Genomic DNA, 230,686 nt, shown 5'->3' on the forward strand with positions numbered 1-230,686 from the left:
CCCATACAGAGGAATTGATTTATGTCCGGACAGCCCGACCGTCGTCGGACCATGTTCTCCATATGCCCCTGTGTTTGAAAGCGTATATACATCAATCCCCTTGATAATTCCATTTTCATCTGCTCCGATACGCACAGTAACTTCCATCTCATGCCGGGGGCTGGATGCAATAAAAGATTCTTCTCTTGTATAGACAATCTTTGCAGGTTTGCCTGTCTTTATAGTTACCAGTGCCGGATAAACTTCCGTAACAACCGTCTGCTTTGCCCCGAAGCCGCCGCCGATTCTCGGCTTCACTACGCGGATCTTTGACTTGGGAATATCCAAAGCATGAGATAAAATCCTTCTCACATGGAATGTAACCTGCGTGGAAGACACCACGTTGAGCCTTCCGTATGCATCCAGATGTGTAAACGTACAGAAGTTTTCCATCATAGCCTGCTGGTTTGCTTTTGTGTGGTATGTCTCCTCCACATAATATTTACAGTCATTCAGCACCTGGTCAATATCGCCTTCCTGTGTCTCATTGTGGGCACAGAGATTTCTTTTATTGTCTGCACCCACTTCACAGAGCGCTTTCCAGTTTTCTTCCGGATGAACCAGAATGTCATGATCTTTTGCTTTCCGGAAATCCAGTACGGGCTCCAGCACCTCGTATTCTACTTTTACAAGTTTCATGGCTTTTTCCACTGCTTTTTCAGAAACACCTGCAATAATTGCTGCCGCATCTCCGACAAAACGCATCCGGTCATCTAAAATCCTTCGGTCATAGGGACTTGGCTCCGGATAGGTCTGCCCGGCCATGGTAAATCTTTTGTCAGGGCAGTCCTCATGGGTCAGGATACACTCAATCCCCGGAACTTTTAACGCCCGCTCCGTTTCGATATTCTTTATCACTGCATGTGCATATGGACTTCTTAAAACCTTCACGATCAGACAGTCTTTCGGCGCCAGATCATCTGTGTAGACAGGTTTTCCGGTCACCAATGCCATGGAATCGACCTTAGGGACAGAAGTATTGACTGAATTCATGTTACTGTCCTCCTTTTTCTTTCATATAATTCTGAATAGCCCTCATCTGGCCTTCATATCCGGAACACCGGCAGAGATTCCCTGCCAGATACTCTTTGATTTCTTCAATAGACGGGTCTTTAAGCTCTCTCATCATTGCAATCACATTCATGATAAAACCCGGAGAACAGTATCCGCACTGTTCAGCTCCTTCTTTTGCAAGGAAACTTCCAAAATCCGTAGCCTCCTGCTGAATTCCTTCCAGAGTAGTAACCTCCCTGCCTTCTGCTCTTGCTGCCGGCATGGCACAGGACAGACACGGTTTTCCGTCAATCAGTACCGTACACAGTCCGCAGTTCGTTGTATCACAGCCTCTTTTCACGCTATAACATCCCATATCTCTCAATAAATCCAGCAGCATGCAGTCCGGTTCAATATCGGCTGCCGCCGGCTTTCCATTTAATTGAAAATTAACTTTCATCCTTAAACTTCCTCCAATACAGCATTTGCGGCCCGCCTTATGAGAACCTTTGCCACCGCTTCCCGGTACTCGCTGCTGCCTCTCATATTGCTTCCAAACTTCATTCCGGATACTGCCTTTTCGGCCAGAGTATCCTCCGATTCTCCGTGAATAACAGCAAGCTCAGCTTTGGCCGGCCTTGCTCCCACAGAAACATACCATGTATCATCTTTTTTTGATACGGCACAGGCAACTGTGGGAAAATCTGTTTTTGTTGCCCGCTGAGATATATAAGCAGCTCTGCGTCCATCCTTTTTAATGATGATTTTCTCTAAAATATCACGGTCACGTTTCCGGTCAGCAAATTCTGCCAACGTCATTTTGCCTGCATGGACCAGCACCACTTCCGTGTTAAGGGCAAGCAGACAGGTCAGCACATCAGAAAATCCAAATCTGCCGTAAATACTTCCTCCTGCTGTTGCCTGGTTCCTGAACTGGACGCCTACGATATGCCGTACACTTTCTCTCACTGCTCCGTGAAAATAAGACTCAAGTCCCGGATGGGTCTCCAGGCTTCTTAAAGAACACATAGCTCCTATCTCAAATACTTCTTCTGTTTCCTTAATATAGTCTAAAACAAGTCCGGACAAATCAATGGCGTTTTGTATCCGCGGGGAACAGAGCCTCAGCCACATCATTCCTCCAAGCACACGGTTTGTCTTCTTTTGGTTCAGCTCATATGCCTCCGAAAGACTTTCCGGCCTTAAATAATTTGCTATCGTTACCAATTCAATCTCCTCCATCGTCATTCGTTAAAATCAATTTCTGTCCGACACATTTCTTCGTTTCCGGACAGAAAACACTAATTTATACTTTAACATAGAAATAAGAAAGGACGAAAGAGTTTTTTTATAAAATCCATATGTATCCTGTATATTTGCAGATAATGGATGGCAGCGTATGCTTTTGCGCAGAGAAAAACTTTCTATTGTCAATAGTCACAGTATTTTTATGTTTTTTTCGTTATACTATACAAACTTAATCAAGTTTATTCCAAACATATTTACATCTTCAAATCACAGGTATATACTGGAATCAAGATATACTTTACTTAATCAATCAAGTTTATATTTTTGATGTTTCTATCATATGATCTTTAGTACCTTATGGTGTGTATCACGTCTGCCCGGAGGGCATGAGGAACAGGGGCGTGTCCCAGAGGGTACCGAATCAAAGGAGGCTTAATATGTTATTTCAAACAACCGAAGCTCATGAAGACCTGCGTGCGAAAGTCAGGGAATTTGCAGAAACTGAAGTGAAACCTCTCACCTTCCTCTTAGACAAAGAAAATGAATTCCCCACAGAGGCTATTGAGAAGTTTGCAAAGATGGGAATGATGGGTCTGCCATATCCGAAGGAATATGGAGGTGCAGGATCTGATGTTCTGAGTTATGCCATCGCTGTGGAGGAACTCTCCCGAGTAGACGGTGGAACAGGCGTTATTTTATCCGCTCATGTCTCTCTGGGAAGCTACCCGATCTTTGCTTTTGGAACTGAGGAACAAAAACAAAAATATCTGGTTCCTCTGGCATCAGGTGAAAAACTGGGAGCATTCGGACTTACAGAGCCCAATGCAGGAAGTGATGCCGGCGGCACGGAAACTACCGCAGTGCTTGAAGGAGACTACTATATATTAAACGGCGGCAAGATTTTTATTACCAATGCCGACAAAGCTGACACTTACGTGGTATTTGCAGTTACCACCCCGGATATCGGAACCCATGGGATCAGTGCTTTTATTGTTGAAAAGGGCTGGGAAGGCTTTACATTCGGGGATCACTATGACAAGATGGGCATCCGCTCCTCTTCCACTGCCGAATTGATTTTCAATGATGTAAAGGTTCCGAAAGAAAACCTGCTGGGAAAAGAAGGAGAAGGCTTTAAGATTGCTATGGCAACTTTGGACGGAGGCCGTATCGGCATCGCTGCCCAGGCTCTCGGAATAGCCCAGGGAGCATATGAAAATGCACTGGAATATTCCAAGGAAAGAGAACAGTTTGGACGTCCGATCTGCCAGCAGCAGGCGATTGCATTTAAGCTTGCCGACATGGCTACCAAACTTAGAACCGCCCGTCTTCTCGTATACAGTGCAGCGGATTTGAAAGAAAACCATGAGCCGTATGGACTGGAATCTGCCATGGCAAAACAGTACACCTCAGACATTTGCCTGGAAGTTGTAAATGATGCGCTTCAGATCTTTGGAGGCACCGGCTACCTGAAGGGAATGGATGTAGAACGGGCATACAGAGACGCAAAAATCTGTACGATCTATGAAGGAACCAATGAAATCCAGAGAGTTGTCATAGCTTCCCACATCATCGGAAAAATGCCGAAAACCCAGACAACAAGGAAGAGAGAACCTGCAACAGGCGTGCGCAAGAAAACGATCTTAAAGGATGGTTCCGCCAAAGAACGGGTTGACGCTGTGGTGGAGGCTTTGAAAAAAGACGGATATGACTTTACGGTCGGAATTGACCTGGACACTCCTATCTCCAAAGCTGACCGTGTAGTCAGCGCCGGAAAGGGTATCGGTCCTAAAGAAAATATGAAGCTCATTGAAGATCTTGCTGTACAGGCCGGAGCCGCTGTCGGTTCTTCCCGTCCGGTGGCAGAAACCTTAAAATACGTGCCGATCAACCGTTACGTGGGAATGTCAGGACAGAAATTCAACGGAAATCTGTACATCGCCTGCGGTATCTCCGGAGCCGGCCAGCATCTGAAGGGCATCAAAGATGCCACTACCATCGTGGCTATCAACAATAATGCCAACGCACCGATCTTTAAAAATGCAGATTATGGAATCGTGGGGGACGTGGAGGAAATTCTTCCGCTGCTCACAGAAGCTCTCGACAACGGAGAACCTAAAAAACCGGCTCCTCCTATGAAGAAAATGAAACGTGCAAAACCGAAAAAAACGGTGCCTACCTGGAAACGATATGTCTGCAACGGATGTGGATATGAGTATGATCCGGCCAATGGAGATCCGGAAGGTGAGATTGAACCGGGCACATTGTTTGAAAAACTGCCGGAAGAATGGATCTGCCCAGACTGCGGTGAATCAAAAGACATGTTTATTGAAGTGTGACATTTGGATTTCAGATAAAAGGAGGTATGATCCATGCATTGTGTTAGAAAAGTAACCGAAGATTTATATTGGGTTGGCGGCAATGACCACCGTCTGGCCCTGTTTGAAAATATCCACCCTATTCCCAGAGGAGTTTCTTATAACTCCTATCTGCTCCTGGATGAAAAAACCGTCCTGTTTGATACCGTAGACTGGTCCATTGGCCGTCAGTTTTTAGAAAACATCGAATATGTTCTTGACGGCAGGCCTCTTGACTACATGGTCATCAACCATATGGAGCCGGACCACGGTGCCTCCATTGAGGAAGTGCTTCTCCGCCATCCGGAGGTACAGATCATCAGCACAGAGAAAGCCTTCATGCTCATGCGCCAGTTTGGATTCGATGTCGACGGCCACATGATTGAAGTAACGGAGGGCGATGTACAGTCTTTTGGAAAACATGAAGTAACATTTGTATCTGCCCCGATGGTCCACTGGCCAGAGGCCATGGTGACCTTTGATGTCACAGACGGCATCCTGTTTGCCGCAGATGCTTTCGGATCTTTCGGTGCCCTGGACGGAAAACTGTTTAATGACGAAGTGAATTTTGACCGGGATTGGATCGACGATGCCAGAAGATACTATACAAACATCGTAGGTAAGTATGGACCTCACGTTCAGTCTCTGCTGAAAAAGGCCGGAACCATTGACATCAAAATGATCTGCCCGCTTCACGGACCGGTATGGAGAAGTGATCTGGGATACTTCCTTGACAAGTATGACAAATGGAGCCGTTATGAACCGGAAGAAAAGGGCGTAATGATTGTCTATGCTTCTATGTACGGCAACACAGAGGCTGCGGCACAGAATCTGGCTGCCCGGCTCTGCGAAAAGGGCATGACCAACGTTGTCATGTATGACGTTTCCAATACCCATGTTTCCCAACTGATCTCCGAGACCTTCCGGCTAAGCCATATTGTTCTCGCTTCAGTCACCTACAATCTGGGAATCTACCCGCTGATGCATAATTATCTGATGGATATGAAGGCATTAAACCTTCAGAAACGTACCTTTGCGGTCATTGAAAACGGCTCCTGGGCCTGTAAGTCCGGTTCTCTTATGAGGGAATTCATTGACGGCATGAGAGAAATGGATGTGCTGGATGAGCAGGTAACCCTCATGTCATCCATGACAGAAGACAATGGGGACGATATGGATACACTGGCAGACGGCCTTATAGAATCTATGAAACAGTAAAAACCCATTTTTTAAAATCCAGGCCTGCATAAATTTTTGCAGACTTGGATTTTTTCTCTGAAATAATTTGTCTGCTTCCATTGACAGGCATTTTTTAGTTTGGTATATTTTCACTAAGATAAGGAGGGAGAACCACATGCTGATTTCAAGAGAAACCGATTATGCCCTGCGCATTTTGAGGGCCTTAAGTGACGGAGAAAAACGATCTATAGAGGAGATATGCAGTCTGGAAGCTACACCAAAACAGTTTGCATACCGTATTATAAAAAAGCTTGAAAAGTCCGGATGGATCGTCATCACCAGAGGTGCCGAAGGCGGCTGCCGGCTGACAGCTGATCTGCACGATGTGAGTCTCCATGACCTGATCCACGGTCTCGGAAGCAGCTTCTGCATCAATGCCTGCTTTCAGGAAGGCTATGAATGTACCAGGTCTCCCCTCTGCGAAGATCCGTGCCATATAAAAGAAGGGCTGGCTAAGCTGCAGGAATCGATGGAAAAGGAATTAAAAGATTTAAATCTTCATTGTCTCATCTTCGGTTCTCCGAATTAAATTCGTTCCAGTGTTTTTTATTTCATGGAACGCACTTTCCCATGAAATAAAAAACTTTCCTGTTCCAGCGCTTTTCCTTCGCTGACCAGCAGTTTTCTAAGCTCAGACATCTCAGGTATCTGATCCATATCCATTCTTTTTAGTTTCGTTAATATTCCGGACTCCACAGCAACTGCATATTTTTCATATTTCCGGTAGACTTCTGTGTCCATCTGCCATGGCTGAACCTTGGGGAATATTTTTTGTTTTATATACTGGTAAATCCGGATCCCGCCGTAATCCAGATCCCCGGAATGAAAATACTGTGTCTTCGCCGGAAGCACTTCCCGCAGTTTTATGAGAAATTCTCTTTCCTTCGGCGTAAAAAAACCATGGCTGTATATGATAAGCCATTCTTCATCATACGGCATAGCCATGTAGTTTGCCTTATTTTCAACTGTCAGGACTTTTTTTACCTTCTGACCTGAATTCGGTTCTGCGTGAGAAAGCGTCAGAGAATTTAAGACTGCTCCGTACCGGAACTTCCCCAGATCGATGTTTTCTCCGTCCACTGAGATCCATAAAGGCCCCTTTAACGCCAGCTCCTGGGAGTATTCCTCAATCAAAAGCTGGGACAGGATCTGGGTATCATTCATCTCTTCTTCTATCCCTGTGTGATATTTTCTGGCAATAGACAGTATGGTACTCTGAAATTCATTCTCAAAAGCCTTGGAATGCCCCAGGCAGTATTTGCTGAATACCCTTTTATATAAAGGCTCCCTCAGACGGTCTATCTCTCCCAGACACTGAAACAGCCCATCCCTTTTTGCAAATTCTGAGGGCACATGGCCTTTTTCCAAACGAATCAAACACCGGTCCAGATATTGTTTTATCCACATTCCTTCCACCGATGAGCGCAAATTTTCAACAGCCCTTCTATGTTCTTCAATAACCTGTGACTTGGGGCGGATATCTGACAGTTCATACATGCGGGGAAGATCCCGGAGGGCATACCGGATCTTACGGATATCATTTCCCACGCTCTCCCATTCAATCGTTATCATCCCCTGTGTTTGAAGTTCCCTGGCCTCTGCCAGAAACTCTGTTTTTCCTACCTTGTCATACAGTTCCTGATGTACGAAGAAGGAGCGGTTTCCTTCCGCCCCTTCCTTCCAGTCTGAAGATGACCGTTCGGTTTTTTCTATAATGATCTTAAGCAGTTCCTTCTTCATCCTCTGCTTCCTCCAACAGATTCTTAAACTCCCGTTTTTCAAATTCCTGGATCGATATGCTCTTCTTATTCGGATTAGCGTAGACGAACGTCTTGTCCACATTCTCCAGATAATTCTGAATTTTGTCATTGGTGGCGCTTATAATAGCCTGGAATCCAAGTCCCCGGATCAGCTCTATACAGCTGGCAACCTTCTCCGCATCCATCTTTGAGAAAGCCTCGTCAAGGACTACCAGACGAATGGTAGGGCTTCTTCTGATCTTTGGTGACAGATTGATCCTATAGGCCTGGGCAAAGCTTGCAAGCAGTGCAACATAGAGGGGATTCTGCCCTTCTCCCCCTGAATTTTTCTTTATCATTCTGCTCAGTCCAATGGTGATTTTTTCTTCTCCTTCCACGATTTGCTCCATGTCAAAAGAAAGATAGGTCCTGTAATCCGCATACTTTTCCATATTCCGCTTGGCCTCATCAAGTTCCTCCGCTGAGGCATTTTCAGGCGGGATGAAAATATCAATCAGGTCGCTCATGACTTCTCCATACCGGCTCTCATGTTCCATAGAAAACAGATTCATTTGATGATCCATGGATGCATCCAGCGTGGAAGGATCAATCTGCAGAGATTCATCCATAAACATTGGATAATAAATACCGTCCGGTCCCTTATTTTTCGTAATGCGGAACTGGTACTTGTCCTTTCCAAAGTCCAGTCTGCTTATAATGCGGTTCAGCTCATCCCTTCTCTGATAAGCTTCCAATATAGCATATCGGATCTTGGAAATAAAATCATCCTTAAAGTGTTCCGCCGCAGATCTGGCCTGTTCTCTTGCTCTCTCCTGATAATCCGCAAGATGGTCACATTCCAGCTTGGACAGCAGCTGCTCATAAGGCTCGTTCCCCTCGATGGCCGGTGAAAATGTCCGGTTCGGATACTCTCTTAAATAAGCAGAACGCAGTTCTACCAGTTCCCTGTACACTTCTTCTTTTTTCTCTTCTGCCTGTCTGATCTTGCGGATGGTCCCGTTTTTCAGATTCTCGTAGTTGGAAGCGCCTCGGTCTTTCATGAAATCCTCAAATGCCTGTTCCAGTTCTTCATTGTATTGGAAAATCCGCTCCCTCTCCGTAAGTTCGCTGTTTGTAGAAAGGTGTAGCTTCTGCCAGTCTTCGATCTGCTTTTCCCTTGTCCAGACAGCCCTTGACACCTGGCTGAGCAGTTCCTGCTTTTTCGCCTGCAGTTCTTTGTTTTCCCGCTGCCTTTCCACTAATGCATCAATAGATTCCTCTTTCATTTTCTGCATTTTTGCTTCCAGCCGCTTTTTCTGCTCCGTTTTTTCTTTCAGCCAAGCCAATGCTTTCTGCTGCTCTAAATATTCTTCCTCAGAACGGCCCAGGGCCTCCAGCGCCAGTATCTCTTCTGCTTTGGATACCATATCTGCAAACGGCTGCTTTTTTGCTTCCAGCTGTCTGCGCTCTTGTTCCAGATCTTTGATTCTTTGTTTCATACTGCTCTCGCCGATATAAGACCGCTTAGTATAATCGGCAGGATTCAGTCTCTTTAACTGGAAATTCTTATAAAGCAGACAATCAGGGGTTACCCCTGTCCTCTGCTGCCTGAGTTCATCAATCGTATGACATTTGATGACTCTGCCCAAAAGCAGGTCTACAAAAGCACGGACAAAGGGTTTCTCTGTAATAACTTCTTCAGCCAGTGCCTGGCCGGCAACAGCAGGTTTTTCTTCCTGTACCCGTTCTGTATCTAAAACGGAAACTCTGAAAAATGTCTTCTGATCCATCTCTCTGTAGATCTCCATGGCTGCTTTTGCATAGTCAGGTTCAACCACCAGAGCCAGCTTGTTGGATCCCAGGTATCCTTCCACCGCTTTATGCCATGTTTCTGATCTCATATCCAGAAGATCTGCGAGAATATGTACTCTCACTGCCCTGCCAAACCGGGTGCTGAGACGGGTCTGGAGCTCATACCTGGCATTTTCCAGCTCTTTCGGATAGGCCTTATTCCCTTTTTTCAGCTCGCCAAGTTCCCCGGCAATCTCTTTTTCCCGCTTCTTAATCTTCCTTAACTCTGAAGACGCTTCCTGCCGGTCGCTCTCCACCTCTTCCCGTATTACCTTTAAACTGTGCCTGAGCCTCCGGAGTTCCTCCAGGCTTATGCTGCCCTTTGAAAAACTTTCAATATCCCAGATGGTCTGATTAGGAGTGGCCTCAAGTTCCTTCCACCGCTCCAGGTGGGCACATGTCTGCTGCCATGCCGCCCTGTTTCTTGTAAGCTGTTCCAGCAGCTCATTCAGGCCTTTCAGCTCTGTTTTCAAATTTTCAAAACCGCTGTTTGCGATCTGCTTTACCAGCCCGTCATATTCAGCGGCCAGGGCGGACAGCTCTCCGGACAGCTTATCCCTGCTTTCCTCCTGCTGCTGTTTATCATCCTCCGCCCTCTCCATCTTTTCCCTCAGATCCTTTATCTGTTCCTTCAGCTGAAGCATCATAAGTTTTTCCAGGCGGTACTGGTAAATCTCTGCTTCCTTCCCTGCTTTAACAAACTGATCATAGCCGTTTCTTATCTGCTTCAGGCTTGAGATCTCCTTTAAGGTATCTTCAATCTTTTTCCGCATTCTTCCGTATTGGAGGACACTCTCCTGCATATCCTCAATCTGAATGTCCTGCTCCATACAGATATATTCCCGCACAAAATCTTCCAGCTTAATGTTCATTTTAAACGGAATGGCCCTTTTAAAGAGCCGCGGAAATTTATCTGCATCCAGTCCTCCCAGATAAATATCATAAAGCTGCCTTCTAAACCGCTCGTTGCTGGTGCCGAAATAAAACTCTTCACGGACAAAATGGGTTTGGATATACTCTCTCACTTCACTGGCGGCCATTGCACGGCCGTCTTTCCGGTAGTGGTGTTCAGGAATTCCTCCCTTGTGCCAGAAAAACAGTCTCGATATTTCGTTTGTCGCTGTCTCCACGTCAAAAACCACACCGACACACTCTTTGTCTCCGGTCACGGTCTGTTCAAGTTCCAGCACAATGGTTGTGGAAAAATTCCTGTTTCTGATATATTTCACTTCATTGTTGTCGCCCACAGAAATCATGCCCCTCAGATATTCAATCAGGCTCCTGTCTGAATCATCAGCCGCAGCCTTGTTGAAAAATCCTCTTCCGTCCGTGTTGGCATAGAGGACAATCTGCAGGGCATCGATGACTGTGGATTTTCCGCTTCCGGAATGTCCCGTAAAAAAGTTGATGCCTTCGCTGAAGGAAAGCACCTTTTTCTCAATATAATGCCAGTTATTCAGACAGATCTTCGATAGTGCTTTGAATGCCTGTTTGTTCTCCTTCATCTTCTCCACGTTCGTCCTCCTCTGTAAATGTTTCAATCAGCTTATGAACATCGTCTCCCAGCAAAACTGCATTAATACACGGATATACAACCATCCGGCTCTCCTCATTGAGATCCTCCAGCACATCCATCGGTTCTATGATCTGATACCTTTTCAGCAGAGAAATAGTCTTTCTCATTTCTGTGGCGGATGACAAGTTTTTCAGCAGATGAAAATCCCCGATCTTTTCATTGATTTCTCCCAAAGATGTGTATACATAGCTGCTTGTGGATGCCGCCTCCATCTGTTCATCATAAATAAGCTTTAAGATCAGCAGATAAATGGTAGCCAGCTTCGGAAGCTTTTCCCCGAGCACAGTCTCTCCCTGAATATAAAAAATCCCCATATGGCTGCTCTCGTTCAGTTCCAGCCCTGCTATGGCAAAATACTCTCTTAAAAATTCCAGATGCTGATTCAATATCCTGAAATCCTTCTGGAATGTAAATCTTCCGGTTCTCTTTTCGTATTTTCGTTCCAGCACAAAGGTCTGACGGAACAAAAGCTGGATGATGTGTTTTATATCATCTTTTTCCTCATCACTTAACTGTTCGTAATATTCAATCATGCCTTTCTCCTCACAAATAACAGATCCGGATAGCGGTATTTTCCGTTTTCCAGCATCCTTTCTTCTCTCTCCACCACCTGATAGCGGCTGTTTTTTCTGGTACAGTAGTCATAGGCCAGAATCAGCTTTTCAAAAGCCTCATTGTCGCTGATCTCCACATCTTTTATCTCCATACAGCCATCATTCATATGGCTTTCCAGAAATTCTTCAATCTCTTTTTTGCTGTATCTGGTATGAATCTTGTTCAGCTTTAATACTTCTTCCCTGGACAGTTCCGGCATGTCCTCATCTGGCTCCAATTTGCTGATGAAATCTTTTCTCTTTTTTCTTCTGTACAGTGACTTTTGTGAGAGGACCTCAAGACGTGACAGATTCATTTTTTCTGCCACCTTTGTAAGCCTCTCATCTTTACCCTCATCTGTTTCCAAGTGTTTTAACAGACTCACTACCATGCCTTTCATATCCGCCTCGCCGCTGAGCATATAATTCAGCCTCGTAACCGTAGCGCGCACATATTTGGAATGTTCCTTGTCCATATTTGCAATTCTGTGTTCAATATCATCAAAGCCGCGTTCTATGGCATCCAATATTTCCAAAACATCTTCCTTCTCATCCCGGCCCTCTGCACGGGCTTTGGCACGGACCTTTTCAATCCATACCGCATCTTCCCTCATTTGCTGGAGACACCTCTTGATATCCATTTTGTACAGATAGAAGTTATCATTGGTCTTCAGCATATGGTATTTTTTCTTGACGATTTCCTCCACATATCCCTCTAAATGCTCCGCCAGGACATCTCCGTAAAACTGCTGTTTTAACAGGCGTCCAAAAAACTTATCCATGTTATGCAGCAGATCCTGGAGTGCCTTGTTCAGCTTCTTTGTATTGATTAAAGCGGTTTTCAGCATACCCAGATTAATTCTTTTGTCATTTTGGAAGGAAAATAAAGTAGCATATACGTTTTGAATATAAATCTCCGTGTCCTCCATCTGAGGATTCACCAGCTGTTCAAAAGCTTCCAGAAAGACAGCCGCATAATCGGGGATCACAATATTGGATGTAAGCGTAGAAAAATCATCCAGCTTCTTCAGCCATCCGGTCCTGATCAGCCAGTTTAAAATCCGGTTCGGCGGCGTCTCCAGTACATCCAGCTCTGACTCAAATTCTTCCCGTTCAAGCCAAATGCGTTTATCTGCATTCCAGTCACTGAGGACCTGAATACAGACTTCTCTGCTCAAAAAATAGTTATTATATTCATATTCTTCACTGATTTTCAGCAGTGCTTCTATGTAAAGATCCCGATTAACGGAACGGAATAAGCTCCAAAATGAATCCGGGATATCGTATCCAAATCTCATAGTCCCTCCTTTATGTTTTGCTTTTTTATCATAACACAAAACCCCATTTTTGTGCACTGCCTCAGCCGGCCCATATTTGTACGCATCCGGTCTTGAGGTTTTTCTGCTGCATAGGGTGATCTATCTATAACAGCAAAAAAGGAGACAGGTATTATCCCTGCCGCCTGATCTTATCGCACTTATTGCTGAAAGTGGCCTTTTGTTTCATGGGGGTTCTATTTCAGCAGACATTACGTCCATTTTATTACAACTCTTGTTAATGTTCATCACTATGCTACAATAAAGTGCATTACGCATATTAAATTTCAATACAACTTTTGTTAATGTTCATCCCGGAAGGACTTTATACTGTTATCCTGCCGCAAAAGAATTTCAATACAACTCTTGTTATTGTTCATCCGTCAGTTTCCGGTGCCAAAACAGGAAGTAAAGGGAATTTCAATACAACTCTTGTTATTGTTCATCTCAACACCATATGCCCGCAGGCTGTATTTCCATCCATTTCAATACAACTCTTGTTAATGTTCATTCACAACTACCACGAATCATGAAATTGGGAATTATATTTCAATACAACTCTTGTTAATGTTCATTTGGAGATTTTGCAGACATGATGGCAAAGAAAACCGATTTCAATACAACTCTTGTTAATGTTCATTCGGACTTGGTACCAGCGTCAGGATTTGCTTCTTACCCATTTCAATACAACTCTTGTTAATGTTCATTCTTAGATATTCCTTGTGCATATTTTTTGTAATCAGATTTCAATACAACTCTTGTTAATGTTCATTCCCTTAAGTTCATCTTTTTTCTTTTCCTTTCTCATCATTTCAATACAACTCTTGTTAATGTTCATTAGACAGCAAATATGTTCAGCAATCAAAAGAAAATAAATTTCAATACAACTCTTGTTAATGTTCATTCAACGTTTTTTCGTCGTTTCCTGTTTTTATTATAGCCAGTTTCCCTTATAAAATCAACGTTTCCTCTGTTTTTTCCCAACCGATTTTATGTTTTCTTATTTTCTCTTTTAATTGCTGTTTACCCGCCATTTTAAGCGGTTCTTCTGCATTTCCCATGTGAAGAGGTTGGGAAATTTAATCCTTCGTTTTTACTCTTTGTTTTATAAAAGGCAAACACCGGTCTCGTCATCCCGCCACAGCTTTTTTAGTGTCCGCAATGCCCTCCGCAGCTGCTGCAGCTGTTTCCGCAGTGAATTGACTTCCCTTTCTTCTTATCCCGCACCATACTTCTGACAATCAGGCCTACGATGCCTAAAACAGCTACTCCTACAATGAAAGTTCCCATTCTGCACCTCCTTTAAATTTCAGGCCTGCACGTTCAGTGCAGGCCTGTGTTTCCCGAATTTATTTTACTTCGGCCGCTCCTTTAATACTTACGTTTAATTTTTTACTTTCCTTATATGGCCTTACTAACAGATAGATAAATCCGATTATCAGGATGAAAGCAGCAGCCGTCCCGATCCCGAAAGTTCCTGTAGTAATCAGTGTACCAATCTGATAAACACAGAGTGAAACCACATAGGCAAGAATTGTCTGGTATCCAACAGCAAACCAAAACCATTTTATATTGTTCATTTCTCTTTTTATGGCTCCCATAGCTGCAAAGCAAGGTGCACACAACAGGTTAAATACAAGGAAGGAATATGCCGCTGCTGCTGTCATGCTTCCGGCAAGTGTCCCCCAAATCTCGGCACCGTCTTCTGCCACTTCGGCAAAGCCAAACAAGATGCCAAAAGTACCTACTACATTTTCTTTTGCTACCAATCCGGTGATAGCAGCCACAGCTGACTTCCAGTTTCCCCAGCCAAGAGGTGCGAAAATCCATGAAATACCGTTGCCGATGGCGGCAAGGATACTGTGGTCGAGTTCCATATCCGTGAGCATTCTGAACTGTCCGTTGATCCATCCAAAATAAGTTGTAAACCATATAAAGATGGTAGAAAGAAGAATGATGGTTCCGGCCTTTTTAATAAAGGACCATCCGCGTTCCCACATGCTTCTTAATACATTTGATACGGTCGGCATATGGTAGGCAGGCAGTTCCATTACAAACGGAGCAGGATCTCCTGCGAACATCTTTGTTTTCTTCAAAATAATTCCTGAGCAGATAATCGCTGCAATGCCTACAAAGTAAGCACTGGGAGCTACCCACCATGCACCGTGAAACAGCGCACCGGCAATCAGCGCAATGATCGGAAGTTTTGCACCGCACGGAACAAACGTTGTTGTCATAATGGTCATCTTACGGTCACGGTCATTTTCAATGGTTCTTGATGCCATGATACCCGGTACTCCGCATCCGCTTCCGATCAGCATTGGTATGAAAGATTTGCCGGAAAGACCAAACTTGCGGAAAATACGGTCCATGATAAAGGCTACCCGGGCCATGTATCCGCAGGACTCAAGGAATGCAAGGAAAAGAAATAATACTAACATTTGTGGCACAAATCCCAGTACTGCACCCACACCTGCAACAATACCGTCTAGAATCAGTCCCTGAAGCCATGCAGCACATCCGACAACATTCAGACCTGCTTCAATTACAGACGGAATACCAGGCACGCTGAGTCCAAAAAGCTTCCATCCGTCACCAAACACTCCATCATTTGCCCAGTCTGTAGCCCAAGTTCCGATTGTCGTGACAGAGACGTAATATACAGCGAACATTACTGCTGCAAAAATCGGCAGCGCGAGAAACCTGTTTGTAACAATACGGTCAATTTTATCCGAAACAGTCATTTTTTCTTTTCGGTTCTTCGTAATACATTTTTCAATAATAGAAGAAATATAGGTATAACGCTCATTGGTAATAATACTTTCTGTATCATCATCCATCATATCTTCGATTTTCTTGATCTCAGCCTCTGCGTCCGGCACCACCTTCATCTGTTCCCGGATCTTATCATCCTTTTCCAGTATTTTAATTGCAAAGAAACGCTTCTGTTCTGCCGGAATCTCGCTGCCCAGCTTCAGTTCCACTGCATTCAGCACTTCTTCTACTCTGGAATCAAATGTATGTACCGGGGGAGCAGACTTCTTGTCATTTGCAAGTGCTACTGCTTTTTCTGCCGCTTTTTTGATTCCTGTACCTTTGAGAGCAGAAATCTCTACTACTTCACACCCCAGTTTTTCACTGAGCTGTTTGATATGGATCTGGTCCCCGTTTTTCTCAAGGACATCTATCATGTTGACTGCCATGATTACAGGAATTCCAAGCTCCATAAGCTGTGTTGACAGATAAAGATTCCTTTCGATATTTGTGCCGTCTACAATATTTAGTATGGCATCAGGGCGCTCTTCAATCAGATAATTTCTTGCAACAACTTCCTCTAATGTGTAAGGAGAAAGGGAATAGATTCCCGGAAGATCCATGATGGTGACATCTTTGTATCCTTTCAGTTTGCCTTCCTTCTTTTCCACTGTAACGCCAGGCCAGTTTCCTACAAACTGATTTGAACCGGTCAAAGCGTTAAACAGCGTTGTTTTCCCGCTGTTCGGATTACCAGCTAACGCAATTTTAATTGACATTCTGCATTTACCTCATTTCTTTTCATGTACACTTGTTTGCTTATGCTTATTTATATTAGTTTAAACTAACTACCCTATAAAATAAAACGGAATTATTCGACTTCGATCATCTCTGCATCCGCTTTTCTTACAGACAACTCATATCCGCGCACTGTGATTTCCACCGGATCTCCAAGGGGTGCCACCTTTCTCACAAAAACATCTACACCTTTTGTAATTCCCATATCCATGATACGGCGCTTCACAGGTCCTTCTCCGTTCAGCTTCTTTACCTTTACCGTATTTCCGCATGCAATTTCTTTTAACGTCTTCATCTTCTCTCCTTTTCAGCTTACCATTATTTTATTTGCCATGTCTTTTCCAATCGCTACTCTGGAGTCTTTGACATTTACAATCACATTTCCCCCTATGACAGATACGACAGTGACATTCCCTCCCACTACAAATCCAAGGTTCTCGAGAAATCTTCTGGTCTCTTCCCTGCCGCCGACTTTACAAATGACATTTGCTTCCCCTTCTCTTACCATAGTTAAAGGCATCATTTTCCCTTCTTTCTTTATTGGTATTGATTATCATTTCCGTTCCGTTCATCAATTAGTATATTCTAACTCAAGTTAGTAGTCAATATTTCCAGTTGATAATTTTTATCATTAAGCAAGAATTTGATGTTGCAATGAAAATATGTTATACTTTCAATTGTTTTCATATGAAAAAATACTTACTTAGAAATGAGGTAAATTCATGCATGCCAATGAATCTGCTGAAAATTATTTAGAAACTATATTAGTCCTCAGTAAATCACGTCCGGTCGTGCGTTCCGTAGATATCGCAACAGAGCTTGGTTTTAAAAAATCCAGTGTCAGTGTTGCTATGAAAAAGCTCCGGCAGAATGAACATATCACGGTTTCTCCCGAAGGGTATATCTATCTTACGGAGTCCGGCAGAGAGATCGCCGAGATGATCTACGAACGTCATGAACTTCTCTCATCCTGGCTCACAGCACTGGGGGTCAATAAGGATATAGCGTCAGAAGATGCCTGCAGAATTGAACATGTCATCAGCAAAGAAAGCTTTGAAGCCATAAAAAAACATGTAAAATAAAGAGGTGCCAGCCGGCACCTCTTTTTTCTGTTTAATGCTTTGTCTCTTTTTTCTTTCCGTACATTTTGGCGTCTGCTTCCCGAAACAGCTTATATATGAACTCTTCTCCGTCACAACTCCCAGACGCACAGCCGCCGGCCACACAAAAACTCTCCGGATTTCCTTGGCTGCATCTGCGGGTACTTTCCTCCATATCAGCAAATGCCTTTTCTATCTGATCCTCCGATACACCCTCCATAAGTACAACAAACTCATCTCCCCCGATCCGGTAGCATTCTCCAAAGTCTGAAAATGCTTTTTTAATCATGGCTGCTGAAGCTTGGATGAGTCTGTCTCCCGCTGTATGACCGTAGGTATCGTTAATATGCTTCAGATTATTGATGTCAAACACAGCTACTGCAAAAGATCCCTGACCGCCTCTGTGCTGCAGGACTTCCGCATCCCGGTCAAATGCCGCCCGGTTTCCCATGTCTGTCATGGTGTCCTTATAAGCAAGCATCCTGTAAGTATCCGCTTCCATACTGGTCCTGAGCAGTCCGACACCTCTTTTCAGACTTCCATAGCATAGAAAAATATAAAATGCAATAAGCCCGGCGCGGAAAAACAGGGAATTATCCCCGCTGCCCAGGGGACGAAATGACAAGAGAGAAGCCATTCCTCCGCAGGATAGAACTACAATGCCCGCCAGTACAAAAGAGGTATCACTGTTGCGGTAACAGATCTGTTCCCGCAGACACAGGAAAATACTCACTGCCACTGCTGCCGCCATCAGAATATGGGTCACCGGCAGAGTTTTGAGCAAATCTGCAATCCCGGCCATGTAAAGTCCTGTGCACAAAAATGTCTGAAGTATAAACAGCAGGCTGAAAATCTCCAAAACCCGCTTTCCATGGCTGCAGATCTGACGAAGGAAAAATAGAAACGGCACCGGCAGAAGCGTAAACAGTAAAAATGAGAGAATATACACCGGAGCTAACTGATCTGTCAGAAATTGTGGAATTTTGGAATCTGTAATGATCCACATGGTTGAAATCAGAATAAAAACACCTAGGTACATAAAATCCAATCTGTTGAAATCCAGTCTCTTGAAACGCAGGAAAAAGAACAAAAGGAGAAAACACAGTCCCAGTACACCGGAAAGAATGGCGAACAAAGCGATTCCCAGACAGTCCTTCCAGATCATCTGCGTCACCGAACTGCGGCTGCCCAGTATCACCCCTGGAATCTTCCATTTCCCCGGAGTATTGGGAGCAGTAAGTCTCACAGCAACAGTCTTTCCCTGCAGATCCTCCGGCAGCCGGATCACATTCCAGACATTTCCCAGAATCCATCCCGCCGGCCCCTTATTGCCTCTGCCATAAGAATATACCTTTTTCTTCTCAACAAAAACTTCTGCGAACTGGTGGTAATTTTCCATGCACAACACTGCATCCTCCGGGGCTGTTTCTGTTAAATCCCTGTATATAGTCAGGCTTTCTCTCCTGCTGTCTTTTATGACCAAGGGCAGTTCTGAAATCTCAGTTTTCTTTCCTTGGTCTAAATAATACCAGCCCTTTGACAGAACTTCCGCCTGCCCCTGCTCACTGATTCCGATATGGTCTGTTATAAAAGCTTTCCTGCTGTACAGAAAAACTCCTGCAGCTAAAACGAGAGACAAACAAAAAAAAACGGCAAGAAAACGGCTCCTCTTCTGCTCTTTCATATTTACATTCCCCCTCGTCAAACATTTTATTTATTTTAACATAAACATGACGATTTCACCAGCTTTCCGTCCTGCATGGAAGCTGGTGAAACAGGGATGAGTGCAGATCTGATGGAGGATTTACATTTTATTGTTCCAGAAGTTCGAGAATTTCTTCTATGCTCTTCTTTCCAAAATAAACATCTTTCTCATTTACAATCATACAGGGTACACTCATAATCTGATATTTGTCCTTTAATTCTGGGTAGTGGGCCATATCATAAATGTCGGCCTCAATCTGCGGATTTTCAAGTGCAATTCTCTGCACTGCCATAACCAGTTCAGGACACATGGTGCAGGACAGAGATACAACAGTCTGAATCCTGATTTTTCTGTCAATCTTTTTGATTCTTCTAAGCAATTCCTCATCAATGGCCTGTCCCGGACCGGCAGCATTATAAAGAGCGATGATAAAAGAATTAAACTCATGTCCTCCCGGAACTCCATGGAAGGAAGTGCCCAGATAATCTCCGCCGCTGTCACAAATACGGATTGCCGGATATTCTATATCATCCCGATGGCCGCTTTCCATCTCACACCGGATATGAGGAGATAATCCCTCCATCTCTGAAGCAAAGCCTCTGACTTCCCCTGATATAGTGCTGCTGTCCGTATAAAATTTCAAAACCATATCCTTTTCTAACCTTTCAAAGACCGGCGCCAGCTGCTGCCTCATCTCTTCTGTCAGGAAACTGCCCTCTGTCTGTGTATCCTTCACGGACACATCTGCCGGTTTCTCTCTTTTCGGCACTGAGATCTCACGCTCCGGAAGCTTCAGTGCCTCATACATACCGGAAAGATATTTTTCTAAAGAGGTTGCGGCCACTGCGCCGTCTGAAACTGCTGTGACCACCTGTCTCAAATTCTTCACACAGATATCGCCTGCTCCGTAAATGCCGTCTGTGCTTGTCTTTTGATTGATATCTGTCACCAAATATCCGTCTTCACTCAGTTCCAGAAAATCCTTAAAAAGCTCTGTAGCCGGTGCGTATCCTGCAAATACAAAAATACCGAAACTCTTTCCTTCCGGCGGTTCATACTTCCATGTCTCACCAGTTTCATTATTTTTAAAAACTGCATACTGAAGAGTATTTTCCCCTCCGGCTTCTGCAATTTCGGTCTGATAGTGGACTTCAATTCCAGGATGGCTCCGAACCTGGTCTGCTATGGAGGCAGCACAAGTAAAATCCTCTTCTCTGACGATCACTGTAACCTTTTTAGCATACTTTGTCAGAAACATGGATTCTTCTGCTGCAAAGCCGCCGCCCAAAACAAACACATCCAGCCCTGTAAAAAACTCTCCGTCACAGGTAGCACAGTAGGCAACTCCCCGGCCCTGGAATTTTGTCTCTCCCTGAAAACCGATCTTTCTGGGACTTGCCCCTGTCGCAAGCACAATCCCAAGCGTCTTAAAGGTGCCTTTTTCTGTGACCACTTCTTTAACCTCTCCGTCCGGATGAAGTTCCCTGACTTCTGCCATCATAAACTCAGCTCCGAAAAATTCTGCCTGCTTTCTCATGTTCTCTGTAAGTCTGGTACCGTCTGTTTCAGGCACACCCGGATAATTGACAACTTCAGACGTAATTGTAATCTGCCCGCCCATCTTTTCTTTTTCTATGACCAGCACCCGATATTTTGCCCTGGCAAGATAAATGGCTGCGGAGAGCCCTGCCGGGCCTCCGCCTATTATGATGCCGTCATAGAGTTTGTTCATATCAAGTTCTTTCAACGTATCACCTTCCATTTGTGTATGATTAAATTAATCCTACAAGATCAAGACTTGGCTTTAATGTTTCTGCTCCGGGCTGCCATTTTGCAGGGCAAACCTCATCTCCGTGTTCTGCCACAAACTGAGACGCCTGAACCCTTCTGAACAGTTCTTCTGCATTTCTTCCCACATTTCCGGCAATGACTTCGTAAGCTACGATCTTCCCTTCCGGATTGACAATAAAGCTGCCTCTCTCTGCCAGACCATTTTCCTCAATCATAACATCAAAGTCTCTGGCTAACACACCAGTCGGGTCTGCCAGCATCGGATACTGAATCTTCTGGATTGTCTTTGAAGCATCATGCCATGCTTTGTGCACAAAGTGTGTGTCGCATGATACGGAATAAATCTCACAGCCTGCCTTTTTAAAATCTTCATATTTATTTGCTAAATCCTCTAATTCTGTGGGGCAGACAAAGGTGAAATCTGCCGGATAAAAAAAGAATACGGACCATTTTCCTAAAATATCTTCTTTTGTGACCTCTTTAAATTCATTTCCCTGATAGGACTGCACTTTAAAATCTGTTACTTCTTTTCCTATTAATGACATGGTATTGTCCTCCTTTAATTTTCGTTTACTGTTCTCAATTCATATAATCTCCAAAACAATCAATTTTATTTCTTTACAGCTTTACAATGCTTACTTTAAAACGTCCCGGCCCCCGGATATACGGCACTGCCGCCAAGCTCTTCTTCAATTCTAAGAAGCTGGTTATATTTTGCTGTTCTCTCACTTCTGCTCGGCGCACCGGTCTTAATCTGTCCTGTATTGAGCGCTACTGCAAGGTCTGCGATCGTAGTGTCCTCAGTCTCTCCTGAACGATGGGATGTAACCGCTGTATAACCCGCCTTATGTGCCATTTTAATGGCTTCCAGGGTCTCGGAAACAGAACCGATCTGATTTAATTTGATCAAAATGGAATTCCCGCATCCCATGCCAATGCCTTTTTCGAGACGTTCTGTGTTGGTTACAAATAAATCATCTCCTACCAGCTGGACTTTTCCTCCAAGTTCCCGGGTCATATATTGCCAGCCTTCCCAGTCTTCCTCATCCAATCCATCCTCAATGGAACTGATTGGATATCTTTCGCAAAGGGATTTCCAGTGATCGGCCAGTTCTTTTGAAGTATATTTCTTTCCGCTCTTCGGAAGAATATACTCCCCTTTCTTACCGCCTTTCCACTCACTGGAAGCAGCATCCATGGCCAGAACAAAATCTGTGCCCGGCTCATATCCCGCTTTCTTTACTGCTTCCAGTATATATTCAATAGCTTCCTCATCACTTGCAAGATCCGGTGCAAATCCTCCTTCATCTCCTACAGATGTGGCAAGCCCTTTGGATTTCAGAAGGGCTGCCAGGGCATGAAATACCTCAGTACACCAACGAAGCGCTTCTCTGAAATTCTCTGCTCCCACCGGCATAATCATAAACTCCTGAACATCTACAGTGTTGGCCGCATGAGCTCCTCCGTTTAAAATATTCATCATCGGTACTGGAAGACGGTTTGCGTTGGCACCTCCTAAAAACCGGTATAACGGCAGCCCCAGAGCTTTGGAAGCCGCTTTTGCACATGCTGTTGAAACTGCGAGAATGGCATTGGCTCCAAGGTTTGACTTGTCCTTTGTCCCGTCTGCACAGATCATAGCTTTGTCTGCCGCATAAATATCAGACGCATTCATTCCTTTTAATGTATCGTTAATCACTGTATTAATGTTATGAACGGCTTTGGACACTCCCTTGCCTCCAAAGCGGCTGTTATCTCCGTCTCTTAATTCAAGAGCCTCAAACTCTCCGGTTGAAGCTCCGCTGGGTGCTGTGCCTCTCCCGATGATGCCGCCGGCTAAAACAACTTCCGCCTCCACTGTGGGATTCCCTCTGGAATCAATGATTTCCCTTCCTATCACCTTTTTAATCTCTAAATAATTCATACTATATCCTTTCTGTCTTATCTCTCTATACCCTGCAAAAAACAAGGCAAAAAAGCTTCCCATTATTTATTCGCTGCGTGTTAGTATATACTAACTACTAACAGTGTATCAAACTGTACATGCAGTCTCAAGATTTCTGAAGCAGAATTATTCTCAATAATTGGGACAGTTTTTTATGTTTATGCTTTCCATGGGATCATATGAATAAAAGATATTGGCTCCGCGGATACTAATTATTAAAAAAGGACGGAGAAAACATGAGAACAATAAAATTACATTATGCATGGATCATACTGGCAGCTGTGATTCTCATACGGGGATTTGCAGGCGGCGGTATCAATATGACTTCCGGTCTCTTTTTATCTCCGGTTTCCAAAGATATCGGCGTGGGAATCGGAAGCCTTTCTATTTATTTGAGTATAACCTCGATTGTCATGGTGTTTTGGCTCCCCTACGCAGGCCGTCTGATCAACAAATATGATATCCGAATCATGGCTGTGGCAGGAGCCGTCCTGCAGGCTCTTTCATTTGCCGGTTTTGGGTTCATGAACACAGTTTACGGATGGTACCTGCTGGCCATTCCCCATGCCATGGGTGCCACTATTTTAGTAAATCTGCTGGGACCTATCCTGATCAACCGGTGGTTTTCAAAAAATGCAGGCACTATGCTCGGCATCCAAATGGCCTTTGTAAGCCTGTTCGGTGCAGTACTCCAGCCGGTGACTTCAAATATCATCACACAATATGGCTGGCGGACAGGTTATTTTTTCATAGGTGGAATTACCTTTGCCGTAGTACTTTTAACCGCTTTTATCCTTCTTAAAAACCGGCCGGAAGAAAAACATCTTCTTCCGTTTGGTGCGGATACTGAAACAGCCGGAAAAAACTTCAACTTCGCCCCAAAGGGCCAGCTGGCGGTCCCGGAAAAAACCGCACTGCATTCTGCCTCTTTTTATCTGCTGCTGTTTTTTATGATCGCTATCACCGGGATCGGTGTCTTTACCCAGCATATACCTACCTATGGCACTCTCCTGGGATACAGCGTCAAGAGAACCGGCGCCGCGCTGGCTTATGCCTCCATTGGCAGTGCCATCGGTTCCATTGCTATTGGGATCATCAGTGATAAAATCGGGAGTCTGAAGACCTGCTACGGAATGATCGGAATCGGAATCACAGCTGTGGCTGGCTTTTTGATCAGCGGACAAAATTTTACGGTGTTCGCCGTCTCTACATTCCTCCACGGCCTGGTGAGTTCAGGTATCATGGTCCTGGCTCCGATCCTTACACTCAAATTTTACGGCCAGAACGATTACGAAAAAATATTTGCAAAAATATCTATGGGTGCACCCATAGCATCTATTGTACTGGTCCCTGCCTATGGATTTATTTATGATATTACAGAAAGCTACCGGGCTGTTCTCATAGGGATGATCTGTCTGCTGGCATTTGCGGCATTCTGTATTACTGTCGGCTGGAAGAAACGCTGCACCAGGGAAGGGTGTCCTTCCTGGAGAAAGACAAGCTGACAATTTGCTATATCTTAAAGTATTGTAAATACATGTACAGCTTCCTTTTTGATATCTGTTCTGATATACTTTCTTTAATCGTATTTTAGTCTGTGAAGGGAGCCGCTGATATGAGTTTCATAGTTGAACTTTCTGTTTTGAGGTGCGGGGTTAAAGATCGTTTTTAAGATCTTTAGATACACATTATTTAAACAAAGAAAGTATGAAGGAGAATAACCATATGAATATTCATTTCCTGGGTCAGGCTGCTTTACAAGCGGCCGGCTTAATTTATGGAGCTATAAAATACAGAAACAAAAATATTGACCATATTGATCGTTATGTTCCCAAGAACCAGTATGCATTGCCGTTTGACGGTGAATGGTATACAGCAAACGGTGGTGTGACACCAAACACATCCCACTCATGGGAAATTCTGCCCCAGCGGTTTGCCTATGATTTCATTATCATCAATGAAGAAGGCGAGAGCTTCTGCGGTGATAAGAAGGACCTGAACAGTTATTACTGTTATGGCAAAGATGTACATGCGCCTGCGGACGGTATCATTGTCTCAACAAAGAACCGCTTTCCTGACTGCCGCATCATGGACAATGGGCAGACAGATCCGGATACACCTGACATTGGGGGCAACAGGATCATTATAAAGCACTCTCCGAATGAATACAGTGCCATCTGCCATCTTATGCCCGGAAGCATAAAAGTACAGAAAGGGCAGGCTGTTAAAAGAGGGGATGTGATCGGCAAGTGCGGCAACTCCGGCAATACGACGGAACCTCACGTTCACTTTCAGCTGCAGAACACTGCCCGGTTTTATTCCTGCATTGGCCTGCCAATCCTTTTTTCTGACATCAAAACAAGACGATATGAAAACTATTGCATAGCTGATGCACGTCCGCTGCCCGGTGAAAAAGACAGTAAGGACGGCTATATACATAGAGGGCTGTTCGTAAGCAACTTTAAAATTAAATAATTTTTGTCTATAATCAAAAAATCCCTTGGGCTTGGAGCCCAAGGGATTTTTAATATGAGAGCTTCGCCGCCGAAACTCTTTTTCATTTTATTGTTTGTCATTCAGCGCTGCCTGTGCTGCTGCAAGTCTTGCAATAGGCACACGGTATGGACTGCAGGATACATAATTTAATCCAACCTTATGGCAGAACTCAACAGATGCAGGATCTCCTCCGTGCTCTCCGCAGATACCCAGTTTAATATCCGGGCGGGTCTTTCTTCCCTTTTCTGCTGCCATGGCAATCAGCTGGCCGACACCATCCTGATCCAGTTTGGCAAACGGATCTGACTCATAAATCTTATTGTCATAGTAAGCTTCCAGGAACTTACCGGCATCATCACGGGAGAATCCGAATGTCATCTGTGTCAAGTCATTGGTTCCGAAAGAGAAGAACTCAGCTTCTTCTGCAATTTCGTTAGCCAGAAGAGCGGCACGCGGAATCTCAATCATAGTACCGATATGGTAGTCGATATCAGACTCATAGTAAGCTTTTACTTTCTCTGCTGTCTCAACAACCACATTTTTTACAAATTGAAGTTCTTTCTTCTCACCTACAAGAGGAATCATGATCTCAGGAACAATATCAAATCCTTTTTCCTGTTTTACTTCAATCGCTGCTTCCATCACAGCTCTTGTCTGCATCTTAGCGATCTCAGGATAGGTAACTGCCAGACGGCATCCGCGGTGTCCCATCATCGGATTGAACTCATGCAGAGATGCACGGGTCATATTGATCTCTTCTACCGTTACGTTCATATCTTTTGCCAGAGCTGAAATCTCCTCCAAAGTTGTCGGAAGGAACTCATGCAGAGGAGGATCTAAGAAACGGATGGTAACCGGTTTTCCTTCCATAACCTCATAGAGTTCTTTGAAATCCTTCTTCTGATAAGGAATCAACTGATTCAGTGCAATCTCTCTGGCTTCTTTTGTTCTTGATAAGATCATGCGGCGGATCTTCGGAATCCTCTCCGCATCAAAGAACATATGCTCTGTACGGCAAAGTCCGATTCCTTCTGCTCCAAACTTAACAGCGTTCAGTGCATCTGCCGGTGTATCTGCGTTGGTGCGCACCTTTAATGTTCTGATTTCGTCAGCCCATGTCATAATGCGGTCAAAGTTTCCGCTGATGGTAGCCGGAATCGTGCGGATCTCACCATAATAAACCTTACCTGTAGATCCGTCAATGGAGATATAATCTCCTTCCCGAACAGTTTTTCCGCCCAGAATGAACAGTCCTTTTTCTTCGTCTAACTGGATATCTCCGCATCCGGCAACACATGCAGTACCCATTCCCCGGGCAACAACTGCTGCATGAGATGTCATACCACCGCGCGCTGTCAGGATACCCTCAGCCGCATGCATACCTTCGATATCTTCCGGAGAAGTTTCCAAACGGACAAGAATTACTTTTTCTCCCGCTTCATGATGGAGCTTTGCAGTCTCTGCCGTAAAATAAACCTTACCGGTAGCAGCTCCCGGAGATGCAGGAAGTGCTTCCCCGATCGGAACAGCAGCTTTAATCGCTTCCGGATCAAAACGAGGATGTAAAAGCTGATCCAATGCTTTTGCTTCAATCCTTGAAACAGCCTCTTCTTTTGTAATCATTCCTTCATCTACCAGCTCACAGGCAATTCTAAGAGCTGCAGGTGCTGTTCTCTTTCCATTTCTGGTCTGTAAGAAATACAGCTTTCCTTCCTGAATGGTAAACTCCATATCCTGCATATCACGGTAATGATCTTCAAGAGTCTTGGCAATCTGCATAAACTGCTCATAACACTCAGGCAGATCCTCTTTCAGTCTGGTGATCGGCTGCGGAGTACGCACACCTGCTACCACGTCTTCACCCTGTGCATTAATCAGGTACTCACCGTAAATCTGTTTTTCACCGGTGGATGGATTTCTTGTAAATGCAACACCGGTTCCTGATGTATCTCCCATGTTTCCGAATACCATGGTCTGTACGTTGACCGCAGTACCCCAGTCACCAGGGATGTCATTCATTCTTCTGTAATAGATCGCACGAGGATTATCCCAAGAACGGAATACAGCTTTGATCGCTTCCAGCAGCTGCTCTTTCGGTTCCTGAGGGAAGTCTTCCCCTAACTCGCTTTTATATATCTCTTTATAGCGAACGATAACCTCTTTCAGATCGTCCGCTGTCAGATCCGTATCAAACTTCGCTCCCTTGGCTTCCTTCATCTCGTCAAGGACAGCTTCAAATTTGGCTTTGTCCACTTCTTTTACAACATCTGCGAACATCTGGATAAATCTGCGGTAGGAATCATATGCAAACCGTGGGTTGCCGGTCTTCTTTGCAAATCCCTCTACAGCAACGTCATTTAAACCTAAGTTCAAGATCGTATCCATCATACCAGGCATAGATACTCTGGCTCCGGAACGTACAGAAACCAACAATGGGTCTTCTAAGTCTCCGAACTCCTTCCCCTGGATATTTTCTAATGCTTTCATAGCATCAAAAATCTGTCCCTGCACCTCATCACTGATGTTTTCACCGCAGTCATAGTAATTGGTACATGCTTCTGTGGTCACTGTAAACCCCTGAGGAATTGGAAGTCCAAGTCCTGTCATCTCTGCCAGGTTGGCCCCTTTGCCGCCCAAGAGGTTTCTCATTTCTGCATTGCCCTCGTTAAATTGATAAACCCATTTTGTTGACATGTCTATACCTCCTAAAATAGTATGTTGTAACAATGTATGTCGTTGGACTAATTGTATCACAAAACATTTTGTTTGTTAATTATTTTTATACGTTTTTAACAATATATTTTCATTTTTATCACGAAAACTATTTATTTTCTCTAAATCGACATGTTCGTTTGAATTTTTCTTCCTTTTTTGTTCGTCATTATTGATAAAAAGGGAATCCGCACAGTTCTTCCGGTGATGCAATCCCTCTTTGCAGAGCCATTGTGCGGTTGACCTTATAAAACTCAGCCCACGTTGTCTGTCTGTATGGCACTACATAAAAAACATCAAGAATTCCGCAGGTTAAGATAGAGAGAATGATCCAGCCTATAAATGACAGATCCAGCACAAAGGCATCAAACTTCTGTCCGTCCATCATTTTCCTGCTGATTTCAAATGCCCTTTCTCTTGAAATTGAAGGGTTCTCTGCCAAGATATATGGGATCATCGAATACGAGTAAGACTTTACGAGCCCCGGTATGAGCAGCAGCAAACTCCACAGCCATGTAAACAAGTTTCTTAGAAACATTGTCAGCACTGTATTTAAATAAGTATCCCCCTGAAAAGCCATGCCCAGCAGTCCTAACTTGGCTTTTCTGTCACTGTTTTCTACAAAGAATCGGCTGCAGCCTACCAGCAGTGGATTTCCCACAAATATTTTGATCACTGTAGCGGCAAAAAAGATAATCACCATGAGTCCCAGAAACGCCGTCAGTATCATCAGGAACTGCGGACCCGTAAACAGATCTTTTATTCCTCCGTCCCATCCCGCATTTTGTAACTCATTCTTCACCCATCTTTGAGATAGATTACCGCTCAGCTGCCCGTTTATGATGCTTGTCACCAAGGCTGCCAATACTACGATCCAGTAATTTCTCCTGATCGACTCTTTGCCTCTGCTTTTTAATTCAGCTCTCGTCCACATATTATGTCCTCCTTTTCTTGTCATCTTATGTGAAAAAAATAATAAATAGTAGAAGTTTTTCTTCACTATCTCCAGTCAGCTCTGGAAAGGCCTCCTTCCGATAGTGAAGAAAAACTTACCGCCAAAAGGCACCTTCTGTTTTATGGCTGCCCTTCTCCATACTTCCATTTTGACCAGTCAGAAAATCTTATGCTCCCCAGACAGCAAGCCAGAGAACTGATCAAAATGTCATACTAAATTCAGTATACCTTATCGTGCGCTAGCACGCCAGCCCGGAGGGCATAAAATACGGTGTGCCCTGCGGGTATACCTTATCGTGTGGAGCACGTCTATTTTAAAAAAGCAGATACTGTTTCTTCAAACAGCATCTGCTTTCTCATCTTTTTATTTTTCTATATGTTTGCTCAGGTCTACTTTATGATCTATTTTAAGCAGTCCGTGGTCTATTCCTTTTTCCTGCTGCTTCTGCTCAGGCTTTGTATAGCTGATCTCCCAGAAAGGTCCTCCGGCATCTGCGCCTTCTTTGCCCTGGTTTACGATCTTCTTTAATGACCAAGTCTCTGCGGTCCTTGCACGGCTTCCCACATCAGCAACTTTGACCTTATCTTTTCCGACCATTCTCGTCACTACGATAAAATGTCCGTTCTGTGTAAAATCCCCGGGTCCTACCAAAGCAACTACAGGATGTCCGTTTTTAAGAGCTTTAGCAATGGCTTTATAATTTGTTCCCAGTCCTTTGCAGTTTAACCCGTACTCTTTCGCCAGTCCCGGAATCACCTCATGGACACATCCCTGCCCATTGATATACCAGCCCTTTTTATATGCAGTCTTACACATCTTCGGCACACTGGCTTTCTTTCCTGTCAGGGAACTGTAGCAGACTGCTATGCAGGTAGGCCCGCATCCCGCTGCTTTGATGGTACTTTTTCCGATCTTCTTTCCCGGATAATCTGCCTGATTATAATAAACAACGTTGAGTTCTTTCTTGTCACCCTCTGATGCCGGTACATTTGTTGCCTGTAACAGCATTCCCAACATAACACAGCACATTGCTGCACATACGATGCGTTTCATTTCCAGAATCTTCATTACCCTGTTTCCCTCCGATTCTATGCGCATTTTTCACCACAATTCGAAGTATATCAAGGTTTCTCGTAAGAAGCAAGCATTATTTTTAATACTTTTGTAATATTTTCATGAAACAGCCCGCAGCTTCCTGTCTTCATGGCACAAACATACGTTTCTCAGTTGAAGTCAGATATCTTTTTCCTTCAAAAATCTGGCCCGTTTCACTGCATCCTTTCCATATCGGCCTCTGATGGCATCAATCGACTGATCCAGCTTCCTAAGCTTTTCTTTTTTCTCGTTTTGAAACAGGTCTATCTGGGAAAATTCTTCTTTCGTAATATCCGAAGCCCTCACTCCGATCAAACGCACTGAAATTCCTCCGAAGCTTTCTCTGTAGAGTTCCTTTGCCGTCTGTACGATCTCATCTGTAATGTCAGTAGCTGCAGAAAGCTTTTTTTGGTGGGAGCTTCTGCGGAACTGGCAGTCTTTGATCTCCACCGTGATACAGGAAGCTTTCACTTTATCTGCTCTTAACCTGGATGCGACAGTCTCCGACAGAGATAAAAGGACCGGATCTGCCTCCTTAAAAGAATCTATATCTGAAGGCAGCGTTATACTGTTACCGTATCCTTTGCTGTCGGACTGGTCTGCCTCTACAGGAGCCCTGTCAATCCCGTTTGCGTATTCATAAATCAATATTCCATGTTTATTCCCTATATGAGCCTTTAAAAGCTCCGGATTCATATGTGCCAGTTCCCCGATTGTCCGAATACCCAGATTATACAGCTTCTTCTTCGTGGCAGGGCCTACAAAAAATAAATTCTCTACCGGAAGGGGCCACATCTTGACCGGGACTTCCTCAGAAAACAGTGTATGCACTTTATTGGGCTTCTCAAAGTCTGATGCCATCTTAGCCAGCAGTTTATTGTGAGCTACGCCAATGTTTACCGTAAAGCCAAGCTTCTCATATATCCGGTCCTTCAAAAGACAGGCTGCCTGATACGGATCTTCATATCTTCCCACAGTCTCTGTCATATCCAAAAATGCCTCATCAATACTAAACTTTTCAAGAACAGGTGAAAATTTCAGCGCTTCATCCAAAAATGCTTTTGAGAATTTTTCATACAGCTGATGACAGGGCGGACGAATAATAAGATCAGGACACTTGTTCAGCGCTTCTCTGATTGTCTCCGCTGTTCGTACTCCTCTTTTTTTAGCTGGAATAGAAGCTGCAAGGACAATCCCATGGCGTTTGGACTGGTCTCCGCCGATAACAGCCGGAACTTCCCGCAGATCCACCTCGTCTCTCCGCTCCCGTATCCCATAGACTGCTTCCCAGCTCAGATAAGCAGAATTAACATCAATATGAAAAATAACTCTTGGCTTCATTCCATCGCTCCCTTTTACCTCACGACACATTCAGCCTGAGGTCTATCAAATAACATAAGAATTATACCATGTGCGAACATATGTTTTCAACAAAACTTTATAAAAAGGCTGCCCCAAAACCATCCACTATGGTTTCAGGGCAGCCCTCCGGCTTGTGCTTTACAGCTTGCTTTTTATTTTATTTTCACAAGATATTTTTTTGTGATCTTACCTGATTTCATGATGACATAAACTTTTCCTTTTTTCACGGCCTTAAATCTGCCGCTCTTGGAAATAGAAGCCCGTTTATTGGATACAGACCATTTCACAGATTTCCCTGTGCCGTACGCCTTTGCTTTAAAAGTAACTTTCCGTCCCTTTTTCACTGTTTTGTATGCTTTTGTCACCTTAATATAAGCTTTGACTGTCACCTTTGTCTTTAAAGTATATACTTTTCCGTTTTGAGTGACTGACGCCGTAATATATGCTGTTCCTGCTTTCTTCCCTGTGACATATCCAAACTTGCTGACAGAAGCAATAGACTTATCGGAACTTTTAAAAGATACCTTTGCTCCCTTATCCTTGTTGGAGATACTCATACGGAAACCTTTTCCGGCATAGACGGTCTTCTTTGAAACTACAGAAGGCTTCTTAACAACCTTGATCTCTGTCTTTAAAGTATAAGTCCTCTGATTCTGGACCACTGTCGTTGTGATCACCGATGTTCCCGCTTTCTTAGCTGTTACATAACCATAGGCGCTGACAGATGCCACAGAACTGCTGCTGCTCTTATATGATACTTTAGCATCTGCGGCCTTATTCTTAATATTGATGCGGAAGCCCTGCTTTTCTTCCAGTGTTTTCTTGGTATCCGCAGCTGGTGCAGCCGGCTCCTGTACTTTGACTTCTTTTTTGATCTCCGCATTGTTTGCTTTATATGTAATAGTATAAGCTTTGTCTGTGGCTGTAAATTTACGGTTGGCAACCGCCACCGGACTGCCGCTGGAGTCTTTGACTTCCGCTGTAACTTTGGCAGATGAATCACCAGTTGCAGTCACCTGTGCAGAAGCCTCAGGAACCGTATAAGAAGTTCCTCTTATTGCAGTAAATGATGCATCGCCGGGAACTGAGATTGCTGTATTTGCTTCATTCCAGTAAAGCTTCGTAATCTCACCGATGGACAGTGCCCTGCTGTAGATTCTGGCAGATGCGATTTCTCCGCTGATTGCATTTTGGATCTCTCCGTTTTTATTTGTATCTGCTCCAACAAAGAAATATTTTGCTCCGTCTGCAGGGATTACCCATTCATCAGAAGCTGCCACTGTATCTTTCAGTTTCCCGTTGATATACAGCTTTACATTGGAACCGTCATAAACTGCGGCGGCATGCACCCACTTCGAAATGTCTACCTGGGCTTTCGGAACTTTATAACTGCTTCCGTGTCTGGACCAGAATTCCAATGTTTTTTTATCGGAGTTCATCTCAAATCCTGCTCCTGCACTCTCCTGGTCAGAAAAAGGGTTTCCTTTGCTGTCCAGCTTCATCATACATTCCATTGTATAACCCTTCTGGAGCTTTGTGTATTCATCCGCTGTAAAATTATATGCGTATGCAGAACTTCCGTCAAACTTTGCAGTCTTCTTTCCAAGAAGCTCATTTTCTGCAATGACAGGACTCCCTTTTGTGACCGCTGTATGATTTGCCTCAGATTTGTCTGATGCCGTACCGCTTTCAAAATTGATATCCAACAGGTCTGCTTTCGGTGCATCTTTTTTCAATTCTTCTTCTGTAAGCAGAGAAGGTGTTTTAATATCAGCCGTTAGTTTCTGTGTACTTTCCTTCTGAAATGGATTAATTGCGGTAATCTCGATCCTGTAATCGGTATCATCAGATAAACCAGTCAGTGTCTTTGTCATCTCCGCTTTCATCGGCGGCATATAATAGTCAGAAAATGTCAGTTTGTCTGCATCTGTTTTTCCTGTCTCTTTGTTGACTGCTTTGATTCTGTAGGAATGGACCCATCCGTCATCGTTTTTATCCTCGTTCCGTCCCTGCGTAAAAGTAAGGTCCACAGAGGAATCCTTAACATTTGACGCCGTCATTTTTGCTCCCCGGGGGAAGGAAGGGACAGCGCTTTCCTCTGTTCTTTTCTGTGTTGTATAAGTATAGGCCTTATTCTTTACCAGGTCAGGAACATCCAGATTCCAAGTCTTCCCAATATATTTTCCTGCGGTCAGATCCATTCTACGGATTGTCACCTGGTTGTCTGCATCCACTTCTACGATCAATGCCTGAGATGCATTTTCGCTGTCATCTGGTCTGGTTCCTTCCATCTTTCCGGATTCATTTTCAAAATAAGCTCCGATTGTCCCGTCCTGAATTGCAGTGAAACCAAGATCCTGATTAATGGAACGCGGATCATTGAGTGTCGCATGGGAATGTCCGGAAAAATCAATAACCTGCGGATATTCTTTCAGCAGTTCCTGTATCTTTCCAAATTGTCCGTACCATTCATTGGTCACATAAGCCGTATCCTTAAATCCATGATGCTGAGCCAAAAAGATCGGCTTGTTTTGGTCTTCCGCTGCCGCTTCCTCCAGCTGCTGTTTCAGCCAGTCATAATTATCTGAGTAGTCTCCCCCATAGTTCTTTGCACTCATAGTGATAATATGGTACCCGTCCCCAACCGTAATATTGTTATTTGTATCCTGCTGGTTCACACTGTCTTTCAGCCTGCCCACTGCGGCTTTATAGCGGTTTACAGCTCCGGAAGCGGTATTGAACTCATGATTTCCCATCATCAGTCCAAGCTTGGTATTTTCTTTCAGCTTATCATTTAGAATATCAATCAGCTTATTATATTCTCCTTCTGCCCCATTGTTGGTTATATCCCCGACAAAGACAGCGGCATCCAGCTGGCTGTCTGCATCGTAAAATACGTCAAATGCATTCTTTAACTTTTCTGATGCGTCATCGTTTCTTCCGATATGCAGATCACTTCCCACTGCAAAACGGACTTTTACATCATCTCTCGAAAGATCCTCCCATTCTGTCTGCCCGGGCGCTGTCCATGATGCAGCTTTTACCGGGGCCAATGTACCTGCCGTCAAAAGTACAGCTGACATGGCACATGCTGCCGCCCGTTTTAATTCTCTTAACATAATTCCATCTCCTTTATCTCTCACTGATTTTCTGTAAAGCTATCAAATGCCTTCTTAATTGTAAATGCTATCGCTGTCCGCATCTGCCCGAAAAGGGTTAAATATCAATAAAAGATTTGGGAAAGGATCCTTGCCGAATGTAAAAAAAGGACCTTTTATGTTAACAAAAGATCCTTTTCCTTTCTGCCGTCAATTCAAATGTTTTTCAATCCAAAACAGTGTATCGTCAATCACTTCGTCTTTTTCTGTTTCATTATATATTTCGTGAAAAAGCTTTGCATAAATCTTAAGAGTTTTATCTTCAGATGAGATGTCTCCGAACAATTCCCTTGAATCCTTTTCACTCACCAGGCCATCATTTGCACCGTGGAGAACCAGTACCGGATCTGTGAATCTGCCGCTGTTCTCTTTCAGCCATTCTACTCCATCATAAATACTGTTTAAGAGTGCCGCAGAAATTTCCTTTTCCACCAGCGGATCATTGTTGTATGCCTCTACCACCGCCGGATCACTGCATACCCCATCCCCAAGCGCATTGGGAACATAAGTATCTCCCGGAACATTCAGCGGAAGCTCCCCTGCACACTTTGTATTATACCTGGTCAATGCCCCGGATAAAATGATGCCGTCCGCCTTGCCTGGGTATCTGGCTCCGAAACAGGCAGACGCATATCCGCCCATGCTGTGCCCGATGATAAATACAGGAAGTCCCGGATTATGGCTCTTTACCCGTTCTGTCACCGCGTTTACATCATCACTTATGGTTCTGAAGTCATCATAGTAAACTCTTTTGCCCTCAGACTTTCCGTGCCCTCTGTGGTCAAACCGGTAGACCATCAGATTCTGGTCATTGAGCCTTTCCGTCAGATATTCATATCTTCCTGAATGCTCGCATAAACCGTGAACAATGACTACCGCCGCTTTGGGCAGGGACGTCACATCCTGCACCATATAAAGGGCCGTCCCGTCAAACGTGTGAAATGTGAATTCTTTTCTCATAGAATACCTCCAATCATGGTGACATGTTCCACATGATTTCCGTTCGGCTCTTAGAATGCCTCGCTCCAATCATGCTGAACATGGACATAGTACTCACTGAATCAGCCAAGGAACAGTCTGCCCGCTTGAAAAATAACAACTGCCACTGCCCATGCAAATACCATCTGAAAAGCGACCAGTCCAAGGGTCCATTTGGTGGATCCTGTTTCTTTTCTTATGGTCATGACAGTTGCCAGACAAGGAGTATACAAAAGGCAGAATACCAGCAGGCAGTAAGCATTCAGCGTATGAAATCCCATCCCGGACAGCATATGGAGAATGCTTGTATCTGAAGAAGATGATACCTGGAACAAGACCATAAAGCTTGAAGCCACAACTTCTTTGGCAGCCAGACCGGAGATCAGCATAACTGCGATCTGCCAAAGTCCCAGCCCAGCCGGAGCCAGCACCGGAACCAACAGCTTTCCGAAGGATGCTCCAAAGCTTTGGCTCATATCACTGACTAATCCGGTATGATTCATATTAAGCAGTACCCACATGACAATCGATGCGGCACAGATTGTAGTGCCCGCCTTGGACAGGAAATCTTTCAGTTTACTCCACACATAGATGGCAATGGTCCTTTTATTTGGTGTCTTATACTCCGGCAGTTCTATCAGCAGTGGCTGTTTAATACTACCTTTTGTCATCCTGCTGTGGATAAATGCTACAAAGATCCCTAATACCAAGCCCAGAACATACATGGAGTAGGCAACCAGCATTGCAGCTTTTCCGAAAAACAGCTGAGAGAACACAAGGTAAATCGGCAGCTTTGCACTGCACGACATAAACGGGATCAGCATGATCGTCCTTTTTCTGTCTCTTTCATCCTCCAGTGCCCTGGATGCCATAACTGCCGGCACACTGCATCCGAATCCAAGAAGCATGGGGATGAATGCTCTTCCGGAGAGTCCCAGTTTGTCCATAACACTGTCCATAACAAATGCAACCCTGGACATATATCCGCTGTCTTCCAAAAGGCCGAGGCTCAAAAACAGTATAAAAATATTTGGAACAAAAGACAGTACGCCTCCCACTCCGGCAAACACCCCGTCTTTTACAAGGGAGATCACCCATGCACCGGCGCCCAGGCTTTCAATGCCTCCCACTATGTAACCGCTGACATAATCAATCATGATTTCGACATAACCTTTAAGAAAATCACCGACGGTAAATGTCAGAAAAAACACCGCAGCCATAATAACGAGAAATATGGGAATTCCCAGCACCGGATGTGTCAGGACACTGTCAATCTTATCTGTAAAAGCTTCCTTCTTTTCTTTGTTTACAAGCACCTCATCCATAACCCGTTCAATAAAACGGTATTTTTCATTGATGATATCGTTCTCATAAGATCTGTCCACAATCCCGTCCACAAGGCTTCCGTACTTCTGGGTAACTTCATCATCCTGCTCCAAAAGCTTAATGGCATACCACCGGCTGTTTTCCATCTCCGGATATTTTTCTTTCAGACGAAGCCTGATCTGGGTAATTTTTTCTTCTATTCTGTCGGAGTAGTCAAACACCTGGCGGTCATTGCCTTCCACTTTGTGGTGGGCCACTGCATGCATAAGCACTTCCAGTCCGGTCTTCTTCCGTGCCGAAACCGGAACCACAGGAATTCCAAGCACTTCGGGCAGGCGGTGAAGATCCAGCTCCATGCCCCGCTCCTTTACAATATCCATCATATTTAAAGCCAAAATAACAGGCTTTCCAAGTTCAATCAGACATAACGTCAAATATAGATTCCGCTCCAGGGCAGATGCGTCTGCCACATCCACAATGACGTCCACATCGTCCTGAAGAATATACTCCCTGGATAATTTTTCTTCCATCGTGTAGGAAGTCAGGCTGTAAATGCCGGGAAGATCCACCAGGCGGTACATATGGCTGTGGTATTTTAATGCACCTTCCTTTTTCTCTACTGTGACGCCGGGCCAGTTGGCCACTTTCAGCTTAGCTCCTGTGTAGGCATTAAATAATGTTGTCTTTCCGCAGTTTGGATTCCCTACAAATCCGACCTGCAATTCCTCTGCGCTCATGTTAAATCCCTCTTTCCCGCACGTTCCCTGACTTGGATCCCCCGGACAATTTCTTTTCCAAGGGCAAACCGGGTCCCCCGGATTTTGATGATCACAGCTCCGTTGCGCTTTTTACGCATGACAATAATCTTTGACCCCTCTGTCATGCCGAGAGATTCCAGACGGCGTTTTGTTGCCAGTTCCAGCTGGATTTCTTCTACTAAATACTGAGTATCTGGATTTGTATCTGTTAATTTCATCTTTCGCTCCAATTTTGATAATTGTTCTCAACAAAATAGTACGTCATTTAGGCCTTTATGTCAAGCTTCTTCCTTCTTTTCCATCCTCATCTCAAAAAATGTAGCTGCCAGCATAAGAACTACTGTACCGAGAATCATCAATGTAGAGAGCGCATTTACATCGGGTGATACCCCTTTTCTTACCATTCCCAGAATTTTAATCGGAAGCGTCATGCTGTCCGGGCCGGTTGTAAAAAAGCTTACCACCACATCATCCAGGGACATGGTCAGCGCCAGCATAGCTCCGGACAAGACGCCCGGCAGAATCATAGGCAGTGTAACTCTCCTGAAAATCCTCCAGTCATTTGCCCCAAGATCCCTGGCTGCCTCTTCCACGGAAGGATCAAATCCTGCCAGTCTGGAACGCACAGTGATGACTACAAAAGGCATAGAGAATGTTACGTGGGAAATGATCAAAGTCATCATGCTCATCTGAACCTTTACCATGGTAAAAAACGCCAGCACTGCAATTCCCAGAACGATCTCCGGAATCACAATGGGAATATAGAGCAGATTGCTGACTGTCTCCCGGCCTTTAAACTTATAGCGATACATTCCTACGGCACAAAGTGTACCCAGAATCACTGACAGCAGCGTGCTGACAGCCGCCACAATTAAAGTATTAAAAAAGGACTGCATCAGCTGGACATTCTCGAACATTCTCCCGTACCACTCAAAGGTAAATCCCTGGAATGTCACATTGAGCTGGGATTGGTTGAAAGAAAATGCGACGACAACTGCAATCGGCAGATATAAAAACAGATAGAAAAGGCACGCATAGCAGATTGACAGCGGCCTCAGCCCAAACTTTTTCTTTTTCATCACGTCATTCCTCCTATACCATATCCTCTATGCTCCCAACCCGCGTATAAAGCTTCATGATCACAATGGTCACCACAATAAGCGCTATAGCAAGGGCTGCCCCCAAAGGCCAGTTTCTTGCAGTCAAAAACTGATTCTTTATGACATTGCCGATGTTCATTGTGGTGGCTCCTCCCATCATATCGGTAATAAAGAAATAACCCAGCGACGGAATAAAGGTCTGTACTGATGCTGCAAAAATACCCGGCATTGTGAGCGGAAGTATGATCTTGCGGAATACATGTGCTTTGGAGGCTCCCAGATCACTGGCCGCTTCCAAAAGTGAAGGGTCCAGTTTTTCAATGGAAGAATAAAGCGGAAGCACTGTAAATGGTATCAGTGCATACACCATTCCCAGAAGCACGGCTCCGTCCGTATAAAGCATCTGCAGCGGCTTTTGTATGATTCCCAGACTCATCAAAAGAGTATTCAGAATTCCTTCCTCTCTTAAAATACTGTTCCACCCATAAGTACGGATCAGCGAATTAATCCAAAAGGGCAGCATGATCAGCAGTACACAGAATGGTTTCCATTTCTTTTTTGTTTTGGAAATGATATAGGCAAACGGATACCCAAATACCAGACAAAGCGCTGTGGTTTTCAGTGACAGCCAAAGGGAGTCCAAAAGAATCTTCATATATTTTGACTGAAACATTGTTTTATAGGCTGTCAGGTCAAATGTATTTATGACTCCTCCGTAGATTCCCTTCTTCATAAAACTGATACCCACGATATATAAAAGCGGCAGTACTAAAAACAGTATCAGCCAGAGAATTGTAGGCGATACCGTTGCCAGAAACGGTATCTTACTGTTCTTCTTTTTCATTTTCATTCCCGGCCCCCTCTATTATTTCATAGACCCGGTCTTCCCGTGTGTGCATGACTACAGCTTTTCCCGGAAGCCAGTGAAGATATACATTGGTTCCTGCCGGAATGATCTCATCCTCCGGAGGATTTGTCATCCTGATCAGCTGGCTGCTTGGCAGTTCTATGATGGTTTTTATGATAGATCCCACAAAGATATGTTCCGTCACAGTTCCCCGCAGTGTAAATCCATCCACAGGCTCCATAGATACCTTCATGTTTTCCGGCCGCACACATACATAGACCATCTCATCATAATCAAATTCAGGGGCATAAAGCTCGACTTTCCCTGATTCCATCACAAGTGAGACTCTGTCTTCCTTTTTTTCTTCAATGTAGGCCTCAAATATATTGGACTCCCCGATGAAGTCCGCCACAAATTTAGTCTTGGGATGATCGTAAATCTCTACAGGAGTGCCCAGCTGCTCAATTCTGCCCTCATTCATGACTGCAATCCGGTCACTCATAGTCAGTGCTTCTTCCTGATCATGGGTCACATAAATGAAAGTGATCTTCAGCTTCTTCTGCAGTTCCTTTAATTCAAACTGCATCTGTTTTCTGAGCTTTAAATCCAAAGCTCCCAGAGGCTCGTCCAAAAGCAGCACCTTGGGCCGGTTCACCAGGGCTCTGGCAATGGCAACCCTCTGTTTCTGTCCTCCGGACATCTGGGACGGCATCCTCTTCTCCATTCCCTGAAGCTGTACCAGCTCTATCATCTCGCTGACTCTTTTTTTGATCTCCGGCTTAGGCACTTTTTTTTCCACAAGCCCGAATGCCACATTATCAAAAACATTCATGTGAGGAAACAGTGCGTAACTCTGAAACACAGTATTGACATCCCGGTGATTGGGTGCCATTCCTGCCACATCCTGATCCTCTAAATAAATCTGTCCGCCGTCCGTCTCCTCAAATCCTCCGATCATCCGCAGTGTGGTCGTTTTTCCGCAGCCGGACGGACCCAGGAGCGTTAAGAACTCTCCCTGGGCCACATCCAGATTCAGATGATTTATGACAGATTTTCCTCCGTAAATTTTTTCTATATCTCTTAAGCGTACAATGACATTTTTCAACGAAGTTTCCACCACCCTTCTACAAAGTTTCAGCGCCCCGTTCTCCGGTGCGGATGCGCATCACATCATCCACCGGGGATATAAAGACTCTTCCGTCTCCCACCTGTCCGGTAGCCAGTTCTTCATGAATGGCTCCCAGCAGATCTTCTACATCTTCTTCCCATACGACCACCATCACTACCACTTTCGGCAGAAGGTTGATCTCAAAATTCATCTCCTCAAACTCAGGAATAAACCCTTCCTGATATCCGCATCCCATCGCCGTAAAAACAGTCATGCCCGAATAATCTTTCTTCTCAAGAATTTCTTTTAACTTTTCCAGCTTTTCTGGACGAATGATAATATCCAGACGTTTCATCGCTTTCATATTTTTCCCTCCCACACTTACTCAGTCTTCAATTTTGTATACAAATCGTCGTAAACGCTTGCCGCATCTTTGACATCATCAATATATTCTGCCCTTTTCAGCTCCTTCTGATCGACGTTTGCTCCCGGATTTTTCAGATAATGATCATCCAGCAGCTTTTTGGTGCCATTATTAATGCACACACCATAGTATTCATCCAGAACCTTTTTATAGTTTTCCGGCCGTAAAACGTAGTTGATAAACAGTCTGGCCTCTTTTGCATGCTTGGCTCCCTTAATGATAACAAAATTGTCCAGGCATTTCTGGGCAGCCTCTTTTGTATAAATTACATCCAAATCTTTATTTTCTTCAATGGCCATAGCCGCATCCATGCTATAGACAAGCCCGACTGCCACATCATTGGAAATCAGCACACTTTTTGGTGCATCTGCATCATAAACCTTGACATTTTCAGCAAGCTTTTTAAGCCACGGCAGCGTACTCATGATCTCATTCTTATTAGTAGTGCTGGAGCTGTAGCCCTTCACCTTCAGTGCCATTGCAGCGATTTCCCTGATATCATCCACCAGGACAATATTGTTCTTCAGTTTTGGATTGGTCAGATCATTGAAGCTTTTGATATCCACACCCAGCTCTTTTAACTTCTTTTTATTTCCGCAAAGAACTGTAAAGGATGTCATATAAGGGATTGTATATTTATTATCCTTGTCAAACGGCTGGTTTAAGGTGCTTTTGTCCAGGTATTTAATATTTTCGATCTCATCCTTCCTGATCGGCTCAATTAAATCCTGTTCTTTCATAGCATCAATCACATAATTGCTGGCAATCGTCATATCATACTGCCCGGTGCCCCCTGCAGTGAGCTTCGCGAGCATTTCCTCATTGGATGTAAAAGTAGATTCCACCACTTTGATTCCATATTCCTTTTCAAATCCATCCATCACACTCTGGGGAATATATTCAGTCCAATTATAAACATAGAGTTTCTTTGCATATCCGTCCTTTGTTTTTTCTTCTTCCTTCCCGCCGCATCCGGCCAGCAAAGATACGGTAAGTGCCATTAAAAGCAGCAGGACTGTCACATTTCTTTTTCTCATATCACTTCTCCTTTAAAATCTGCCATATTTAAAATGCCGTCAGCTTACACTGACGACATTCACTCTTCCTATCCTATTATCTACTATCTTTTTTCATTTGTCTATTATTTTTTTATATAAAATCCGTTGGTCTTCCTTGTCGTAGTATTGCCGGATTTGTCAGTAAATTTCACATAGACACGAACCCATTTTTTCTTTTTTTTGTAGGTTACGCTGTTTCCTGTCTTCCATTTATATTTCGTATGCTTCTTTCCCTTTGGCACAATTTTATACTGAACTTTGGACTTGCCGCTGGTTCCGTAAGAGGCAGAAAAAGTAAGCTTGATGGATTTTTTATACTTTTTGTTGTAACGGTTCTTTGCCGAAGTCTTATAAGTTTTAATCCCGGACTTGCTGCCCTTAATCTTTGCACCGGACGGAGCAGAGGTATCCACCGTAAATCCCGGAAGTTTGATCACAGTAGAACCGAGCCACGTATTGTATTTGACATAAATTCTTCCTACAGATCCATTTTTCACCGCTGCAGAACTGCCTGTCCGGTAAGGAACTGTCCGGTTATCCTGCCCCTTCTTTACAAATTTGTATTGTACACTCTTTACTTTTGTAAACGGCTGCGGCACTCCGGAAAACTTCACTGTTATATTTTTCTTTTCATACAGTTTATAGCTGTTGGCTGCACTGTAGGCAGTCGGAACCAGTTTGTTCTTTCCATTGGAAGATACACTGATACTTTTCATTGTCGGAGATGATTTTTTGGCTGGATTATAATCACCCTCGTAGCTGGGGACGTTATTTCCTTTTTCTGTACTGACTGATAAACTGGCTCCGTCAGAACTTACAACAATAGTACCTCTGTTGCTGGTCAGATAGACATCGGAGCCAGCCAATTCTTTTAGTACTCTCGGAAGAGGCGACTCATTATCATTGTCATAGCCGTTGCTGACCACGGAAATTGATGCATTTGCTTTATCAAACAAATACTTATGGTCAGATGGATAGTTCGTTCCAATTTTATTTTCTTCTAATACATCCTGCATCCCATGATGCGGAACCTTCAAAACCTGGGCTGACAGATTATATCCTTTTTTCACAATTGCATCTATGGTCTGTCTTTGCGCATCACCAGTCATAAGAAATGTATTGCTTCCATTGGTGATCCTACATACAATAGAGCGCTTATTAATCTCCCGTATATCCAGATTTACTTTTCTTCCAAATTGGTATGAAGCTTCATCTGCCGGACCATAAAACTGCATGCGGGCATTTCCAACATTTACTGTACTTCCCATGGCGGGAACTTCATAGAAATTTTCTCCCTTATTATTTCTCTCAGCGTAAGCATCAATCGCCTCTAAAGTGTCCTCATAAAATGCTTTGCTGAATTCTTTGTCGTCTCCGTTCGCACCGGCATATTTTAATTCCCTATTGTTTCCGTATATTTTTTCAACATCAATATCATCATCCTGAAGTATCCGTATCAGTCCACCAATATGATCTCGGTGCGGATGAGTCAAAAGGATAAACTTGAGCTTAGTAACCCCTTTCTTTTTGAGATAATTGTATGCCCAGTCTTCTGTTTCAATCTTTTCTCCTTTTGTTGTAGTATAATAGTCAGCTCCGGTATCAATCATGGCATATTCTGCACTGCTGCCTTCTCCATACTGAAGGAGAGCTCCGTCTCCGGCTCCTACATTAATATAATGAATCTGAAATTTCTCAGCCGCCTGAACCTGCCTTTTTGTAATACTCCCCGCTGCAGCAGATACAGCAAGTACCGCCATCAGCAGACAGCTGATCCACTTTTTGATTCCCGCTTTCATAAACAACCTCTTTCTTTCTGCGTTCTCTAGTTTTCTGTTCCAGTATATTGTCAGTATTTTTCTTTTTCCGATTATAAACATAACATATTTTTAATAAATATTCAATATTTTGTCATATCTTTGTAACAAATAAATCTCTCCGGTAAAAATCCGGAGAGATTTATTTTCTAAGTCTTCTGCTTAAAAGCTCCTACATAATTCCAGCGTAATATCTTTCATCGATGTCACAATATGATCCGCCGGCTTTAACTCCTGATTGGCAACAGCCAGATTCCGGAATCCGATCACGCTCATTCCGGCCTTTTTGGCTGCCGTGACTCCGTTGTTGGAATCCTCTATAACAAGACATTGCTCCGGCTCTGTCCCCAGCAGCCCTGCAGCCCTTAAAAACACATCCGGAGCCGGTTTGGGATGTTCACATTCCTTTCCGCTGACCAGTGCCCGGAAGTATTGACGGATTCCGAAATAGTCCATCACCTGCTCAATATCCTGTTTGGAGGAAGAAGAAGCAACTGCCAGAGGAATCCCGCCTCTGTGAATTTCCCGGATCAGTTCGAGTGTACCCTCAATGGCCTCGTAACCTTCCTCCCTGATCCTCTGTTTTCGGATCTCCTCTGCACCCTTTACACATTCCTCCACAGGAATCTCAAGGCCCAGCATCTCTGTTGTGGTCTTCCACATATATTCCGATGCACCTCCGAAAAACTGCTCAAAATATTCTTTTGTAATGCTTTTGCCATACCTGGAAAGAAATTTGTTGGCCACAATATAAAAACCAGGTTCTGTGTCAACAATAACCCCATCCATGTCAAAAATAACTGCTTCCACTCTTTTTCTCCATATAATCTATTTGGTGAATAAACTTTCCAGCGTCTTTAAATCAGCTTCTTCTAAAGAATGCACAACCTTGTGGGCTTTCTCATGGGACGGGCTTCCATATTCTGGATTGCTGAACCCAAGAACCTTCATTCCTGCCCTGGTTCCAGCCAGCACACCGTTGGCAGAATCCTCCACCACTGCGCAGTGTTCAGGCTCAACGCCCAGCTTTTGGGCTGCTGTAAGAAAGATTTCCGGATCAGGTTTTGAATTTTCACAGTCTTCCCCTGTCACCAATTCATGGAAGAAATCAGAAACACCTAAATCCTCGGTGATCCTTTTAATATGATCCATAGGAGAGGAAGATGCAACTGCCATCGGAATTCCCGCCTCATGGATCTCACGGATCAATTCTATTGTCCCTTTAATCGGCGTAAATCCTTCCTCCCGGACCACTTCTTCATAAATCTCAAAAAAGCGCTCATTACAGTAATCAACCGTGGTATCCAGTTCCAGGTACTCAATCGTATCGGTAAACAGCTTTTCCATCGTTGTTCCAAAATAGCGTGCATTGTACTCCTCATCCACATAGGCGTCAAATTCATCCAGCAGCCTCAGCAAAGATGTATAGTACCCCGGCTCAGAATCTACAATAACTCCATCCATATCAAAAATAACTGCTTTTAACATAATTCCCCCTTTAATACTGCTTTTAATACCTTCAATACTCCGTCTTCTTTATTTGAAGCTGTCACAAAATTTGCAGCCTCCTTTACTTCATCCCTGGCATTGGCAACTGCGAAGCTGTGCGCCGCCCGCTTAAGCATCTCTATATCATTAATGTTATCACCAAACGCCAGCGTCTCATCTGCAGAAATATTATAATGCTCCTGAAAACGTTTCAGGGAACTTCCTTTATTCACTCCAAGATTCATGCAGTCTACCCATTTTTCACCTGCACTGGCAACATAAATTCTGCCGCCCCATTTATCATAAAACTCTTTTCCGACCGCATCTTCCGCATTCTGATTATGGAATACGGAAACCTTACATACTCCGGCCTCCACTTTAAATAAGTCCTCTACCATCACTGCGTTATAGCCATAATCGTCCTTCATATGGCGGTAAAGCATCTCCGAATCAAAATAGCTGGTCTCCCCGTCATTAAGAGCGCAGGTACATCCCGGAATCTCCATGGCATCTTCCATTATGCTCTTCACAATAAAAGGGTCCATCACATCTACATGCTTATATTCTTTTGATGTGATGCAAGAACCATTTTCAGACAAGAAAATAATATCATCTTTAATTGGTTCAAAAAAACGCTCAATGCTTTTTCTCTGACGTCCGCTGGCGGCCACAAAGAGCACTCCCCGCTTCCTGAATTCCCGGATCACATCAAAGTATTCCGGATTCAGGTTCATAGCCGCTTCTTCCACCAAGGTTCCGTCAATATCAGTTGCAATTAGTCTAATCATGGGCATCCTTTCTATGAACATTTGTTGTCGCTGTAACGGTATCTTTTACAAATATCTGCAAAAATATAAAGGTCCTGATACCATAGCTAATGCTATCATATCAAGACCCTAAATTCAATCATCACCAATGATTAATATTGCCTGATTCCTGATTATAAACTGCAGAACATTTGGTATACCCGTTCTTTGTCCCGGCACCGGACCAGACGTTCCACCTGCTTTCTGTCACTGAAAATGTTCGCGCAGTGCATCAATATTTCCATGTGTTCATCTCCCACAGCCGCAAGCCCCATAACTACCTTGACTTGATTTCCATGCCAGTCTATTCCGTCGGGATAGATCAAAACAGAGATCCCAGTTTTTAAGATCTGATCCCTGACCCTCTTCTCACCATGAGCAATTGCCAGCATATTCCCCAGATAAACAGAAAAATTCTGATCCCTCGAAAGCATTCCTTCAATATAACCGCTTTTAATATAACCGCTTTTCAGCAAAAGACTGCCCGCATTGATAATGGCTTCTTCCGGGGTGGCTGCTTTACAGTCCAAAACGATATTTTCCTTCATCAGTACAGGTTTTTCTTCTCTATCTTTGTATGTCATTACAATCCCTCGATTCCCTCTTCCTCGGCTGCACGATTTAAATAATCTTTGATCTGCCGTCTGAGTGCTGTGATATCTTTATTTTCCAGGTACTGAAGTATCTTTTCATCATTGACAAAACCTTCCGAGATAACTGCCAGCGTATCTCTGATCTCTTTATCTTCTTTTTTATCTACGATCATCAGGACACCTTTGTCAAATCCCTTAAAATCAGGATGAGTTCCATTCTGGTGTTCCAGTGTAAAAAACAGCAGCACCGGTTTTTTGTTTCCAGGAATATTACAGTGAAAAATCAGAAAGTTCCGGTCTTTTAATGCCACCTGTCCGTCCTTCTCCCGCAGCAAAACTGCATCAAGACAGGCTGTCCTCTGAATCTCATCCATTCCGGTATGGCATCTGAGAAGTTCTTTTACCGCTTCAGCTTTTCCGACAGAAGCATCCGCAGTGACAATCTTAAGATCCTCCAAAAGTTCCAGGGAGGTTGTCCTTTTAAAGTTCGCCATATCCGGAACCTTTTTTTGAATTTTCTGCTCCTTCAGCAGTTCAAAGTAAACCTGCATCCTCCCAAAATCCTCTTCCTGAAGCAGTGCTCCCACTTCAATAACCGGAATATCCTGTTCAGGAAGTTTCAAAGTCGAAACGATCATGTCAATCCCTCGGATCTCTCTTCCGGTTACCTGCTCAACAGACAGGGGAAACACCTTTACAGAACCTGCAAACCGGTTCTTAATGCTCGAAGACAAAAAACTGGAAATTCCGATGCCGCTGGCACAGACAACCGCCACATTCAAAATGACAGACTGCTTGATCTGTGCTTTTTTCCTTTCAATGGCTGCTCCGAAATGGAAAGAAAGATACGCAATTTCATCTTCATTGACTTCCAGATGATATTTTGTTTCCATCACCTGACAGACATTTTTGCATATGGTAAAAGTATCTCTGAACTCTGTTTTTATCTGCTCCAACAGAGGATTTTCCAGTCTCATATGGTAATTCAGCCGGTGCAGCGTGGATCTTAAATGAGTTGCAAGACCTTGGTAGAGTACTTTATCCTGGCTGAAATCTTCACCCATCAGCTGTCCGAATGCGGTGATCAGGTCATCGGCTACTATCATACAGTCATACTCATCCAGCATCTTCGTAAGCTCGTCCTGTTTCTCCACTGCATATTTCATTCTGGCCCCTTTTAAATGCATAAAGACATAGGCCACCTCTGATTCCGGCATCTCAATATGGAATTCCCTCTCAAAATACCCGGTCAGCTGTCTGGCTTTCTGATAGTATGTATCCCTTTTTAGGTTTGAGAGAAGTTCTTCCTCCATCGTAATCGTTTTTCCTGCCAAAAGCCTTTCGATTGCAATAACCAGATGAATCACCAGCCCAATATAGGAATGTCTTGTGATCTTGCTGAGAAATTCATCCTCACACTCTCTGAGAATTGCGATGACCTTCTCCAGAATCTCTTCATTTAGCAAATCCAGATTGCTGTTCTTTCCAAGGCTTCGGAAATATTCTATAGCCCGGAAATCCCCTTTGCTTCCCTGAAACTGTTCCACATCTGACTTCATAAGCTTTTCATTGAGGAAATCAATAATGGCGCTCCGAAAACTCTCCTCATCTCCTGTCACTGTGATGCCCAGACCCGGTTTTCTCTCCAGCAAGAGCCGGTGCTCCTGAAACCACGGCCTTACAGCCTGTATGTCGTTGCTGACCGTGGCCTCAGATACCATCAGCTTATATGCATAGTACCCCAGTTTTTCAATGTTCTTTCTCTTCAAAAATTCAATCGTCAGCAAAGCCCTGCGCTGTTCTTTCGTGTAATAAAAAAGCGAAGAATCCCTGTCTGAAACCTCTCCCAGGTAATCGGCAAATTTCTCCCTGTCACCTGAAATCCGGATCCCCTTTCCTGTCTTAGTCTCCAAATGTACACCCAGCCCGGAAAGCTCCTGATTAATACCGCGGATTTCACGAAACAGAGTTCTGGTACTGATTTTCAGTCTCTCTGCTGCCTGCTCCATCGGCAGAAATCCTTCCTCATTAAGTAAAATGCGGAACAGATCCACCTGCCGAAGAGAAAAGAACTTCTGATCCATCTCTCTCACCTAACCCTTTTATTCAGGAGTTTTTACCGTGATATACGCTCTGCCTGCAGACATCACATTTAGTTTCCGCCCCTGAATCTCAAAAGCACCTCTTTTGCATCTTCTTTTAACTTACGGTACGCTTCCTCCTGTACCTCGTGGTAAAACATATCTCCTCCAGTCTCCTTCAGCTTTTCAAATACATGCCGGCTGGCTGCTTTAGACCAATAGGAATGATAATTGATCTTCGTAATCCCTGCTTTGATAGCCTTATCAACCTGGGCCTGATCTACACCGGAACCTCCATGCATGACCAGTCTGGTAGTATCCGGCATCTTCTTCCGCATCTCTTTTACCCTGTCAATGTCCAGCATCGGCTCCTCAGCGTAGATTCCATGTACCGTCCCGAAGCACACAGCCAATGCATCTACTTTGGTTCTCTCTGCAAACTCTGCTGCCATATCAGGATCTGTAAATGTCTTTTTAATTTCTTCCCGCCCAAGAAGTGTAGGCCCTCCGTGAGAATCCCCCGCCGTACTGCTCATCATTCCCAATTCTGCCTCCACAGAAAGTCCCATCTCATGGGCTGACTGCGTAAATTCCCGGATTCTTTTTATATTTTCTTCAAACGGAAGGTCACTGCAGTCATACATGATACTGGAATAACCGCAGCGGATGCCTCTCATTACAAAGCTGAAATCAATGCCATGGTCCAGATGTACGCATACCGGAGCAGATACCCTCTTTGCGTACTCCACAGTCTGAGGTCCGATGTTCTCAATAGGGATCAGACTGTCATGTACCTGGACATGTCCGATGATGACCGGCACTGACAGCTCACTGGCTGCATCCATGGCAGCTCTCGCCATCTCAAAGTTGGGGACATTAAAACACGGAATCGCATATCCTCCCTCTTCTGCCTCTTTTAATATGTTCTGTAAGTTCACTAACATGTCTCTACCTCCATTTTACCTGAAATCTTCCATTGCTTCACTGGGAAATTGTTCAATTATCAATCCATTTTTCGGCAAATAAGACCTTCTCTGCCTCTTTGCACCACACTCCATGATTTTTTTCTAATATATCTGCAATTTTGCGGTAAACCGGATCTTCCTCCGCCCGTTTTTCAAAATCACTGAGTGCCATAAGCGGCAGATCCACATGGGGATAAACCAGCTTCTTTCCTCCCGGGATATCCGGCAAGTTTAAAATGATCTCCGGCACCTCCTGAAGGCCCGTCACATGGGTAATCATATACTCCGGCGTAATCATTCCCTTTTTGGATAAGTCAAACATCTCACGGATATCATCTAAATTTCCTCCGCTGTTTCCCACATAATGAGTCCTTCTGTAATGAATATCATAGAAATTGACTTTCGCTTTAAATTGTTCATCTGTAGGTCCGGCAAAGAAGTTCAGGCAGCCGTTGACGGCCAAAAGGCTGCTGCCCAGTTCCACCAGGCTTTCTGAGGCGGCAAATATCATAATGTCATCATATCCATTCCCCCCGGACAGACAGATCAGCTCCTGTTCTTCGTCTTCCATATCCGACGGATTTACATAGACAAGCTCCACACCGCAGCCGGCGGCCTCCTCCGGGCTGATCAGTTTTTTGGCTCTTAACAGCCTTTCCTCATTGATCTCTGTGACTACCAGTTTCTTTGGTCTGGACGGTCCATGAACTGCATAGTCAACAGCCCCGATTCCCATCGGGCCGCAGGCTGCCATCAGCAGCATACTTCCTCCCTTTTTTGTGCCGTGTATATTGTCATAGACAAACATATCTTCCATGTAATCATGGATACAGGTATGGAAAGCACTAATGATGCAGGACACCGGCTCCCCCATAGAAGCGAATGCAAAATAATCATCCTCATAGGTCAGCAGGCAGCCGGATTCAATATAGCCGCCGGGAATGATTGTATAAGTTGCATTCCCGCCAAAAAATTCAAAAGAATATCCCGGTGCATCCTCACTTCCTTTATAACGGATTCCTGCCTGAAGAAAGCAGGAAGTGCCGGGCTGATACTTATCTTTCCACTTATCTCCTGCCTTCTCGATGATGCCGGCCATTTCATGGCCGGTCACCACCGGAGTCTCGTGCACATTCTCAGGAACCCTCAGGTGTTCTTCTCCTTTCATTGCTGCCTTATAGGTAGAAAAGCAGATTCCATTGGACATTACTTTAATTAATATCTCATCATCCTTGATCTCGGGAAGTTCGGTTTCCCTGATTCTGATATCCTTCTTCCCGTAAAGAGAAGCCATTTTCACACGCATACGATTCCCTCCCTCATAAATCTACTGCTGCTTTTTCAGTTCTTCCACCAGCTGATCATATTCCGGCGCATCCACAAAATTGGAGACCGCAATGATCCGTGCTGTGCTGTTATAAGATTTTGCCCTCTCTGCAAGGCTTGTGTGGGTGAGAATAATCTCCGCATCTTTCGGTATCTCATCCACAGATGTATGAGCTACCTTAATGCTGATCCCTGCTTTGTTCAGCTTGTTTGTCAAGGTTGCAGCTGCCATGGCACTGGATCCCATTCCGGCATCACAAGCAAACACTATTTTTTTCACGCCTTCGTCCAAAGAAAGATCCAGCGGGTCAAAACTCTGGAAGCTGCCCTCATCCTCATCATCCTTGGATCTCTTGTAGATGATAGAGGCCACGATAAAGGATACTGCAGTTGCCGCCGCAATGCCGGCCAGCACGGGCAGTGCGCCGCCCTTAGGTGCCATAGCCATGTAAGCAAAGATACTTCCGGGAGTCGCTGCTGCCACAAGGCCGCTTCCAAGCAGAGAATTGGTAAGGATTCCTGCGCTGCCTCCCAGGATAACCGCCAAAATCAGTGCCGGCTTCATGAGCACATATGGGAAGTACAATTCATGTATACCGCCGAAAAACTGAATGATAATGGCACCCGGTGCGGAACTCTTGGCTTCCCCTTTTCCAAAGAACCAGCATGCCAGCAGAACTCCCAGTCCAGGTCCAAGATTTCCTTCTAAAAGGAAGTAAATAGATTTTCCTGCCACAGCTGCATCTGCCAGCCCCAAAGGTGTCAAAACTCCATACTGGATAGCGTTGTTCAAAAATAAAATCTTTGCCGGCTCAATAATGACGGAGGCCAGAGGAAGCATTCCTGCATCCACAATAGCTTTTACTCCATTTCCAAGAGCATTGCTGGCTCCCTCAACCAAAGGACCCATAATCCAGAAACAAAGCATAACAAGGAGCATTCCTAAAATTCCTGCTGAGAAGTTGTCGTACAACATTTCAAATCCAGCCGGAATTTTGTCCTTCAGCAGACTGTCCAGCTTTTTTACCAGCCAGCCGCCAAGAGGTCCTGCGATCATGGCTCCCAGGAACATCGGAATGGAACCGCCGATGATGATTCCAAAGGTGGCAACTGCTCCGACCACAGCTCCTCTGGTCCCGTATACCATCTTACCTCCGGTATAGCCCATCAGAACCGGAATCAGATAATTGAGCATGGGACTGATGACCGTAGCCATTTTTTCATTTGGAAACCATCCTCCCTGCAAAAAGATCGCGGTAAAAAATCCCCATGCAATCAGTGCGCTGATGTTTGGCAGTACCATGCCGCTTAAAAACCGTCCGAACTTTTGTACTTGTTGTTTCATAGTGCCTCTCTCCTTTCTTAAAAAGATTGTATTGTTGGTATGTCTTTATTATAAAGGATGTCTGAGGCAAATAGTTGCCTAAGCAATTCAACCTTGGCACGATTCAATGCTGTCAAACTTTTAGGCGGGTCTCATATAAATTTTTTTGAAAGTTACGTTCTTGTATATCGTTTTTGGTCGTGCTACTATAAAAAAACATGAAAGGAGGCATTTCCATTGAATGTCAAGCTTAAAGAAATAATGGTTTCCTGCAGGAAAAGCCTGAAGAAAAATTTTAAATTTGCAACCCTGGACTTTTTGTTTATTATTACTTTCGTCACTGTCTTTCAGAAAATATTCGGCATGGAAAATTCTATTGTCGGTGTTATTTTTACGATTATGATGGCTTCATCCATGCTGAAAGACATGACATCCTCGCCCATAAAGCATCTGGCAGGACAGACTGCAATTCTGGTATGCATGGCTGTTTCAGCATGTTTTGTGAACACGCTGCCTGCTGTTTTTTCGTTCCCTCTGAATTTGGGAATGATATTTTTGATTCTCTATGTGTTTACCTATGAATATTCCAGCCATCTTTACTTTCCGTACATACTGTCCTATTTGTTTTTGATTTTTATCTCACCAGCTGCACCGGATATGCTGCCGAAGCGTCTTGCCGCCATGATTACCGGTGCTGTATGCATCATCCTTTACCAGTTTGTCATGGGCCGTAAAAGAGTTGCCGAAACTACGAGAGATGCATTGTCCGACATGATCGATGAAACCTTGGGACTGATCAGATATAAGATCTGCGGAACCGGCTCCCCTGACTGTCCTGAGGATATAAGAAAAAACCTGTTCCGCTTAAGCCGGATGGTCTATGACCGGAGAAAAAAAGCTCTCTGCATCTCTGATGCAAATTTTGCCGTTATAGATTCAGGGCGGGGTGTAGAGCATCTGTTTCTCCTTTTATCAGAACTCAAAGGACCCATCCCTCCCTGCCTGTCAGGACTTCTTCAATCTGTATCTGACAGGCTCCGGCTCTTCCAGAAGTATATTAAACGTCAGACAGAAGAACTCCCTCCCCTGACTCGGTCTGGTTTTCTGTCCGGATATGAAGATCCAATAGCGCAGGAACTTTTCGACGGGCTTAACTATCTGCAGGATCATCTGCTTCGTATGTCTGACCCTGAAAAGAGAACCCGGTACCGGCCGACCGCACTTTCTCTTTCTGTCCAGCTGAAGGCAGCACTGGATATCAGTCCGGTAAGACTTGTCTATGCTCTGCGGGTGGCACTTCTTCTTGCATTTTCAACGCTGCTCGTTCAGTCGCTGCATTTAGCCCACGGCAAATGGCTTTTATTTACCATCGCTTCCGTCTCTCTGCCGTATGCAGATGACATCGGACAAAAGGCCAGGAAAAGATTTGCCGCTACAGCCATCGGAGGACTCTTTGGACTGCTGCTGTATGCCGCTGTCCCATCTATGGCCGGCCGCACTGCAGTGATGATGTTTTCCGGGTACCTGTCCTTTTATTTCTCTGATTATACGGGAACCTTTGCCTGCTCCACTGTCGGCGCCCTGGGTGCCGCTGTCTTTACAGACGCATTTGGATGGGGTAATGTAGGAAAAATGCTGACGATCCGTTTTGGTTATATTTTAGCGGGAATTTTCATCGCACTCATCTTCAACCGCCTGATTTTTCCGTTCAGCCGGAGACTTGCCACCGAACAGCTCTGGAATAAATATGCTTCCACCACAAAACTCCTGACACAGATCTGCAGACAGGAAAATATAGACACACAGCTTTATTACAGCCTGATCATCCAATCACACTTGCTGGAGGAAAAGCTCGGAAAAAATACAGAGGATGAGGGCTGGGACAAAATGAAAAATCTGCTCCCGAAATGCCGGGAAAGAGTAAGAAATGCCCACAGAAAAAGAGCAGGTGTACAGACAGCATAAAAATATCCGCGGAGCCTGTTCTTCGTTTTATCGTGATTATATTACATTTGAAACTTATTTTTATTTTATTGAAAATATCATTTACTTTTATTTATTCTTATGATAAAGTTCTGATATAGAAAAACACTGTCAGATATTCCGCTTTGTTTCCGGAAAAGGAGGGTTTCAATTGAAAGCAAATATCTTCAATATTCAAAAATTCAGTATCCATGACGGTCCCGGTATCCGGACCGCGGTATTTTTTAAGGGCTGTCCGCTGCACTGCCGTTGGTGCTCCAATCCCGAATCCCAGTCATTTCACACGCAGATCCTATGGGACCCCGGAAAGTGTCTGCACTGCGGTCTCTGCCAGCAGTCATGTCCAACAGGAAGCATTCATTTTTCAGACGGCGGAAGCTTCCAGTTCCGTCATGAAAGCTGTGAGGGCTGCCTGGCCTGCACAAGACACTGCCCGGGAAATGCACTGGAATACATGGGAAAAATGATGTCAGTTGGCGAGATTATGAAAGAGGTTCTAAAGGATAAAGACTTCTATGAAGAATCCGGAGGCGGTATCACACTGTCCGGCGGAGAAGTCATGGCACAGCCGGAATTTGCCGCACTGCTCCTTTTGGAATGTAAGAACCAGGGATTACATACGGCTTTGGAGACAACCGGCTATGCATCCCATGAAGTTTTTGTTTCAGTGACTGAACAGGCTGACCTGCTTTTGTTTGACATGAAGCACCATGACAGCAAAAAACACCGGCTCTACACCGGTGTGCCAAATGAAAAGATTATTGAAAATATGAAATGGGCAGTGCAGCATGGCAAAGAGGTAATTGCCCGGATTCCTGTCATACCGGAAGTCAACGATTCTATTGAAGATGCCCGTGAATTTTCTGCTCTTTTACGTCAGATCGGCATCACCCAGGTCAATCTCCTTCCCTTTCATCAGTTCGGACAGAATAAATATGAACAGCTGCATATGAACTATGAAATGAAGGATGTAGATGCCCTGCACCCCGAAGATCTTACAGAATATGCCGGAATATTTGAGGCAGAAGGACTTTCCGTTAAGTTCTGATATTCCCACGGACAAATCTGTTTACAAAAAAGGAGAACTCTCTAAGTGATGAGATTTCTCCTTTTCTTTATTCTGCCGTCTTCACTGTCACATGGTTTTCTTCCAGAATCATTCTGGCATCCTCAGGAATTCCGGCATCTGTGACCACCATATTGATCTGGTCCAGTCTGCATTGAAGCACAACTCCCTGCTGCAGGAACTTGCTGGAATCTGTCAGGATGATAGAATGTTTTGCTGATTCCGCCATATTTTTCATAGCTTCCGCACGCATCATATCTCCGCATGTAAATCCTGCCTGAGGAATAAATCCGTCCGTTCCCATAAAAAACTTGTCCACATAAAATTCTCTGGCACAGGTTCTTACAAGAGGGCCGACCATGACTTCAGATTCTTTCTGGTAATCTCCCCCTAAAAGAACAGTTTTCCCTGCGGCAGACTCCCGGATATGCCTTGCGATAAATGCTGAGTTTGTAATGACCGTGACATCCTTTTTTTTCTGTGCAAGATACTCTGCCAGCAGCGCACAGCTGGATCCTGACTCGATCATAACCGTCTCCCCGTCTGAGACAAGTTCCGCCGCTTTTGCGGCAATTTTCACCTTTATATCGTACCGGACAGCCATACGGTTGCTGATGTCGTCTGTATTACAGATCACTGCATATCCATGCTCTCTTTTCAGCAGTCCCTTTTCCTCCAGCGCATCCAGGTCCTTCCTGATCGTTACCTGTGATACACCCAGAGTTTCGGACAGCCGGTTGACTTCTATTTTTTTCTTTTCATTTACTATTTCCAGTATTTTTGTCTGTCTCTCCGTCATGTGTTCACCTCTTTTTTCTTCTATAATACCATATTTAAATTTCATATACAATTTGATTTCTTTTCAATTAAAAGCGAAAGCTCTTATGCTGCTGCCTGTCAAAAATCCTTGGGTTTATCTATACCTGAATATGGGCAGATATGCTATACTAAAAGAAATAAGGGGGAAGGGGGCTTTCTATAAAATGGCTAAGCATAAACAAAATATAAAGGGATTCACTCTGGTGGAACTCATCGTGGTTCTTCTGATTCTTGCTATCCTTCTGGCTCTTCTGATTCCGTCTCTGATCGGCTATATTACGAATGCCCAGAAAAAAGCCTGTCTGGTTAATAAGGCCGGACTTTTAAGAGATCTCACTGCGGATGAGATTTATGAACTGGAGGGGGCCGGAAAGTATGATACCGCGTATCTGAAGTCTCTGGCCGGCAAATCAGAATATAAATGCCGCCAGGGCGGGCCTTATGATGTGAGCCGAGGCTCTGACGGAAGTATTGTCATCATCTGCAGCAAGCACGATAAGGATTACAATTTCAATATGAATGAGGCTCTCAACTATATTATGGAGAATGATCCGGACACTGCCAAGCTGATCAGCAGTTATATGACTAAAAATATTGACTCCTCTTCCGGAACTGGAAAGGCTTACGAAAACCTGCTGAATGCCCTGGGCAAAGCCGGATTCAACGCAGGCCAGGCAGGTGTTAATTCCTGGTCCTTCCAGGGAAAAGGAAGCAGTTACTATCTCTACTGGACAACAGAGGATATCACAAACAAAAGCCCCGGAGATAAGGTGAAGGTTATCCGGTACAATTCTGCCAGAGGCACCTACACTGCCGGATATGTGGTTATAAGACGTGAAACCCTGTCTGGTTCCGACTCATCAGACGGAAAACCCCGTACTTATAATGTCCTTTCGCGAAGTGACAATGACTGGCAGGAGTATACCGGAGTAAAACAAAGCGATGATGACAAGAAAAACTATTCAAAGATCTATCAGATCTTTAAGAATATGTAAGTCCTGGTCTCATGCTCAGAAATTAAATACCTCAAAGGGAAACCACGTCCATCGGCAGCAGATGGACGTGGTTTTGGTTTATGTTCTATTCTTCATCATTATGTTTTTGATCCATGAGTGTCCCTGCGGCTAATCCTATGCATAAGCCCAAACTGATGCCTATGGCCAATTGATTAAATATGCTTCCAAAGGCTGCTCCAAAGCACAAACCAAGACTTAATCCCAATGAAATATAATTCTTATCTTCGCCCATAAAACATTCTCCAATCTCTTGATCTCCCCGCTGATACCTCTCATACATACTTCTGTTTACAAATCGTAAGGGGTTGCCTGATAAACGTAATAATTCAGCCAATTATAATACATTGCATTGGCATGGCATCTCCATGACTTTACAGGGCCCTTCTTCGGATCATCGTCCAGATAATAATTCTTCGGTATCTCCGGATTCAGCCCCCGGTTAATATCCCTTACATATTCCTGATGCAGGGACATGACATCATATTCCGGATGCCCCGTAACGAAAATCTGGCTTCCGGTTTCATTTAAGATCAGATACGGCCCGGTCTCTTCTGATTCTGCCACAACGGTCAATTCTTTGCACTGTCTGATTGCCTCGCCGTCCACACCGGTGTTTCTGGAATGCGGGACATAAAAATAATCATCAAACCCTCTCACTAAAGGCGTCTTTTTATGAAGGGGGTAATGACGGTAAACGCCGGATATTTTCTGGTCCAGTACATTCTTCCGGACATTGTAGTGGTAATAAAGGCCTGCCTGGGCTGCCCAGCAGATATGTAAGGTGGAGGTGACATTCTTTTTTGTCCATTCCATGATCTCTGCCACCTCATCCCAATAGTCCACATCCTCAAATTCCTTCAGTTCCACAGGAGCACCGGTTATGATCATACCGTCAAATTTTTTGTCCTGCACGTCTTCAAAGTAGACATAAAACTTCTCCATATGAGACTCTGGCACATGAGTCGGTTCATAGGAGGCCGTCTTTAAAAAGGTAATATCAATCTGCAGCGGAGTATTGGAAAGGCTCCGGAGCAGATGCAGTTCCGTATCCAGCTTATTCGGCATCAAATTTAAAATAGCAATTCTCAGCGGCCGGATATCCTGGGTGACTGCCCGGTCTGTGTCCATCACAAAGACGTTTTCCTCTTCCAGTATAGCTCTGGCCGGCAGGTCTGTATCAATTCTAATCGGCATAATTACACGCTCCTTTGTTTTCTGCTTCTTTTCTTATTTACTTGATCATATCCATAAATTCTTCTTCGGTAATGATCGGAATTTCCAACTCTCTTGCTTTTTTATTTTTAGATGAGGAAGAATGAATATCGTTGTTTATCAAATAGTCTGTTTTCTTTGTCACAGATCCGGTCGCCTTTCCGCCCAGCATTTCGATCAGTTCCTGAAGCTGCTTCCGGTTTTCATAATGGTTTAAAGAACCTGTGATAACAAAGGTTTTTCCTTCCAGTTTTTTCTCTGTATCCGGCTCCTTCTGTTTCTCTATCTCAACATACTGAAGCAGTCCGTCTACGGTCTGACTGTTATTGTCCAGACGAAAATATCCGCTGACAGACTCGCCGATGATCGGACCGATCCCGTCAATCACTGTAAATTCTTCTGCCTCCGCATTCCGGATTGCATCCAGATCATCTCCGAAATGCCTGCAGATCAGTTTAGCGTTGGAAAGTCCTACATTGGCAATTCCAAGTCCGTACAAAAACTTAGGCAGTGTAGTTTTTCTTGACCGCTCCACTGCATCTACAAGATTATCAAAAGACTTCTCACCAAAGCCTTCCATCTCCACAATCTCTTCTTTATGATCCTTTAATGTAAACAAATCATACAATTCACTCAAAAGGCCTTTTTCCATCAGCTTGTGCAGAGAGGCTTCTGAAAGCCCGTCCACATTCATAGCGTTTCTTGACACAAAATGTGAAAACAGTTTGATCTTTTTAGCGCTGCAAAACTGATTTGGACACACCAGGGTGCGGATTCCGTTTTCTTCCTCAATCTCTGTCTTCCCGCCGCAGGCCGGACAGGTCTCAGGGATCGGGGCATTGCCGCTCCTGGTCTGGTTTTCTGCCAGCTGGGGAATGATCATGTTGGCTTTATATACAGAAATCTGGTCCCCGATGCCCAGTTCCAGTTCTTCCATGACACTGATGTTGTGGAGGCTTGCCCGGCTTACCGTAGAACCTTCGAGTTCCACCGGATCAAATATGGCTACCGGATTAATAAGTCCGGTTCGGGAAGGGCTCCATTCGATTTCCTCTAACGTTGTTTCTGCAATCTCATCTGCCCATTTAAACGCAATGGAATCCCGCGGAAACTTAGCTGTTGTTCCGAGACTTTTTCCGTAAGCAATGTCATCATAGATCAGGACAAGTCCGTCTGACGGCTGATCACTGCTTTCTATAGATTTAGAAAAGTGTTCCACTTCTTGAGCTATTGTATCTCTTCTCACAGTGACATAATCCACTACATCAAATCCGAGTTTCTTTGCCCAGACAAATTTTTCTTCCACTGAATTGTGAAAATCCACATCCGGCACGTCTCCTACGGAAAAGCCATAAAAACGGACGTTTCGTTTTGCTGTCACTTCATTGTTCAGCTGTCTTACGGAACCGCTGCAGAGGTTTCTGGGATTTTTGTATCTGCTGTCCAGATCTTCCATCTCCTCGTTCATCCTCTGGAAATCAGAATAATGGATCACTGCCTCTCCCCGGATAACAAGAGTTCCTTTATATGCTATTTTCTTCGGCAGATTCACAAAGACTTTCGCATTGTTTGTCACGACTTCTCCCACTTCCCCGTTTCCGCGGGTTACAGCCTTTAAAAGCACTCCGTCCTGATAGGTAAGGACGATGGTAAGCCCGTCCAATTTCCAGGACAGCAGGCCCTTTTGATCTCCCAGCCAGTCTTCCAGTTCCCCTACCTCTTTCGTCTTGTCCAAAGAGAGCATCGGGGACGAGTGGGCCTCTTTTTCAAGTGATGTCAAAAGTTCATATCCCACATGGACCGACGGGCTGTCTGCCAGTACAGTATCTGTCTCTTTTTCTAATTCTAAAAGCTCATCATAGAGCTTGTCATATTCATAATTGCTCATGAGCTCTTTATTTTCCTGATAGTAGGCTTTCGATGCCTGACTCAGGATATGAATCAGCTCTTTCATTCGGTCAAATTTATCTTTCACAGGTCAGTTCCTCTTTTAACTTTTTTATTTCCTCCGGCGTAAGCTTCCGATAGGATCCTTCTTTCAAACTGCCAAGCCTGATATTCATGACCCGGACTCTTCTTAGTTTGGTAACCCTGTAGCCAAAATATTCACACATTCTGCGGATCTGCCGGTTTAACCCCTGGGTCAGAATGATTCGGAAACTCTCTGGGCCCTCTTTCTTCACACTGCATTTTCTCGTGACTGTATTCAGATCAGAAAGCGGCACTCCGTTTCTCATTCCCTGGATAAAATCACTGGTGATCCGTTTATTGACTGTCACCTCATATTCCTTTTCATGATAGTTTCTGGCCTTCATAATCTCATTGGCTGCGTCACCGTCATTCGTCAAAAGAATCAGTCCCTGGGAATCCTTGTCCAGGCGGCCCACCGGATAGATTCTGGAAGGATATCCCACAGCATCAATGATATTGTTCTCTTCCTCCTTGCTGGAGGTACAAACAATACCTTTCGGCTTATTATAGGCCAGATATACAATCTGGCGGTTCATCCGGACCGGTTTTCCGCCGAAACATACTTCCTGTCCTTCCGTGACCTTTGTTCCCGGTTCCGCCGTCTTTCCATCTACCGTCACTTTCCCCTGTTCAATATAAAAATCAGCCTGCCTTCTGGAACAAAGGCCTGCCTGGCTTAAATACTTATTAATCCTTATGGCGGAGGATTCACTCCGTCTTTCTTCCTTCATGTTCTCTCCTGTTTCCTTCCGTTTTTCGTACTTTACGATTGTACCACGATTAACCCGAAAATGCACGTTCCCATGAACGGTTCCCGGATTATCCGGGGTATTTTACATCTCCTGTACAAAATACCCCAGATCCCCCAATATTTCTTTTGCTTTTTCTATCACATCGTCATCATCCTCCGGAAGAATGATACTTTTTTCATGCAGTTCTACTTCCGCCTCAATTCCAGCGTCCATCAGTCCGATTTTGATCCGGTCCACACAATGGTCGCACATCATCTCGTCGGATTTTAAAACTTTCATTTATTTCCTCCTTGCAGTCCCTTTGTTCTTTCTGTCAGCGCTCCCACTTGTCGCAGAGTGCATTGATCTGATCTGCAAATTTGGCCAGATCTTTATTGGCACCGCCCTCACTCTTTCGGATCACGGACAGCAGACGCTCACCTGCCGCCAGAAGTCTGGCAAATACAGCATTGGCTCTCCTTGTTCCTTTTCTGCTCTCCGGCACCTTCTTCGGTGCAACACGAAGAATCCATTCCCCTGTCTCCAGATCAAAAATATCGCCGCTGTACGGTGCTTCTGCTTTCATTCCATACTCTTGTTCCAGATAGTCTGCAAAAATATTGCAGGTCTCATCTTCCCCGTGAACGATAAAAAACTTCTCAGGTTTTTCTTTGAATGCTGACGCCCAGACAGACAGCCCATGTTTGTCTGCATGGCCGCTCATCCCTTCCAGACGCACCACCTCGGCCTCTACTTTGATTGTCTCCCCGAACAGCCGGACTTCATCCGCACCTTCCACAAGGGCGCGCCCCAATGTTCCATAAGCCTGATAGCCTACAAAGACAACCGTATTTTCGGGCTTCCATAGATTATGTTTCAAATGATGCCGGATCCGTCCGGCCTCACACATACCGGACGCTGAGATGATCACTTTCCGTTCTTCATCAAAGTTGATCGCCTTGGAATCGTTGCTTGTAATGGATAATTTCAAATTTGAAAAAGTCAGGGGATTAATGCCCTGATTGATCAGTTCCATGGCTTCCTCATCAAATGTATCATGGATATTGTTCTGAAATACAGTGGTTGCCTCTACTGCCAGAGGGCTGTCTACATACACAGGGAAATCACCGTGATTCCTTACCCTGCGCTCCTCCTTGATCTGGCGGATATAGTAAAGAAGCTCCTGAGTCCTTCCCACGGCAAAAGAAGGGATGACTACATTCCCGCCTCTGTCAAAAGTCTTTTGAATCAGTTCGGCCAGTTCCCCGACATAATCTGGATGATTCCCGTGGTACCGGTCGCCGTATGTGGATTCCATGACTACATAGTCAGCCTGTTCTGTATAATGAGGGTCTTTAATCAGCGGCTGATCATTGTTTCCGATATCTCCGGAAAAGACAAGTTTTTTCTGTACACCTGATTCTGTCAGCCACACCTCGATGCTTGATGACCCAAGCAGATGTCCGATGTCCGTAAACCGGATGCTGATGCCCCGGCTGACCTCGATTTTTTCATTGTACTGGCATCCCACGAACTGTTCCATGACATTCACTGCATCATCCATCGTATACAGCGGCGGCTCCTCCGGCTTTCCTGACCTTCTTGCCTTCCGGTTCTTCCATTCTGCCTCAAATTCCTGAATGTGGGCACTGTCACGCAGCATAATATCACAGAGATCCTTTGTAGCTTTTGTTGTGATAATATTTCCCCTGAAACCATTTGCATACAGAAGCGGAAGCAAACCTGAGTGATCAATATGTGCATGGGTCAGCAGAACAAAATCAATGTCTGCAGGATTGACAGGAAGTTCTGCATTTTCATATACGTTTTTCCCCTGTTCCATTCCATAATCAACCAGAAAGCGCTTTTGGCAGGCTTCTACATAATGACAGCTTCCTGTCACCTCATGGTCTGCGCCGATAAAAATTATCCTCATAGTCATACCTCCTCAGTGATATATACAGCGTCCATTGGTATCAGCTCTTTTAAACACGGATACATCTCCAGAATCTCTTCTCCCTCGTATCCAAAGACTGCTTTAGACAATTCACCGATCGTCAGCTCTCCCTCCGCCTTCTCCTCCGTTTTTTGAATCTTGGTTCCATCTTTTGAAGGAGAAAACAAAAAAGTGCCGCTGTTTTTTTCAATGATCGGATCTTTGATTGTCAATATAAACTCTCTGCCTGTTCTGCCTTTCAGACAACGGCACAGAGCTTCCAGACAAGTGATACGGAACATGATCTTCGGTACCCTCGTACCCTTTTTGAGACATCCAGCAGATATTTCAATCTTTTTTCCGGGAAATGAAACTCTCAGCATGTCAAGAAAGCTTTCTTCCTCTCCAGCAAAACCCAGACGGACATAGACGGTATTGTCCTCTCTTCCGTATGCAAACACACCTGATATCCTGCCATGCTCCTTCCATACCATCAGACTGCCGCCCTGGCTCTCAGCCTCCGCAGCGGCCTGCCGCAAATATGCCGCATCCATCACTGTATAAATATCATATGACTGTATCTGCCGGTTTAAGAACTCAAGAACTTTTTCTGTATCCGCCTCCCGAAAGGGTCTAACCTCTCCAGCCGGTATTCCCTCCGCCCCGATGATCTCAGTCTCCGTCCAGTCCATGACAAACACAAAATCAAACGGCTCATAATAGGCTCTGTCTGCCGGCATCAGATAGGTGAACGGTTCCCCTCTCTCTGCCATATCGTTGAGTACTTTAAAAAGCATGTTCCTCATGACACCTTTTCTGCGCGCTTCCTTTTTTGTAGCCACTGCTACAATATAATGGGCATCAAACTCACAGTCTGAGATCTTCATCCGGTAAGGATTCAGATGAATCATGCCCACAGGAGAACTCCCGTCCCATGCCATAAGCACCTGATTTTTGGGATATACCACATCAAAATAGTAATCTGCAAACGTCTGCGGATCATGAAAAATATCCTGGTACATCCGGCAGATCAATTCCCTGCGGCTTTTGTCATCGTAAACAAGCTCCATCTATTCCCCTTTCCGGCAGCCTTGGCATCCCTGGCATCCTGTCTGTCCGCCCGGCCTCAAAACATCTTCATAGATAAAATTATCCACAGGCGTTAGCATACACACTGCATTGGCGCTGATGCCAAGTCCTTCCCCGGTAAATCCCAGATGTTCTTCTGTCGTTGCCTTTACATTTACCTGTTTTCTGCCGATTCCCAGTGCCCCGGCAATATTTTCTGCCATATTCTCAATATAAGGTGCCAGCTTAGGTCTCTGCGCAATCACAGTGGCGTCTACATTTTCAATAATGTAGCACTCTTCCTCCACCAGCCTCCTGACTTCCTTTAACAATTCCATGCTGTCAGCTCCCTTGAACTTAGGATCTGTGTCAGGAAAATGTCTCCCGATATCTCCCAATGCAGCCGCTCCGAGAAGAGCATCACTGACGGCATGCAGAAGCACATCTGCATCTGAGTGCCCCAGAAGTCCTTTTTCGTATGGGACATGCACGCCTCCTAAGATCAAAGGGCGTCCTTCCACCAGCTTATGCACATCATATCCCATTCCTACTCTCATATCCCATACCTCGCTTTCAAATAATTCTGCCTATTTTATAGAGTATTCCATTTTCTTTATTATAATATAATTCAATACAAGATACAAAAAAGATTTAAGAAACATAAGGAGATTCGCAGAACTTTCCTAGGTAGAATAAAGTGGACAAGCCACTTCATCTCCCCAATCCCTCACTCTTTGAGGGGCTTGGTCACTTTGCGCGCCAAATGTGATTTGCCAAAGGCAAATAGATTCCTTGCGCATTTGTGCGCATCCTGCACGGAGTGCTTTTTATTGCGTAGGGGATTCTGAAAGAATTTCCTACGCAATAAAAAAAGACATGTTATAGTTATATAACATGTCTTTTCATAGCGATGAGCAGATTCGAACTGCTGACACTACGGGTATGAACCGTATGCTCTAGCCAACTGAGCTACATCGCCATATCTTTATGCGTTCCGCATAAAGAATGGGACCAATAGGGCTCGAACCTATGACCCTCTGCTTGTAAGGCAGATGCTCTCCCAGCTGAGCTATGATCCCTTGTCTCGCGACAAGATTTAGTATATAAAATAATGCGAAAAATGTCAACAAGTTTTTTTAAATTTCTTTAAAAAAATTTCCGGAGATAGAAAAACAGCCCGAAAGTCCTGTCTTATGGAACTTCGGGCTGCATTATGTTTCTTACTGTTTCAGGAAATCAGAGAGTGTCGGTCCTTCGCTTTTTTCCAACGGATGTGTCATCTCCCAAAAAGTTTGGCCGATGGCTTTTGTCTGAAGTTCATCCACGATAGTCTTCAATGGATACTCCTTTGTCTCCTCTTTCTTTATTTCCACAGATACACGGTCCTTGGCGTCAATGTCAAGCAGCGTTACAAAGCTTTCTTTGGTTACGACAGTTCCCGGCTTCAGCGGTACGATTACACTCTGATTCTGGGAAAGAACTGCTTTCAGATCATCATAACGATGTTTCTTTTGAAGCTGTTCCTTTGTCTCTTTTGCCTTTTCCTTGGCCTTTTTAGCCTTCAGTGCAGCTTTTTCTGCCTTTCCTGGTTTATAAATCTCCCAGAACGGTCCGCCGGCAGATGCAGCCTTAGACTGCTCTATCACATCTTTTAAATGGTACTTATATGTACTGCGCTGTCTGCTTCCCACGTCTGCCACTGTCACCTGATCTTTGTCATCAATAGCGACCAATGCAATAAAATGTCCGCCTCTGGTAAAATACCCGGGACCCATAAGCCCCACTACCGGATGCTTCTTCTTCAGAGCATCCCGGATCTTTTTATAATCAGTTCCCAGGCCGCTGCATCCAAGCTGATAATTCTTCGCCAACGCCGGCACCACTTCATGGGCGGAACCAGCATTGCTGTAGTAGCCATGCTCATATGCCCAAATCGTTGTGTCCAGCGGAGTTACCCATTTCTTTGTCAGCGAACTGATGCAGACTGCCATAGCAGTTGGTCCGCAGCCGCTGCTTTTGATGCAGTAACCGTTCTGATTCCATGCAGCGTCTCCCTGGTTGAAATAAACAAATCCTGCAATTGTCTCCTTCTTATCCTTCATGCTGAGACGTGTGTCATTGTAAATCTTAGGGATAATGTTGGAAACAACCTTTTCTTCTTTGAGCTTCTTGTTCTTTTTGAGCTTTTTGACCTTGTTCTTCTGTTTGATCTTTTTTGTCTTTTTCTTAGGAGCTTTGACTGTATTTTTCTTTTTCTCTGTCTTTTTCTTGTCTGTCTGAGTTGTCGTTTGCTCCTGTGCCGTTGTCTCCTGATGTTGCTGCGCCGTAGTTGCAGTCTCTGCTTCAGAGGCTGTGGTCGGCGTGGTCTCAGCGGCAGTTGTCTGCTCTGTTGTTGAGCTCTGTTCTGTTGTCTTTGCTGCTGTCGTTGCTTCTGCACTATGTGCAAATGCATGGCTGCCTGCCGCAAGGCAGATACAGAGTACCGCAAAGCAGATGGATTTGATGCGCTTCTTCATTCTGTATTCACTCCTTAGCTCACTCATTTATTCTCCATCCCCCAGATTTCATTATAATCCTTTTCTCACAATTTCTCAATGAAACTCCCTATATTTTTCCTCCGAACTACGATTTTTTGCCCGATCCTTTCAGAAAGTTCAGGGACATGGGAAATAATACCGATCATCCGGCTGGCTCCGGACAGCTCCTGCAGGGAAGATACTGCCTGTTCCAGCGATTCACTGTCCAGAGAACCAAAGCCCTCATCCACGAACAGCACCTCGATCTCAATACCGCCGGCACTGTTCTTAATGATGTCTGAAAGCCCCAGAGCCAGGCAAAGAGCCGCCTTAAAAGACTCCCCTCCGGAAAGTGTTTTAACGGATCTGCGCCTTCCGGTGTAATAGTCCATGATCTCTATTTCCAGATTATCCTTTTTCCTTGCATCTGTGACAGTCTCACTCCGGAACATTTCATACCGTCCCCCTGTCATTTTTAAGAATCTTATGTTTGCTGCCTTTAAAATATCCTGAAAATATGTGATCAAAACAAACTGTTCAAAGGTCAGGCGCAGCGGGTTGTCCCCTTTTAACAGCCGGTCCACATCTCCCACAATGCCGTATGTCTCCTCCAGCTGTTCTCTTTTTTTCTGTTTTTCTTTCAGAGACCGCAGTGCCTGCTGTCTCTGATGACTGGCAACCGCAAGCTGTTCTCTTAAATTCTCCGTCTTTTTTATATCTTCTTCCATGGCTTTCAGCTCATCCTCACCGATCTGATGCCGGTCCAGGCCAGCCTTTTGTCTCATTTTTTCCTCGTAGGAAGTCCTGCGTTCTCCAAGCAGTGTATGCGCCTTGGAAAGAGCTGTCAAAAGTTCAGCACTCTCTGCTTCCTGCCGCTCCTTCCTGCATTCATATTCCTGAACTTCTCCTGTAAGCCGGTCATGCTCTTTTTGAAGGTCTCCTGCCGTATCTGACATTTGGAATTCGGTACGGAAAGCCTTGAGCTGCCCTTCTTTATTCACAAGATCTTCTCTGATCTCTGCAAGCTTTTCTTCTTCCTCCTCAAGGGAAAGCTTTTCCATAGAAAGTACTTCAGCCTTTGTGATCTTTTCCCAGTCCGGTTCATCTCCCAGCTCTTTCTGCCTGTTTTTCCATTCCGCCTCTGCCGTATTTTTCTGCTCCTTCAGCTCCAGCAGTTTCTTATATGATTTCCGAAGAATTTCTTCGGCTTCTTCAGCCCGTTTTTTCTGATTCTCCACCTGCTGCCTGTCCGGAACTTCCGACGGAATTAGGGCAGGATCCGGATGGGATACAGAACCGCACACAGGACAGGGGCTACCTTCTTTCAGCTCCTTTGCCAAAATCCCGATGCTGCCCGCATAAAATGAGGACTGAACATCCATATAGGCTTCCTGTTCTTTTCTGCGGTTCTCCTCCGCTGTCCGGTACTCACACTCAGCCTGTCCAAACTGTTCTCCAAGACTTTCATATTTTTCCTTGGAATGTATAGTCTCTGCTTCTGCACGGAGCCATTCCTGAAACAGGGCTGCCTCCGTCCTTTTTGCCTGCTGCAGTTCCCGTGCTTTTGTTTCCTCATACACTGTCTTCAGCTGCTGAAACTGGTCCAGACGGCCCTGCATCTCCTTTAAGACCCCAAGCCGTTCCTTTTTTCGGTCCATGCAGCTCTTAAGGCTTTCCGTCTCCTCTTTTTGCTCTTTGAGCTTTTCCCGCTTTTCAGAAAGTCCTTCTGTCTCCGCCTCCAGACTGCTGATCTGTTCAGATAATTCCTTTATTTCCTGTTCTGTCTTCCGGTACTGATCAAAAACCTGCTTTTTAGAATCATATACCTCTTTTTGGCGGCCTATATTATCTTCTGTCTTTTTTGCAAGTCTTTTGATTTCCCGGCATTCTTCCTCCAGGCATTTGATCACAGCTTTAAAATCTCTTTTTTCTCTTGCCTCCCGGTATGTGTCCTCTTCTTCTGAAAGCTCTGCAGCCTCCTCCATTTTATTTGTCAGTTCCCTGATTTCACCCAAAAGGGCCCTTGCCTTTTCCCCTGCCAATGCCTGGATTCTTTTATAGATCTGCGTATGAAAAATGGAGCGGAAGACCTCTGCCCGCTCACTGGATCTGGCTACCAGCAGTTTTTGAAACTCTCCCTGAGCCAGCATAGAAATCTGGCGGAATTGGTCATAATCGATCATCAGGAGACGGGATAATTCCTCATTGACCTTTGCCGTACCGGCTTTTACCGTTCCATCCGGCAGGGTCAAAACTGCATCTTCTTTCTTAACCGTCATGCCGGACCCTCTTTTTTTAGCCCTCATATATTTTGGATGCCGTTCCACACGGTATTTATTATTTCTGTGGATAAACTCAAGGATCACATAGGTATCTTCCTTCTGTGATGCAAAGTCGCTCCTCAGGCTTTCCTTTGTCCGGACACTTCCGCTTACTTCTCCGTAGAGAGCATAGGTCAGGGCATCAAAAATAGTAGTTTTTCCGGATCCTGTAGGCCCCGTAATTAGGAAAAGGCCGCCCTGAAGGCTTGAAAAATCAATGCTGTTCTTTTCCGGGTACGGTCCCCAGCCGCAGATTTCAAGAAACAATGGTTTCATCTGTCCATGCCTCCTTCCTCTAAAAGCTGTTTCAAAAAGTCCATTCTTTTTTCTTCTTTTTCTCCTGAAGTCAGCAAAAGAAAGGCTTCTCCCAGCTCCAGCGGCGTCTTCTCCCGGACATCGGCAGTGATATCGTTATCACCGGATTTCTGTCTCTTTTCTATGCTCAGCTCCATGATATTCGGATAAGATGCACGCAGCTTTTCCATAGGATCCGCCAGTTCTTCTTCATCAGTAAGCACTGCACTGATATAATCTGAAGAGTCAGCCGCCGCAATGACCTCCGGATTCAGGAGATTTTCAAGTCTGCCTTTAATACGGCGCATGTTGTGCTTGGGAACCAGCGGATAAACTTTGACAAAAATCTCTCCCTTTTGCTTCATGTCTATGAGTGTTACAGATTTCTTATGAAACTCTTCTGAAAAAGAATATTTTAAAATAGAACCGCTGTACCGCACAGTATCCTTACCTGCTCTCTGAGGGCCATGAATATGCCCCAGCGCCACATAGTCATAATCCTCAAACAGAGAATAAGATATCTGGTCTGCTCCGCCCACACTCAGCTCAAGTTCTGAATCTGACTGTTCCACCGGCTCTGTCCCAGTGACAAATTGATGGGTGACCAAAACATTTCTTACTTTTGGGTCGATCTGATGGCGCTTAAGGACAGCACTCATTGCCTCCTCATAGGTACGGATTTCATCCTCCGGATAGAATGCCTTTGCCTCTGCAGGCTTAAAATACGGAAGCAGGTGGAGCATCACAGTTCCATACTCATCTTCCAGTTCAATGGCCGGAAACTCTTTTTTTAATGTCCCCTCTACATAGACCTTCTGCCGCCCGAAAAGTTTCTGCCCGAATTCCAGTCTTTCCCCTGAATCGTGATTTCCTGCCACTGCAAATATAGGTATCATAAGCTCTGAGACTTCCGTCAAAAACCAGTTAAACAATGTCACTGCCTCTGCAGGCGGAATGCTCCGGTCATAAATATCTCCTGCCAAAAGGAGCCCGTCAGCGGGCTCCTTTTTCAGCAGATCCAATACCTGGGTCAGTACATATCTCTGGTCTTCTATTAAATTCATTCCATTGACCGTCTTGCCTATATGCAGGTCGGCCATATGCAAAAGCCGCATATGTTTTATTCTCCTCTAATTCAGCACAAACCGTTCAATGGCATAGGCAACTCCGTCTTCCTCATTGGACTTTGTCACAAAATCTGCCATTTCTTTCAGTTCGTCCATTCCGTTTTCCATTACAACTCCAAACCCTGCTGCCTGGATCATATAGGTATCATTAGCAGCGTCCCCGCATGCCATGGTTTCCTCCATCGGAATGGAAAGATACTTGGCCAGCTGGGTGATTCCGTCTCCTTTGTCGCACCCCATCTGGGTAATCTCAATATTATTGAAGAGGGCACTTGACACACTTGCAATTCCCATGCTGTCCAGTTCCTTCATAACCCGTTTCCGCTCCTCTAAATCCCCAAAAAATGCACTGACTTTTTCAATTCCGTCACTGTTTTCTTCCACATAGGCCTCCAGGTCCTCAATCTCCTGTCTGGTCCGCAGGATCAGGTCCTTCTGCTGGCCTTTAATATCAAAATCCTCCAGATGATTGTAGAATTTACTCTCCATATATCCCTGTCCGTTTCTGTAGATATCTCTGGTACAGCTGCACTTGGCAAGGGCACGGATTAAAGTGAGCACAGTCTCCTTCGGTATATGATTTTTATATATAATCTTATCTTCCAGCGCATCATAAATGGTTGCCCCGTTGCAGCAGATAGCGTAGCGGACACCTTCTATATTCCTGATAAAATCAGGAATAGCCTTAAAGATCCGTCCTGTGGCCGGCACAATATGTACTCCTCTCCTTGCTGCTTCCGAAAGCACTTCTCTGGTGCGGCTGGAAATCTGCTTTTTATCATTCAGTAAAGTTCCGTCTAAATCCATGGTTACTAACTTAATCTGGCTCATAACTGTCCTCCCTATGTAAAAAAGTAATGCTGTATCCGTATCTGCAGGCTTTCATTTCCCCTGTATACGTTGATATCCGGGTAATAGGTACAAGTGATGTACTGCTTTCCCTCTCCCATCTTCTGACGGAACAATTCTTCCTCTTCGAAAATCATTCCGGTCATTCTTGTCCCCCCGCCGCTCTTAAGCGACAGCCGGATTACATTTCTATTATCGCCGAATACCTGGATTCTTTCAATGAAAAGTTTTCTGTGGGCAAACAGAGGCCTCTTGTTTTCTTTGCCGAACGGCTCCAGCACAGACATCTGGCGCACCAGATTCACAGATATATAATCGATCGGCATATCCACATCTATGGTTACCTTTTTTATAAAGTCGTCCCGGCCCAGTTTGCAGCATTCATTGATTCTCGTACGGAATTCATCCGCTTTGGACTCATCAGAAAGAGAGCATCCGGCTGCCATAGCGTGCCCCCCGAACTTGGTAAATACATCCTTTACCTCATTCATGGCTTCAAACATATGATAGCTTTCAATGGATCTTCCGGAGCCCTTGATTCCTTCTTTTCCTTTGGTCAGGACAAACACCGGCTTATGCAGCTTATCCTTCACTCTGCCTGCAATAATGCCTGCAATACTCTCATGGCAGTCCGGCAGATACAGAACCAGTACCTTGTCTCTTTCATATCCATTCTGCCCGATCTGATCCAAAGCTTCCCTGACTCCGTCATTGGTCATTCCTTTTCTCTGGTCGTTGAGCTCTTTTAACTCCTGTGCAGTTTCCATGGCTGCATCCGGATCCTTTTCAAGAAACAGCCTCAGAACCTTTTCTGCTGATTCCAGGCGTCCGCTGGCATTGATGCACGGGCCGATAACAAATCCCAGATGATAGGAATTGACATCGGCATCCTCCAGCTTATGAGCTTTGAGCAGTGCATTAAGTCCAATATTTTCTGAAAATCCAATTCTCTTCAGCCCTTCCCGGACAAAGATACGGTTTTCTTTTGTAAGATCCACAACATCGCAGACAGTGGCAATGGCCAGAAAACAGAGCAGAGGTTCCAGCTCTTTGTCCTCCCTGCCTTCCTCTCCATACAGCGCCCTCATGAGCTGAAATGCTACCCCGGCCCCGCAGAGCTGCTTATAGGGATATCCGCATCCCTCCTGTTTAGGATCCACCACTGCGTCAGCCGGCGGCAGGATTTCCTGCTTCCTGCCTTCTGCCGTCTGGTACGGAACCTCATGATGGTCTGTAACGATAACGGCCATGTTAAGCTTTTTTGCCTCTGCAACCGGATCAAAAGCAGCGATTCCATTGTCACAGGTGATAATCAGCCCGATACCGTCCTTTTTTGCATCGAGTACCATGTCTGTATTCATACCGTATCCGTCCTGAATCCGGTCAGGAATTGTAAAATCCACAATTCCGCCGAGATTTTTCAGACTTTTCCACAATATATAGTTTGAAATCACACCATCCACATCATAATCGGAAATAATCCTTATTTTTGTTCCTGCCTGAAGGGCATCCTGAAGCAGTGTACATGCCTCTTTTACTCCCTTCATCTTCATTGGGTCTGACACATCCGACAGAGTTCCGGAGAGATATCTGCGTATATCTTCCTCATCTGTGATATCCCGGTTTCGGATCAGCCTGGCGATCACCGGATCTATGCCAAACTTCTCTCCGATCTGATCAAAATCTGCTTTTTTCTTGCTGATAAACCATTTTTCCATAAGTGACTTCTGTTTCCCTTTCCGCGATGAAAGAAAACTGCAATCAAACCTTATGTCTGACTGCAGTTTTCAAATAACCTATCGAATTCCTTTTTTCTTTTTCTTCTTTTTCTTTTTCGGCTTTGACGCCGCATCCTGCTGTCCGTCCTTCACGGCAGACTTTTCTTCTATGGCTGCCTGAGGCTGTTTTTTAAATCCTGTTTTCATAAAATACCAGAGCGGGCCGGTGATGCACACAGAAGAAAATGCCCCGCATACTACGCCGACCATCAGGGTCAGGGCAAACTGGCGGATGGATGACACTCCCATGATAAACAGTACAAATACCATAATAAATGTGGTAAGCGATGTGTTGATCGATCTGGTCAGTGTCTGGATGATACTCTTATTCACAACATTTTTCAGCTGTGAAGAATCAGCCTCCTGCATATTTTCCCGGATACGGTCAAATATAACGATCGTAGAGTTGATGGAATATCCGATAATCGTAAGCATGCAGGCGATAAATGTACCTCCCACAGAAAGCCTTCCAATAGAGTATGCCGCAAAAACAATCAGCACATCATTCAGCAGTGCTATAATCGCGCTGGCACCGAATTTCACATCCTTAAACCGGATCGCAATATAGATGAGCATACAGATACTTGCGATCACTACGGAAACGACTGCATCCCGCTGCATCTCACTGCTGATAGTAGAACTTATATTTTCTGTAGCTACAGACTTCGCCTTGTAGTCTTTCTTCATGGTCTTTTCAATCTGCTTTCTCTGATTTAAGTTCAGTTCCACAGATTTGATAACCATCTGATTGCCTGCTTTTACCTTCTGTCCCTGGACTGAGGTGGATTTGCTGACCTTTTCATAAGCAGATACTACCTTTTTCTCAAGGCTGTCATCGACTTTCACATCCTTGTCAAATGTGATTGTTGAAGATGTACCCCCGGAAAATTCCAGATCAAAATTCAGCGGTGTTCCGATCTTTGACTTATTAATCGGCAGGAATGCAAGCCCTGCAACGATAACGATCAGAGCTGCCGCCATACAGCGTCTGCTTACTCCGATGAAATCTCTTTCTTTCAGAGTTCTCGCTTTTCCGTAGAGTTTCGGGCTCCTTAAGCCAAATTTATATGCTGCAGTAATTAAAAATCTGCTGATGACCAGCGCCGTGAACATAGAAATCAAAACACTCATGCCCAGTGTCTGAGCAAAGCCTTTGACAGTTCCGGTTCCCTTAAACCAGAGGACTGCCACAGCGATCAACGTGGTGACATTTCCGTCAATAATGGCAGATGCAGCTTTATGGAAGCCGGACTTTATGGCGGTTCCTACATTCTTGCCAAGCGCCACTTCTTCCTTGATCCTGGAATAAATAATGACATTGGCATCCACCGCCATACCAATACCGAGGATGATACCTGCCAACCCGGGCAGAGTGAGCGTGACATTAAACCCATTCAGTGCAAGCAGTGTCATCAGTACATAGATAGCCAATGCAAAACATGCAATCAAACCTGGAAGATAATACAGTGCGATCATTAACACACATACCAGTGCAAATCCGATTGCCCCGGCCTTCACGCTGGTCTGGATGGCGTCTACACCCAGCTTGGCAGAAACCACATTGGAACGCAGTTCCTTCAATTTTACAGGAAGTGAACCGATCCGGATGGATGAGGCCAGATTCTCTGCCGCCTCATAGCTTTCCATACCTGTGATGCTGCACTCTCCTTTTGTGATAACACTCTGTACATTAGGAGCGCTGATGATCTGATTGTCGTAGATGATATAGATGGGCTTTCCTACATTTTTCTTCGTAGCATCCGCAAAAGCTTTAGTTCCTTTTTTGTCAAACTCCAAAGCGACTACATAATCCTTCGCTCCATTATCTCCCTCTGTCGTCTGTGCTTTTGCTGACTTGACATTATTTCCTGTCAGCACGGTCTTCATAGACTTGCCGTCCTGGACCATAAACGCCAGAGTACCCGGCTGTCCAAGTTCATCCAGAATCTTATTGGCATCGGTCACTCCCGGAATCTCAATATTGATCCTGTTCTTTCCCTGACGGTAAACTTCAGATTCGGTGCTGTATCCTTCCACACGCTTCTGCAGCTTGTAGACTGTATCATCAATATTTTTGTCAGATACATTTTTACCGTCGACCTCATAAGTGATACTGACTCCGCCGGCAAGGTCAAGGCCCAGTTCAATATTCTTTGCACGGCCTATCTTATTTTTCCCAAGCCCCTTTGATGTGATGAAAATTCCAAACACACACAATGCGGCCAGCAGAATCAGCCCGGCGGCATATCTTCCTTTCTTGCTGTTATTTGTCTTCATAAGTTTTGCTCCTTTATACTTCTTCACTCTGGTCTGCCAAGGCAGCTTTCACCATTAGTGCACACTCTACACGCTTTCTCTCTAATTTACATCCCACATCGTAGGTACCGTTGATTGTACCGTTGAGTTTATGGGAATTGGCACTGCAGCCTCCGCTGCAGTAAAATCTCGCAAAACACTCTCTGCAGTCTTCTTTGGAGTAAACGCTTGTCTTCTTAAACTCAGACACAATATCCTGCCGTGTAACTCCGTCAAATACATTTCCCACAGCGAATTCATCCTCTCCCACAAACTGGTGGCATGGATACAGGTCTCCCCAAGGCGTCACCGCCAGGTACTCTGTTCCCGATCCGCATCCTGAGAGACGCTTTGCCACACAGGGACCCCCGGTAAGGTCGATCATGAAGTGGAAAAATGTAAAGCCTCTGCCTTCCTTTTCTCTCTTTATGATCTCTTTTGCCAGCAGATCGTATTCTTCCATGATCTTCGGCAGGTCTGCCTCTTTGATTGTATATCTTTCCTCTTCCGGCCCCACAACCGGCTCCACAGATATCTGATCAAATCCCTCGTCTGCCAGGTGCAGTACGTCCTTTGAAAAGTCTAAATTGTCGTGAGTAAAAGTTCCTCTCACATAGTAACTTTTCCCGTCCCGAAGCTTTGCAAATTTTTTGAATTTGTCTATGATAAGATCGTAGCTTCCTTTTCCGTTTCTTGTTGGCCTCATTGTATCATGGACTTCTTTCCGCCCGTCAATGCTCAGGACCACATTGGCCATCTCCTGATTGGCAAATTCCATGACCTCGTCATCCAAAAGAACACCGTTGGTCGTCAGTGTAAACCGGAATTTCTTATTGTGATCTTCTTCCAGTGATCTTCCGTAAGCCACCAGCTGTTTCACTACCTCAAAATTCATCAGCGGTTCCCCGCCGAAGAAATCCACTTCCAGATTCCTGCGGTTCCCTGAATTTTCCACCAGAAAATCCAGTGCCTGTTTTCCTACTTCAAAACTCATCATGGAGCGGTCTCCGTGATATTCTCCTTCTTCTGCAAAACAATACTTGCAGGCCAGATTGCAGTCATGGGCAATGTGCAGGCAGAGTGCTTTTACCACCGTAGGGCGGCCTTTAAATTCTGTTATGTAATCCTCATATTCATCCTCTGTGAACAATGCCCCCTGGCTTTCCAGGCTCTTAATTTCTTCATAGACTTCCTCGATCTCTGAGTCTTCATAGCCGGGAAGCTCCTTTTTAATCTCCTCTAATGAGTGACCGGCATACAGCCCAATCACATCATAGCTTAAATCATCCACCACATGAACCGATCCGCTTTCCACGTCCAGTACCATATTGTATCCATTATTTTTGTATTGATAAACCACGCTGCTTCTTCTCCTTTATCTGTCCTTAACGAAAAGAGACGGTTCAAAAAGGAACCGCCTCTCTTTCTTACTGCTCTTTCCCGCCGTGGATTATTTGCTGTGCTCGCAGCTCTGGTTTCCTACGGTGCAGGATGTCTTGCATGCTGACTGGCAGGATGTCTGGCACTCACCGCATCCGCCTTTCTTTACTGTGTTCTGCAATGTTTTATTGGTTAGAGTCTTAATGTGCTTCATGCCAAGTTCCTCCTTCAATATGAATCTCTCTTATTCCCTTTTTTAACTTGCCCATTATATCATATCCGTTTTGGAATTACAATAAGATCTTAGCTCCTCATAAAGGTGATGAAAGTTGTAAAATGTAATTAGAAACAAATAAGAGATTAAAAGGTAAGAAAGGCGGTTTATATGGGGTACTCAGAAAATTTAACAAATAAAGAAATTAACGACTATATAGAATATCAATATTTTGACTATCTTGCTTGTCAGCAAAGTAAAAACTTTGAACGTTCTAATGTTATTCGTTCTCACGCTATCAATGTTCTAATTTTTTCAGCTAATATAGGGGCGATTACTTTAGAGGAATATACATCTTTGTCTATGTTATTTAAATAAGAAATATGAGGGGGTACATATTATGGCAAATACAAATAAAAAAGTTCAGACGTCCGAACAAAAGAAAATGACAACAACCGTTGCTAAACAGATGCAGGAAGTTGCTAAAACGAATCAGACAAAAATTAAGGCAGAGGATAAACGCCTTTACAATAGCTGTATTACTGCTATTCAGAAGGAATACAAAAAAGTAGAACTATCCTCTCTGAAAATTGCATTTTTACTCCACAAAGTCTACAAAAAGAAATTATATAAAATTGATTCTTATAAAAACATTTATGACTTTGCAAAAGATAAGTTTGAAATTGCACGGGGTACAACTTCCAACTTCATCAATATCTGTGAAAAGTTTGGTGTATTCGATGAAGGAAACTTGTTGGATATTAGAGATGATATGAAAAACTATGGTTTTAGTAAGTTGACACTTCTTTTGAATTGTCCAGAGAGCTTTATTGAGCAGTGTGATCCCTCTATGTCTGTCCGGGAAATTAAAGAAATGAAACGGGAATATACCGACCTTTTAGAAACTGCGGTTGATGAAATGAAGGGAGTGGATACAAATACTTCTGATACTGATGAATCTGACTTTATGTCTGAACCTGCCTGTGATGAAGATGGTGTTATTCTTGATGTTCCAAAAAATGCTAAAGATATGTTTGTTTGTTCCGTCTCTAATTATGATGAACTTTTGAAACTAAAAGAAGTCATTGAGGATGCTTTAAAGGATGCAAAGAAAACAAAGAAGTCAAATCCGCACTTAGAAATCAAAGTTGTATTTTAGAGGATGCGCCCCTTCGGGGGCGTACCCCTTCAAAATAGAAAGGTTTTGTATTATGTCTAATTTTTTTGGTTATTCTTCCTGTTTATTTATTACTTTAGCAGTACTTTATCTTTTGTGTTTTATTTCATGTAGGTTGAGGGGAAATGACAGGTTGGCAGAAGATAGACTTTTTCGTTTTAGTATATGTCTTTTGATTTGTTCACTATGTTTCTTTTTTTATATAGTCCATTAATAAACAATTACTCAGAAAGAAGGTAAAAATCATGAAACTAAATGTAAATTTAAAAACAACAGTATTAGGAAAAAATAAAAAAGCTTATGAGTATAACGGCAGAAATGGCGTTTCTTACAAAGCCGTTTGTATGGTCAATGACAATGGGAATACCATCACGGATGAAATCCCGGTTACTGAAGAAGTTTTTCATAGTCTCGAGGATATGAAACTGTATGATCTCTATGGTTATGTGGATTCAAAATACAAGAAACTTTTAATTGAACGGGCAGTTCTTGTGAAGTAGATGGTTGTAAAGTGACAAGTAAAAGTTCGGACGTCCGAACTTTTACGATACGCCGTAGGGCAGCACTTTACAATCAGAATCCTTCCAATTTACATACTGTTCACCGAGGGCTTAGGAAAGCCATGCTTTGATAAGCCCTCTTGATTACCGAACTTAGGAGGTTTTATGTATTTTGAATATAAAGATATGGTTGTCTCTACGGTTAGTTTTTTTCGTATGGCAAGCAAGACAGAACAGGAAACAGATAAGACAACAGAGACAACGGAAACTACAGAAAAAGAACAAACTACAGAAATTAAAAATCCCTCCATCCCTCAAACAACGGAGGTAACCACTGAGGACAAGACAGATGAGGAACTCATAAAAGAATATAAATCTTATATGAAATCTGTTCAGTTGGGCATTGGTGATTCTGTTATGGTAACAACTTTCTGTGGCGTAGGTATTTATATCCTTTGTGGTCTTACTTTGGCACTGATTTTAAGCAGATATTTGAAAGCTAGGTGAATTTTATGGAATATGTAGTTGAAAATATGAAAATCATTGCACCTGTGATGTTTGGCTCCATAACTATCGGGGCTGTAATGGGATTTATATGCATCATTACTGGCCTTTTGATAGATATATTTAGAAACGTTGTAAACAAAGCAGTATAGAAAGGAGATAGAGGTATGGAAGCAGTTATTACAGCTATGACAGCCGCTTTGAAAGGTTTTTCTGATCAAGGCATGGAAGCAGTTGCGGCTACAGTTCCTTATGCATTACCATTTGTAGGCGTTAGTATCGTGCTCGGTCTGATCATCGGCATTTTTAGAAAAGTAGCTAAAAAATAAGCAGACTTTTCTCAGGGCATACCAAAACATGGTATGCCCTTTTTTTGAAAGGAGGAAAACATGAAACGAAAACTTTCTGTCCGTATACTTTGTATGATGCTTTGTTCTATGATTTTGATAACGTCATTTCATAACCGAAAGGTACAGGCGGCTTTTGTAGTTGATGATTTGGCCGTGATTGCAATACTTTTTGCAATCGGGGGAATTGCGCTGACTGTTACAAACCTAGATGAAGATACGGTTAGTGATTTAGAAGAATATTTGTCCACCAATATTACCCATTCATATATGAATCCAGGTCCTGATTTTGATCCAGATGATGATGACGACGAAGGCGAAGACTATGATAATTATGAAGATATAAAACTTGCTATTAAAGGAGATAAGGCAGTTACGTTTAGTGCTCTGACTACGTATGCAATCAGAAAAGCTGTAAAAGCAACTTACAATTTGTACAACTTAGGTGCAAGTTTGGCAGATTCGCATGTTTCTGAGTACGATTTTAATATTCAAAACTTTATTTCTCAGGATTTATTGAAATTATTTTATCGCGATAACAGTGAAAATTATTCTTTTCTCGCTCCGCTTAGTGAAGCAACCGCTTCTTTTGGAATTACTACAAAAAACATGAACAATGAAGCAGGAAAAAAATTGTTATATGATACTTTTGAAAATGGCTCTTATGTTTTTATGGAAAATAAATATTATGCGGATTATTCTTATTCTGATTCGGTAAGTCTTTATACAACAAATGGAAAAAAGTTTGACACTATTTTTATTGAGGGTACCCCTTTTAGCAGTTCTCGTATTTCTTTTGGAAATTTAAACGATTTGGATTTTTCAAAACCATTTAATCAGCAAGCTTCTTCTACTTTCTTACAAGAATGTTTGAATGAAATTCTTTTTTCTGCTTCTGGAGAATCGAAAAAAGTGTATGAATATAACAATATGTCTAATCATTTTACTGATTCTGCTCCTATTATCTGTTTTAATCCTAAATACAATGTTTTCTTATGGGATATGGTAAATAAACAGTGGATAAATCTTAAAAATGGACAGGTGTTGTGGATTCATCCGGATTATGCAGACCAATTTGACAATAACCCGGACTTGGAACAGCATCCAACTTATGATCCAAACAACTTAGACATTATGGAACTTTTGCAACAGCTACAGCAACAAAAAGCAGATGCTAATGCAAACCCGGATTTATCCCCGGCAGAAAAAACAGACGCAATCAATCAGGCGGTTTTGGACTTTTTTAATAAGGTAAATCCGTCTATTTATCCTGATCCTGGTACAAAACCGAACCCGAATCCCGGAACTGATCCAGACCCCGGTACTAATCCTGATCCAGATAAACCAGACCCGGATAAGCCAGATAATCCTGATACGCCGTCTAATCCAGACATGCCGAAAAAGCCAAGTTGGGATGTCATTATTGCTGATTTAACAGAAATTTTCCCATTCTGTATGCCGTTCGATTTTGTGAAGTTGATTAATAAACTGGATGCAGAACCAAAAGCACCACATTTTGAAATTCCCATAAAAATTAAATTTGCCAAGCTTGATGAAACAATAGTTTTAGATTTAAAGGAATGGGATTCTGTTGCAAAAGTGGCCCGCACTTGTATGACACTTTCTTTTCTTGTCGGTCTTATCTTTGTGACCCGTGGTCTTATTAAAGGATAGGAGGAAATTATATGTTTGAAACAATTTACAACTGGTTTGTAGGCGCTATACAAGCTTTAGTTTCTACCATTTCGTCAGTTCTTCCTCATAGCCCATTTACAGATTTCATCAATAATTTAGAAATTCCCTACCTTGAATATGTAAACTGGGTAATTCCGATTGGTACATTCATAAAAATTGGCGCGGCTTGGCTGGTGTCTATCGGCTTGTTTTATGCTTATTCCATTGTTTTAAGGTGGATAAAAGCGATTGAATAAAAAGGAGGTATTGAATGATTTATTTATACAGTGGAACTCCCGGAAGTGGTAAATCATTGCATACGGCAAAAGTGGTATACGAGACATTACGTCTTGGTCTTCCTGTAATTGCAAACTTTAACTTTAATTACTCCGGTAAGAAAAATAGTTTTTATTATATCGACAATACGAAACTTACCCCGGATTATTTAGAAAATTTTGCACGGCAGTATTGGAATGGAAAGCGTGTATTGGAAGGACGCATTTTGCTTGTTATAGATGAATGTCAGCTTTTATTTAATGCAAGGGAATGGAACATTAAAGGCCGTGCGGAATGGCTTGGATTTTATACCCAACATAGAAAAATGGGGTATGATATTATTCTTGTAGCGCAGTTTGACCGGATGATTGATCGCCAAATCCGTGCTTTGATTGAATATGAAGTCGTACATCGAAAAGTTTCCAATTATGGATGGGGTGGAAAATTTCTTTCTATGTTTGCATTAGGCAAATTATTTTGTGGTGTAAAAGTCTGGTATCCAATGAAAGAGAAGGTTGGTCAGATATTTTTTACAGCAAGAAAGAAATACTATTCCTTGTATGACACTTATAACACGTTTGAGGACGGCACGGGAGAGGGTGGGGAGCCCTCAGCCGGGACGGCCTCAAACGTGTAGTATTTGTCATACATGAAATTGTGTTCCTTACTTGACTATAGCAACACTTAACACTCACATGTTTTTTAGAAGGGGGAAAGCATGGGATTTTATAATATAAAAGTGTACGATTATCTTGATAGTGTACATATTCGATTATACAGTAAAGATATTTATAGTTCGGAAAAAGTAGCAAGTGTTAAGGATTTAGAACAATGTCTGTTAGCAAAAAGTTCGGACGTCCGAACTCCTGTGGACAGGGATCGTTCCATCCGTTCCAGCCGTGCCCGGACGGTACAAGAAATCTATGAAATAACAAGAGCAAATGTTTGGAGTTATTTTTTAACAATAACCTACAATCCACAATACATAGACCGGACAGATTATGATGCAATTACAAAAAAGACGAGTAAGTGGTTAAATAATCTAAAACAACGGTATGCTCCAGATTTAACCTATATTCTTATTCCGGAACTGCATAAGGACGGAAAAAGCTACCACTTCCATGGCCTTCTCTCCCATATTGGAAATATAGAATTAAAGGACAGCGGAATCAGACAGAGAAATGGAAAGCCGATTTATAATCTTGCAAACTGGAAGCTTGGCTTTTCTACGGTTACGGAGGTTATGGACACAACACGGGTAAGCCATTATATTGCAAAATATATTACCAAAGATTTATGTGCTGTTACAAAAGGAAAGCGAAGGTATTGGGCAAGCCGGAATTGTAATAAGGCAACTGTAAAAGCGTACAGTATTGACTTAGAAGAAGCAGAACATATTTTATTAGACAATCAAGAATTTTTGTCTTACGTAAAGACACAATATAACAAAGAGATAGATTTGGAAGTTGTCTATTTAGAATTTAAAAAAGAAGATGTGTCCAGCCTATTTATAGATTAAAGAGATTTTCTTTTGCCTTTATTAGAAAAGAGAACAAAACTTTGTTCCCGTTCTTTCTCCCTATGCAATATGCACAAATATTTATTCAATTCACTGTGGTTTTTGCTATATCTAAAATATTTTCTAGAAACCTCTTGCAATTTTCTTCCTTGATTTGAGAAATATTAGAAATAATGCTATACTGTTAGAAATAGTAAAAACTAAGGAGGGGATTAGATGCATAGAATTTTTGACATCATCGAACGGATTGGAAAACCACAAAATATGGCTTTAAGTCATGCTATTGATATAGTTTATCAAATAAATTCAGTTCGATATGTTAAATATATATATCATAATTTGTGTGGAATATCTTGTCAGCTTTTGTGTGATGAATTAATCTCTAAAGATGAAATGGAAATGATGCAACAATTATTTTTTGATTTTTGTTCTAACAGGATTAAAGAATTAAAGGAACAAAATAAAAAAAATGAACTTTCAAAAAAGAAATTTAAATTCTGGTAGTTGCTGGTAAAATGTACCATTGATACAAAAACAAAAAAAGGTGTATTTTGTAAAGGATTATTTATAACTTGCGTAGTCCTTTATAAAATACATCTTTTTTTGTACGCTTTTTTATAAAGGATATTATTCAATTTATAAAGGAGTAGATACATATGAAAAACAAATATTTAACACTCTATGAACGGGGGCAGATTGAAGTTTTATACAAGGAAGGTTACCCTGTTAAAGAGATCGCTGAAAAACTTGGTCGATGTAAGGCAACGATCTATAATGAATTAAAACGTGGGAAGGTTACATTTTTACAGACCGATTTAACAACCAAGACAACTTATGATGCTTATATAGGGCAAACGTTACAGGAAAAAAACTCAAAAGAAAAAGGCCGTCCTTTAAAAATCGGAAACGATATGAATTTTGTCAGATTTTTTGAACACATGATTTTGGAGAAACGGTTTTCTCCTTGTGCAGTTCTCGCTTATATCAAAAACAATCATCTTTCTTTTTCTACAAATGTCTGTTTTAAGACCCTTTACAATTATGTGCATCATGAAGTATTTCTTCACCTGGATATATCAAAACTGCCATATCATAAGAAAGCGAAAAGAAAAGCAAAAAAGAAACGGATCAGTACAAAAAAGTTAAAAGGTCTCAGCATTGAAAAACGACCGGATGAGATAGAAGCACGGAACCTTTATGGTCATTGGGAAATGGATACTGTTTATGGTGCTTCTTCGGTTTGTCTTTTGGTTCTTACAGAACGTATGACACGGCAGGAACTTATCATAAAGATGAAAGACCGGACGAATGTAAGTGTAAAGAAAGCATTGAATAAATTAGAACGTCAATATGGTGTTGTAAAGTTTCGTGAAATATTTAAAACGATTACTTGTGATAATGGGGTGGAATTTTTAAATTCAGATATGCTGGAAACATCATATAGCAGTTCTCAAAAGCGGACAACATTATATTATTGCCATCCATTCTGTAGTTGTGAACGGGGCAGTAATGAAAATGCAAACAAGCTGATTCGTCGTTTTATTCCAAAAGGATCCGATATAGCAAAATATTCCGTTGAGTATATACAAAAGGTACAAGACTGGATCAATGACTATCCAAGAAAGATTTTTAATTATCGTACAACAAACATGCTTTTAGAGGAATTGGGCTAAAGTTCGGACGTCCGAACTCTTTAAATGAAATTTTTGTATTGCCATATACAACAAAAGGATATCCTATAAGATACCCTCTTTTTATTGTGCACTTTTCACAACAAAACACCTGCTATTCCAGGTTATCTATTGTGTATTATGCTATTTTTGTATTATTTTCTAATTTTATATTGCAATTTTAGCTCCTCATAAAGGTGATCGGGCACCTTTAGATTCCCCCGGCCGGTTCCGATCTCAATGTCCGGCTTATTGCTTCCGTGGAAGTCCGATCCTCCAGTGGCCAAAAGTCCGTACTTTCGGCACCACTCAGTAAGTTTTACAATCTGTCCGTAGTGATGGGAAGAATGATATACTTCCAGTCCATCCAGCCCGTAAGAGATCAGCTCTTTGATCAGTTTCTCCAGCTCCTGGTTAGAGAAATGATACTGGAACGGATGGGCAAGCACTGCTGCCCCTCCTGCATCTTTTATCAGCCGTACTGCATCCTCCGGGGCAAAGTAGGGTTTTGGAATGTAATATTTGCAGCCGTCCCCCACATATTTTTTAAAGGCCTGGTCCTTATTGCTGCAGTATCCCTCCTCAATGAGTACTCTTGCAAAATGAGCCCTTGTGATCACCGTGTGCTCATTTCCGTGAAGAAGCTTTTCAAGTGTAATGGGAATCCCGTCTTCACGGAATTTGCGGATCATGGAAAGATTTCTCTGCCTTCTTCCCTTCCGCAGATTTTCCAGAGTTGTAAGCATCTTTTGGTCATGAATGTCTATATTATATCCTAATATGTGAATCTCATGTTTTTCAGCCTCACAGGAAAGCTCTATTCCCGGCATAAACCGAATACCGGAAAGTTCACCGGAATCTAAGATGGGAGAAATCCCTCTTACGGTGTCATGGTCGGTAAGCGCAATGGCATAAAGCCCTTTTTCTTTTGCCTCCCTGAGCACTTCCAGCGGCTTTTTTGTTCCGTCCGAGGCATTCGAGTGCAAATGTAAGTCTATCATCGTCTATCCTTTCTCGCCTGTAGTCATAGAATGCCGCCGTTCTGCATAAAATTTTACTAAAAGGAGGCATCCCATGGAAAATAAAAATATTGGTATTTCAATCTTAAAAAGCTTAATCTTTTCCTACATACTGACAGGAATTATTCTATGTGTTCTTGCTTTTATTATGTATCAGACCGAAGTCAGCACAAAAGTGGCGAACCTTGGTGTAACCTTTACTTATGTGGCTGCATCGGTATTCGCAGGATTTATCATCGGAAAAAAGATGGGAAAGAGAAAGTTCCTTTGGGGCCTGGCTGTCGGCCTTCTGTATTTTGCAGTACTCTTTCTGATCTCTCTTCTGCTGGATCAAAATCAGACACTGTTAAGCGGGGAACGAATCACCGCAATGCTGTTATGCATCGCCGGAGGCACCCTGGGCGGGGCACTGGCGTAAATTCTTCCGGCCGGCAGAGGGCTTAAGCCCCTGCCGGTTTCTTCCATACGTCTTCTGCAATTCTTCTCATGATTCTGATCTTCTCCCACTGCTGTTCTTCAGTTAAAAAACTCTGTTCAGCTTCTGAGGCAAACCCACACTGGGGACTCAGACAGAGCTGGGACAGCGGCACATAATTTGAGGCATCCATAATTTTCTTCTTTATCTCTTCATCCCTTTCCATCTCCGGAGATCGGGTAGAAATCAGCCCAAGAACAGCCTTTTGATCTTTTATGTACCTGAGAGGCTTAAAATCTCCTGCCCGGCTGGTATCATATTCCAGGAAAAATCCGTCTGCCTGACACTCTCCAAATAATTTTTCTGCAACAAATTCATAACTTCCGGAGATAATACGTGCAGAATGAAAATTGCCCCGGCAGATGTGCATAGCTATGGTCATATCTTCCGGCCTTCCTTTGAGCACCTCGTTGACCAGCCAGACATACCGCTCCGCCAGATCCTCTATTCTGATTCCCCGTTTCTGATAGACCTTCCTGCGTTCTTCTGAACAAAATTCTCCCCAGGAAATATCATCAAACTGCAGATATCTGCAGCCTGCATCATAGAAAGCTTTTAATGCCCTGCGGTAAGCTCTGATAATATCCTCAAACAAATTCTTTTCATTTCTGTAAATCGGTATGGGTTCGTATGTCTCCGGATGCACACAGCAGATCAAATGCAGCATAGCCGGTGAGGGAATTGTCATCTTCGCTGCAGTTTTTCCGGCAGCGGACTTCAGGTATCGAAAGTGATTTAAAAATGGATGATGACCGAAACTAATCTTATTGCAGATCACCAATGTTTCAGGTTTTGTCTCTTCTTCTCTGAAGATCTCCGGTCTTGTTTTGTATTTTCTTTTCTCAATCCCGTTTAAGTACCACAGAAAATCAAGATGCCACCATCTCCTGTGAAGTTCACCGTCAGTAACCGCTTTCAGCCCGGCCTCTTTTTGCTTCCTCACTAACTCTCTGACCGCCTGATTTTCAATCCTCATTAGTTTAACTGCACTCATATCCCCATTATTATACTGTCTTTTAGCTGCTTTTAATGCCTCAGTCCGCAGGAAACTGCCGACAATATCATAATAATAAGGAAACGATTTTCTGTCCATGAATAATCCTCCTAGATGCTTTTGCCAGTCTATGTCCTCTGATTCACCTCTTTAAAAGTTACCCTCTTTGGTACAGAAAGGACGGCGCAAAAAAGCGCCGTCCCTGCATATTAATCTTCTTTAGTTCCCTGATTTGGTTTTTCAACCTGTGAAATCGCAGCACGCTCCATTGGGATACGGCAGTGCTTGTCATTTCCAAATTCCACTACGATTGTCCTGTCATCTACGACATCCACTACAACGCCGTAAAATCCGCTGATTGTAAGCACACTGTCCCCTACTTCCAAAGAAGCAGCCAATTCCTTCATCTGCTGGTCTTTTTTCTTCTGCGGACGGATCATTATGAAGTACATACCTCCGAAGATAACGATAATCCACAAAATTAAACCTAATTGTGATTGCATTTGTTCCTTTTCCTCCATTTAAAATAATAATATATCAAATTCAATTACTTGAATCCTGATCACTTGCTTTCCATTCCCAGAAGCTTTTTCTCTTTATACTCCTTATAGCATCCCTGTTCGATTGCCTCCCGGATCTCCTCCATCATTGTATTATAAAAATATAAGTTATGCAAGACACACAATCTCATTCCAAGCATTTCTTTTGCTTTGAGCAGATGCCTGATATAAGCTCTGCTGTAGCTTCTGCATGCCGGGCACTGACACCCTTCTTCAATCGGCCTGTGGTCCAGCTCATACTTTTTATTAAACAGATTCATCTTGCCGTGGTTGGTATAGACATGTCCATGCCGTCCGTTTCGGGTAGGATAAACGCAGTCAAAAAAGTCGACCCCCCGGTCCACTGCCTCCAAAATATTGGCGGGAGTACCCACTCCCATCAGGTAAGTTGGTTTTGCCTCCGGAAGAAACGGGACTGTTTCATCCAGAATACGATACATCTCTGCATGTGATTCTCCTACTGCCAGTCCTCCCAGAGCATATCCGTCCAGGTCAAGTGCAGATATCTCCCTTGCATGCTTGATCCGGATATCCTCAAATGTCCCACCCTGATTGATGCCGAACAGCATCTGATGCGGGTTTACAGTATCCGGCAGGCCGTTCAGCCGCTCCATTTCTTCTTTGCAGCGGACAAGCCATCTGGTAGTTCTGTCTACAGAATTCTGCATGTATTCTCTCGTAGCAGGATGGGGAGGACACTCATCAAATGCCATAGCAATGGTGGAGCCCAAATTGGACTGTATCTGCATGCTCTCTTCCGGTCCCATAAATATCTTTCTGCCGTCGATATGAGATGAAAAAGAAACTCCTTCTTCTTTAATCTTACGCAGCTTGGCCAGGGAAAAGACCTGGAATCCCCCCGAATCCGTAAGAATCGGCCGATCCCAGTTCATAAACTTGTGCAGTCCGCCATACTCTTTGATCAGCCGGTCGCCCGTTCTCACATGGAGATGATAGGTATTGGAAAGCTCCACCTGTGTTTTGATCTCCCTTAAATCGTCCGTGCTCACTGCGCCTTTGATCGCCGCTGCTGTTCCCACATTCATGAAAACAGGAGTCTCGATTGTTCCGTGCACGGTCGTCAGCCGGCCTCTTTTTGCTTTTCCGTCTTTTTTTAATAACTGATACATTTTCTCACCATTATTCATATATTTTTTTCACAGAGTCCATAGTAGCACTCATATTCATAAGCAGGCTGTCTGCAATGGTGATTGCCGCCATTGACTCAACAACAACAACTGCTCTCGGCACGATCATCGGATCATGTCTTCCCTTAACAGAAAGCTCGATTTCTTCCCCATCTTTACCTGCTGTAGTCTGGACCTTGGCAATAGAAGGAGTCGGTTTAACCGCAGCACGGAACACAAGAGGGCTTCCATCGCTGATGCCTCCCAAAACTCCGCCTGAATGATTGGTCTTCTTTATAAAATCTCCATCCCGGCAGATGTAAGCATCGTTATTTGCAGACCCATTGGATGATGCAGCCGCAAAGCCATCCCCGATCTCAAATCCTTTGACTGCTCCGATAGACAGAATCGCTTTTGCCAGGCCGGCATCCAGCTTTTCAAACACAGGATCACCGATGCCAGGCTTTAAACCTTCCACCACACATTCGATGATGCCTCCCATAGAATCTTTTTCTTTCATCATTTGATCCGCATATTCCTGAACCCGGGCAGCTGCCTCTTTATCCGGCATATAAAAAGGATTTTGAAACATTTCTTCCATATGGAACTTTTCTGCGTCTGCAGCAATGCCGCCGATCTCCTTCGCATATGCGGTGATTGATATTCCAACCTCCGCCAGAAGTTTGGATGCCACTGCACCTGCCGCAACCCGCCCAATTGTCTCTCGTCCGGAAGACCTTCCTCCGCCCCGGTAATCCCGGATTCCATATTTGGCATCATATGTGTAATCCGCATGGCCAGGCCGGTAAATGTCTTTAATCTGGCTGTAGTCTTTAGACTTCTGGTTCTTATTATATACAGCCATGGAAATAGGAGTACCTGTAGTCTTTCCCTCAAAAACACCGGATAGGATCTCAACCTGGTCATCCTCTTTTCTGGGTGTTGTATATTTTGACTGTCCCGGCTTTCTGCGGTTTAAGAACTGCTGGATCTCTTCCTGGGAGATAGACAGTCCCGCCGGGCATCCGTCCACCACGACTCCAAGTCCCTCTCCGTGCGTCTCTCCCCATGTTGTGATTCTGAATAATGTGCCAATGCTTGAACCTGCCATCTTTTGATTCCTCTCTGATTATAACTTAATATTTGCCAATAAATCTCCAAGGCTGGTCTGTGCCTTTTCTTCTTCCTTATATTCAATGCCCGTCTCAATCTTTTCAGCCTCTTTAGATTCTTCCAGAGCTTTCATGCTCAGGCTGATCTTATTGTCTGCAATCTTAAGCAGTTTGACTTTGACCTTCTGCCCTTCCTCTACCATCTCTTTCGGGCTTTTGATCCTTTTTTCACTAAATTGGGAAATATGGATCAGGCCGCTGAGTCCGTCTCCCAAGTCTACAAATGCTCCGTAAGGCATGATATTTTCCACAGTTCCTTCCAGCACCATTCCCGGACGCATCATCGCCATCTTATGATTCAGTTCCTCCCGGGCCTTTGCTTTTGCCACCTCTTTTGCTGACAGCACAAGCCTGTTTTTGCTTTCATCCACTGTGATAATCTTTGCTTCCACTTCTTTTTTTAACCATGTATTTAGATCTTCCACATAGTTCAGGGAAAGCTGTGAAGCCGGAATAAATCCGCGGATGCCTTCTACATAAACAATCACTCCTCCGTTGACAACTCCGCCTACTGTCAGTGTAAGTACCGTTTCTTCCTCCATCAGTTTCTGCAAATGATCCCATGCAAGAACCTGATTTGCTTCCCGTTTAGACAGCAGGATATTGCCTTCTCCGTCGTCAGCAGATATTACTTTTGCTTTTACCCTGTCTCCCTCTTTCAAAACTTCTGTCAACGTGACATTGGGATCATCACTGTACTCGGAAGCCTTAAGGATCCCCTGAGCGTAATACTTTAAGTCAATGACTGCTTCTTCATCGCTGACACTTAAGACATCACCCTCAACTATATCTCCTTCATCCATCTTGCGGAAGGATGCTTCCAATTCATTTTCATATTGTTCCATTGTCTCTTTTATTTCTTCTGCCATTTTAAATCTCCTTTCACGAAACCACTGCAATAAGCCTCATTATAACACAGAATAGAGAAGATTTTAACTTGTTTCTTATGATTTTCGGGTTCTGCAGAAGAAAAATACAAGATAAAATGCTGCCGGAATATAGATGCCGGCAGGGATAAATTGATACAGGCTGTCATAAATGCCGGAATGTTTGTCTTCAATTTCAAATGACACTGCTTTGCTGGACTTTGCACCGGATGCTCCCACAGCTTCAGCCTTGATCCGGTGTTTTCCCTTTGTCTTACACTGAATCATCACCTGGTCTCCGGCAGCGGATATTTTCTTTTCATCGATCCACAGGCCCGTCAGGCGGCCGGCACTCCCCTGAACCTTTACCTGAATTTCTTTTTTCCCCTTATATGTGCTTCCGTTTCTGACCCCGGATACAAGAATCACAGGTGGCTCTGTATCATGGATAAATTCCAGCGGCGTCTGTATCGTATTTTCATGTCCGGTCAGATCTTTCATTTTTACCTTGATCTGGTTTTTCCCGTTCTTTAGATATTTCCGGTTTACATACAGGTCATCTCCTTTCCGCTCATATGGCACAGTCTTTCCGTTCACTGAAAACTCTGTCACGTAGGCCGGCACTACATTCTTTATATGAAAGCCGAACCGGGTTTCCTTCTCTCCTGAATTGCTTGTATGTATCGTTTTTTGGACCGGCACAATCTCCGTACCCTTACAGCTTACAGTAAAAGAAAGCTTTTCCGATGTCTTGTTGCCGGCGCTGTCCTGGGCACAGATCTCAGCAGAATAGTACCCATCCTGAGACAATTTCGGATAAGAAAGCTTGATCTGCTTTCCGGGCTGGACTTTTTCAGTCTTTACAAGTTTTCCGTTTAATGAAAGTGAGATCTCTGCAGGACTTTCATCTGTACAGGTAACCTGAGGTTCTGCTGCAAAATTATAAATCCCAAACGGCTTCACCCCCTGAACCTGCAGGTCCGGGCCTTTTCTGTCAATAAAAAAATCTTCTGCCGAGGACTCCCCGCAGTTTCCTGCCTGATCCTTACATGCTACAGAAAGCCTCTGCTTTCCCTCCTCCGCAAAATAAACATCAGCCCTTATCATATCTCCTTTTCTCTTTAACTCCCTTATGACTCCATTGGTATCCCAGCGAACACTCTCTGTATCCAGAAACCGATCCCTTATAATCACCTCGATCCTGCATGTATTCCGCATATATGTCTCTTCCTGTTCCCTCTTAATATGTATATAAGGCTCCGTTCTGTCCAGAAAAATATTCTTTCTCCAGGATCTTTTTGATTCATTGCCCGCCTCATCCTTCTGCCTGATACTGACCTGATATTTCCCCTCTTCATGTAATATCAGCCGGTTTCCCTCTGTTGTTTTGGTATTCCCTGTTGTCAGGTTTTTGACCTTAATCCTTGTCCTGATTCCGGGCCCCGGCCCCTTTTTTTCATTTACCCATATCTTTGCATCCCTCCGGTACCATCCGTTTTTCTCTGTCTTTGTGCATCTCACATCTGGTTTATGGAGATTCTTCTTCCAAACTTTCACACAAACACTGACTGCTTTGCTTCGGTTTCCCGCTCTGGATACTGCCCGTATTTGATAGTTATGGATCCCATTTTTCTGAACGTTCATCATATCTTCATTACATGGATTCCACTCATTTTCTTTTGTATCTCTGTATTCAAAGCAGGTCATGCCGGAAAACGAACTGCCTCCGGAAAGTTTTATATCAACGGAACGGTTCGTCCACGTCCCCTGTTCATATGAACCTGTATTCACCTCCGGCTTTTCCGGAGCCTTTGTCTCCAGACAGAATTCCGGAACAGAATATGATTCATCTCCGTATACTGCGGTCACCCGATACCAGCCCTGACGCCGAAAAACGATACTTCCTTCCCCGCCGGATGTCCATTGGATATCTCCTTCATCCCACTTTTCTTTTCCATCATTCCCCTCGGCAAAACAGATCACTTTCTCCTTCTCTGCATCCTCCCTTCTCAGAACAATCTTCAGCTTTCTTTCCTTTGTAAAATAAGTACCTGATTCTCCGTCTTCAAACTCCAATGTCAAAGAAGGTTCTTCCCTTTCTTCTGCCAAAACTGTATATCCTGCTGCCAAAACTGCCGCAGCAATAACAAAAACCAGTCCCGCAAGCTTTTTTCGATCCAACATCTCTATTTGCTTCCCTCCCCTAATATGGCACCAAGCCTCTGAAATTCCGTGTCCCTGGCAGCTCCAAGCTGCCTGGCCCTGCGGTACATCAATGCCGCCATGTCCTTTTTTCCTTCTCTGGCCAGATAAAAACCGTATTCAATGTATCCGGCCGCAGCTTTCGGATACCTGCTGATCGTTGTCTCATACGCCTTTTCCGCCTCTTTTTTTCTGTTATGCTCCGCCAGCAGCCTGGCTTTTTTTATCTGTATCTCAGCTTTGTCTTCTTCCCGCTTTGCAGCATCCATACACTGCTCTGCAGCCTCCAGCCACAGATTAAGTCCATATCTGTCTGCCGTACGCTCATAAAAAGCCAGTTTCTCCTGCAGAACAGCCTTTTTGTCATCTTCAGGCTCTGCTTTTTCCTCCATCTGCTTTACAAGTTTCCTCTGCTTTTCATCAACATCTGTAAAATCTTCCAGTTCCTTTCTTTTTTCAGTATAAATTCTGTACAGAAAATAGATCTGCCGGAAACTGACAGCCTTTTGTTCAATTCTCTCAAGAAGATTCATCAGTTTCTCTGTCTGACAGGCACCTCCTGCAAGGATATCAGCAAGCTCTGTCAAAGCCCGTCCGGTCACAGACGGATCCTGCTGCATGGACAAATATCTGAGAGCCAAAGCCGGGTCAGGAGAGTATCCTCCTGTTCCCTCCTTCCCCTGAAGATACATCTCTCCCACAGTCATCAGAAGACGGTCTTTTCCCCTGGCAGAAAAATCCTTTGCCTCAATAAACTCAGCAAGAGCCAGCAGTCCCTCCTTTTCCTTTCCAGCTGACTGATAGTATCTCAAAAGACATTCATATGCAGACAGACTCTCAGGCTCTTCCTCTATGGCCATCTCGTAATACCGGACTGCCCGGGTTGAAAATTTCCCTCCATCTTTCCCTTCTTCCTCTTTGGCCATGTACAAAAATCGGGAATCCGCCGGCCGTTCCTGCTTTCCTTCAACTGCGCCGAAAATGCCAATCATAACAGCAGAGCATGCGGCTGCAGCCATGTATCTGATCTTAAAACGCTTTCCTGCAATCTTTCGAAGCTCCTTTTGGACTTCCGATGCTGAAGAAAACCGGTTCTTTTTCTCAGTCTCCAAACAGCCTTTCAGTATCTTGGAAAATTTATCGGAAAGTCCGTAGTTCAGGTTGTCTGTCCAAGGTTTCTCCAATGGATGATTTCCTGTGGCCATATGGTATAAACTCATTCCCAGGCTGTAAATATCGCTTTGCTCATCTGTCTGCCCAAAAGCATCCATCTGTTCAGGCGGTGCATAACCCCGGGTTCCCTTCTTTTTATTCCCTTTTCTCCCCAGTTTTGCAGTGCCGAAATCGATCAGGATCAGGGTTCCTTCCTTTGAGATGATCAGGTTTGAGGGTTTGATATCACAGTGAATCACAGGCGGAAATCTTCCGTGAAGATAGGAGAGAATACTGCTGATCTGTATCCCCCATAAAGCTGTCTGCTTCTCTGATACTTTCCCATATCTCCTGATATATTCTTTCACTGTAATACCAGGTATATAACCCATCGCAAGACAGACAAATTCCTTATCTGCTGATACCCCGATGAATTTTGGTATTCCAGGATGATCCAGGCACTTAAGAATCTCGGCCTCCTGAATGCTGTCCAGAACTTTTCTCCGGACTCTTTTTACCGCTATATATCCGGTCCGCTTTCTGTCCCAGGCCAGGTATACTTCGCCTTCCCCTCCCTGCCCGATCTTTCTTATCAGTGTATAGGGTCCTGTGATTTCATTCTCCATATCAGGATACTTTCACCACAATGCATGACAGATTATCCAGCTCTCCCCTCTCTTTCACTTTATCAAAACAGCTTTTGACCCATTGTTTCATCTTCTCCTTGGAAGCCTCCACCTCATAGATCTCTTCTTCTCTCAGCATGCCGTAAAAACCATCAGTGCACAGCAAAAATTCCATACCGGACTTCAGCCTGCCGTTGTAGCAGTCTATGGTAATCTCCTTTGTCACACCGATACACTGCATCAGAATATGTTTTCTTGCATCGGTCTTTGCCTCCTCTTTCGTCAGCAGGCCGCGGCTCACCTCCTCCTGTACAAGTGTGTGGTCTCTGGTGACGTACTTCTGTTCCCTGTCAAACCAATAGGCCCTGGTATCCCCGATATTTAACACGAAGAAGCGGCGGTCTGCAGCAAATAAAAGTGTCAGTGTGCTCCCCATAGAATCGCCATACTCCCTGCTCAGAAGAATCAGTCTGTGATTAATCCTTTTAATGGCGGCCACCAGCTCTTTCTGAATCCTTGTAATTTTCATCTTCTGTTTCAAAAGAACCGGAAGCGTATGAGTGAACCACCTGTCCAGAGAGCCCACTATATATCCGCTGGCAATCTCCCCTCTGCTGAGTCCTCCCATACCATCGCACATAACTGCCATCAATATCTGTTTTCCGCATAACTCCTCTTCTTTTAAGAGATAAGAATCCTGATTGGAGTCTCTGCCGTTGCCCATATCGGTCATTTCTACAATTTGAAACATAATGTAAATCCTCCTTTTATTTCCAATTCTTAATCTCATTATACATATATTCCCAATTCAAGTCAAATATATTTTAAAATAAATATTGACTTTTCCTTTTGCCTATTATATTATTGTACTAGATACTTAATACAAGAAAGTGAGGTATATTATGGCATGGGAATTAACGGATGACCGGCCGATTTATCTTCAGCTGATGGAACATATCCAAGGTGATATTCTTTCCGGTATTTATCCTCTGGGGGGGAAACTGCCTTCTGTCCGGGATCTGGCAGCTGATGCTTCTGTCAATCCCAACACGATGCAGAAAGCACTGTCTGAATTGGAACGGATCGGCCTGCTCTATTCCCAGAGGACCAGCGGACGATTTGTTACCGAAGATAAAAAGCTGATTCAATCACTTCAGTCTTCAATCGCTGAAAAAGAAATCTCCGAGTTCTTAAAGAAAATGGAGCGATATGGCCTGACAAGAGAAGATATTATCAACCTAATAAAATGACAATGAGAGGTATGTATATGAATTATATTCTTGAATGCAATAACCTTTCCAAGGTCTATTCCGGATTTTTGGCCTTGGACAGACTGAATCTAAAAATCCCTTCCGGACGGATCATCGGGCTTCTGGGGCCTAACGGAAGCGGAAAAAGCACACTGATCAAACTGATCAATCATCTTCTGACACCAACAGAAGGCGATATCCTGTTTGACAGCCAGCCTTTGGGCATCCATTCCCGGGAGCACATTTCATATCTTCCGGACCGTATGTATCTGCCGGAATGGATGAAGATCCATGAGGTTTTCACTTACTTTGATGATTTTTACAAAGATTTTAACAAAGAAAAAGCACTTTTTATGCTGAAGGATCTTGGCATTGATGAAAATAAACGCCTGAAATCGCTGTCTAAGGGGACAAAGGAAAAGGTTCAGCTTATTTTAGTCATGAGCCGGAATGCCAAGCTGTACCTTCTGGATGAGCCTATTGCCGGTGTGGATCCTGCCGCCCGCGACTACATCTTAAAAACTATTATCTCCAATTACAATCCGGATGCCAGCCTGATCATTTCCACTCATCTGATCAGTGACATCGAGACTGTCCTGGATGATGTTCTGTTTTTGCAGAATGGTAAAATCACTTTGTCTGCAACCGTGGACCAGATCCGCGAGGAAAAACAAAAATCTGTAGATCAGTTATTCAGGGAGGTGTTCAAATGCTAGGAAAATTACTGAAATATGAACTGAAAGCAACTGCCCGGTATTTTGTTCCCCTGCTGGCCACATTCGGCGGGATTACATTGCTGTTTAAACTGTTTATGGCAATGATCGGCTTCGGAAACGACCCTCTGCGCATGACATTCAGTATCTTTATCGTGACCATCTACGTTGTTGCGGTTATCGCCCTGTTCCTCATGTGCTTCATTATTTCGTTTTACCGTTTTTACAAAAACTTTTACACAGATGAAGGATATTTGAGTTTTACGCTTCCGGTATCCATCAATCTTCAGATTCTGAACAAACTTATCATCAGTATTTTTTGGATGTTGGTATCCATTGCTGCGTTCCTGCTGTCCATTTTTATTTTCCTGGCAGCTACGCCTTATTGGAAGGATTTCTTCCATGTGCTGTCTCTTTCATTCCAGGAATTCAGCAAGATTGATGCGGGCATTCGGTTTTTGTTTATCACAGAAACTTTATCTGCTTTGGTGCTGAATGCTGTGGCATCGCCGCTGTTCATATATCTGTGCATCACCATCGGAGGGCTTTTGCCGAACCACCGCCTGGCCGCATCTATAGGTACTTATTTCCTGGCGACCGCAGCGCTCTCCCTGGTAAGTAATATAGTTTCATTGTTTTTCCCGAACTTTATGAACTTTACAGGACTGGAGGAATTCTGCTATTACCTGATGCCTATGGTACTGATAGGCTGCATTATAGAGATCTTCGTTTCCTTCTTCCTGACAAAGTATCTTATGGAACGAAGGACAAATCTTTAGGACAAATAAAAAGCCGGCAGGTGATCTTCTCATCCTGCCGGCTTTTTGACTGTATTCTCTTAAAACTGTCTATTCCTCTTCTTTTACCATTTCCAAGTCTGCTTCCATGACTTTAATATCTCCGCGGATTTTTTCAATGAGATTAAACAAATCAATATAATCCGCTTCCGGATAATCCATATGAGACTCAAAATACTGCCGTCCAACCTGTTCATACAAATCATCCAATTCACGCTTCGCAACACGGATATCATTTTTAATTTTAGCAGTATCCGCTACTTCTCTGGCCTTTTTCGCCGCTGCTTTTCCTGTACTTGTAATCGTCTGTTCAATCTTATCAAATAAATCCTTTGGCATAATCATCGTCTCCTCACATATTTTTCTTAAATTATACCCTATAGCGCGCGGTACGTCCAGACTGATGCCGCTCTATCTCTGCAATACTTACATCTTCTTCTGCAGATACCACAGTCTTCCCGCAAAGGCGGTCTGAGCGGCCACTTACACTGCAGAAAAGACGGCAGAATATCAAAACTCTGCCGTCTTTTAAGACTTCATTATTTAAGATTCAAGATTTTCTTTACTTCTTCTTCCATTCCTGCTGTTTCACAGACTGTATCATGAAGAATCGGAGCTGTTCTGATCTCTTCAATAGCATTCGGAACATCCACGCCTGAAATCTTATGTAACTCATCTACCAATTCAAAATCAGACTTTTCATCATATTTTGGATCAATCGCATTCATAACACTTCTTGTAAACTTATACGGACTTGCTGTAGATGCGATCACTGCCGGAGTCCTGTCACCGCTGTCCCTGACATATTTGTCATATGCCACAGATGCCACTGCAGTGTGGGTATCAAGAACGTAGTCCTGATCCACGTAAACCTGTTTAATCTTTTCCTTTGTCTCTTCCTCGGTTGCATAAGCTCCAAAGAATTCAGAAAGCTGATCCCTCATCTCTTTTGTAATTTCATATGCACCGTCTGTTGTCAGTGCATTCATAAATTTCGCACACTGATCAGCATTATTCCCTGTGATTCTGTAGATCATACGCTCCAGATTGCTGGAGATCAGAATATCCATAGACGGAGATGAAGTCACAACGAATTCACGTTTTCTGTCATACTCACCTGTCTGGAAGAAATCAAATAATACTTTATTTTCATTAGAAGCACAGATGAACTTTCCGATCGGGATGCCCATCTGTTTTGCATAAAAGGCAGCCAGGATATTCCCGAAGTTTCCGGTCGGCACTGCTACGTTCATTGGATCTCCCGCCTTTACAGCACCCCTGCTCACCAGTTCTGCATATGCCTTTACATAGTATACAATCTGCGGAACCAGCCGTCCGATATTGATTGAGTTGGCTGATGAGAACTGATATCCGTTCTGGTCCATCACCTCTGCAAGTTCTTTATTGGAAAACATCTTTTTGACACCGGTCTGGGCATCATCAAAATTACCTTTGATACCAATGACAAATGTATTGTCACCCTTCTGCGTCAGCATCTGCTTTTCCTGAATCGGGCTGACACCGGACTTTGGATAAAAGACAATGATCTTTGTTCCCGGCACATCAGCAAATCCGGCCAGAGCTGCCTTTCCTGTATCTCCGGAAGTAGCGGTGAGAATAACAATCTCGTTCTTTACAGCATTCTTTTTCGCAGAGGTGACTAAAAGGTGAGGCAGGATAGAAAGTGCCATATCCTTAAATGCAATCGTAGAACCATGGAACAGTTCAAGATAATACACATCTCCTACTTTCACCAGCGGAGCAATCTCCTCTGTATCGAACTTTTCATCATATGCATTGGCGATACACGCCTTTAACTCTTCTTCTGTAAAATCTGTGAGAAATTCCTTCATCACTGCATATGCAATTTCCTGATATGTCATCTTTGTCAGGTCTTCTGCAGAAACTTCCAGCTTCGGAATAGAATCCGGCACAAAAAGCCCTCCGTCATTGGTCAAACCTTTCAGAATCGCTTCGGAAGCAGTTGCTGTCTCTTCCCTGTTTCTTGTACTACGATAAACTAAATTCATAATTACCCGCCTTTTTATCTGGTTTTATAATATCCAAGGCCTTGTAACGGCCTTATTTTTCTTTGGCTATGATTATAGCATACTTGTGATTTGCGGTCTAGCACGAAATCCTGTACATTCTGCCGTTTTTTCGTATTCCTGCACCCCTGTTCCCATCACTCTTCCATGGCATAGGCCAGCATCAGTTTTACTCCGCTTAAGAGTGCGCGCTCATCCATATCAAATCTGCCGTGATGATTCGGAAACTGGTCTGTGCCTCCGCCTACAAACGCAAATGCCCCCGGAATCGTCTTCAGATAGTTGGAGTAGTCTTCTCCCAGCATCATCGGCGGCACATGGACAAAATCGTCTTCAGAAAACACCTTTTCTGCTCCCCGTTCTGCCCGTTTTACTGCTGACACACTGTTCACCAGAGGAGGATGGCTGGAAGCCGGATAATCTGCCACGGCTTCTCCGCCGAACTGTTTTGCAGTGCTGCAGGCAATCTCAATCACACGCTCTTTGACCATCTGCTCCGTATCCTCGGAAAATGTGCGGACAGTCCCCTCCAGTCTGGCATGTCCGGATATGACATTTCTCGCAGTCCCGGAAACCAGTTTCCCTACTGTAACGACTGCGGAATCCAGAGGATCGGTATTTCTGCTGACAATTGTCTGCAGATTCATGACGACAGCGGCTGCAGCCACTGTGGCATCCGTACACAGATGAGGTTTTCCTGCGTGTCCCGCCTTTCCGCTGATATCAATTGAAAACCAGTCCGTTGCAGCCATTCTGGGACCGGCCTCGACAGAGATCTTCCCTGCCTCGATTCCTGAAAAGATATGAAGCCCAAAAATCTCGTCTGTATGATCTAAAAGTCCCGACTCTAAAACTAATTTTGCTCCCTGGGCAGTTTCTTCCGCAGGCTGGAAAACCAGAAGAATTTTCTTTTTTAATTCCTTTTCATATTTTTTTAGAATTTGTGCAGTCCCGAGCAGAATCGCTGTATGTCCGTCATGTCCGCATGCATGCATATATCCCGGATGTTCAGAGACAAAGGAGCATCCAGTATCCTCCTTTACCTGCAGAGCGTCAATATCAGCCCTCAGGGCTATGACCCGGCTTCCTTCTCCGATCTCAGCCACTGCTCCTGTGGGATCCAGAGGCGTGTATGGTATCTTCATTTCCTGCAGCCGTCTCTTAATATAATCTGTCGTCTTTTGTTCTTTAAATGCCGTTTCCGGATGCCTGTGCAGATCTTCTCTGTATTGTATAATCTGTTTCATGGCTGCATTTACTTCACGAATGATATCCATAACCGTTTCCTACCGCTTTCCAAACACATTTTTAATAAGATAAATCAGAAGAAGAATCAGAAGAACCGGCCCGATAAAACGCAGTGCTACAGCAAACACGCTGCCGATCAGAACAATTACTATAATCAGGGCCGCCAGACATCCTATTTTGGATAAAAATGAATCAAAGATGAAAACTTTCTGCGAACCCTGTTCTTCTTCTGCCGGTTCTTCGTAGGTATCCTCATAATAAATCTGCTCTCCGCCTTTCGTCTCAATAATAGATTTGGCGATCAGCCTGGGGCTTCCCAATTCCTCTAAAATCTCCTGCTCTGTCCTGCCCTCTGACTCCTGACGGCTGAAATAATCCCTGTAATAGGAAACAGAATCCTCGATCTCACTCTCCGCCACCTGTCCCTCCAGTGTCTCCCGGAGCTCCTTTAAAAATTCATATTTCGTCATCGCATGTCTCCTTTGGTATCCTGTACATTTCTAAATATCAGTAAAAGACCTCGGCCTCACTTAAAACGCGGAACTGCCCGTTCTCGACTAAAGCTGTGCTGACGGAGCAGTTCTTAAGCTTGGGGCCTTTCCAGAAGTCCTTGACCTCTCTTTTATACATGTTGGTCAGCATTCCATGAATAAAAGCTCCGTGGGTAAATAAAATAACACTTTCCGCTTCTTTTTCTAAAGGAAGGATAAATTCCTCTAAAAAGACTCCGGCCCTTTCCACAACCTGTGCCGGGGTCTCAGCCCCCTGAATCAAAGCCATCTGCTCGGGCCGGTCAAAAAAATCCAGGATTGGTTCCTTTTTTTCATATAATTCCTTCAGATGCGCCCCTTCATAGGGACCGAAATTAGCTTCCTTGAGCCGTTCATCCTCCAGCAGAGGAATTCCTCTTCCCTCCAGAATAATCTCTCCTGTTTCTCTGGCCCTGCTCAGCGGACTTGTATAGGCTGCGTCAAAGCTTACATCCTTCAGTGCTTTTCTGGTAAGCCTGGCGGCTTCCCTGCCTGCTTCACTTAAATCCACATCAGACTGTCCCTGAATCCTGCGTATTTTATTCCATGGAGTCTCTCCGTGTCTCATCATATATAATTTCAATAAGATTCCTCCTTATCTGTTTCCATAATATTATATCCGTCAAGAACTATTTTAACGTATTTATCAGCTTTGTACCATAGTATTTTCAGGACTTTTGTGTCTGTGCACGGTCAGAAAAAAGTTCATATAGATACAGATTACAAATAAATCATAAAAAACTATGGCATTTTTATATTATTTTGCTATACTAAGTGTATAAAATGATACTAATCCTAAATGATTCGGAATATAGTAAGAGAGGACAACTTATGAAAATTGAAATTGGAGACAAGATTACCCTTGCAGAAGAGGTCACTGACGAACTGACCGCCGCCCGCTGGGGAAGCGGAAGCCTTCCTGTTTACGCAACACCTGCCATGGTGCTTTTGGTAGAAAAGGCTGCTGTAAAGCTGTTGGAAGGAAAGCTGGATGACGGCATGACCACAGTCGGCACCAACTTGAACATTTCCCATGTTTCCGCCACACCGGTTGGATGCCGTGTCACCTGCCAATGCCATCTGACAGAGATCAACCGCAAGAAATTAGAGTTTCAGGTAGAGATCATGGACAACAAAGGCCGCATCGGTATCGGAACTCATGAACGCTACATTGTAGCTGCTGATTCATTTTTAGACAATGCAAAACAAAAGCTGAATTAACATAAACAAAAACCTCTGTCTTTCGACAGAGGTTTTTTCATTCTGCAGCAACTTTTAGTGTTTTCCCTTCAGGATCGGTGAAATCCTCTTGTAAACAAGAAATGTAATCACAACACTGAACATGCCTTTTACAAAGGTGAACGGCATATTAAACCAGATCAATGCATCCCACAGATTCTTAACATTGTGGTTGATGGCCTGATAAGCACCGATGATCGCCTCCATCGGCATGAAATTCTCATAAACAGGATAGACAATGAAGTAGTTGGAAAAGATACTTACAACCGCCATGAGAACAGCCCCTGCCAGCGCACCGATCAGGGCACCTTTTTGTGTTTTGTTTCTTCTGTAAATCAGGCCGGCCGGAAGCACAAAGCACACTCCTAAGATAAAGTTGGAGATCTCTCCTACTCCGCCTGAAGTTGTGTGCAGAAGATTTACAATATTTTTAATAAAGCAGACTGCAATCCCGGACACAGGTCCCATAGCGAATGCGGCGATCAGCGCAGGAAGTTCAGAAAAGTCCATCTTAATAAATCCCGGCATAATAAACGGCACGCTGAACTCAAAAAACATCAGGATTGCCGCCAGCGCACCCAGCATAGCAGTTACTGTGATCTTTCTTACATTTACTTTACTTACTGTTACAGTTTCATTCATCATTTTCTTTCTCCTCCATTTAACAATGCTTTTATGATACAGGAAACGCCTAATAAATCCTGTAAAATAAAAAACGCCCATGTCACCAATGACAGGGCTACATCGAACGGTACAAAAATACCGCCCATCGTTACTTCTTTCATCCAGACTATACTGTTGGTTTGAGATTCACACTCAATCGGCCTTTCGGTTCGCGGACTTATCTTAAAAAAAGTATCACCGCCAGTCGAGAATTGACGCCTGCCGGCGTCTCACTCTGCCCTGAAGTTGGAGAATCTATTATTCTCTACTTCGATATGCAATTTTTAGACTATATTTATTATAGACAAATTTTACCCGTTTGTAAAGCCATCCGAATCATTTTTTCAGGATCCGCCTGTTTTCCCTTCTTCGCTTTACAGCACTGCGATAATTTGGTAAACTTATAACAATCGGCTTTCCGGGCCGTCTTACATACAGATTGAACTATAAAGGAGAGATAAGCTTATGGGTATGCATAGAATCAATAAAATGCCGTCTCCGGAGGAACTCCAGCAGGAATTTCCGATGAGTGACGAGTCAAAACGTATAAAAGCAGAGAGAGATAAAGAAATCCGGAAGGTTTTTACCGGAGAATCAGATAAATTCATCGTTATCATCGGGCCATGTTCCGCAGACAATGAGGAAGCTGTCATGGACTATCTTGGCCGTCTTGCGGGAGTACAGAAGAAAGTCTCTGATAACCTTCTGATGATCCCAAGAATTTATACAAACAAACCGCGGACAAACGGTGCAGGATATAAAGGTATGATTCATCAGCCGGACCCTGAAAAAGCTCCGGATATGGCAGCCGGCCTCCGTTCTGTCAGAAAGCTTCATATTGATGCACTGGAAGCATTTCATATGCCTGCCGCCGATGAAATGCTTTATCCGGGAAACTGGCCTTACATGGAAGATATCCTGTCCTATGTAGCTGTAGGCGCACGTTCCGTTGAAAACCAGCAGCACCGCCTGACCGTCAGCGGATTTGATATTCCTGCCGGAATGAAAAACCCTACCGGAGGTGACCTTACTGTTATGATGAACTCAATCGTTGCCGGACAGGGTTCCCATAATTTCATAGCCAACGGCTACGAAGTAGAAACGGACGGGAATCCTCTGACCCATGCGATTCTGCGCGGTTCTGTCAATAAACACGGAAACAATGTACCGAACTACCACTATGAGGATCTTACCAGAGTTGCCTATATGTACGAGAAGTTCGGTCTTGCAAACCCTGCCGTTATTGTAGATGCCAACCACTCTAATTCAGCAAAACAGTGGGATCAGCAGCCCAGAATCGTCCAGGAAGTCCTTCACAGCAGAAGTTTTCTGCCTGAGATCAAGTCTCTCGTAAAGGGAATCATGATTGAAAGCTATATTGAGGACGGCAGCCAGCCAATCGGAAACGGCGTCTACGGCCAGTCCATCACAGATCCCTGCCTGGGCTGGGAAAAAACTGAAGAATTACTTTACAAGATGGCCGAACATGTTTAAAACGGCCGGATTGACATAGCTCTCTAAAAAACAACCAAAAACCAGCAGCAAAAGCTCCAGCTGGATAGAGAATTTTTTTAAGAAGGAATGACCTGTATCAAAGGTTATTTCTTCTTTTTTTTCATCCCTTACATTTCTTTGATATAAAAGGTACATAGATCCTCCGTAGCATATATAATGCGGAAATAAGCTCAAAATTACAATAAAAAGTCCTGCCAGCCCAAGATTCATCACCTGCAGGGACAAAATCGACCCCAGAAAGAATGAAAGGCAGAATAGCCCGCCGTACAAAAGCACTACCGGCTTCAAAATAAATCCGATCAGAAACAGAATACCGTATTGTTTGCCCCTCTTGAACAAGATATAGGGAAGCAGGCTGCTCCCTGATATGTACAGTCCCCTGCCGCCCAGCACCAAAGAATCCATCTGTCCCCCGTATTCCAGATAATCTTTATATACCGCATTGGTAAAAAGGCTTCCAAGTACAAGTCCCGTCAGCACGAATACGCCAATGAAAAACTTTCTCCGCTCCATTTTGTTTCCTCCCAGATATAATTTGCTCCACAAAACAAAAAAGGAGCCACATAAAATTATATGTGCCCCTCTTTTTCATTATGAACGATTCTTTTTGCTCACAATGCTTTTTCCTTTTTTTACATTCAGATATGTCATAACCCCGGAGATGGTTTTGGCATCCACAATTTCGCCGCACAAAATCATCTCTTTCACTTTTTCCGGTGTCATTTCGTACACATCGATAAATTCATCTTCATCTAAATTCTGCTTTGTTTTTTGGAGACCGGTTCCAACAAAAATAGGGATTTTTTCATCACAGAAGCCGATGGCCGTCACGATGGTAATGAGATGCTCTATTTTTTCGGCTCTGCATCCTGTCTCCTCCTCAATCTCACGCTTTACACAGTCGAAACCGCTTTCTCCCTCTTCAATGCCTCCTGCCGGTATCTCATAAGTCATGGCATCCAGAGCATTTCTGTACTGCCGTACCAAAAGGATATTCCCATCCTCAGTCACAGGAATGATAGCTGCAGCCCCCGGGTGCTTAACCAGATCCCAAGTCACCGTATTGCCGTTCGGAAGAGTAATAATGTCCTCGTAAAAGCCGACCACTTTCCCCTGATGCACCAGGTTTTGTTTTATCTTTTTATATTCCTCCATTTTTCTCCTTTCTTCTGAAACTTGATATGAACGATCAAAAACAGTATTCCGCCTTTCCGGCAGAATACTGTTATAATACATGATCAATAAAAATTATTCAATTATACTCTGGCTGCTGTATTCTTCTATAACGCGCTCCACAACAGGACTGTCCGTGTCTAAACCGGTATATTTGCACACTGCCTGTTTAATTCCCAGTTCTTTGATCTCTTTTTGGAGCTTCTGTGCATTGGCATCTCTTGGCTCTGCATACCGGAAACCGGCTGCCATTGCTTTTGCAATAGCGTCAAAGCTGACTCCGTGTTTCAGACACAGCTGGGCTGCTCCAGTCAGACGGTCTCCTTTTGAAAGCTTGCGGATCGGATCATAGCCAACCCGGTAGATGGAATCGGGAAGCACTCCCTGAGCCGGTGCAAAATAAACAAGATTATGCAGCTCTTCCGGAGTAATCGGATATTCCTTCATGACTGCTTCCGTCAGCTCATCAACGACTTCTTTGACAACGGCTGCAATTTCAGGATCCGCTTCCGACTCCGGAATCGTTTTATATCCCTTTAAATATCCCATATATGCCAGTGTTGCATGGGGACCGTTGACTGCGATAACTTTAATATCCTTCAGCATCTCAATTTTATCTGTCAGCTCCATCCACTCTACATCGCTGATGTCGTTATATACCGGCTGCTGGATCAAAAGAGAATTCACCGCCACTGTATCAATATGTACATCATAGTTACTGTCCGCATCTGTACTTCTGCGTATGATAGAATCACGGATCACCACATTTTGATCAAACCAGTCCCTGGCTTCCTGGGACAGGTCTTTTTTGAAAGCCTCTGTAATTCCCGGGATCAAATAGTTTTTGTTTGTAATACAGATCATGGTCAGCCTGCGGTCCGGATGCACCTTATAAAACTCTTCAAAACACTTTGACAGATACTCTGCCGCTTCTTCAAAATCTTCCGGATACAAGGGCAGCATAATCACGTCTGTCTCCAGAAAAGCTTCCATACAAGAATAGACTTCATCACAGGAATACGCCTTAAAATTTGTGACCGTCCGGTTTTGGATCTCATCCACACGGTGTACCTTCACATAATAGCATCCATGCTTTAAAAGCTCCTCCGAAACTCTGGGATCCTTATCCAGAAAGGTAATATTCCATCCTGCATTGTCAAAGGTCTCTCCCACAAAGCCTTTCCCCAGCCTTCCGGCTCCTACAATTAATACATTCTTCATTTTTCCCTCCATATTTTTCTTCTGCCAGCCGGCAGTTTATTATTTATTGGTCAGAATCCGTAATCAAATAAGTAATATCTCCTGTCTTACATATCACATAGTTGGAGACAGTATCACACGCAACTTTCCTGCAATTATCTTCTCATTAATGATATTATAACGAATCCTTGGGAAAAGGAAAAGCATCAGCGGATAATTTAATACAGGAAGGCAAATAACGTCTCTTCTCATTTGTGTGCATTCTGCACGGAGCGTTTTTTATTTCATGGAATGCACTTTCCTATGCAACAAAAAAACAGCAGATATAAAATCTGCTGCTTTTCTTATGTGTTGGTTATTTCGCATAGTCCACAACCCGTGACTCACGGATAATGTTGACCTTAATCTGACCCGGATAATCCAAATTATCTTCTACCTGTTTGGATATATCTCTGGCCAGCAAAATCATATCGTCGTCACTGATCTGTTCCGGAACTACCATTACACGAATTTCCCGACCTGCCTGTATCGCAAAAGTTTTATCAACACCCTGGAAGGAATCTGCGATCTCTTCCAGCTGCTTCAGTCTCGTCGTATAGCTTTCCAGCGTCTCGCTTCTCGCCCCCGGTCTTGCTGCTGAAATAGCATCAGCTGCCTGAACGAGACATGCAATCAATGTCTCCGGTTCTGCATCCCCATGGTGAGATTCGACTGCATTGATGACAATCGGATGTTCCTTATACTTCTTACATAAGTTCACTCCAAGTTCTACATGGGAACCTTCCACTTCATGGTCAATAGCTTTTCCAATGTCGTGAAGCAGTCCCGCACGCTTTGCCATCCTTACATCGACACCGATTTCAGATGCCAGCAGCCCGGAAAGCTGTGCCACTTCCATGGAATGCTTCAATGCGTTCTGCCCATAGCTGGTACGGTATTTCATCTTGCCCAGCAGACGAACTAATTCCGGATGGATGCCGTGAACTCCAAGTTCCAGAGTTGCAGCCTCTCCGTCTTCCCGCATCTTTGTTTCCACTTCTTTTGTGGCCTTTTCTACCATCTCCTCGATTCTGGCCGGATGAATTCTTCCGTCCACGATGAGTTTTTCAAGAGCGATCCTTGCAATCTCTCTCCTGACCGGATTAAAGCTTGACAATACGACTGCCTCCGGAGTATCATCAATAATCAATTCTACTCCTGTCATATTCTCAAGGGCACGGATATTTCTTCCTTCCCGGCCGATGATACGTCCCTTCATCTCGTCATTCGGAAGCTGTACAAGAGAAATTGTTGTCTCGGCTACATGGTCTACTGCACACTTCTGAATGGCTGTAACCACATACTCCTTGGCTCTTTTTCTTGCATCTTCCTTGGCTCTGGATTCCATCTCTTTTACGAGCATTGCTGTCTCGTGCTTTACGTCTTCCTTAACTGCTGATAATAGTTGTTCTTTTGCCTGATCAGAGGTCAGCCCAGAAATTCTTTCCAATTCCTGCAGGTGTTTGGACTTGAGCTCCTGCACTTTTGCCTTGTCTGCCTCAAAATTCTTTTCCTTGGCAGTCAGAGACTGTTCTCTGCGCTCCAGCAAATCTGCCTTCTTGTCAACGGTTTCTTCCTTGTTGAGCACGCGCTTTTCGTACTTCTGCAGTTCACCCCTGCGTTCCTTTGTTTCCTTTTCAAAGTCATGTCTCGCTTTTATAGTTTCTTCCTTGATTTCAAGTGAAGCTTCGCGCTTCTTCGCATCAGCTGCTTTTATGGCTTCATCTATAATATCTCTGGCTTTACTCTCCGCATTGCCAATGGTTACTTCCATGGCCTTCCTGCTTCTTTGATTGGCAACAAGGACGGAAATTGGCGCTACAATGACCAGAGTTGCGATAATGGCGATAATTATACTTGCCACAGGCCTCCTCCTTATTCAATTTTTTGTGCATAAAACACTTCTATAATTTTATATGTTTTTGCACAAAAAGTCAAGAAAGCCTACGCCTCTGGTTGAATAATCATAGCCTGATATGCCGGAACTAAAAGTCCCCCGCCAAAATCCACATCCTCACCGGTCAGTAAATCCTTACCTTTTCCCGCTCCGGCGTCAAAATGCAGCGTATACTCATCCGGTCCCGCATTTAAGGCAAAAATAATCCTCTCCCCATCTGCTTCTCTCTCAAATGCGATAATATCCTGTTCTGTGCGTATTTCACGGTAGCCTCCGGTTTTCAGTGCCCGGCTGTCTTTTCTTATTTTTGCAAGGTTTGAGATGTATTGATAAAGGTCTTCTTCCAGAAGATCCTCTGTTTTTATTCTCGGACGCAGCGCATCATCATTGTCCGGTTCCTTGAAACCTTCAATTCCCCATTCACTTCCGTAATATACAGACGGTACCCCCGGCATAGCAAACATCAGTGCATAGATAAGAGGAAGGTGCTTTTCTTCCGAAAGCTGGGTGGCAATCCGCATCACATCATGATTGTCTACAAAGCTGTACAGAGGAAGCCCCTGATAGAGCGCCCACGGATCCGGTCCGAACTGTCTGTTCAGGGAATATCCGATCTCATGCATGTTATGGGTATTAAAGCTTGAATACAAGCCCTTATAGCATTCGTAATTGGTGGCAGAATCCAGCATATGGTGGTTGACCAGAGTGCTGTAATCCCCGTGCAGCATTTCTCCGATAAAGATCATCTCCGGATTCTTATCCCTGCAAAAGTCCACCAGGCTTTTCATAAAAGTCCGGTTCAGCATGTAAGCCACATCCAGACGGATTCCGTCAATCGCAAACTCATCCATCCAGAAAGCCGCTGCCTCCAAAAGATGATTTCTTACTGCCTCATTGTCCAGATTCAGTTTAACCAGTTCAAAATGGCCTTCCCATCCCTCGTACCAGAATCCGTCGCCGTAATTGCTGTTTCCGTCAAAATTAATATAAAACCAATCCTTATATGGAGAGTCCTGCTTTTTCTCCAGAACATCCCGGAAAGCCCAAAACTCTCTGCCTACATGGTTAAATACGCCATCCAGGACTACTTTAATGCCCTCCTCATGGAGCGCTTCACACACTTCCTTAAAATCTTCGTTCGTTCCAAGCCTGCGATCAATTTCTTTATAATCTTTGGTATCATATCCATGGCTGCTGGATTCAAATACCGGTGAAAAATAAACGGCATTTGCCCCCAGACCTTTCATATGGGGAATCCATTCCTTAACTTCCAAAATGCCATGTTCCGTTTCATCATCCACAAAAGCTCCAAGCGGAAAAATGTGATAAAATATCAGGTCCTTCATAGTTAATTCTTTCATAGTCAATCTCCCTTCCTACCTTTGGGGTGTCATTCCGTGCTCTTTAAAGATTCTACCATGTTGATTTTCCGAAGCTGGAAAAACATCATGAAATTAATCAGCGCCGCAAAACCGATGGTCAGCAGGACACTGTACATATAACTGGCCGGCATAATTGTTCTTCCGAACATAATCAAATCCACCTCTGCCGTCAGTATCACATATCGGTGAAGAAGCACTCCCAAACCTGCCCCCGCAGCTGTCCCGATCACGGTAAGCAGAATATTTTCCCTGTAGACATAGGCTGCTGTCTCCAGATCATAAAAACCAAGAACTTTAATGGTTGCAAGCTCCGTCTTCCTCTCTGCGATATTAATGTTGTTCAAATTATATAATACTACAAAAGCCAGCAGTCCGGCAGAAATAATTAAGACAAATACGACAATATTGAGATTATTCAGCATATCATTCATCTCTTTTTCGTTATCTGATATAAAAGATACCGATGCGGCTCCGTCCAATTTCAGCAGCTGTCTTCCAAGTGTAGTTTCCAGTTTCTCTGACCTGTTTTTGTTTTTTAACAGGATTTGATTATACGACGGCGCCTCCCCGTAGAGTTTTCGGTACAGGGCCTGTGACATATAAACACTATGGCGCATATAATTCTCTGTAATATGTTCTACCTTTGCCCTGACCTTTTTCATCTCTCCCTCTTTGAGCGTCACTGTATCTCCTTCTTTGATTCCAAGAAGGCTGCAGACTTTCTCTGTCAGTATAATACCGTTTTCTGAGAGTTTATAGGTCTCTCCGGTTTTGCGGTCTTTGAAATGGATATAGGATGACAGTTCCCTGATATTTTCCGGAACAACCAGAGAAGCTGATTTGCTTTCTCCGTCAAACTCCACATCCACAGAAGCATTATGAACTTTAGTGCTGTTTCGTATTGTATGCTGTTTTTGTATCCAAAATGCAATTTCCTGCTCTTTTTTTGCTGAAAGTTCTTCTTCCAGCATGACTGAAGCATCGTAGGTCTGGATCTTCTGATATTGATTCTTGGAGATGGCAAAAATAGAATCTTTCAGCCCAAATCCTACAAGCAGCAGTGCCATACATCCGCCGATTCCAAAAACAGTCATAAAAAACCGTTTCTTATAGCGGAACAGATTTCTCAATGTAGACTTCCATGTAAAATTCAAATGCTTCCACAGGAATCCGATCCGTTCCAGCAGAATCCTTTTCCCCTCTTTCGGGGCTTCCGGCCGCATCAGCTGCGCCGGTTTTTCTCTCAGTTCTTTATAACAGGCAAACATTGTTGCACAAAAGGTGATGCAGACAGAAGCTGCGGACGCTGTCAGCGCAAACTTTGTCTCAAATGGATGTTTTACCTGTCCGATACCAGTGTACATCATTGAATAGGCTTCAATAATGACCTTGGGCAGAACTGTCTCTCCTACAAGCACACCCGCGATACTGCCTCCGGCCGTTGCCAGAAGGGCGTACATTCCATATTTTTTTGCCACGTCAAAGCCTGTATATCCCAGTGCCTTGAGAATCCCGATCTGAGTCCGCTGCTCCTCCACCATTCTGGTCATAGTCGTAAGACTTACTAGAGCTGCCACGAGAAAAAAGATCACCGGAAATACTTCTCCGATAGCGCCGATCCTTTCTGTGTCTCCTCCATATTCAACGTAAGACTGAATTTTATTCCGGTCCAGCACATACCATTTTGGCTTTTTAATATCATCAATATCCTTTTTTGCGTCATCGATCTTCTTTTTTGCCTTGGCAAACTTCCGGTCTGCTTTCTTCTTGGAAGAACGGTACTGTTTCCGGCCCTTTTCAAGCTCTTTTTTTGCATTGGCAAGCTTGGTCTCTGCCTCTTTGATCTTCTGTTCTCCGCTTTTGAGTTCCTTTTCCTTTTTCTTAAGCAAGACAGCGGAGTTTTTTAGTTTCTGCTTATTTGACTTTATGTCCTTTTTGCCCTTGGCAAGCTTTTGCCGTGAAGCTTTTAAAGCGGCTTCCTGGCTGTCCAGCTCCTTTTCGGCCTGCTCAAACTTTTTCTTCATCTCCGGCGGTATCTGCCCCATGGCACCAGCCTGCTGCATCTGCTGTCTGAGCTGTTCTTTTGCCTGTGCCAGCTGTTTTTCCGCTTTATCCAGTTTTTTCTCGTTTTCCTTGAGTTCTTTTTCTGCCTGAGCAAGCTGTTTTTTCCCGCTGTAATAACTTTCCCAGCCCTTTTGAATCTCCTTTTTACCGCTTGATATCTTAGCCTTCTGTGCCTTAATCTCATTCTGCCCTGACCTTATTTCACTTTCAGCATCATCCAGCTTTTTCTTAGCCTTTATGAGTTTTCTGTCCGCTTTTTTCTTCTCTATTTTATATTTATTTTCGGCCTTTTTTACTTCTTTCGTGGCTTCAGCTTTGATCTCTTTCAGTCTTTCCTCACAGCGTTCTCCGGAAATATCTTTGATCTTTTTTTCTGCTTTCTCAACCGTGTCATCATACTCATCAGTATATGCAGTTTTCTCCTCTGCACCTTTTACAGACAGGAATAAATCTGTATATACATCCAGCTTAAAATTCTCTTTCGGCACCACAGCAAAACCGCTGATCTGGCCATTGCCGATGGTTGCTGTCCCCCGGTCCCGGGACAGATAATAGGATGAATCCCCTGCCCCCACGATCCTGAGTACAGACTTTTTTAAAGTATCTCCAATATCATCATCGGTGCCGGAGGACAGAGTAATTGTATCTCCCACTTTGATGTCCGAATGCTCCAGCATGTAAGAATCGATGAGACACTCTCCGTTCTTCTCTGGCATCCTGCCTTTCGTAACCTTGATCTGATTGAACTGATCTGTGGCCGCCATAACCTTCAATACTTTCTCTGTGTCATTGAGCTTACAGATCGTATCCACAGAATAACTAGGTTCCGCCGCAGAGATACCGGAGATTTTTTTCACTGCACTTACGTCTTTGTCCGTAATACCCATAGTGGCAAGGATCCTCAGATCCATCAGTCTGCTCTCGTCAAACTGGGCATCTGCGGTAAGCTTCATGTCCGGTTCAGTTACCCGGACTCCGGAAAAAAACGCTACACCCAGGGCTACAATAAAAAAAATCGACATGAACCTGGGCAGTGTCTTTCGGACCATCATGAAATTGTCTTTGTGAAGTGCTTTCTTCATGTGCCCTACCTACCATTCTATCGTCTCTACCGATTGGGGTTCTTCATTGATCCGGATGTCATGCACTTTCCCGCTTTTAATCTCTATCACACGGTCTGCAATAGGTGAAATCGCCAGATTATGTGTGATCACGATAACTGTTTTCTTCCTCTCACGGCAGGTATCCTGCAAAAGCTTCAGAATCGACTTTCCTGTCTTATAATCCAGAGCACCTGTAGGTTCGTCACAGAGCAGCAGCTTTGGATTCTTTGCAAGTGCTCTGGCAATGGATACTCTCTGCTGTTCTCCTCCGGAAAGCTGTGCCGGAAAATTTGAAAGTCTCTCCGAAAGCCCTACATCTGAAAGAATCTGCTCTGCATTCAGCGGATTTTTGCTGATCTGAAGAGCAAGCTCCACATTTTCCAGCGCCGTCAGATTCGGTACTAGGTTATAAAACTGAAACACAAAACCAATATCGTTTCTCCGGTACTGTGTCAGCTGTCTTCTTGAATATTTTGCAATGTCGTTTCCATCCACCAGCACTGAACCGGATGTGACTGTATCCATACCTCCGAGAATATTCAGGATTGTAGTTTTCCCTGCACCGCTGGCCCCGATGATAACAACAAACTCCCCTTCATTGATGGTGAAATTAATCCCATCCACAGCCTTGGTGACAACCTGCCCGGTCTGGTATATTTTTCTCACTTCTTCCAATCGAATAAAATCATCCATGAGCTGCCTCCTGTGTTCAGTGTAAGTTTTCACCAATAAATCCCTCTATTTTAACCAGTTCAGCCCCTTCCGTCCCTGAGACAGCAAGCCGGAGAACTGTCAAAATGTCATACTTAATTTTAACATATTTGTACAAGAAATAATACCTAATCGTGCGAGAGCACGTCCACCCGCAGGGTATAAAATACGGTGTGCCCTGTGGGTATACCTTATCGTGCGCAAGCACGTCCACCCGCAGGATATGAATTACGGTTACTTTGGGAACATAACTTTTTAATAGGTTATTTTTTCATGGATAATAATATAATTGAAAAAAATCCGGCACATGCGGATTTTTTATAGGAGATGGAAAATTTTATTAGCTTTCAAATGCTGATTAAATACTTCAGAAGAATATAACTATTTCATATGAACTATGACATGGTTTAATAAAAAATATATTTATTATAATACAACTCTTATTTCTGTTTATCAAGGAACTCAAAAGCAATCAAAGGGATCCTGGATATATTTCAGTACAACTCTTGTTTCTGTTAATCCTTTGTTATAGTCGTAAATCTTTGTCCTTGGCAATTTTAATACAACTCTTGTTTCTGTTCATCCGGATAATCTTTTTTATGCTACTACGAAAGCCTATTTCAATTCAACTCTTGTTTCTGTTCATCTTGGTGAAAAAGAGTATCGGCAGATCATTATGATATTTCAATACAACTCTTGTTTCTGTTCATCTTGTCCATTCGCCAATGGCGCATATTCGGCCTTGAATTTCAATACAACTCTTGTTTCTGTTCATCGATGTTAAGCTTGATAGTTATGATAGATCCGTACTATTTCAATACAACTCTTGTTTCTGTTCATCAAATTCATCTCCGTTGATATCTTCCCTGTTTGCTTATTTCAATACAACTCTTGTTTCTGTTCATCTCCAATGCTTAAAGTACAAAGTGGAGCATTTTCTTAATTTCAATACAACTCTTGTTTCTGTTCATCAGGTATTTACCCATGCAGGGTCTATATATATCACAATTTCAATACAACTCTTGTTTCTGTTCATCTGGTGCGCTATTAACATAGGAGAGGCAGATCTGTCTATTTCAATACAACTCTTGTTTCTGTTCATCAGTCGATGTTGTGGTATATATGGCACTAAAAGACAATTTCAATACAACTCTTGTTTCTGTTCATCCAACGTTTTTAAGCCATTCTTTTTTATTATTATAGTCAGTTTTCCTGATAAAATCAACGTTTCCTTTGTTTTTTCCCAACCGTTCTCCTTTTTTCTGCTTTTTCTTTCATATTAGCTCTTAGCCCCCATTTCAAGCGGTTTTGAGCTGTTTTTATCCATTCGGAGGTTGGGAAAATTCCTGGCTATCTGAATTGGTTTGTTTCCGGATGGTATTCGTATCCGATACCTGAAAGTTTTGTGCTGATCTCCTGCGGGTCCTCGCAGAGACTTTTGCACAGTTCATCAAAGCTGTCATAATAATCCCTGAGCTGAGTGTTAATGTAACTTAATAAAATAACCGGATCCTTCGGCAGCATTTTTATATCTCCCTTCTATGTCACGACCACAAAATAGCAGTGTTCTTTTCCAAATTCATAGTAAATCTTATCTTTTTCAATATGATGAATCATATAAATGAGCCCGAAGCCATGCTCCGTCAAAAACTTCTCCATGGCTCTCCACACTTCTTTATCTTCCTGTGTTTCCACAAGGAGCGTCTCTGTCCCCCGCTCCCTGTCACAATAATACAGTTTTATAAGCAAACACCTCCCCTAACTTCGTTTCCAGAAGAAAGCATACCCGCAGGGCACACCGCATTTTATTCCCTTCGGGCGGACGTGCTGACGCACAATAATGTATACCCGCAGGGCATCCCGCATTTTATGCCCTTTGGGCTGACGTGCTGACGCACAATAATGTATACCCGCAGGGCATCCCGTATTTTATGCCCTTTGGGCTGGCGTGCTTGCGCACGATAATGTATAGGAAATCACTACACTGACAGCAAATATAAGCAGGTCCATAACCAGCATATCCTTCTTTAACACGGCAGTATAAGCGTCAAACAAAACTCTGATAGCAACGCAGGCAAGCCCGATTCCGATAAACAGGCGGATCCAATAGTAACGGATATGTCCCTGCATATACCGAAACATTAAAACACCGTAGATCAGGTTCGGAAATATTATCAATTTATAATGTTCCACCACCTTCTCACTGACCGGGAACAGCCACCAAAGAAACTCAGGCCTTCCGATCCAGTCATAAATGAAATGCCAGAGACTGCCCACCACTGCGGTAAATAAGATTCCTCCGAGAATGAATTTTTTGTTTCTTGACATAACAATCCCTCCTTTGGGATAGTATATGCAATCTTTCCATTCTCATCCTGTGACAGCCTGTCCTGCAAAAACCGCCAGGACAGAAAATATCACACTCATTACAGCGTAGCATATGCCTTCTCTCCATTTTCCCTCAGAGACAAGCGTTCCTGTTTCAAGGGCAAATGTAGAAAAGGTAGTAAAGCCTCCGCAGAGTCCCGTTTTTAAAAATAAGATCAGATTAGGATTCCCTGCCGGAACCCTACCTGTCCATCCGGCAATCATGCCGATTGCAAAACCGCCCAGCACATTGATGCCTAAAGTAACTGCCGGGAATCTAAACTGGGCCGATATAGGAATCAGTCCCAGAAGATAACGGAAAACCGCACCGAAGAAACCTCCCAGTCCTACAAATATACACTGGGCCATAGATTATTCACCTCTGCACTCTTGGGTTGTCATCAGTTCACCGGTTTCTGTGTTCATCACGTATCCAAAAATCTTAATATCCTCAGGGATCAGCGGATGTGTTCTCAAAAGTTCTACAGTCTCATCCACTGAATCAGAAACACAGTCAAATCCTGCCAGCCAGGAATCAAAATCAATACCGCAGTGCCGGATAAAATTAATCTTGTCCTCTTCTATTCCCCGGTCAATCATGTGCCGGATCATTCCCTCGCTGTTCATATGGCCCACACCACAGTCGGTATGCCCGATAACCACAATCTCTTCTATCCCCAGCTCATAAACTGCAATCAAAAGGCTCCTTACCACACTTCCGAATAAATGGCTTGTGACTCCTCCCGCATTTTTGATAATCTTTACATCCCCGTTCTTTAACCCAAGCGCAGCCGGGAGCAGTTCTGTAAGTCTGGTATCCATACAGGTTAATATAGCAATCTTCTTATCCGGATATTTGCTTGTCTTGTACTGTTCATACATTTTATTTTTTACAAACACCTTGTTATACTCGAGAATATCTTCAATCATGTCCTTACCCTTTCTGTTTCTTTACCAAATCGGCAGTAGTTCCCCTGCAGGCTCTTAAATAATCCTCAGGTTTCAGTTCTGCCTGAATACCACGTTTTCCGCCGCTGACAATCAATGTTTCCAAATTTCTGACACTCTCATGCACCACGGTTTGATACTGCTTTTTCATCCCTATGGCTGTGCAGCCTCCTCTTATGTACCCTGTAACACTATTGATATCCTTCACATGAATCATCTGCACTGACTTTTCGCCTACAGATCTGGCCGCTTTTTTCAAATCCAGCTCTTGGTCAATCGGAATGACAAACACAAAATAATCTTTGCTCTTTCCTTCCGTGACCAGTGTCTTGAATACTTTCTCATGAGGCTGGCCGAGCATATCTGCAATAGCTGTGCCGTCAGTGAACTCTTTGCATTCATAACGATGAATCTCAAAGGGGATCTTCTCACGTTCCAGGATTCTCATTGCATTTGTCTTTGGCTCTTTTTTTGCCATCTATCTTCCTCCCAACATCCAAAGAATGTATGTTGTTGTATATTATAGCACATTTTTTTGCCAGGACAATAGGACGTATCCTGCACAGAGTGCTTTTTATTGTACAGGGGATTCTGAACAAATTTTCATGCAAAAAAAACGTCCCGTATTGTCTGCGGGACGTTTTACATCTTGCAATAAATATTAAGCTTCTACAAATACGTCTTTTCCTAGTCCGCAGATCGGGCATACCCAATCTTCCGGAAGATCTTCAAAAGCAGTTCCCGGTGCAATCCCCTGGCTTGGATCTCCTTCTTCAGGATCGTATTCATAACCACATGGTTCACAAAGATATTTTTTCATTTTTCTTACCTCCATATATACAATTTAATTATATTATCTTTCATCTGTGACGTTAGTATACCACTCGTTCTGCAATTTTTTCTGTTGCTTTTGCAACATTTTTATGTAATATTTAAAAAAAGGAGGTTTTTTATGCTCTACAAGGACAATCCGCTGTTTACAGATATAACATCCAAAGACTGTCTGAAAATGCTGTCATGCTTTCACTCAGAAGAAAAACTATTTTCTTCCGGTGAAACAATTTATCATTTTTCATCGCAGAAACCAGTCATTGGTATTCTGCTGGACGGTGCAGCCTCTGTGCTCAGATATGAATTCAACGGAAGCCGGACCATATTAGAAAAGCTGGAACCCAACAGTGTCTTCGGTGAAATTCTGGCATTTCATTCCGAAGAATATGAAGCGATTCACCTTCAGTGTGACACCGCCTGTAAAGTGCTGATCATTGATTATGATTCCCTTATGAAGCCCTGTACGAATGCATGTGCCTGCCATACAAAGCTGATCCAGAATGTCACCTGGCTCATCTCCAAAAAGACCATGAGCTTAAGCCAGCGGGTGGAGGTGCTGAGCAAACGGTCCATCCGGGAAAAGCTGTACTGTTACTTCATGCAGGAATCCCTGCGCCAGAAGTCCAATCCGCTGCGTATTCCATTTACCATGTCGGATCTGGCTGATTACCTGTCAGTGGACCGGAGTGCCATGATGCGGGAACTGAAAAAAATGAAAGAAGACGGCATCCTCTCTTCCGAAAAAAGAATGATCCGTCTTCTCTGAAGCTCTGCCGGCTGCTGTTATACTTCCAGCGCTGTTTCATAAGCTTTTTTTGTTTTTTCGTCAAAGCAGATGAATTCGATGCAGTCAAATTCCGGGCTTTCCGCACAAAAATCCTTTACTGCTGCAATGGCAATCGGTGCAGCTTTGGAAAGCGGGAACCGGAACAATCCTGTGCTGATGGACGGAAATGTCACATGCCTGCACCTATGCTCTGATGCCAGCTTAAGACAGCTTTTATAACAGTCAGCCAGCAGTTCTTCTTCACAGTCATCGCCGCCCCGCCAGACCGGTCCCGGTGTATGAATCACATACTCGGCCGGCAGACGATATGCCTTTGTGATTTTGGCGTCTCCCGTATCGCAGCCTCCCAAAGTCCGGCATTCTGCCATGAGCTCAGGGCCTGCCGCCTCATGGATGGCGCCGTCTACTCCGCCTCCTCCCAGGAGCGTAGGGTTGGCGGCATTGACAATAGCGTCTGCCGGAACCTTCGTAATATCGCCAAGAGTTATCTTTATCTCCATGATCCTATTCCTTTCTAGCGGGCAGACAAGCCATAGAGCACAGCTACATAGCAGGCAAAATCACCAATCCGTTTTCTCTGGTCCCCCAGCTGTTTTCTCCAGGAGACATCCAGACCTCTCTGCTCCATCATACCGCTCAGCAAATTCAGCGTATGTATGACGTTGTCATGCTTTCTGGTCCTTCCGTCGTTGTCCCGCTGTCCTTTTTCGATCTGTTTCCAATTTGCCCGCAAATCCGCATAGACTGTCATTGCTCGCAGCGCAAGCTCCCAAAATTCTTCAAACTCTTCATCGTCCTCCGGGGAGTTTGTGAGGATAGCCTCGTATATCTCCATCGCTTCCTCAAAAGGAAGGGGATTGGGCTGTGCCAGATAGTTTTCATACTTTACATCTTTGTTCATAAACAAGCTCCTTTCTCCGCATAACTGCTGGTTTTACCGCCTGTTTTCCGGAAATCCTGTATTCATCTTCCACCGTTATATTACTAGTTTAACTTGATTTCAGGTCTTTGTAAATGAATTTCAAACCATATTTTCAGCCGCTCTAAGCCGCTCTAATATTCCTTCCTGCCTCTCATCAAACAGCAGGCCTTTGTTATATTTATAATAGGGATCACAGCCATTTTCCTGAATAAAGCGGACGCTGTAAAAGTTTATATTCAATTCTGTAATAAATACAACCATTTCCTGTCCGTCTCCAAACGCTTTCTCCATAAAAACAAATACATTGAGAAGGGCTTCCGAGATTTTCTCCACCAGTTTGTCCCTGTTTTCTGTCTCTGCTTTAAACCAGGTTCTCACCGCCTTTTGTTCATCCTCAGGCTTTTCCCTTTTCAGGCTCTCAGCATAAGATTCCAGCTTATCTATGGCCTGTCTCCATATACGCTCTTTATCCTTGGCAAGCTGATCTGCCTTTTTCTTCTCCCGGAAAGCTTCTCTTGCTTTCAAAAGTGTGCCCTCCATTGACTGCTCCTCCATATAATCCTTCAGCCAGGAAAACAGTTCTCCCACATAGGCATCTGTTTCTGCGTACTCCACAAACAGCTCATTTAATTTTCCGTTTAGGAGATGCACAATGCTGAGCCGCTCATCAAAAGGAGCAAACTTTAATTTTTCCAGCATATCATCTGTAAAGGAACCCTTAAGTATCTCATCAATTTTATAATCCTTCCTGTATTTCCGATAAAGCTCCAGGTAATTTGCAAACTCCTTTGCTATCCCCATATGCCGGATGTACTGGAAGACTACATCCCTGTCTGCGGTCTTTCCGAGATTTTCATAGGCCTTGATAAACTCGGATAAGTCCTCCCAGCCCCTGGCCGTGACAAACGCTTTTCCATCCACGGTAGTCTCCATTTTATAAAAATGGTTCTGCCGGATTTCTAGATAAGCCATGACAGCCGGATGTATTCCTGCCTTGTACGCATATTCTTTCCAGACATCATAGCTTGCTTCCACATCAATCATTTTAATCCGGTCCAGGGTTACCACGTCAAATTCACGGACAGATTTATTATATTCCGGCGGATTGCCTGCCCCAACGATGATCCACCCTTCCGGAACTTTCTGGTTTCCAAAAGTTTTGCACTGCAGAAACTGCAGCATTGTGGGAGCCAGCGTCTCAGACACACAATTGATCTCATCAATAAACAGAATCCCCTCAGACAGACCTGTCTGCTCCATTTTCTCATATACAGATGCAATAATCTCGCTCATCGTATATTCTGTTACAGAATAAGAAACGCCGCCGTAATCCTTTTCTTTGATAAACGGAAGCCCCACAGCACTCTGCCTTGTATGATGGGTGATTGTGTAAGCAACCAAACCTATCCCGCACTCTCTTGCAATCTGTTCCATAATCTGTGTCTTTCCGATTCCCGGAGGCCCCATCAGAAGGATCGGCCGCTGTCTCAGTGCCGGTATCTGATATTCTCCGAATCTGTCTTTTGCCAAATACGCTTCCACAGAGTCTTTAATCTCCTGTTTCGCACGTTTAATGTCCATAATCTTCTCCTTCAAACTCGTCTTCACAAACAATTAATTTCATCGCCCAGGCAGGAACCTGGGCATCCTCATATTCTTCTTTCATAAATATAAAAGCGGTCTCAAACGGAGGCTTTTTCTTAGGATAAATCCCCTGTCCGTCTGTAAAATACAAAACCCCTTTTAAACTGTAAAACTCTCCTTCTTCTATAAGTCTGCAGATATATTCAAAAGCAGGACGGAAGTCTGTGCCCCCTTCCCCTTTCAGCTCCAGATGTTCCATATACTCTTTCAGTTCTTTTTTGTCCCGGACCTTTTTGTCTTCCTGGACTTTTTCATCACACTGGATGATATGAATATTGACTTTCTTAAGAAAGGTTTCCTCTTCCTTTAATATTCCATATGTCTCTTCCAAAAATTTTTTTACCAGGTCTCCGGAGCAGGACATGGAGGTATCTATAACAATGGCAAATTCCTCTACTTTTTTAACTTCTTTCCACTCCTGGGGCTCCACCAGAGGCATGTTGCCATACATCCGCAGACCATAAGTATAGAACACATAATCAAAGGAATCCTCATCCACACCGATTTCCTCTTTAAGCACAGCAAATTTTTTTAAAAATTCCCGGTAATCATACCTCTCTCTGTTCTCAATCTGCATCTGTTTCACCATATCTCCGGCATCCGCAGACATTTCCTGTGAAAAAGTTTCCATATCCAGTTCCATTTTTTCGCTGATATCCTGCCACTGATTCTGGATCTCCTGCTGCGTTTCAGGCTGATCCTTTGCAGGCCAAAAACAATGACTGTCCATGATGAATTCATTTCCGATCCGGTTCCGTTCTTCTTTGGTCAGATTCCACTCTTTGATCTTTTTATAGATCCCTTCTGCTGTCAGCACTTTCAGTTCTTTCCCAAGCCTTGCATAGATCTCTTTCCGCAATGCAGTGCCGTAAAGTGACACCGCCCCTGTACTCCACTGGTCAATCACTGACTCTGCCGCGATATCACAGCAGATATCCCACAGCTCTTTCTCCCGGTTTTTCTGTCCGGTAACATGATGGAACAGACAGTGCAGAACCAGATGCAGATACATCCTGTTTACCAGCCTGCGGTCTTTTTGAAACAGTGCTGCAAGATATCCGGGATGATAATAAATACCTCTGCCGTCTGTAGCCATTCTTTCTGCATCCGGATGACATATATAGACAAAGCTGCTCAGGGCCAGATCCATAAATCTCATATGAAGATAAAGCTCATCTCTGGATGCCATGAGAATCTGCTTTCCTGCCTCAGTCAGAATCTGTTCTTTCTTTAATTCTTCCTGCATATTTCTCCTAACTATAATTCAAATATTTTTTTCCTTGGAGGAAACAGACGGTGCTTTTCATTCATCAAATAGCTCATACATTCACCGTCCTGCTGTCCGGCTGCTTGTTCTATCGAAGCCTCCATCGCCGGCTCACTCCAAAGACTTTTCTCTGTCATAAACCGCAGTGCCTCCAAGTCGTGTTTTTTTACAAATCCCACGGCAGTCTCCTGTGCATGTTCCTTGATATATGCCGTATACTCGCCGTTTGACCGGCTGCCAAGCCCGTATGGATACCGGAGTCTGCTGACTGCAATTTCGGATACAAGCTCCGGCCTTTCTTCTACCACAGCCGTTGAAAACAGCTGGTCATATGCCTGGTAATCCACTTCCCGTCCCATAAAGCATTGGCGGTATTTATAGCCGGACCCATTAAAATACTTTTCAATGATCCTGGCCGGTGTATTTTCAACCGCTTCTTCATAAAATTCAGGAAAGATCAGTTTAGCAGTCTCCTCAGAACCATCCTCCATCCGGTAATGCAGAGCGGCAGACATCTCATACCGCACCTCCCCGACAATCTCTTTCAGACATGAACTCTTTCCATGCTCACCAAAAATTTCTACATGGCCAAGTTTACATCCGTTAAATACGCCGGTTCCGGTTCCTTTCAGCGCATCTGAAAATATCAGCGTCTTAAGACGGCTGCATCCATAAAATGCATACTTTCCTAATTCCTCCATCTGATTTGGAAGCCGGACACTTTCTATCCTGTTTCCGCAGAGAAGTCCTTTTTTACAGGCAAATGAGGTGCCGTTATCTGTTTCATATATTTGTACATCTTCCTCTTCCTTTTTCTTCCACTCAGAAAATGCATAATCTCCCAAAACTTTAAAAGGCTGTCCGTCCACATGATCCGGAAGTGCCACGGAAGCATCATTTCCATAACAGCGGACAAGCTTCAGTCCCTTTTTCTCTTTCTGGTAATAAATGGTCAGTCCCATTTCGAGTCCTATCCTTTCCGTTAGTTACTACTAATAATTACAGTCCTATTATACTACATTGGAAAAAAAAGAAAACAACCTTATTCTGGTGAAAATAAAATAGACAGCCAATTCTCATTCTGAATCAGCTGCCTGTGTTTCAATTTTATTTTCTTATAGATCAACTCAGCAAAAACATCAGACCTGCGCAAACCGCCAATGTTATCAGTCCCGCACAGACCATTAATGCCGCCTTCTGATACGGCCGCTTCCCGGACTCCCGGTACTTTTGGATTTCATCCAAGTGCTTTCCTTCCATAAAGGCCGTTATTTCTTTATAAGTTTGAATGTCGTGAACTTTTTTCTGTTTTTCAATACGCCAAGCATAATACATTGAAATTCCAAACAATACCGCATAAATTGCAACCCCAATATAATCCAAATAAAGAAACAACGGAACTGCTGATACAATTAACACAAAAAGCAGCAGAGAATACACAATGCTGTCCCGGTTGAATTTTTTAATATCCTCCATTTTAATTTGTTCTTTCATCTCCTCCAAATCTCCTTTCACTAAAGTATCAAGAGAAATGTCAAACACAGAACTAAGAAGCAGCAAACTATGTATATCCGGATAATTTTTATCATTTTCCCAGTTAGAAATAGTCTGTCTTGTGACAAAGATCTTCTCTGCCAATTCATCTTGAGACAGCTTTGCCTCAAGTCTGTACTTTTTTATCTGCTTACTGAAATGCATTTTGTCATACCTCCTGTCTGCATTGTATTATCAGTGACTTGGATTTTCTATCAAAAGTGTTTTACATGGCTGATTTTCGTCATGTAAAACACTTTTGTCATACCTTATCGTGCGGAGCACGCCAGCCCGAAGGGCATAAAATACGGGATGCCCTGTGGGTATGAGTTTTTCTCCACTGTCTCCAGTCGGCTCTGGAAAGGCCACACTCATTTTAGGTATCCTGTGACAAAAACGGTCCTGCAATTTTCATCCATTCTTCTGGAAGATAAACTGCCAGATAACCGTGTCCGTATCCCTCTGCCTCATAGATTTCACAGGACGGCACCAATTCTTTAAAATATGCCGCTGACCTTTTTACGCATTTCATCTCTTTGGATCCGTACCAATACCTGACCTGTGCAGTCACCTTTTTTATCCGGTCATCGATCCGGTACTGAGCCATATAAGTGCGGTAGATGGTGAACATGGTCTCTTTTCTGAAATGAGGCATATCTCTCAGATAATAGTCCGAAATTTCTTTTGGAAGAGACATCTTAGGCATAAATTTTTTCAGCAGCTCCAGCTCCATCCGGCTGGCAGTTTTGCTGAACATCAGCGGCCAGCAGCATCTCACTGCGGCAATACAGCACCTTGCAAGTCTGGGCTGGGGAAGGCAGAGGCTCCCGTCTATGATGGCTTTTTGCGCAAAGTCCGGCCTCTTCGATAATATTTCGATGACGATCTGTCCTCCCAGGGATACTCCTCCGATGGCGTAAACACTGCCGCCCCAATGTTCGTCGATATATGTAATGATTTTTTCTGCAGTGTCTTCGGTGGAGATATACTCTGCGGCATATTCTTCTCCATGTCCGTCTAAAGTCGGCAGGATCACATGATACTGCGGGGAGAGCATCCGTGCCTGCCTTAAATAAGCCCACCAAGCCTGTCCACCTCCGTGGATCAGCACAACATGAGGCAGGTCTTTATCCCCAAATTCATGAAATTTCATTTCCGTCACCTCTTTAGATATATGTTTTTCCAATGAGTGATCAAGTCTCCAAAGTCTTTCTCTACCTGCCCAAAGTCTATCCAGCCTTCATGATATGTGTGGTACAAGTAACCCTCGCAGGCCAGTGTAATCTCCTGAAACATCATCTCTAAATCAATGTCTTCCCGGAAAAGGCTGCCATCCATGGATTCCAGAAACTCATGCCGGCCAATTTGATTTTGTTTGTCAATGAGCCTGCATACATCCTTTTTTACTTCAGGATTCTGTTCATAGTACGCTTTCAATGAAAATGCCGAAATATACGGATATTTCACTGAAAGAGAACATTTTGCCTTAAGATTGCGGCAAAGCATTTCAAAGAAGTCTTTGGTTTCCGATACCCGGTATTGTCTGGCGGTCTTTTGCGTCAGATACAGGGCATTGCTGACCAGAAATAAATATAATTCTTTTTTGTTTGTAAAATAGTAAAATAAAAGGGATTTGGATATTCCCGCTGCATCTGCGATGGCTGACATGGATGCCCTTTTATATTCATTTTTTGCAAACACACGATAGCCGGCTTCTATCATCCGTTCCCGCTTATCCCGGGGAAGCTGGTAAAATTTATCCTTCATTTTTCCTCCTCCATTGACCGTTTCGTCCGATAAATCCAGCATATCTCTATTGACCGGTCCTAGGAAGACCCCTTTAATAATTTGGTTCTTTTATTCTCACAAGGCGGATATCCGTACCTTTGGTGATCCCGCGAACCAGCGATTCCACTCCAAGTATTTCTGTATTTGTGTGGCTTCCCACAAACAGATTCATTCCCACATGTTGTGCATACTGCTGAGAATACAGCACATATTCTCCGGTCACATATGTATCGCATCCGGCCTCTGACGCAATTTTCATTTCACTGGTCATATTGCCTCCGCCTGCCGCCACCGCTACTTTCTTTATAAGCTGATCGCTGTTCCGGAAACAGCGTATATTTTCCTGTAAAACATCCGCCAATCTGTTAGAAAACAAATCAAAACTTACAGGATTTATTTCCCCTGTCACACCGCCATAATACACCTCTGCATATGGCATCACTTTTTTTATATTCCTGATTCCAAGTGCCTTTGCCAAGGATGCACTTGTGCCAAAATCTGCGTCGTCTAACGGCGCATGAAAAAATGCATGTGTAATTTTATTTTCATCCAGCAGCCGGTTGCAGCATTTCTTCAGACCATAAATAAATTCCCAGGAGTCATGGTGAGTAATCAGAAAATCCACACGTTCCCTACTGGCTTGTTCTATGATTTCTCTGGTAAGGTTTGTGGCATATCCGATGCATCTGATCTCCCTTTCGATTTCATTATAAAATCCCCATTCCTGCGGCAGCATCTGTAATTTCCCGCTGTCAAACATTCCTGTCAGAATCCCTTTCAGCTGACTATATTTCATTGCATCCTCCTTTTTGACTGTGCTTTGATTTTTATTATACAATAAAAAATCCCTGCCGTTCCAGTCCCGATATATCTGAACAGGATAAGCAAGGATTTCTTAAGACTCTTATTTCTTTTTCACTTTATATTCTTCTACTTTTTTTGTATCAGTATTTTTCTTATAGATTTTTCCGTTGTCTTTGTCAACGTAGAAATCTCCGTATTTCTTTCCGGAATCTGTGGATGTGTCATAAATCTCAAAATGATATCCTTTGGCTCCGTCTCTGTATTCAGAAACGTTTTCTTCTTTATTTCTTACTTCATACTGTCCATTTCCGTCAGATCCAAGTCTATTGATCAGATAGTCATGAGCGTCGTCGTAATTATCAAACCCATTGGCAACATCATCTGCCAGGTCTTTTGCACCGTCTGCAACATCATCTGCTGCGTCTTCCACATCATCTCCCAGGTCATTATTAGTGGCTGTTGTAGAAGCGCCCTCTCCTTTAGTTTCTGTAGTTGTTGCATCATTTTTGTTTGAGCATCCTGTGAACATTGCAGCAACACTTAATGTGAGGACTGCAGCCATTGTCAGCATCCAACATTTCTTTTTCATTATGAACTCTCCTTTTCCTTTGGAATAATTATTTGATACCACTATTGTTTCCAATGAAAAGGAAAATATACCTTTACAAAATTTCTAAGTTTTTACCACATGTTTTGCTGCGAAGAAAACCTTCTAATCAAAAATTTTATTTGCATTTAATATGTTTTTCGGATCTAACGAAAGCTTTACCTGCTTCATCATCTGAAGGTTTAACGGGTCCGCAGCTTTTTTCAAATATTTCTTTTTGCTGAGGCCGATGCCATGCTCGCCTGATGTCAGCCCGCCCAGCTCGCTGCTCTTATCATAGGCAAAAGCAAGTACTTTCCTGCGGTCTTCCTCCCACTGTTCCTGTGTCCGGCTGCCGCGGACCACACACAGATGTACGTTGCCGTCCCCTGCATGTCCAAAACTTACCATCTGTACGCCGGTCTTTTTCTCCAGCTGATTGATATATTCAATAAATTCTGCAGATTTATTGATTGGGACTACAATATCCACCGGTTCCTGCTCTGATTTTGCCTCCACCGCTTTTACCAGAGCACCGCGGATTTTCCACACCGCATCAATGGTTTCCTGATCTTCAAGCACCAGAACATCCTTGGCACCGCTTTCTTCTGCTACAGCCGAAAGCTTCTCCACCCGTTTATATATTTCTTCTGTGTCATCTCCGTCAAACGTCAGCAGAATATATGCCGCAGCATTCTCATAAGGAAATGTCAGCCCGACATACTCTTCTCCAAGGGCAACTACCTTTTTTTCCACAAATTCAATTGCCGTCGGGTCAAGATTTCCCCGGATTACATTTAGAACAGCCCGGATGCCTGTATGTAAATCATCAAACGGAAGCAGGACACTCAGTGATGTCTGAGGCTTTACTGTCAGTTTAACAATAGCCTTCGTGATGATACCCAGAGTTCCCTCTGAACCTATCATCAGATGTTTCAGGGACAGGCCGGAGCTGTCCTTTACCACCTTTCCTCCCAGACTGGCCACACTGCCGTCGGCGAGCACTACCTCGAGCCCCCGTACATAGTCTCTTGTGACCCCGTATTTCACCGCACGCATTCCGCCTGCATTGGTACTGATATTTCCTCCGATGGTTGCTGTCTTCTCTCCCGGATCCGGCGGATAAAATAGACCTTCCGCCTCCACCAGCTCCTGAAAATCTTTTAAAACCACCCCTGGCTCAACTGTTGCCGTAAAAGTCTCCCGATCAATCTCCAGTACCCGGTTCATCCGGGACAGATCCAAAACGATCCCACCGTCTGCCGGAACTGTGGACCCTACCAGATTGGTCCCCGCACCTCTGGGTGTGACAGGAATCCCATTCTTATATGCATATTTCATAACATCACTGACCTCTTTGGCCGATTCAGGAAATACCAGAGCCTTTGCCCGTCCTTTCAGTCTGCCCAAAGTGTCTGATAAATATTTTTCTTCTATATTACTGTCAAAGATAACCCGCTCACTGTCAGGTATCACACAACTCAGTCCATCCAAAGTTATCACCTACCGTTTCGTAAATTTTAACGCCACCTTATCTCCGATCCACTGTCCAAGCTGGACAATAATAATCAGCACAATCACTGTAAAAGTCAGAACCCCTGTTTCATATCGGTTATATCCGTACCGGATAGCCAGATCTCCGATTCCGCCTCCTCCGACACTTCCTGCCATGGCAGAATATCCGATGATGCTGACAAACGTCACCGTCAGCCCGCGGATCAGACTTGGAAGGGCTTCCACTAACAACACCTTTCGGATAATCAGCCAGACACTTGCACCGGTAGCCACAGCTGCCTCCACAACTCCCTTGTCTATTTCGCTGAAAGAGCCTTCCACAAGTCTTGCATAAAATGCAACTGATGCGATGGATAAAGGAACCGCCGCTGCTGCCGCACCGATGCTGGTCCCCACTATAATCCTGGTCAGCGGAAGCAGGACAACAAGCAGGATAATGAACGGCATGGACCGGATAATATTAATGATAGTCCCGGCTACCGCATTGACTGCACGGTTTTTGTAAAACAAAGGATTGGCTGTCAGATGCAGAACCAGACCGATCAGCAATCCGAATACCACAGCTGCCAGCATAGCAATCAGCACCATCTGTATGGTTTCTATTGTCGCATTTCCAAATTCAAGCTTAATGATCTCCATTGTTTCCTTCATCTTATCGGCCTCCCTCTATCTCTTCTAAACGGTAAACATTTTCTTTCATATAACGAAGGGCTTTTTCCCGTTCGCTCTTTTTCCCTCTCAGGATCACAATCAGTACACCCAGCGGTTTTTTATGAATATAATCAATCTTTCCATTGATGATATCAATTACAACATCAAACTGTTTGGAAACCTGGCTGATGACAGAAGCATAGGCTTTTTCCCCTGTATAACAAAGTTTCACCAGTTCCTCATCCTCAGAAATCTTTACTTCTTCCGGGACACCCACATTGAGCACCCGCTCTACAAGACTTTTGGTGATCTCTTCCCTCGGCTCCGCAAATGCAGAATAAATATCACGCACCTCCTTGATCTCACCGCTTTCCATAAATGCAATCCTGTCAAACAGCTTCTTGGCAACTTCCATCTCATGGGTGATAAATACAATCGTAATGTTGTATTTTTCATTTATTTCTTTCAGAAGTGCCACAATCTCTTCTGTGTTCTCCAGATCCAGTGCCGATGTGGCTTCATCACAGAGCAGAATTTTCGGATCATTGGCCAATGCTCTTGCAATTGCCACTCTTTGTTTCTGCCCGCCGCTCAAGTTTGCCGGATAGGAATCTGCCTTTTCCGGCAGATGCACCATCTCCAGAAGTTCTCTGACTCTTCCCTGTATCTTATCTTTTGGATAATGATTGGCATGAAGGGCAAATGCCACATTCTCCGCAATGGTAGAGCCGCTGATTAAATTAAAGTGCTGGAAGATCATACCGATATCCAGCCGGACTTTGCTCAGCTCTTTCCTCTTTAAAGAAGTGATCTCATTCCCTTCAATCAGCACCTGCCCGCTTGTAGGCGGCTGGAGCAGATTGATCACTCTGACAAGAGTACTCTTCCCCGCGCCGCTGGGTCCTACGATGCCGAAAATTTCTCCCTTCTCAATGGTCAGGTTTACATTCTTAACCGCCTGAAATTCCTGTTTATTCTGCTGAAATGTTACTCCGATATTCTTTAATTCAATCACAGTCTCTCACCTTTCTCTTTTCGTTTATTTTTCTCCGTATTTTTCTGTCCACCAGTCCGGTTTCTGAAAAGAACGGAAGCTGCTGTTTTGATCTGCCACTGCTTTATAAAACGCTTCAGACTCTACTGCTTCTTTCAGGTCTTTTCCAAGCCTGCCTTCCACATCGTCAGTTTTTACCGCAATCACATTTTTATATTGCTCTGCCAGAGTTTCCACTGCCAAAGCCTTGGAAAAATCCAAATTTGCTGCATATGCATAATTCCCCGGTACGACTCCCGCTGCAACACTGTCCAGACTTCTCGAAATCTGTGCCGCATCCAGCGTGACAAATTGTAATTTCTTCGGATTTTCTGCAATGTCTTTTTCCGATGCCTTTGTCTGATCGATCCCTTTCTTTAAGGTAATAACCTTTTCCTGGCTGAGAATCCCGAGTGCTCTGGCCAAATTGGAAGGATCATTGGGAATCCCGATTTTATCTCCCTTTTTCAATTCCTTCAGGGATTTAATGCTGTCTGAAAATATTCCGGCTCCGGCTGTAGGAACAGCGATTACCTTGCTGATCTTTAAGTTGTTGTCGGCTGCAAATTTTTCTAAATAAGCAGTGTGCTGCATTAAGTTAGCATCGATCTCCCCGTTAGCCAAAGCCTGGTCCGGCAGTACATAATCACTGAATTCCCTGACCGATACACGGTAGCCTTTTTTCTCCAAAGACGGAGCAATGGCTTTTTTCACCATATCGCCATACGGACCTGCACAGACACCGATTGTAATGTCCTTTGCCGCACTGGCTTTTTTGCTTTGGCACCCTGTCAGTGCACTTAATACCAATACTCCAATCATAACGATTCCGGTAAACTTTTTCAACGATTTTTTCATAATACGTTCCTCCATTTTTATACAAACCATATTTTACTTTTCTTAATCTGAAATCACCATCATTTAATATAAGCAAAGTCTGCGGCCGTTCAGACTTTTATGTAACAGAAAAGAATTCTGCTTGCGGGATTCTCCGCCTGCGGCGGGTCGCTTTGGCGACATGATTCCTTATCGCCGCAGTGCGATCCTCGCGGAGTGCTTTTTATTGCATAGGGAATTCTGAAGGAATTCCCTATGCAATAAAAAAAGGAGACCATGCATGGTCTCCTCATCTCTTAACCGTTATGATGTTTTTATCGGCGTTTAAGAAATATCCATACAAATATGATGTTCCGGTATTTGATTGTACGCAAAAGAACTGCACATGCTCTGCATCTGCATTTCCATACCCATCATATCCATCATGAAATTTTCATATGCCTTGATAAAATTCATAGCGGTAACTCCTTCTTGGTGATTTCCTATCTTCCCTATAGGTTATTTGAAATATTACACGGAATCTCCGTATTTGTCAATACACTTTTTTAAGATTCCGTCTCCCGGCTGCCGAATGAGCCGATCTCGATCAGGTTCCCCTCCGGATCTGCCACATAGCTCGTCCTCTGTCCCCACGGTTCGGTCACCGGCGGAAGAACTGGCTCTGCCCCAGCCTCCACTGCTCTTTTATATTCCCGGTCCACATCCTCAAACGCAGGCACATCAAAGGCCAGTTCCACAGTTCCGTTTATTCCCTTCGGATAACCAAATATACGGGAAGTCATCTTCTCAAAGTCATCCCGCCCATACATAATCAGCCGCATATCTCCTGAATATAGTTCTGCATTAGGGCTTTTGTCCCACTCTGTCTCCATCCCCATTACATCCCTGTAAAAGGAAACCATTCTCTCCATATCAGTTACAAATAAACCTGCTGCCGTCATTTTTAACATATCTTTTCCTCCTGTTTTCTGAATATTCTCAGTATATCAGCAGGAACCGGACATCTGTATGTCATGTTCTTAAATATCTTTTCAGGCTTTTCTCTAAATCTTCCATAAGATCATCCACCAGGCACTTTGGCTCCATGACCGTCACCCGGCTTCCAAAACTCAAAACCCACTGTTTCATATTTTCATAATTTACAAATTCCCATTCAAAAACCAGACTGCCCTGATCATTCTCCGCAAAGCAGTCTATTCCATACTCATCAATAAGACGGTATTTGACACATTTGTCAAACACTGCTTTCAGACAAAACGAATCCTGCCTGAAATAGTCTTTAAAATCCTTCTTTGCCTCATCTGGTTTCCTCACCGGACAGCTTTCTTGTGTCTCCGTTAAATCCCACAGCCTGTTCAGCTTAAACATTCGAAATTCTTGTCTTTTTTTGCAAAATCCATACACATACCAGGAAGACCACTGAAATAAAAGCAGATACGGCTCAATCTCCCTGTATTCCTCTCCTTTGCTGTAATAATAACAAAAGGTAATTGTATGCCGTGCAGATACTGCGTGTTTAATAACCTCTATTTTTTCCTTTAAAGATTCTTCATAATGGGATGCCAGATCAATAAGCACAGCTCCCTCTGTTAAAACTGTGTCTTCAGGATCCACAGATAATTTTTCCATGAGCCTTAAAGTAACCGATGTCCTGGAAACACTGTCAATACTCTGAAGTCCTTCAAAAACGGCCCTCAATTCCGCTTTCGTAAAAACAGTCCTGTCCAGCTTATAGCCCTCTGCAATACGGATTCCTCCCCCATAACCCTGTTCTGTGATCAGAGGAATTCCTGCCTGACAAATGGCATCAATATCTCTGCTGATGGTTCTCCTGGATACCTCAAATCTCTCAGCCAGTTCAGGTGCCGTGACTCTGTCATTTCTGAGCAGAAGTGTGATAATTCCGATCAGACGGTCAATTTTCATTTCAATACCTCCCAAATACCTCGATAAGAACAAAGTGGATTTGTATGCATATGTGCGCATCCTGCACGGAGTGCTTTTTTATTTTATAGGACGCACTTTCCTATGCAACAAGATAGAATCCCGCTTGCGGGATTCTCCGCCTGCGGCGGGTCGCTTTGGCGACATGATTCCTTATCGCCGCAGTGCGATCCTCGCGGAGCGTTTTTTATTTCACCTCGCGGAGCGTTTTTTATTTCATAAGGCGCACTTTCCTATGAAATAAAAAAACCCCGTTTCTTCTGAAACGGAGTCCGATGAGCGTGCGGGGATTCGAACCCCGGACAACTTGATTAAAAGTCAAGTGCTCTACCACCTGAGCTACACACCCTGATTATATAATTGTAAAAATTCTGATGAAACAGAACTTAAAACTGGGCTAGCTGGATTCGAACCAGCGGATGCAGGAGTCAGAATCCTGTGCCTTACCACTTGGCGATAGCCCAACAGCTTTATCAATATATCACAGCAAAAATCTTATGTCAACTACTTTTTTACTTTTCTGCCAAAATATACGAATCAGATCTTTGCCCTGATCTTCCTGATACGGAACTGAGCGTGCGGGGATTCGAACCCCGGACAACTTGATTAAAAGTCAAGTGCTCTACCACCTGAGCTACACACCCATATAAAATGTCATAATGATTTCAGAAGGTTCCGCCTAAAGCGGAACCTAACTGGGCTAGCTGGATTCGAACCAGCGGATGCAGGAGTCAGAATCCTGTGCCTTACCACTTGGCGATAGCCCAACAGCTTTATTAATATACCACGGAATTTCGACAAGCGCAATGGTTTTTTTATATTTTTTTAAACTTTCTGCGATTGATGCCTCTTGTTTTTCTAATCATTTTCTATTGCCGAAAAAAATGCAGGAAGCTCAAAGACAGATTTTCTTGTTTTACAGATATACCGGTCTTCTTATACTCTCCATTTTCGCTCATAAATATAAATCACTGTCCCGTAAATTTTGGCTGTCCGTTTCCAGATGGGGCATCGGCCGATACTTTGACTTACCAAAGACAAATAATTTCCTATGCAGCAAAAAAGCGCAGGGAAAGCTGTTCACTGAACTGGCCTTCCCTGCGCAAAGCAGATTACATATTGCAGGATGCAACAATCTTATAATTGTCCGGAATCCCGTACTTGTTTTCCACTGGCTCCAGATTCCAGCTGATCTCACATAAGGTTTCTCTCATCACCTTTTTGCAGTACAGCATGACAATGCCTGCATCAATCTGTTCCTCATAAAGATTGGTTTCCTCATCGTCCCTGACAGCAAGGATCAGCAGTCCGCCGTCAATGATGAATCTCCACGGCTGCCGGTTTAACGTTGAAGGGGCCATTCTGGCATAGTTTAAAGGCTCATAGACAGCCCTGTTCACCAGTTCATCCACTGAGGCTTTGTTTCCCCATGTATCAAGAAAAACAATCTCTTCCAAAGGCATCCTCGGCGAAGATACACTGTCTTTGACCTGAAAATCAGCATTGGCATATCCCTTGCCCAATGTGACATTCCCTGTAACCTTTTTAAAACGCTTCTTTCCGTATCCCAATGCCATAATCGCCACAACTTCCTTATCTGTGACAATATTCAGCTTTTCAATGACCGTATGGCTGTCTTTAAAAGTAATCCAGCAGGAGTCTACTCCAAGGGAATGAGCTTTGATAGAAATGGACTCTCCTACATATCCGCCGTTCTCAATATAATGATCCTTTTTCTCTGACAGCACAATCATATAATGCGGAGCATTGATCAAAATCCCTTTATATCCCGCATACCCATCCAGCTGGCGGTAAACCGTGTCATTGTCCATAAAACGGATGTCAATCCCGATACTGCTGTCCAAGCGTTCACAAGTCTGGGCAAAATCCCGAATTTTCTTGACTGTAGCAGCGTCAACTGCCTTCTCTTTATAGTCTCTCACGGAGTTTTTGCTTTCAATTAAATCTTTATATTCCATAGTCATATAACCTCCCAATTTCTAGCACAAACAATAACCAAGCTGCTGCTTATATTATACCTTATCGTGCGGAGCACGTCTACCCGAAGGGCATAAAATACGGGATGCCCTGTGGGTATGAGTTTTTCTCCACTATCTCCAGTCGGCTCTGGAAAGGCCTCCTTCCGACAGTGAAGAAAAACTTATCGCTAAAAGGCATCTGCTGTTTTATGGGTAGTGAGGCTGTTTGAGCGTCAGCGAGTTCCGAACGGGCCGCCGGAGAGCCTTTGCTGAAAGTTAGAAAATCTTACATTCCTGAGACAGCAAGCCGGAGAACTGGTCAAAATGTCATACCTTATCGTGCGAAGCGCGTCTACCCGAAGGGCATAAAATACGGGATGCCCTGTGGGTATGACATGTTCCACATGATTTCCGTTCGGCTCTTAGAATGCCTCGCTCCAATCATGCAGAACATGGACGTATTGTCTGCTGGATAAGAATGACATCTGAACAGAAGGTGCCATACTGCAATAGTGAAGAAAAACTTATCGCTGAAAGATTCCTTTTGCGCGCCAAATGCACAGGTAAATAATTTCTCTGTGCATTTGTGCGCACCCTGCACGGAGTGCTTTTTTATTACATAGGGGATTCTGAAGGAATTTCCCATGCAGTAAAAAGAGGCAGATGGTTTTCCACCTGCCTCTTGATTTTATTCTTCCAGATAGGATTCTATGACTTTTACCGCTTTGTCAATCCCTGTCCGTCCGGTATTGATCACCATCTCGTAGTTGCTCGGATGGCCCCATTTAATCTTTGTATAGTAGTTATGGTAGGAAGCTCTCTCTCTGTCTACCTTTTTCATCAGGCGCTTTGCTTCCTTTTCAGAGACATTCTCCATATCCATGATCCGCTGGATCCGCACAGCCTCAGAACTGTGAATGAAGAAGGAATGGCTGCCCGGAAGTTTCTGCAGGATAACATCTGCACACCGCCCCACAAAGATACAGGATTTTTCCTGTTCTGCAATCTGGCGGATGGCAATAGACTGAATCACAAACAGCTTTTCCGGTGTCAGGATACATTCATCCATCGGCGTGGTAGCCGGATGTCCGATGGGCACCCCAAAAATATAGGCATAATCGCCGGATTCTTCTCTCTGGGTTACATACTCCTCAGATACATCTGCCATCTTTGCCACTCTGGCGATCAGTTCCTTGTCAAACAGCTTAATCCCCAAGTCCCTGGAAAGCTTCTCTGCAATCTCATGGCCTCCGCTGCCGTATTCTCTGGAAATGCATATAATCGTATTCGGTCTCATGGCACCTCTCCTTTCTATGCGCCTGTCATTCTAGCGTTCTGCATAATATGTAATAAGATCCACCGCATTTTCCATGCTCAGTTTTCCCATGTTAAGGACCATGTGATAGTTGCTCGGATGGCCCCATTTAATCTTTGTATAGTAGTTGTGATAAGAAGCCCTTTCCCTGTCGGTTCTCTTAATCAGTTTTCTGGCCTCCTTCTCGGTGACCTGCCTGAGATCCATGATCCGCTGGACCCTGTCATCCAGCGGGCTGTGTACAAAAACTGAGATACATTCTGCCTGATCCTGTAAAATGACATCCGCACACCGGCCTACAAAGATACAGGCTCCTTCGTCCTTTGCCATCTGCCGGATTGCAATCGACTGGAGAGCAAATAACTTCTCAGAGGTTACCACAAAATCACGGGTGATATCTGTAGCCACATGCCCTGCAGGCATTACCCCAAGAAATCCTCTGAAATCCCTCACTTCTCCCTGTTCTTCCACAAAATCTTCGGGCACATTGCCCATCTTTGCCACCTTTGTTATAATCTCGCTGTCGAACAGCTTAATACCCAGCCGCTTAGACAGGCGCTCTCCCAGTTCATGGCCTCCGCTTCCGAATTCCCTGGAAATACATATGATCCTGTTCTCTTTCATAAACATCACTCCTTTGCTCATAAACAACAATTGATAACCACATTGATAACCCTTCCTCCTGCCTCCGAAACGAAGGTATGTCTATGCCTGCAAAAGATGTCATACGGCTGGTAAGACCGATCGATATCTTATTTTTATTATACCATGATACAGAGGAAAAAACATAAAAAACACAGGGGATTGTTCTTTTATCTGAACAATCTCCTGCATTTTTCATTTATACAACAGCAATATGATAGGTTTCCAGCCAGTAGTTTACCTGGAGCATAAAGGCTGCCATCTGCGGTCCGGCCATCAGCTGTCCATACCATGGTTTTCCATAGTCTGACGGACTTTTTAAAAACTCTTCTGTTTTCTTCTTATCGATCAGATTCCGGATCGGAGCATTTGGATCGGCAATTACTTCCCGAAGCCGGTCTCCCAGCATTTTTTCGTACTCTGGATGATACGTTTTGGGATACGGACTTTTCCTTCTGTACAAAACCTCATTTGGAAGATCTCCTTCTCCTGCAGCCCTGAGCAGGCCTTTGACCATGCCGCCCGGACATTTCATTTCCCACGGCACATTCCACATATATTCCACGATTCTGTGGTCAGCAAACGGCACTCTGGCCTCCAGTCCTGAAAACATGCTGGTTCGGTCCATCCGGTCTAAGAGTGTCACCATAAACCATTTCAGGTTCAGATAGGAGATCTCTCTTCTCCTGCTTTCTGTGGGATTCTCCCCCAGCAGCCTTGGAGTTTCCCCGATGGTCTTTTCATACGCTCTTCTGGCATGGTTTTCAATATCTGCTGCCTGGAGTACATCGTCGCTTAAGAGGGCCTTTCTTGGTTCCATATCCATGGACCACGGAAATGCGTGGGCTTCAAAACACTCTTTTTTATGGAACCACGGATATCCTCCGAAAATCTCGTCAGCACATTCACCAGTCAGCGTAACCTTTTTGGTTTTGGCAACTTCAGAACAGAAATAAAGAAGTGAAGATTCCACATCAGCCATACACGGCAGGTCTCTTGCGTCCACTGCCCGGTACAGGTTTTCAATCTGCTGCTCGTTGGTGCATTCCAAATACGTATGATTCGTTCCTGACGCCTCTACCATCCGGTCCACCCAAGGGCGGTCCTGGGACGGCTGAAATGAATTTGCCTTAAAATACCGGTCATTATTCACAAAGTCAAAAGAGAATGTATTCAGCTGTTTTCCCTGTCTGCCAAGCTCTTTGGCACAAATGGCTGTAACAAGGCTGCTGTCCACTCCCCCTGATAAAAATGTACAGATTGGAATATCTGAAAGCATCTGCATCTTTACTGCATCATGAACCAGGTAGGACAGCTTTTCGACTGTCTGGTCATAAGATTCCTCATGGGGCCTGCTCTCAAGCTTCCAATATGTGTGGTCTTTCAGCCCCTCCACACCGTACTCAAGAAAATGACCCGGAAGCACCTCTGAAACACCCTGAAACACTCCTTTTCCATAGGATTTCGCAGGTCCCAGTCCAAAAATCTCACCAAGTCCGTCCCGGTCAATGACCGGTTCGATTCCCGGATATTGAAAAATGCCTTTGATCTCAGACGAAAACACCAGCGTCTGTCCTGCAAATGCATAAAACAGAGGCTTTACTCCCAGCCGGTCTCTGAACAGAAACAGTTTCTTTTCTGCGGAATCCCAGATACTCACTGCAAAGATGCCGTTAAGCTCCTCTACAAAAGCTGGTCCGTGAAGGATGTATCCCGCCAGGATGACTTCTGTGTCACTGGTTGTCTTAAAGATTGCGCCTTCTTTTTTCAGCTTCTGTTTCAGTTCCTTCATGTTGTAAATCTCACCGTTATAGACGATGACAAACTTACGGCCGGATTCCTCTCTGACCATAGGCTGATGCCCGGTGTATAAGTCAATGATCGAAAGACGTACATGGGCCAGGCCGCACCCATTTTCCAAAAATGTTCCCTGATCATCCGGACCGCGGTGCTTCTGGACCTGATTCATTTGGTCCAGAATATTCTTCCACTGTCCGCTGTTTTCCTGATACCTGTTATGAGGATTACAAAATCCTGCAATACCACACATATGTGCCACCTCTTCAATTATTTTTCATACAGGCTCCGCAGCATACATCGCTGGGAGCCTTAAGTCTATCCCCGGATAACCGGCTGATATTGTCTGCCTTCCAGCGCCTTTTCCACAGTCGGGATCAAAAGGCTGGTATCGGCGATCATGGAGTTGGGTTTCTTAACCGGATCGTCCTGCCCGAACGGAACAAAATAAATATTCTTCATGTTCATCAGGGCGCCGATATTCTTCATATTAATTCCCAAAGCATCGTTGGTTGATACAGAGATCACCAAAGGCTTATCATTTCTTAAATGGGCCTTTGCCGCCATCAAAACCGGAGAATCTGTAATACCGCTGCATAGCTTCGCCAGTGTATTTCCTGTGCACGGAAATATTACCAGAATGTCCAGAAGACTTTTCGGACCGATCGGTTCAGCCTGTGCAATGGTTTTCATCGGAGGAACCCCCGTAATCTCTTCGGCTTTTTTCAGAAATTCTTCGGCTTTTCCAAACCTGCTGTCTATGCTCTGTGCAGCGCCGGAAAAGATTGTCTGCACCTGTGCTCCTTCCCCTGCCAGCTTTTCAAGCTGGACAAATATTTTCTCATATGTGCAGAATGAACCAGTCATGGCAATTCCTATTTTCTTTCCTTTTACACTCATCATACATCCCATTCCGTAATCATTGTTTCTGTCAGAATGGCAGCCGCGGAGTACGCCGCATACTTACCGGGAATCCCGAGGCAGAGCCTTGCGTCGACCCCCAATTCTTCTGCCGCTTCAAAATCCACACCGCCCGGTGCAGATGCGATATCCACAATCAAGACCTCTGTTCTTGCCAGTTCCAGGCATTTCCTGTCTAAAACCAATGAGGGAATTGTGTTGAATATGAAATCAGCCTGCGGTATTTCCTTCTTCATGTCTTCCAAAGAGACTGCGTTCATTCCTAAAGACTCTGCAAGGGCACGCTGCTGCGCATTCCTTGCAGCCACCGTCACATCAGCCGACCAAAGCTTTAATTTTTCTGCCAGGACACTGCCGCACCGGCCGAACCCCAGCACCAGGCATTTGCTTGCCTGTATCTGATGCGGCGAGCCGAAAACAGCCTCTGCCACTGCCCCCTCTGCAGTCGGCACGGCATTTTTAAGTGCCACTGAATCCAGCTTCATAAAATCATGCACGGCAACTCCCATATCGCGGCAGTAGCCGCAGAAATCATCCGGAATACATCCTGCAAAAATGCTCTGGCCTTTCTGCAGGCATCGTTTTATATCCTCTATTCCAAAATCTGAACAGCACTCCATGGAAACTATATTTTCACGGTCTTTAGAAAAAGGAATCGGACCGATCAGCACTTTGGCATTTACCACTGCCTCTTCCATGGAATCAGCCTGTTTTCCTTCGGACATGATCCCATACGTGATGACAGAAAAGCCTCTGTCGGAGAGCTGTTTTGCCATATAAGACTGTCTCATATCTCCGCCGAGAACTGCAAAATCATACATTTTATCGCTCCTTTCTGCTGCCATCTAACTATAGTATATGTATTTCTTCTTCGGTATGCTTCATTTTTTCCATTTTTTACACACAAACGGGTCAGATTCTGTTATATTAAGACTTATAACAAGAGACATTGTTCTTGAAAGAAGGGAGTTTTATTATGAAGTTTTTTATTTGTGAACACTGTAAAAATATCATGACATTGGTGCAGGACAACGGAGTACCTGTTATGTGCTGCGGACAGAACATGACAGAACTGGTTCCGGGGACCACAGACGGTGCAGCAGAAAAGCATGTGCCTGCTGTATCAGTAGACGGCCGGAAGGTCAGTGTAAAGGTGGGTGAGGCAGAACATCCGATGATGGATGCCCATTACATAATGTTCATCTGTGTTGAAACGAGCCTTGGAAATCATATAAAATATTTGAAACCGGGAGATAAACCCGAAGCAGAATTCTTTTTGGCAGACGATGAAGAATTCACAGCTGCATATGAATACTGCAACCTGCATGGATTGTGGAAAGCATAAATGCACGCAAAGGAGGCACCTCTGATTATCAGAAGTGCCTCCTGTTTTTATGTTTCTTAATATGTGAATACCCTCAACCTTTTGTTTATCCTTTGTAATAAGTGTGTCTCCCCAGTCAGACGATTAGAACGGCCATGGCCATCTCATGCATGTCATCGTTTTATCCCCCTTTATACTGCTTTGCTTTCGGTAACAATACACACTATAAGAGGTCCTATACACAGTTTCAATATACCTGCGGGGAACGACTGAATATCAGATTAAGCGTTATAATTTTTTCCATTAAATAGCATCTAAAAGGATAATATTCACTTGAAACCTCTGTGCTTCACAGTGATAAGAAACACTGCCGTTGTACTTCTCCACAATCTCTCTGACATTCCGGCTTCCGATTCCGTGTTTCTCCTTGTCATGCTTTGTTGTCTGTAATCTCCCCTCTTCTATGATGACTGGTTTTATGGTCTGATTGCTCTCTTCCAAAAGCAAATGATGTCCCTGGATTTTGATTGTCACATTGACAGTCTTGTCCTCCACATCCCTGACAGCTTCCGCCGCATTTTTCAACAGATTAGAAAATAAAATACAAATCTCCGCATTGGTCATATTCAGCTTGCTGGGTATCTTCCCTTTCCAGTTCAGATGCATCTTTTCACCCTGAACAATGTCATTGACTACAATATCTACCACATCATTTCCGGTGGATACCAGGATGTTCAGCCGCTGAATGCCGCCGATCAGCTCTCCTAAATATTCTTTTGCCTGTCCATATTCTTCTTTTTCAAGAAACCTTCCCAGGCATCCCAGCTGACTTTTCATATCGTGCCTGATCTTTTTCGTCATCTCCTCCTTTTGAAGGAGCAGCTCATAATACTTTTTCTGTTCATTAAGCAGCCTTTCATTCCAGAGCATCTGCTGTTCAAACTGTTCCTGCTTCTGTCTTACTTTGCAGATTCTGAAAATAATAGTACTGATTCCAATCAGCATCAGCAGGAATCCAAGCAGAATCTCCAGTCTCTTTCCAAAAGATGTCCAGTTTTGAAAACCTTCAGACAAAAACGGTCCGATACAGGCAATCACTCCGATAAGCACCATTGCCCCCAATGCCACATCACTGTATGTATATTGGATTTTCTTGACTTGAAATCTTTTCCTGATCGTGATAACGGTCAGTACCAAAATAAAACTGAAAACTTCCTCGATATCCGCAAAATAGTTGCTTGCATATGCAGTCTGGAAATCCATCTGGGCAAAAAATATAATAAACAGCCCAATCAAAAAATCCATAATTGATATTCCAAGCCACGTAAAAATCGGCAGAAAAAACTTTTTAAAATAAATCCACGCAGATACAATAATAAACAGGATAATCACCCTGTTGACCGGAAGCCCCAGTCTGTAGCAGACGATAACTCCTAAAACTGCCGGAATCTGAAACACTGCTGCTTGCCTCTTCTGCACCGGTTCAACTCCTAAAATCCCTCTCATGATCAGGATCATTTTCCAAAGCTCAATCGCATAAACATATACCCAATATAATTCTCTCACTTTTCACCCTCACTGCCATTCCAAAAAATGGAATAGTCTATATCACTTTTGCATATTTTGTTATGTACTCAAAATAACGGTTTTTAACTTCTTTTTGTTTCCTCTTGGAAATCTGAAATTCTTTCCCGCAGTCCAATATAAGCCTGTCTTTATTATAGTGCTCTACATATTGGAAATTAATGATATATCCCTTGTGGATCCGCTGAAACCTCTCATCCAAATATCCCTCTATCTTCTTCAGAGACAGTCTCACAATCAGATGCCCTCCCACAAGAAACACCGCAATCTCATCACCCAGTGCCTCAATCCACCGTATCTCTCTAAAATATACGAACCTGCTCTCTTCCTTTCCTTCCAGCATGATCCCTTCATTGTCATTCATTTCTTTTAATGCATCTTCCAGAGCCTCCAGCAGGTCCTGTCCGCTCCCGTTTTTATATAGATACCGGAACGCCTGAACCTTAAATGCCCTCTGGACCCATTCATCATGACTCGTTATGAAAATGATCTTTCCGGGCCTTTGCTGATGTTTCCACTCCTCGGCCACAGAAAATCCATCCATATCCGGCAGTTCAACATCCAGCAGAATGATGTCAAACTCACGTTCTGAAGCCAAAAGCTCTCCGCCTCTTTGGAAACAGGCAATTTCTGCTCTTTGGTTTCTACTGTCCAGAAATTGAATACATTCGTCTTCTAAAATATCCAAGTAAGTTTGTTCATCGTCACAGATTGCAATTTTTAACGTTCTTTCCATCTACAGTCCTTTCTATATAAAAAGTAAAACATAATCATCCCTTATCGCGCAAAGCGCGCCCCCAAAGGGTTTGATATACGGGATGCCCTGCGGGTATATTTTACCTCTTTCCCACCTCAAATGCAAAAAAGAACAGGAATGTGCATTAAAAAATGCATAATTCCTGTTCTTTTTATTTTATTGTCATATGATTGTCAAACGTTCCAATAAGTGGGCCATAAAAATGTTCAAGAAAAAATAGGTCTCGTCCGACAGGTTTTTAAGATTACATTTTCTAAGGGTTATTGGGTGACGCTGTTATACAGCAAAACCTGTCCGGAAACTGACCTTATTTGTATTTATCTCTCACCAAAAGTATATCCCCATCTAATGTATCAGTCAACATATTTTATCAATATTGTGATATACGTACAGTTATTACAATAAACGTTTCTTTATTTTCCATTTTTTACTTATTCCCTGTGCATTTGTACGCATCCTGCTATGAAATAAAAAAGCAGGGTCTGCTTTGGCTTTTTAGCTTACGCTTTTGCCTGCAGACCCTGCTGTTCTCATTTATTTATTTTGTCTGATATCCATCCGGATGTGTGCTGTGCCATTTCCATGCACTTTCAATGATCTCATGCAGATCCGCATGTTCAGGATTCCAGCCGAGAACCTTCTTTGCCTTCTCACTGGAAGCAATCAGCACTGCCGGATCTCCTGCTCTCCGGTCTTCTTCCACTGCTTTAATCGGTTTTCCGGTCACTTGTTTTGCTGTCTCGATTACCTCTTTTACAGTAAATCCAATGCCGTTTCCAAGATTGAAAATATCGCTCTCATTGCCTTCCATCAAATACTTCACTGCAAGGATATGTGCCTGTGCCAAATCGGTCACATGGATGTAATCCCTGACACATGTGCCGTCTTTTGTCGGATAGTCTGTTCCGAAAATACTGATCGCTTCCCTCTTCCCGTTCGGTACCTGAAGAATCAGCGGGATCAAGTGTGTCTCCGGATTGTGGGCCTCACCGATCTCTCCGCTTTTGTGGGCTCCGCATGCATTGAAATACCGGAGGGATACGAACCTGAGTCCGTGTGCCTTTCCCACCCATTTAAACATCTTTTCCATAGAGAGCTTTGTTTCTCCATAAGTGTTGGTAGGCTCTGTCCGGTCAGTTTCCAGAATCGGAGTCTTCTCAGGCTCTCCATAAGTAGCCGCCGTAGAAGAGAAGACAATCTTATCAATTCCATGGGCTACCATGGATTCCAGCATAGTCTTAGTACCGCACAGATTATTGTCGTAGTATTTCAGCGGATCTGTCATGCTTTCTCCTACCAAAGAATTCGCTGCGAAGTGAATCACCGCATCGATATCTGTTTCCTGGTCGAGAACACTGTCCACAAAGGCTCTGTCCCGCAGGTCTCCCTGATAAAATTTCGCCTTTGGATGGACTGCCTCTTTATACCCTGTCTCCAGGTTATCGATGATGACCACGTCCTCTCCGGCATCTATCAATTCATAAACTGTATGGGACCCGATGTAGCCTGCCCCGCCTAATACTAAAATCTTCATTCTTCATTCCGCCTTTCTTCATTCTGATTCAACGTAAAAATGAATCTTTCAAACTGTTCCCTGCCCTTTTTGGTGCACTTATAAACTCCTGCATTTTCAAGGACCTTTACAAAGACCTGCCCAATTTCTTCTTTCAGAATATCCATGACATTGTCTTTATGAATCTCTTTATATTTTGACACAAACTGCTCTGCCCAGTCAACATGCTTTATGAGAGATTCATGATCCCTAAGCGGCTCTCCTGTCACAAGGCAGTCTGCCAGAAGTTCCATTTCCTGCTTAAGCCTTGAAGGAAGCACTGCAAGACCCATGACTTCAATCAATCCGATATTCTCTTTTTTAATATGATGATATTGTTCATGGGGATGAAACAGTCCCAGCGGATGTTCCCCGGTGGTGATGTTATTTCTCAGAGTCAGGTCCAGTTCAAAGGTATCCCCTGTTTTTCTTGCAATCGGAGTAATCGTATTATGCGGCTCCCCGTCAGTCTCTGCATAAATATGGGCATCTTCATCCGTATACCCTCTCCAGACACGGAGAATATAATCTGCCAGATCAATGAGACGCTCCTGATCTTTGGAACGGATCCGCAGCACAGACAGCGGCCAATTTAGGATGCCTGCCTCCACATCCTCAAATCCCCGGATCGTATAATGTTTTTCAATCTCAGCCTTTGCCATGGCAAACTGGTAATGTCCTCCCTGGAAATGATCATGGGTCAGGATAGAACCTCCTACGATAGGAAGATCTGCGTTGGAACCGAGAAAGTAGTGCGGAAACTGCTGTACAAAATCAAACAGTTTGACAAATGCAGTGCGGTCAATCTTCATGGGAACATGCTCCCCGTTAAACACGATGCAGTGCTCATTATAATACACATACGGAGAATACTGGAATCCCCATCTGCTGCCGTTGACAGTCACCGGGATAATCCTGTGGTTCTGGCGGGCAGGATGATTCATCCGCCCTGCATATCCCTCATTCTCCATGCAGAGCTGACATTTTGGATAGCTGCTCTGAACTGCATTTTTAGCTGCCGCAATAGCCTTTGGATCTTTTTCCGGCTTTGACAGGTTGACAGTTATATCAATGGTTCCATATGGACTCTCTACAGTCCATTTCCAGTCCTTCTTTACCCGGTATCTGCGGATGTAGTCCGTATCCTGGCTGAAACGGTAGAAGAATTCGGTCGCTGCCCGGGGACTCTTTTTATACTTTTCCCTGAAGTCACGGATAACCTGGCTTGGCTTAGGGACGAGAATTCCCATTAGTTTCGTATCAAACAAATCTCTGGTCACAATGTCATTGCTTTTGATGATGTAACGGTCATATGCTGCATCTGTAAGCTCATTGAGAACCTTCTCCAAATCTGTCTCTGAAAATGGTGCTTCCGGCTCCTCATAATCATCCAAATGAAAAATCTCCAGATACTGATTGATGGTATAAGTTCTGTCCTCAGGTTCGATCAGCTTTTTTTCAATTCCGTACTGTACCAGTTTTGCAATATTTTCATTTATCATCTTCCTGCACCTCGAATTTATAAGCGGTAAACACTGCATAGCGGTCTTCTTTTCTCAATATCATATCCGGCTGTTCTTCCAGATTAATGGAGTTGGGAAGAAATTGGGTTTCCAGACAAATGCCGTCCCTGTTTTCATATGCTTTCCCTCCCTTTCCGGGAAGTCCTCCTTCCAGGAAATTGGATGTGTAGAGCTGTACAGCGGGCAGATTTGTTGAAACTGTCACCTTCCGTCCCGTGCCCTCATGAAGCAAGGTCATCTGTTCTGTCTGATCACTGAAAATATAGGGATGGTCATATCCTCCTGCAAACCGAAGCTGTTCATGGTTTTCATTGATACGTTCCCCGATTGTATGAAACTTTCTAAAATCAAACGGAGTATCATCTACCTTAAGTCTTTCTCCGGTCGGACAGCCGTCTTTGTCAATGCATGCAATCTGAGATGCTTTTATTTTCAGCATATGTCCATATATTTTTTCTTTTCCGCCGGATAAGTTAAAATATGTATGATTGGCCAGATTGACGATGGTATCTTTGTCTGTAGTTCCATAGAATATCATTGTCAATGTATCCCCTGTCAGCTCATAGGATACATGGATCCTCAGGCTGCCAGGGTATCCCTCCTCCATGTCTTTGGAAAGGTAACTGAAAACCACTCTGTTTTCTTTGATTTCATAGTCCCATATCTTTTTATCAAAACCTTCCCTTCCTCCGTGGAGATGATTCGGTCCGTTATTGACTTCCAGATGATATTCCTGTCCGTTTAAAGTAAATGTTCCGTCTTTAATCCGGTTTGCTGCCCGCCCCAGGATTCCTCCGATATACTTATCGTCTCTCTTATAATCGTCTATATTTTCAAGCCCCAGAACTACATCATCTGTACTGCCGTTTTTATCTTTCATAAGAACTGACAGAATATGGCATCCTAAGTTCGTGACTTTCACTGTCAGATTTTTTTCCTTCATCTCAATGATATCAATTCCGTCTTTTCTTTTTTCGGTTACCTTGATCTCTGTCATCGCCTGTCTCCTTATAAAACTTTCATTCCTCCGTATTTACGGACTTTCAATATATGGCATGCGCCTTCTCCAAATACACTGTCCATGGTTTTCTGATAGAGCGGAACAATCTCATTAGGTACAAAGGCCTGAATGGTTCCGGCAAATCCGCCTCCGTGGACACGGCTGACTCCTTTATCTCCCAATATAACATCACTTACTGCCAGCCCAATTGACACGCTTTGGTTGTTGACTTCGTGATTGGAATACACATTCTGCAGATATTTAAAGGAAGAATCACCGGAATCCTTTACCAGCTTCTTAAACAGAGCAAATTGTTTGTTTTCCAGAGCCTCCACTTCCTGCTCAACCCTCTTGTTCTCTTCAAACAGATGCATGGCCCGGAGCACGGCCCGGTCTCCGAGAATTTCACGTATCGCTGGTATATTCAGATAAAAATCTGTCTTGTCTACTTTTCGGAGCACATCCTCTTCAAAATAGTGGGCAACCTGTTTCATCTCAGAAGGTATCATGGCATAATCCTCTGTCAGATCCACATGGGAGCCTTTTGTATCCACAATGCAGAGGCTGTGGCCGAAGGATTCAAAATCTACTTTTATTTGCTTTACTTCGGGCTTTTCAGGATTCTCAAAGTCAATGTAAATCATTCCTCCCACAGAGGATGCCATCTGATCCATCAGCCCGCATGGTTTTCCAAAATACTCGTTTTCGGCATATTGTCCTGCCTGTGCCAGGAATACCGGATCGATTTCCATCTGATTGTACAGACCGGACAAAATTGTACCGATCAACGTTTCATAAGCTGCCGAGGATGACATACCTGCACCGATCAATACATCGCTTGTGATATATGCGCGGAACCCTCCAATGCTGTAACCTTTTTGTTTCAGTCTGGCTGCAACACCCCGGATCAGCGCCAGTGAAGTTTCTCTCTCATTTTCCCTGGCAAGCAGATCATCTAAATCCACTTCCATCAGATCATATCCGTCGGAGGCAACAGTAATCCTTCCGTCTTCTGTCTTGGATGCCACTGCAATGGCATCCAGATTCACAGAGGTTGCCAGCACTTTTCCATACTGATGATCCGTATGATTTCCTCCTACCTCACTCCGTCCGGGAGCTGAATAGATCTCTGCTTTCTCCGGGCCAAATATGTCCTCATATTTTTTTAATGCATTTATGTACCTGTCTGTCTGATCATTCAGTACTTTTTCGTCTACATAAATATCTCTCAGCCGTTCTCTGAAGACTCCCTGTTCAAATTCCTTTATCAATATACTTGTTTCTTTCATTCTCATCACCCCGGCAGAACTCTATGCTTCTGCCTTGATTCTCCTTTCCTGTATTGTCTCAATTACTTTTTTCATAAAACTGTCATTCAGCTTATATGCCTTCTTGTATACAACATATGCAATCAGCATGGAAACCGCCGGCACTGCACACATCAGCACACGGATGGAATTCATGGTCAGCATACTTTGATCCGCACTGTTGGGAACATATCCTGTCTGCTGAAGAGCGAACCCGATGAAAAGTGATGTCAGTGCTGCCGTAAACTTTACGATCAGTGTCTGTAAAGAAAAGACAACGGACTCATTTCTGGTACCCAGCTTATACTCTCCGTAATCCACCACATCGGACAAAAATACAGTGGCACATCCAAGCTCCAGGCCTGTTCCCGTTTTTACGATGATCCCTGCCACAGCTGTCAGAACTATATTCTGAGGGCACACAAAACCTACGGCTAAAAGCAGTACCAGTCCAATAAACGGAAGGATGCAGGCCAGAAGAAAGGATATCTTTCTGGAAAGCACAGCAGCCACTTTCGGAAAAATAATAAGTCCCGCTACCTCTGCGATGGATGCACTGATCATAAATGCAGACAGCATCCCTGCATTCCCGCACACATAAGTAAAGTAGTAAACGGCCACTCCCATGATAAACTGAATTCCTACGTTATACAGCAGGATCAGCCCGACTGCCGACTGAAGCTGGTCATTCTGTTTAATAATAGAAAACACACCGCGGAAAGAAATCTTTTCTGACGGCACATTTTGGCTGTCTTTCATTTTCAGGTTAAATACGGCAACCCCGATCGTAAAGATAAACATTCCGGCAATAAACATTGCAAATCTGTGATAGCCGATGTATCCTCCTCCCAGCGCCCCGATGATCTGCACTCCAAATCCTGCAATGATCAGAGATTGGCCCAGACTGGCAAATATACGCGGCAGTACAGATACCACTTCACGTTCTCTTGGATCTGAGGTCAGATTGGGGATAATAGACCAATACGGAATGTCCATGATTGTATAAGTCATGCCCCATGCCACATAGATCACAGCCACAAACACACAGAGTGCCTTTCCTGACAAATGAAAATCCGTAAATAATACAACAAACACCACCGAGTTGATCAGTGTTCCGATCACCAGCCAGGGAACAAATTTTCCCCATCTTGTCCTTGTGTTGTCCACCAGCATCCCCATAAATAAGTCGTTGAACGCATCCCACAGTTTTGCTGCAAAAAATACAATTCCGATAAATGCCGGTGATACTTTCAAAATATCGGTAAAATAAATCATAGAGAATGTTGCGATCATTCCATAGATTAAATCTTTGCCGAGTGCTCCGAATGCAAAAGTATATTTAACTCTGCCCGGTACCTTTTCACTGCTTTTCGTTGTTTCCATACATAAAGCCTCCTGTTTTTATATCTTAATATCGTTCCTAATGCTTGTCGTGCGCAGCACGCCCACCCGGAGGGTATAAAATATGGTATGCCCTTGGGTATGGCTTTATAGTAACACCGTTTAGTAAATATTTCAATATTTCTTTACTAAAATGTTTACCTAAATTATTTACTTCTTTTTAGTAAACTTCAATAAGTATTTCTCTGTCTCCGGGTGGACGCACTTCGGACAATAAGGTATACTATGTATGAATACAGAGAATATTGTTAGCTGCAAAAGGAGAATATATATGGCCACTATTAAGGATATTGCTGCCAAGGCTGGGGTTTCTTCTGCCACAGTTTCCCGGATCTTAAATATGGATGACACCTTGAGTGTTACAGACGAGACCAGAGCCAGGGTATTAAAAATTGCAGATGATCTTAACTATCAAAAGAAAGGAAAAGGGGCCTCAAAGAGAACCACCATCGGGGTTTTTCAGTGGTACTCCCTGTTTCAGGAACTGGAAGATCCCTACTATCAAAACATCCGCGTGGGTATTGAAAAGTATTGTGCTGACCAAAATATAGAGGTGATCCGGGCGTTTCAGAGTGATCCGGACTACTCAAAGACATTAAGCGGTGTAGACGGGCTGATCTGTATCGGAAAGTTTGCCCCCAAGGATATCAAGGCTTTCGAACAGATTACGGACAATATTATCTTTATCGATATGCGCACTTCGAGGATCTCTTTTAATAATATCGTGCTGGATTTTCATCAGTCGGTCATAGATGTAATAGATTATTTTGCAGAATTAGGCCACCGGGAGATTGGTTACCTGGGAGGAAAAGAGTACATTGACGAAGACACTGTCTACTTTGAACAGAGAAAAGAAACTTTTATTAATTACTGCCGGACCCTGGGTATCTGCTACGAACCATATCTTATGGAAGAAGAATTCAGTGCAGAATCCGGTTATCAGATGATGAACCGCCTTATAGAAAAAGGGACTCTTCCTACTGCGGTGTTTGCTGCCAGCGATCCTATCGCCATCGGAGCAATGCGCTCCCTTTATGAGCATGGCTACAAAATTCCGGATGATATTTCTATCATAGGATTTGATGATATCAGTGTTGCTGAATTTTCAAATCCGCCGCTTACCACGGTACATGCACCGTCAGAGTATATGGGTGAGTACGCAGCTAATTTTGTAGCCAAGCTTTATAATGAAGTGCCCAGCGAATACAAAACCCCGGTGCGTCTGACTCTGCCCTGCACACTGATCAAAAGAGAAACCTGCGGAAAACCAAGGAACAAGTCATAAAAGATTTACAGTGGCAGGCGGTCTTTCCCAGGGAACAAAAAAAGCTGTTGGAGCTCTGTTTTACCGGTCCAACAGCTTTTTCTGCTTTACTAAACAATTTACTTTTTTTCTTATTCTGCAACTGTATATGAATCATCAGTAAGCCGGAACTCCAGTCCACTGCTCACATAAATATTTTTCTTCTTATCCACAAAAATAGCTTTTGCTCCGTACTTTTTCAGCAGAGGCCGGCTTTTTTCAGGCCCCAGAACAAAACATGCCGTGGACAGACCGTCACTCACCAAGCCTGAATCACACACAATGGTGCAGGAAGTGATGTCGGTCTCTGCAGGATAGCCGGTTTTCTCATCCAAAATGTGAAAATACCGTTTTCCAGTTTTTTTATCTACAAAATATTTTTCATAGTCTCCGGATGTGGAGATAAAGGTTCCGCTCTGAACTGTTACGCCCCCGATGGTTTCTCCCTGCTGCCCTTTTGGATTCTGGATCCCTACGGTCCAGTCTTCTCCGTCCGGTTTTTCTCCGTAGACTACAATGCTCCCCCCAAGGGCCACCATTCCTCCGGTCACTTTTTTGTCTTTGCGAAGGAACTTCAGGGCCTGATCTGTTCCGATCCCTTTGCCGAATGCACCGAGATCTATTTTTACAGATGTATTTTTCTTCACTGTCTTTTTTTTATCATCAAGCTTCACATGCTGATATGCATTGTTTATGATCCCCTCATCCAGCAATGCAGTAATTTTTTCTGCATCAGGTGCTGAAGGATTATCGGATTCAAAATCCCACATCCGGGTAAGGCTGCCGATGGCAGGATCTGCTGCGCCGCTGCTGTCTTTGGCGATCTGCAGGCACTTTTTAAGCCAGGTATAAAGAGGGTCAGAAAGGGAGACTTCTTTTTGGCTCCCCCGATTTAATTCTGCCACACCGGAAGATTCCTTTCTCCATGACAGCTGCTTTGTCTCCAGCTGTTTCATCTCCTCTATCATCTTCTGCTCGGTCTTATCAAGGTTTGGGCTGTTTCCGTATAAGGTTGTATTTGTCACAGTTCCCATTGCATAATCTACATGTGAATATTTCTGTATCTCTTCCTTTTTCCGGCATCCTCCGGCCGATACGGCAGCAAGCAGGATCACTATAGCTGTACATAATTTCTTTTTCATGTTTTCCTCCTGTATTCCCCTACTGAAAAAGGGTCCTGGGTATCTTTTTAACAAGTGCTCCGCTCAAAACTCCAATGGCGATGCCGGCAATGGTTCCTGTCACCAGCAGTACCGGTGCGTAATAATATATTCTTACATTCTCCATCAGAGCAACGGCAACACTTAACTGTCCCAGATTATGTGCCACGCCTCCCGCCACACTGAGTCCTACTGCTGAAAAACCTCCGGTCTTTTTAAGAAGTGTCATGACAAATATGCTCAGGATACCTCCTGCAAGGCTGTAAATGATGGTCATGGGATTTCCAAACAGCAGACCTGCCAGCAGTATTCTCAGTACAGAGATAAACAACGCCCGTTTCCACGTAGTGAAAAAGAGCAGCACCATGATGACCCCGTTGGCCAGCCCGATCTTAATCCCCGGGATCCCTACGGGAATAGGCAGAAGGACTTCAATGTAGGAAACTACAATAGCCAGAGTCAAAAACATCCCGTCCGCAGCAATCCTTCTGGTCATTGCATATACTCCTTAATTTGTAATTCCGTCATATTCTTTCTCCTTCGTTCCGTCCTTAATCTCCACCACTACCTTATGGGGCAGGCAAACGATCGTCTCCCCGGTCTTGTCAATCGGTTTATGCCTCCTGCAGATCTGATCCGGACAGTCTGCCTTCCTGACCGAAGCTTTCCCATTCTCAATCACGACCACGTTGGTCCCATTTTTACTTTTCACAGTATACACAGCATCCTCAGAAAGGCTTCCGGCCCATACTTCCTTCCCATTTACTGTTACCACAGCCTTCTCACCGTTCTGCTTTGAAAAGAACATGAATAAAAATCCTGCCGCCGCTATAAGGAGGACTGCACCAATCAATATCATATCCTTTTTCTTCATGGATTCACCTTGATCTGTCCGAGAACTTCTCCGATCGGATCTGTAATGCAAAGCTCAGCCTGGCGGTCCCTGCCTGTGGCATCCCTGTTGATCAGCACCAGATGTTTTCCCCGGAAATAGTCAATCATTCCTGCCGCAGGATATACCACCAGAGATGTCCCTCCGATGATCAGCATATCTGCCTTGGAGATGGCATCAACAGCCCCGCGCATCACGGATGCATCCAATCCTTCCTCATATAAGACAACGTCCGGCTTTACCAGGCCCCCGCACTCATCACAGAGGGGAATTCCTTCGGCTCCGGCCACATAATCAAGATCAAAAAACTTATGGCACCTCTGGCAGTAGTTTCTGTGAACACTTCCGTGAAGCTCAAATACCTTCCCGCTTCCGGCTTTTTGATGCAGTCCGTCAATGTTTTGGGTGACTATGGCAGTAAGCTTTCCCGCCTTCTCAAGTTCAGCCAGCTTTAAATGAGCCGGATTGGGAAGAGCATCCGGAAACAGCATTTTCTTCTTATAAAAGTCGTAAAACTCTTCCGTCTTCTGAACAAAAAATGTATGGCTTACAATGACCTCCGGAGGGTATTTATAAGTCTGTTGATAAAGTCCGTCTGTACTTCTGAAATCAGGGATATTGCTTTCCGTGGACACTCCTGCCCCGCCGAAAAACACAATCCTGCTGCTCTCATCTATCATTTTCTGAAGCTGTTCGATCTGATCCATTGCAATACCTCCCTGTATATTCGGACAAGATGTAGAGGCACAAAAAGGCCGCTTATTTCCTGTTTTATTTTACAGGAAATAAGCGGCTCCGTCCAGTTTAACCGATCTCTTTGAGCAAATTTACCATTTCAATGGCTGACAGCGCACAGTCATAACCTTTGTTGCCTGCTTTGGTGCCGGCACGCTCAATAGCCTGCTCAATATTTTCTGTAGTCAGCACTCCGAACAGCACCGGTATACGGCTTTCCATGGACACATGAGCAATCCCTTTGGATACCTCGCTGCATACATAATCATAATGTGATGTGGATCCCCGGATCACTGTCCCCAGGCAGATCACCGCATCATATTTTCCTGAGCCTGCCATTTTCTGTGCGGCAATCGGAATCTCAAATGCCCCAGGCACCCAGGCAACCGAAATGTCATCCTCCTGCACATCATGTCTGCGGAGTCCGTCCAATGCCCCGTCCAGCAGTTTGGATACAATAAATTCGTTAAATCTGGCAGCTACGATACCAACCTTCATCTCTTTTGCAACTAATTTTCCTTCTAAAATGTTCATCTTTCTTCTCCTTTTCAATTTTTTCAGCAGATTAATAAGTTAAGTAATGCCCCATTTTTTCCTGTTTCGTCTTCATGTAATATCCGTCGTAATCGGTGAGCTTGATCTGAATCGGCACTCTCTCAACAATCTCAAGGCCAAAATCTTCAAGGCCTTCAATCTTTGTCGGATTATTGGTCAAAAGTCTCAGGCGGGATGCCCCAAGATCTCTTAAAATCTGTGCACCTATGTAATATTCTCTTTGGTCTTCCTCGAATCCCAGAGCCAGATTTGCTTCCACGGTATCCATTCCCTGATCCTGAAGTGCATAGGCTTTCAGTTTATTGATCAGGCCGATGCCCCGCCCTTCCTGTCTGAGGTAAAGAAGTATACCCTTTCCTTCCTTCTCAATCTGCTGCATGGCCTTCTCAAACTGATCTCCGCAGTCACAGCGCAGAGAACCAAAGGTATCCCCGGTCAGGCACTCTGAATGCACTCTGCACAGCACCGGTTTCCCGTCAGTTATATCCCCTTTGACCAAAGCCACATGATGCTCTCCGTTCAGCCGGTTCACATATCCGTATGCCCTGAAATTTCCGTACTTGGTCGGCATGGGTGTCTCAGCCTCTCTGCTTACAAACACCTCATGTTTTTTCCGGTAATCCTGCAGAGCTTTTATGGTAACCATTTTAAGTCCGAATTTCTCTGCCAGCTGCATCAGCTCTGGCGTTCGCATCATAGTTCCGTCCTCTCTCATAATCTCACAGCACAGTCCGCTTTCTTTCAATCCGGCAAGCTTCATCAGATCTACAGTGGCCTCCGTGTGCCCATTGCGCTCCATAACACCGTGAGGTTTTGCGATCAGCGGAAACATGTGTCCCGGCCTTCTGAGATCTTCCGGTCTGATCCCGTCCTCCATGCACTTTATCGCAGTAAGTGAACGTTCCACTGCGGAAATACCAGTCGTTGTCTCTACGTGATCGATACTTTCCGTAAAAGCAGTCTCATGATTATCCGTATTCTGCTTTACCATAGGTGCCAGTCCGAGTTTTTCTCCCATAGCCGCACTCATAGGCATACAGATCAGTCCCTTTCCGTGAACTGCCATAAAGTTGATATTCTGTGTGTCCGCAAATTCTGCTGCACAAATGAAATCCCCTTCGTTTTCTCTGTCTTCATCATCTGTGACAATGATGATCTTTCCCTGCCTTAAATCTTCCAATGCTTCTTCAATTAAACTGAATTTCATCTCTTATCCTCCTAAAATCCTGCATTCATCAACATTTCTTCTGTGACGCCCCTGCTTTTTTCCTCTGCCTCGGGTTCCAGCAGTTTCTCTACATACTTTCCGATCATATCATTTTCCAGATTGACCGCATCCCCGGGCTTTTTTGAACCCAGTACAGTCTGTTTTAAAGTATGAGGAATAACCGAAACCTGAAACCAGGAAGACCCGGTCTCTGCGATGGTAAGGCTGATCCCATCGATGGCAACAGATCCTTTTTTGATACAGTAGCGCATAATCCCAGGGGCAGCTTCCACTGTAAACCAAACTGCATTGGCATCCTGTTTTACTGAAAGGACAGTTCCCGTTCCGTCCACATGCCCTGCTACGATATGTCCGCCGAACCGGCCGACTGCACTCACGGCCCGTTCCAAATTCACCGGGTCTTTTGGCCTGAGATCTTTCAGGGTACTTCTCCTGAAGGTCTCATTCATCACATCTGCTGTAAATCCCTGCCGGTCAAATGAGACTGCGGTCAGGCATATGCCGTTGACTGCAATACTGTCTCCTGTATGTAGATCCTCCAGAATCTTTGATGCACTAATCCTGATTTTGGAAGACTCTCCTCCCATGCTTACTGACACGACACTTCCCATTTCTTCAATAATTCCTGTAAACATTGTTTCACCTCACCTCATATTCCAGCAGAAGATCACCGCCAAGTCTGGTAACCTTCGGCCCGTTCAAAAGAACTGCCTGACTGATCTTGTCAATTCCTTCTCCCTCCACAGGGGATCTGGCCTGTCTGCCTCCAAAAAGCTTAGGGGCAATATAGGCATACACTTTTCTGGCAGCCCCGGTCCTTATGACAGATTCGTTTATATCTGCGCCGCCCTCCACAAGGACACTGTCTATCTTTTCTTTTCTCAGTATCCGGAACAGCTCCAGAAGATCTACGTGTCCATTTTGCTCCGGACAGATCAAAACCCGGCAGCCCAACCTCTCAAGTTTTTCAGCTTTCTCTGTTCTTTCGCAGGCTGCCACAATAACCGGGATCACCTTGGCACTCTGGACAATCTTAGAAGAAAGCGGAATTTTAAGCCTGCTGTCGCAGATGATACGGATCGGATTATTTCCTCCTTTTACTCTGGCATTCAGCATAGGATCATCACAAAGCACTGTTTTGATCCCGACCAGAATTGCTGCATACCGATGTCTGAGATAATGGACATGCTCTCTGGCTTCCTCTCCGGTGATCCACTTGGATTCCCCTGTCTTCACAGCGGTCTTTCCGTCCAGCGTCATGGCATATTTCAGAGCAACATAGGGTGTATCATGGCTGATATAGTGAAAAAAGATATCATTGAGCTTTCTGCATTCTTCTTCCATAATCCCTGTCTCTGTCTGAATGCCGTGTTCCCTCAAAATCTGAACTCCCCTGCCGGATACCTTTGGATTCGGATCCAGATTCCCCACATAGACCCTGCGTATCCCGCTTTCAATCAAAGCCTCTGTGCATGGCGGCGTCTTTCCGTAATGACAGCACGGCTCCAGCGTCACATACAGTTCTGCCCCTTTTGGATCCTCTGTACAGTTTTTCAGTGCATTTCTCTCTGCATGCGGCCCTCCGTATGTCTCGTGATATCCTTCTCCGATCACCCGCCCGTCTTTTACGATAACAGCGCCCACTGCCGGGTTGGGATTTGTATATCCTATCCCTTTTTCAGCCAGTTCAATGGCCCTTTTCATAAACAATTCATCCATAAGGCAAAACCTCCTTGTATGTATGCAAACATTTTTCTATGCATTTGTGCGCATCCTGCACGGAGTGCTTTTTTATTCCATAGGGAGGTTCGAAAAACTTTCTTATGGAATAAAAAAAGCCCCAAAATCCTGTACACCAGGACTTCAGGGCTTTATCAAGCTAAAGTTCACTCATGAAAATAAGAAAGAATCCCTCTTGCGGGATTCTCCGCCTGCGGCGGGTCGCTTTGGCGGCACGATTCCTTATCGCCGCAGTGCGATCCCCGCAGTGCGTTTTTTATTTCATGGGACGTTCTTTCCTATGAAATAAAAAAACGGGACTTATAACAGCAGACCAAATACACCAAATGCATCTGACCTACGCTGTGCGTAAATCCCAGAGTTCTTTATCATTTATCTTCTTTCATCCAGACTGTACTGTCGGCTTCGGAGTTTCACCGAATCATGCCTTGCGGCTCGTGGGCTGTACCACCGGTAGGGAATTTCACCCTGCCCTGAAGATCCTATTTAATTGTTGTGTTTCAATGGTTAGAATATACACAATCCATTTTTATTTGTCAACCCCATTTTAACACAATAACCTGAAATGGTTTTAATATCCCGGCTTCGGCCGGCTGATTGCAGAGTAAAACTTCCCCTCCGGTTTCTCTGATTTCATGAGGCTTCTTTGAAAAGCTGCACAGTACAAGAATCCTCGTAAACCCGTCATTTCTCTCATATGCCACAATGTCCCCCGCATAATCTCTGCGGGGTATAAATCTTCCGCGGACAAGGCACGGTTCCTGCTTCCTCAGCGCCGTCATTTGTCTGTAAAAATTTAAGACAGATTTTTTATCATCTTCCTGTCTTCCCGCTTCCTCCCAGTCTATCATCTGTCTCGCATTATCCCGGCTTCTTAAGTTGACATAACAGAGTGCCTCCTCTTTTGTACACCCGTCTGACAGTGCAGTTTCATACTGCCCTCTGCTCTCAATATCATCAAAGCTTTCGATGGAATCTTTCCACACATTCTTCGTCCCCAGTTCCTGCCCCTGATAAATAAAAGGGGTCCCCCTCAGGAAAAAATACATCCCGGCCAGCACAGTGGCCGCCTCGTAAGTCTGATCTTCTTTTGCGGGAAAAAACTTGTTAACTGCTCTTGGCTGGTCGTGGTTTTCTATAAACAGACCCGGCCATCCAATTTTCTGGATTTCTTCCTGGCTTTCAAACAAAAGCTCCCTGAATTCTTCTACCGTCCAGTTTTTTCTCTTATGCCACTTTTCATCGCTTCCCTCCAGGTCGAAGTTTGTGTAATGAAAATCAAACATCATAGAAAAACAGCCCTGTTCCCCAATATAATCGCCAATTTCGGAATACGGGACATCCACCGCTTCTGAAACTGTGATGCATTGGCAGGGTTCAAATACCTCTTTTCTCAGTTCCTTCAAAAACGCATTAATCCCCCTGACATTTCTTGTGTAGGGAAAACAGCTGGCCAGTCCGTCTCTCCCGTCAGGCTCCGCCCGAAAAACATCCAGCTCTTTCTTAATAAAATTGACGGCATCCACACGGAATCCGGCAATTCCTTTTTTTATCCACCACCGTATCATGTCATACAGTTCATACCTCAGTTCTTGATTCTCCCAGTTGAGATCCGGCTGTTTTCTGGAAAAAGAGTGAAAATAGTATTCCTCTGTTCCCGGTACCGGCTCCCACACAGAACCTCCGAACACCGACCTTAAGTTGCTTGGCGGACAGCCGCTGTTCGATGTTCTGAAAATATAATAATCCCTGTATTTGCTTTCCGGATTTTTTATGGCCTGCAAAAACCATTCGTGCTCATCCGATGTATGATTAAGCACCAGGTCCATCATGACTTTTAAATCCCGCATTCCCGCCTCCCGGATTAAATTGTCCATATCATCCATTGTGCCGAACATAGGATTGATACTGTAATAATCTGAAATATCATAGCCGTTGTCATCCATAGGAGATGCGTAAACCGGACAAATCCAAAGGACTGTCACTCCCAGTTTTTTCAGATAATCCAGTTTCTTTGTAATCCCCTTCAAGTCTCCCATTCCGTCCCCATCGCTGTCATAAAAGCTCTTAGGGTAAATCTGATAGATGATTTCCTCTTTTCCTCTGGAATTTCTCATGTACTGCTCCTCTTTTTCTTTCCCGCAGGTGGACACGCTTCTCCTGTTAAGGTATGATATTTTTACCGGCTTTTTAGGCCTTCCCTGATTTTGGCAAGGCACAGAGAAAAAGCCCTATTGAACTATATGAAGGAGTGATATTTTGAATACCAATAATGAAACTGCCCTGGGCACTATGCCGGTAGGAAAGCTGCTGTTCCAGCTGGCTGTTCCCACCATCGCAGCCCAGGTTATCAATGCTCTCTACAACATGGTCGACCGAATCTATATCGGCAGGCTTCCGGGAGGAGAAGGCCCTCTTGCTATTGCCGGGCTCGGTATCGCATTTCCGATCATCATGATCATTTCCGCATTTGCCTCCATGATTGGTATGGGCGGAAGTCCCCGGGTTTCCATCAAAATGGGACAAAAAGATCATGACGGGGCAGAAAAAATCCTTGGAAATGCCGTAACCGCTTTGACGGGACTGGCTATTCCCCTGACCCTGTTTTTTTATCTCGGAAAAGACTCCCTGCTTTCCATGTTCGGAGCCACAAAAAACATCCTGCCCTACGCCAGCGATTATCTGAGTATTTATTTGATCGGCTCCATATTTGTCATGTTTTCTCTGGGTCTCAACAGCTTTATCACCTGCCAGGGGTTTGCCAAGACCAGCATGCTGACTGTACTGATCGGCGCTGTACTGAATATCATTTTAGATCCGGTCTTTATCTTTGGCCTGGGACTCGGAGTCAAGGGTTCCGCCCTTGCCACTGTCATATCCCAGGGTGTATCGGCGGTCTGGGTTATCTGCTTTCTCACAGGAGAAAGAACAGATCTAAAGATACGCAGAAAAAATCTGCGTCCGGAACTTAAGGTACTGCTGCCGGTCATCGCCCTGGGCATTGCACCGTTCATCATGCAATCTACGGAGAGCCTGGTTCAGATCACTTTAAACTCCGGTATGAAGCGGTACGGAGGTGCCGGCGCAGATGCTCTCGTATCCGTCACGACCATCGCCATAAGTTCCATGCAGTTTTTGTCCATGCCCGCACTGGGTCTGGCCCAGGGGGCGCAGCCTATCATCAGCTACAATTACGGAAGCCGGAATATGGACCGGGTCAAAAAAGCCTTCCGGCTTTTATTTATCATCACTGTAGCCTATACGGTCGCAATATGGGCTCTCTCCATGGCAGTGCCCCATATATATATCTACCTGTTCTCCAGCGGGGAAGCTGCCCGTGGACTGGCTGCACTGGGCAGACCTATGATCCGTATCTTTATGGGCGGTTTTCTGTTCATAGGAGCACAGTACGCCTGCCAGAACACCTTCATGGCATTGGGCAGGGCAAAGATCTCACTGATCATGGCTCTCCTGCGAAAGATCATACTTCTGATCCCTCTGGCCCTGATCCTCCCAGTTTTTTTAGGAACCACCGGAATCTTCACCGCAGAACCCATCGCAGATACACTGGCATCTGCTATCACCACCGGGGTTTTCTACTTTACCTCAAAAAAACTGTTGAGACATCCGGAAGAACCAGACATCACTCCTAACATGGAATGATGTTATCTGGCTTGTCGGCCGGTTTCTCCAGAAGATATTTCATCCATTTTCCACATGATTAGAGTGAGGCATTCTAAGAGCTGAACGGAAATCATGTGGAAAATGTCATAATATTACATACTGGTTTTTCCCTCTCATTTTTGCCTCATACAGGGCACTGTCTGCCCTTCCGATCACTTGTTCATAAGTGTCTCCGTTTTGGATCAATGTAATCCCAATGCTTATATTTACATGATTTTCATCTGTAACTGCCCTAAGCATCCGCCCTGCGATCTCTTCGATTTTTTTCTGATCTCTGATCCCGTAAATCAGACAGGTAAATTCATCTCCTCCATAACGGCTGACCACATCCTTTTCACGAAGATTTCTCCGAAGCCGGTCTGCTACTCCGGTAAGGATCTCATCTCCCTTTTGGTGGCCGAAAGTGTCATTGATCCCTTTAAAATCATCCACATCTAAAAAGAAGCATGCGCTGTATTTCTTTTTCCCCTTCAGGTCCTTTTCCAGAACCTTCTGGAAATTCTTTCGGTTAAGTGAACCCGTCAGAGCATCCTTTGTATTTTCCAGTCTCTCACTTCGGTGCATCTTAAAGAATTGAAGACCGAAAATAAAGAGCAGGACTGTAATCAAAGTCCCTTTCATCATCAAAAATAAGGTTTCACTTTTTAGAGAATACAAAGTTTCCTCGTAAGACTCTGCCACCGCCAAAGTGCAGATGGTCCAGTCGCTGATGCCTGCCGGTTCATAATAGAGCATTCTGAGCTTTTCTTTATTATGATAGTTTAAATAACCGCTTTTCCCTTGCTTTACATTTGCTTCCATGACATCCAAATCTGTTTCGTCATCATACTCCATCGTGCGCAGCATATCGTACATGGTGCTGAACCGCTCCATACCTTCGTAGGATGCAACCATCCTGCCCTTTTTGGAAAACACCAGCACAGCACCTGATCCTTTTAAATCCTCTCCGTTCAGCATGCGTCCCAATTCCACAGTGCTGTATTCCAGGCAGATCGCGCCTTTTACCTTTCCGTCTCTTACCAAAGGCACACCTATAATAATGGACTCCGTCCCTTCTTCTTCATCCACGAGAACTTTAGATATGCTTTTCTTATCTTTCATCAAATCCTTATAGTACTTTCGTTCTGCGATGTTCTGTCTCTTGTGGCTGCTGTAATACATATTGCCTTTATTATCTGCTACACCGATTTTCAGTCCTTTTGAATCAAATCTGGCGACAATATCCCACCAATTTTCTTCCCCTGATCCATCCGGAACATCACAAACCACCGCCAGGCTTTCCAGCCAATTCTGGTTATCCTTCAGCAAAGACTGCAGGGAAGCTTTTGCCGTATCATTCGTTGACCTCAAATCATGCCTTGTCTGTTCTACGATCTTGGTATCCATTTTCCGGTAATACTGCACAAAAGAAAAAATAAAGAACGTAACCAGAGCAATCACCATCAGAAGAATGACCGTCGTATTCAGCTGTCTGTTTCTCTTTTTTTCCCTCATTTTCCCCTCCCCGCTCAGTAACTGCGATTCGTAATTACCTACATTATACTCCATATTACAATGCAATCAAAGAAAACCTTTTTCCGAAAAATACAAAAATTCGGAAAAAGGTTTTCTAAAGTTCTTTCTTCACTGTCCACAGCCAGCTGAGGCACCTCTTGTTTTATATATGTCATTCTCCAGAAGACATCATGCCCATTATTCAGCTACTGCGATTGCTTCTATCTCAAACAAAGCCCCTTTGGGCAGTGCTGCCACTTCCACGCAGGAACGAGCCGGTTTATTTTCTCCGAACCGTTTCTCATAAACTGCATTGATTGCGGCAAAGTCGTTGATGTCATCTAAAAATACGGTTGTTTTAATTACATTATCCAGAGATAATCCGGAAGCCTTCAGCACTTCATTTAAGTTTGTCAGCGCCTGGTCTGCCTGAGCCTCCACTCCTTCCGGAAGGGTCCCTTCCTTCGGATCCAGACCCAGCTGTCCTGATGTGAATACAAGATTTCCTGTTTTTACTGCATGGCAGTATGGTCCCACTGCTGCAGGGGCTTTTTCTGCATTGATTGTCTCACGTGTCATCATGATCCTCCTCACTTTCTAAAAATTAATAAGGTTTATACAATTTTTTTGTAATTCCATTATAGCACAGGCTTTTATGCGCGTCCATTCCTTTAATTGCTTATGGTAACTTTCAGTTCTGCATTGTGCTTCTCAATTTTTTGGGCTGCCTTTTCATCTGCTGCATCCTTTGTCGGATAATAATCAATATAATAAAATAAGTTTTTATCAAGATTTTTGAATGTGTATGTATTTTTCCCCTTCTTGAGTTCTGTCATCTGCGGTTCTCCCTGTTCATCCATGTTGTTCAGGGACAGCACTGGTTTCAGAGACAGGTCTGCTTTTGCAATATCCTCAAAGACAACCGTAAGCTTTCCGTTCTGTGACCGAAAAACATTTCCGATCACCAAACTGCCGAAGGTTCCTTCCGCCCCATCAGTCCCCTTCATGGCGTCCACATCAAAATAAAGGACTCCCTTGCTGCTGAATTTCATAAAGCGGCTTCCCTTAAAAGAAAGCTTTGCTGGATCCTTCTCTTTATCCAGATCCGCAAATCCCTGAAACAGAGGCGTTACCGTTTTCTTTTTCGTCTTCACGTTATATTGGACCAGAGAAAGATTTTTGAACATCTGGTCTTCCTTCATATAAATCTCAGACGGATATCCGAGAAAATCCACCGTACTGCGATTCTGGACCACTGCGTTGGAGTCATTCTGCCCTTGATCCATCAATTCCTGGATTACATCTTCTTTTGGTCTTCCCCCAATTTTCTTTTGACTGGTCTGCTGTATATCGCCTTCATAGATATCATCAAATGCCTGCTTTTTATCGGACAGTGTCATGTCTTTCACATTAAAGAAATAATCCTTCACCGTGTCCTCCCCTTTTGTCCGAAGGAGACGCACCATACTGCCGTCACTGGATATAATAATCTTTGTCTCTGTCTCCCCATCCTCTGAAAACAGCTTCATTTTTTCAAGATCCAGTGCAGCGCAGATCTTTTTTTCTTTCATATCATAGACATAAAACCCTGCAGAGTTATGAAACATCACCCTGCTGTCTGAAGCATAATCAAGCTTAGGGAAATCGGACACTTCATCCTTTTGGGTCGTCTCTCCTATAAATGTTTTTAATTCCTCATCCGATGAAAACGGTTTTAATTCTGATTTTTTAGAACATCCTGCAGCCGTGACAGCCAGAACTGCTGCCATCACCATAAGAATCCTGATTTTTCTTTTCATGAACGCTCTCCTTTATTTGATCCATTTCGGAGAAGGATAATATCGAAAGCTTGCTTTCCCTATTATCTCATCTCTGGTCACATAGTGAGTCTGCCATTCTCTCGCATCATTGGAACTGTTCCGGTTATCACCCATAACAAAATAACCGTTGTCCGGCACCTTATACGGGCCGAAATCATCCACAGGCTCTTCCCTGATATAAGGCTCTTTCAAAGGCTTTTTGTTTTTGTTAATATAGACCTTCCCGTCTTTTACTTCAATGGTCTCTCCCGGAAGCGCAATCACTCTTTTTATATACCATTCAGTTTCGTCATCCGGATACTTAAATATGATCACATCTCCCCGTTTCGGTTCACTGAACAGGTATGCGGTTCTGAATGCAATAAGCTTATCCCCGGTCATGATCGTATTTTCCATGGATCCGCTGGGAATACTGGCGTTGACAATGACGAAGTTTGTAATAAACAGGGTAATCGCCAAGGTTACAGCGATACACACAATCCAGCTCCTGACTTCTTTCCTGAAATTTTGTTTTTTTGCTTTTTCCTGCTCCTGTTCCTTTTCCATGATGCCTCCTTCTGTATTTAAACCAAGTAGATGAATCCACTTTATTTTCTGTAGAATAAAAACCTCTTTGTCATACCACAAAGAGGTTTTTTCTTTTTTCTAGTCTGTATATCCTCTGCGGATAATCTCATGTCTTCCAGGTCCGTTGGAGATCAGTGTAATCGGATATCCGATCTTCTCCTCAACAAACTCTATATACTTTCTGCAGTTTTCCGGAAGCTTGTCATATTCTGTAATGCCGCGGATGTCGCTCTTCCAGCCCGGAAGCACCTCAATCACCGGTTTTGCTTTTTCCAAATCTCCGGTCGTCGGGAAATCAGTGGTTACTGTTCCGTCAATGTCATAGGCGACACAAACCGGAATCTCTTCTAAATATCCCAGAACATCAAGAACTGTAAATGCCACGTCTGTAGTTCCCTGCATCCTGCATCCGTACTTGGAGGCAACCACATCAAACCAGCCCATCCTTCTCGGACGTCCTGTGGTCGCACCGAATTCTCCGCCGTCACCGCCGCGTCTTCTGAGCTCATCGGCTTCTTCCCCGAAAATCTCACTGACAAAGGCTCCTGCACCTACGGCACTGGAATATGCTTTGACCACTGTGACGATCTTCTTGATCTCATAAGGCGGGATACCTGCGCCAATGGCTCCGTATGCAGCCAGTGTTGAGGAGGATGTTACCATAGGATAAATTCCGTGATCCGGATCCTTCAGGGAACCAAGCTGTCCCTCCAAAAGAATCGTCTTATCCTCCTTAAGAGCATTGTGCAGAAACAGAGATACATCACATACATACGGCTCTACCATCTCTTTATACTCCATCAGAGTGTCATACAGCTCATCAGGATTCAGAAGAGGTTTGTGGTACAGGTGCTCCAGCAGTACATTCTTTGTTTCACAGATCTTTGTTAATTTTTCTTTTAATGCTTTCCCGTCAAACAGTTCGTTGACCTGAAAACCAATCTTCGCATATTTATCAGAATAAAACGGTGCAATTCCTGATTTTGTAGATCCGAAAGAACCTTTGCCCAGTCTTTCTTCTTCATACTCATCAAACAAAATGTGATACGGCATCACGATCTGAGCCCTGTCAGAGACTAAAATCTTTGGTTTTGGCACTCCCTGTGATACGATTTCCCCGATCTCTTTAAAAAGCACCGGAATATTCAACGCCACACCGTTTCCGATAATGCTCGTTGTATGATCATAGAATACACCGGAAGGCAGCGTGTGAAGCGCAAACTTTCCGTAGTCATTAATGATGGTATGCCCGGCATTCGCACCTCCCTGGAAACGTACGATAATGTCAGATGTTTCTCCCAACATATCTGTAATCTTGCCTTTTCCTTCGTCGCCCCAGTTGGCTCCCACTATTGCTTTAACCATATGTGTATCCTCCTAATTATCAATGACGTGTCTTCGCCATTTTCTTTTGCATAAAGCGAACAACATTTTAATATTATATTGTTTTTTCCCATGTGTCAAGAATCCGCAGGGAGATTCCTACTTTTCTTTTACAGAAAAGAAAGAATCTACACGGTGTTTATAATCCAGAAGGGAATTATACTGCAGATACTGGTAATTCGTCAGCCATTTATCCTTATCTTCCTCATTCTGAGTCGCTACATTTTTTCCGTCCTTTGTCACATATCCGTTGGCATTGATGGCCGGGATCTGTTTCTGAAGTTCCTCCAAATACTGGTTATACGGAGTAAGCTTTAAGTTTGTCTGCTGAAGCATCAGTGTGGACAGGTAGTTGGCACTTGTGAGGTTTACATTGTTCTGCTCCTTGATATCATAGTTTGCCCAGATGACAAACGGAACCGTAAACTTCTTCTGCATTTCTTTAATGTCCAGGCTGTTTAAGTCCTTCCCGTAAAGCAGTTCATAGAACTCATCTTCCAGCTTTGGCTGATGATCTCCGAACATAACGACGATTGTCGGCTCCTTCTGGGTCTTAAAGTAGTCAATCAGTTTCTTGAAAGCCCGGTCAGATTCATGGATCAGAGACAGATAGCGCTCGGCTGTTTCCGTCTTTTTCTCATCCTTAATGGTAATCTGCTGTTTGAAATTGTCATCCGGAATCAGGTATCCTCCATGATTCTGGATGGTTACATTGAACATAAACAGTGGATTGTCTGCTTTCTTTTTCTCAAAGGTTTCTATGATCTTGTCATAGTCAGACTCATCACTGACCCATCCTCTGATTCTTTTCACTTTGGACTCATCCAGAGATGTCTCATCCATGAAATTATCAAATCCCAGAAGCGGATACACACTCTGTCTGTTCCATGCATTCGGTTTGTAAGGATGGAAGGCTGTAGTCTCATATCCCTGCTGTTTCAGCTGAGAGGCAAGACTCGGCACCTGATGCTTAACAAACTGAGTATAAGCATTTCCGTTCAGAGGAAGAGAGGACACTGAATTTCCGGTCAGGAATTCATATTCAGAGTTGCTTGTTCCTCCCCCGAACACAGATACCAGCATATTTCCCTTGATTGTATTTTCTTTCATAGAATTGATATACGGCATCACTTCTTTGTTTGTTTTAATTTTATTGACCACATTCAGGTCAGAAAAGGTCTCATTCATGATAACAACCACATTCGGTTTCTGTTTCAGCGACTTGTTCTGTCCCGTGGTCACAGTATAGTTCTTGGCAATATCTTTTACCTTATCTACGCTGTATCCTTCCGGTTCTGTTCCCAGCAGATACTGGACATTCAGAAGGAAACTTAAGACAAATCCATTCCGCTTATAACCCTTTTTCTGATTAAAGAACTCTACCTTTACATTCTTTGATTCCAGAAAGTTTACCCGTGTACAGAGGAAACTCTGTCCCACTGTAATTGCTGCCACAACCACCAGTGCCACCAGACGCTGTTTCCATCGGAATGCCTTTATGGTATCCAGCTTCCATGCAATGATGCACAGTGCCAGACAGATAATCGTTGCAACAATGGCTGCTTTATTATAGGACAGTGTGTAATGGTCTGCCACGTCCATAGCTGTACCAAGCGCCCAGATATCAGCCGGTGTAATCGGCGTTCCGCGGAACTGCATAACAAAGTAGTTACCAATGGCACATCCGTATAATAACAAGTCACCTACAATAATTGCATACTTGGTGCGGTTAAAGATCAGCAGCAGGATTCCGAAAACGATGTAGAACCAAACCACATTCAGGGCATAAGAGAAAATTCCCATGACACTGATTGGATTATAGAAAACTTTTTCTACCATATAAAATGCCAGCCACGGATTGATGATAAACAGTGCCCATGACAGCCATTTATTCCATTTTTCCGGAATATTCAGCTGAATCAGAAGCAGCACAACCAATCCCAGTGCAATGGCAATCGTCAGTCCGATGGCCCACATATCGACCTGTGTTGTCATAACTCTGGCACAAAGCCTGACCTCAGTTTTCTTCCCGTTTTTTACAAGAGGCTGGAACACGGATCCCATATCCTTTGAAATGTAAATGTACAGCGGATCCTTTTTCTTGATCCCGATACCTTTGATCTCGTAAGTATAAGTCTCGCCCTTTTTCAATTCCTGATTGACAATCACCTTGTACCACCGGTCATCGTGCAGTTCCCTGCGGCGCATGGTTGCTTTGATCTCAGTCTTTCCGTCTACCTCTTCTATCGTCGGGGTGATATGGAATACAACATTTCCTTTGGAGTCTTTGATTTTAAGGTCAATGCTTCCCGGTCTTGCATCTCCGTAATTTCTTCCCACACGGAAATCCAGCCGCTCTGCAGTACTGAAGTTGGCCTTAAACTCCTGTTTCACTGTATCTCCGTCTGCAATGGCGATTTTCTCCATGCCGCTCTCCGGCACACCCTTCGCCACGCGCTCTGCAAACTGATCTTTATTCTTGATGCATAAAACACAGAATAAGATCAGGCACGCAATAATAAAGTATTTCCCAAACTTATGAATAAAGTTATGGATTTTTCCCATTTTGTCTTTAAAACCATTTGTTTTACTGTTCATGATTAATTCCCACCTAATTTGTATTTTTTAATGATAAGTTTATCATCCTGTCCCTCTTAAAATAACCTCTAAAAATTCCCAAGAATTTTAAAATCTTTGACCTCTGCCCGTATACCGGTCAAAGCATTGCGGATGCCCGGCTCGTTCAAATTGCCGGCTACATCGATGTAAAAGCCATATTCCCACTGTCTGTTGGGAAGCGGTCTGGACTCAATGTTTGTCATGCTGACATCATTAAACATAAAATGGGCCAGAATATTGTAAAGAGATCCTGTCTCGTGAGGCAGTGAAAAGCTGATGCTTACTTTCCTTGCATCTTTCCTGTACTGTTTTTTCTTGGACATAACAACAAAACGCGTACAGTTATTTCCCTCGAAATTCACCTTTTGTTTTAACACTTCCAGTCCGTAGAGCTTTGCAGCCCGTTCACTGGAAATCGCAACCTTTGTCCGGTCGTTGTCATCCGCAACTTTTTTGGCTCCCACAGCCGTATTACGGATGCGCACCTGGTCCCATTTTGTCTCATCCAGGAATTTTTTGCACTGCATCAGTCCCTGTGGGTGAGAGTACACTTTTGTCACTTTGGACAGATCCGTTCCTCTGATACCCACAAGTGCATGGTTGCATTCCACAGTTTCCTCTCCGACCACACATACGTCATGATTTAAAAGAAGATCATAGATGCCGCTCACTGTTCCTGCGGAAGTATTCTCGATCGGGAGGATTCCGTAATCCGCTTTCCCCTCATCCACTGCAATTACTACATCTTTAAATTCCTCTGCCGTAAAGTGGCTGATATTTTCTCCGAAAAACTGAACCATAGCCTGTTCCTGATACGCCCCCGGAATCCCCTGGTATACAACCTTTGTGTCACTGTTAATTTCCAGCCGGTCCACCTGTTTAAACTTTTTGCGCACATAACTGTCTTCCTCTGACAAAAGGCTGTACTGGTAGCGGCGGCCGATGGACATGAGCTGCAGAAACAGTTCCTCCGTTCCCTTTTTCAAGAAATCCTGGTCAACTTTTTGAGTCAGAGCTTCGATTTTCTGCTGTTCCCGCTCCCTGTCATAGATGGGTTTCCCTGTTCCCTTTTTATATTCAGCAACTTCTTTGGAACAGTGCATCCGTTCTTCGAACAGCCGGACAATCTGCTGGTCGATCTGGTCAATGTCCTTCCTTATATCAACTAAATCTCTCATATTAACTTTCCTTCTCCTCTAATGCTTCTTTTAGTTCCAGAATCGTCCGGTTCAGCACCGGATGTCTCACATGCGGCGCGATCTGTGCAAGCGGTTCCAGCACAAACTGCCGCTTTGGAATTTCTATGTGTGGAATCTTAAGATGCTGTTCATTGAGAATCAGATCTTCATACAGAAGAATATCCAGATCTAATGTTCTTGGCCCCCAATGTACGGTCCGTTCCCTGCCGGCCCTGCTTTCCAGTCCCTGCAGAAATTCCAGCAGCTCTGCCGGGCTCTTTAATGTATCAATTCCAATACAGCCATTAATGAAAGGATCCTGGTCAACATTTCCGTAAGGCTCTGTCTCCAGCAGACTGGATACACACATCACACGGGTGTCATCCTCATGATCTACCTGCTTCACAGCCTGCTTGATGTATTCTGCGCGGTCTCCCATGTTGGATCCCACACCGATATAAGCTCTGCTCCATTTTCTCTTAATCTTTACGGCAACACTCTGAATAGGAAGTCCTATGGGAGCCCAGGGCTTTTTGACCTCCACCTCAACTTCCTTTATGAGGTCATATTTTATGAGAAGCCGTTCTGCAATGGTTTCCGCTGCCCGTTCGATCAGATCGAATGTGTTTCCTTCCATAATATCCCGTATCCGGTGGCACACATCACCATAGTTGACAGAATCTTCGATCTTGTCACTGGCTCCGGCTCTTTTTGTATCTGTATAAAGCACTGCAGACACAAGGAACTTCTGTCCCAATACTTTTTCTTCCTTATATACTCCGTGATTGCTGTAAATCTCCAGCTCTTTGATTATTATCTGATCCATAATTCCATGCTCCTTTAACAGCGGCATATTGCCTCAATCATAGAGAGGGCACGCCTGTTTTCCCGGACATCATGAACCCGGAACATCCGGCATCCTTTCATATATCCGCTCACTGTAGTTGCCAAAGTGCCCTCTGTGCGTTCATCAGCCGGCAGATTCAGCGTAAGCCCGATCATGGACTTTCTGGATGTTCCCAGCAGAACCGGCACCCTGAAATCCTGCAGAAGTTCCAGATGATTCATCAGAATCAGATTCTGTTCCAAAGTTTTAGCGAAACCGATTCCCGGATCCAAAAGAATCTTCTCCCTGTCCATCCCGGCGTCTTCTGCAAGTGCCATAGTTTCTTTCAGATCTTCCATCACATCACTTAGATAGTCATTATAGTCTGTATTTTTCCGGTTATGCATCAGACAGGCCGGAATTCCTGTCTTTGCAAGCAGAGGTGCCATGCTGCCGTCCCATTTCAGCCCCCATATATCATTAATCATATCAGCCCCGGCCTGAATGCCTGCCTCTGCCACCTGGGATTTATAAGTGTCCAGAGAAATGACAGGATCAAATTCTTTCCTGACGGCTTCGATTACCGGCGCTGTCCTTTCGATCTCTTCTTCCTCTGTAATTTTTTCATGCCCCGGGCGGGTGGACTCACCCCCTATGTCAATGATATCCGCACCTTCACTGAGCATAAGTTCCGCATGCTTTAAAGCCTGGTCCATCTGGTTATACTTACCCCCGTCAGAAAAGGAATCAGGGGTCACATTGAGTATTCCCATAATATATCCTTGATGTTCCATCTCAAATTGTTTCGTTCCTATCTTCATGTCAAACTCCTAATACCGGTATCTGTTATTCTTCTTTTCTTCCGGCCAGTAGCACTCTTTTCTGGCCTTACAGTTTCTGCAGTCTCTGGAAAGCTTATCTGCCCTGTAAAAAAGACAGGAAAGTCTGCCACTGTCCGGTCTTCTGTGAGATTCTAAAAGAGAAAGAATCATTTCCCTCTCGGCTGTCCTATAAGGGGATTCCAAAAGAATCTTTGATGCAATCAGCAGTCCTGCTTCCTCATGGGGAATTCCTTCTGTATACTGCTTCCCTCTCCCAATATCATGCAGAAAGCCAGCCGCATAGATTACATCTTTCGGCACATCCAGCTGCTGCTCCAATACAAAAATATAGGCGATTCTGGATACCGCAAGAAAATGCTCCGTATCATGAAGACAAAAGATCCGGCCTTTTTCTGAATCCTGAATCTCACGGTATGCTTTTTGATATTCTGTGTGATTGATAATATAAGAAAGCCGCTCCAACGATTCACCCTCTCAGTTCCTTTAAAAATGACAATGTCCCGAATACAACGATGACTTCATCCTGCCCGCAGCCATCCCTGATCTTTGGATAACAGTCCCCAAGCCTTCCGCATTCCGTCACGTTGCGGTAATAGGGGCGGGCTGCCAAAGCCAGCTCTTTGGCAGGCAGGGCCCGGTCACTTTCAGGCGTTACGGTGTAGATCTCATCTGACATCGGAGACATGATCTTAAGCATCTGCGGATAATCCTTATCCGACAATACTCCCATTATATAGATTATTTTTTTATTTGTAAAATTCTTTTGAAGAAATTGTAAAAGCCTTTCTGCACCATCCGGATTATGTGCCCCATCACAAAAAACCGCAGGAACCGCTGAAATACGCTGTAATCTTCCATCCCATGCCGCGTTTTTAAACCCTTCTCTTATGGAATCCTGCAGAAAAAGATAAGATTTTTTTAAGATTTGAAGCGCCTCCAGAGCGGTCACTGCATTGTAAATCTGATGCCTCCCCAGCAGTCTGATTTCCATATTGCGGTACTCTGTCCCATCGGAGCATGTATAGGAAAACTCAGCTCCTTTGAGAGACTCTGACAGAATTGTCAGACGGCTTGGATCAACAAAGGTAAGAGGTGCGTTCATCTGCTCCGCTTTTTCTGTGATGACTTCATTCGCCTCCTCGGCGTTATAATAGGATACACAAGGGCATCCCTTTTTCATAATTCCTGCTTTCTCTCCGGCGATTTCTCTCAGAGTGTTGCCCAGGTATTGGGTATGGTCAAATCCAATAGAGGCAATCATCGTACAGAGCGGTTCTGTAATCACGTTGGTTGCATCCAGACGGCCTCCAAGTCCTGTCTCCAAAAGCACCACATCCACTTTTTTATCGAGAAAATAAAGAAAGGAGAGGGCAGTCTCCATCTCAAAGACTGTGGGATGTTCTTTTTGATCCCTGACCATTTCCTTCGAAACTTTTTTTATTTTCTCCATATAAAAGCACAGATCATCTTTCGAAATGATCTGGTCATTAATGCGGAATCTTTCTTCATAGCAGAAAGAAGCAGGAGAGACATATCGTCCTGCTTCATAACCCTGCTCTTTGAATACTGACGAAAGAAACGCCAGAGTGGAACCTTTTCCGTTGGTGCCTGCAATGTGGACGATCTTAAGCTGGTCCTGCGGATTGCCAAGGCGCTTTAACAGCTCTCTTATATTGTCCAGCCCTAAAACACTTCCAAACTTATTTGCCTGTCCGATAAATTCCATTGTCTCCTGATAGTTCATTAAGGTTTCCCTCCTGCGTCTCATCTGTTGTCTATTCAGATAGAAGAGCCTCTTTTATGACATCCTCAATCTTTTTCACATAAACGATTTCTATATTCTCTGTGATTTCTGTATCAAACTCTCTGACATCCTTTTCGTTGGCCTTCGGCACCAGAACTTTTGTCATGCCTGCCCGTTTTGCTGCCAGCATTTTTTCTTTCAGCCCTCCAATAGCCAGTACCTGTCCTCTGATCGTTACTTCCCCGGTCATGGCTACGGTTCCTCTGACCTTTCTTCCTGTAATCGCTGAGAGCAGCGCAACTGTCATTGTAATTCCGGCAGACGGACCATCCTTCGGAACTGCCCCTTCCGGGATATGGATGTGGATATCATGAGTATCAAAAAAATCATCCTTGATCTTATATTTGCCGCTTTTGCTCCGGATATAACTCACCGCAGCCTGTGCAGACTCTTTCATCACATCACCCAGAGAACCCGTGACAATGAACTTCCCTTTTCCGGGCATAGTATTCACTTCCACATTGAGCATAACCCCTCCGACGCTGGTCCATGCCAGACCGTGGACAATGCCGGTCTCATCCTTCAGGCTTTCTTTCTCCAGTTCATACGGTGCATTGCCAAGATAATCCCTGACTGCTTTTTTGGTCACCGTCACCTTTTTCTTTTTGCCCTGATAGATATCCTTTGTAACCTTGCGGGACACATTGCCGATAGCCCTCTCAAGGCTCCTGACTCCTGCTTCTCTTGTATAGCTGTCTATCAGCAGTTTAAGCGCATCATCTTTCCAGACAATCTCTTTCGGGGTCAGTCCATTGGCTTCCATCTGCTTTTTCACCAAATAGTTCTTTGCGATATGAAATTTTTCATTCTCAGAGTAGCTGGAAACTTCAATGATCTCCATCCTGTCTAAGAGCGGTCTCGGAATCGTTGACAAATCGTTGGCTGTAGCAATAAAAAGTACATCACTCAAATCCAAAGGAACTTCCAGGTAATGGTCACGGAAATGCTCGTTCTGCTCTCCGTCTAATACTTCCAGCAGTGCAGAAGCCGTATCCCCTCTCTGGTCCTTCCCTACTTTATCCACCTCATCCAAAAGCATGAGAGGGTTGCGGACCTTAGCCTGCCGGACAGCCGCCACGATTCTTCCCGGCATGGCCCCTACATAAGTCTTTCGGTGTCCTCTGATCTCAGACTCATCCCGGACACCTCCCAGGGACAGCCGCACATACTCTTTATGGGTGGCCCTTGCAATAGATCTTGCAATGGAAGTTTTTCCGGTTCCCGGAGGTCCGACAAGGCACAGGATCGCTGCATCTTTCTTTTGGCTCATAGCCCTGGCTGCCAGGTATTCCAGCACACGTTCTTTTACCTTTTTAAGTCCGTAGTGGTCTTCTTCCAGAATGCTTTCTGCTTCTTCCAGGTCCATAGAGTCTTCTGAAACCTTCTCCCACGGGATATCCAGCATAATCTCAATATAAGTCCTCAGCACAGCACTCTCTGCCGCACTGTTTCCCATAGCCTGGAAACGTGAGATCTCCTTCTTAATCTTATCCTTTACTTCATCGCTTGCTTCCATCTCAGAAAGCTGGCGCAGAAATTCATCTGCTTCATCTGCTATGTTCGTCTCTCCCAGCTCTTCCCGGATTACCTTAAGCTGTTCTCTGAGCATATACTCCCGCTGGTTGTCATCAATACTTTCCTTCACCTTTTCCTGAATATCCAATCTCAGGTAAGCAAGCCTCAATTCCTGTTCCAGCATGACCAGCATCAGGCTGCATCTCTCTTTGAGATCCATCTCCTCCAAAAGTTTCTGCTTGTTCTGCAGAGAAAACGGCAGATGGGTCGCCAGGTGGTCTACAAATACTTCCAAATCTGTCTGCATCAAAATATAGCTGTATACATTAGGATCCATCTGGTTCCACACTCCTGTATACTTTTCAAAGCTTTCTTTCAGTGCGCGGAATACCGCTTCTTTTTCGTCCTCATCAAATGCCTGCTGTTCTGTATGCTGATAGGCAGCCTCTACCCGGAATATTGGTTCTTCTTCACAAATCTCCGTGATCTCCGCACGGAACATCCCCTCTGCAAAAACTCTTATAATATTCTGCGGCAGCTTTACTACCTGGCGGATCTTCGCCAGCGTACCAACCTGATACAGATCATAAGATTTCGGGTCTTCCATAGACGGATCAATCTGATTGTTCAGGAAAATCATCTGATCGTTCTGCATGGCTTCCTCAATCGCACGGACTGATTTGCTCCGTGAAACGTCAAAATGAATCACCGAATTCGGATATATGTATTTGCCTCTCAGCGCGAGCATCGGTAATACTTTTTTCATCTGCTTCTCCTTCGTTGATAATATAGTGATTTATGCCAAAAAAACTGCCTCAATAGCAAGAAATTCTTGTATTAAAGCAGTTTTTGACTTTGGGTCGAATAATTATGCTATCTCGCCATTGCTCTTCTTCGTCCTCTTTTTAACGCCTGACGGCTTTTTGGTCCTGTCAGCGGAACGAACAATCTCCGGTTCCTCACCGGATTCTACTGTTCCTCTTGTAATCACACATTTGGACACTTCTTCGTCAGAAGGAACCTGATACATCAGTTCCATGATAACGCCTTCCATGATCGCCCTTAAGCCTCTGGCTCCTGTTTTTCTTTCCATGGCCTTTTCGGCAATCGCCTCCAGGGCTCCTTCTTGGAATTCCAACTCCACTCCGTCCAGTTCAAACAGCTTCTGATACTGTTTTACCAGTGCACTTTTCGGCTCTTTGAGAATGCGGACAAGAGCTTCCCTGTCCAAAGGATTTAAGGATACATTCACAGGAACCCTTCCTATGAACTCTGGGATCAGTCCGAATTTTACGAAATCTTCCGGCAGCACCTGCTGGAGGAGTCCTCCGATATCTTCTTTCTTTCCATTTCCAATCTCAGCGTTGAATCCAATGGACTTCTGTCCGATTCTGGACTCAATGATTTTTTCCAGGCCGTCAAAAGCTCCGCCGCAGATAAACAGGATATTCGTCGTGTCAATCTGAATAAATTCCTGGTGGGGATGCTTTCTTCCGCCCTGAGGAGGAACAGACGCAACCGTTCCCTCAATGATCTTTAAAAGAGCCTGCTGCACACCTTCACCTGAGACATCTCTGGTGATAGAAGTATTTTCTGACTTTCTCGTGATCTTATCGATCTCATCGATATAAATAATACCGCACTGGGCACGTTCAATGTCATAATCTGCCGCCTGAATGATCTTCAGCAGGATATTCTCAACGTCTTCTCCCACATAACCAGCCTCAGTAAGCGCTGTGGCATCTGCGATGGCAAACGGAACGTTCAGCATCTTAGCCAGAGTCTGAGCCAATAATGTCTTCCCTGATCCGGTAGGCCCGAGCATGATGATATTGCTCTTCTGAAGATCAATATCGGAAGAATCTCCAAGCAGAATTCTCTTATAGTGATTATAAACAGCTACAGACAGCACTTTCTTAGCTTCATCCTGTCCAATCACATAGTCATCTAAAAATGCTTTAATCTCTTTCGGTTTATTTAAATGGATCTCTGTATCATCAATATACTGTTCAAACTCTTCAGCAATGATATCTGCGCAGACTTCAATACATTCATCACAAATATAGACGCCTTTTGCCTTCGGACCGGCGATGAGTTTTCTCACCTGATCCTGCGTCTTATTACAAAAAGAGCACCGGAGCTGCTTTTTGTCATCACTGTGATTTACCATAGAATTACCTCGCTCTTTCTAAATTATGATTCCCTCTTCTTGTCAAAGACAGCATCAATCAGACCATACTCTACAGCTTCCTCTGCAGTCAGCCAGTTATCACGGTCTGTATCCCGTTCGATGACTTCTATTGGTTTCCCTGTATTTTCACTTAAAATGCGGTTTAAGCGTTTTTTCGTCTTTTGCATATGCTCTGCAGCGATCAGAATCTCTGTGGCCTGCCCCTGAGCTCCGCCCATTGGCTGGTGGATCATGATCTCAGCATTCGGAAGCGCCATACGCTTCCCTTTTGCCCCTCCTGAAAGAAGGAAAGATCCCATACTTGCTGCCATTCCCATACAGATAGTAGATACATCACACTTAATAAAATTCATTGTGTCATAAATCGCCAGTCCTGCTGAAACGGATCCTCCCGGACTATTGATATACAGGCTGATATCTTTTTCCGGATCTTCTGCTTCCAGAAAAAGAAGCTGGGATACAATCAGGCTTGCTGAAACATCAGTAACTTCTTCTCCCAGGAAGATGATTCTTTCTTTTAATAAGCGGGAATAAATGTCGTAAGAACGCTCCCCGCGGCTTGTTTGTTCAATGACATAAGGTACTAAACTCATCTTAAATTCCTCCCGGTATTCAATCTGTCAATTATTTTGCCTGGCTGGAACTGATAAGGAAATCTACTGCCTTCTGTACAGCGATATCATCCATCATCTGTTCTTTCTGGCTTCCCTGTACCATCTTTTCTAACTGCTCTGTTTCCATCTGATACATGCCAGCCATCTTTTCTAATTCTTTTTTGAAGTCTTCTTCACTGGCTTCAATACCCTCTGCTGCGACAATCGCCTCTAATACAAGACGAGTCTGAATTCTCTTTAACGCCTGAGGTTTTAATTCTTCTGCAAACTTCTGAGCATCACTTCCTGTATACTGAAGATACTGTTCCATGTTAAGCCCCTGGTAGCTGAGTCTCTGTGCGAATTCATCTGCCATCTGCTGTACCTGTTCTTCAATCATAGCATCAGGGATGTCCATAGATGCATTTTCTACTGCCTGTTCAACTAATGCATTTTCTTTTTCTGTCTTGGCAGCTTCTTCTTTCTGTGCTCTGATATTCTTCTTAATCTCTTTTTTGTAGTCTTCCAATGTCTCAAACTCTGACACTTCAGATGCAAATTCATCGTCTAATTCCGGAAGCTCTTTTTCTTTGATTCCTTTGATCTTTACTTCAAATACAGCTGGTTTCCCTGCTAATTCCGGTGCATGGTACTGTTCCGGGAAGGTCACGTTGATCGCCGCTTCTTCACCGATGCTTTTTCCGATCAGCTGCTCTTCGAATCCTTCGATGAAAGTTCCTGATCCGATAACCAGAGTCTGGTCTTCTGCAGTTCCTCCCTCAAATTTTTCACCGTCAACAGATCCTGAGTAATCAATCAGTGTAATATCGCCGTCTTTGATCGGACGGTCTTCTACTGTGATCTCTCTGGCATTTGCTTCCTGTTCTTTTTTGAGCTGTTCTTCAATTTCTTCTTTTGTTACGCGGATTTTCTTTTCTTCAACTTCCAATCCTTTATAATCTCCCAGAGTTACTTCTGGTTTAACTGCAAGCTCAGCGGTAAAAATAAACGGTTTTCCCTTCTCCAGCTGAACAACATCAATGTCCGGTCTGGAAACGATATCCAGATCAGAATCTTTCATTGATTCACTATATGCTTCCGGAATCAGGATATTCGCTGCTTCTTCATAGAAGACTTCTACTCCGTAAGCTTTCTCGATGAAGTTTTGAGGTACTTTTCCTTTTCTGAATCCCGGTACGTTAAACTCTGCTTTCTTCTTATTATAAGCTTTTTTAATCGCTGTATCTAATTTTTCAGGTTCAACCTCAATTGTCACTTTCACCATATTATTGTCTAACTTTTCAACTTGTAATCCCATTCTTACAAATCCTCCTAAATATCATTATCTTTGCTGTAGTTTTATACAAACATTAAATCATTATACCATGACGTTTCCGGCCTGTCGACCGGAAATACAGATTTTACGCCATTTCTGCCAAATAAAGCCTTCTTACTGCTTTACTCCCTGATAGACATATTCATTGGATGTCTGCAGGACTCTCGGTGCCTTACTCACAATCTTCACGGTAAAAGCATCTCCTTTTTTCAGGTCTTTCTTTGACACTTCCAGCAGATGGTCATTGTGAAATGTCGTATTGATCTTCGCATCTGCCACATACACCTGACAGAAGTTTGTAAAGTTGTTTCCTTCTATAAATATGCTGTCTTCTGTCTCATATGCCTTTGTTACATTGACCTTTTTGATGCCAAACGAAATATCTGTTGCCTGAAACGGATTCTTCTGATCCCAGACATACTGTTTTCCATAGAGCATGTCATACTGAAGCTCTTTCATATCCTTCTGGTAATTTTTTGTGCCCTGCCGTGTCTGATGAAAACTGTTCATCACTCCGTTTTTAATGTTCAGCTTGGCCAGGATATCTGATCCGAGCTGATAAGCCTGAATCACTCCGTCCTTTTTTTTCAGACCCATGTTGTCCCATATAAAATAACTCGTCTCGTATTTGTTTCCATAGGTCAGATCTTTATCATCCACCTCCAAACTCGGAAGATGATCGCCATACATAACGAGGACAGTATCCTCTCCCCTCTTTTTCAGGGCATTTACCAGGTCTCCGACAAACTGGTCCATCTGATATACCTGATTGGCATAGTAGGTATATTTGTTCCTCAATGCCTCATCTTTAATGCCGCTGACCACCTTAATTTTTGGATTCTCAATAATCTCGGTCTTCGGATAGTCTCCATGCCCTTGGACAGAGATGGTATAAATATAGTCCTGTCCTTTTGTGGAATCCAGAGCATTCAGAATACACCCTGTAAGTATGCTGTCCTTTGCCCATCCGTTTTCTGTCCACTTTTTGATATTCATACACTCTTTTGATGTGAATGTGTCAAACCCAAGCTGTGAGAAAACTAAATCCCTGTCATAGAAAGCCGCACTGTTATTGTGAATGGCATGTGCGGTGTAGCCGTCTTCTTTTAACAGAGTAGCCATGCTCTCTGTGGTGGTGGACTGCAGCACCGTCTTATAAGGGTACTCTGCTGCTCCAAAATGGTCAAGATTCATGCCCGTGATCGCCTCAAATTCAGAATTGGCAGTTCCTGCGCCGTAAGACGGCATGCTCAGCTGTCCTGAAGAATATCCTTTCATATATTTATGAAAATTCGGAAGAGGATCCTGGTTGAACTTGACACCTTTCACCTGAGTAATATCAAAATGCGATTCCAGCTGCACAAAAATAATATTTGGCTTTCTTACTTTACCCTTTTTTTTTGCCTGTGCCTGTTTCGTCCTCTGCTCAATCTGTTCAATCTTCTCCTCTGAATAATTAGAAGGCTTGTCTATCCCGTTCTTCAAAGCAGTGATAGAAAAACAATAAGGCGTTCCGTAATCTCCGTAGGCAATCCGGATATTGCCGATCCTGTCTGTAAGCATATTGCTCCTGAAGCCATAGACAGTTGCGCCTCCGAATGCTGCAAAGATGAGCGCCACCGCAAAGAAGTTTCTTTTATATTGAAGATTCTGCTTTTTCGGCAGGTATAAAAAACCGACTACAAGCAGAACAAGCACAATTAAAATCAATGCTCCCATAAAAACAATAGCCGCCGGCGAATAGTAATTGGTCATTACCGGAAGAACTGACTTCATCAGCGTGACATCCACGTAGGTAAACGGAGTATTTCTTGCGCTGAGCATCAGGAAATTAACAATTCCGATGACAGACCAGATCAGTGTCACAATAATGTATGTGAACAGCCTTCTCTTCACGATCAGCACTACAGAATAAGTGACAAAAATGATAAATGCGCTGTACAAAAACATCTTCGTCCTGTCGTTGACGAAACCGAACACTCCCTGGTCAAAGGTCTGGCGCCCAAGAACTTCCAATAAAAAAGCCATGCCGAATGCCAGCACAATATTGCACAGAACCGGAACCTTTTCAATCCACTTTCCAATCTGCTTTACTATATTCTTTACCAAAGATTTCATGATACTCTCCTTACTTTGATTCTGTCTTTCAAAAATTCTCCGCAAAACGGAGTCCTTTTGGAATTTTACCGAGCAAAACGTGCTCACCCGAATAATATATAATGCGGTACGCCTGCAGGTATATACAAAAAGTCATACAGTGTATTATAACATTGTCATTGCAAAGTATCTATACTTTAATTATGAAAAAATTCTTAAATACCTGCGTGTGATTGACATTATTCTGTATCCATGATACGATGCCAAAGGAAACTTTTCTTATGGTTTTTTGTGAAGTTTCTAATATTAAATAAGAAAGGAGTTATCATATTTTAAGCGCCATGCACCTTCCGGAACGGAGCCTGGCTTATCCGCAGGATAAGGAGGATTGGAAGGTTAACGAGGTGGAAAGTGATCGAAATTTCGGCGGATGCTTTCCCGTGGCTTTGGACACGTGATGTACAGAAAAAAACTGTGAGTAATTGCAGAACAAAGGCTGTACAGCCAAAGATATAAAAACCACACAATACTAATAACTCAAAGGACACTTTGCCGCTTTTCTGATTTTAAGCGACGTTTTATTTGTGTCCGCATAAAATTAAATAAAAAGGAGATTTCAACATGTGTGGAATTATTGGATTTACAGGTAAACTAGAGGCAGCGGATATCTTAGTGGGAGGCCTTACACAGCTGGAATACCGCGGATACGACAGCGCAGGAATTGCCGTCAATGAAGGTGCATCTACAAAGATCATCAAGACAGCAGGAAAGGTTTCCAATCTCCGGGAAAAGGTGGAATCCTCAGACGACCGCAGCGGAACATGCGGAATCGGCCATACCCGCTGGGCTACCCACGGAGGAGTGACAACCACAAATGCCCATCCTCATGTGGCAGGAAACATTACCCTCATTCATAATGGAATCATCGAAAACTACAAGGAACTTGCTGCTGCTCTCAAGGCCCAGGGACGCACTCCTATTTCTGAGACTGACACTGAGGTTGCGGCTTTATATCTGGATTCTGTATATGAAGGAGACCCATTTGCCGCATTAAAGAAAGCAGACAAAGCACTTGAAGGAGCCTACGGCTTCTGTATTATGTTCAAAGACCATCCGGGAGAGATTTACTGCATGCGCAATTCCAGCCCATTGGTAGCTGCCTCCACAGAAGACGGCTCTTTCATCGCCTCTGATATGGTGGCACTGCTTCAGTACTCTAAGGATTACTTTGTCGTGCCGGAAGAACACATTGTCGTTATGAAAAAAGACGGTATCACTCTCTATGATATGGATCAGAACACTGTATCCCCTAAAATGCTTCATGTGGACTGGGATACTACCGCTGCTCAGAAGGGCGGATATGATTACTTTATGCAGAAAGAGATCTACGACCAGCCGGAAGCCCTGACAAATACTGTTATGCCAAGGCTGCATAACGGCCATGCGGATTTCAGTGCTGACGGAATATCTGATGAATTATTTGACGGTATTAATCGTGTTATCGTAACCGCATGCGGAACTGCAATGCATGCCGGGCTGGTCGGACGCCATCTGATCGAATCCATGGTCCGGATCCCTGTGACAGTCGAACTCTCTTCTGAGTTCCGCTATATGGATCCGATCCTTGATGAACATACTTTGGTTGTCATTGTTTCCCAGTCCGGCGAGACTGCTGATTCCCTGGCAGCTCTTCGCCTTGCAAATGAACGCGGTGCCAAAACGATCTCTATTGTCAATGTCAAAGGATCCAGCATTGCAAGAGAAAGCGACCAGGTTTTATATACACACGCAGGACCTGAAATTGCGGTTGCCAGCACAAAAGCATTCTCTGTACAGTGTGCAGGCTTCTATCTGATTGCCCTTAAACTGGCAGAACTGAGCGGTAAGTTTACAGAAAAAGAGTTATCAGAATACTGTACAAAATTCGAGGAAGCTATCGCTACTGTAGCAGATGTCCTGAAAATGGACTCTTACATCAAAGATATCGCTGAAAAGATTAAAGATACTTTCTCCGCTTTCTTCCTGGGCCGCAGCCTGGATTATGCCATCGCAAGCGAAGGGTCCCTGAAATTAAAAGAAATTTCCTACGTAAACTCTGAGGCATACAATGCTGGAGAATTAAAACATGGAACTATTTCTCTTGTAACAGAAGGTGTACCGATTATCGCAATCGCAACACAGGATCATGTTCTTCCGAAGATTATGGCTAATGTAGAAGAAGTGAAAGCCCGCGGCGCCCATGTCATCATGGTAACTGACAAAGATATGTCAGATTATGAAGGTGTATATGATGATTTGATCCAGGTTCCTGCCGTAGATGACAGATTCGGAACCTTTGGGGTTACTGTAGCACTGCAGCTGCTCGCTTACCATGTAACGGTCTTTCGAGGAAACGATGTAGACCAGCCAAGAAACCTGGCTAAATCTGTAACTGTAGAATAAGACCGAAATGGCAGACATCTGTAATATGCCTGGCCGGGTGTAATTTCACTAAATATCAACTCAAAAACCACCAGCACTGCTGGTGGTTTTTTGTCTGTCCGAATTATAATTGTAAGTGAAATAAAGCCCAATCCGAGTTTTACTTCGCTTCCTTAAGACAACTGATCTCCTCGCTATGGCTGACTATGACGTCCTGCATCACTGAAAGCATCCTCGTATGATTGTCCACCTTTTCACTCAGTCTGCTGAACTCCGCATGTGGCACTCTGTCCTCGTAGAGAGCATTTAACTTTGGGATGACCTCGTTTTCTACACGTAAACATGTTTTTTTAACCGATGTCATATCTTCTTCCACTGACGTCAGTCTTCCTTCCACTGATGTCAGTCTTCCATCTACTGACGTCAGCCTTCCTTCCACTGATGTCAGTTTTTCTTCCACAGATGTTATTCTTTCATGGACAGGCTGAAGTTTTTCATCCAATTTTTCGTCTAATTTTTGATCTAATTTTTCTTCCAGCTTTCGGTCCAGCAGTTCTTCAATTTTTATCAGCAGTGTATCTTGATCCATCCTATGTCCTCCTTCTTTTATATTGAGTCTATTATACCTCCATGCGCAAAAAGAAACAACATATTTTTCCATTTATGTTATATTCAGAAAACTCATAACATTCAAACTTCTTCTGCCCGCGGAATGGACGGCGCCGCCCCTCTCCGGGATACGGCAATCGAAGATGCTTTTGCACACCTTCTCAGATTGTCTGAAGGGCACATACCGCTGATAATGCCCGCAATAAAATATCCGGTGAATGTATCACCTGCCGCAGTGGTGTCTACCACATCTGCCGGCACACAGTCCTGTTTGATTCTCACTGTTCCTTTCTGGTACACAGCACCTTCCTCTCCCAGCGTCAGCACGATCTCTGCTTCCGGATAGTGTTCTGCCATCACATCCAGTATTTCATCCGGCTCTCTCTTTCCTGTCATCTGAAAACCTTCAACTTCATTGAGCATAAAAATAGAGATTTTAGAAAAATCGCAGCTGTACAGCGCTTTATTATAAGGTGAAGGATTACAGACAATACGCAGTCCCCTGTCAAATGCACTGTCTATGAGATAGTCCAATAAATTGATCTCATTTTGGATCAGCAGAAAATCACCCTGGCCGAATGCATCCAGTGCCCGGTCCATGGCCTCTTTTGACTGTTTTACATTGGCTCCCCCGAATAAAAGAATTCCGTTTTGTGCATTCCGGTCTACCTGTATGACTGCATGTCCGGTCTCTGCGCTGATTGTGCGGACAAAAGCAGTATCCACTCCATATTCATTCAGCACATCGAGGAGCATCTGCCCGTCAGTTCCAACTGTACCGCCCTGAAAGACCTTCACCCCGGCTTTTGCAAGTGCAATGGACTGATTCAGCCCCTTGCCTCCGCAAAAGGTTTCTCTTCTGTCTGACGCCTGTGTCTCTCCGGCCTCTGTAATGTGATCCACTTGATATACAAAGTCATAGTTTAAAGAACCGTAATTTAACACCTTCATAAAGCTACCTCCCAGACCCGTTTTTATTCTTATTATAACATCAGTCAACATGGGAAGAAATGAGTTTTTCTTCTTTATTCGGGTGTATGAAATGCCAGATATGCCGCACCAACCAGACCGCAGTCTTCTCCCAGCTGCGCCGGCACAATGCGGATATTGTCCCTCAGCGCTGTGTATACCTTTTCTTCCGCTCTTCTCTGGATTTCTTTAATAAATCCGGGAATTTTCAACGCCACGCTCCCTCCAAGTACAAACAGGTCAGGATCCAGAACCCCATATAAGATTCCGATAAAATTTGACAGGAATTCATATGCATCCTCCATAATCTCTTTTGCCGCTGTGTTCCCTTTTCCTGCAAGCTGATAAACCTCACCGGCATGCTTTACAGAAAGTCCGGCTTCCTCTGCCCTCCTGACAATGGCAGTTCCGCTGGAGACGGATTCCACAGACCCTTTTTTCAGGTCTCCCTGGAACGGGCCGTCCCTCCACAAGATGGAATTGGCCACTTCCTGTGCAAATCCCCTGGAACCGTGATAAATCTTCCGGTCAATACAAAATCCTGCCCCTATTCCGGTGGAGACCGTCAGGAACTGTACATATCTGCTGTTCTTTCCCGCACCCACTGCCGCTTCCGCCAAGCACGCCAGATTTGCATCATTTTCCAGGTATACCGGAACTCCCAGAGCTTTTCCAAGCTTCTTTTCTATGGGGTAATAATGCCATCCCGGAAGATTGGGCGGGGTCATTACGGTCCCTGCCATCAAATCCAATGGCCCTGGGCATGATATACCTACGCCCTCCACTTTTACCTGAAATCTATCAACGACGCTCTTTATACGGCAAATGGTTTCTGCGGCCTCACCTTTGTCCGTCGGAAACTGTTCTCTCTGTACAATATGATAGTCTTGATTGATCAAAGCTACTCTTGTATTCGTTCCTCCCACATCAATACCAACTGCATATCTCATATCTTTCCGCCTTTCCTTGATTGATGAAATACCAAAAGAAAAGAGCAGCTAAAGCCGCCCCTTTCCCCAAACGATCATTTTACTCATAGTAATATTTTACTTTGTCTCCTGAATCAAACAGTGCTATTTTTTCTGCAACCACTGCCTTGCAGGCCTTAATCGGCTCCGGATAAATTTCCAAAGGTTCGCGGTATTCCGGATGCTCTTTTAAAACCTCCCGGCATTTTGCATAAAAGGCCACTTTGATATCACTGGAAATGTTAATCTTAGAGATGCCGATCTTCACTGCTTTTGCAATCTCTTCATCCTTATTGCTGGATCCCCCATGCAGTACCAGAGGGATATCCAATGAGTCTTTTAATTTTTTCAGGATATCCAGCCTGAGTTCCGGTTTCATATCACTCGGATATATTCCATGGGCCGTTCCGATAGCTACGGCCAGGGTATCAATACCTGTCTGTTTCACAAAATCATCTGCCTGCTCAGGATCCGTATAGATTACACCGGTGGTTCCGCCTTCGATTGAATTCCCGGTGGTTCCAATGGTTCCTAACTCGCTCTCCACAGAAACGCCCACAAGATGAGCAACCTCACATACTTTTTTTGTGACCGCAACATTTTCTTCATACGGAAGTGTCGATGCATCGATCATAACGGATGTGAATCCTGCCCGGATAGCCTGCATGACAGTCTCAAATGTGTCGCCGTGGTCCAGATGAATAACTACCGGCACATCTGTTTTTGATGCTTCATAGATCATACTTTGAACCAGACTGTCCTCCACAAAATGGAACTCGTCAGGAGACATCTCCAGGATCACTGGGCTTCTCAATTCTTTTACTTTCTGCATAACCGCTTTTAACAGCTGGTCACTTCCGATATTAAATGCAGGCACTGCAAATCCTTTTTCGTCTGCTACCTTCAGCAGATCTTTCATATTCATAAGCATTGTTCATTTCTCCTTTTATTCTTTTTATAATGATTTTCCTTCTGATTTTGACAGTTTAATATATTTTTTTACAAGCTCCCGGCTGTCGATTTCCACCTGGTGCATCATGACCCAATAATTAATATCCGGATCTCTATCCAGCTGTCTTTTGATACTTTCCACATTGGCATTCATAAAATCACATCCCACATTGATTTTATTGATTCCATATTCAACACATTTCCGGATATTATCGTCCCCGGATCCGCTTCCCCCGTGAAGAACCAGAGGCATTTTTGTTTTTTCTTTAATCCTCTTTAATATTTCAAAATCAAATGCGGGTACAAATCCTTCCGGATAATTTCCATGGGAACTGCCGAAAGAGATTGCCAGTGCATCGATCCCTGTCTCTCTGGCAAAACGCAGCGCTTCATCCGGATCTGTCTTCATATCATCATCTGTATAGCGGTCCCCTTCACTGGCTCCCATACATCCGATCTCTCCTTCCACGCTGGCATCAAATTGGCTGGCAAATTCCACAATCTCTCTGGTCATCTTTATGTTGCCTTCCAGGTCATAGGAAGAAGCATCCACCATCACACTGGAATAACCGTCAGCCAAGGCTTTCTTTAGTAATCCAGTATCCTCACCGTGGTCAAAATTTAATGCAACCTCCACACTGGCTCTCTGAGCCAGTTCTTTTACAATAGGTGCAATCAGGCCGCTGTCGCAGTGTTTTACCATATGCTCCTGTACAATATTTACAATAACCGGTGCTCTTAAAGACTGGGCCGCCTCAATAACTGCCCTGGCTGTTTCTATATTAAAGCAGTTGATTGCCATGACTGCATAGTTTCCTTCATTTGCACGTCTCAGCATTCCCTTCATAGATACATACATTTTCTTTTACCCCTTATGAAATTTTGATGTCAGAGAAATCAATATCTTCCTCTTCTTCCGTGTCAGCCTGATTTTCCACAGGTTTCTTTTTGAGTATAAACAGAAGGATTCCTGTGATCACTGAACCGATGGCCAGTGCCAGACAGAACTGCAGCGGCTTATTCATGGCCGGAACAATAAACATTCCTCCGGACGGCACTGGTGATTCCACGCCCCACATCATTGATAATCCACCGCCGATGGCAGCTCCCACCGTACAAGAAAATACCACGCGTACCAGATCGTTCATGGCGATCGGAATGACCCCTTCCGTGATCATACAGATGCCCATTGGAAATGCGATCTTAATATTATCTTCTTCCTCTTTATTATATTTTTTCTTCTTTGTAAATTTTGACACCGCATAAGAGAGAGTCACTCCGAACGGAGGAACCATAGATGCCAGGATCTTTACTGCCTCCGGCCCCTGGACACCTTCCAGCAGCAAGCCGTCCGCAAACAGCGAGGCAACTTTGTTGACAGGGCCTCCGAAGTCAAAGGCGGCCATTCCTCCCATAATGGCACCAAATACAAATTTGGCGCTGCCCTGCATGCTTGTCAGGAACTCTGTCAGTGCGTTCGTCAGCCATACGATCGGCACTCCAATGACAAAAAACATTAGAAGCCCAACCACAATCGACGCAATGGTCGGAACAATCATCATCGGCATCAGACCCTCCGCCCATTTCGGAACTTTCAGATTATCCTTAAGCCAAAGTACGAAGAATCCGACAATATAGCCTCCCAGCATACCTCCTAAAAATCCGGCTCCGATCTCTTTTGCGATACAGCCGATCAGCAGACCCGGGGCAATTCCCGGCCTGTCTGCAATTGAGTAAGCAATCGCTGCAGAAATCACCGGTGCAAGCAGGCTCATTCCCAATACTCCCAGACTGGTCAAGGCAGACGGCACAGAAAATGATTTTGCATAATCTTCAATGACAGATCCGCCGGTCAGATTTCCAATGGCAATCAGCAGACCGGAAGCCACAACCAACGGCAGCATATAAGAGATGGCCGTCATGGCATGTTTTTTTAACTGTAAATTTTTTAGCATTGTTATCCTCCCTTTTCTTTTCTAATTTTTCATAACTTTTCCCTGGATGGTCAGCAGCAGTTTCTTCGGCGCTTTGATCACTGCCTCCGTCGGGACCTCCACAATGGGCAGCCCCTTGAAGCGTTCCTTTCCGCCGACTTTGATGTCCGCTGCGATCAGCGCCACGTCTGCTTCCCTGATCTGTTCCGGTGTCACCTCATCCTCTGTCCCTATGGTCCCCTGTGTTTCAATATGTGCCTCAAATCCAAGTTCCTGGGCTGCCCTTACAATTTTTTCTTTTGCAATATATGTGTGGGCAATTCCTGATGTACAAGCTGCAATTCCTACAATCTTCATTCTCTGTATCCTCCTTCCTTTCTGGCTGATGAACTTTATCCTGTGAATAAATCATACTATGGTTTGGGCATCTGTGTTCATTAAGTCCGGGCTTTTTAATGCGGAACTTCTTTTCCTTTTCCCACAGAAAAGGAAAAGTTTTAACACTTTATTCCGGTAATTTTTTATAGATAAGCGGAAGCTTTCATCCTGCAGCGGTCTGCTTTAACAGACATCCATACGTGATTGTTCGCAATAAGAAAGAATCCCGCTTGCGGGATTCTCCGTCTGCGGCGGGTCGCTTTGGCGACATGATTCCTTATCGCCGCAGTGCGATCCTCGCGGAGCGTTTTTTATTTCATAGGACGCACTTTCCTATGAAATAGAAAACAGCTCCGGAAAAACCGGAACTGTCTGTTCTCTCATTAAATCCTATGAAAATACTGCTTTTAAATCTTCCACATTTTCTGCTTTCAGAAGTGTATTTACAGCCTCATCGTTCCCCAGAGTCCTGGCAACTTCCGCCAGGAGTTTTAAATGTGTCTTGGCGTTCTCGTTGTCATTTCCCACTGCAAACAAGAAGATAAGTTTTACGCCTCTTCCGTCTAAAGTCTCCCACTGTATCTCATGATCCAGCTTGCCAATAGCGATTCCCACCTGTGTGACCGAACTGCTCTTTCCGTGGGGGATAGCCACAAAGTTTCCGATTCCGGTCTGTCCCTGCGCTTCCCTCACATAAATATCTGCCACATACTCATCCACATCTGCGATATATCCTGCCGACTTTAATTTTTCTGCCAGATATAAAATTGCCTCTTTTTTATCATCTGCATCCATATGCAGGTCAATGACTCTCTCATCCAACACACTTTTAATATCCATCCTTGTCCTCCTTTTCCTTTCACTACTGAATCAGATATTTATACACTTCAATTGTTGATTTCATATTCCTTAACATTTTGATCTTTTCCTCTGTATCAATCAGAGACACGTATTCCTTGTAAAACAACTGGATGCGGTGAATCTCATCTCTTGTGTTCATTTTAAATGCAAGCAGAAATACAATCTGGATCTGTTCCTCGTCCCACATAACCGGCTTCTCTAAAAAAGCGATAGCCACCTTTGATTCATTCACAGCGGTGGGAGATCCATGGGGAAGGCTGATCCCGTTCCCGATGGTTGTTGTTGTCTTGCTTTCGCGTTCCATCACAGTGTCATAAAAGTCACTTTTTACGACACCCTTTTTTTGCATGGCCTCACACATAAATTTTAAGCATTCTTCTTTGGTCGAAACATTCAGGCCTGTGAAGATCAGTTCCGGTGAAAACAGAAGACAGCATTCAGGGGAAAAAGGATTTTCATTTTCGATCAGCTGGGAGTTCATATCGTCCAGATGATTTCTCAGTCCGATGATCCCGTTCTCACTTAAAATGTTCGGGATCACCGCAACCCTTTTATCCTTTGTCTTCATATTTTTTGAGGAAATGATCAGATCATAGTCCCAATAATCCTCTGTCCTGTAATCATGGGTGCTGACAAACACCAATTTCCCGATCTCCGGCACAAACTTCCGTATCCGTTCTTTGATCAGCTGGGCATGGCCCATGTTGGAATCCGTAATCACCAGTGCATTATACTGGTGCTTCTTCCTTTCCATGGCCGCCTGGATATACAGCACAATGTACCCAATCTCATCTTCTGTGATCTGCAGGTTATAACTTTCTTCAAATAAGATGCTGATAACCCAGCTGGCCCGGAATACATTTTTATATTCCTCTTTGATAAAATCAATCAGGGCATTCTCCTGCGGCGTCCCATATCTCAGCCTGAAAATCGTGGGACGCAGATGTACGATCAGGCTCTCTTTCACCTTTTGGTCAGATGTCAGGTCAACTTCCAGCACATCCCCGATCATTTTTAACATCCTGTCTACAAATTCCACCAGCTTGTTGTCATACTTCTTCACCTGCTCCAGGGTAACTTCCACTTCAGAGATACCAATGAATTTTGAACACAGGATCTGAATGGATAAAAATAAAATATCCTCCGACAGAAAATGTACATGAAATACTTCTTCCAGTTTTTCAAAAATAGCCACAGTAAAAGCGTATTCCGTATACTTTTTAAGAATCTTAAGTTCTTCCTGATAGTAATCACTCACCAGGGGAATCTCTAATTCCTTCCTTTTATACGCCAGACAGCAGTAAATCAAAATCTCATAAAATGAGTCATCGGTGAACCGGTATTTCCACTCTTTCTCAGTCTGGATAATGCACTTTTCAACTGCCCGCACGTCAATATTCGGAAAAAAATAATCGATGTTTGCCCGGATATCCTCCACATCCGATTTATCCATGATCAGATTCTTTAATGCTACCCTGTATTCGTTTTCCTGGCTTTTCAGCCGGTATCCCTTACCTCTTTCGTTGACCAATACGATATGATATTGATTCAGCCATTCTTCACATTCTTTCAGCACCTTCAGCATTGTGGGAACGCTCAAATACAGTTTTTCCGACAATTTCTGTGTTGTCAGTGTCTGCCATGGCCGCAGGTTAAAAAATAACTTCAGGGTTTCCGTCATCCGCTCTCTGGGATCGTAATTTCCCATCTGATAACTTTCTTTCCTGCCAAGGAGTGCTTGGATCTGTACTTTCTGCTCATCGCCGGCCTCCAGCCAAATTCCAACTCTCGGTTTGCGCTGGATTTCTCCCAGATGATTCTGCAGCAGAAACTCATTCATTCCGTCTAACTTATTTCTCACAGACTTTTCAGAAAGGCCCACCTCCCGCGCAATCTTTCCGGCCGAAACAACTTTTCCATCCATAAGGCAGTCAAAAATCTGTTTCTTATAGAATTTATCTTTTGAACATCTCATCTCTTCCAGGCTCCTCTCAAAAATAATAAAATCCTTTTTACACCTCCTTTTGTTATTCCAAGTATAGCATAGAAAATTTTGGCCGAATTATCGACTCCGGACATTTTAATGCGGTAGATTTTATAAATCATGCAGACTTCGGGATGTTTTTGAAGAAGTTTATTTAAACACACAAAAAGAGACCTCCGAAGAAGTCTCTTTTTTATAAAGCTAATATACAAATTCTCTATACAAACGCTTTTACACTCTTATAAATGCCTTCGCTGTCCAGTCCGAATTCTTTGATCAGTTCCACTGCCGGTCCTGAATGTCCGAATACATCCTGTACGCCCAGTTTCAGTACCGGAGTCGGTGCCTTTTCACTCAGTACATCACATACTGCGCTTCCAAGTCCGCCGATCACAGAATGTTCTTCCACTGTAACCACTTTTCCGGTCTCTTTTGCTGCGGCGATTACCAGCTCGTCATCCAATGGCTTAACTGTTGCCATGTTGATAACCTTTGCGCTGATTCCGTCTGCGGCAAGCTTCTCAGCAGCTTCAAGGCTTTCACCTACGCAAAGTCCGTTGGCAATGATGGTAACATCTGTACCTTCTCTTAACACAGTACCTTTTCCGATCTCAAATTTGTAGTCCGCCGTGTCATTGATCACAGGCACAGCCAGACGTCCGAATCTCATATAAACCGGTCCGTCAAGTTCTGCTGCCGCTTTGACAACAGCTTTTGCTTCCACGTCATCAGAAGGAACGATAACGGTCATTCCAGGAATCGTGCGCATTAAAGCCACGTCCTCACAGCACTGATGAGTCGCACCGTCTTCTCCGACAGAGATACCGCCGTGTGTAGCACCGATCTTTACATTTAAGTGAGGATATCCCACACCGTTTCTTACCTGCTCATATGCACGTCCTGCTGCAAACATAGCGAAGGTACTGACAAACGGGATCATGCCGCTGGCAGCAAATCCTGCTCCCATGCCCACCATGTTGCACTCTGCGATACCGCAGTCAATGTGACGTTCCGGAAATTCTTTTTTAAATACGCCAGTCTTTGTAGCGGCAGCCAGATCGGCATCCAATACTACTACATTCGGGTTTTCTTTTCCTAATTCAACCAGGGCATTTCCGTAGCTTTCTCTGGTTGCAATTTTCTTTACATCTGCCATCTTAACATCCCACCTTCTCTAATTCATTCAATGCCTGTTCACATTGTTCATCATTCGGAGCAGAACCGTGCCATCCGACCTGGTTTTCCATGAAGGATACACCTTTTCCTTTGACTGTCTTCATGATGATAGCTGTTGGTTTTCCTTTGCACTCTTTTGCTTTTTTCAGTGCATCGGCAATCTCATCAAAATTATGTCCGTCAATATTGATCACATTGAAATTGAATGCTTCAAATTTAGCATCGATTGGATATGGAGAGCAGACATCGTCAATCTTTCCGTCGATCTGAAGACCGTTATTGTCCACGATGACAACAAGATTGTCAAGCTTTCTGAAGCCTGCACTCATGGCAGCTTCCCATACCTGCCCTTCCTGAATCTCTCCGTCACCTAATAAAGTATAAGTGCGGTAGTCTTTTCCTTTTAACTTTGCAGCCAAAGCCATTCCGACTGCTGCAGAGATTCCCTGTCCCAATGATCCGCTGGACATATCAACACCCGGAATCTTTTTCATATCAGGATGTCCCTGTAAATAGGAATCAATATGGCGCAGTGTGAGCAGATCTTCTTTTGGGAAAAATCCTCTCTCTGCCAATGTAGAATACAGTCCCGGCGCTACATGTCCTTTGGAAAGCACAAATCGGTCTCTGTCTTCCATCTTCGGATTTTTCGGGTCAATGTTCATTTCTTCAAAATATAAATATGCAAACATATCTGCGGATGATAAAGATCCGCCCGGATGTCCGGATTTTGCAGCGTGTGTCGCTTTGATGATTCCTTTGCGGATCTCATTGGCTGTTTTTTGTAATTCTGCCACTGTCATTTTTTCTCCCAACCTTTCTTATTCTCCAAATACTGCTTTGTAGTCTGCCTGGAATTTTTCAATTCCCTGGTCTGTCAGAGGATGTTTCATCATCTGTTCAATGACATTGTAAGGTACGGTAGCAATATCAGCACCCATCTTGGCACATTCGATAACATGGATCGGGTTGCGGACGCTTGCACAGATGATCTGAGTATCGATTCCGCCTGCCTCAAAAATTTCAACGATGTCTGCGATCAGATCTAAACCGTTCTGAGAAATGTCATCTAATCTTCCTAAGAATGGAGAAACATATGTAGCTCCTGCTCTTGCTGCAAGAAGTGCCTGTGTAGGATTAAAAACAAGTGTGAGGTTTGTCTTTACTCCTTCTGAAGATAATACTTTTGTAGCTTTTAATCCTTCTACAGTTGTTGGGATCTTAACTACCATATTCGGATGAATTTTTGCGATTTCTCTTCCTTCTTTGATCATGCCTTCTGCATCAGTCGTTGTAGCTTTAACTTCTCCGCTGATGGCTCCGTCTACAATAGAAGTGATTTCTTTGATGACATCTTCAAACTGTCTGCCTGATTTTGCGATCAGAGAAGGGTTTGTTGTCACTCCGCAGATCACTCCCATGTCGTTTGCTTTTTTGATATCATCTACATTTGCTGTGTCTAAAAAGAATCTCATATTATCTTCCTCCTAAAAATGAATTGCTGCACTTTTGCTCTGGTATCATTTAACCATGGATTCCTTCCTTTTGTCAAACGTCTAAACCCCAGTGTTTATGCGATTTTACAGGAAATTATTAATAATTTTAATGTTTATTAATAACCACGGATTTTTGATTATTGTATACCAAATATGAGTTGTCAAAAAAACCACGTTTTTATCTGTTTTTTCTTTTCTATTTATGTTATGATTTTTCAAAAGACTAATAATTTGTATTTTATTATTAATATTTTATATTTTTATTAATTAATAATAATTAATTAATATTTTTTTTGATTAGGAGGTTTTATGGCTTCAAAAAAGAAGATCACCACAAAAGATATCGCAGTATATGCAAATGTTTCCCAATCCGCAGTCTCCATGATACTGAATCAGAAAAGTAATGTATCGTTTTCTGAGGAAACCAGAATGAAAGTATTAAATGCGGCAAAGGAACTTGGATATGAAAAAAAGAAAAAAAAGAATACTCAGCTTGTCGGTCTTTCCAAAGTCATTGTCATCATGTGCCCATTCCTCTCCAACCACTATTATTCTATTTTGGTGCACTCCATCACAGAGAGAGCCCATGACTACGGTTATGTGACATTTGTAGCCCCGACTCTGAGGAATCCCAATACAGAACAGTTTTACCTGAATATGATTCAGGATTTTGATGCATCGGGCATCGTCTATCTCTATCCGACTTCCTGGCTGGATGATGTGAACCAGATGTCCAGGCATATCCCTGTGATCAACATCGGTGATAAAAATGATGACATTATGTTTGACTCCATCCATGTAAGCAGCACCAAGCCCGCTTATCTGGTGGCAGAGCACCTGCTCTCCCTTGGGCACCGGAAGATTACTTATGTGTCCACACCGATGAGCACAATCGAGCGCTCCCGGTCCAAACGGTTCGAAGGGCTGAAAAAAGCCTTCTATGAACACGGATTTGATCCGGAGAATGTAACCTGCCGTTCTGTCTCCACTGGAGAATATAATACACTCTCACCCAACATGCTGGAGTATTCCTGCGGATTTAACCTGACCAAAGAAATCCTCACAGAAGGCACTGACTCCACGGCCTTTGTAGCCTACAACGATATGGTAGCTCTGGGGATTCTGGATGCTCTTTTTGACATGAAGTATAAAGTACCCAACGATTTCTCCGTATGCGGCTTTGACAATATTCCCATGGCCGACATGCGCCGGATCTCTCTGACTTCCGTGGAACATTCCATCGAAGCCAAGGGACGGGAAGCCGTGGATATTATTGTAAGACACAGAGAATCCCAGTCCAAAAACAAACCGAGGAGTTTTGTGACTAAGCTTGAGTTTGAGCCTTTTATCGTAAAACGAAAAAGCACCGGAAAGGCGAGAAACACCTAGCCTCTCCGGTATACCGTCCTGCCTTCCTTCACCGTCTCTTCTACCTTTATCTCACGGATTTTTTCAGGCAGGATTTTCATTGGATTCTGATCCAGAATCACCAAATCCGCAAGCTTCCCCTCTGCTATGCTGCCTTTTAGATCTTCCTCAAAATAGGCATAAGCACCGTTGATGGTTACAGCCTTTAATGCCTGGTAAACGCTGACTCTCTCCCTTTCTCCCAGAACAGTCCCTTCTCTGGTGGTACGGTTCACTGCGCACCAGACCGTGTGCAGCATATCCGGGGGAATCACCGGTGAATCCTGATGAAAGTTCACGCAGAGTCCCTGCTCAAATGCAGATCTGGCTGGACTGATATTTTCTGCCCTTTCCTTTCCCAGATTCTTCAAATGGATATCTCCCCAGTAATAAACATGATCCACAAATATAGAAGGAATCATGCCAATCTGTTTCATCCTAAACAGCTGGTCCTTTCTCACAGTCTGGCAGTGAATCATCACCGGCCTTAAATCTTTATCCTCTGCACCGGCCTCTTTCATAGCTTTTCTGAAGCATTCAATCCATTGTTCAGAGGCTGCATCACCGTTGCAGTGGGCCAGAATCTGTCTTCCGTTGCCAATGGCGTCTGCGGCATATTCTGTCACCCGTCTGTTTTTCATGGCCGGATATCCCCGGTAATCCTGCTCTCCCTCATACGGCTTTGACAGCCATGCTGTCTTTCCCTGAGGCGAACCGTCCAGGATCACTTTCCGTCCTCCCAGCTTCATGCGGTGCCAATATTGTTCTTTCAGATCCGAATATTTTTCTTCCAGCTGTTTTGTCTGCTCTTCCACCAGGATATATGACACCACATCTACTTGGAGGCTGCCGTTTTGTGCTGCCTCGTATAAGGTTTCTACATCCCCGGCTGAAGCGGCGCCGTCCTGTACGGTTGTAATCCCATGGGACAGATAGATCTCCTGTGCCCTCATGATCTGTTCCTTTCTATCTCCGGACAGTTTGCTGTACACCTGATCCAGAAGCCTTTTAAGCGCTCCGGTCTCTTCTGCATAACCGTCCGGCTCCATAGATCCCGGCACCCGGCCGAATCTGGAGCCCTCTATGTCTTTTGTTGAAGCATCAATGCCGGCGGCCCTCAAAAGAGCAGAATTTCCGACTCCCATATGTCCGGATGCGTGAAGAATAAAAACCGGCACTTGATCCGATATCTGGTCCAGCACTGTTTTATCCGGATGCTTCTTTTCTTCCAGAAAATTATGATCATATCCCACTCCCATGATCACTCCGCCGTCCCCGGACTTCTGTTCCTTTTTATATGCCATCAGGCGCTCTTTGATATCTTCAAAGCTTTCACTTCCCGACAGATCTGCAAACTGAGAAAACTGGGCCACAAGGGAAATATGGCTGTGGCTGTCTATGAATGCCGGCATCAGAGTCTTTCCTTTCAAATCGATCATATCTGCCTTTTCAGAAAGATTCTTTGCATCCTTAAGACGCCCTGCAAATTTTATCATCTGGCCTGATACCAGCACTGCTTCCGGCTCTTCCCTGCCTTCCTCCATGGTCAGAATGTCTCCGTTAAAATATATCTTCTCCATCTGATCTCTTCCTTTCTGTAAACCATTCTCCCTGATAGGATTTACAGACTGAGACAATTTTACTCCCCGGTCAGCCTAAAAGCTCTAATCCGTGAACAGTGACCGCTGCTGTCACATGACAGGACTGTCCCGGCACTTCCCCGTCCATATGATAATACTGGGGCTCTTCCATATAAAATTCCGCCCTGCGGCAGCGGAAGCTGTAAACGCCCGGGCAGCCTATATGTTTCCCTGCCGGCACTTTCGTAAGAAGGGACGGCATCTTTCTTTTTGGAATTCCTGCCACAATACACAAGTCCAGAAACCCATCGTCCGGGACTGCATCCGGAGAGAACTTCAGCCCTCCGCCCTCATAGGGCAGATTATGTATGGAGGCAAACAGAACATCATGAAATACCTCTTCCCTGGAGCCGTCCAACACCAAACGCATGGAAAACAGCTTTGCCGAAAGAAGGCCCCGCAGCCCGATTTCCAGATAAGTAAGTTTCCCAAGACGGATGCGGTTCAGAAATTTCTTACTTTTCGCATGATTCACCATGTGGCAGACCCGGGCATCATATCCGACACCGGAACTGACAAGAAAGCTGCCGGAAGAACCGTCTTTTGCACAGAGATTTCCCACATCAAGCGGTCTTGAACTTCTGCCTGAGACAATGGCTCTGACTCTTTCCATGGGATCTGATGAATATCCGATTCCCCTGGCAAAATCATTGCCCGAGCCTGCCGGAATAAAGGCCAGTTTGGCTTCTGTTCCTTTTTTCATCCCTGAAACAGTCTCATGCAGCGTTCCGTCACCTCCTACAACCACAATCACATCCGGACGGTGCCTGTTCGTTATCTGCACTGCAAACTTTTGGGCATCACCCTCTCCTCTGGTCAGCAGCTCACAAAAGTCAATGCTTTCTTTCAGAAGATACTCTTTCATTTCTCTCCAGAAGCGGATTCCCTTTCGGGAGCCTGCGTTGGGATTCACAATAAAATAATACATACTCCTCCTCATATAAACAGAAAAGCCCCTTTTAAAAAGGAGCTTTTCATTATATAAATATAAATACTATACTGTGATCTCTGCTGTCATACCGAGCATGTCTTTGTTCTCATCCAGTATCGGCTGAATCACTTCTTTGACGAATTCTTCCGTCTGCTGCGGTGCACGGCCCACAAAATTCTTTGGTTCCATGATCGCTTCCAACTGTTCCATCGTCATTCCGAAAGACGGATCAGCAGCGATCCTCTCCAACAGATCGTTTTCTTTTCCCTCTTCTTTGACTACCTTTCCTGCAGCCATGGAATGCACACGGATCTTCTCGTGGAGTTCCTGACGGTCTCCGCCTGCTTTCACCGCATCCATCATAATATTCTCTGTTGCCATAAACGGAAGCTCTTTCATGAGACGGCTTTCAATAACCTTAGGATATACCACAAGGCCGTCCACTACGTTCAGGTAAAGATCCAGGATGCCGTCAACGGCAAGGAATCCTTCCGGTACGGAAAGACGTTTATTGGCAGAATCATCCAGAGTTCTCTCAAACCACTGGGTAGACGCAACCAAAGCCGGGTTCATAGCGTCAGAAATCACGTAATCAGCCAGAGAGGCCATACGTTCACTTCTCATAGGATTTCTCTTATATGCCATAGCAGAGGAACCGATCTGGTTCTTCTCAAACGGCTCTTCCACTTCTTTTAAATGCTGAAGAAGGCGGATATCATTGGAAAACTTATGGGCAGACTGTGCAATACCGCTTAAGACATTCAGCACTCTGGAATCGATCTTCCTTGAATATGTCTGTCCGGATACCGGCTGGCACTTCTCATATCCCATTTTTTCAGCAATCATGCCGTCGATCTTTTTGATCGTCTCATGATCTCCTTCAAAGAGTTCTAAAAAGCTTGCCTGGGTCCCTGTAGTACCCTTAGAGCCAAGAAGCCGCATATTCTCAATAACATGATTCAGGTCTTCCAGATCATACACCAGATCCATCAGCCAAAGGCTTGCACGTTTTCCCACAGTTGTCGGCTGTGCCGGCTGGAAATGGGTAAAGCCAAGCGTCGGCAGATCCTTATATTCCATGGCGAATTTAGACAGCTCAGCGATTACATTTACAAGCTTTTTCTTCACAAGCTTCAGCGCCTCTGTCATGATGATAATGTCTGTATTATCTCCTACATAACAGGAAGTTGCCCCCAGGTGAATGATTCCCTTTGCGCCGGGGCACTGCTGACCGTAGGCATAGACATGAGACATAACATCATGGCGTACCAGCTTCTCACGCTCTTTAGCAACGTCATAGTTGATGTCATCGGCATGTTCTTTGAGCTCGTTAATCTGCTCATCTGTAATAGAAAGTCCCAGCTCTTTTTCCACTTCTGCCAGGGCAATCCAAAGCTTCCTCCATGTTTTGAACTTCATATCCGGTGAAAAAACATACTGCATCTCTTTGCTGGCATATCGTTCAGACAATGGGCTCTGATATTTATCGTTCATGAATTCATCTCCTTATTCGTCATATTCTCCGCGGATATCTTCCTTCGGCGGCTCCATCGGATACTTTCCTGTAAAACATCCTTTGCAGATCGGCAGTCCCTCTGAGAGCTGCTCTAACCGCTCAGTCTTAAGATACCCCAGACTGTCCGCACCGATCACCTTACAGATCTCGTCAATGCTGCGGTTATAGGCTATCAGCTGTTCTCTGGCCGGAACATCTGTCCCAAAATAGCAAGGCCATAAAAACGGAGGCGAACTGATCCTTACATGGACCTCTTTCGCACCTGCATCCCTGAGCATTGATATGATCCGGTCACTGGTCGTTCCCCGGACGATCGAATCATCGATCATGATAACTCTCTTTCCTTTTACGGATTCTTTCAGTACGTTCAGTTTTACCTGAACACTGGATTCTCTGCTGCTCTGCTTCGGTTTGATGAAAGTACGTCCCACGTAGGTATTCTTTACAAAAGCTGTCCCGTACGGAATTCCGGATTCCAGTGAATACCCAAGTGCTGCCGCATTTCCGGATTCGGGCACTCCCACTACTACATCGGCCTCCACCGGCGAATCCACTGCCAGATACTTGCCGGCCTTAAGCCTGGATTCATAGACACTGACTCCGTCGATGCAGCTGTCCGGCCGTGCAAAATAAATATACTCAAATATACATCTTGCCGCTTCTCCCTTCGGCAGACACATGCTGCAGTCGGACTGAATGCCGTCCTTGGTGATCGTCACAATCTCTCCCGGCTCCACATCACGGACAAACTCTGCGCCCACGGTATCCAGTGCACAGGTCTCGGATGCCAGAATATAGGCATTGTCTCTTTTTCCAATACAGAGCGGCTTAAAACCATAAGGATCCCTTGCCCCGATCAGCTTTCTCGGAGACATGACAACCAGGGAATAGGCCCCTTTTATCTTCCGTATTGCTTTTGCCACTGCATCCTCCACACTGTGAGTATTCACTCTCTCCCGTGCGATATGATAAGCGATCACTTCTGAATCAATCGTAGTCTGAAAGATCGCCCCGGAATATTCAAGCTCATGTCTTAATTCCAGAGCATTGATCAAGTTGCCGTTGTGGGCCAGACCCAAAGTTCCTTTGACATAATTTAATACCAGGGGCTGCGCATTCTCAGGGCAGCTTTGTCCCGCGGTGGAATATCTTACATGACCGACTCCAATGTCTCCCTTCAGTTCTCCTAAAGAATCCTGGGTAAAGACTTCGTTGCAAAGCCCCATCCCTTTCTTAGAAGAAACCTTTCCTTTCGGACCGTTGGTATCGGAAACTGCAATCCCGCAGCTTTCCTGTCCCCGGTGCTGCAGTGCAAATAAACCATAATAAATTGTAGAAGCTACGTCGTTGCCGTCGAAATCATAGACCCCGAAGACCCCGCACTCCTCTCCTAACTTGTCAAACCGTTCTCTGTCCATCATCAAGCCTCTCTATAATTATAAACCAAGTCTTCTGTATACTTCCTCGTATGCTTCTTCTACGTCACCTAAATCTCTGCGGAAGCGGTCCTTGTCTAACTTCTGGTTTGTCTCTAAATCCCATAAACGGCATGTATCCGGAGAAATCTCATCAGCTAAAATCACTTCATCCTTATACCGTCCGAATTCGATCTTAAAGTCAACCAGCTTGATGCCGATCTTCTTGAATTCTTCGATCAGTGCCTCATTTACTTTAAATGCATATTCTGTAATGCGTTCCACTTCTTTGCGGTTAGAAATGCCGATTGCATAAGCAAAATACTCATTGATCAATGGATCGCCAAGATCATCATCTTTATAACTGAATTCAAGAGTAGGCTCCAGTAATTCAAACCCTTCTTCAATTCCAAGTCTTTTGGAAAAGCTTCCCGCTGCTACATTCCGGATAATAACTTCCAGCGGCACAATCTCAACCTTTTTTACAACAGTCTCACGGTCACTCAGTTCCTGAACATAATGAGTCGGCACACCTTTTTCTTCCAGCATTTTGAACATGTAGTTGGACATGCGGTTATTTACAACACCTTTTCCGAGAATGGTTCCTTTTTTCTCACCGTTAAATGCTGTGGCATCATCTTTATAGTCGACAATTAATAAGTCCGGATCTTCCGTTGTGAATACTTTTTTGGCTTTTCCTTCATATAATAATTCTTGTTTCTCCATGTCAATCTCCTTTATTCTTCTGCTTTTACTGCACTTCCTCCATGCCGGAGGTTCCTCACAAATAGTATCACATATAAAAAACCAGTGCAATATCTTCTATTACACTGATTTTTATTTTTCGACATACAAAAAATTATTGGTTATCCTCAAGAAGCTTTGTATCCGGAGGGATCACACCTCTCTTGAGCTTGGTATAGATGATCCGCCTTACAGCCTTGTCAACTGCAGATTCCTTAATCCTGCCGCTCTTTACCGCACTTTTTACTGCTTTCACTGCCGCACCCAGATCCTCCGGCATGACTACCATGTTTACACCTGCCTGCACTGCTTTCACGGCGGCTTCCCCGGAAGTATAGTTCTCAGTGATGGAATTCATGTTCATGGCATCGGTGAGGATCAATCCGTCATACTCCAGCTCATCCCTTAAAATATCAGATATGACCCGTTTGCTTAAACTGCACGGCTCCTTCTCGTCAGTCACATTGGTAAGGATCAGATGAGAAACCATCACTGCATCTGCGTCTGCATCCATACCGCTTTCAAATGGAAGAAACTCTTTCTTCCGCAGTTCCTGAATCGTCTGTTTTGTATCCACCGGTCCCCTGTGCGTATCCCCCAGAGCATCGCCGCTTCCCGGAAAATGCTTGAGTGTGGCTGAGATCTGCTGCTTCTGCATACTTTTTACAAGCGTCTTTACAATAGAAGCAACCTCTTTGGCATCGGAACCGAAGGCCCGGTTTCCAACTTCTGTGTTGTTCTTATTGGAGAGTACATCTGCCACCGGCGCCAGATTCATATTAACTCCGAGGGCCTTGAGCTGCCGGCTCTGTTCCTTCCCCATCTTGGCGATCTGCTGGTCCGTATAAGTCTCTCCGATCTCTTTGGCGTCAGGGTATTGGGTGACTGCATCCGGAAGCTTGGACGCAATTCTGGATACCGTCCCTCCCTCTTCATCTGCAGCTATAAACAGCGGCACATGAGATGCATTCTGAAGATCCTGTGTCAGCTTAGTGAGCTGCTTTTTGGAGACAACATTCTTGGAAAAAAGAAGGATGCCCCCTACAGGATACTTCTTCATAGTTTTTTTCATCGCACTTGTGACTTTCGTCTGTTTTTTGCTCCCTGAACTTTCCAGTGAATACACAGACACCATAAAAAGCTGTCCGATCTTTTGGTTCAGAGACAGATCCTTTGTGATATCCTTTGCCATTCCCTGCAGAGTGGCCTCGTCCAGGTCTTCTGTTTTCGTATAATCCTTTTTACCGTCAATGTTGCAGCCGCATAACAAAAGACAGAGTGCCAGCAGCATGCATATAATACGTCTTCTCATCATAGAAATTCCTTTCATCGTGAGATTATTATAGCATGAATCGGCATCTCTGTCATTGTCCGTAATTTTAAAACTTTGTGTCCTACGGAAGGGTCGGGAACAGGATCATAGCTTTGAACTGGTCACCGTCAATCTCGATCTTAAATTCTCCCCCGCAGTTTGCAGTAAAACTGTCTGCAATGGAGAGTCCCAGTCCGTTTCCTTCACTGGTTCTGGATTTTTCACCTCTGTAGAACCGCTCCATGATCTCTTCCTCAGTAAAATCCATTTCATAAGCGGAAGTATTCTGAACCGTCAGACAAACTTTGTTTCCCATATTGGAGATGGTAACAAAAATCCTTGTTCCTTTCAGAGAATACTTCAGCGCATTTTCAAGTACATTCTGCACCACACGGTACATGCGGTTTACATCGCCCTTAAATTTTGTGTGATCTGCCTCGCACTGGAACCGCACCTTAAATCCTGCCTCTTCAATCTGACCGCTCATATCCTCCAGCGTCTGTTCCATCAATTTCTTAAGGTCCATAGGCTCCAATGTGACCTTAGCTTCTCCGCTGGTAGATTTTGCAAGCTCAAACAGATCAGCTATGGTATTTTTCAGCCTCTCCGTTTTCTGGTTCAGGATCTTCACATAATCTCTGGCTTCCTGAGACAGTGTTTCGTCTCTGTTCAGCAGGTCCACATAACTTATGATTGATGTCAGCGGCGTTTTCAGGTCATGGGATACATTTGTAATCAAATCGATCTTCATGCGTTCCCCTTTCATCTGATCCTGAAGAGATTTATCCAGGCCGCTTCCGATATTGCTCAGCTGTTTTGACGCATTATAGTAAAGTGATTCTCTTGGGATATCCGCATCGGCTTTCAGATCTCCCTCAGAGATCCGTTCAATCTGACGGATCAGTCTGCCCAGATCCTTCTGCTGCTTCGCCAGTTCATCAAAGTGTTCCCCCAGATATTTCATTCCCAGAACGCTGATGCAGATGGCGATCACTGCCAGCAGCGGCGACCACCCGATCATAAACAGTCCCGCAAAGAAAATGGCAAGCATCAGATATTTACCCCTGCGATAGATGGAAAGCCGTTCCACCGCCAGACGGTCTGCAAACTCCAGCGCCTGTTTTTCTGCCTCTCTTCTCTGCCTGTTTCTCTGATACCATCTCCGTATCGTACCCACGCAGAAGGTATGCTCTAAAAACGTTCCGTCTTTTAAACGCCACACGGTTGTCTGCAGACAGATCGAAAGTATGATTCCGATTACCAGCAGCACGATCCCCGCAAATGTCATAATCGGGATCAGTTCTTCCTGCTGCAGGGCTCCGATTGATGCCGCTGCCACCGTTCCGGTGGCCAGAAAGATTCCAAACCCTATGACACAGAGAATCACCTCATACCAGATATGATCCAAGTTTTTAAAGAACCGGGCACGGCTCTTCTGAAGTGCAAACAGCACTGACAGAGCAAGTATACCCAAAACCTCTGCTCCCAGCAAAATGGACATTCTGACCATCAGAGCCTTCCTCATATCAGGAAATGTTTTATAATGCTGTTCCAGAGCATTATAGTATCCGTCGTAGAAGCCAACCTCAATCACTGCGGATTCCAGCCTCTGCTGCTTGGCATCATCGATATAAAATGTCTGCGGAAGAGACAGGCTCCCCCCGTTCATGCTGCTTCCGCTGATATTATAAAAATCAGACGGAGACATAATATTTTCTTCATAATCATCGTAGCTGTCATCCGTACTTGCATTGCTGGAATATTTGGCCTTAATGCTTTGGTTCGGATTCAGTCCATATCCAAGGGTATCATTCCTGTTGATCACGATCTTTTTTATGAACTTTGGTTTCCGCTTTTCAGTTTCTCCGGTACCGTAAGATTTCGTTTTGGCTTTTTTGCCATAGGGCTGGACCGTAAGTTTAGCCTTGACAAAAATCTCTTTTTCAAGATTGGACGGCAGCTCTGATTCAACTCCGTCATAGTTGCTGTCTGAAAGATTGTTTTCTGTCACCCATTTGTTTAAAATCCGCTGGACTGCCTGCATATAGTATTCGGAATCTTCCATCCGCTCACCTTTTTTGATCGTTGTAAAATCCAGCCCGTCATTATAATTATCCATGGAATGCATCTGATAAATACCAAACAGCACTCCTCCTACCATGGCTATGATCACCGCAGCGATCAGCCCGCTGTTAATCCATCTTTTCCATCTTGTATCCAATTCCCCATACCACCTTTAAATATTTTGGATTCTTCGGATCAATCTCAATCTTTTCACGGATCCTCCGAATATGAACCATTACTGTGTTTTCTGTTGCATAAGCTGCTTCCTCCCAGACTCTTTCATAGATTTCCTCTGCTGAAAAAACTCTGCCGGGATGCTTCATCAAAAGATTCAGAATTTTAAACTCTGTAGCTGTAACCTTAACCGATTCTCCGTCCACATAAATGCATTTGCCGTCCAGGTCAAGCACCAGGCCTCCGAGGGTGAGCTGGTTCTTCTCCTCCTTTTCTGCCCCTGTCTTGCTGCCAAGCTGTAGATATCTGCGGAGCTGGGATTTCACTCTGGCCACAAGCTCATCCGGACGGAACGGCTTGCTGACATAATCATCGGCTCCCATGGAGAGTCCCAGAATTTTGTCGCTTTCCTCTGTCTTTGCAGATAAAATAATGATCGGGATATTTTTGCTCTCCCTGATCTTCATTGTAGCGGAAAGCCCATCCATGCCCGGCATCATAATGTCAATGATTAAAAGCTGGATATCCTGCTCCACAAGCACATCCAGAGCTTCCAGCCCGTTGTAAGCCGGAACTACCTTATAACCCTCCAGTTCCAGGCGCTTTTTAATTGCCCCCACAATTTCTCTGTCATCATCTACTACTAAAATCCTGGGCTGTGTCATAATCTTCCTCCTCTTTCTTTCATAGTCACAGTGTATCACTCAATTCTGAGTTTTCCTTAAACACAATTCTGAAAAAAATCTTACAATCTCTGTTTTATTTCTTTTTCTTTGGAGCATAATCTTTCATCTCCGGAATCGCTCCTCCTGCCACAGCCCAAAGATAAAGGCTGGCTACAGTACCGCAGGGGCTGTATCTCCCTGTGTACTTTTTAAATAATTTTGGGGTGATGGCCCTGTGGTGGTAAAGCATTCTCATGCCTCTCTGGATTGCCAGGTCAGAATAGCTTACGATATCAGGCCGCTGCATGGAAAATATCATCAGCATCTCCGCTGTCCAGACACCTACTCCCGGCAGTTTTGTAAGCTCCTGCCTGACCTGTTCATCCCCGGCCTCCTTAAGTCCCTCAAGATCCAGACTTTTGTTCTGCACCCTTTCAGCTGCAGTTTTTATGTACTCCGCCTTTCTGAAAGAAATACCGAAACTTTGAAGTTCCTCTTTCGTGCACCGTGCCACTGTCTCCGGAGTAATCTCCAAAAGCCCGTCTTTCATCCGGTTCCAGACGGTAATCTGGGCCTTCGTGGAAATCTGCTGCCCCACGATGGAGTTTACGAGAGCCGCAAACAATTCTGTGTGAACTTCCCGCTTTATCATTCCGATCCGGTCCATGGCCTGTCCCAATACCGGATCCCTTGATTTTAAATACTCAATTTCCTGTTCTCCATATATAAAATATTCCATGGTTCCTGCTCCTTTATACTTTTTTCTATTATAACAGAACCTGTTGTCCGGATGAAACAAAAGGAACTGCATATTCTAAAGCCATAACGATTTTGAAAGGAGCTTGTATGTCAAACGCGAAACCAAACCTGTTAATACACGAAAAATCTCCCTATCTGCTCCAGCATGCCTATAATCCGGTACGCTGGTATCCATGGGGATCTGAAGCTTTTGAAAAAGCCGCATCTGAAGATAAGCCTGTCTTTTTAAGCATCGGCTATGCCTCCTGTCACTGGTGCCATGTGATGGAAAAGGAATCCTTTGAAGACCGGCAGGTGGCCGACCTTTTAAACAAAAATTTTATTTCAATTAAAGTAGACAGAGAAGAACGTCCGGATATTGACGCAGTCTACATGTCCGTATGCCAGGCCATGACCGGTTCCGGCGGCTGGCCTATGTCTGTCTTTCTGACATCTGGCCAGAAACCATTTTTTGCAGCGACCTATCTCCCTAAAACATCCAGATATCAGCTGACCGGTCTTATGGAACTGCTGCCTCAGATCTCCGCGCTGTGGAAACAAGACCGGATCCGCCTTCTTCAAATAGGAAATGAGATCACGGAACATCTGAATGCTTCAGGCAGACCTGCCGGCAATATTTCTCTTTCAGAGAAAGAGCTTTCCAAAGCTGTGGCTGAACTGAAAAGTTCCTATGACAGGACCAATGGGGGATTCGGCTCTGCTCCCAAATTCCCCACGCCTTCCATACTGTTCTTTCTTCTTCACCAGTACCGCCAAACAGGGGATAAGGAAAGTCTTCTCATGGCAGAACACACTTTGATGCGGATGTATCAGGGAGGGATTTTTGACCACGTGGGAGGCGGCTTCTCCCGCTATTCCACCGATGCGCAGTGGCTGGTGCCCCATTTTGAAAAGATGCTTTATGACAATGCACTGCTGACTGAAGCCTATGCCGAGGCTTATGCATCCTGCTTCAATCCGGTTTTTCGTGAGGCCGTTTCTTCTGCTGTTTCTTATGTCCTGAAAGAACTTTCTCATCCGGAAGGCGGATTTTACTGCAGCCAGGACGCAGACAGCGAAGGCGAAGAGGGAAAATATTATACCTTTTCCAGAGACGAGATCCTGCATGTACTGGGAGAAGAAAAAGGAGAAGCTTTCTGCCGCCAATATAACATTACGGCTCACGGCAGCTTTGAAAACAAAAACATCCCCAATCTGCTGAAAGTTTCCAAAGCGGAGCTGATTCCGGAGGATGTAAAAGAAATGAAAGATACTCTGTACGGGTACCGGAAAAACAGAACCAGCCTTTTTACAGACAAAAAGATTCTGACATCATGGAACTGCCTGATGATCGCAGCCCTCTCAAGGTCCGCTTTAGTTCTCGGGCGCAGGAATGACCTGGAAGCCGCCAAAAAAGCAGAGTCCTTTCTGGACCGTCATCTCAGAAAGGAAAACGGTCTTTTATTTCTCCGCTGGTGTGACGGGGAGGCTGCCTATGACGGCCAGCTGGACGATTACGCTTTTTATTCCCTGGCCATGCTTGCCTTATATCGTACCACATTTTCAGTAGAATACCTGAAAAAGGCAGTACAGGCAGCCGATCATATGATCTCTTTGTTTTATGATACAGAACACGGCGGATTTTTTCTGTATTCCAAAGAAAGCGAACCTCTGATTACCCGCCCGAAAGAGCTTTATGACGGTGCGCTTCCGTCCGGAAATTCTGCCGCTCTGCAGGTCCTCACAATTTTATCCGGCCTGACAGCAGACAGCAGGTACCAGGACTGCCTTGACAAAACCTTTGCCTGCTTTTCAGCTGAACTTTCTGCCCATCCCTCTGCTTACTGCAGTGCTCTGACTGCGCTGTCCGCCCAGTTCTGCCCGCCCAGACAGCTGGTCATCACAACAAAAAAAGAGAGCCTCCCCGATGACTTTTGGAAACTGCTCTCAAATTACCATCTGCTTGACCTGACAGTTTTAGTCAAAACAGAACACAATGAAGATGATCTGGCCTCCATCGCACCATTCACAAAAGAATATCCTGTACTGCCTCATAAGATATCCTATTATCTCTGTCAGGGACAGGCCTGCAGTGCTCCGGTTTATGATACCGAGGGGCTCGAGGCTTTATTACAGGCGGCGGATTAACTCTGCCGCCTGTTTTGGTGTCATATGGTGATGGATGACACCGTTGATTTTTATATTCGGGCCTTTGGCACATCTGCGTGTGCATCTTCCCTTGATGATCTTAACAGAAATTCCTTCCCTGAGCTCTTTTTCTTTCCCTTCACGCTCCAACGCTCTCAATATGTCCAGGGCATCTTCCGACCCGCAGGACGGTCCGGTGCAGACCTGAATTTCATGTACAGCAGAAAACTCTCTGAATCCCGGATATTTTTTTATAAATGCCGAAAGAAAAGACGGCTTGACTCCAAGCCGCTTTGCTGTTTCTTCCTGCACCTCTTTCGGAATACATCCCAGCACATCCTGGATTTCCCGGAGAGCTCCAAGGATCTGTTCCTGTCCGGCAGGCTTCCCCTGCTGTTCATAATATTTAAGGATCTCTTTTACCTGCTGATTCATGACATCTCCTTCTGGCTTTGTTCAAAGCTTCCCCGGTCCGTAATCATATCCAGCACTTTCAGTTTTTGATCCCAAAAAGTATATCTTACTTTACAGCAGAGACTTTCTTTGATCTTTCGGTCCATAGCGCCTTGTTCCGGTGCATAAAGTTCTCTGCCGTCTCCTGAAAGCAGCTGGGCCCGGAGCTTATAATCTCCCTGCCTGATCACAATTCTGGATTCCCAGTCAGTTTTTACTTTGGCTCCCATATAGGTAGCCAGCTTATACTCTTTTCCATAGAGATCAAGGGCTGCCAGCACTCCGTTAAAATGCAGCCCAAAAACCGGGATCTTGGCCGCCGCCAGCATGATGCTGTTTTTTCCGCTGTCCGGAAACAGGCTCTGGGACCATAGATATGCGTCCGGAAAAGAGCCGCCCCAGTCCTTTTCAATATATCCTGATCCCTGGTCAAAATTCAGTTTATTTCCATTTAAAGAAACACATCCATAAATTTTATGACGCATACTGATGATTCCGTGACGGCACTGCATGCCGGGCATAAACCGGAACGGTCCCATAATATCGGAGGACAAATGATGCATATTTTTATAAAGAATTCTTCCCTCCAGATCAAGCCCCTCCTCATGAATATTGAGAAAGATGCCTCTTTCGGAAAATATGCTGGCCGCCTGACCCTCTTTTTTGCTGCTCATCGTTACATAAAACTTCTTGTCAGATCCGTAAAATGCATCAGCCGGATAAGAAAAATACCACGACTGGTCCTTTGTAATAATCTGCAGAGAAGAGTACGCCCTGCCTTCCCTGTCAATATGATAAGCCGGGATGACAGAAAGCATCTGGCTTCCTTTCTGGTGCTTTAAATACCATCCCTCAAAATAACCTTTCTTTTTCTTTGTCCCCTGAAATGCATTCGGGTTATTCATGTGTTAAATCCTCCTTTGCCGGATTATCAATTAAATTTCCTTTATAGTCAAATCTGGAACCGTGACATGGGCAGTCCCAGCTTAATTCTTCCGGGTTCCACTGAAGCATACATCCCAAATGAGGGCAGGTAAGGGATACCACAAACACTTCTCCGTTCTCATCTTTGTATGCTCCTGCTTTCCTTCCGTCATATTCAATCACGCCTCCCTGCCCCCTTTTAAGCTGGTCTGCTTTTTCATCAGGGATCTTCATCCGCTCCAGTATAAAGCCCCGGGCAGTCTGTGCCCCCTCTTTTGAGAGTGATTTGGCAGAAGCTTTCAGATGGAGTCTCTGGGGCGAAAAAACCTGTGAGAAGGCATTGCTTCTTTCTATTATATAGTCCGTAATCAGAAGGGCCGATGCCATGGATGAGCTCATTCCCCATTTTTTGAATCCTGTAGCCACATACCAACCTGGCCGTGAAAAGGAATAATACCCTATATACGGAATAGAGTCAATCGTCATGCAGTCCTGAGCGGACCACTCTGCCTCCACCCGGCAGTGCTCCCAATATTGTCTGGCTCCAAGTTCCAGCATTTTATACTGTCCGCCTGTAGTATTTTCTCCGGTCCGGTGTCCGCCTCCGCCCATTAACAGATACGGGCCGTAAGAGCGGAAAGAAAGGCTGTCACCAGGATCTGTCCCCAGATACATATGCTTCATAGGTTCTGTTCCTGACAAAGCGACAACATAGCTCCGCTCCTGATGCATCCGAAGAAAATAATATCCCGGCCTGTTTATAATGGGATAATGTGTGGCAAAAACAATATTCTCCGCTTCCACTGAACCATGGTCTGTGATAATCCGGTTCCCGTCTACCTGATTTACCATGGTGTGTTCGTAGATCGTAAGCCCGTCAGCAATGGCCTTTAAGAATTTGAGCGGGTGGAATTTGGCCTGCCCGGTATACCTTACCGCCCCTGCGACATCAAACGGCAGTTCTGTCTTTGCTGTAAAATCAGCAGGAAGTCCAAGGGAGCGGGCTGCGTGCGCCTCCTCTTTCAATGCCTCATCCCGGTATCTGGAATACAGATAGGAATCACATTCTTTAAAATCACAGTCAATGTCCAGACCGTTCACCAGTTCTTTATACTTTCTCACAGCAGTCTGGTTCATGAGCGCATACTGTCTGGCCTGATCCTTTCCGACTTCCCGGATCAGCTTCTGATAAATGAGGCCGTGGGATACTGTGATTTTAGCCGTTGTTCCTTTGGTCTGGCCGCTGCCGATTCTGTCTGCCTCCAGTACAATCACATCCCGGCCTTCCCGGGCCAGAAAATATGCTGTCAGTATCCCGGCCATTCCTCCTCCGATCACTGCAGTGCCGGCCTTCTTCGTCCCATGGAGGGCAGGATAAGACGGCATATCTACGGTCTTTTCCCAGATCGTGTCCATGAAAATCCCTCCTTTTGTTCATTTTTCTTTTTAGGATGTCTAAAATGAAACGGTACTATTCATTCCAATATTATTAGCACTCATTCTAATCGAGTGCTAATTTTCTCTTGACTTTCCCTTTCGATGGCTCTACAATATTATGCAGAACGGCAGATTCTTGTCCTGCTGCAGAACATAAAAACAAAACTGTCAATATAAATAGAATGCAAAGGAGTGTGTATATCATGGCACAAAAACATGGTAACCTTTCAATTAACAGTGAGAACATTTTTCCAATCATCAAAAAATGGCTGTATTCAGATCACGACATCTTTGTCAGGGAATTAATCTCCAACGGATGCGATGCCATTACCAAGCTTCGCAAGCTGTCCTCCATGGGTGAATTTGAACTGCCTGAGGATTATAAAGAAAAGATCGAAGTCATTGTAGATGCCAAAGAAAAAACAATGAAATTTATTGACACCGGTCTTGGTATGACTGCCGATGAGATTGAGGAATATATTACACAGATCGCGTTTTCCGGCGCTACCGAATTTCTGGAAAAATACAAAGACAAAACTGACCAGGACCAGATCATCGGACATTTCGGTCTGGGATTCTATTCTGCTTTTATGGTAGCTGACAAAGTTGCCATCGACAGCCTCTCTTACAAAGAGGGAGCTGCTCCGGTACACTGGGAATGTGACGGCGGTACAGAATACGACATTGAGGACGGATCCCGGGATCAGATCGGTACTGAGATTACTCTGTTTTTAAATGAAGACAGCCTTATGTTTGCCAATGAATCGAAAGTAGAAGAAGTTATTCAGAAATACTGTTCCTTTATGCCGGTAGAGATCTTTTTATCCGATGCCAACAAAGAACAGGAATATGAAACTATCGATGAATCAGAACTTACCGAAGAGGATGTAGTTGTTGAACATATTCACGAAGAAGCCAAGACAGAAGAGAAAGAAAACGAGAACGGCGAGAAGGAAACTGTAGAGGTTTCTCCTGCCAGGGATCTGGTAAAGATCAACAAACGCCCTGTTTCTTTAAGTGATACCCATCCGCTCTGGATGAAGCATCCAAATGACTGTACAGATGAAGAATACAAAGCATTCTACCACAAAGTTTTTTCCGACTTTAAAGAGCCTCTGTTCTGGATTCACCTGAACATGGATTATCCGTTTAATCTGAAAGGAATCTTATATTTCCCTCAGATCAACACGGAATATGATTCCATTGAAGGAACCATCAAGCTGTACAACAGCCAGGTATTCATTGCCGACAACATCAAAGAAGTGATACCGGAATTCCTGATGCTCTTAAAAGGTGTCATCGACTGTCCGGACCTGCCGCTGAACGTTTCCCGAAGCGCTCTTCAGAACGATGGATTTGTAAGGAAGATCTCCGACTACATTTCTAAGAAGGTAGCGGATAAACTGAGCGGCATGTGCAAAACTGACCGTGAGACTTATGAAAAATACTGGGATGACATCAGCCCGTTTATCAAGTTCGGCTACATCAAAGATCAGAAGTTTGGAGAAAAGATCAAAGATTATATCCTGTTCAAGAACATGGATCAGAAATATCTGACTTTAAGCGACCTGGCTCCGGTGCCTGCCGACGAAAAAGAAAAGACTACGATCTACTACATTACCGATGAAGTACAGCAGAGCCAGTATATCAATATGTTTAAGGAACAGGGGCTTGACGCTGTGATCCTCAAACACAACATTGATTCTGCATTTATCTCTCAGCTGGAACAGCAGAGCCAGAACCTTGCCTTTAAGCGGATCGATGCGGATGTGGAAGGTGCTCTGAAAGAAGACTCTGATGAGGATCTCACGGACATCACAACTGCCCTGACTGACCTGTTCAGGAAAACGCTTGGAAAAGAAAACCTGGACGTACATGTGGATAAACTGAAAAATGAAGACGTATCCGCAGTTATCACCCTTTCTGAGGAAAGCCGCCGGATGCAGGATATGATGAAAATGTACGGAATGGCCGGCATGGATCCGTCCATGTTCGGAGGCGCAGAATCTCTGACATTAAACGCTAACAACCAGCTGGTTCAGTACTTGTTTGAGCACGGAGATGCCGAAAACACACCGATCATATGCGAACAGCTCTATGACCTGGCTGTTTTGAGCAACAAACAGCTCCCTGCTGACCAGATGACCAAATTTATTGCACGAAGCAATAAGATCATGCAGATGCTGACTAAATAGCAGCGGATTTCTCCGCAGGTTTTAAAAGGGAGAGCAGCTGGCAGAATAAAACTGTCAGCTGTTCTCCCTTTTTACACATTCATGCCCCATGACTCTAAACACTTAAAAACCGGAACATAATTTCAAATCCTTCTTCATTTTGTTCCGGGACCTCTATCCGGACCGCCAGGCTGTCTGCTGTCTGTTTTGTCAGATAGAGCCCCATCCCCGTTGAATTCTTTCTCTTTTCCTCTGTATCCCCGGTAAATCCTTTCTCAAAAAGAAACGGCAGGTCATAAGGTTTGACTCCTATCCCGTTGTCCCGGACTGCCAGGATAATATCCCCGCTCTCCCCATGAGACTTCGTATACAGCCTGATAAAAGAAGGTTCTGCTCCCTGTTTGGCATATTTTACGGCGTTGCTGACTGCCTGCCGGATCAAAAACGAAAGTCCCTTTCTGTCTGACAAAACACACAAATCTTCCACTTCATTTATGATACAGATTTTTTGTTCCCTCAGAAGGTTCTCATATCCGTCCAGCACATCCCTGCAGATCTGTGACAGTGATAATTCTTCAAATAAATAGTCTGTACACCCGGTCCTCATTCTTGCATAGTACAGCATTCTTTCAATATTTTCTTCTATATCGGTCCTTGCATACTCCAGCCTCTCAAAAACAACGGAGGACATCTCATCTCTTCGGTTGTCCAGTACAAAAGTCATAAGCGCCAGCGGTGTTTTGATCTCATGAGCCCATAACTCAATATATTCTTCATATTCCTGTATAGCTGTCTCCTGCTCCCTGATCCGGCGTTCCATTTTTTCAAAAAGATCTCCCATAAGACCCATGGCCTCTTTTTCCTGAGCATTCATAAAAGGAAAAGCTGTTTTTTCTCTGAAGGCACCGGGGTCCTCCATAAACTGTAAAAAGGCCTGCTGTTTTTTCTGGTCTCTTTTATCCAGCCAAGTTCCGAGAAATCCATATAAGATCAAACAGGCCAGGAGAACAGAAGGAAAAACAGCAAAAAACCCGGGAGCACCAGAAAGCCATAAGAACAGGCAGAACATAATGTCCAGGGCCAGTGTAAACACAAACCATTCTTTGTATTTTACAAAAATACGGATCCATCTGTCAGCCATCTTTTCCTCCAATATGTACAAGGCAGTACCCAATCCCTCTTTTAGTCTCAATTTTATAAGGGATATGGAGTTTTTTCATGGTCTTCTTTAATCTTGTCATATTGACCTGAAGTGCATTTTCATCAATATACTCTTTCGTTCCCCACAATGTCTCAAAGAAGATTGATTTTTCTACAACTTTCCCCTGGTGCTCCATAAGAAGCTCCATAATCTTTCCCTGATTTTCAGGCAGTACCGCAGAATGCCCGTCCATATACACTGTATAGGTCTGCTTATCCAGCCTGATTCCTTTTATTTCCGCAAAGCTCTCCCTGTCCTCATATCTGCGCAGCAGATTAAAGATACGGGCAGTCAGCCTTGATTTATGGCAGGGCTTTGTCAGGTATTCATCTGCTCCCATATTAAGCGCATGCAGCTCATCCTTTAACTGGTCTCTGCTGGTCAGCACAAGAACCGGAACTGAACTTTTCTTTCTGATGGATCTGCATATCTTAAAACCAGTGATCCCCGGAAGATTCAGATCCAGCAGGACCAAGTCAGGGGACCGGTCCAAAATCTCCTGAGCTGCATCCGCAAAGGTTACAAGGCAGTCAGTCTCATATCCTTCCTTTTCCAAAATCGACACAAGCTCTTCCCTCATGAATAATTCATCTTCCGCGATCACAATTTTTTTCATCACATCCGCCTTTCAGCTGTCATCTCTCCTTACTTCCGCCTGTTTGAGGATCTGCCTGTCACTCATTTTCATAACAGCCAGTATATAGCTTAATTCTACCATACACAAAATAAGAATCATAGGCACCGCATGCACTGTTAAAATCCCTGCTTTCCCCTGCATATCCGCTGCGGCAATACCTGCGGCCAGTGATCTGACGCCAAACAGACTTCCCACAAGAGAAACGCCTGCAGGAAGCAGAAAGAACCATTTGATCTGTCTTCTGGCAGATTCACACAGATACTTGCAGTGGCATCCAAGGCGAAGGATTGTGCGGTATCTCTTTTCTGTCTGCCGCTGATGCATCAGAAACCGGACTCCCAGCACTGTATTGGCGATCAGCAGAAAGATTGTCCCCAGATAGATGGTTGTATAGCTGGCGGCCACTGTATAGAACAGCTGTCTGCCCATACTGTTCAGATAACTTTCATACTGCAGAGAGGTTTTGTCTAACCGTGCATTGACATCCGTCATCGCCTGCATCAAACCTTTCTTCCGGATCAGTTCCTCCTTCAGCACCGTATTCCAGTAAGAGCTGTACTCTCCGCCTGTCAGCCGCTCAAAAATCTGATCCGGCACAATAAGTCCATAGCTGATAGTAATGGAACGGTCTGTGACAATATTCTCGCTGCAGTACGTCTTAAGCAGACGGTATGTCTGCTGATTCATCTCCACACGGGGCCGTTTTTTCAATGCTCTTTCCATTACCTTCACGGTGTCCTGGTTTGCAAATTCCCTGCTGCTGTAGAGAGCTGCCTCACGGTTCTTAAGATGAAGGGGCGGCTCTCCCTTTCGCTTCAGAATATGGTTATATCCGGACAGAGAGATCAGGTAAGGATCATTAAAATACTGCAGGTTATTCAGAAGCACATCTCTGCCCCGGGAATCCCCCTGTACTTTTACGGCCTCCAAAAGCTCTTTTCCGGAAAATGAGCCGCCTGTCTTATTGCCTTTGAACAAACCTGTTTTTACCTGAAATGATTCTGCCATATACTGGCCTGCCTTCTGCTTCTCCAGTTCTTTTTGAATCTGCTCCGGCTTTCCTTCAAAAGTATAGTCAATGACACGCTGATCTTTGAGACCTATGTTTAAGCTGACAGCGTAGCCGTATCCAAAACAGCAGAATGCAGCCAGCAGCAGCAGTGAAGACACCGCAATAGATTCCGGCCTGAGGAGAATCGTCTCCTGAATCTGGCGGAACGTAAAAACCGTCAGCCCTTTGCTGCTGCGTCTGTACTTCAGATATGTGTCAAATAAAATCCCGATACTCCGGAAGAACAGAAAGGTTCCTCCAATTCCAAGTGCCATAGTAATACCCATATCCCCGGCAGATCCCCATGCATTTCCCTTCACAGCAAGGGCATACGCCGCCGCAAGCATAAAGATGCTTACTGCCAGCTGTATTGCTGTAATCCCCTTTTTATGCACCTTATGCCTTTTATCCTGAGGCTGAGACATCATCTGGGTAATTTCCTTTCCCGCAATCTTTCCGCTTTGTATAAGCAGCGCTCCAAGCCGTATGGCAAAGTAGCCTGCCGCCGTCCACACAGCTGCACGGAGTGAGAATGTAAAACGGTGCCCCACAATGCCCATGCCGGCTGCTTTTGCAGTAATCATACTGATGATCTCTGACAGAAGCACTGCTATGGGAATACCCGCTGCCAGCGACAGCAGGCTGTTCCACATGTCCTCCGCCAGCAGCATGGCAAACAGCCTTTTACGGCCCATGCCGAGCATCAGATACATTCCGAACTCATGGCTCCTTTGCTCCAGCTGGTATTTTCCTGAGAAATATACGAGAAAGAACAGGAAAAACAGGGTAACCCCATAGAGCACAGGGATCAGAAGAAACAGCTTGTCAACAGCATCACTCTCCATTTTTTTCAGAAACAGCATGACATCCTGGTTTTCCAGAGACAGAATAATATAAAATGCAGTGATCGACACAACAAGGGATACAAACAGCAGTCCGTTTTCTTTTCTGTTCCGTCTGCTGTTTTTTCTGATGATCTCAAAGACCATTTGCACTTCCTCCTCCGAGCTGGGCCATCACGGCTATGATTCTCTCATAAAACTCCTCCCCGGATTCCTCCGGGACCTTTTTTCTTAGCTGATGGAAAATGATCCCGTCCCGGATAAACAGGATTCTGGAACAATAGCTGGCTACATTGGCATCGTGGGTTACCATGAGTATGGTAGTCTTCTGTTCCCGGTTCAATTCCGAGAGCTTCTGCATCAGCAGCCTGGCATTCTTAGAATCTAAGGCCCCTGTAGGTTCATCTGCAAGCAAAAGTTCCGGATTCAGCAAAAGAGCCCTTGCCGCTGCTGTCCGCTGTTTCTGTCCGCCGGACAGCTCAGAGGGGAATTTGTCCAGAATATCTTCTATCTCCAGACAGGCTGCCAGCTCATGCATACGCTGCTCCATGCTGCCTTCATTATGGATTTCCGCGGGAAGCATGATGTTTTCTTCGGCGGTGAGATTTCCGATCAGCTCAAAGTTCTGGAATAAATATCCCATTTGCCTGCCCCTGTAGTTCTCCAAGTCCTTTCTTGTAAATTTCCATATTTCCTGCCCTTTTAACAGGATTTTGCCGCCTGTAGGGTGTGAAGCTGTGGAGATACAGTTTAAAAGCGTTGTCTTGCCGGACCCGCTGCTTCCCATAATTCCGATAAATTCCCCGTCCGCCACCTGAAAACTGATCCCATCCAAAGCCTTTGTCAGATTTCCCTTTTTTCCATAATACTTTTTAAGAGACTGTATCTCTAATTTTTTCTCTGTCATTTTGTATCCTTTCCACAGTCATAAGCCTCTGTTTTTGTCTGACTTTATTATACAAAATAACAGCGAAAGAAAACACTTACACTTCCTGTAAGGTATCTTTATGAACACTGTGATAAAATGGACTCCAATGCCGCCTCACTGCTGCTGTGGGACCGTACGATCTTTGCCTTACTCCTTTTCGCCTCACAGAGAGCACATTTCACCATCTTGTGGGAAACTGTATTAGTGAATAGAACAACTAAGTCAGGGCTTCCTACCTGTTTCCCCAGTTTTGCACTCATCTGAGTAAACACCTTTGCTTTGCAGTTATACTCTTTACAGATTCTTTTATACTGACAGACCATCCGGTCATGCCCTCCAATAATCACAACACTCATAAGAAACCTCCTCTGTTTGAAAAGGAGCCGGCAATACCGGCTCCGGATTATAATCTTTTACTGTGCCGCAGCCGCCAATGCTTTGCCGAGACTTACACAGTCCGCTTTTGCATCGTCGTCCGGAGTTTCATGGGCAATGAGGCCCTCTCCGTCTATCACCTCTGCACCTGCATTTGTCATGCGTTCTGTCCAGTCACGCATCCACTCTCCGTCTCCCCATCCGTAGGAACCGAAAAGCGCAATCTGTTTTCCTGAAGCAAAGGCTTCCACTTCCTCAACGAAAGGTTCCATTGAAGATTCCTCCAGCTGCTCTGCCCCCATGGACGGGCAGCCGAGGGCAAATGCCTCTGCATCCTTCAGTATATCTGCAGAGGCTGATTCAACATCTAAAAACTCCGGTGTTCCTCCTGCTTCTGTAACTCCCTCTGCGATTGACTCTGCCATGATTCCTGTATTGCCTGTGCCGCTCCAAAATGCGATGTATACTTTTGCCATGATAGCTCCTTTCTATGCTGCAACGGTCATCTTTAAGATACCTCTGCCCTGCTGATATAATTTCCAGTAGATTTCTTTACATTTCTTATATTTTTTAAATAATTTCAGCGCTTCACAATGATCGCAGTAAACCTTCCACATTCCGCAAAGCCTGCAGTTCATCCCCCTGTTCTCAATAAATCCCAGGACATCTCCCAGCGGATAGTCCAAAAACACACCGATTTCATGAGGAAAATCATCTGCCAAAAACCTGGTTTTCAGGCAGCTTAAGCATTCACCGGTCTTTGTTCCAGGATAGCCGAACTCTATGAGCAGCTCCGCAATCCCTTCTTCCCGAAGCCTTTGTTCCAGGTCTTTTTTACGGTATACGTAAACCAGGACGGAATCTTCTCTCCAATTCAAAGCTTCCAGATACAGCCCGCAGGGATTCAGTTTTTCATTCCATTCACCTATTTCCTGCCTGGCATCTGTACTTTCCCGGTGACGATAATTAAATAAACTTCCGCATTTCATGCCCGCCAATGTAGGCGCACACTGCTCTACAATTAAATCTGATAAGGTTTTCTCTCTCATGCTTCACCTGCTTCATTTCTTACACCGCGCGATGGTTAGTTTCAACTAACTAACAACATCTTATCATCCTTTCTAAAAAAAGCAAGAGCATAGATGAGATTCAATCTCATCTATACTCCTGCTTTTACATTCTTTTAACCCTGCCCCTAAAAATCAATATAATCGCTGTCCCTGTTGGATCCTTCACAGGTCGTAATTGCATCAATCGCTTTCATATCCTCATCGCTGATGGTAAAATCAAGTTTTAAATTGTCCTGGATTCTTTCCTTTGTAACACTTTTAACCAGCGGCACTGTGTGGTGCTGAAGTGCATATTTTACGCACAGCTGGGCTACTGTGACACCATAGCGTTCTGCTGCCTCTTTCAGCTCTTCACACTGAAAAGCCTTTCCGTTAGCCAGAGGACTGTATGCCTCCACCACAATATTCTTTTCTTTGCAGTATGCCCGTATTTCCTCCTGAAGACAGCTTGGATGGAACTCGATCTGATTCACCATCGGCGGTATCTCACACACTTCCAGAATCTCATCTATATGATGCGGCTTAAAATTGCTGACTCCGATTGCTTTTACTTTTCCTGCCCGATAAAGCTCTTCAAATGCCCTCCAGGTCTCCCGGTTCTTTTCAATATAATTGTCATGGAACTTTACCGGTACCGGCCAGTGAATCAAATATAGGTCAAGATAATCCACGCCCAAATCCGCAGCTGTATTCTCGAATGCCTTCAAGGCTGCCTCATAGCCATGGTCATCATTCCACAGCTTGCTCGTCAAAAACAAGTCTTCCCGCTTGATCCCGCTCTCCCTGATGCCTTTTCCTACCCACATCTCATTATGGTAAGCCGCTGCTGCATCAATATGGGTATATCCGCATTCAACAGCTGTCTTTACCGCGTTCACCGTAATCTCATCACTTGGTGCCTTCCACGTGCCGAAGCCGATCACGGGCATTTGTTTTCCATTTGAAAGTGCCACTGTTTCCATAAAACAAAACCACCTTTCCTCTAATCACACTGCATTGACGGTTAAGTTTATTATATCAGATTTTTTTGCGTTCGGACAGCCGCTGTCTTACCGCTGTAAGGCCGGAATAAAATGCGGTCATTACAATAAATATTTCCAGCCGTCCAAGTACCATCCCTGCTATTTCTACGATCAGCGTCGGTGTTCCTGTGGAAGGGCCGGTCAGGCCGATGGAAAGTCCCACTGTTCCCAGAGAGGAGGCGAACTCAAACATGGCTTCCGCCAGAGAACAGTCTGCCGTAAGCGTAAGCAGGAGGGAACCTGCCGCAAAAATAAGAAGATAGCAGAAAACATATCCGGTGGTGTCCAGGATCAGAGCCTGGTTAATCGGAGCCTTCCCCTGAGCCCGGTAATAAGAAAGAGCCCTGACCCTTCTGGACGGGGATACTCTCTTTTTCACGACGTCCCCTGCAAAACGGAACATAAGATAAACACGGGTCAGTTTCATGCCCCCGGCCGTAGACCCGATTCCTCCGCCGATCAGCATAAGTATGATCATAATTCCCACGCTGACAGCCGGCCACTCCTGATATGACATCGTTGAAAACCCTGAAGTTGACAGGGCAGATACCACATTAAACAGAGCCTGACGGAAACTGTCTCCGATGCTCATATATAATTTTGCAAACAGTGTGACTGCAGTCAGAGGTACTGATACGGCAAGCAGCAAGGCCAGAAAACGCATCTCACTGACCTGCCGTGCCTGCCTGAATTTCCTTTTTACCAGAAGAAGCAGGACAGCAAAGTTGGTTGTCCCTGCGATCATCAGGATCATCGTGATGATCTCAATCGGAAAGCTGTTATAAGCCCCGATACTGTCCGCCTGGTTGGAGAAGCCTCCTGTGGACAGCGCACACATGGCATGGACAACGCTGTCTAAAGGATTCATTCCGCAGAACATATATGCCCCGGATCCCACGGTCAAAAACGATGTATACATGCAGAAAACAGTTCTGGCAGATTTGGCCAGATTCGGCATCAGACGGTCTGTATGTCCCTCTGCATTATAAAGATTCACAGACTGCTTCCCCTGTATAAACATAACCATCATCAAAACAAACCCAAGACCGCCGCAGAACTGCATAAATCCCCTGTGGAACAAAAAAATATTTGGTGTCTCTGTCACATCCACCACAGAAAGTCCTGTGGTGGTCCAGCCGCTGACTGCCTCAAATACACACTGAATGTAGGTAAGCTGTCCGGACAGAAAAAACGGTGTGCCTCCCACAAGAAATGCAAACATCCAGGCAAATACTACGGTCAGGCTGCCCGTCCTCATAGTATACTGCCACTGCATACCCTCCTCTTCTTCCTTTTTCATAAAAAAGCATAGCATGATCCCCAATATAACAGAACAAACAGACGGAATCAAAAAACAAAATGCATATTTGATTTCCTGCGAATAAAAAGGCAGTACCAGAAGCGGCACTGCCATCAGTACTCCGATCAGAAGCACCAGCTTCCCGCAGTTATTACTGCTCTTTATCTGTTCCCTCATCGCTCTCACCGTCCTGTGAGCTCGCTGACTGCGAGCACCTCTTTATCATTTGAAGATATCAGAACCACAACATCTCCGCCCAGAATCCTTGTATCTCCCCTTGGTATAATACTGTGGCCGCCTCTTAAAATACATCCAATGATCACATCCTGCGGAAGCTGTATCTCCTCGATCCTCTTTCCGGCTGCCGGTGCCATAATGGAGATGGGTACCTCTGCGATACTCATTCTGCCCTCACCGATGGGGATCATAGTAGCCATCTCATCCAGAAATGCCTGCTGCTCTAAAATATTTGTGATGGCAGTAATTGCGCATACCACAGAATCAATCCCCATCTTGTAAAAAAAAGATGTTTTTTTCGGATCGTTGACGAGAGATACGGTTTTGGGAACACCGTATTTTTTCTTGCACAGTTCACAGATGACCAGATTCTCCTCATCCTTTTTTGTCAATGCAATGGCAATATCTATTGTATCCGCATTGGCGTCTTCCAGTACATATGTTTTAGTCCCGTCACCATAGATAACGTTTAATTCAGGATTTTCAGCCAATGCCATACAGTCTCTGTAATCCCGGTTTATCACCGTAACTTTATATCCCTTTTTCTGCAGAGATTCCCCAAGGGACCGGGCCTTATGGAATCCTCCTGCCAGCAGTATATTCTTTCTCATGCTCCCCGCTCCAATCCTTGTTTATTGCCAGATCCCCCAGCTCCTAAAAGGATCTTCCCGATTTCTTTTGCAGAGAGCAGCGCCGGACAGATGGTTTCAATCCCGAGTTCATCATAGACACACTGCCTTTCCGGATCGTACAGCCTTGTTATTACATGTTCCGTGTGAAAAAAATCCTTTGCCATCTGTGCAATCAGAATATTCGCATTGTCATTTTCTGTCACAACAATCAGAGTAGAAGCATCCTGAATCTCTGCCTCTCTCAGACAATCGATATCTGCCCCGTCTCCCACCATGGTCATGCCGCCGAAAGACCGAGACAGTTTCCGAAATGAATCCTCTCTTTTGTCAATGATCAGAATATCTTCTCCCAGATCAGAAAGGGTGTTGGCGATATTGCCTCCCAGCCTTCCGCATCCTACAATTATTGTATACTCTTTTTTCATGCCCGCTCCCTCCTTACCATGTGGCCTACTCCGTATTCATCATAAACTGTCTCATACCTTGTCCGTTTGTTTTCTTTCCGGCAGTCAGATTCGTCGAAAGCACATTCACCCTCCGGATATAGATTGCAGAACCTTTCCATATTCCTTCTTGCCGGAACATAGGTCGGATCCAAAGCCCATGCAGCCCTGAAATGCTTCATGGCCTTTATGTGTTCCCCGCTCTTCTCCAGAAGAATCCCCATCAGATTATGAGGCTCGGGTGCGTGAGGATAAACCTTCATGGCCTCCGTAATTTTTTCTTCACAGATTCCGTACTCTTTATCCTCAATGAGATGTCTTACATCTTCACATAACATTGTCAGCCCGTTTTTTTCTTTTTTATGATTTAACATGACAATCAAACTCCTTTCCTTTCTTTCTGATTTCATTATAAGAAAAATACTGTGAGCCGGATGTGAGGAAAAGAAGAAAGCTGTGAGATTATTGTGAACGGAATGTGAGAATCCTGTGAGAACGGGACAAAAGCAATGGTAACGTCTTTCTTTACCAATGTTGAAATCTGTATTCCCTTTGCTATAATGGTTAATAATCTTTAACGAAAGGAGCATCATCCCATGAAACATCATAAAGTTAAAATTGATGCTGAAAAATGCATTGGATGCGGATTATGTGCAAAGACATGTCCGGAACACAATATAACAATAAAAAATAAAAAGGCCGGGGTTTTATTGCAAGACTGCCTGATGTGCGGCCACTGTGCCTCTGTATGTCCCAAAGAAGCGGTCACAGTGACAGGCTATCCGGCTTGGCCGGACAAAAAGACGAAGCCAGTCCGTCTGAACCCTGATGAAGTCTTAGATGTCATACGGTTCAGGCGGACCGTCCGGCGATTTAAGAACAAAAAAATACCGGCTTCTGTAATCGATCAGATTTTGGAAGCCGGCAGACTCACCCATACAGCAAAAAATAAGCAGGATGTGTCATTTGTTGTTCTTGATAAGGAAAAAGATGCGCTGGAGCAGATGGCAGTCCGTCTGTTCCGAAAAGCTAAGCCCATGGCCGATTTGTTCAGTCCGACGGCAAGAAATAATAAGATCCACAGCCACTTTTTCTTCTTTCAGGCACCTGCAGTTATTGTGATACTGGCCAAAGACAAAACAAACGGCCTGCTTACAGCACAGAATATGGAATTTGCTGCGGAGGCCAGCGGTCTCGGAGTGTTATTCAGCGGCTTTTTTACAACGGCTGCAAACATTTCTGGAAAAATCAAAAAAGCATTAAAAATTCCCAAGGGGAAACATGTGGCAATGACGCTGGTGCTTGGATATCCGGATGTGAAATTTCTCCGGCCGGCCCATCGTGAAGCACTGGATGTCAGATATATGTAGAGGATTGGATCATGGAAAAAGATTGTGAAAAGAGATTAAATCAAATTGTACAGGGTTTTACAGAATGCAAAGATGCGTTCACAGCCATCGGTGATGAGACAAGACAGCTGATCCTGCTGGTGCTTTTAGAAAGTGACCTGTCCGGCATCCGGGTCGGGGAGATTGCCCGGAAAACACATCTGACCAGACCTTCTGTTTCTCATCATCTGAAAATATTGAAAGAAGCCAACATAGTTGCAGTGAGAAAAGAGGGGACAAAAAACTTTTATTATATTAGTTTAGACGAAACCCGCTGGGGAAAAGTTGCCGGGCTGATCAATCTCATCTGTGAGAGCATCGAATGCAGCAGCGGCACATCAAAAAAAATAACAGGAGAACCATTATGATCTTATATTTTTCAGGTACAGGCAACAGCGAATACGCGGCAAAGAGAATCGGGAAAGCACTGAATGATGAAACTGTAAATTTATTTCAGAAAATCCGCAGTCATGATTTCAGCGGACTGGCTTCAGAAAAGCCCTGGGTTATTGTCTCTCCCACTTACGGATGGAGGATTCCCCGTATCTTACAGGAATGGCTGTCCAAGACAAGCTTAAAGGGATCAAAGGATATTTACTTTGTGATGACATGCGGCGGAAACATCGGAAATGCAGGCAGATATGCCGGAAAGTTATGCTCAAAGAAAGGCTTGACCTTAAGGGGATGCATTCCTGTTGTCATGCCCGAGAATTATATTGCTCTTTTTGAAGCACCCGCACAGAATGAAGCACTGGAAATCATTCAAAAAGCGGAACCTGTGTTGGAAGATACAATCCGGCTGATCAAAAACAGGGAATCTTATGCTCAGCCCAGACTCTCATTGAAAGACAGATTAAACAGCGGCATTGTAAATGATATTTATTATCCTGTTCTCATACACGCAAAAAAGTTTTATGTCACAGAAAAATGTACATCCTGCGGCATGTGTGAAAAGCTCTGTCCGCTGAACAATATTACAATAGAGGAAGGAAAGCCGGTATGGCAGAACCGCTGTACACATTGTATGGCGTGTATCTGCCGCTGTCCTTCGGAGGCCATAGAATACGGAGACCACAGCAAAGGCCTGGTCCGGTACCGCTGTCCAAAACATTTATGATCACTCATCCACCAGACGGTAGCCCACTCCGATCTCTGTCAGGATGTACCGGGGCTTAGCCGGTGTCTTTTCTATTTTTCTCCTGAGCGCGGCCATCAGTGCTCTCAGTGCCTGAGTGTCCCTTCCGTAGCCTTCGCCCCAGATTTCTTTGATGATATAACTTGTCGTCAGAACCCTGCCCATATTCTTAAACAGAAGCGTCAGAAGCTGATATTCCATGGGGGTCAGGTGGAGGGCTTTGCTGTCCAGAAATACAGCCCGTTTCTGAATATCCAGCTTTAGTCCTCCCACCTCAAAAGAGGTCTGCTCTTTTACCGCTGCTCCTTTATAATAATGCCGGAATGCCACCCGGATTCTGGCAAGCAGCTCCGTTGCCGAAAATGGTTTTGTAAGGTAATCGTCTGCCCCTGCATCTAATGCTGCAGCTTTTTCTTTGTCCTGATCTCTTGCCGATACAATGATAACCGGCATCTCCGACCAGTCCCTGACATTCTTCAGCACATCCATGCCGTCCATTTTCGGAAGCCCCAGATCCAGAAGCACCATATCCACCGGTTCTGAGACGAGAGCGTTCAGTGCACTTTCCCCTGAGTTTGCGGTGATACATTCAAATCCCTCCTGCTTCAAAGCATAGCTGATAAAATTCCGTATCTGGGGATCATCTTCCACGATCAGAATCCGTTCGTGATAATGCTCCATTGCTTAACTCCTCCTTGTCTCTGGGTATTGTAAAGGTAAAAAACGCACCTTTTCCCTCCGCGCGGTTTCCCGCCTTTATAGTCCCTCCGTGTGCTTTTATTATCGTATCACAAATAGCAAGCCCCAGTCCAATCCCCTGTTTGGAATCTGCATCTCTTGTGTTGGAGGTGTAAAATGTCTGGAAAATATTCGGAAGGTCCGTCTCGGATATCCCTTCTCCCCGGTCTGCCACCGTAATGCGGATGCTGTCTTCCTGCTTTGGCGCCTCCACACAAATGGTGACAGGTTCTGACGGTTCAGAATGCTTCACGGCATTGTCTAACAAATTTACAAAAACCTGCTCCATAAGCTTGGCATCCATGGGGATCATCAAAACCTCTTCCGGCATTTCCACCTGTATCTCCTGCTCCGGCGCCCTTTTTGCAATCAGTGCAATAGCCCCGCCGATGACCTCTTCCAAAGCTTCTGTTTCTTTCTTTATATTGAGCCGTCCATCCTGAAGTCTTGTGAGGCTTAAGATGTTTTCCACCAGAGAATGAAGCCAGTCAGCGTCTTTGTGGATACCAACGGCCATCTCATGGCGGGGATCGTCCTCGTTTGTCATGCCGATGAGCATTTCCGATGTCCCCATAATGCCGGACAGAGGTGTCCTCAGATCATGGGAGATGGCCCGCAGAAGGTTGCCCCGGTATCTCTCCTGTTCGATCTCAGCCTCTTTCTCCTGTGCCCTCACCGCATCTTCCTTCACTCTGGTGGTCAGGGCACTGGTAAAGATAGCTGTTATGGTCATGATGACAAATGTGATCAGATAGCCCGGATTGTAGACTGCAAAAGAATAGTAAGGTTTGGTAAACAGCCAGTTGAAAAGGAACGTGGCGATAACGGAAGCTGTAAGCCCGTATGCATAGCCTTTCGTAAATCTGGATGTCATGAGGACAGACAACATATAGACGATCACAATATTAGACTCCTGAAAACGGACCTCCCTGAAACATATTCCCACAGCGGAGGCCGCCAGAAGGAAACCTGCCATGACCAGAAACGGCCAGACTGCCCATTCTTTTCTTTTTCCCATTTTCATATTCCGGCCTCCTTATTCTATCTTCATCATCCGGTATCCGATCCCCACATGGGTCTGTATATATTTCGGATGAGAGGAATCCATCTCAATTTTCTTTCTCAGCGTTGCCATATAAACCCTCAGAGACGTCACATCGCTGTCCAGTGCACTCTTCCACACCTCGTTCAAAATGTAATTATGGGTCAAAACCTTTCCCACATTTCTTGCCAGCAGGCATAGAAGCTTAT

215 protein-coding genes, 6 tRNA genes, 2 CRISPR repeat arrays and 2 riboswitches (2 of these 225 only partly in view) are annotated in these 230,686 nt (G+C 44.3%); of the genes, 38 read left to right on the forward strand and 183 right to left on the reverse strand.

Annotated features, from left to right (window positions below):
- The 3 genes in view from KH180_RS03775 to KH180_RS03785 are tightly spaced (at most 2 nt apart) and all read right to left on the reverse strand, a layout consistent with a single transcriptional unit that may run on beyond the window.
- Window positions 1-1,032 carry the 5' portion of a xanthine dehydrogenase family protein molybdopterin-binding subunit gene (locus KH180_RS03775; RefSeq protein ID WP_290756592.1) on the reverse strand. Its footprint begins 1,245 nt before the window's first position, so the window shows 1,032 of its 2,277 coding nt (coding positions 1-1,032); it begins with the start codon at window positions 1,030-1,032; its stop codon lies beyond the left edge, outside the window.
- 1 nt (window position 1,033) lies between these two features.
- Entirely contained in the window at window positions 1,034-1,492 is a 459-nt protein-coding gene (locus KH180_RS03780; RefSeq protein ID WP_290756594.1) for a (2Fe-2S)-binding protein, read from the reverse strand.
- 2 nt (window positions 1,493-1,494) lie between these two features.
- Window positions 1,495-2,280, reverse strand: a complete 786-nt coding sequence (locus KH180_RS03785) for an FAD binding domain-containing protein (protein ID WP_290756596.1) — start codon at window positions 2,278-2,280, stop codon at window positions 1,495-1,497.
- Window positions 2,281-2,717: 437 nt separating this feature from the next.
- Between KH180_RS03785 and KH180_RS03790 the strand changes: the two genes are divergently transcribed.
- From KH180_RS03790 to KH180_RS03800, 3 genes are all read left to right on the forward strand, one after another.
- Window positions 2,718-4,616: an acyl-CoA dehydrogenase family protein gene (locus KH180_RS03790; protein ID WP_290756599.1), complete on the forward strand. Its 1,899-nt coding sequence runs from the start codon at window positions 2,718-2,720 to the stop codon at window positions 4,614-4,616.
- Between the two features lie 33 nt (window positions 4,617-4,649).
- Complete coding sequence (locus KH180_RS03795) at window positions 4,650-5,852, forward strand: FprA family A-type flavoprotein (protein WP_290756602.1); 1,203 nt, start codon at window positions 4,650-4,652, stop codon at window positions 5,850-5,852.
- A 136-nt stretch (window positions 5,853-5,988) separates the two neighbouring features.
- Window positions 5,989-6,402: an RrF2 family transcriptional regulator gene (locus tag KH180_RS03800; protein WP_290756605.1), complete on the forward strand. Its 414-nt coding sequence runs from the start codon at window positions 5,989-5,991 to the stop codon at window positions 6,400-6,402.
- 17 nt (window positions 6,403-6,419) lie between these two features.
- Here the strand turns inward: KH180_RS03800 and KH180_RS03805 are convergent, their stop codons facing one another.
- The 8 genes from KH180_RS03805 to KH180_RS03840 form a co-directional block, all read right to left on the reverse strand.
- Window positions 6,420-7,613, reverse strand: a complete 1,194-nt coding sequence (locus KH180_RS03805; RefSeq protein ID WP_290756608.1) for a Wadjet anti-phage system protein JetD domain-containing protein — start codon at window positions 7,611-7,613, stop codon at window positions 6,420-6,422.
- On the reverse strand, window positions 7,594-10,968 hold the full coding sequence (locus KH180_RS03810) for an ATP-binding protein (RefSeq protein WP_290757233.1): 3,375 nt from the start codon (window positions 10,966-10,968) through the stop codon (window positions 7,594-7,596). Before KH180_RS03810 ends, KH180_RS03805 begins: the two co-directional genes overlap by 20 nt.
- Window positions 10,916-11,572, reverse strand: coding sequence for a DUF4194 domain-containing protein (locus tag KH180_RS03815; protein ID WP_290756611.1), 657 nt, complete (start codon window positions 11,570-11,572; stop codon window positions 10,916-10,918). Before KH180_RS03815 ends, KH180_RS03810 begins: the two co-directional genes overlap by 53 nt.
- A complete protein-coding gene (locus KH180_RS03820; RefSeq protein ID WP_290756614.1) occupies window positions 11,569-12,930 on the reverse strand; it encodes a Wadjet anti-phage system protein JetA family protein in 1,362 nt (453 codons plus the stop codon). Before KH180_RS03820 ends, KH180_RS03815 begins: the two co-directional genes overlap by 4 nt.
- Window positions 12,931-13,168: 238 nt before the next feature.
- Window positions 13,169-13,853: a CRISPR direct-repeat array (repeat unit 30 nt; unit sequence ATTTCAATACAACTCTTGTTAATGTTCATT).
- A 244-nt stretch (window positions 13,854-14,097) separates the two neighbouring features.
- Window positions 14,098-14,238: a FeoB-associated Cys-rich membrane protein gene (locus KH180_RS03825; RefSeq protein WP_290756617.1), complete on the reverse strand. Its 141-nt coding sequence runs from the start codon at window positions 14,236-14,238 to the stop codon at window positions 14,098-14,100.
- A 59-nt stretch (window positions 14,239-14,297) separates the two neighbouring features.
- On the reverse strand, window positions 14,298-16,481 hold the full coding sequence (gene feoB, locus KH180_RS03830) for a ferrous iron transport protein B (RefSeq protein WP_290756619.1): 2,184 nt from the start codon (window positions 16,479-16,481) through the stop codon (window positions 14,298-14,300).
- A 92-nt stretch (window positions 16,482-16,573) separates the two neighbouring features.
- Window positions 16,574-16,795 carry a FeoA family protein gene (locus KH180_RS03835; protein WP_290756621.1) on the reverse strand — a complete coding sequence of 74 codons (222 nt, stop codon included), beginning with the start codon at window positions 16,793-16,795 and terminating at the stop codon, window positions 16,574-16,576.
- A 12-nt stretch (window positions 16,796-16,807) separates the two neighbouring features.
- Window positions 16,808-17,023 (reverse strand): FeoA family protein, encoded by a 216-nt coding sequence (locus KH180_RS03840; RefSeq protein WP_290756623.1) that lies wholly within the window; start codon window positions 17,021-17,023, stop codon window positions 16,808-16,810.
- Between the two features lie 199 nt (window positions 17,024-17,222).
- Between KH180_RS03840 and KH180_RS03845 the strand changes: the two genes are divergently transcribed.
- On the forward strand, window positions 17,223-17,582 hold the full coding sequence (locus KH180_RS03845) for a metal-dependent transcriptional regulator (RefSeq protein ID WP_290756626.1): 360 nt from the start codon (window positions 17,223-17,225) through the stop codon (window positions 17,580-17,582).
- 31 nt (window positions 17,583-17,613) lie between these two features.
- Here KH180_RS03845 and KH180_RS03850 read toward each other — a convergent pair whose 3' ends face one another.
- The 4 genes from KH180_RS03850 to eno all read right to left on the reverse strand — a co-directional run bounded on the left by KH180_RS03850 (window position 17,614) and on the right by eno (window position 23,020).
- Entirely contained in the window at window positions 17,614-19,284 is a 1,671-nt protein-coding gene (locus KH180_RS03850; RefSeq protein ID WP_290756629.1) for a GGDEF domain-containing protein, read from the reverse strand.
- A 127-nt stretch (window positions 19,285-19,411) separates the two neighbouring features.
- Window positions 19,412-21,067, reverse strand: coding sequence for an FAD-dependent oxidoreductase (locus KH180_RS03855; protein WP_290756632.1), 1,656 nt, complete (start codon window positions 21,065-21,067; stop codon window positions 19,412-19,414).
- Window positions 21,068-21,077: 10 nt separating this feature from the next.
- The gene (ahpC, locus tag KH180_RS03860) at window positions 21,078-21,641 is read right to left on the reverse strand and encodes an alkyl hydroperoxide reductase subunit C (protein WP_290756635.1); all 564 of its coding nucleotides are present in this window, start codon (window positions 21,639-21,641) and stop codon (window positions 21,078-21,080) included.
- 95 nt (window positions 21,642-21,736) lie between these two features.
- Window positions 21,737-23,020, reverse strand: coding sequence for a phosphopyruvate hydratase (gene eno, locus KH180_RS03865; protein WP_290756638.1), 1,284 nt, complete (start codon window positions 23,018-23,020; stop codon window positions 21,737-21,739).
- Between the two features lie 257 nt (window positions 23,021-23,277).
- Here eno and KH180_RS03870 point away from each other — a divergent pair, with 257 nt between their 5' ends.
- Both KH180_RS03870 and KH180_RS03875 read left to right on the forward strand, forming a co-directional pair.
- Window positions 23,278-24,546, forward strand: a complete 1,269-nt coding sequence (locus KH180_RS03870) for an MFS transporter (protein WP_290756641.1) — start codon at window positions 23,278-23,280, stop codon at window positions 24,544-24,546.
- Window positions 24,547-24,766: 220 nt separating this feature from the next.
- Window positions 24,767-25,516 (forward strand): M23 family metallopeptidase, encoded by a 750-nt coding sequence (locus KH180_RS03875; protein ID WP_290756644.1) that lies wholly within the window; start codon window positions 24,767-24,769, stop codon window positions 25,514-25,516.
- Between the two features lie 87 nt (window positions 25,517-25,603).
- Here KH180_RS03875 and ppdK read toward each other — a convergent pair whose 3' ends face one another.
- The 22 genes from ppdK to KH180_RS03985 form a co-directional block, all read right to left on the reverse strand.
- Window positions 25,604-28,231: a pyruvate, phosphate dikinase gene (gene ppdK, locus KH180_RS03880; RefSeq protein ID WP_290756647.1), complete on the reverse strand. Its 2,628-nt coding sequence runs from the start codon at window positions 28,229-28,231 to the stop codon at window positions 25,604-25,606.
- A gap of 187 nt (window positions 28,232-28,418) precedes the next feature.
- Window positions 28,419-29,183, reverse strand: coding sequence for a DUF975 family protein (locus KH180_RS03885; protein WP_290756650.1), 765 nt, complete (start codon window positions 29,181-29,183; stop codon window positions 28,419-28,421).
- Between the two features lie 384 nt (window positions 29,184-29,567).
- Complete coding sequence (locus tag KH180_RS03890; RefSeq protein ID WP_290756653.1) at window positions 29,568-30,272, reverse strand: C39 family peptidase; 705 nt, start codon at window positions 30,270-30,272, stop codon at window positions 29,568-29,570.
- Between the two features lie 165 nt (window positions 30,273-30,437).
- Window positions 30,438-31,640 carry a DNA polymerase Y family protein gene (locus tag KH180_RS03895; protein WP_290756656.1) on the reverse strand — a complete coding sequence of 401 codons (1,203 nt, stop codon included), beginning with the start codon at window positions 31,638-31,640 and terminating at the stop codon, window positions 30,438-30,440.
- A gap of 173 nt (window positions 31,641-31,813) precedes the next feature.
- The gene (locus KH180_RS03900; protein WP_290756659.1) at window positions 31,814-34,780 is read right to left on the reverse strand and encodes a LamG-like jellyroll fold domain-containing protein; all 2,967 of its coding nucleotides are present in this window, start codon (window positions 34,778-34,780) and stop codon (window positions 31,814-31,816) included.
- A 189-nt stretch (window positions 34,781-34,969) separates the two neighbouring features.
- Window positions 34,970-35,779 carry an alpha/beta hydrolase gene (locus tag KH180_RS03905; protein ID WP_290756662.1) on the reverse strand — a complete coding sequence of 270 codons (810 nt, stop codon included), beginning with the start codon at window positions 35,777-35,779 and terminating at the stop codon, window positions 34,970-34,972.
- Between the two features lie 101 nt (window positions 35,780-35,880).
- Window positions 35,881-37,860, reverse strand: a complete 1,980-nt coding sequence (feoB, locus tag KH180_RS03910) for a ferrous iron transport protein B (RefSeq protein WP_290756665.1) — start codon at window positions 37,858-37,860, stop codon at window positions 35,881-35,883.
- Window positions 37,857-38,099: a FeoA family protein gene (locus tag KH180_RS03915; protein WP_290756668.1), complete on the reverse strand. Its 243-nt coding sequence runs from the start codon at window positions 38,097-38,099 to the stop codon at window positions 37,857-37,859. The genes feoB (KH180_RS03910) and KH180_RS03915 overlap by 4 nt, the downstream gene beginning before the upstream one ends.
- Window positions 38,100-38,159: 60 nt before the next feature.
- Window positions 38,160-38,960, reverse strand: a complete 801-nt coding sequence (locus KH180_RS03920) for an ABC transporter permease (protein ID WP_290756671.1) — start codon at window positions 38,958-38,960, stop codon at window positions 38,160-38,162.
- A 13-nt stretch (window positions 38,961-38,973) separates the two neighbouring features.
- Window positions 38,974-39,831, reverse strand: a complete 858-nt coding sequence (locus KH180_RS03925; protein ID WP_290756674.1) for an ABC transporter permease — start codon at window positions 39,829-39,831, stop codon at window positions 38,974-38,976.
- A complete protein-coding gene (locus KH180_RS03930; protein ID WP_290756677.1) occupies window positions 39,806-40,933 on the reverse strand; it encodes an ABC transporter ATP-binding protein in 1,128 nt (375 codons plus the stop codon). Before KH180_RS03930 ends, KH180_RS03925 begins: the two co-directional genes overlap by 26 nt.
- Before the next feature lie 19 nt (window positions 40,934-40,952).
- The gene (locus KH180_RS03935) at window positions 40,953-41,300 is read right to left on the reverse strand and encodes a P-II family nitrogen regulator (protein WP_009288959.1); all 348 of its coding nucleotides are present in this window, start codon (window positions 41,298-41,300) and stop codon (window positions 40,953-40,955) included.
- Between the two features lie 17 nt (window positions 41,301-41,317).
- Window positions 41,318-42,397: an ABC transporter substrate-binding protein gene (locus KH180_RS03940; RefSeq protein WP_290756680.1), complete on the reverse strand. Its 1,080-nt coding sequence runs from the start codon at window positions 42,395-42,397 to the stop codon at window positions 41,318-41,320.
- A gap of 104 nt (window positions 42,398-42,501) precedes the next feature.
- Window positions 42,502-44,217, reverse strand: coding sequence for a ComEC/Rec2 family competence protein (locus tag KH180_RS03945; protein WP_290756684.1), 1,716 nt, complete (start codon window positions 44,215-44,217; stop codon window positions 42,502-42,504).
- A 180-nt stretch (window positions 44,218-44,397) separates the two neighbouring features.
- Entirely contained in the window at window positions 44,398-45,045 is a 648-nt protein-coding gene (locus tag KH180_RS03950) for an HAD family hydrolase (RefSeq protein WP_290756686.1), read from the reverse strand.
- Window positions 45,046-45,063: 18 nt separating this feature from the next.
- The gene (locus KH180_RS03955) at window positions 45,064-45,723 is read right to left on the reverse strand and encodes an HAD family hydrolase (RefSeq protein WP_290756689.1); all 660 of its coding nucleotides are present in this window, start codon (window positions 45,721-45,723) and stop codon (window positions 45,064-45,066) included.
- A complete protein-coding gene (locus KH180_RS03960) occupies window positions 45,717-46,511 on the reverse strand; it encodes a Cof-type HAD-IIB family hydrolase (RefSeq protein ID WP_290756693.1) in 795 nt (264 codons plus the stop codon). The genes KH180_RS03955 and KH180_RS03960 overlap by 7 nt, the downstream gene beginning before the upstream one ends.
- A gap of 152 nt (window positions 46,512-46,663) precedes the next feature.
- A complete protein-coding gene (locus KH180_RS03965) occupies window positions 46,664-47,113 on the reverse strand; it encodes a PTS sugar transporter subunit IIA (protein ID WP_290756695.1) in 450 nt (149 codons plus the stop codon).
- Window positions 47,113-49,206 carry a BglG family transcription antiterminator gene (locus tag KH180_RS03970; RefSeq protein WP_290756698.1) on the reverse strand — a complete coding sequence of 698 codons (2,094 nt, stop codon included), beginning with the start codon at window positions 49,204-49,206 and terminating at the stop codon, window positions 47,113-47,115. Before KH180_RS03970 ends, KH180_RS03965 begins: the two co-directional genes overlap by 1 nt.
- Before the next feature lie 68 nt (window positions 49,207-49,274).
- The gene (locus KH180_RS03975; RefSeq protein WP_290756701.1) at window positions 49,275-50,147 is read right to left on the reverse strand and encodes a class II fructose-bisphosphate aldolase; all 873 of its coding nucleotides are present in this window, start codon (window positions 50,145-50,147) and stop codon (window positions 49,275-49,277) included.
- 52 nt (window positions 50,148-50,199) lie between these two features.
- Entirely contained in the window at window positions 50,200-51,474 is a 1,275-nt protein-coding gene (locus KH180_RS03980) for an alcohol dehydrogenase catalytic domain-containing protein (protein ID WP_290756704.1), read from the reverse strand.
- Between the two features lie 21 nt (window positions 51,475-51,495).
- On the reverse strand, window positions 51,496-52,839 hold the full coding sequence (locus KH180_RS03985; protein WP_290756706.1) for a PTS mannitol transporter subunit IICB: 1,344 nt from the start codon (window positions 52,837-52,839) through the stop codon (window positions 51,496-51,498).
- Between the two features lie 216 nt (window positions 52,840-53,055).
- Between KH180_RS03985 and KH180_RS03990 the strand changes: the two genes are divergently transcribed.
- Window positions 53,056-54,783: an FUSC family protein gene (locus tag KH180_RS03990; RefSeq protein WP_290756707.1), complete on the forward strand. Its 1,728-nt coding sequence runs from the start codon at window positions 53,056-53,058 to the stop codon at window positions 54,781-54,783.
- A gap of 169 nt (window positions 54,784-54,952) precedes the next feature.
- A complete protein-coding gene (locus KH180_RS03995; protein WP_290756708.1) occupies window positions 54,953-55,849 on the forward strand; it encodes a glycyl-radical enzyme activating protein in 897 nt (298 codons plus the stop codon).
- Window positions 55,850-55,916: 67 nt separating this feature from the next.
- On the opposite strand, the gene KH180_RS04000 is transcribed toward KH180_RS03995, so the two are convergent.
- Window positions 55,917-56,666 (reverse strand): DeoR/GlpR family DNA-binding transcription regulator, encoded by a 750-nt coding sequence (locus KH180_RS04000; RefSeq protein WP_290756711.1) that lies wholly within the window; start codon window positions 56,664-56,666, stop codon window positions 55,917-55,919.
- A 184-nt stretch (window positions 56,667-56,850) separates the two neighbouring features.
- Here KH180_RS04000 and KH180_RS04005 point away from each other — a divergent pair, with 184 nt between their 5' ends.
- Window positions 56,851-57,681 (forward strand): prepilin-type N-terminal cleavage/methylation domain-containing protein, encoded by an 831-nt coding sequence (locus KH180_RS04005; protein WP_290756714.1) that lies wholly within the window; start codon window positions 56,851-56,853, stop codon window positions 57,679-57,681.
- 85 nt (window positions 57,682-57,766) lie between these two features.
- Here the strand turns inward: KH180_RS04005 and KH180_RS04010 are convergent, their stop codons facing one another.
- The 18 genes from KH180_RS04010 to scfA form a co-directional block, all read right to left on the reverse strand.
- Window positions 57,767-57,934 carry a hypothetical protein gene (locus tag KH180_RS04010; protein WP_290756717.1) on the reverse strand — a complete coding sequence of 56 codons (168 nt, stop codon included), beginning with the start codon at window positions 57,932-57,934 and terminating at the stop codon, window positions 57,767-57,769.
- Between the two features lie 56 nt (window positions 57,935-57,990).
- Complete coding sequence (gene metA, locus KH180_RS04015) at window positions 57,991-58,896, reverse strand: homoserine O-acetyltransferase MetA (protein WP_290756718.1); 906 nt, start codon at window positions 58,894-58,896, stop codon at window positions 57,991-57,993.
- A gap of 37 nt (window positions 58,897-58,933) precedes the next feature.
- The gene (ligA, locus tag KH180_RS04020) at window positions 58,934-60,889 is read right to left on the reverse strand and encodes an NAD-dependent DNA ligase LigA (RefSeq protein ID WP_290756720.1); all 1,956 of its coding nucleotides are present in this window, start codon (window positions 60,887-60,889) and stop codon (window positions 58,934-58,936) included.
- Window positions 60,879-61,616 (reverse strand): pseudouridine synthase, encoded by a 738-nt coding sequence (locus KH180_RS04025; protein ID WP_290756723.1) that lies wholly within the window; start codon window positions 61,614-61,616, stop codon window positions 60,879-60,881. The genes ligA and KH180_RS04025 overlap by 11 nt, the downstream gene beginning before the upstream one ends.
- Window positions 61,617-61,718: 102 nt before the next feature.
- Complete coding sequence (locus tag KH180_RS04030) at window positions 61,719-61,916, reverse strand: copper chaperone (RefSeq protein WP_290756726.1); 198 nt, start codon at window positions 61,914-61,916, stop codon at window positions 61,719-61,721.
- A gap of 34 nt (window positions 61,917-61,950) precedes the next feature.
- The gene (locus tag KH180_RS04035; protein WP_290756729.1) at window positions 61,951-63,552 is read right to left on the reverse strand and encodes an MBL fold metallo-hydrolase RNA specificity domain-containing protein; all 1,602 of its coding nucleotides are present in this window, start codon (window positions 63,550-63,552) and stop codon (window positions 61,951-61,953) included.
- Between the two features lie 2 nt (window positions 63,553-63,554).
- Complete coding sequence (locus KH180_RS04040; RefSeq protein ID WP_290756732.1) at window positions 63,555-64,622, reverse strand: GNAT family N-acetyltransferase; 1,068 nt, start codon at window positions 64,620-64,622, stop codon at window positions 63,555-63,557.
- Entirely contained in the window at window positions 64,623-65,177 is a 555-nt protein-coding gene (ispF, locus tag KH180_RS04045) for a 2-C-methyl-D-erythritol 2,4-cyclodiphosphate synthase (protein WP_290756734.1), read from the reverse strand.
- A gap of 348 nt (window positions 65,178-65,525) precedes the next feature.
- Window positions 65,526-65,599 (reverse strand) — tRNA-Met (locus KH180_RS04050).
- Window positions 65,600-65,626: 27 nt separating this feature from the next.
- Window positions 65,627-65,699: transfer RNA gene (locus tag KH180_RS04055), tRNA-Val, on the reverse strand.
- 141 nt (window positions 65,700-65,840) lie between these two features.
- Window positions 65,841-67,163, reverse strand: a complete 1,323-nt coding sequence (locus tag KH180_RS04060) for a C39 family peptidase (protein WP_290756735.1) — start codon at window positions 67,161-67,163, stop codon at window positions 65,841-65,843.
- 38 nt (window positions 67,164-67,201) lie between these two features.
- Entirely contained in the window at window positions 67,202-69,733 is a 2,532-nt protein-coding gene (locus KH180_RS04065) for an AAA family ATPase (protein WP_290756738.1), read from the reverse strand.
- On the reverse strand, window positions 69,730-70,866 hold the full coding sequence (locus tag KH180_RS04070) for an exonuclease SbcCD subunit D (protein WP_290756740.1): 1,137 nt from the start codon (window positions 70,864-70,866) through the stop codon (window positions 69,730-69,732). The genes KH180_RS04065 and KH180_RS04070 overlap by 4 nt, the downstream gene beginning before the upstream one ends.
- A 15-nt stretch (window positions 70,867-70,881) precedes the next feature.
- Entirely contained in the window at window positions 70,882-71,709 is an 828-nt protein-coding gene (locus KH180_RS04075) for a Cof-type HAD-IIB family hydrolase (protein WP_290756743.1), read from the reverse strand.
- A gap of 11 nt (window positions 71,710-71,720) precedes the next feature.
- Window positions 71,721-73,445 (reverse strand): single-stranded-DNA-specific exonuclease RecJ, encoded by a 1,725-nt coding sequence (gene recJ, locus KH180_RS04080; protein WP_290756745.1) that lies wholly within the window; start codon window positions 73,443-73,445, stop codon window positions 71,721-71,723.
- Between the two features lie 78 nt (window positions 73,446-73,523).
- Complete coding sequence (gene secD / locus KH180_RS04085; protein WP_290756747.1) at window positions 73,524-75,782, reverse strand: protein translocase subunit SecD; 2,259 nt, start codon at window positions 75,780-75,782, stop codon at window positions 73,524-73,526.
- A gap of 13 nt (window positions 75,783-75,795) precedes the next feature.
- The gene (scfB, locus tag KH180_RS04090; protein WP_290756749.1) at window positions 75,796-77,160 is read right to left on the reverse strand and encodes a thioether cross-link-forming SCIFF peptide maturase; all 1,365 of its coding nucleotides are present in this window, start codon (window positions 77,158-77,160) and stop codon (window positions 75,796-75,798) included.
- Window positions 77,161-77,250: 90 nt separating this feature from the next.
- A complete protein-coding gene (gene scfA / locus KH180_RS04095) occupies window positions 77,251-77,394 on the reverse strand; it encodes a six-cysteine ranthipeptide SCIFF (protein ID WP_006566408.1) in 144 nt (47 codons plus the stop codon).
- A 171-nt stretch (window positions 77,395-77,565) separates the two neighbouring features.
- Between scfA and KH180_RS04100 the strand changes: the two genes are divergently transcribed.
- The 12 genes from KH180_RS04100 to KH180_RS04155 all read left to right on the forward strand — a co-directional run bounded on the left by KH180_RS04100 (window position 77,566) and on the right by KH180_RS04155 (window position 85,064).
- Entirely contained in the window at window positions 77,566-77,772 is a 207-nt protein-coding gene (locus KH180_RS04100) for a hypothetical protein (RefSeq protein ID WP_290756762.1), read from the forward strand.
- 22 nt (window positions 77,773-77,794) lie between these two features.
- Window positions 77,795-78,553 (forward strand): hypothetical protein, encoded by a 759-nt coding sequence (locus KH180_RS04105; protein ID WP_290756765.1) that lies wholly within the window; start codon window positions 77,795-77,797, stop codon window positions 78,551-78,553.
- Window positions 78,554-78,816: 263 nt separating this feature from the next.
- Window positions 78,817-79,071 (forward strand): hypothetical protein, encoded by a 255-nt coding sequence (locus tag KH180_RS04110; protein WP_290756768.1) that lies wholly within the window; start codon window positions 78,817-78,819, stop codon window positions 79,069-79,071.
- 165 nt (window positions 79,072-79,236) lie between these two features.
- Entirely contained in the window at window positions 79,237-79,578 is a 342-nt protein-coding gene (locus tag KH180_RS04115) for a hypothetical protein (RefSeq protein ID WP_290756771.1), read from the forward strand.
- 5 nt (window positions 79,579-79,583) lie between these two features.
- On the forward strand, window positions 79,584-79,727 hold the full coding sequence (locus tag KH180_RS04120; protein ID WP_290756774.1) for a hypothetical protein: 144 nt from the start codon (window positions 79,584-79,586) through the stop codon (window positions 79,725-79,727).
- 15 nt (window positions 79,728-79,742) lie between these two features.
- Window positions 79,743-79,904 carry a hypothetical protein gene (locus tag KH180_RS04125; protein ID WP_290756777.1) on the forward strand — a complete coding sequence of 54 codons (162 nt, stop codon included), beginning with the start codon at window positions 79,743-79,745 and terminating at the stop codon, window positions 79,902-79,904.
- A 60-nt stretch (window positions 79,905-79,964) separates the two neighbouring features.
- Window positions 79,965-81,596: a hypothetical protein gene (locus KH180_RS04130; protein ID WP_290756779.1), complete on the forward strand. Its 1,632-nt coding sequence runs from the start codon at window positions 79,965-79,967 to the stop codon at window positions 81,594-81,596.
- 11 nt (window positions 81,597-81,607) lie between these two features.
- On the forward strand, window positions 81,608-81,853 hold the full coding sequence (locus KH180_RS04135; protein WP_290756782.1) for a hypothetical protein: 246 nt from the start codon (window positions 81,608-81,610) through the stop codon (window positions 81,851-81,853).
- Between the two features lie 14 nt (window positions 81,854-81,867).
- Window positions 81,868-82,509 (forward strand): zonular occludens toxin domain-containing protein, encoded by a 642-nt coding sequence (locus tag KH180_RS04140; RefSeq protein ID WP_290756784.1) that lies wholly within the window; start codon window positions 81,868-81,870, stop codon window positions 82,507-82,509.
- An 81-nt stretch (window positions 82,510-82,590) separates the two neighbouring features.
- Entirely contained in the window at window positions 82,591-83,391 is an 801-nt protein-coding gene (locus tag KH180_RS04145; protein ID WP_290756787.1) for a rolling circle replication-associated protein, read from the forward strand.
- A 216-nt stretch (window positions 83,392-83,607) separates the two neighbouring features.
- The gene (locus tag KH180_RS04150) at window positions 83,608-83,895 is read left to right on the forward strand and encodes a hypothetical protein (protein WP_290756789.1); all 288 of its coding nucleotides are present in this window, start codon (window positions 83,608-83,610) and stop codon (window positions 83,893-83,895) included.
- Between the two features lie 152 nt (window positions 83,896-84,047).
- Window positions 84,048-85,064 carry an IS30 family transposase gene (locus KH180_RS04155; protein WP_290756792.1) on the forward strand — a complete coding sequence of 339 codons (1,017 nt, stop codon included), beginning with the start codon at window positions 84,048-84,050 and terminating at the stop codon, window positions 85,062-85,064.
- A 152-nt stretch (window positions 85,065-85,216) separates the two neighbouring features.
- Here the strand turns inward: KH180_RS04155 and KH180_RS04160 are convergent, their stop codons facing one another.
- Window positions 85,217-86,062 carry a PHP domain-containing protein gene (locus KH180_RS04160; RefSeq protein WP_290756795.1) on the reverse strand — a complete coding sequence of 282 codons (846 nt, stop codon included), beginning with the start codon at window positions 86,060-86,062 and terminating at the stop codon, window positions 85,217-85,219.
- Window positions 86,063-86,135: 73 nt separating this feature from the next.
- Between KH180_RS04160 and KH180_RS04165 the strand changes: the two genes are divergently transcribed.
- Entirely contained in the window at window positions 86,136-86,498 is a 363-nt protein-coding gene (locus KH180_RS04165) for a TIGR04086 family membrane protein (protein WP_290756798.1), read from the forward strand.
- A gap of 22 nt (window positions 86,499-86,520) precedes the next feature.
- Here KH180_RS04165 and KH180_RS04170 read toward each other — a convergent pair whose 3' ends face one another.
- From KH180_RS04170 to KH180_RS04205, 8 genes are all read right to left on the reverse strand, one after another.
- Entirely contained in the window at window positions 86,521-87,648 is a 1,128-nt protein-coding gene (locus KH180_RS04170; RefSeq protein ID WP_290756801.1) for a 5-methyltetrahydropteroyltriglutamate--homocysteine S-methyltransferase, read from the reverse strand.
- Window positions 87,649-87,758: 110 nt separating this feature from the next.
- Complete coding sequence (gene yajC / locus KH180_RS04175) at window positions 87,759-88,052, reverse strand: preprotein translocase subunit YajC (RefSeq protein WP_137327921.1); 294 nt, start codon at window positions 88,050-88,052, stop codon at window positions 87,759-87,761.
- Between the two features lie 59 nt (window positions 88,053-88,111).
- Window positions 88,112-89,239: a tRNA guanosine(34) transglycosylase Tgt gene (tgt, locus tag KH180_RS04180; RefSeq protein ID WP_290756805.1), complete on the reverse strand. Its 1,128-nt coding sequence runs from the start codon at window positions 89,237-89,239 to the stop codon at window positions 88,112-88,114.
- Window positions 89,240-89,249: 10 nt separating this feature from the next.
- Entirely contained in the window at window positions 89,250-90,347 is a 1,098-nt protein-coding gene (gene aroC / locus KH180_RS04185; RefSeq protein WP_290756808.1) for a chorismate synthase, read from the reverse strand.
- A gap of 18 nt (window positions 90,348-90,365) precedes the next feature.
- A complete protein-coding gene (locus KH180_RS04190; protein WP_290756811.1) occupies window positions 90,366-91,277 on the reverse strand; it encodes a S1 RNA-binding domain-containing protein in 912 nt (303 codons plus the stop codon).
- Between the two features lie 75 nt (window positions 91,278-91,352).
- Complete coding sequence (locus KH180_RS04195; RefSeq protein ID WP_290756814.1) at window positions 91,353-93,458, reverse strand: Ig-like domain-containing protein; 2,106 nt, start codon at window positions 93,456-93,458, stop codon at window positions 91,353-91,355.
- Window positions 93,459-93,460: 2 nt separating this feature from the next.
- Window positions 93,461-95,254, reverse strand: coding sequence for a serine/threonine-protein kinase (locus tag KH180_RS04200; RefSeq protein ID WP_290756818.1), 1,794 nt, complete (start codon window positions 95,252-95,254; stop codon window positions 93,461-93,463).
- A gap of 1 nt (window position 95,255) precedes the next feature.
- Window positions 95,256-96,005, reverse strand: a complete 750-nt coding sequence (locus KH180_RS04205) for a PP2C family protein-serine/threonine phosphatase (RefSeq protein ID WP_290756821.1) — start codon at window positions 96,003-96,005, stop codon at window positions 95,256-95,258.
- A gap of 151 nt (window positions 96,006-96,156) precedes the next feature.
- On the opposite strand from KH180_RS04205, the gene KH180_RS04210 reads away from it, so the two are divergent.
- From KH180_RS04210 to KH180_RS04220, 3 genes are read left to right on the forward strand one after another with little or no spacing between them, the layout of a single operon-like run.
- A complete protein-coding gene (locus KH180_RS04210; RefSeq protein ID WP_290756823.1) occupies window positions 96,157-96,504 on the forward strand; it encodes a GntR family transcriptional regulator in 348 nt (115 codons plus the stop codon).
- Window positions 96,505-96,521: 17 nt separating this feature from the next.
- The gene (locus tag KH180_RS04215; RefSeq protein WP_330624399.1) at window positions 96,522-97,220 is read left to right on the forward strand and encodes an ABC transporter ATP-binding protein; all 699 of its coding nucleotides are present in this window, start codon (window positions 96,522-96,524) and stop codon (window positions 97,218-97,220) included.
- Window positions 97,214-97,996, forward strand: a complete 783-nt coding sequence (locus tag KH180_RS04220) for a hypothetical protein (RefSeq protein WP_290756828.1) — start codon at window positions 97,214-97,216, stop codon at window positions 97,994-97,996. Before KH180_RS04215 ends, KH180_RS04220 begins: the two co-directional genes overlap by 7 nt.
- Before the next feature lie 69 nt (window positions 97,997-98,065).
- Here the strand turns inward: KH180_RS04220 and KH180_RS04225 are convergent, their stop codons facing one another.
- From KH180_RS04225 to KH180_RS04245, 5 genes are all read right to left on the reverse strand, one after another.
- Window positions 98,066-98,353, reverse strand: a complete 288-nt coding sequence (locus tag KH180_RS04225; protein WP_290756830.1) for a hypothetical protein — start codon at window positions 98,351-98,353, stop codon at window positions 98,066-98,068.
- A 200-nt stretch (window positions 98,354-98,553) separates the two neighbouring features.
- On the reverse strand, window positions 98,554-100,044 hold the full coding sequence (thrC, locus tag KH180_RS04230; protein WP_290756832.1) for a threonine synthase: 1,491 nt from the start codon (window positions 100,042-100,044) through the stop codon (window positions 98,554-98,556).
- A gap of 155 nt (window positions 100,045-100,199) precedes the next feature.
- Window positions 100,200-101,339, reverse strand: coding sequence for a M20 metallopeptidase family protein (locus KH180_RS04235; protein ID WP_290756835.1), 1,140 nt, complete (start codon window positions 101,337-101,339; stop codon window positions 100,200-100,202).
- 9 nt (window positions 101,340-101,348) lie between these two features.
- Window positions 101,349-101,780, reverse strand: coding sequence for a DUF1700 domain-containing protein (locus KH180_RS04240; protein WP_290756837.1), 432 nt, complete (start codon window positions 101,778-101,780; stop codon window positions 101,349-101,351).
- A gap of 37 nt (window positions 101,781-101,817) precedes the next feature.
- The gene (locus KH180_RS04245) at window positions 101,818-102,423 is read right to left on the reverse strand and encodes a histidine phosphatase family protein (protein WP_290756840.1); all 606 of its coding nucleotides are present in this window, start codon (window positions 102,421-102,423) and stop codon (window positions 101,818-101,820) included.
- Between the two features lie 248 nt (window positions 102,424-102,671).
- Between KH180_RS04245 and KH180_RS04250 the strand changes: the two genes are divergently transcribed.
- The gene (locus KH180_RS04250; RefSeq protein WP_290756843.1) at window positions 102,672-103,061 is read left to right on the forward strand and encodes a thioesterase family protein; all 390 of its coding nucleotides are present in this window, start codon (window positions 102,672-102,674) and stop codon (window positions 103,059-103,061) included.
- A gap of 54 nt (window positions 103,062-103,115) precedes the next feature.
- Here KH180_RS04250 and KH180_RS04255 read toward each other — a convergent pair whose 3' ends face one another.
- Window positions 103,116-103,724, reverse strand: a complete 609-nt coding sequence (locus tag KH180_RS04255) for an ECF transporter S component (protein ID WP_290756846.1) — start codon at window positions 103,722-103,724, stop codon at window positions 103,116-103,118.
- A gap of 124 nt (window positions 103,725-103,848) precedes the next feature.
- Window positions 103,849-103,994, reverse strand: a riboswitch (FMN riboswitch).
- A gap of 213 nt (window positions 103,995-104,207) precedes the next feature.
- Here KH180_RS04255 and KH180_RS04260 point away from each other — a divergent pair.
- Complete coding sequence (locus KH180_RS04260; RefSeq protein ID WP_290756849.1) at window positions 104,208-105,236, forward strand: 3-deoxy-7-phosphoheptulonate synthase; 1,029 nt, start codon at window positions 104,208-104,210, stop codon at window positions 105,234-105,236.
- On the opposite strand, the gene KH180_RS04265 is transcribed toward KH180_RS04260, so the two are convergent.
- From KH180_RS04265 to rd, 14 genes are all read right to left on the reverse strand, one after another.
- A complete protein-coding gene (locus KH180_RS04265) occupies window positions 105,207-105,770 on the reverse strand; it encodes a hypothetical protein (RefSeq protein WP_290756852.1) in 564 nt (187 codons plus the stop codon). The genes KH180_RS04260 and KH180_RS04265 overlap by 30 nt on opposite strands.
- Window positions 105,771-105,848: 78 nt before the next feature.
- Window positions 105,849-106,412, reverse strand: a complete 564-nt coding sequence (locus tag KH180_RS04270) for an NUDIX hydrolase (protein ID WP_290756855.1) — start codon at window positions 106,410-106,412, stop codon at window positions 105,849-105,851.
- Between the two features lie 93 nt (window positions 106,413-106,505).
- Entirely contained in the window at window positions 106,506-107,651 is a 1,146-nt protein-coding gene (locus tag KH180_RS04275; protein WP_290756857.1) for a mannitol dehydrogenase, read from the reverse strand.
- Window positions 107,652-107,985: 334 nt separating this feature from the next.
- Window positions 107,986-109,494 carry a ribonuclease Y gene (gene rny / locus KH180_RS04280; protein ID WP_408608827.1) on the reverse strand — a complete coding sequence of 503 codons (1,509 nt, stop codon included), beginning with the start codon at window positions 109,492-109,494 and terminating at the stop codon, window positions 107,986-107,988.
- A 119-nt stretch (window positions 109,495-109,613) separates the two neighbouring features.
- On the reverse strand, window positions 109,614-110,927 hold the full coding sequence (locus KH180_RS04285) for an alpha-amylase family glycosyl hydrolase (protein ID WP_290756863.1): 1,314 nt from the start codon (window positions 110,925-110,927) through the stop codon (window positions 109,614-109,616).
- Between the two features lie 29 nt (window positions 110,928-110,956).
- On the reverse strand, window positions 110,957-114,094 hold the full coding sequence (locus KH180_RS04290) for an ABC transporter permease (RefSeq protein WP_290756866.1): 3,138 nt from the start codon (window positions 114,092-114,094) through the stop codon (window positions 110,957-110,959).
- A gap of 9 nt (window positions 114,095-114,103) precedes the next feature.
- Complete coding sequence (locus tag KH180_RS04295) at window positions 114,104-114,808, reverse strand: ABC transporter ATP-binding protein (RefSeq protein ID WP_290756868.1); 705 nt, start codon at window positions 114,806-114,808, stop codon at window positions 114,104-114,106.
- A 443-nt stretch (window positions 114,809-115,251) separates the two neighbouring features.
- A CRISPR array of direct repeats spans window positions 115,252-115,994; the repeat unit is 30 nt; unit sequence ATTTCAATACAACTCTTGTTTCTGTTCATC.
- 182 nt (window positions 115,995-116,176) lie between these two features.
- Window positions 116,177-116,350 carry a DUF4250 domain-containing protein gene (locus KH180_RS04300; RefSeq protein WP_290756870.1) on the reverse strand — a complete coding sequence of 58 codons (174 nt, stop codon included), beginning with the start codon at window positions 116,348-116,350 and terminating at the stop codon, window positions 116,177-116,179.
- A gap of 15 nt (window positions 116,351-116,365) precedes the next feature.
- Window positions 116,366-116,575, reverse strand: a complete 210-nt coding sequence (locus tag KH180_RS04305) for a dihydroorotate dehydrogenase (protein WP_290756872.1) — start codon at window positions 116,573-116,575, stop codon at window positions 116,366-116,368.
- 180 nt (window positions 116,576-116,755) lie between these two features.
- On the reverse strand, window positions 116,756-117,154 hold the full coding sequence (locus KH180_RS04310) for a DUF6512 family protein (protein WP_290756874.1): 399 nt from the start codon (window positions 117,152-117,154) through the stop codon (window positions 116,756-116,758).
- Between the two features lie 42 nt (window positions 117,155-117,196).
- Window positions 117,197-117,562: a fluoride efflux transporter CrcB gene (gene crcB / locus KH180_RS04315; RefSeq protein ID WP_290756877.1), complete on the reverse strand. Its 366-nt coding sequence runs from the start codon at window positions 117,560-117,562 to the stop codon at window positions 117,197-117,199.
- A 3-nt stretch (window positions 117,563-117,565) separates the two neighbouring features.
- Window positions 117,566-118,123 carry a beta-class carbonic anhydrase gene (locus KH180_RS04320; protein WP_290756880.1) on the reverse strand — a complete coding sequence of 186 codons (558 nt, stop codon included), beginning with the start codon at window positions 118,121-118,123 and terminating at the stop codon, window positions 117,566-117,568.
- A gap of 4 nt (window positions 118,124-118,127) precedes the next feature.
- Window positions 118,128-118,619 carry a Cys-tRNA(Pro) deacylase gene (gene ybaK / locus KH180_RS04325; protein ID WP_290756883.1) on the reverse strand — a complete coding sequence of 164 codons (492 nt, stop codon included), beginning with the start codon at window positions 118,617-118,619 and terminating at the stop codon, window positions 118,128-118,130.
- 183 nt (window positions 118,620-118,802) lie between these two features.
- Window positions 118,803-118,961, reverse strand: coding sequence for a rubredoxin (rd, locus tag KH180_RS04330; protein WP_137327888.1), 159 nt, complete (start codon window positions 118,959-118,961; stop codon window positions 118,803-118,805).
- Window positions 118,962-119,093: 132 nt separating this feature from the next.
- Here rd and KH180_RS04335 point away from each other — a divergent pair, with 132 nt between their 5' ends.
- Window positions 119,094-119,738, forward strand: coding sequence for a Crp/Fnr family transcriptional regulator (locus KH180_RS04335; RefSeq protein ID WP_290756890.1), 645 nt, complete (start codon window positions 119,094-119,096; stop codon window positions 119,736-119,738).
- 17 nt (window positions 119,739-119,755) lie between these two features.
- Here KH180_RS04335 and KH180_RS04340 read toward each other — a convergent pair whose 3' ends face one another.
- The 27 genes from KH180_RS04340 to dpsA all read right to left on the reverse strand — a co-directional run bounded on the left by KH180_RS04340 (window position 119,756) and on the right by dpsA (window position 141,758).
- Window positions 119,756-120,259, reverse strand: coding sequence for an O-acetyl-ADP-ribose deacetylase (locus tag KH180_RS04340; RefSeq protein WP_290756892.1), 504 nt, complete (start codon window positions 120,257-120,259; stop codon window positions 119,756-119,758).
- 14 nt (window positions 120,260-120,273) lie between these two features.
- The gene (locus tag KH180_RS04345) at window positions 120,274-120,660 is read right to left on the reverse strand and encodes a hypothetical protein (RefSeq protein WP_290756895.1); all 387 of its coding nucleotides are present in this window, start codon (window positions 120,658-120,660) and stop codon (window positions 120,274-120,276) included.
- A 120-nt stretch (window positions 120,661-120,780) separates the two neighbouring features.
- Window positions 120,781-122,262 carry an AAA family ATPase gene (locus tag KH180_RS04350; RefSeq protein WP_290756898.1) on the reverse strand — a complete coding sequence of 494 codons (1,482 nt, stop codon included), beginning with the start codon at window positions 122,260-122,262 and terminating at the stop codon, window positions 120,781-120,783.
- The gene (locus tag KH180_RS04355) at window positions 122,252-123,571 is read right to left on the reverse strand and encodes a vWA domain-containing protein (RefSeq protein WP_290756900.1); all 1,320 of its coding nucleotides are present in this window, start codon (window positions 123,569-123,571) and stop codon (window positions 122,252-122,254) included. Before KH180_RS04355 ends, KH180_RS04350 begins: the two co-directional genes overlap by 11 nt.
- An 11-nt stretch (window positions 123,572-123,582) precedes the next feature.
- Complete coding sequence (locus KH180_RS04360) at window positions 123,583-124,554, reverse strand: leucine-rich repeat domain-containing protein (RefSeq protein WP_290756903.1); 972 nt, start codon at window positions 124,552-124,554, stop codon at window positions 123,583-123,585.
- Between the two features lie 160 nt (window positions 124,555-124,714).
- Window positions 124,715-125,290, reverse strand: coding sequence for a helix-turn-helix domain-containing protein (locus KH180_RS04365; protein WP_290756906.1), 576 nt, complete (start codon window positions 125,288-125,290; stop codon window positions 124,715-124,717).
- 211 nt (window positions 125,291-125,501) lie between these two features.
- The gene (locus KH180_RS04370) at window positions 125,502-126,278 is read right to left on the reverse strand and encodes an alpha/beta fold hydrolase (protein WP_290756908.1); all 777 of its coding nucleotides are present in this window, start codon (window positions 126,276-126,278) and stop codon (window positions 125,502-125,504) included.
- A 5-nt stretch (window positions 126,279-126,283) separates the two neighbouring features.
- Window positions 126,284-126,892, reverse strand: a complete 609-nt coding sequence (locus KH180_RS04375) for a TetR/AcrR family transcriptional regulator (RefSeq protein WP_290756910.1) — start codon at window positions 126,890-126,892, stop codon at window positions 126,284-126,286.
- Between the two features lie 73 nt (window positions 126,893-126,965).
- A complete protein-coding gene (locus tag KH180_RS04380) occupies window positions 126,966-127,709 on the reverse strand; it encodes a Nif3-like dinuclear metal center hexameric protein (protein ID WP_290756913.1) in 744 nt (247 codons plus the stop codon).
- 108 nt (window positions 127,710-127,817) lie between these two features.
- Window positions 127,818-128,306: a ubiquinone biosynthesis protein gene (locus KH180_RS04385; protein WP_290756916.1), complete on the reverse strand. Its 489-nt coding sequence runs from the start codon at window positions 128,304-128,306 to the stop codon at window positions 127,818-127,820.
- A gap of 123 nt (window positions 128,307-128,429) precedes the next feature.
- Window positions 128,430-129,806, reverse strand: a complete 1,377-nt coding sequence (locus KH180_RS04390) for an FAD-binding oxidoreductase (protein WP_442859901.1) — start codon at window positions 129,804-129,806, stop codon at window positions 128,430-128,432.
- Window positions 129,807-130,469: a methionine ABC transporter permease gene (locus tag KH180_RS04395; RefSeq protein WP_290756920.1), complete on the reverse strand. Its 663-nt coding sequence runs from the start codon at window positions 130,467-130,469 to the stop codon at window positions 129,807-129,809. It abuts the gene before it with no gap.
- A 1-nt stretch (window position 130,470) separates the two neighbouring features.
- Window positions 130,471-131,484, reverse strand: coding sequence for a methionine ABC transporter ATP-binding protein (locus KH180_RS04400; RefSeq protein ID WP_290756922.1), 1,014 nt, complete (start codon window positions 131,482-131,484; stop codon window positions 130,471-130,473).
- A 24-nt stretch (window positions 131,485-131,508) separates the two neighbouring features.
- Window positions 131,509-132,360: a MetQ/NlpA family ABC transporter substrate-binding protein gene (locus tag KH180_RS04405; protein WP_290756925.1), complete on the reverse strand. Its 852-nt coding sequence runs from the start codon at window positions 132,358-132,360 to the stop codon at window positions 131,509-131,511.
- Window positions 132,361-132,663: 303 nt separating this feature from the next.
- Window positions 132,664-132,795 carry a hypothetical protein gene (locus KH180_RS04410; protein WP_290756928.1) on the reverse strand — a complete coding sequence of 44 codons (132 nt, stop codon included), beginning with the start codon at window positions 132,793-132,795 and terminating at the stop codon, window positions 132,664-132,666.
- Between the two features lie 89 nt (window positions 132,796-132,884).
- Complete coding sequence (locus KH180_RS04415) at window positions 132,885-133,289, reverse strand: VOC family protein (protein ID WP_290756930.1); 405 nt, start codon at window positions 133,287-133,289, stop codon at window positions 132,885-132,887.
- 61 nt (window positions 133,290-133,350) lie between these two features.
- On the reverse strand, window positions 133,351-134,265 hold the full coding sequence (locus tag KH180_RS04420; protein WP_290756932.1) for a helix-turn-helix transcriptional regulator: 915 nt from the start codon (window positions 134,263-134,265) through the stop codon (window positions 133,351-133,353).
- 294 nt (window positions 134,266-134,559) lie between these two features.
- Window positions 134,560-134,632: transfer RNA gene (locus tag KH180_RS04425), tRNA-Lys, on the reverse strand.
- Between the two features lie 43 nt (window positions 134,633-134,675).
- Window positions 134,676-134,747: transfer RNA gene (locus KH180_RS04430), tRNA-Gln, on the reverse strand.
- A 107-nt stretch (window positions 134,748-134,854) separates the two neighbouring features.
- Window positions 134,855-134,927: transfer RNA gene (locus KH180_RS04435), tRNA-Lys, on the reverse strand.
- Between the two features lie 51 nt (window positions 134,928-134,978).
- A tRNA-Gln gene (locus KH180_RS04440) sits at window positions 134,979-135,050 on the reverse strand.
- Window positions 135,051-135,395: 345 nt separating this feature from the next.
- Window positions 135,396-136,262, reverse strand: coding sequence for a nitroreductase family protein (locus KH180_RS04445; protein ID WP_290756935.1), 867 nt, complete (start codon window positions 136,260-136,262; stop codon window positions 135,396-135,398).
- A 688-nt stretch (window positions 136,263-136,950) separates the two neighbouring features.
- A complete protein-coding gene (locus tag KH180_RS04450; RefSeq protein ID WP_290756938.1) occupies window positions 136,951-137,559 on the reverse strand; it encodes an AAA family ATPase in 609 nt (202 codons plus the stop codon).
- Window positions 137,560-137,589: 30 nt separating this feature from the next.
- Window positions 137,590-138,201, reverse strand: a complete 612-nt coding sequence (locus KH180_RS04455) for an AAA family ATPase (protein WP_290756941.1) — start codon at window positions 138,199-138,201, stop codon at window positions 137,590-137,592.
- A 217-nt stretch (window positions 138,202-138,418) separates the two neighbouring features.
- The gene (gene asnB, locus KH180_RS04460) at window positions 138,419-140,269 is read right to left on the reverse strand and encodes an asparagine synthase (glutamine-hydrolyzing) (RefSeq protein ID WP_290756944.1); all 1,851 of its coding nucleotides are present in this window, start codon (window positions 140,267-140,269) and stop codon (window positions 138,419-138,421) included.
- Window positions 140,270-140,334: 65 nt separating this feature from the next.
- The gene (locus tag KH180_RS04465; protein WP_290757241.1) at window positions 140,335-140,916 is read right to left on the reverse strand and encodes a dipicolinate synthase subunit B; all 582 of its coding nucleotides are present in this window, start codon (window positions 140,914-140,916) and stop codon (window positions 140,335-140,337) included.
- Window positions 140,916-141,758, reverse strand: coding sequence for a dipicolinate synthase subunit DpsA (gene dpsA, locus KH180_RS04470; protein WP_290756948.1), 843 nt, complete (start codon window positions 141,756-141,758; stop codon window positions 140,916-140,918). The genes KH180_RS04465 and dpsA overlap by 1 nt, the downstream gene beginning before the upstream one ends.
- A 155-nt stretch (window positions 141,759-141,913) precedes the next feature.
- On the opposite strand from dpsA, the gene KH180_RS04475 reads away from it, so the two are divergent.
- Window positions 141,914-142,282, forward strand: a complete 369-nt coding sequence (locus KH180_RS04475; protein ID WP_290756951.1) for a desulfoferrodoxin family protein — start codon at window positions 141,914-141,916, stop codon at window positions 142,280-142,282.
- Between the two features lie 282 nt (window positions 142,283-142,564).
- Here the strand turns inward: KH180_RS04475 and KH180_RS04480 are convergent, their stop codons facing one another.
- From KH180_RS04480 to melB, 7 genes are all read right to left on the reverse strand, one after another.
- On the reverse strand, window positions 142,565-143,827 hold the full coding sequence (locus KH180_RS04480; protein WP_290756954.1) for an ATP-binding protein: 1,263 nt from the start codon (window positions 143,825-143,827) through the stop codon (window positions 142,565-142,567).
- A 37-nt stretch (window positions 143,828-143,864) separates the two neighbouring features.
- Window positions 143,865-144,581, reverse strand: a complete 717-nt coding sequence (locus KH180_RS04485; RefSeq protein WP_290756957.1) for a LytR/AlgR family response regulator transcription factor — start codon at window positions 144,579-144,581, stop codon at window positions 143,865-143,867.
- A gap of 559 nt (window positions 144,582-145,140) precedes the next feature.
- Window positions 145,141-146,136, reverse strand: coding sequence for a UDP-glucose 4-epimerase GalE (gene galE / locus KH180_RS04490; RefSeq protein WP_290756960.1), 996 nt, complete (start codon window positions 146,134-146,136; stop codon window positions 145,141-145,143).
- A complete protein-coding gene (galT, locus tag KH180_RS04495) occupies window positions 146,133-147,656 on the reverse strand; it encodes a UDP-glucose--hexose-1-phosphate uridylyltransferase (RefSeq protein ID WP_290756963.1) in 1,524 nt (507 codons plus the stop codon). Before galT ends, galE begins: the two co-directional genes overlap by 4 nt.
- Window positions 147,646-148,674, reverse strand: a complete 1,029-nt coding sequence (locus tag KH180_RS04500) for an aldose epimerase family protein (RefSeq protein WP_290756965.1) — start codon at window positions 148,672-148,674, stop codon at window positions 147,646-147,648. The genes galT and KH180_RS04500 overlap by 11 nt, the downstream gene beginning before the upstream one ends.
- Window positions 148,675-148,685: 11 nt before the next feature.
- The gene (locus KH180_RS04505) at window positions 148,686-149,966 is read right to left on the reverse strand and encodes a galactokinase (protein ID WP_290756968.1); all 1,281 of its coding nucleotides are present in this window, start codon (window positions 149,964-149,966) and stop codon (window positions 148,686-148,688) included.
- 21 nt (window positions 149,967-149,987) lie between these two features.
- On the reverse strand, window positions 149,988-151,367 hold the full coding sequence (gene melB, locus KH180_RS04510) for a melibiose:sodium transporter MelB (RefSeq protein WP_290756971.1): 1,380 nt from the start codon (window positions 151,365-151,367) through the stop codon (window positions 149,988-149,990).
- A 289-nt stretch (window positions 151,368-151,656) separates the two neighbouring features.
- Between melB and KH180_RS04515 the strand changes: the two genes are divergently transcribed.
- Window positions 151,657-152,670 carry a LacI family DNA-binding transcriptional regulator gene (locus tag KH180_RS04515; protein WP_290756974.1) on the forward strand — a complete coding sequence of 338 codons (1,014 nt, stop codon included), beginning with the start codon at window positions 151,657-151,659 and terminating at the stop codon, window positions 152,668-152,670.
- Between the two features lie 110 nt (window positions 152,671-152,780).
- Here the strand turns inward: KH180_RS04515 and KH180_RS04520 are convergent, their stop codons facing one another.
- The 9 genes from KH180_RS04520 to KH180_RS04560 all read right to left on the reverse strand — a co-directional run bounded on the left by KH180_RS04520 (window position 152,781) and on the right by KH180_RS04560 (window position 161,115).
- A complete protein-coding gene (locus tag KH180_RS04520; protein WP_290756977.1) occupies window positions 152,781-153,830 on the reverse strand; it encodes an FAD:protein FMN transferase in 1,050 nt (349 codons plus the stop codon).
- A 19-nt stretch (window positions 153,831-153,849) separates the two neighbouring features.
- Window positions 153,850-154,344 (reverse strand): Gx transporter family protein, encoded by a 495-nt coding sequence (locus KH180_RS04525; RefSeq protein WP_290756981.1) that lies wholly within the window; start codon window positions 154,342-154,344, stop codon window positions 153,850-153,852.
- Between the two features lie 12 nt (window positions 154,345-154,356).
- A complete protein-coding gene (locus KH180_RS04530; RefSeq protein ID WP_290756984.1) occupies window positions 154,357-154,722 on the reverse strand; it encodes a NusG domain II-containing protein in 366 nt (121 codons plus the stop codon).
- Window positions 154,719-155,447, reverse strand: a complete 729-nt coding sequence (locus tag KH180_RS04535) for an NAD-dependent protein deacylase (RefSeq protein WP_290756986.1) — start codon at window positions 155,445-155,447, stop codon at window positions 154,719-154,721. Before KH180_RS04535 ends, KH180_RS04530 begins: the two co-directional genes overlap by 4 nt.
- Window positions 155,448-155,544: 97 nt before the next feature.
- Window positions 155,545-156,009: a 6,7-dimethyl-8-ribityllumazine synthase gene (ribH, locus tag KH180_RS04540; RefSeq protein ID WP_290756988.1), complete on the reverse strand. Its 465-nt coding sequence runs from the start codon at window positions 156,007-156,009 to the stop codon at window positions 155,545-155,547.
- A gap of 31 nt (window positions 156,010-156,040) precedes the next feature.
- Window positions 156,041-157,237, reverse strand: a complete 1,197-nt coding sequence (locus KH180_RS04545) for a bifunctional 3,4-dihydroxy-2-butanone-4-phosphate synthase/GTP cyclohydrolase II (RefSeq protein WP_290756990.1) — start codon at window positions 157,235-157,237, stop codon at window positions 156,041-156,043.
- 11 nt (window positions 157,238-157,248) lie between these two features.
- The gene (locus KH180_RS04550) at window positions 157,249-157,893 is read right to left on the reverse strand and encodes a riboflavin synthase (RefSeq protein ID WP_290756991.1); all 645 of its coding nucleotides are present in this window, start codon (window positions 157,891-157,893) and stop codon (window positions 157,249-157,251) included.
- A gap of 4 nt (window positions 157,894-157,897) precedes the next feature.
- Window positions 157,898-158,977, reverse strand: a complete 1,080-nt coding sequence (gene ribD / locus KH180_RS04555; protein WP_290756992.1) for a bifunctional diaminohydroxyphosphoribosylaminopyrimidine deaminase/5-amino-6-(5-phosphoribosylamino)uracil reductase RibD — start codon at window positions 158,975-158,977, stop codon at window positions 157,898-157,900.
- A gap of 391 nt (window positions 158,978-159,368) precedes the next feature.
- A riboswitch (FMN riboswitch) is annotated at window positions 159,369-159,483 on the reverse strand.
- A 51-nt stretch (window positions 159,484-159,534) separates the two neighbouring features.
- Window positions 159,535-161,115 carry an alpha-glucosidase gene (locus KH180_RS04560; RefSeq protein ID WP_290756993.1) on the reverse strand — a complete coding sequence of 527 codons (1,581 nt, stop codon included), beginning with the start codon at window positions 161,113-161,115 and terminating at the stop codon, window positions 159,535-159,537.
- Window positions 161,116-161,290: 175 nt separating this feature from the next.
- Here KH180_RS04560 and KH180_RS04565 point away from each other — a divergent pair, with 175 nt between their 5' ends.
- Window positions 161,291-162,661, forward strand: coding sequence for an MATE family efflux transporter (locus tag KH180_RS04565; protein WP_290757243.1), 1,371 nt, complete (start codon window positions 161,291-161,293; stop codon window positions 162,659-162,661).
- Window positions 162,662-162,766: 105 nt separating this feature from the next.
- On the opposite strand, the gene KH180_RS04570 is transcribed toward KH180_RS04565, so the two are convergent.
- The 16 genes from KH180_RS04570 to KH180_RS04645 form a co-directional block, all read right to left on the reverse strand.
- Window positions 162,767-164,176, reverse strand: coding sequence for a sensor domain-containing diguanylate cyclase (locus KH180_RS04570; protein ID WP_290756995.1), 1,410 nt, complete (start codon window positions 164,174-164,176; stop codon window positions 162,767-162,769).
- Between the two features lie 198 nt (window positions 164,177-164,374).
- Window positions 164,375-164,755, reverse strand: coding sequence for a RidA family protein (locus tag KH180_RS04575; RefSeq protein WP_290756997.1), 381 nt, complete (start codon window positions 164,753-164,755; stop codon window positions 164,375-164,377).
- 92 nt (window positions 164,756-164,847) lie between these two features.
- Window positions 164,848-165,975, reverse strand: a complete 1,128-nt coding sequence (locus tag KH180_RS04580) for a zinc metalloproteinase nas-26 (protein WP_290756999.1) — start codon at window positions 165,973-165,975, stop codon at window positions 164,848-164,850.
- Window positions 165,976-165,987: 12 nt separating this feature from the next.
- Window positions 165,988-166,542 carry a signal peptidase I gene (gene lepB / locus KH180_RS04585; protein WP_290757001.1) on the reverse strand — a complete coding sequence of 185 codons (555 nt, stop codon included), beginning with the start codon at window positions 166,540-166,542 and terminating at the stop codon, window positions 165,988-165,990.
- 99 nt (window positions 166,543-166,641) lie between these two features.
- A complete protein-coding gene (locus KH180_RS04590; RefSeq protein WP_290757004.1) occupies window positions 166,642-167,928 on the reverse strand; it encodes an adenylosuccinate synthase in 1,287 nt (428 codons plus the stop codon).
- 117 nt (window positions 167,929-168,045) lie between these two features.
- A complete protein-coding gene (locus KH180_RS04595; RefSeq protein WP_290757007.1) occupies window positions 168,046-170,544 on the reverse strand; it encodes an alkaline phosphatase family protein in 2,499 nt (832 codons plus the stop codon).
- 68 nt (window positions 170,545-170,612) lie between these two features.
- Window positions 170,613-171,743, reverse strand: coding sequence for a chorismate mutase (locus tag KH180_RS04600; RefSeq protein WP_290757010.1), 1,131 nt, complete (start codon window positions 171,741-171,743; stop codon window positions 170,613-170,615).
- A 1-nt stretch (window position 171,744) separates the two neighbouring features.
- Window positions 171,745-172,569 (reverse strand): 2-amino-4-hydroxy-6-hydroxymethyldihydropteridine diphosphokinase, encoded by an 825-nt coding sequence (gene folK / locus KH180_RS04605; protein WP_290757013.1) that lies wholly within the window; start codon window positions 172,567-172,569, stop codon window positions 171,745-171,747.
- Window positions 172,570-172,583: 14 nt separating this feature from the next.
- Window positions 172,584-173,390 (reverse strand): dihydropteroate synthase, encoded by an 807-nt coding sequence (gene folP, locus KH180_RS04610; RefSeq protein WP_290757016.1) that lies wholly within the window; start codon window positions 173,388-173,390, stop codon window positions 172,584-172,586.
- Between the two features lie 9 nt (window positions 173,391-173,399).
- Window positions 173,400-173,873, reverse strand: a complete 474-nt coding sequence (locus KH180_RS04615) for an HD domain-containing protein (protein WP_290757018.1) — start codon at window positions 173,871-173,873, stop codon at window positions 173,400-173,402.
- A gap of 4 nt (window positions 173,874-173,877) precedes the next feature.
- A complete protein-coding gene (locus KH180_RS04620; protein ID WP_290757019.1) occupies window positions 173,878-175,155 on the reverse strand; it encodes a bifunctional folylpolyglutamate synthase/dihydrofolate synthase in 1,278 nt (425 codons plus the stop codon).
- A 31-nt stretch (window positions 175,156-175,186) separates the two neighbouring features.
- A complete protein-coding gene (gene lon, locus KH180_RS04625) occupies window positions 175,187-177,496 on the reverse strand; it encodes an endopeptidase La (protein ID WP_290757021.1) in 2,310 nt (769 codons plus the stop codon).
- A 102-nt stretch (window positions 177,497-177,598) separates the two neighbouring features.
- A complete protein-coding gene (gene clpX / locus KH180_RS04630) occupies window positions 177,599-178,900 on the reverse strand; it encodes an ATP-dependent Clp protease ATP-binding subunit ClpX (protein WP_290757023.1) in 1,302 nt (433 codons plus the stop codon).
- Between the two features lie 23 nt (window positions 178,901-178,923).
- Window positions 178,924-179,514 (reverse strand): ATP-dependent Clp endopeptidase proteolytic subunit ClpP, encoded by a 591-nt coding sequence (clpP, locus tag KH180_RS04635; protein ID WP_290757026.1) that lies wholly within the window; start codon window positions 179,512-179,514, stop codon window positions 178,924-178,926.
- A gap of 31 nt (window positions 179,515-179,545) precedes the next feature.
- On the reverse strand, window positions 179,546-180,832 hold the full coding sequence (gene tig, locus KH180_RS04640; protein WP_290757029.1) for a trigger factor: 1,287 nt from the start codon (window positions 180,830-180,832) through the stop codon (window positions 179,546-179,548).
- Window positions 180,833-180,964: 132 nt separating this feature from the next.
- Complete coding sequence (locus KH180_RS04645; RefSeq protein ID WP_290757032.1) at window positions 180,965-182,968, reverse strand: LTA synthase family protein; 2,004 nt, start codon at window positions 182,966-182,968, stop codon at window positions 180,965-180,967.
- A 600-nt stretch (window positions 182,969-183,568) separates the two neighbouring features.
- On the opposite strand from KH180_RS04645, the gene glmS reads away from it, so the two are divergent.
- The gene (gene glmS, locus KH180_RS04650; protein ID WP_290757034.1) at window positions 183,569-185,389 is read left to right on the forward strand and encodes a glutamine--fructose-6-phosphate transaminase (isomerizing); all 1,821 of its coding nucleotides are present in this window, start codon (window positions 183,569-183,571) and stop codon (window positions 185,387-185,389) included.
- A gap of 139 nt (window positions 185,390-185,528) precedes the next feature.
- Here glmS and KH180_RS04655 read toward each other — a convergent pair whose 3' ends face one another.
- The 12 genes from KH180_RS04655 to fsa all read right to left on the reverse strand — a co-directional run bounded on the left by KH180_RS04655 (window position 185,529) and on the right by fsa (window position 196,673).
- On the reverse strand, window positions 185,529-185,957 hold the full coding sequence (locus KH180_RS04655) for a hypothetical protein (RefSeq protein ID WP_290757036.1): 429 nt from the start codon (window positions 185,955-185,957) through the stop codon (window positions 185,529-185,531).
- Between the two features lie 101 nt (window positions 185,958-186,058).
- Complete coding sequence (locus KH180_RS04660; RefSeq protein WP_290757039.1) at window positions 186,059-186,928, reverse strand: ribokinase; 870 nt, start codon at window positions 186,926-186,928, stop codon at window positions 186,059-186,061.
- A 74-nt stretch (window positions 186,929-187,002) separates the two neighbouring features.
- Entirely contained in the window at window positions 187,003-187,896 is an 894-nt protein-coding gene (locus tag KH180_RS04665; protein WP_290757042.1) for an ROK family protein, read from the reverse strand.
- Window positions 187,897-187,975: 79 nt separating this feature from the next.
- The gene (locus tag KH180_RS04670) at window positions 187,976-188,845 is read right to left on the reverse strand and encodes a ketose-bisphosphate aldolase (protein ID WP_290757045.1); all 870 of its coding nucleotides are present in this window, start codon (window positions 188,843-188,845) and stop codon (window positions 187,976-187,978) included.
- Window positions 188,846-188,869: 24 nt separating this feature from the next.
- The gene (locus KH180_RS04675) at window positions 188,870-189,724 is read right to left on the reverse strand and encodes a class II fructose-bisphosphate aldolase (protein ID WP_290757048.1); all 855 of its coding nucleotides are present in this window, start codon (window positions 189,722-189,724) and stop codon (window positions 188,870-188,872) included.
- A 13-nt stretch (window positions 189,725-189,737) separates the two neighbouring features.
- Window positions 189,738-190,820: a PTS fructose transporter subunit IIC gene (locus KH180_RS04680; protein ID WP_290757051.1), complete on the reverse strand. Its 1,083-nt coding sequence runs from the start codon at window positions 190,818-190,820 to the stop codon at window positions 189,738-189,740.
- A 21-nt stretch (window positions 190,821-190,841) separates the two neighbouring features.
- Window positions 190,842-191,156, reverse strand: a complete 315-nt coding sequence (locus KH180_RS04685) for a PTS fructose transporter subunit IIB (protein ID WP_290757054.1) — start codon at window positions 191,154-191,156, stop codon at window positions 190,842-190,844.
- 411 nt (window positions 191,157-191,567) lie between these two features.
- Window positions 191,568-192,017: a PTS sugar transporter subunit IIA gene (locus KH180_RS04690; RefSeq protein ID WP_290757057.1), complete on the reverse strand. Its 450-nt coding sequence runs from the start codon at window positions 192,015-192,017 to the stop codon at window positions 191,568-191,570.
- Window positions 192,018-192,039: 22 nt separating this feature from the next.
- The gene (locus tag KH180_RS04695) at window positions 192,040-194,013 is read right to left on the reverse strand and encodes a BglG family transcription antiterminator (protein WP_290757059.1); all 1,974 of its coding nucleotides are present in this window, start codon (window positions 194,011-194,013) and stop codon (window positions 192,040-192,042) included.
- A 226-nt stretch (window positions 194,014-194,239) separates the two neighbouring features.
- A complete protein-coding gene (locus tag KH180_RS04700; RefSeq protein ID WP_290757062.1) occupies window positions 194,240-195,178 on the reverse strand; it encodes a transketolase family protein in 939 nt (312 codons plus the stop codon).
- 1 nt (window position 195,179) lies between these two features.
- Complete coding sequence (locus KH180_RS04705) at window positions 195,180-196,001, reverse strand: transketolase (RefSeq protein WP_290757066.1); 822 nt, start codon at window positions 195,999-196,001, stop codon at window positions 195,180-195,182.
- Between the two features lie 18 nt (window positions 196,002-196,019).
- Window positions 196,020-196,673, reverse strand: a complete 654-nt coding sequence (gene fsa / locus KH180_RS04710) for a fructose-6-phosphate aldolase (RefSeq protein ID WP_290757069.1) — start codon at window positions 196,671-196,673, stop codon at window positions 196,020-196,022.
- A gap of 330 nt (window positions 196,674-197,003) precedes the next feature.
- Here fsa and KH180_RS04715 point away from each other — a divergent pair, with 330 nt between their 5' ends.
- Complete coding sequence (locus tag KH180_RS04715; protein WP_290757072.1) at window positions 197,004-198,083, forward strand: LacI family DNA-binding transcriptional regulator; 1,080 nt, start codon at window positions 197,004-197,006, stop codon at window positions 198,081-198,083.
- On the opposite strand, the gene KH180_RS04720 is transcribed toward KH180_RS04715, so the two are convergent.
- The 9 genes from KH180_RS04720 to KH180_RS04760 form a co-directional block, all read right to left on the reverse strand.
- Window positions 198,080-199,681, reverse strand: coding sequence for an amidohydrolase (locus tag KH180_RS04720; RefSeq protein WP_290757074.1), 1,602 nt, complete (start codon window positions 199,679-199,681; stop codon window positions 198,080-198,082). The genes KH180_RS04715 and KH180_RS04720 overlap by 4 nt on opposite strands.
- A gap of 70 nt (window positions 199,682-199,751) precedes the next feature.
- The gene (locus KH180_RS04725; RefSeq protein ID WP_290757077.1) at window positions 199,752-200,669 is read right to left on the reverse strand and encodes a diacylglycerol/lipid kinase family protein; all 918 of its coding nucleotides are present in this window, start codon (window positions 200,667-200,669) and stop codon (window positions 199,752-199,754) included.
- A gap of 66 nt (window positions 200,670-200,735) precedes the next feature.
- Window positions 200,736-202,166, reverse strand: a complete 1,431-nt coding sequence (gene purB / locus KH180_RS04730) for an adenylosuccinate lyase (RefSeq protein WP_290757079.1) — start codon at window positions 202,164-202,166, stop codon at window positions 200,736-200,738.
- A 12-nt stretch (window positions 202,167-202,178) separates the two neighbouring features.
- Window positions 202,179-203,606: an amidophosphoribosyltransferase gene (purF, locus tag KH180_RS04735; protein WP_290757245.1), complete on the reverse strand. Its 1,428-nt coding sequence runs from the start codon at window positions 203,604-203,606 to the stop codon at window positions 202,179-202,181.
- 18 nt (window positions 203,607-203,624) lie between these two features.
- On the reverse strand, window positions 203,625-204,329 hold the full coding sequence (gene purC, locus KH180_RS04740; protein ID WP_290757082.1) for a phosphoribosylaminoimidazolesuccinocarboxamide synthase: 705 nt from the start codon (window positions 204,327-204,329) through the stop codon (window positions 203,625-203,627).
- Between the two features lie 133 nt (window positions 204,330-204,462).
- On the reverse strand, window positions 204,463-205,662 hold the full coding sequence (locus tag KH180_RS04745) for a glycoside hydrolase family 3 protein (protein WP_290757084.1): 1,200 nt from the start codon (window positions 205,660-205,662) through the stop codon (window positions 204,463-204,465).
- 79 nt (window positions 205,663-205,741) lie between these two features.
- Window positions 205,742-207,880 (reverse strand): sensor histidine kinase, encoded by a 2,139-nt coding sequence (locus tag KH180_RS04750; protein ID WP_290757087.1) that lies wholly within the window; start codon window positions 207,878-207,880, stop codon window positions 205,742-205,744.
- A complete protein-coding gene (locus tag KH180_RS04755) occupies window positions 207,852-208,562 on the reverse strand; it encodes a response regulator transcription factor (RefSeq protein WP_290757090.1) in 711 nt (236 codons plus the stop codon). Before KH180_RS04755 ends, KH180_RS04750 begins: the two co-directional genes overlap by 29 nt.
- A gap of 94 nt (window positions 208,563-208,656) precedes the next feature.
- Entirely contained in the window at window positions 208,657-209,301 is a 645-nt protein-coding gene (locus KH180_RS04760) for a DNA-3-methyladenine glycosylase family protein (RefSeq protein WP_290757093.1), read from the reverse strand.
- A gap of 107 nt (window positions 209,302-209,408) precedes the next feature.
- Here KH180_RS04760 and KH180_RS04765 point away from each other — a divergent pair, with 107 nt between their 5' ends.
- Window positions 209,409-211,448 carry a thioredoxin domain-containing protein gene (locus KH180_RS04765; protein WP_290757095.1) on the forward strand — a complete coding sequence of 680 codons (2,040 nt, stop codon included), beginning with the start codon at window positions 209,409-209,411 and terminating at the stop codon, window positions 211,446-211,448.
- Here the strand turns inward: KH180_RS04765 and KH180_RS04770 are convergent.
- From KH180_RS04770 to KH180_RS04780, 3 genes are read right to left on the reverse strand one after another with little or no spacing between them, the layout of a single operon-like run.
- The gene (locus KH180_RS04770) at window positions 211,431-211,883 is read right to left on the reverse strand and encodes an NADH-quinone oxidoreductase subunit NuoE family protein (protein ID WP_290757097.1); all 453 of its coding nucleotides are present in this window, start codon (window positions 211,881-211,883) and stop codon (window positions 211,431-211,433) included. The genes KH180_RS04765 and KH180_RS04770 overlap by 18 nt on opposite strands.
- A complete protein-coding gene (locus KH180_RS04775) occupies window positions 211,880-212,806 on the reverse strand; it encodes a tocopherol cyclase family protein (protein ID WP_290757100.1) in 927 nt (308 codons plus the stop codon). The genes KH180_RS04770 and KH180_RS04775 overlap by 4 nt, the downstream gene beginning before the upstream one ends.
- The gene (locus KH180_RS04780) at window positions 212,799-214,241 is read right to left on the reverse strand and encodes an FAD-dependent oxidoreductase (RefSeq protein ID WP_290757103.1); all 1,443 of its coding nucleotides are present in this window, start codon (window positions 214,239-214,241) and stop codon (window positions 212,799-212,801) included. The genes KH180_RS04775 and KH180_RS04780 overlap by 8 nt, the downstream gene beginning before the upstream one ends.
- 224 nt (window positions 214,242-214,465) lie before the next feature.
- Between KH180_RS04780 and htpG the strand changes: the two genes are divergently transcribed.
- On the forward strand, window positions 214,466-216,457 hold the full coding sequence (htpG, locus tag KH180_RS04785) for a molecular chaperone HtpG (RefSeq protein ID WP_290757105.1): 1,992 nt from the start codon (window positions 214,466-214,468) through the stop codon (window positions 216,455-216,457).
- A gap of 94 nt (window positions 216,458-216,551) precedes the next feature.
- Here htpG and KH180_RS04790 read toward each other — a convergent pair whose 3' ends face one another.
- From KH180_RS04790 to KH180_RS04845, 12 genes are all read right to left on the reverse strand, one after another.
- Entirely contained in the window at window positions 216,552-217,577 is a 1,026-nt protein-coding gene (locus KH180_RS04790) for a sensor histidine kinase (RefSeq protein WP_290757108.1), read from the reverse strand.
- On the reverse strand, window positions 217,570-218,253 hold the full coding sequence (locus KH180_RS04795) for a response regulator transcription factor (protein ID WP_290757111.1): 684 nt from the start codon (window positions 218,251-218,253) through the stop codon (window positions 217,570-217,572). Before KH180_RS04795 ends, KH180_RS04790 begins: the two co-directional genes overlap by 8 nt.
- 12 nt (window positions 218,254-218,265) lie before the next feature.
- A complete protein-coding gene (locus KH180_RS04800; RefSeq protein WP_290757114.1) occupies window positions 218,266-220,314 on the reverse strand; it encodes an ABC transporter permease in 2,049 nt (682 codons plus the stop codon).
- On the reverse strand, window positions 220,304-221,074 hold the full coding sequence (locus tag KH180_RS04805) for an ABC transporter ATP-binding protein (protein WP_290757117.1): 771 nt from the start codon (window positions 221,072-221,074) through the stop codon (window positions 220,304-220,306). Before KH180_RS04805 ends, KH180_RS04800 begins: the two co-directional genes overlap by 11 nt.
- 98 nt (window positions 221,075-221,172) lie before the next feature.
- Complete coding sequence (locus tag KH180_RS04810; RefSeq protein WP_290757120.1) at window positions 221,173-221,451, reverse strand: DUF2325 domain-containing protein; 279 nt, start codon at window positions 221,449-221,451, stop codon at window positions 221,173-221,175.
- Window positions 221,452-221,508: 57 nt separating this feature from the next.
- A complete protein-coding gene (locus tag KH180_RS04815) occupies window positions 221,509-221,946 on the reverse strand; it encodes a flavodoxin (protein ID WP_290757124.1) in 438 nt (145 codons plus the stop codon).
- 12 nt (window positions 221,947-221,958) lie between these two features.
- Window positions 221,959-222,519, reverse strand: a complete 561-nt coding sequence (locus KH180_RS04820) for a DUF3793 family protein (protein ID WP_290757127.1) — start codon at window positions 222,517-222,519, stop codon at window positions 221,959-221,961.
- A 146-nt stretch (window positions 222,520-222,665) separates the two neighbouring features.
- The gene (locus KH180_RS04825; RefSeq protein ID WP_290757130.1) at window positions 222,666-223,502 is read right to left on the reverse strand and encodes an aldo/keto reductase; all 837 of its coding nucleotides are present in this window, start codon (window positions 223,500-223,502) and stop codon (window positions 222,666-222,668) included.
- 55 nt (window positions 223,503-223,557) lie between these two features.
- Complete coding sequence (locus tag KH180_RS04830) at window positions 223,558-225,039, reverse strand: TrkH family potassium uptake protein (protein WP_290757133.1); 1,482 nt, start codon at window positions 225,037-225,039, stop codon at window positions 223,558-223,560.
- 5 nt (window positions 225,040-225,044) lie between these two features.
- Window positions 225,045-225,710 (reverse strand): NAD-binding protein, encoded by a 666-nt coding sequence (locus tag KH180_RS04835; protein WP_290757136.1) that lies wholly within the window; start codon window positions 225,708-225,710, stop codon window positions 225,045-225,047.
- Entirely contained in the window at window positions 225,707-226,156 is a 450-nt protein-coding gene (locus KH180_RS04840) for a potassium channel family protein (RefSeq protein ID WP_290757139.1), read from the reverse strand. Before KH180_RS04840 ends, KH180_RS04835 begins: the two co-directional genes overlap by 4 nt.
- The gene (locus tag KH180_RS04845) at window positions 226,153-226,548 is read right to left on the reverse strand and encodes a tetratricopeptide repeat protein (protein ID WP_290757142.1); all 396 of its coding nucleotides are present in this window, start codon (window positions 226,546-226,548) and stop codon (window positions 226,153-226,155) included. The genes KH180_RS04840 and KH180_RS04845 overlap by 4 nt, the downstream gene beginning before the upstream one ends.
- 222 nt (window positions 226,549-226,770) lie before the next feature.
- Here KH180_RS04845 and KH180_RS04850 point away from each other — a divergent pair, with 222 nt between their 5' ends.
- Genes KH180_RS04850 through KH180_RS04860 form a run of 3 tightly spaced genes read left to right on the forward strand, consistent with a single transcriptional unit; the run spans window position 226,771 to window position 228,679 of the window.
- Complete coding sequence (locus tag KH180_RS04850) at window positions 226,771-227,544, forward strand: nitroreductase family protein (protein WP_290757145.1); 774 nt, start codon at window positions 226,771-226,773, stop codon at window positions 227,542-227,544.
- An 11-nt stretch (window positions 227,545-227,555) separates the two neighbouring features.
- Window positions 227,556-227,930, forward strand: coding sequence for an ArsR/SmtB family transcription factor (locus tag KH180_RS04855; RefSeq protein WP_290757148.1), 375 nt, complete (start codon window positions 227,556-227,558; stop codon window positions 227,928-227,930).
- Window positions 227,927-228,679, forward strand: coding sequence for an EFR1 family ferrodoxin (locus tag KH180_RS04860; protein ID WP_290757151.1), 753 nt, complete (start codon window positions 227,927-227,929; stop codon window positions 228,677-228,679). The genes KH180_RS04855 and KH180_RS04860 overlap by 4 nt, the downstream gene beginning before the upstream one ends.
- On the opposite strand, the gene KH180_RS04865 is transcribed toward KH180_RS04860, so the two are convergent.
- The 3 genes in view from KH180_RS04865 to KH180_RS04875 are tightly spaced (at most 12 nt apart) and all read right to left on the reverse strand, a layout consistent with a single transcriptional unit that may run on beyond the window.
- The gene (locus KH180_RS04865; protein ID WP_290757154.1) at window positions 228,680-229,378 is read right to left on the reverse strand and encodes a response regulator transcription factor; all 699 of its coding nucleotides are present in this window, start codon (window positions 229,376-229,378) and stop codon (window positions 228,680-228,682) included.
- Window positions 229,338-230,459, reverse strand: a complete 1,122-nt coding sequence (locus KH180_RS04870) for a sensor histidine kinase (RefSeq protein ID WP_290757156.1) — start codon at window positions 230,457-230,459, stop codon at window positions 229,338-229,340. The genes KH180_RS04865 and KH180_RS04870 overlap by 41 nt, the downstream gene beginning before the upstream one ends.
- 12 nt (window positions 230,460-230,471) lie before the next feature.
- Window positions 230,472-230,686: the end of a response regulator gene (locus tag KH180_RS04875; RefSeq protein ID WP_290757159.1), read on the reverse strand. 481 nt of this gene lie beyond the right edge of the window; only the last 215 of its 696 coding nucleotides appear in the window; the start codon falls outside the window, past its right edge; it ends in the stop codon at window positions 230,472-230,474.

It is taken from the genome of Anaerostipes sp., assembly GCF_018381315.1.
Classification (GTDB): Bacteria; Bacillota; Clostridia; order Lachnospirales; family Lachnospiraceae; genus Anaerostipes.

What these genes read in the sequence shown, in the direction of transcription:
- aroC (WP_290756808.1), bottom strand. Translation starts at nt 90,347, where the DNA reads ATGGCAGGTTCAAGCATTGGCACATTATTCAGAATCACAACATGGGGA.
- KH180_RS04675 (WP_290757048.1), bottom strand. Translation starts at nt 189,724, where the DNA reads ATGTATGTATCTATGAAGGGAATGCTGAGACGTGCAAATGAAGGAAAC.
- crcB (WP_290756877.1), bottom strand. Translation starts at nt 117,562, where the DNA reads ATGGCCCAGTGTATATTTGTAGGACTGGGAGGTTTCTTCGGTGCGGTT.
- glmS (WP_290757034.1), top strand. Translation starts at nt 183,569, where the DNA reads ATGTGTGGAATTATTGGATTTACAGGTAAACTAGAGGCAGCGGATATC.
- KH180_RS04620 (WP_290757019.1), bottom strand. Translation starts at nt 175,155, where the DNA reads ATGAACTATCAGGAGACAATGGAATTTATCGGACAGGCAAATAAGTTT.
- KH180_RS04035 (WP_290756729.1), bottom strand. Translation starts at nt 63,552, where the DNA reads ATGAGGATAATTTTTATCGGCGCAGACCATGAGGTGACAGGAAGCTGT.
- KH180_RS04820 (WP_290757127.1), bottom strand. Translation starts at nt 222,519, where the DNA reads ATGAGAGAGAAAACCTTATCAGATTTAATTGTAGAGCAGTGTGCGCCT.
- KH180_RS04110 (WP_290756768.1), top strand. Translation starts at nt 78,817, where the DNA reads ATGAAACTAAATGTAAATTTAAAAACAACAGTATTAGGAAAAAATAAA.
- KH180_RS04580 (WP_290756999.1), bottom strand. Translation starts at nt 165,975, where the DNA reads ATGAAAAGAAAAATCAGGATTCTTATGGTGATGGCAGCAGTTCTGGCT.
- KH180_RS04345 (WP_290756895.1), bottom strand. Translation starts at nt 120,660, where the DNA reads ATGAACAAAGATGTAAAGTATGAAAACTATCTGGCACAGCCCAATCCC.
- ribH (WP_290756988.1), bottom strand. Translation starts at nt 156,009, where the DNA reads ATGAACATTTTAGAAGGAAAATTAGTTGCAAAAGAGATGAAGGTTGGT.
- KH180_RS04125 (WP_290756777.1), top strand. Translation starts at nt 79,743, where the DNA reads ATGGAAGCAGTTATTACAGCTATGACAGCCGCTTTGAAAGGTTTTTCT.
- KH180_RS04265 (WP_290756852.1), bottom strand. Translation starts at nt 105,770, where the DNA reads ATGGAGCGGAGAAAGTTTTTCATTGGCGTATTCGTGCTGACGGGACTT.
- KH180_RS04205 (WP_290756821.1), bottom strand. Translation starts at nt 96,005, where the DNA reads ATGTTTCAAATTGTAGAAATGACCGATATGGGCAACGGCAGAGACTCC.
- KH180_RS04355 (WP_290756900.1), bottom strand. Translation starts at nt 123,571, where the DNA reads ATGCAGGAAGAATTAAAGAAAGAACAGATTCTGACTGAGGCAGGAAAG.
- KH180_RS04705 (WP_290757066.1), bottom strand. Translation starts at nt 196,001, where the DNA reads ATGACAGTGGCAGAATTACAAAAAACAGCCAATGAGATCCGCAAAGGA.
- KH180_RS04410 (WP_290756928.1), bottom strand. Translation starts at nt 132,795, where the DNA reads ATGAATTTTATCAAGGCATATGAAAATTTCATGATGGATATGATGGGT.
- KH180_RS04805 (WP_290757117.1), bottom strand. Translation starts at nt 221,074, where the DNA reads ATGACAGAGAAAAAATTAGAGATACAGTCTCTTAAAAAGTATTATGGA.
- KH180_RS04310 (WP_290756874.1), bottom strand. Translation starts at nt 117,154, where the DNA reads ATGTCAAGAAACAAAAAATTCATTCTCGGAGGAATCTTATTTACCGCA.
- KH180_RS04755 (WP_290757090.1), bottom strand. Translation starts at nt 208,562, where the DNA reads ATGACACAGCCCAGGATTTTAGTAGTAGATGATGACAGAGAAATTGTG.
- folK (WP_290757013.1), bottom strand. Translation starts at nt 172,569, where the DNA reads ATGGATCAGATAATAATCAAAGAGCTGGAGATTTACAGCAATCACGGA.
- KH180_RS04070 (WP_290756740.1), bottom strand. Translation starts at nt 70,866, where the DNA reads ATGCGGCTTTTGCATATGGCCGACCTGCATATAGGCAAGACGGTCAAT.
- ribD (WP_290756992.1), bottom strand. Translation starts at nt 158,977, where the DNA reads ATGGATGAATTGTTTATGAAAAGGGCCATTGAACTGGCTGAAAAAGGG.
- htpG (WP_290757105.1), top strand. Translation starts at nt 214,466, where the DNA reads ATGGCACAAAAACATGGTAACCTTTCAATTAACAGTGAGAACATTTTT.
- asnB (WP_290756944.1), bottom strand. Translation starts at nt 140,269, where the DNA reads ATGTGTGGTATTGCAGGATTTTGTAATCCTCATAACAGGTATCAGGAA.
- KH180_RS04485 (WP_290756957.1), bottom strand. Translation starts at nt 144,581, where the DNA reads ATGGAAAGAACGTTAAAAATTGCAATCTGTGACGATGAACAAACTTAC.
- KH180_RS04340 (WP_290756892.1), bottom strand. Translation starts at nt 120,259, where the DNA reads ATGGAGATAAAGATAACTCTTGGCGATATTACGAAGGTTCCGGCAGAC.
- KH180_RS04005 (WP_290756714.1), top strand. Translation starts at nt 56,851, where the DNA reads ATGGCTAAGCATAAACAAAATATAAAGGGATTCACTCTGGTGGAACTC.
- KH180_RS04385 (WP_290756916.1), bottom strand. Translation starts at nt 128,306, where the DNA reads ATGAAAAAGAAATGTTGGATGCTGACAATGGCTGCAGTCCTCACATTA.
- KH180_RS04685 (WP_290757054.1), bottom strand. Translation starts at nt 191,156, where the DNA reads ATGAAGATTGTAGGAATTGCAGCTTGTACATCAGGAATTGCCCACACA.
- KH180_RS03940 (WP_290756680.1), bottom strand. Translation starts at nt 42,397, where the DNA reads ATGAGAAAAAGAAATGTGACAGTCCTGCTGCTTTTAATGGCACTTACC.
- fsa (WP_290757069.1), bottom strand. Translation starts at nt 196,673, where the DNA reads ATGAGATTCTTTTTAGACACAGCAAATGTAGATGATATCAAAAAAGCA.
- KH180_RS04225 (WP_290756830.1), bottom strand. Translation starts at nt 98,353, where the DNA reads ATGCCAAAGGATTTATTTGATAAGATTGAACAGACGATTACAAGTACA.
- feoB (WP_290756619.1), bottom strand. Translation starts at nt 16,481, where the DNA reads ATGTCAATTAAAATTGCGTTAGCTGGTAATCCGAACAGCGGGAAAACA.
- KH180_RS04200 (WP_290756818.1), bottom strand. Translation starts at nt 95,254, where the DNA reads ATGGAGAATGAAATCACAGGACCCTATACACTGATAAGAAAGATCGGG.
- KH180_RS04515 (WP_290756974.1), top strand. Translation starts at nt 151,657, where the DNA reads ATGGCCACTATTAAGGATATTGCTGCCAAGGCTGGGGTTTCTTCTGCC.
- KH180_RS03985 (WP_290756706.1), bottom strand. Translation starts at nt 52,839, where the DNA reads ATGAAACAACAAGTACAAAAGTTCGGACGGTTTTTAAGCGGCATGGTA.
- KH180_RS03970 (WP_290756698.1), bottom strand. Translation starts at nt 49,206, where the DNA reads ATGGATCAGAAGTTCTTTTCTCTTCGGCAGGTGGATCTGTTCCGCATT.
- clpP (WP_290757026.1), bottom strand. Translation starts at nt 179,514, where the DNA reads ATGAGTTTAGTACCTTATGTCATTGAACAAACAAGCCGCGGGGAGCGT.
- KH180_RS04210 (WP_290756823.1), top strand. Translation starts at nt 96,157, where the DNA reads ATGGCATGGGAATTAACGGATGACCGGCCGATTTATCTTCAGCTGATG.
- KH180_RS04465 (WP_290757241.1), bottom strand. Translation starts at nt 140,916, where the DNA reads ATGAGTGTAAAAGGAAAGAAAATAGGAATTGCCATGACTGGTTCATTC.
- KH180_RS04525 (WP_290756981.1), bottom strand. Translation starts at nt 154,344, where the DNA reads ATGACCAGAAGGATTGCTGCGGACGGGATGTTTTTGACTCTGGCTATT.
- KH180_RS04145 (WP_290756787.1), top strand. Translation starts at nt 82,591, where the DNA reads ATGGGATTTTATAATATAAAAGTGTACGATTATCTTGATAGTGTACAT.
- KH180_RS04290 (WP_290756866.1), bottom strand. Translation starts at nt 114,094, where the DNA reads ATGAAGAAAGCACTTCACAAAGACAATTTCATGATGGTCCGAAAGACA.
- KH180_RS04835 (WP_290757136.1), bottom strand. Translation starts at nt 225,710, where the DNA reads ATGAGAAAGAATATACTGCTGGCAGGAGGATTCCATAAGGCCCGGTCC.
- KH180_RS04370 (WP_290756908.1), bottom strand. Translation starts at nt 126,278, where the DNA reads ATGAAATTTCATGAATTTGGGGATAAAGACCTGCCTCATGTTGTGCTG.
- KH180_RS04575 (WP_290756997.1), bottom strand. Translation starts at nt 164,755, where the DNA reads ATGACACGTGAGACAATCAATGCAGAAAAAGCCCCTGCAGCAGTGGGA.
- KH180_RS04455 (WP_290756941.1), bottom strand. Translation starts at nt 138,201, where the DNA reads ATGAAAGAGAACAGGATCATATGTATTTCCAGGGAATTCGGAAGCGGA.
- KH180_RS04565 (WP_290757243.1), top strand. Translation starts at nt 161,291, where the DNA reads ATGCCGGTAGGAAAGCTGCTGTTCCAGCTGGCTGTTCCCACCATCGCA.
- yajC (WP_137327921.1), bottom strand. Translation starts at nt 88,052, where the DNA reads ATGCAATCACAATTAGGTTTAATTTTGTGGATTATCGTTATCTTCGGA.
- KH180_RS03845 (WP_290756626.1), top strand. Translation starts at nt 17,223, where the DNA reads ATGCATGCCAATGAATCTGCTGAAAATTATTTAGAAACTATATTAGTC.
- galE (WP_290756960.1), bottom strand. Translation starts at nt 146,136, where the DNA reads ATGAAGATTTTAGTATTAGGCGGGGCAGGCTACATCGGGTCCCATACA.
- KH180_RS04670 (WP_290757045.1), bottom strand. Translation starts at nt 188,845, where the DNA reads ATGCTTATGAATATGAAAGATCTGCTGAAGGTAGCAGACGAAAAAGGA.
- KH180_RS04250 (WP_290756843.1), top strand. Translation starts at nt 102,672, where the DNA reads ATGAAAATTGAAATTGGAGACAAGATTACCCTTGCAGAAGAGGTCACT.
- KH180_RS03780 (WP_290756594.1), bottom strand. Translation starts at nt 1,492, where the DNA reads ATGAAAGTTAATTTTCAATTAAATGGAAAGCCGGCGGCAGCCGATATT.
- KH180_RS03805 (WP_290756608.1), bottom strand. Translation starts at nt 7,613, where the DNA reads ATGAAGAAGGAACTGCTTAAGATCATTATAGAAAAAACCGAACGGTCA.
- KH180_RS03980 (WP_290756704.1), bottom strand. Translation starts at nt 51,474, where the DNA reads ATGCGTGTGAAAATGGCTTCTCTTTACGGGAAGAAGGATATCAGAATC.
- KH180_RS04240 (WP_290756837.1), bottom strand. Translation starts at nt 101,780, where the DNA reads ATGACGAAATATGAATTTTTAAAGGAGCTCCGGGAGACACTGGAGGGA.
- KH180_RS04795 (WP_290757111.1), bottom strand. Translation starts at nt 218,253, where the DNA reads ATGAAAAAAATTGTGATCGCGGAAGATGAATTATTCATGAGGGAAGAG.
- ispF (WP_290756734.1), bottom strand. Translation starts at nt 65,177, where the DNA reads ATGAGAGTAGGAATGGGATATGATGTGCATAAGCTGGTGGAAGGACGC.
- KH180_RS03945 (WP_290756684.1), bottom strand. Translation starts at nt 44,217, where the DNA reads ATGAAAGCGGGAATCAAAAAGTGGATCAGCTGTCTGCTGATGGCGGTA.
- KH180_RS03920 (WP_290756671.1), bottom strand. Translation starts at nt 38,960, where the DNA reads ATGAAAAAGAAAAAGTTTGGGCTGAGGCCGCTGTCAATCTGCTATGCG.
- KH180_RS03840 (WP_290756623.1), bottom strand. Translation starts at nt 17,023, where the DNA reads ATGATGCCTTTAACTATGGTAAGAGAAGGGGAAGCAAATGTCATTTGT.
- KH180_RS04800 (WP_290757114.1), bottom strand. Translation starts at nt 220,314, where the DNA reads ATGGTCTTTGAGATCATCAGAAAAAACAGCAGACGGAACAGAAAAGAA.
- KH180_RS04570 (WP_290756995.1), bottom strand. Translation starts at nt 164,176, where the DNA reads ATGAGGGAAAAAAAGAGAAACAGACAGCTGAATACGACGGTCATTCTT.
- KH180_RS04550 (WP_290756991.1), bottom strand. Translation starts at nt 157,893, where the DNA reads ATGTTTACAGGAATTATTGAAGAAATGGGAAGTGTCGTGTCAGTAAGC.
- KH180_RS04375 (WP_290756910.1), bottom strand. Translation starts at nt 126,892, where the DNA reads ATGAAGGATAAATTTTACCAGCTTCCCCGGGATAAGCGGGAACGGATG.
- KH180_RS04660 (WP_290757039.1), bottom strand. Translation starts at nt 186,928, where the DNA reads ATGAAGGTGTTAAATTACGGTTCTTTAAACTATGACTTTGTATATCAA.
- KH180_RS04645 (WP_290757032.1), bottom strand. Translation starts at nt 182,968, where the DNA reads ATGAAATCTTTGGTAAAGAATATAGTAAAGCAGATTGGAAAGTGGATT.
- KH180_RS04150 (WP_290756789.1), top strand. Translation starts at nt 83,608, where the DNA reads ATGCATAGAATTTTTGACATCATCGAACGGATTGGAAAACCACAAAAT.
- KH180_RS04775 (WP_290757100.1), bottom strand. Translation starts at nt 212,806, where the DNA reads ATGAATAACCCGAATGCATTTCAGGGGACAAAGAAAAAGAAAGGTTAT.
- lon (WP_290757021.1), bottom strand. Translation starts at nt 177,496, where the DNA reads ATGAAAAAAGTATTACCGATGCTCGCGCTGAGAGGCAAATACATATAT.
- KH180_RS04275 (WP_290756857.1), bottom strand. Translation starts at nt 107,651, where the DNA reads ATGAAGAATGTATTAATTGTAGGAGCCGGAAGGCTGGGGAAAGGCTTT.
- KH180_RS04790 (WP_290757108.1), bottom strand. Translation starts at nt 217,577, where the DNA reads ATGGCTGACAGATGGATCCGTATTTTTGTAAAATACAAAGAATGGTTT.
- KH180_RS04195 (WP_290756814.1), bottom strand. Translation starts at nt 93,458, where the DNA reads ATGTTGGATCGAAAAAAGCTTGCGGGACTGGTTTTTGTTATTGCTGCG.
- KH180_RS04115 (WP_290756771.1), top strand. Translation starts at nt 79,237, where the DNA reads ATGTATTTTGAATATAAAGATATGGTTGTCTCTACGGTTAGTTTTTTT.
- KH180_RS04655 (WP_290757036.1), bottom strand. Translation starts at nt 185,957, where the DNA reads ATGGATCAAGATACACTGCTGATAAAAATTGAAGAACTGCTGGACCGA.
- KH180_RS03800 (WP_290756605.1), top strand. Translation starts at nt 5,989, where the DNA reads ATGCTGATTTCAAGAGAAACCGATTATGCCCTGCGCATTTTGAGGGCC.
- KH180_RS04700 (WP_290757062.1), bottom strand. Translation starts at nt 195,178, where the DNA reads ATGGCAGATGTAAAGAAAATTGCAACCAGAGAAAGCTACGGAAATGCC.
- KH180_RS04140 (WP_290756784.1), top strand. Translation starts at nt 81,868, where the DNA reads ATGATTTATTTATACAGTGGAACTCCCGGAAGTGGTAAATCATTGCAT.
- KH180_RS04855 (WP_290757148.1), top strand. Translation starts at nt 227,556, where the DNA reads ATGGAAAAAGATTGTGAAAAGAGATTAAATCAAATTGTACAGGGTTTT.
- KH180_RS04870 (WP_290757156.1), bottom strand. Translation starts at nt 230,459, where the DNA reads ATGAAAATGGGAAAAAGAAAAGAATGGGCAGTCTGGCCGTTTCTGGTC.
- KH180_RS04450 (WP_290756938.1), bottom strand. Translation starts at nt 137,559, where the DNA reads ATGAGACCGAATACGATTATATGCATTTCCAGAGAATACGGCAGCGGA.
- KH180_RS04025 (WP_290756723.1), bottom strand. Translation starts at nt 61,616, where the DNA reads ATGAAGGAAGAAAGACGGAGTGAATCCTCCGCCATAAGGATTAATAAG.
- melB (WP_290756971.1), bottom strand. Translation starts at nt 151,367, where the DNA reads ATGGAAACAACGAAAAGCAGTGAAAAGGTACCGGGCAGAGTTAAATAT.
- KH180_RS04815 (WP_290757124.1), bottom strand. Translation starts at nt 221,946, where the DNA reads ATGGCAAAAGTATACATCGCATTTTGGAGCGGCACAGGCAATACAGGA.
- KH180_RS04505 (WP_290756968.1), bottom strand. Translation starts at nt 149,966, where the DNA reads ATGAAAGAAACAAGTATATTGATAAAGGAATTTGAACAGGGAGTCTTC.
- KH180_RS04100 (WP_290756762.1), top strand. Translation starts at nt 77,566, where the DNA reads ATGGGGTACTCAGAAAATTTAACAAATAAAGAAATTAACGACTATATA.
- KH180_RS04220 (WP_290756828.1), top strand. Translation starts at nt 97,214, where the DNA reads ATGCTAGGAAAATTACTGAAATATGAACTGAAAGCAACTGCCCGGTAT.
- KH180_RS04560 (WP_290756993.1), bottom strand. Translation starts at nt 161,115, where the DNA reads ATGAGAAATTCCAGAGGAAAAGAGGAAATCATCTATCAGATTTACCCT.
- tig (WP_290757029.1), bottom strand. Translation starts at nt 180,832, where the DNA reads ATGGGATTACAAGTTGAAAAGTTAGACAATAATATGGTGAAAGTGACA.
- purB (WP_290757079.1), bottom strand. Translation starts at nt 202,166, where the DNA reads ATGAACGATAAATATCAGAGCCCATTGTCTGAACGATATGCCAGCAAA.
- KH180_RS04270 (WP_290756855.1), bottom strand. Translation starts at nt 106,412, where the DNA reads ATGGAGGAATATAAAAAGATAAAACAAAACCTGGTGCATCAGGGGAAA.
- KH180_RS04690 (WP_290757057.1), bottom strand. Translation starts at nt 192,017, where the DNA reads ATGGATATTAAAAGTGTGTTGGATGAGAGAGTCATTGACCTGCATATG.
- KH180_RS03810 (WP_290757233.1), bottom strand. Translation starts at nt 10,968, where the DNA reads ATGAAGGAGAACAAACAGGCATTCAAAGCACTATCGAAGATCTGTCTG.
- thrC (WP_290756832.1), bottom strand. Translation starts at nt 100,044, where the DNA reads ATGAATTTAGTTTATCGTAGTACAAGAAACAGGGAAGAGACAGCAACT.
- ppdK (WP_290756647.1), bottom strand. Translation starts at nt 28,231, where the DNA reads ATGTCAACAAAATGGGTTTATCAATTTAACGAGGGCAATGCAGAAATG.
- KH180_RS04130 (WP_290756779.1), top strand. Translation starts at nt 79,965, where the DNA reads ATGAAACGAAAACTTTCTGTCCGTATACTTTGTATGATGCTTTGTTCT.
- KH180_RS03925 (WP_290756674.1), bottom strand. Translation starts at nt 39,831, where the DNA reads ATGAAAATGAAAAAGAAGAACAGTAAGATACCGTTTCTGGCAACGGTA.
- tgt (WP_290756805.1), bottom strand. Translation starts at nt 89,239, where the DNA reads ATGTATCAGTTATTAAAAAAAGACGGAAAAGCAAAAAGAGGCCGGCTG.
- KH180_RS04445 (WP_290756935.1), bottom strand. Translation starts at nt 136,262, where the DNA reads ATGGAATATAAAGATTTAATTGAAAGCAAAAACTCCGTGAGAGACTAT.
- KH180_RS04395 (WP_290756920.1), bottom strand. Translation starts at nt 130,469, where the DNA reads ATGAAGGAAACAATGGAGATCATTAAGCTTGAATTTGGAAATGCGACA.
- KH180_RS04520 (WP_290756977.1), bottom strand. Translation starts at nt 153,830, where the DNA reads ATGAAAAAGAAATTATGTACAGCTATAGTGATCCTGCTTGCTGCCGTA.
- KH180_RS04235 (WP_290756835.1), bottom strand. Translation starts at nt 101,339, where the DNA reads ATGGATATCATTCGTGAAGTAAATGCAGCCATGAAACAGATTATACAA.
- KH180_RS03850 (WP_290756629.1), bottom strand. Translation starts at nt 19,284, where the DNA reads ATGAAAGAGCAGAAGAGGAGCCGTTTTCTTGCCGTTTTTTTTTGTTTG.
- KH180_RS04255 (WP_290756846.1), bottom strand. Translation starts at nt 103,724, where the DNA reads ATGATGAATGAAACTGTAACAGTAAGTAAAGTAAATGTAAGAAAGATC.
- KH180_RS04530 (WP_290756984.1), bottom strand. Translation starts at nt 154,722, where the DNA reads ATGAAGAAAAAGGATATGATATTGATTGGTGCAGTCCTCCTTATAGCG.
- KH180_RS04000 (WP_290756711.1), bottom strand. Translation starts at nt 56,666, where the DNA reads ATGACGGAGAGACAGACAAAAATACTGGAAATAGTAAATGAAAAGAAA.
- KH180_RS04720 (WP_290757074.1), bottom strand. Translation starts at nt 199,681, where the DNA reads ATGGAGAAGATATATTTTAACGGAGACATTCTGACCATGGAGGAAGGC.
- KH180_RS03795 (WP_290756602.1), top strand. Translation starts at nt 4,650, where the DNA reads ATGCATTGTGTTAGAAAAGTAACCGAAGATTTATATTGGGTTGGCGGC.
- KH180_RS04535 (WP_290756986.1), bottom strand. Translation starts at nt 155,447, where the DNA reads ATGGATCAGATCGAACAGCTTCAGAAAATGATAGATGAGAGCAGCAGG.
- clpX (WP_290757023.1), bottom strand. Translation starts at nt 178,900, where the DNA reads ATGGTAAATCACAGTGATGACAAAAAGCAGCTCCGGTGCTCTTTTTGT.
- KH180_RS04030 (WP_290756726.1), bottom strand. Translation starts at nt 61,916, where the DNA reads ATGAAAGTTTTAAAATCCGACGAGATGATGTGCGACCATTGTGTGGAC.
- KH180_RS04350 (WP_290756898.1), bottom strand. Translation starts at nt 122,262, where the DNA reads ATGGACATTAAACGTGCGAAACAGGAGATTAAAGACTCTGTGGAAGCG.
- KH180_RS04745 (WP_290757084.1), bottom strand. Translation starts at nt 205,662, where the DNA reads ATGATGAGAAGACGTATTATATGCATGCTGCTGGCACTCTGTCTTTTG.
- KH180_RS04600 (WP_290757010.1), bottom strand. Translation starts at nt 171,743, where the DNA reads ATGAGAGATTTAGTTGATATAAGGAAGGACATTGACCAGATCGACCAG.
- KH180_RS04295 (WP_290756868.1), bottom strand. Translation starts at nt 114,808, where the DNA reads ATGGATGATTTTATTCGATTGGAAGAAGTGAGAAAAATATACCAGACC.
- feoB (WP_290756665.1), bottom strand. Translation starts at nt 37,860, where the DNA reads ATGAGCGCAGAGGAATTGCAGGTCGGATTTGTAGGGAATCCAAACTGC.
- KH180_RS03875 (WP_290756644.1), top strand. Translation starts at nt 24,767, where the DNA reads ATGAATATTCATTTCCTGGGTCAGGCTGCTTTACAAGCGGCCGGCTTA.
- KH180_RS04500 (WP_290756965.1), bottom strand. Translation starts at nt 148,674, where the DNA reads ATGACAGAGATCAAGGTAACCGAAAAAAGAAAAGACGGAATTGATATC.
- ybaK (WP_290756883.1), bottom strand. Translation starts at nt 118,619, where the DNA reads ATGGCAAAAAAAGAGCCAAAGACAAATGCAATGAGAATCCTGGAACGT.
- KH180_RS04420 (WP_290756932.1), bottom strand. Translation starts at nt 134,265, where the DNA reads ATGAAAATTGACCGTCTGATCGGAATTATCACACTTCTGCTCAGAAAT.
- KH180_RS04765 (WP_290757095.1), top strand. Translation starts at nt 209,409, where the DNA reads ATGTCAAACGCGAAACCAAACCTGTTAATACACGAAAAATCTCCCTAT.
- metA (WP_290756718.1), bottom strand. Translation starts at nt 58,896, where the DNA reads ATGCCGATTAGAATTGATACAGACCTGCCGGCCAGAGCTATACTGGAA.
- KH180_RS03905 (WP_290756662.1), bottom strand. Translation starts at nt 35,779, where the DNA reads ATGAGAAAAGAATTCACATTTCACACGTTTGACGGGACGGCCCTTTAT.
- KH180_RS04780 (WP_290757103.1), bottom strand. Translation starts at nt 214,241, where the DNA reads ATGGACACGATCTGGGAAAAGACCGTAGATATGCCGTCTTATCCTGCC.
- KH180_RS04595 (WP_290757007.1), bottom strand. Translation starts at nt 170,544, where the DNA reads ATGAACAGTAAAACAAATGGTTTTAAAGACAAAATGGGAAAAATCCAT.
- KH180_RS04065 (WP_290756738.1), bottom strand. Translation starts at nt 69,733, where the DNA reads ATGAAACCATTGTTTCTTGAAATCTGCGGCTGGGGACCGTACCCGGAA.
- purC (WP_290757082.1), bottom strand. Translation starts at nt 204,329, where the DNA reads ATGGAGAAACAAGAATTATTATATGAAGGAAAAGCCAAAAAAGTATTC.
- KH180_RS04860 (WP_290757151.1), top strand. Translation starts at nt 227,927, where the DNA reads ATGATCTTATATTTTTCAGGTACAGGCAACAGCGAATACGCGGCAAAG.
- KH180_RS03965 (WP_290756695.1), bottom strand. Translation starts at nt 47,113, where the DNA reads ATGACATACAAAGATAGAGAAGAAAAACCTGTACTGATGAAGGAAAAT.
- KH180_RS04825 (WP_290757130.1), bottom strand. Translation starts at nt 223,502, where the DNA reads ATGGAAACAGTGGCACTTTCAAATGGAAAACAAATGCCCGTGATCGGC.
- KH180_RS03895 (WP_290756656.1), bottom strand. Translation starts at nt 31,640, where the DNA reads ATGAAGCCAAGAGTTATTTTTCATATTGATGTTAATTCTGCTTATCTG.
- KH180_RS03815 (WP_290756611.1), bottom strand. Translation starts at nt 11,572, where the DNA reads ATGATTGAATATTACGAACAGTTAAGTGATGAGGAAAAAGATGATATA.
- KH180_RS04300 (WP_290756870.1), bottom strand. Translation starts at nt 116,350, where the DNA reads ATGCTGCCGAAGGATCCGGTTATTTTATTAAGTTACATTAACACTCAG.
- KH180_RS04320 (WP_290756880.1), bottom strand. Translation starts at nt 118,123, where the DNA reads ATGATTGAAGATATTCTCGAGTATAACAAGGTGTTTGTAAAAAATAAA.
- KH180_RS03900 (WP_290756659.1), bottom strand. Translation starts at nt 34,780, where the DNA reads ATGTTAAGAGAATTAAAACGGGCGGCAGCATGTGCCATGTCAGCTGTA.
- KH180_RS04135 (WP_290756782.1), top strand. Translation starts at nt 81,608, where the DNA reads ATGTTTGAAACAATTTACAACTGGTTTGTAGGCGCTATACAAGCTTTA.
- KH180_RS03885 (WP_290756650.1), bottom strand. Translation starts at nt 29,183, where the DNA reads ATGTGGACGAGAGCTGAATTAAAAAGCAGAGGCAAAGAGTCGATCAGG.
- KH180_RS04405 (WP_290756925.1), bottom strand. Translation starts at nt 132,360, where the DNA reads ATGAAAAAATCGTTGAAAAAGTTTACCGGAATCGTTATGATTGGAGTA.
- KH180_RS04840 (WP_290757139.1), bottom strand. Translation starts at nt 226,156, where the DNA reads ATGAAAAAAGAGTATACAATAATTGTAGGATGCGGAAGGCTGGGAGGC.
- KH180_RS04865 (WP_290757154.1), bottom strand. Translation starts at nt 229,378, where the DNA reads ATGGAGCATTATCACGAACGGATTCTGATCGTGGAAGATGATCCCCAG.
- KH180_RS04040 (WP_290756732.1), bottom strand. Translation starts at nt 64,622, where the DNA reads ATGGAGCTTGTTTACGATGACAAAAGCCGCAGGGAATTGATCTGCCGG.
- KH180_RS04680 (WP_290757051.1), bottom strand. Translation starts at nt 190,820, where the DNA reads ATGCTAAAAAATTTACAGTTAAAAAAACATGCCATGACGGCCATCTCT.
- eno (WP_290756638.1), bottom strand. Translation starts at nt 23,020, where the DNA reads ATGAATTATTTAGAGATTAAAAAGGTGATAGGAAGGGAAATCATTGAT.
- KH180_RS04380 (WP_290756913.1), bottom strand. Translation starts at nt 127,709, where the DNA reads ATGAAATATAGTCAGCTGAAAGGGATTCTGACAGGAATGTTTGACAGC.
- KH180_RS04715 (WP_290757072.1), top strand. Translation starts at nt 197,004, where the DNA reads ATGGCTTCAAAAAAGAAGATCACCACAAAAGATATCGCAGTATATGCA.
- KH180_RS04160 (WP_290756795.1), bottom strand. Translation starts at nt 86,062, where the DNA reads ATGATAGACTTACATTTGCACTCGAATGCCTCGGACGGAACAAAAAAG.
- KH180_RS03835 (WP_290756621.1), bottom strand. Translation starts at nt 16,795, where the DNA reads ATGAAGACGTTAAAAGAAATTGCATGCGGAAATACGGTAAAGGTAAAG.
- KH180_RS03955 (WP_290756689.1), bottom strand. Translation starts at nt 45,723, where the DNA reads ATGTTAAAAGCAGTTATTTTTGATATGGATGGAGTTATTGTAGATTCT.
- KH180_RS04155 (WP_290756792.1), top strand. Translation starts at nt 84,048, where the DNA reads ATGAAAAACAAATATTTAACACTCTATGAACGGGGGCAGATTGAAGTT.
- KH180_RS04830 (WP_290757133.1), bottom strand. Translation starts at nt 225,039, where the DNA reads ATGAGGGAACAGATAAAGAGCAGTAATAACTGCGGGAAGCTGGTGCTT.
- KH180_RS03890 (WP_290756653.1), bottom strand. Translation starts at nt 30,272, where the DNA reads ATGAAGATTCTGGAAATGAAACGCATCGTATGTGCAGCAATGTGCTGT.
- KH180_RS03820 (WP_290756614.1), bottom strand. Translation starts at nt 12,930, where the DNA reads ATGAGATTTGGATACGATATCCCGGATTCATTTTGGAGCTTATTCCGT.
- dpsA (WP_290756948.1), bottom strand. Translation starts at nt 141,758, where the DNA reads ATGTATGATTTTGCAGTTCTCGGCGGAGATATGAGACAGTCTTATATG.
- KH180_RS04365 (WP_290756906.1), bottom strand. Translation starts at nt 125,290, where the DNA reads ATGCATTTCAGTAAGCAGATAAAAAAGTACAGACTTGAGGCAAAGCTG.
- KH180_RS03790 (WP_290756599.1), top strand. Translation starts at nt 2,718, where the DNA reads ATGTTATTTCAAACAACCGAAGCTCATGAAGACCTGCGTGCGAAAGTC.
- KH180_RS03855 (WP_290756632.1), bottom strand. Translation starts at nt 21,067, where the DNA reads ATGGAAGGTGATACGTTGAAAGAACTTGATATGAACAAACTCTATGAC.
- KH180_RS03975 (WP_290756701.1), bottom strand. Translation starts at nt 50,147, where the DNA reads ATGTTAGTGAACTTACAGAACATATTAAAAGAGGCAGAAGAGGGAGGA.
- KH180_RS04285 (WP_290756863.1), bottom strand. Translation starts at nt 110,927, where the DNA reads ATGAAAGAATTAACTATGAAGGACCTGATATTTTATCACATTTTTCCG.
- KH180_RS04215 (WP_330624399.1), top strand. Translation starts at nt 96,522, where the DNA reads ATGAATTATATTCTTGAATGCAATAACCTTTCCAAGGTCTATTCCGGA.
- KH180_RS04695 (WP_290757059.1), bottom strand. Translation starts at nt 194,013, where the DNA reads ATGAGATGTTCAAAAGATAAATTCTATAAGAAACAGATTTTTGACTGC.
- KH180_RS04260 (WP_290756849.1), top strand. Translation starts at nt 104,208, where the DNA reads ATGGGTATGCATAGAATCAATAAAATGCCGTCTCCGGAGGAACTCCAG.
- KH180_RS04190 (WP_290756811.1), bottom strand. Translation starts at nt 91,277, where the DNA reads ATGGCAGAAGAAATAAAAGAGACAATGGAACAATATGAAAATGAATTG.
- KH180_RS03870 (WP_290756641.1), top strand. Translation starts at nt 23,278, where the DNA reads ATGAGAACAATAAAATTACATTATGCATGGATCATACTGGCAGCTGTG.
- scfA (WP_006566408.1), bottom strand. Translation starts at nt 77,394, where the DNA reads ATGAAGCACATTAAGACTCTAACCAATAAAACATTGCAGAACACAGTA.
- KH180_RS04810 (WP_290757120.1), bottom strand. Translation starts at nt 221,451, where the DNA reads ATGAGTGTTGTGATTATTGGAGGGCATGACCGGATGGTCTGTCAGTAT.
- recJ (WP_290756745.1), bottom strand. Translation starts at nt 73,445, where the DNA reads ATGGAAAAATGGTTTATCAGCAAGAAAAAAGCAGATTTTGATCAGATC.
- KH180_RS04475 (WP_290756951.1), top strand. Translation starts at nt 141,914, where the DNA reads ATGAAGTTTTTTATTTGTGAACACTGTAAAAATATCATGACATTGGTG.
- KH180_RS04360 (WP_290756903.1), bottom strand. Translation starts at nt 124,554, where the DNA reads ATGGGACTGACCATTTATTACCAGAAAGAGAAAAAGGGACTGAAGCTT.
- KH180_RS04770 (WP_290757097.1), bottom strand. Translation starts at nt 211,883, where the DNA reads ATGAATCAGCAGGTAAAAGAGATCCTTAAATATTATGAACAGCAGGGG.
- KH180_RS04120 (WP_290756774.1), top strand. Translation starts at nt 79,584, where the DNA reads ATGGAATATGTAGTTGAAAATATGAAAATCATTGCACCTGTGATGTTT.
- KH180_RS03915 (WP_290756668.1), bottom strand. Translation starts at nt 38,099, where the DNA reads ATGAAATTAACAGATACAAATCCAGATACTCAGTATTTAGTAGAAGAA.
- KH180_RS04725 (WP_290757077.1), bottom strand. Translation starts at nt 200,669, where the DNA reads ATGTATTATTTTATTGTGAATCCCAACGCAGGCTCCCGAAAGGGAATC.
- KH180_RS04010 (WP_290756717.1), bottom strand. Translation starts at nt 57,934, where the DNA reads ATGGGCGAAGATAAGAATTATATTTCATTGGGATTAAGTCTTGGTTTG.
- ahpC (WP_290756635.1), bottom strand. Translation starts at nt 21,641, where the DNA reads ATGTCATTAATAGGAAAAGAAGTAACAGATTTTAAAGTGCAGTCCTAT.
- folP (WP_290757016.1), bottom strand. Translation starts at nt 173,390, where the DNA reads ATGAAGATAGGAACGAAACAATTTGAGATGGAACATCAAGGATATATT.
- KH180_RS03960 (WP_290756693.1), bottom strand. Translation starts at nt 46,511, where the DNA reads ATGATTAGACTAATTGCAACTGATATTGACGGAACCTTGGTGGAAGAA.
- KH180_RS04845 (WP_290757142.1), bottom strand. Translation starts at nt 226,548, where the DNA reads ATGTTAAATCATAAAAAAGAAAAAAACGGGCTGACAATGTTATGTGAA.
- KH180_RS04850 (WP_290757145.1), top strand. Translation starts at nt 226,771, where the DNA reads ATGAAACATCATAAAGTTAAAATTGATGCTGAAAAATGCATTGGATGC.
- KH180_RS04105 (WP_290756765.1), top strand. Translation starts at nt 77,795, where the DNA reads ATGGCAAATACAAATAAAAAAGTTCAGACGTCCGAACAAAAGAAAATG.
- lepB (WP_290757001.1), bottom strand. Translation starts at nt 166,542, where the DNA reads ATGGAAAAGGAACAGGAGCAGGAAAAAGCAAAAAAACAAAATTTCAGG.
- KH180_RS04075 (WP_290756743.1), bottom strand. Translation starts at nt 71,709, where the DNA reads ATGAGCCAGATTAAGTTAGTAACCATGGATTTAGACGGAACTTTACTG.
- KH180_RS04170 (WP_290756801.1), bottom strand. Translation starts at nt 87,648, where the DNA reads ATGGACAGAAAATCGTTTCCTTATTATTATGATATTGTCGGCAGTTTC.
- KH180_RS04415 (WP_290756930.1), bottom strand. Translation starts at nt 133,289, where the DNA reads ATGTTAAAAATGACGGCAGCAGGTTTATTTGTAACTGATATGGAGAGA.
- secD (WP_290756747.1), bottom strand. Translation starts at nt 75,782, where the DNA reads ATGAAGACAAATAACAGCAAGAAAGGAAGATATGCCGCCGGGCTGATT.
- rd (WP_137327888.1), bottom strand. Translation starts at nt 118,961, where the DNA reads ATGAAAAAATATCTTTGTGAACCATGTGGTTATGAATACGATCCTGAA.
- KH180_RS04665 (WP_290757042.1), bottom strand. Translation starts at nt 187,896, where the DNA reads ATGAGATATGCAGTTGGTATTGATGTGGGAGGAACGAATACAAGAGTA.
- KH180_RS04545 (WP_290756990.1), bottom strand. Translation starts at nt 157,237, where the DNA reads ATGAAATTCAGTTTAATTGAAGAAGCATTGGAAGATTTAAGGCAGGGA.
- KH180_RS03785 (WP_290756596.1), bottom strand. Translation starts at nt 2,280, where the DNA reads ATGACGATGGAGGAGATTGAATTGGTAACGATAGCAAATTATTTAAGG.
- KH180_RS04335 (WP_290756890.1), top strand. Translation starts at nt 119,094, where the DNA reads ATGCTCTACAAGGACAATCCGCTGTTTACAGATATAACATCCAAAGAC.
- KH180_RS04760 (WP_290757093.1), bottom strand. Translation starts at nt 209,301, where the DNA reads ATGGAATATTTTATATATGGAGAACAGGAAATTGAGTATTTAAAATCA.
- KH180_RS04590 (WP_290757004.1), bottom strand. Translation starts at nt 167,928, where the DNA reads ATGGTTAAAGCAATAGTGGGAGCCAACTGGGGCGACGAAGGAAAAGGC.
- purF (WP_290757245.1), bottom strand. Translation starts at nt 203,606, where the DNA reads ATGGACAGAGAACGGTTTGACAAGTTAGGAGAGGAGTGCGGGGTCTTC.
- galT (WP_290756963.1), bottom strand. Translation starts at nt 147,656, where the DNA reads ATGATAAATGAAAATATTGCAAAACTGGTACAGTACGGAATTGAAAAA.
- KH180_RS04060 (WP_290756735.1), bottom strand. Translation starts at nt 67,163, where the DNA reads ATGAGTGAGCTAAGGAGTGAATACAGAATGAAGAAGCGCATCAAATCC.
- KH180_RS04165 (WP_290756798.1), top strand. Translation starts at nt 86,136, where the DNA reads ATGGAAAATAAAAATATTGGTATTTCAATCTTAAAAAGCTTAATCTTT.
- KH180_RS03935 (WP_009288959.1), bottom strand. Translation starts at nt 41,300, where the DNA reads ATGAAAGCGATGAAACGTCTGGATATTATCATTCGTCCAGAAAAGCTG.
- KH180_RS03825 (WP_290756617.1), bottom strand. Translation starts at nt 14,238, where the DNA reads ATGGGAACTTTCATTGTAGGAGTAGCTGTTTTAGGCATCGTAGGCCTG.